Here is a 223502-nt window from a genome sequence, read left to right on the forward strand (position 1 = left end):
GCGGTGGCGGCGCAACTCACGGCCGCGGGTCGCGCCGCACGCCCCCGACCGCTTGCGGACGCCCTGCGGGCTGCGGCCTGAAGGGCCGCGCCTGCCCTGCGCCGCCGGCACCGCACGGCGGCAGGCGACCACCGAACCCAACCCGTGCCTTCGCACGCCTTCAAGCCGACTGGTGACTCCCATGACACTCCACGACAGCCACGGCCTCCCGCTTTCGACCTCCAACGCCCGGTCGGCGCAGGCCTACGACCGCGCCGTCCAGCTCTTCGCCCGCTTCCAGCGCGATCCGCTCGCCGTGATCGGCAAGGCCCTCGACGAGGATCCCGGCTTCGTCGCCGGCCATCTGCTGCGCGCCGGCCTGCTGCTCGGGTCGTTCGACCCGCTGCTGGTCGGCATGGCCGGCACATGCCTCGCCGCCGCCGCGGCCGAGCCCGGCACGCCGAACGAGCGCGAGCGGTCGCTGCTCGGCGCCCTGGATGCGTGGGTGGGGCAGGGCATGGCCGTCGGCAACCGCCGGCTGGACCGCCACGTGGTCGATCACCCACGCGACCTGTTCGCGATCCAGCTCGCGCACCTGGGCGACCTGATGCTGGGCCGCACCGCGATGCTGCGCGACCGCATCGCACGGGTCATCGGGCGTTGGAGCGACGGCGACCCGGGACACCCCTTCCTGCTGGCGATGCAGGCCTTCGGCCTCGAAGAGAACGGCGCCTATGCCCAGGCCGAAGCGCTCGCCCTGCGGGCCCTCGAGCGGGACGCGGACAACAGCTGGGCCGTGCACGCCGTCGCGCATGTGCACGAGACGAGCGGTCGGCCCCATGCCGGTGCGCAGTGGCTGGAACACACCCGGCCCCGCTGGTGCAGCGACAACATCCTCTCGGTGCACCACCACTGGCATCTCGCGCTGTTCCGGCTCGAGCACGACGGGCCGCAGGCCGCGCTGGCGCTGTACGACGAGGCGATCGCACCGACGCCGGAATCGCTCGCGATGAACCTGTCGGACGCGACCGCGCTGCTGTGGCGGCTGACCCTGCAGGGTACCGACGCCGGCACGCGCTGGGACAACCTGGCGCAGCGCTGGCTGCAACGCGCCGCCTGGGGGCGAACCGCCTTCACCGACCTGCATGCCGCGCTCTGCCTGGCGGTGGCCGGCCGCGACGCGGACAACGAAGCCTTCGGCGCGGCGCTGCAGGACGTTCCCGGCGTGGACGGTGGGGCGGTGCCCTGGCAGCTCGTCGTGCGGCCGGCGCGGCAGGCCTTCGCGGACTATGTCGCCGGCGACTACCGCGCCTGTGCCGACCGTCTGCTCGCGCTGCTGCCGCGCGCGGATGCCGTCGGCGGCAGCCATGCTCAGCGTGAACTGCTGACGCTGACGGCGCGCCGTGCGGCCGAGCATGCGGGCGATGCCGCGCTCGCGGACGCCTTGCACGGCCAGCGGCAGGAAGCGCGCCGCATCGCCGCAAGCAGCCTGTGGCGGCTGCCCGGTGCCGGTGCGACGATCGCGACGCCGGCCTCGGCCGCCGTCGCCGCATGAGGCGCCGGCGCAGCGCCTGCCGATAATCCGCCCGAAGCAGCCCCCGAGGTCAGGCCGTGGTCATCGAAACCCCAGCGCCGCTGCAGCTCAGCCTGCTGGGCGTGCCCGAGGTCCGCGCGGACGGGGCACCGGTCGCGCTGTCGCTGACACGCGCCTACGCGCTGCTCGCCTACCTGGCCCTCGAGGGCCGCGGCGTTCCGCGCGAGCACCTCGCCGCGCTGCTGTGGCCCGAGGCCGGGCCGACGATCGGCCGGACGCGCCTGCGCCGGCTGATCTACCGCATCGAGGCGCTGTGCGGGCGGGCGATCTTCAGCGGCCAGGAGAGCGTGCTCGAGCTGCAGGCCGAGCGCATGGCCTGCGACGCGACGGACTTCCGCCGGCGCGCGCGGCTGCTGATCGCCGGCGGCGACGCCGACGACGGCGCGGCCGGCTTCGAGCCGCTCGCCGCCGCCGCCTGCCGGCCGCTGATGGACGGGCTGGAGTTCGGCTCGCTCGACTTCGACGACTGGCTGCGCGGCCAGCGCATCGAGCACGAGCAGTTGATCACGCGCGTGCTGATCCGCCTGGCGCAGACGCAGCGCGCGCAGGGCCGCCACGACGATGCGGTGCAGACGGCCGAGCGCCTGCTCCGCCTGCAGCCGTTCTCCGAGCCGGCCTTCGTGATGCGGATGGCGCTGGCCGCGCAGGAGGGCGATGCCGCCGGCGTCGACGCGGTGTTCATGCGCTGCGCCGATGCGCTGCGCGCCGAGTTCGGCGTCAAGCCGTCGGCGGCGACCGAGCAGGTCTACCTCGAGCAGCGCCGCCGCGCCGAGCGGCCGGACCGGCCGCCGATGGCGGCGCTGGCGCCGGAGCCCGCCGCGATCCAGGTGCGCTTCGCCCCGGGGGCGCACGGGCCGGTCGCGTACGCGACGCTGGGGCAGGGCCGCGATGCGCTGGTCGTCATGCCGGGTTTCGTCTCGCACATCGAGATCGGCTGGGAACACCCGGGCCTTCGCACGACCCTGCTGCAGCTCGCCCGGCGCTTCACCGTCGTCGTGTTCGACCGCCGCGGCGTCGGCCTGTCCGAGCGCATCGGCAAGGTCAGCACCGTGGAGTCGATGGCCGGCGACGTGCTCGCGATCCTCGACCACGCCGGCATCGAGCGCGCCTGGCTGTTCGGCTCGTCGGAAGGCGGTCCCGCGGCGATCCGGCTCGCGGCGCTGCACGCGCAGCGCATCGACGGGCTGATCCTGTTCGGCGCGATGGCGCGCGGCAGCCGGGACGACGACTACCCGTGGGCGCTGCGCCCGGAGGCCTTCGACACCTGGATGCGCGGGCTGGTCGCGCAATGGGGCGGGCCGGCCGACATCGGCACCTTCGCGCCGCCGCTGGCGCAGGATCCCTGGACCCGCTCCTGGTGGGCCCGCCTGCTGCGCCATGCGGCGTCGCCGGCCAGCCTGCGGGCCGTGCTCGGCGGGCTGCGCGATGCCGACGTGCGCGACCTGCTCGGGCGCGTGAACTGCCCGACGCTGGTGATGCACCGGCGCGGGGACCGGGCGGTGCGCTTCGAGGCTGGCGAGTACCTGGCTGCCCGGATCCGCGACGCGCGGTTCATGCCACTGGACGGCGACTGCCATTGGTGGTGGGTCGGCGACGGCGCGGCGGTGGCCGAGGCGATCCTCGACTTCGCGCCGGCGACCGAGATGGCACGCTGAGGGCTGCCCGGCTGCCCATGCGCTCGCCATGCGCGGCCATTGCGAGGTGCGGCAAGCACAAGTGCCTAGCTTGTTGCGCGTGAGAACGCCTCATCCTCGTCCCATGCCGCCCCTTCGGCAAGCAGCGCTTGGAGGGAATCGGTCGGCAACTCGAACCGGGACGATTCGATCACCCGTCAGCAACCTTGCTGTTCATCCGGCCACATCGAGCGGCCCGTCCTTTGGTACGTGTACGTGCGCCGCGCGCAACCGGTGAGTTGCACAGCCAAGCGATGGTTGCCGCGTGCAAAGGCGAGCAGCGGCAGGTAGGGCCGCAGCGAATAGGCCGTACCCACTGCCCGCACCAACGCATCGCGCCCTGCACGCAGCTCAGCGACAGCTTCATCGAGCCGACCCAGCTCGAGCAGCGCCGGCGCGAGGGTTGAGCAAACGTGTACCGCCGCCGACACGCGGCCGAGTTCGGCAGCACGCGGAAACGCTCGTCCAGGCGTTCTCGGGTGCCATCGAGACCGAGCAGCGGCAAGCGCGCAGCGGCCAGTTCGATCGCCAGCGGCAGGCCATCCAGACGGCGGCAGATGTTGCCGACGACAGCGAGGTTCTCCGCGGCCGGCGTGAACCCGCGCACCACCGCCCCGGCTCGCGCCGCGAAGAGCTGCGACGCGCCTGACCGGTTCGCGCATTCGACATCGCCATCCGCCACCGGCAGCACGCAGAGCCGATAGACTTGCTCGCCGGCGATGCGCAGGCTCTCTTGCGACGTCGCCAGCACGCGCTGCGCAGGGCTCGGCGTAGCAGCGCTTGGACCAGCGCGGCAACCGCCTCCGACAGGTGCTCGACAACCGCGAGCACCTGTCGAAGGCAGTCGCGACACTCGTCGCCCGTCCGACCAATCGCGGACTCGACATCGATGTAGATGCCCTGCGGCATGCTTCGCGTCGCCCTCTTAACCGGCCAGCTCGGCGGCCGCGGGACACCGCCGGGCGCCTCTCGAGGAAGGTGCCACGCCCTCGCGGCAGTCCCCGCTGTCTCGGATCGGCCGTCGCAGCCCCTGCGCGCGCTCGATGCCCTGAGGTGTCGTCGGTTGGGGGCGAGGTCGAGCGAGAAGTCCTCCGGCGCCGCTGCCGGTACCACGGGGTTGAGCAATCCCAGGCGCTCGGCGCGGTCGGCGTCGGCCGGCGCGCCGTGAACACCATCTCCTCGACGACGTGCAAGCCGGCGATGTGCAACGCGTACACGCCGCCGCGCGAGCTCCACTCAGCCCCCGCTGAGCGCCAGCACGACCGCCACGAAGTCCTCCGGCGCGAGCGGGAGCGCCAGGTCGCGCACGCCGCGGCCGTTGACGAACAGGCGCATGTTGGGGCGCAGCAGGCCCTGCTCGTCGACCACGCGGAAGCGCAGCCCGGGGTAGCGGCGGTCGAGGTCGGCGAACAGCGCGTCCAGCGTCGCGCCGTCGGCCTCGACCTGCGCGGCGCCGGTGTAGGAGCGCAGCGCGCCGGGCATCAGCACCTTCATCGGCCCGGCTCCGGTCAGCCCAGCAGCGCCGCCTCCACCGCGTAGATCTCCGGCAGGTGGCGCGCGATGTTGACCCAGCGTTGCCCCTCGTCGTGGCCGACCCACAGCTCGCCGCTGGTGGTGCCGAGGTAGAGCGCGGGCACCGGCAGGCTGTCCGCCGTCATCGCCTGGCGCTTGACGGTCCACCAGGCCTGGGCCTCGGGCAGGCCCTGGTCCAGGCGCTGCCAGGTGCGGCCGGCGTTGCGTGTCACGTAGGCGGCCGGGCGGCCGTCGGGGCTGGTGCGCGGCCAGACGGTGGTGCCGTCCATCGGGAACACCCAGGCGGTGTCGGCATCGTGCGGATGCACCACCATCGGAAAGCCGATGTCGCCCACCCGCTTGGGCATCTTGCGGCCGATGCGCTGCCAGGTGTCGCCCGGGCGGTCGAGCCGGTAGATGCCGCAGTGGTTCTGCTGGTAGAGCCGGTCGGGGTTGGAGGGGGCGAGGCGCACGCAGTGCGGGTCGTGGAAGGTGACGGTGCCGGGGTCGAAGCCCTCGACCACCTCCAGCCCGCCGATCAGCGTGGTCCAGCTGCGCCCGCCGTCGCGCGACTCGTGCACGCCGCCGCCGGACATCGCGAACAGCAGGTGCGCCGGGTCGCGCGGGTCGACGATGATCGAGTGCAGCTTCGGGCCGTCGGGCGTGCCGTCCTGCACCGTGCCCATCCACTCGCGCAGCTGCGGGTCGTCGTTCACCGCGGGCAGCGGGGTCCAGCGCACCCCGCCGTCCTCGGAGCGGAACAGGCCCTGCGGCGAGGTGCCGGCGTACCAGCTGTCACGCTCGGCGGCGTGGCCCGGGGTGAGCCAGAAGGTGTGGTCGACCGAGCGCGCCGGCAGGCCGCCCGGCGCCGGCTGCGCGAAGGCGGGCGGCTGCTGCGCCTCCTTCCAGCGCCGGCCGAGGTCGGTGGAGCGGAAGATCGTCGGCCCGAGGTGGCCGGTCTTGGCCGCCGCCAGCAGCGTGCGGCCGTCGCGCGGGTCGAGCACCAGGTGGCTGACGCTGTGGCCGAGGAAATGCGGGCCGTCGACCTGCCAGGTCTTGCGCCGCGCGTCGCCGTGGAACAGCCAGGCGCCCTTGCGCGTGGCCACCAGCAGGACGAGGCGCTGCGGCGGCGCGGCGCGGCGCGGCGGGCGGGCACGGGGGGAGCGGGCGGCAGTGGGGCTCATGGCGTTCCTCGGCGTCGGGTTGGAAGGGCTGGTCCCGCACGACGAACGGACCGGGGGGAATTCGACACGCGGCCCGGACCCGGGTCAAGCGCGGGCGCCGGCGGGATCAGGCATTTCACCTAGAACACAAACCGGCGCGCGGCGGTTACTGTGCCGGCACCGCCGTCGCCCGCCCGCCGCGAACCTCCCCGTGAAACTCCATTCGAACGCCCTGCCGCTGCCGCGCCTGTTCGACCGCGCGGCAGGCGTGCGCGACTGGCTGCTCTCCTCCATGCTCGACCCGCGGCGGCGGCCGGTGCCCGTCGCGGCGCAGGACGAGCCCGCCGCGGGCGATGGCGAGTGCCGCCGTTCGCTGCGCTCGGTGCTGGAGCAGCAGGTCATTCCGCGGCTCACGCTGGCGCATCGGGAGGGCATGGCGCCGGAGCGGCCGAGCGCCGTGCCGCGGCCGCAGGCCGACGACATCGCGGCCCTGGCCGCGAGCTGCGCGGCCGGCGACCGCGCCGGAGCCACCCGCCTGATCGAGGCGCTGCGCGCCGACGGGCTCGGGCCGGACAGCGTGCTGATCGACCTGATCGCCCCCGCCGCGCGCCTGCTCGGTCAGCAGTGGGAGGACGACCGCCTGAGCTTCAGCGACGTCACCCTGGGCCTGGTGCTGATGCACGAGCTGATCCATTCGATGGGCTACGAGTTCCTGGACGGGCCGCAGCATGCGGGCGGCGTGCAGCGCGTCATGCTGGCCTCGGCGCCGGGCTCGCAGCACGTGCTGGGCCTGTCGATCGTCTCCGAGTTCTTCCGCAAGGCCGGCTGGCAGGTGGTGCTGGAGGTCTCGGCCAGCAGCGCGGAGCTGTGCCGGGCGGTGCGCAACGAGTGGTTCGACCTGGTGGGCCTGTCCGTCGGGCTCGACGCCCAGCTGCCCGGCCTGCCTGCGCTGGTGGGCGCGCTGAGATCCGCATCGCGCAACCCGGCGACGCCGGTGCTGCTGGGCGGGCCGGTGTTCACGCCGAGCGCGCACCAGGCCGAGCGCTTCGGCGCCCAGGCCATCTGCCTCGATGCACGCGAGTCGGTCAGGGTCGCGAACGCGCTGCTGCGCGACGCCCGCTGAACACCGACGCGGCCGTCACTCGGCGACCGTGTCCACCTGCACGGCGCTGACCGGCCGATGCCGCTCGGCGGCCGCGCGCACGTTGAGCCACGCGCTGGCCGCGCCGCAGATGCCGATGATCGCCATCCCGAACCAGCTCCATCCGTCCGGGACCAGCCCGAACACCAGAAAGCCGGCGAGGGCGGCGACCGCGAGCTGCACGTACTGGAACGGCATCAGCGTCGAGGCGGGGGCCTTGCCGAGCGCCAGGATCAGCAGCAGGTGCCCGGCGGTGCCCAGTACCGCGATCGCGCCCAGGGCGCCGACCTGCACCGCCGGTGCCCCGAGCAGGGTGTCGATCGGGTCGGCGACGCTGGCCAGCAGCAAGGGCGTGGCGATCGTCACGCCGGTGGCGCCGGTGTAGAAGTTGGTCGTGAACGGGTCTTCGTGCGGCGCGTAGCGGCTCGTCATGATCTGGAAGGCCGCGTTCGAGAACGATGCCGCCAGCGGCAGCAACGCCGCCCAGCCGATGAGGCCGCTGCCCGGGCGGATCACGATCAGCGCACCGACGAAGCCGCCCACGACCAGCGCCCAGCGCAGCCGCGACACCCGCTCCTTCAGCCACAGCCGCGCCACCAGCGTGGCGACGACGGGCGTCAGCATCACGATCGCGGTGAACTCGGCGACCGGCATCCGGCGCAGCGCGGCGAAGGCCATCGCCGACGAGAACGCGAGCAGCGCGCCGCGTGCGATCTGGAACATCGGGTTGGCGCTGCGGAACGAGCGCTGCGGCGACAGCGCGATCCACAGCGTCATGATGATGGCGTGCACGCCGTAGCGGGCCCACAGCACCAGGGCCACGGTGAAGTACGCGCCGACGAAGCGGATCGTGGTGTCCATCGTCGCGAAGCAGGTGGCTGCGCCGATCACGAACGTGATGCCGAGCAGGGTCTGGCGGTGCGGTGCCGGTGTCATGGCGTCGAGGCGTCGGCCCACGGGGGCGGCCGAAGAAGACGGGCTCGGTGTTGGCCCGGCCCCGGGTTCCGCCGGGATTGTGCATGGCCAGGTGCCTCTCGCCGGATCGACACCGGTTCACCTGCAGAGCGCGGGTTCACGAGGGTCTGGGCGGACCCGTTCGGCTGTCCGCGCTCGATGTGCGCCCGTTCCGGCGTACCGCGACGCGCGGGCATCCACGGACCCCGACCTCTGCGACGACGGTGGCGTGGCCTCAGGCCGGCGCGGCGGCGGCCCGCGCGATGGCCTCGCTGAGCACGCGGCGGTCGCCGATGTGGTTGGCCAACAGCAGCACGAGCTTGGCGAGCATCTTCTGCGCGTCCTCGTCGCTCAGGCCGCGTTGGGCGTTCACCAGTTCGGCGAAGAAGTCGTCGGGGTCGGCGATCTGCGGGGTTCGGATGAGTGTCATGGCATCACCTGGCGTCGGGTTCAGAGGCAGAGGCAGGCGGTCATCGCCGCGCAGATGCGCGCCGCGTCGAACGAGCGCCAGCGGGCGGCGACATGCTGGTCGGGCCGCAGCAGGTAGGCCGTGCCGGGGCGGGCGTCGCAGCGTTCGGTCAAGAGGCCGCGCATGTCGCGCAGGTCCTGCCCGACGGTGATCACGCGTGCACTCACGCCGTTGTCGAGCCGGACCTCGGCTACCGGCGCCGGCCCGAAGCTCAGGACGACGAAGCCCTGGCTCAGCTGGTTGAGCAGCCAGCCGTCGCGGCCGCGGGCATCCTGCACCGGCGCGTCGGTGAAGTTCGTGCCGGGCGACATCGCGCCGGCAAAGTGCTCCTCGTCCGGCGTGTTCAGGCCGGATTTCACGTAGGGCGTCGGCCGCGAGAGCCGGCCGCTGTTGACCAACGGGCGCGCAAAGGCCTCGTCGTGCGCCAGTTCGAGCACGGCATCGCGCAGCAGGCGCGCGGTGTTGGTCTTGGGCGTGATGAAGTCGGTCGAGCGGGTGGAGTTCAGCAGGTTGTCGTCGGCCGCGAAGGCGCGTTCCTCGTGGTAGCTGTCGACCAGCGCCAGCGGCGCCTGGCCGTCGATCACCAGCTTGAGCTTCCAGATCAGGTTGTCGATGTCCTGCACGCCGGTGTTGGCGCCGCGCGCGCCGAAGGGCGAGACCTGGTGCGCCGCATCGCCGGCGAACAGCACGCGCCCGTAGCGGAACCGGTCCAGGCGCCGGCAGGCGAACTGGTAGACGGACACCCATTCGAGCTCGAAGTCCGCATCGGGCCCGAGCATGGCGCGGATGCGCGGGATGACGTTCTCCGGCTTCTTCGCCTCGTTCGGGTCGGCGTCCCAGCCGAGCTGGAAGTCGATGCGCCAGACGTCGTCGGCCTGCCTGTGCAGCAGCACGCTCGACGGGGCAGGGCGGCCGCCGGGGCCGGTTGCACCGGGGTGGAAGGGCGGTTCGAACCAGAACCAGCGTTCGGTGGGGAAGGCCGCCTTCATCACCACGTCGGCAATCAGGAATCGGTCCTGGAAGAACTGGCCGGTGAACTCGCCGCCGACCATGCGCCGCGTGTCGCTGTTGGCGCCGTCGCAGGCGATCACCCAGTCGGCCTCCAGCTTGAACACGCCGTCGGGCGTCTCGATGGTGAGCACCGCATGGTCGCTCTCCTGCTGCAGGCTGATGAGCTTGTGCTTCCAGCGCAGGTCCACCAGGTCGCTCTTGCCGCAGGCCTCGACCAGGTACTCCTCGAGGTAGTACTGCTGCAGGTTGATCATCGCCGGCATCTTGTGGCCGTCTTCGGGCAGCAGGTCGAAGGTGTAGACCAGGTCTTCCTTGAAGAACACCTTGCCCACCTTCCAGCTGACGCCCTTCTCGACCATGCGCTCGCCGACGCCGAGCCGGTCCCAGATCTCCAGCGGCCGCTTGGCGTAGCAGACCGCGCGCGAGCCGATGCTGACGGTGTTGTTGTCGTCCAGCACCACCGCGCGCAGGCCGCGGGCGGCGCATTCGAGTGCGGCGGTCAGGCCGATCGGGCCGGCGCCGACGATCACCACCGGGTGGCGCTGCATGCGGCCCTCGCGCTGCTCCGCGCTCTGGCGGTAGGCGAACTCCGGGTACTTGTAGGTCTCGAGCATGTCGTGTCGCCTTGCCGGTTCAGGCCTTGGAGGCCGGGCCGAACTCGCCTTCGTGCATCCAGGCCGCGTGGCGCGGCGCGCGCTTGGTGCGCGACCACTCGGCCAGCATGTCCCACTTCACGTCGTCCAGCCGCTTCATCTGCTCGGGCGTGGCGGTGTCGGCGGCCAGCTCGAGGCGATGCCCGTTGGGGTCGAAGAAGTAGATGGACTTGAAGATCGTGTGGTCGGTCGGGCCGACCACCTCGATGCCGGCGGCCTCCAGGCGCGCCTTGGTGGCGAGCATCTCGTCGACGCTTGCCACCTTCAGGGCGATGTGCTGCACCCACTCGGGCGTGTTCTCGTCGCGGCCCATGGCCGGCGAGTTGGGCAGCTCGAAGAAGGCCAGGATGTTGCCGCCGCCGGCGTCCAGGAACAGGTGCATGTACGGGTCGGGGGCGTGTGTGCTCGGCACCTTGTCTTCGGCAATGGCGAGCACGAAGTCCATGTTCAGGTGCTCGCCGTACCAGCGCACGGTCTGCTCGGCGTCCTTGCAGCGGTAGGCGACGTGGTGGATGCGTTGGATCTTCAAGTCGGTCTCCTCGGTGGAGCTCATATAGTAACTGCAGTTACTATGCGGGGCAATGGTCTTTCTGCGTCGGCAACATAAAAGTGCAGCCGCTCGCCGAGGCCTCCGACAAGATAACGAGAGATACCAAAGCGCGTGCCACCCGGGCGCGCTCGCGCGAGGCCTTCCTCGGGGAGCCGCTCAGCGCCTTCAGTCCGGAGCGGACGTCGGCGCGGCCGGATAGCCCCGGCAGAGCTCGCGCGCAGACTCGATGAAGCGCCGATTGCGTGCCTCGGAGCCGCCTTCCCCGATGCGCGGGACGATCCAGCCGACATAGGTCAGCGCCCGCAGCGCGATGAACAGCTCGAGCAGCTCGAGGTCGAGCGCGCGCACCTGCGTGTAGCCGGCCAGCAGCGCGGCCTTCAGGGAAGGGTAGCTCGGCTCGGCCAGGTTCTTCAGCAGCGTGGTCGCGAGGTCGAAGAGGCGGAAGCCGAATCCGGCGTCGTCGAAATCGAGCATGCCGATGCGCGTGGTGCCGTCGAGCATCACGTTCTCGCGCACCAGGTCGGCATGGATGAGCCCGTAGTCGAGTGTCTCGGCGTGCTGCAGCAGCGTGTGGGTCGCGGCGGCGCGGAAGTCTTCGAACAGGCGCCGCGTCGGCGCATCGAGCGCCGGGTTCTCCCAGAAGCGGCCCCACACCGGCGCCTCGCCGAGCAGCCCGTCGATGTCCCAGGCGCAGCGGGTGAAGTCGGCGGGGCGAACCCAGGCGTCGCAGGCGTCATGCAGCCGCGCGGTCTCGCGCCCGAGGCGATGGAACACCGCCTCGGGGTCGGCCAGGGCCAGCGGCTCGCGGCTCGCGCCCAGCGGCCGGCCCGGCAGCCAGCTCAGCAGATCGACCCGCTGCCCCGCGACGCTCTCCAGCAGCCGCCCCCGCTGCGAGGGCACGGGGCGCGGCACATGCAGGCCGGCGCGATGCATGGCTTCGAGCCACTGCAGCTCGGACAGCAGCTCGACATCGCTGCGGTAGCCGGGGCGCTTCAGGCGCAGTGCAAAGTCGCCTGCGGTCGATCGCACGCGGAACACCCGGTTCTCGCGCCCGGCCACGAAGCTGAGGCCCGCCGCCTGCAGTCCCCACGGCGCGAGCGCCGCGCCGAGCTCTGCGCCGGCTGCCGCACTCACTGCTGCCCCGTCATCTCGGCGAGCACAGAGTCGAGCGTGTCCATCAGAAGTTCCAGATGGACGGCTCCGAACGGCATCGGCGGGCGGATCTTCAGCGTGTTCTTGTGCCGCCCGAGCTTGGACAGCAGGATGCCGCGCTGGCGCATCGCATTGACCACCTGGTCCGCGAATTCGGACGCCGGGGTCTTGCGGGTGCGGTCGAGCACGAACTCGGCGCCGAACACCATGCCGCTCTGGCGCACGTCGCCGATCACCTCGTACTTGCGGGCCAGCTCGGACAGGCGCTCGTGCGCCAGGCGGCCGATGTGCGCGGCATTGGCCTGCAGGGCGCGATCCTGCAGCTCGTCGAGCACGGCCAGGGCCACGGCGCACGAGACCGGGTTGCCGCCGAAGGTGTTGAAGTAGCGGAACGAGCGGCGGAAGCGCGCCATGATCTCCGGCGTGGTCACCAGGCCGGCGACCGGGTGGCCGTTGCCCATCGGCTTGCCCATGGTCACCACGTCGGGCGTGACGCCCTGCTTCTGGTGCGCCCAGAAGTGGCTGCCGCAGCGGCCGAAGCCGGACTGCACCTCGTCGCAGATCAGCAGGCCGCCGGCGCGGCGCACGGCCTCGGCGGCGGGCTTGAGCCAGCCCGGGTTCTGCGCCGGAAAGCCTTCGTTGAGGAACAGCGGGCAGACGATCAGCGCGGCGAAGCCGATGCCCGCCGCGTCGAGCTCGGCGATGGCGCGTTCCACATGGCCGGCGAAGCGCTGGCCGTCGGGATCGGGGATGCGGTAGCTGTCCGGCGCCTCGACGTGGCGCAGGTACTGGCCCAGGCCGAAGCCCACCTCCGGCACGTTGCTCCTGGAGAGGTGGCTCACCAAGGTGGTGTTGCCGTGGTAGGTGGCATCGGTGGCGACGATGCCGCGCTTGCCGGTCATCGCCTCGGCCATGCGCAGCGCGATGTCGTTGGCCTCCGAGCCGGTGCAGGTCAGGATGGCGGTGGACAGCGGGTCGTCGAAGGTGGCGGTGAGGCGCTCGACGTAGTCGAGAATGCCCTCGTGCAGGTAGCGCGTGTGCGTGTTCAGTGTGCGCGCCTGGTTGCACAGCGCCTCCACGACACGCGGGTTGGCGTGCCCGACATGCGCCACGTTGTTGTAGCAGTCGAGGTAGCGGCGCCCGTCGGCGTCCCACAGCCAGACCCCTTCGCCGCGCACGATGTGCACCGGCTCGGCGTAGAAGGTGGAGACGTTCGGCCCGAGCAGTTGGCGGCGGCGTTCGATCAGGTCAGGCATGTGTGCCTCCGGTCCGGGCGTCTGGGCCTGCCGTGGGCAGCACGGTGGATTCGCAGGGGCCGAAGCCGATCGAGCGGAAGCCGGCGCGGCTGCAGCGCCCCGCGAGCGACAGGCGGTCGCCGTCCTCGAGGAAGGTGCGCTGCTCGCCGTTGGCCAGGCTGATGGGCTGCCTGCCGCCTTGCGTGAGTTCGAGCAGCGAGCCGGCCTGATCGGGCTGCGGACCCGAGAGCGTGCCCGTGCCGAACAGGTCGCCGCCGGCCAGCGCGCAGCCGTTCACCGTGTGGTGCGCCACCATCTGCGCCACGCTCCAGTACGCCGCGTCGGCGAAGTTGGAGCGGCTGATGCGCTGCGCCGGCAGCCCCGCCTCGCGCATGCGCGGCGTCTGCAGCAGCACCTCCAGCGTCACGTCGATCGCGCCGCCGGCGCGGTGGGCCGCACCGTCCAGGTAGGGCAGGGGGGCGGGGTCGCCCTCGGCGCGCACGAAGGGGCGGCGGAAGGGCGCCAGCGCCTCCATCGTCACGATCCAGGGCGACACGGTGGAGGCGAAGTTCTTCGACAGGAAGGGCCCCAGCGGCTGGTACTCCCAGGCCTGCACATCGCGTGCGCTCCAGTCGTTGAAGAGCGCGAGGCCGAAGACATGCGACTCCGCTTCCTCCAGCGCGATGGGGTGTCCGATCGGATTGCCGGTGCCGATGAAGACACCGAGCTCGAGTTCGAAGTCGAGCCGCCTGGTCGGCCCGAGCGTGGGCTGCGCAGCGCCCGGCGGCATGAGCTGGCCTTGCGGGCGCACGAAGGGCTGGCCGCTGGCGAGGATGGTCGACGCGCGGCCGTGGTAGCCGATCGGCACCCACTTGTAGTTGGGCAGCAGCGGGTTGTCGGGCCGGAACAGCCTGCCGACGGCCGTGGCGTGGTGGATGCCGACGTAGAAATCGGTGTAGTCGCCGATGCGGCAGGGCACGCCGAGCTCGATCTCCGCCTGCGGCACGAGGCAGGGCGCGAGTGCGGCTTGTGCTGCCGAGCCTTCGGCCAGCGCCTGCGACAGCGCGCGCCGCAGCGTCTGGCGCGCCGCCGCGCCGAGCGCCATGAAGGCATTCAGGTCGCCCTCGGCCAGCGGGGCGAGCAGAGGCCGCAGGTCGGCCGGCCAGACCGAGGTGCCGGCGGCGCGGTTCAGGTCCAGCACCTGGTCGCCGATGGCGATGCCGATGCGCCAGGCCTCGCTGCCGCGGCGAAACCGCCCGAACGGCAGGTTCTGGATCGGAAACTCGGTGTCGGCCGCGTTGGCCGAGGCGACCCAGCTGCGCAGCGCCGGATCGTGCGTGGCGTCGAGTTCACTCATGGCTTGAACGCATCCTTGAGCCCCGACCAGCAGTCGGCGTAGTTCCCATCCAGCGCGCCGCAGCCCAGCGCGAAGGCCGTGGGCCTGAAGCGCCAGCGGCTCTCGAACATGAAGGCCAGCGTGTCGTCGAGCTTGTGCGGCGCGAGGGCGGCAGCGCTGGCCTTCTCGAAGGCCTCCGCATCGGGCCCGTGCGGCACCATGCAGTTGTGCAGGCTCATGCCGCCGGGCTTGAAGCCCTCGGGCTTGGCGTCGTACTGGCCGTGCACCAGGCCCATGAACTCGCTCATCAGGTTGCGGTGGTACCAGGGCGGGCGGAAGGTGTCCTCGGCCACCATCCAGCGCGGGGGGAAGATCACGAAGTCGCAGTTCGCCGTGCCCCGCGTGTCGCTCGGGCTGGTGAGCACGGTGAAGATGCTGGGATCGGGATGGTCGAAGCTGATCGAACCGATGGTCATGAAGTGCGCCGTGTCGTACTTCAGTGGCGCGAGGTTGCCGTGCCAGGCCACCACGTCGAAGGGGGTGCGCGACTGCGTGGTGCGCCAGAGCTTGCCGCCGAACTTGCGCACGATCTCGTAGGGCCGGTCCTGCCGCTCCTCGAACGCCGCCACCGGCGCGACAAAGTCGCGCGGGTTGGCCAGGCCGTTGCTGCCGATCGGCCCCAGCTCGGGCAGGCGGAACGGCGCGCCGTAGTTCTCGCAGACATAGGCACGCGACGGGCCCTCGACCTCGACGCTGAAGGCGATGCCGCGCGGCAGCAGCACGATCTCGCCGGGTTTCACGTCGAGCACGCCGAGTTCGGTGACGATGCTCAGCGCGCCCTGCTGCGGCACGACGAGCATCTCGCCGTCGGCGTTGACGAAGGCGCGGCCGTCCATCGAGCGGTTCATCAGCACCAGGTGCGCGGCCATGCCAGCCTGTGCATCGGGGTCGCCGTTGACGACGATCGTGCGCAGGCCATCGACGAAGTCCAGCGGCGCCTCCGGCACCGGCACCGGATGCCAGCGCAGCGGATCGGGCGGCGCCGCCTCGCCCTCCGCGGCGCCGCTTTTCCAGTGCGGCTGCGCGTAGGGCGCGTAGGCGCCGCTGACCACCGACGGCTGGCGCCGGTAGACCCAGCTGCGCTGGTTCTGGTGACGCGGTGCGGTGAAGGCGCTGCCGGAGATCAGCTCGGCGTACAGGCCCAGCGGCGCACGCTGCGGGCTGTTGCGGCCCTGCGGCAGCGCGCCGGGTACGGCCTCGTTGACGAACTGGTTGCCGAAGCCGGCCTGGTAGCGGCGTCTCATGACCGCCCCTCGTCCGACGGGTACGTCGGACGATCCCCCAGGGGGATGCGGGCCGGCTTGGGAGCGGCCCGGCGCTCGGCCCGCAACGAAGAGGTTGCCACAGGAGGTCTCATGGCTGGCCCCCCGTCGTCGGCCGGCCGCCCGCGCGGGCGGCCTGCAAGGCTTCGAGCAGCACCTCGTGCCGGCCGACATGGTTGGCCAGCAACAGCACGAGGCGCGCGTTCAGCGCGTGGCTCTGCGCTTCGTCCAGGTCGCGATGGGTCTCGATCAGCGCCTCGTAGAACGGGTCCGGCGCTTCGAGGTTGGGTTCGGTGATCAGGGGCATGTCGGTGCTCCTCAGGTCCGCGCCAATGCGCGGGTGAGTGCGGCGGCCACGTCGGTCGCGCCGGGCGCGCGCCAGCGCGCGCAGACGTGCTGGTCCGGCCGCAGCAGGTAGACGGTGCCGGGTCGGGCGTCGTAGCGCTGGGCCACCACGCCCTCGGCCGGCAGGTGGACCGCCTGCACCGGCACCAGCCCGGCGCTGCCGGCCGTGACCGCGGCCGCATCGCCGCCGAACACCAGCGCGGAGAAGCCGTTGCCGGCCAGCCGGCGCAGCAGCCAGCCGCCGCCGGGCAGAGGCGCGTCGATGGCGGCCGCGCCGGGCACCATCGCGCCGGCGAAGCCGTCGCGGTCGGGTGTGTTCAGGCTCGAGTCGCGCAGCGTGGCCGGCACCGAGAGCCGCCCGCTGTTGACGATGCGCCGCGCGAAGCCGTGCGTGCGCGCCAGGTCGAGCGCGGCATCGCGGAACAGGCGCGAGATCGGACTCTTGGGCGTGATGAAGTCGGTGGCGCGCGTCGAGTTGAGGATGTTCTCGTCGGCCGCGTACTCGCGCTCGGGGCCGTAGCTGTCCAGCAGCGCGCGCGGCGCCGTGCCGCGCAGCACGAGATCGAGTTTCCAGGCCAGGTTGTCGGCGTCCTGCACGCCGGAGTTGGCCCCGCGTGCGCCGAACGGCGAGACGCCATGTGCCGAGTCGCCCGCGAAGATGACGCGGCCGTGCACGAAGCGGTCCATGCGCAGGCAGGCGAAGGTGTAGACGCTGGCCCATTCCAGCTCGAAGGGCACCTCGCGGCCGATGGCGGCGCGCATCATCGCGTCCACCCTCGGCTTGATGGCCTCGGGGCGCTTCTCGGCCTCCGGGTCGGCGTCCCAGCCGAGCTGGAAGTCGATGCGCCACACGCCGTCGGGCTGGCGATGCAGCAGCACGCTCTGGTTCGGGTGGAAGGGCGGATCGAACCAGAACCAGCGTTCGGCCGGGAAGTCGGCTGCCATCTTCACGTCGGCGATCAGGAAGCGGTCGCGGAAGACGCGCCCCTTGCTCTCCTGGCCGAGCAGCCCGCGCAGCGTCGAGCGCGAGCCGTCGCAGGCGGCCACGTAGTCGGCCTGCACGGTGCAGCGGCCGTCGGGCGTGTCGACCTCGAGGCTCACGCCATCGTCGGTCTGCGTGCAGCCGACCACGGCGTTCTTCCAGCGGATCTCGAGGTTCGGCAGCTCCGCGGCGCGCACCGCGAGGTAGGCCTCGGCGTAGTACTGCTGCAGGTTGATGAAGGCCGGCCGCTCGTGGCCGGGCTCGGGCAGCAGGTCGAAGCGGTAGAGCTGGTCGTTCCTGAAGAAGACCCTGCCGACGTTCCACTCCACGCCCTTGGCGCACATCGCGTCGCCCACGCCCAGCCGGTCCCAGATCTCGAGCGTGCGCTTGGCGAAGCAGATCGCACGCGAGCCGGTCGAGAGCTTGTCGTCGTTGTCCAGCAGCAGCACGCGCTGGCCGCGCTGGGCCAGGTCGATGGCCAGGCTCAGGCCCACCGGCCCGGCGCCGACCACCACCACGGGGTGGCGTGCCGGGCTCGCCGCCGCCTGCTGCGGGCTGCGCCGGGACTCGAACACATGGCGCTGGATCGTGGCGCCGTCGCTCTGGTAGGTCAGCGCCACGGCCTCAGCCCTCCAGCGTTTCCCACATCTGTCGGTCGCGCTCCGCGGTCCAGATGCGCGGGTGCGGGTGGGCGGTGGCCTCGTCGTAGCAGCGTGTCACGTCGAAGGGCATGCAGTGGTCGAAGATGACCCAGTGGCCGTAGGCGGGCTTCAGCGCCGCGTAGGTCTCCTTGTAGACCGTGTTCAGGTCCTTGCCGGCGTCGGCGCCGGCCTTCACGTGTTTCCACACGTCGGCGATGAAGGCGCCGGTCACCTGCAGGCCCTTTTGCACCTGCGCCTCGCCCTTGAGCGCCGGGCCGCGGCCGGGCACCAGCGCGAGCGGCTTCAGCGCGGCGAGGTTCTCCAGCGTCTTCGGCCAGTCCTGGAAGTAGGCGTCGCCGGCGTAGGGGGTGGCGTCGAACTCGACCAGGTCACCCGACAGCAGCGTCTTCTCGCCCGGCAGCCAGACGACGGTGTCGCCCTTGGTGTGGCCGCGGCCGAGCTGCAGCAGCTGCACCTCGAGCTTGCCCAGCCACAGCGTCATCTTCCCGGTGAAGGTCATCGTCGGCCAGGTCAGGCCCGCCGGCACCGTCTCGACGTTGCGGAACAGGCGCGGGAAGCGGCCGATCTCGCTCGCCTTGTCCTGCTCGCCGCGCTCGACGATCAGATCGTAGGTGTCCTGGCTGGCGAGGATCTGCTGCGGCTGGTAGGCACTCGCGCCGAGCACGCGCACCGCGTGGTAATGCGTCAGCACCACGTACCTGATCGGCTTGTCGGTCACCTCGCGGATGCGGCGGATCACGTCGGCCGCCATCGCCGGCGTGGCCTGCGTGTCGGCCACGAGCACGGCGTCGTCGCCGATCACGATGCCGGTGTTCGGGTCGCCCTCGGCCGTGTAGGCCCAGGCGTGCTCCGACAGTTGCTCGAACGTGACCTGCTTCTCGACCAGGTCGGCCTGGCTGGCGAACGCTTTTGCGGACATGCGGCCTCTTGATTTGGTAATGACGAACGAGTTTGCATTGTAAGCCGCGATTTGCCGATGTCAAACGAGTTTGCGAGAATGGGTCATGGACGACGCAGAGGACACGGTCAAGGAGCAGCGCGCGGTCCAGTCGGTGGAAGTCGGCGGACGTCTGCTGCTCGCGCTCGGCGCCCACACGGAGGCCATGACGCTGAAGGACCTGGCTGCCTACGCCGGCATGCCGCCGTCGCGCGCGCACCCCTATCTGGTGAGCTACGGCCGCCTCGGGCTCGTGCGGCAGGATGCCGCGAGCGGGCGTTACGCGCTGGGGCCGGCCGCGCTTCGCCTCGGGCTGACGGCGCTGCAGCAGTGCGATCCGATCCGCGTGGCCGAGCCGGTGGCCCAGGCGCTGGCGGACGAGACGGGCCTGGCGGTGGCGATCGCGGTGTGGGGCAACTTCGGCCCGACGGTGATTCGCATGATCGACGCGCGCCAGCCGCTGCACGTCGCGATGCGCTCCGGCACCGTCATGTCCATGTTCGGTACCGCCACCGGCCGCGCGTTTGCGGCGGTGCTGCAGGACGAGCACATCGCCGCCGCGCTGTCCGGCGCGGCCCTGGGTGGCGGACGCGCCGGCGCCCGGCAGCCGCTTCCCGAGGCGGAGCTCGCTGCGGCACGGGAGGACTATGCGCGCCACGGGTGCACCCGCGCGATCGGGCGGCCGATTCCCGGCGTCAACGCCTTCAGCTCGCCGGTGTTCGACCACGACCATGTGCCGGTGCTGGTGCTGACGCTGCTGGGCCACCAGGACCACGTGCCGGCGGCGTGGTCGTCGCCGGCGGCTTCGGCCGTGAAGCGCGCCGCCTCCGAGGTGTCGGCTCGCCTGGGCTGGTGCGGCTAGACCTCGGCGCTGCAGGCCTGGCGCCCGCTCACGCGGATCGCAACGTGACCGAAGGCGATTCGCCGAACTGGCGCCGGTAGTCGGCCGAAAACGCGCTCATGTGCCAGAAGCCCCAGCGGGCGGCCACGTCGTGCACCGTCGCGCCGCTGCCGGCGAGCCGCTTCAACTCGCGCCGAGCGCCGCACAGACGCACGGCGCGCAGGTACTTGTGCGGGCTGATGCCCAGCACGTCGCGGAAACACAGCTCCAGCCGGCGCGGGCTGGCACCCACCTCCTTGCAGAGCTCGAGCATGGTCAGCGGCCGGTCCTGCGCATCGAGCACCCGCTCGACGGCCCGATCGACGATGCGCCGACGCGCTTCGATGCGGCGCAGGTCGCGCACGTCCACGCTGCCCGGAATCGCCTCCAGCCACTCGACCAGCAAGGCGTCGCGCAACTGCGCCGCCGACTCGGGCACGGCCAGGAGCTCCGGTCGGCGCATCGCTGCCTCGAGGGTGCGGAGGTGGGCCTCGCGGACATGCTCGGTGGTTCCCGGGCGCGCCTGCACGGCGACCTGGCAATCGAGCCAGCTCGACCACGGCTTGTCGTAGAGCGATTGCCACAGGGTGCTCAGCTGCGCCGCCCGCACGACGACGGCAACGATGTGCGAGTCCTCGCGCATCGTCAGGTCGAGTTCCTCGCCCCGGCCGATCATGATGCTCTGGCCGTCGACCTCCTGGCCGTGAAAGTGGCCTGAGCCCGCAGGCGACAACGACATCGCGAATCCGATGTTGCCCGAACCGAGCTGCCCGCGCTGGCGTGTCGCGCGGTTGGCCGATTCGCACACCACCCGCAGATCGGGCAGTTGCACCACGCTGAAGCGCCCCTCGAACGTGCCGTGGGACAGCTGCTCGTATCGAAGCTTCCAGTCCCACTGGGCCGCGGCGAGGTCGTCGATGTCGTGCACCTCGCTGGCCTGGACCCAGGCCGTCCCGGGCGTGACGAGGGTGGTGCCTGATGCTGCGCTCTGCAGCGGGTTGGGAGTCGACATGGTGTTCGGGACCGGAGGGCGCCACGACGATGCATCGCAAGGCGCATGCCAATTGGGCAACACGCGCCCCGCGCCGTCAAACAGGGCAACCCCCTTGGCCCCGTGATTACCCGAACTCGGGCGTGCGCAGAACTGATAACGCCGCCACCCCATGTGCCCGCACATTGCGGTCCGTCGATGGCCCCGGCCGCGTCCAGGCCGGTCTTTCAGGAGAGCACCACATGACATCGGGCGTTTGCAACTCTGCGCGAATCGCGCTGGCGTGCGTGGCGTTGGCGACGGCGCAGATCGGCGTCGCGCAATCGCGAGATGCCGCGAGGCTGGGCAAGGATCTGACCGGCGTCGGTGCGGAGCCCGGTGCGGGCGCAGGCGGCGTCATCCCGGCCTTCGCGCCGGCCGGCGCCCTGGAGCCCGGGTGGGCGCCCGGCAAGCCCCGCGGCGACTTCTTCAAGTTCAAGGGCGACAAGCCCCTGTACACCATCGACGCGGGCAACGTCGACCAGCATGCCGCCAAGCTGTCGCCCGGGCAGGTCGCGCTGATCAAGCAGGTCAAGGGCTACCGCATGGACGTGTACCCGAGCCGCCGCACCTGCGCGAACCCCGACTTCGTGCTCGAGAACACGAAGAAGAACGTGGCCACCGCGAAGCTCGGCGCCGACGGCTGGAGCCTCAAGGACGCCGTGCTGCCCGGCATCCCCTTCCCGATGCCGGCCAACGGCGCGGAGGCGATGTGGAACGCCAAGCTCAAGTACGCCGGCGTCGGCTACGAGTGGCCGCTGAACTACATCGCGCTGTCGCCGCGCAAGGGCTCGAACGACTGGATCCGCGCCGGCGCGACCCAGACCTACTACTACCCGTGGGGCAAGAAGGGCAGCACGCCGCTGGCCCAGTTGCCGCCCGTCGAGTACTACACGTACTTCGCCTACGAGTCGCCCACCGCACTGGCCGGCCAGGCGCTGGCGATCGTGTTCTACACCGACAAGCCGGGCGACACCTTCTACTACTTCCCGGGCCAGCGCCGCGTGCGCCGCATGCCGACCTACGCCTACGACGCGCCCCAGATCGGCTTCGAGAACCAGTACACCATGGACGAGCCGCGCATGTTCAACGGCACCATGGACCGCTTCGACTGGACGCTGGTCGGCAAGAAGGAGCTGGTCGTCGGCTACAACAGCTTCGGCATGTACGACCCGGCGGTCAGGCTCGACTCGGTGCTGGGTGCCGACATGCCCGCGAGCGAGGCCCGTCGCTACGAGCTGCACCGGGTGTGGGTGGTCGAGGCCACGGTCAAGCAGGGCGTGCGGCACGTGGCGCCCAAGCGCACCTTCTACCTGGACGAGGACAGCTGGTCCATCGTCGTGGCCGAGGACTACGACGCGCAAGGCAAGCTCTGGAAGCTGCGCGAGAGTTTCGTGATCCCGGTGCACGAGACCGGCAGCTGCGACAACCCGGCCTTCGTGCAGCACAACCTGATCGACGGCCGCTACGTCTTCGACCAGAGCCCGCTGGGTGCGGGCAAGGACATGCGCTGGGTCGTGGAGTCCAAGGAGCCCAAGTTCAGCGAGGGCTTCTACACCGCCGACAACCTGCGTTCGATCAGCGAGCGCTGATTCAAGACCCCAACCCGGAGGGAAGACCCATGAAGCTGAGTGCCCTTGGGCAGGGTGCGGCGCTCGCCTGCGCCGCTGCCGGCCTGCTGCCCGGCCAGGCCGCCGCCTTCACGTTCGAGACCGAGTCGATGAAGGGCTCGTTCGATTCCACGCTCACGCTCGGGGCGGGCCAGCGCCTGGGCAACCAGAGCTGCAATCTGATCGGCACTCCCACGGCCCGCTGCAGCGAAGCCCAGGTGAACCCGTTGACCTGGGCCGGCGCCGACGACGGCAACCTGAACTACGACAAGGGCGACTTCTTCACCGCCTACGTCAAGGGTTCGCACGAGCTGCTGCTGACGATGCCCGGCGAGGGCCTGAAGTTCATGGGCCGCTTCAACTGGCTCAAGGACTTCAAGGCCGACGACACGCGCACCACGCCGCTGCAGCCCGATGCGAAGAAGGAGATCGTCAACGACGTGAACCTGCTGGACCTGTGGGTCAGCAAGGAGTTCAAGCTCGGCGAGCGGAACGGCCGGGTGAAGATCGGCAACCAGGTGGTCAGCTGGGGCGAGAGCCTGTTTGCGCTGGGCGGCATCAACGCGACCAACGCCGTGGACCTGGTGCGCCTGTCCAACCCGGGCGTGCAGTTGAAGGAGGTGTTCCTGCCGGCGCCGATGGTGAGTGTGGCCAGCTCGATCGCCCCGGGCCTCAACGTCGAGGCGTACTACCAGTTCAGGTGGAACCGCTACAAGTTCCCGCCGGCCGGTTCGTACTGGTCGCAGGGCGACATCTTCGACAAGGGGCGCGGTGACCTGCCGTTCCTGGATCGGGACAAGGAGCCCAAGGACAGCGGCCAGTTCGGCGTCTCGCTGCGCTGGCGGCCCACCGGCATGGACACCGACTTCGGCTTCTACGCGCTGCGCTACCACGACAAGACGCCCAACCTGGCCTACAGCACCGGCGCTGCCGAACTGCTGCAGTGGAACTTCGTGCCCGACCGCACGCTGCTGGGCGTGAGCGCGAACACTGCCTTGGGCGACTGGGCGGTCGGCGCGGAGCTCTCCTACCGGCCCAAGGACGCCGTGGCGTTGACCGCCTGCGCCGACGCGGGCACCGGCGGCACGGCGCAGGACTTCACGCCGACCGCGGCGCCGGCCACCGCCTGCCCCGGCTGGGTGGACAACAAGCGCTGGCAGCTGCACCTGACCGGCCTGTACAGCCTGATCCCGTCCAACGCAGGTGCGTTCCTGGACCTGATCGGTGCGCAGACCGGCACCTTCCTGGGCGAGTTCGTCGTCATCCACTACCCCGGCATCAGCCAGGACCAGCTGGTGCGCCGCACCATCGACGGCGTGGCGATCGAGCAGGCGGTGGCGGCCGGCCTGTGGTGGCTGCCGTCCTCCGGGTCCGGCGTGACGAAGGGCTTCGGCGACGCCACGTCGATGGGCTACATGGCCGACTTCAGCGTGGTCTACGACAGCTCGCTGATCAAGGGCTGGCAGGTCATCCCGGGCATGTTCGTGCAGCACGCGGTGAAGGGATCGACGCCGAACTTCATCGGCAACTGGCTCGAGGGCGCGAAGACGGTGAACCTGTACGTCAACTTCGTGCAGAACCCGGCGGCGTGGCAGGGCGGCGTCAACCTGGCCAGGTTCTTCGGCGGCAAGACGCCGACGCACCAGCCGCTGGGTGACCGCGACTTCGTCGGCTTCTATCTCTCGCGCAACCTCTGAGAGGCCCGGCATGTCGTCGCCCGCAATGCCCTCGGCGCCGGTGCGTGCGCTTGCGCGCGCCGAGGCGTTCTGCTTCACGCGCCGTGGCCTCATCCTGGGCGTGCTGCTCGTGCTGACGGCCGTGATGGGCTGGTTCGCGCTGCAGCTGCGCATGGATGCCGGCTTCGAGAAGCAGATGCCGCTCGGGCACGAGTACATCCAGACCTTCCAGACCTACCGCAACGACGTGCTGGGCGCGAACCGGCTCAACATCGTCGTGCGCGCCCGCGAGGGCCGGATCTGGACCCCGGCCGGGCTGAAGCGCCTCTACGAGGTGACGCAGGCGGTGACCTACCTGCCCAACGTCGACCGGCTGGGTGTGCAGTCCCTGTGGACGCCCAACACCTTCGTCAACGAGATCACCGAGGAAGGCTTCCGGGCCGACCCGCTGATCGCCGGCACGATCACGCCCGAGCAGATCACGCCGGAGCTGATCGCCGGCATCCGCCAGGCGGCCAGCCAGGGCGGCTTCATCGGCACCATGGTCTCGCGCGACGAAGCCGGCGCGATGGTGGTGGCCGAACTCGCCGAGACCGACCGCGACGGCCAGCGCCTCGACTACGTGGCCTACAACCGCATCCTCGAGGAACAGATCCGCGCCAGGTTCGAAGACAAGGACTTCGAGGTGCAGATCATCGGCTTTGCGAAGCAGATCGGCGACATCGCCGACGGCGCCGCCTCGGTGCTCGAGTTCTGCGCCATCGCGCTGCTGCTGACGGCGTTTGCCGTCTTCTGGTACTGCCGCTCGATCGCCTTCACGCTGCTGCCGATCGTCTGCTCGCTGGCCTCGCTGGTGTGGCAGTTCGGCACCTTGCGGCTGCTGGGCTACGGGCTGGACCCGCTGGCGGTGCTGGTGCCGTTCCTGGTGTTCGCCATCGGCGTCTCGCACGGCGTGCAGCAGATCAACTTCATCGTGCGCGAGCTGGCGCAGGGCAAGACCACCATGCAGGCCTGCCGCGCCAGCTTCAGCGGCCTGCTGATCCCCGGCATCCTGGCGCTGGTGACGGCGTTCGTCACCTTCATCACGCTGCTGCTGATCCCGATCCCGATGGTGCGCGAGCTGGCGGTGGCGGCCGCGCTCGGGGTGGCCTACAAGATCGTCACCAACCTGGTGATGCTGCCGGTGGCCGCGTCCTACGTGACCATGAAGCCGGGCTGGGCCCAGCGAGCGATGGCCATCAACCACCGGCGCGCCGCCTGGCTGCGCCCGGTGGCGCGCCTGGCCGAGCCGCGCCGGGCCGCCTGGACGCTGGCGGTGGTGGCCGTCGTGTTCGGCGTCTCGGTCTGGCAGAGCAGCGACCGCGTGGTGGGCACCCTGCAGCCCGGGGCGCCGGAACTGCGGCCCGAGGCGCGCTTCAACCGGGACGCGGTGTCCATCTCGACCAGCTTCGACACCGGCCTGGACTGGCTGACCGTGGTCTTCGAGTCGCCCCAGAACTCCTGCGAGAACCCGGCCATCGGCGCCTGGCAGGACGACTTCGTCTGGCAGGTCGGCAGCGTGGAGGGCGTGCTGTCGGCGCTGTCCTTCGCCGGCCAGATGCGGCTGTTCAACGAGGGCTACAACGAGGGCCACCCGAAGATGTCGGCGGTGCCGATCGATGGTGCCAACTACTCGGGCCTGGCGGCCGAGATCGGACGCACGCGCGGCATGTTGCGCGGCGACTGCAGCATGAGCGCGGTGCACCTGTTCCTGGCCGACCACCAGGCCACGACGATCAACCGGGTGATCGATGCGGTGAAGCGCTTCCGCGTCGCCGAGCCGCTGCCCGGCTCGAGCATCCGGCTGGCCTCGGGCAACGCCGGCGTGCTGGCGGCCATCAACGACGAGGTGCACAGGAGCGAGCTGCCGATGATGCTGTACGTGTACGGCGCCATCGTGCTGCTGGTGGCGCTGGTGTACCGCGACTTCCGCGCCGTGCTCGCCTGCTGCCTGCCGCTGACCGTGGGCACCTTCATCGGCTACTGGTTCATGAAGGAGCTGCAGATCGGGCTGACGGTGGCCACGCTGCCGGTGATGGTGCTGGCGGTGGGCATCGGCGTGGACTACGCGTTCTACATCTACAACCGCCTGCAGCTGCACCTGGCGCACGGGCAGCCGATCGTCAAGGCCATCGAACACTCGATCCTCGAGGTGGGCGCGGCGACGATCTTCACCGCCATCACGCTGGCCATCGGCGTGGCGACGTGGTCGTTCTCCGAGCTGAAGTTCCAGGCCGACATGGGCAAGCTGCTGGCCTTCATGTTCATGGTCAACATGGTGATGGCGATGACGGCGCTGCCGGCGTTTGCCGTGTGGCTCGAGAAGATCTTCCCGCGGCGCACGGCGGTGCGGGCGCCGGGCCTGCTGGCGCACTGAGGAGGCCCCGATGAACGCATGTTTCCTGGCCTGCGCGGCGCTGACGCTGGCCGCATGGGGTGGGCTGCCGGCGGCCGCGGCGCCCGACGCGACGGCGGCGCTGCAGGCGCGCCCGGCAGCCCGGGTGGCGCACGCGGCCACGGCGGCGCTGCTGGCCGCGGCACGCGCCGGCGCGCGCCTGGTGGCCGTGGGCGACCATGGCGTGGTGCTGCTGTCCGACGACGGCGGCGCGCGGTGGCGCCAGGCCCGAACGGTGCCGGTGCGCTCGGCGCTCACCGCCGTCAGCTTCGCCGACGAGCGGCGCGGCTGGGCGGTGGGCCACTGGGGTGCGGTGCTCGCCACGCAAGACGGCGGCGAGACCTGGACCCTGCTGCGAAGCGACACCGCCGAAGACCGGCCGCTCTTCGCGGTGCACGCCTTCGACGCCCAGCGCCTGGTGGCCGTCGGGCTGTGGAGCCTGGTGCTGACGAGTGCCGACGGCGGCAAGAGCTGGGCGCCGGTCGCACTGCCGCTGCCGCCGGCCGCCGACGGGGCGAAGGCGACGAAGGCGGACCTGAACCTGTTCGGCCTGTTCACCGATGCCCGCGGCCACCTCTACGCGGCCGCCGAGCGCGGCATGGTGCTGCGCTCCGAAGACCGGGGCGCGAGCTGGACCTACCTGCCCACCGGCTACAAGGGCTCGTTCTGGACCGGTGCGTCGCCGGCGCCGGGCGTGCTGGTGGCGGCCGGGCTGCGCGGGGCGATCTACCGCAGTGCCGACGACGGCCAGTCGTGGACGCGCGTCGACAGCGGCAGCAAGGCCTCGATCACGAGCCTGGTGGTGCAGGGCCAGGACCTGGTGGCGCTGGGGCTGGACGGCCTGTTGCTGCGCAGCGCCGATCAAGGGCAGCGGTTCACGGGCGCGCCGCGCGGCGACCGCGCCGCGCTGACCGCCGCCGTGCCGCGGCCCGACGGCGCGCTGGTGCTCTTCTCCCGGCGCGGCGTCGTCCGGGACTGATCCGCGCCCCGCTTCACCCACGTTGGCTTTCGAAGGATCCGACACCATGAAGTACCCGGCCTTGGCCTTGCACATCGGCGGCCAGTGGCTGCCGCGTGCCTCCGGCGGCGAGCGGTATGTGTTCAACCCGGCGGACGAGGCGCCGCTGGCCGCGCTGCCGCTGGCCGGCGAGTCCGAGCTGCAGGAGGCGGCCGAGTCCGCGCGGCGCGGCTTTCGCGTCTGGCGGACCCTCAGCGCACACGGGCGCTACGCCATCCTGCGCCGTGCCGGCGAGCTGATGCGCCAGCGCACCGACGAGATCGCCTGCGTGCTGACGCTGGAACAGGGCAAGCCCCTGGCCGAGGCAGTGCGCGAGGTCAAGCTCAGTGCCGACATCCTCGACTTCCAGGCCGAGGAGGGCAAGCGCCTGTACGGGCGCACGGTGGCGCCGCGGGTCGAGGGCATCCTGTCGCAGACGGTGCTGCGTCAGCCCGTGGGGCCGGTGGCCGCGTTCACGCCCTGGAACTTCCCGGCCAACCTGCCGGTGCGCAAGCTCGCCAGTGCGCTGGCGGCCGGCTGCAGCGTGGTGATCAAGCCGGACGAGGAGACCCCGGGCACCTGCATGCTGATCGTGCAGGCCTTCCTCGATGCCGGCGTGCCGGCCGATGCGATCAACATGGTCTGCGGCGATCCGGCGCAGGTGTCGTCCACGCTGATCGCGCATCCGGCCATCGCCAAGGTCTCCGTCACCGGCTCGGTGGCCGTCGGCAAGCTGCTGGGCGAGCAGGCGGCGCGCCACGTCAAGCGCTTCACCGGCGAACTGGGTGGCCATGCGCCGGTGATCGTGGCAGACGACATGTGCGAAGGTGCGGCACTGGCCTTCGTGCTCAGGAGCTCGCTCGCCGCGAAGTACCGCAACGCCGGCCAGGTGTGCGCCTCGCCGATCCGCTTCTACCTGCCGCGCCGCCACCTGGAGGCGTTCGCCGAGCAGTTTGCACTCGGCGCGCAGCGCCTGCGGCTCGGCCCCGGCAGCGATCCGCAGACGCAGATGGGACCGCTCGCGCACGCGCGCCGCATCGACGACATGGAACGCTTCGTCGACGATGCCGTCGCCCAGGGCGCGCGCCTGCTGACCGGCGGCCATCGGGTCGACCGGCGCGGCTGGTTCTTCGAGCCGACCGTGTTCGCCGACGCGCCGGCCAGCTCGCTGCTGATGCGCCAGGAGCCCTTCGGCCCGATCGCCGTGCTGCGGCCCTACGACACCCTGGAGGATGCGATCAGCGCCGCCAATGCGCTGCCCTACGGCCTGGGGGCCTACGCGTTCACCCGCGACCTGCACGTCGCGCACCGGCTCGCCGAGGAGCTCGAGGCCGGCATGGTCGGCATCAATCACTTCGGCGTGTCGCAGCCCGAGATGCCGTTCGGCGGCTGGAAGGAAAGCGGCATCGGCCAGGAGATGGGGGCCGAGGGCGTGCTGCACTACACCGAAGTGAAGACCATCACCGTGGGCGTGCCGGGCTGAGCCCGCGCAGGCCGATCGATACCTCATCCGAAGAGACCGCCATGCATCCGAGTCCCGACCAGCTCAAGCGCGACAACGCGCAGTTCATCTGGCATCCCATGGCCCACCCGGGCGCGATGAAGAAGGCCGCGCCCGACATGATCGCGCGCGGCGAAGGCTGCTGGATCTGGGACGTCGACGGGCACAAGATGCTCGACGGCGTCGGCGGCCTGTGGGCCGCCAACCTCGGCCACAGCAACCGGCGCGTGCGCGACGCGATCGTCGCGCAGCTCGACGAGCTGCCGTTCTACAACGTCTTCCGCGGCACCACCCACGTGCGCGCGGTCGAGCTCTCCGCGCGGCTCGTGAAGATGATGGCGCCCGACGAGGTCGGCGCCGTGCTGTTCTCCAGCGGCGGCAGCGATGCGGTGGAGGGCGCGCTGAAGATCGCGCGCCAGTACTGGAAGCTCAAGGGCCAGGCCGACCGCTTCAAGTTCATCAGCCTGCGCCAGGGTTACCACGGCGTGCACTTCGGCGGCATGAGCGTGAACGGCAACACCAACTTCCGCCGCGCCTACGAGCCGCTGCTGCCGGGCTGCTTCCACGTCGACACGCCCTGGCTCTACCACAACCCCTACACCGATGACCCGGTGCGTCTGGGCGAGATCTGCGCCGAGCTGCTGGAGCGCGAGATCGTGTTCCAGGGGCCGGACACGGTGGCCGCCTTCATCGCCGAGCCCATCCAGGGCGCGGGCGGCGTGATCGTGCCGCCGGACAACTACTGGCCGCTGGTGCGCAAGGTCTGCGACAAGCATGGCGTGCTGCTGATCGCCGACGAGGTGGTCACCGGTTTCGGCCGCGCCGGCGCGATGTTCGGCACGCGGCTGTGGGGCGTCAATGCCGACCTGTGGTGCCTGGCCAAGGGCATCAGCTCGGGCTACGTGCCGCTGGGTGCAACGGCCATCGGCAAGAAGGTGGCCGAGGTGTTCGATGCCGACGCCACCGGTGCCGCCTCGGTGTCGCACGGCTACACCTACAGCGCCCACCCGGTGGCCGCCGCCGCGGCGCTGGCGACGCTGGTCGTGATCGAGGAACTGGACATCCCCGCCAACGCGGCGCGCGAAGGCGCCCACCTGCACGAGCGGCTCGCCTCGTTCACCGAACGCTTCGGCTTCGTCGGCAACGTGCGCGGGCGCGGGTTGATGGCCGGCATCGAGATGGTGGCCGACAAGGCAGCGCGCATCCCGGTGCCGCGCACCAGCGACATCCCCGCGCGTGTGGCGCGCGAGGCCTACCGGCGCGGCCTGATGGTGCGCATCTCGGGCCCCAACATGATCCTGTCGCCCCCGCTGGTGATCAACCGGGCCGAGGTCGACCTGATGGTCGATGTGCTGGAGCAGAGCTTCCAGGCCGTGCAGGCCACGCTCTGATCCGAGCGGCCACCGTCTCAATCCAGGAGGAGTCCAACGTGTCCAACCCATCGCCCCCCCGTTCGGCCGGTCTCGGCTTCAAGGCGCTGTTCGCCGCCGCCATCGGCGTCATCGTGGCGCAGCTCGGGATGGTCAGCTCGGCACAGGGCATCGGCATCGGCGGCTGGGGCTTCGTCGTCGCGCTGGTCATCGCGTTCGCCATCTCGCTGGCCAATGCCTTCGCCTATGCCGAGATGTCGTTGATGCTGCCCAGCCAGGGCTCGCTGTCGAGCTTCGCCGAGGCGGCGATCGGCAACTTCCCGGCCATCATGCTGGTGTTCGCCGGCTACGTGACGCCGGCGATCTTCGGTCTGCCGGCCGAGCTGATCCTGGCCGACGCGATCCTGACCGACGCGCTGAAGCTGCCGCTGCCGACGTACTTCTGGCCGGTGGCCATCGTCGCGCTGTTCGCGCTGCTGAACATCCTCGGCACCGACGTGTTCGCCAGGGTGCAGACGCTGCTCAGCTTCGTCGTGCTGCTGTTCCTGGGCGTGCTGGGCGCGGTGGCACTGGCCGGCGGTTCATCGGCCGCGCCGGCCGAAGGGGCCGGGCTCGCGCAACTGTCGAAGGACACGGTGACGATCGGCCTGGTGGCGCTGGCGTTCTGGGTGTTCGCCGGGATCGAGTTCGTCACGCCGCTGGTGACGGAGGCGCGCAACCCCAGGCGCGACCTGCCGCGGGCCATGATCCTCGGCCTGGTGGCGCTGCTCGCGGTGCAGGTGCTGTTCGTGCTCGGTGCGGCCACGCTGCTGCCGCGCGAGAAGCTGGCCAGCGCACCGACGCCGCACCTGGATGTGGCCGCCGCCGTGCTGGGGCCGAACGCGGCCGTGATCATCGCCGTGCTGGCGCTGCTCGCCTCGGCCAGCCTGATCAACACCGTGCTGGCCGCGGTGCCGCGCATGCTGGCCGGCATGGCCGACAACGGGCAGGTCTTCCCGCTGCTGAAGTACCGCCATCCGCGGCTCGGTACGCCGGTGGCCGCGATCCTGTTTGTCTCCGCCTTGCCGCTCATCGGCGTCTTCTGGTCCGGCGGCAAGGTCGAGGCGATCCTGCCGCTGATGATCGCCGCCTCGGTGGCCTGGCTGATGGCCTACATCATGGCCCAGGTGTCGCTGATGGTGCTGCGTGCGCGCCACCCGGAGCTGCCGCGTCCGTTCAAGGTGCCGGGCTATCCCGTGGTGCCGGTGCTGGCGATCGCCGGCATGGTGTTCGTGATCGCCAACAGCTCGCCGGCGCCCGAGATGACGCGGGCCATCGCCACCTACACCGGCGTGGTGCTGGCGCTCTTCGCCGTCGTCGGCGCGGTGTGGGTGAAGGCGGTCATGAGGCGGGGGCTGTTCGAGCCCGTCAAACCCCATCTCGGCTGACGAGGACATGTGGCCATGAGCACCCGCCCACGCATCCTCATCATCGGCACGGTCGACACCAAGAGCGACGAGATCGCCTTCCTGCGGCGCAGCGTCGAGCAGTGCGGCGGACGCGCCACCATCATGGACGTGGGCGTGCTCGGCCAGGGCGGCTTCGTGCCCGACATCCCGAACACCGAGGTGGCCGCCGCGGCGGGCGTGACGCTGCAGCAGATCATCGACAGCGGCGACGAGAACAGCTCGATGACCCTGATGGCGCAAGGCGCCACCGCGCTGGCGCTGCGCCTGCACGCCGAAGGCCGCATCGACGGCATGCTGGCGCTGGGCGGCACGATGGGAACCGACCTCGCGCTGGACGTGGCCAACGCGCTGCCGCTGGGGGTGCCGAAGGTCGTGCTGTCGACCATCGCGTACTCGCACCTGATCCCGCCCGACCGCATTCCGCCGGATCTCATCATGCGGCTGTGGGCGGGTGGCCTGTACGGCCTGAACCGCCTGTGCAAGGCGGCGCTGGCGCAGGCTGCCGGCGCGGCGGTGGGTGCCTGCCTGGCGCGCGTGGAGGCGGGCGCGGACGAGCGCCGCCCGATGGTGGGCATGACTTCGCTGGGGTCGAGCGCGCTCAGGTACATGAAGCGCCTGAAGCCCGCGCTGGAGGCGCGCGGCTACGAGCTGGCCGTCTTCCACACCACCGGCATGGGCGGCCGCGCGTTCGAGGACCTCGCTTCGCGCGGGCGCTTCGTCGCGGTGATGGACTTCAGCCTGCAGGAACTGGTGAACCATCTCGCCGGCTCCTGCGTCACCGCCGGGGCCGACCGTCTGCGCGGCGCGGGCCGCGCCGGTGTCCCGCAGATCGTGGCGCCGGGCGCCTCCGACATGGTCGACTATGCGGCGTGGTCTCCGTGCCCGAGGGCCTTCGAAGGGCGCGCGCTGCACGCGCACAACCGGCTGATCGCCTCGGTGAGTGTCGATGCCGCGATGCGCCGTAGCGTGGCGCGCGAGATCGGACAGCGGCTGGCCGGGGCGAAGGCGCCGTCCTGCGTGTTGTTCCCGAGCCGCGGCATCGAGGAGTGGGACCGCCCCGGCGAGCCGCTGCACGACCCCGAAGGCCTGGCCGCGATGGCCGATGAACTGCCGCGCCACCTCGGGCCGGGCACGACGCTGGTCCGCATCGACGCCCACATCAACGATGCCGCCTTTGCCGACGCAGCGCTGACGGTGTTCGACGACTGGGTCGAGCGCGGCCTGATTCCGCGAGGCGTGCAATGAGCGGGGCACTGGTGCTGGACTTCGGCGGCGTGATCTCGCGCACGATGTTCGAGACGCATGCGCTCAGCGAGGCGGCGCTCGGCCTGGCGCCCGGAACGTTGACCTGGAAGGGCCCGTTCGATCCCGACGGTGACGCGCTCTGGCGCGACATGCAGGCCGACAGGATCAGCGAGCGCGACTACTGGATGACGCGCACGCGCGAGGTGGGCCGCCTGCTCGGGCAGGAGTGGGACCGGATGGAGACCTTCGTGCAGCGCGCCCGCGGCGCGGACGTGGAGGCGGTGATCCGGCCCGAGGCCGTGGCCGCGATCCGTGCGGCCAAGGCCGCCGGCTGCAAGCTCGGCATCCTCTCGAACGAACTGGACCTGTTCTACGGCGCCGACTTCCGGCAGCGGCTGCCCTTGCTCGCGCTCTTCGACGTCATCGTCGACGCCACCTACACGCAGGTGCTGAAGCCCGACGCGCGTGCGTATGCGAGCTGCCAGGAACAACTCGGCGTCGCCGCCGGCGACTGCGTGTTCGTCGACGACCAGCAGCGCAACATCGACGGTGCCTTGCGCGCGGGCTGGCGCACCGCGCACCTGGACGTGCGCCGGCCGGCTGCCGCCTTCGCGCGTGCGCTGGAACTGCTCGGCGTGGCGCTGCCCGCCGAACTGCTCGATCAGCCTGTTCGTGCCGCGCGATGAGCGCGCCACGGGCTCGAGGCGTCGAGCACCGACGGACGCGCGAGGCGGAAGGTGCGCGCCGTGATCAGCGCGACCAAGCCCAGCAGCTCGGGCCGCCCGGCCAGCACGGGCCCGAAGTCGAACGCTTCGTTCTTCGAGGCCCCGGCGGCTACCTGAGCGGCACGGTCAGTTCGGTGATCAGCGCCGCCGTCTCCGGCCGGACGCCGCGCCACCAGGCGAAGGCTTCCGCGGCCTGCTCGACCAGCATGCCCACGCCGTCGGCCAGGCGGGGCACACCTGCGTTCTGCGCCAGCCGCAGGAACGGCGTGAGCCCCTTGCCGTACGCGAGTTCGTAGGCCAGCGTGGTGCCGACCAGGACCTCGGCAGGCACCGGCGGCAGCTCGGCGCGCAGGCTGGCCGAGGTGGCGTTGACCACCAGGTCGAAGCGCTCGCCGGCCAGGTCGTGGTAGCCGCAGGCGGTGACCGGGCCCGCCGCACCGAACTCGCGCGCCAGCGCGACGGCCTTCTCGACCGTCCGGTTGACCACCACCAGCGCCGCAGGGCTCTGCGACAGGAAGGGCAGCAGCGCCCCGCGCGCCGCACCGCCGGCACCGAGCAGCAGGACACGCCGGCCCGAGAGCGCCACACCGAGGTTGCGCTGGATGTCGCTGACCAGCCCGACGCCGTCGAAGTTGTCCGCCAGGATGCGGTCTCCCTCGAACTTGAGCGCGTTGGTCGCGCCGGCCAGGCGGGCGCGCTCCAGGCGGTCCGTCGCCAGCTCGTAGGCGCGCAGCTTGAACGGGGCGGTCACGTTCATGCCCTTGCCGCCGCCCTGGCCGAAGGCGCGCACCTGGTCCTCGAAGCCGTCGATCGATCCTTCGATCGCGGTGTAGGCGAGGTCCTGCCGCGTCTGGCGGGCGAAGCTGCCGTGGATCAGCGGTGACTTGCTGTGGCCGATGGGGTTGCCGATGACGGCATAGCGGTCGGTCATCACGTTCTCCTTCACGCGCTGAACAGCACGCCGTCGGCCTGCATCGAGGCGATCTCGGCGGCCGTGAAGCCGAGCTTCTCGGCGACCTGCGCGTTGTGCTGGCCCAGGTCGGGCGCGACCTGGCGCACCGTGGTGTCGCAGTCCGAGAAGCGGAACGGGAGATTCGGCAGCCGCAGCGTGCCGAAACGCGGGTGCTGCTGCTCGACCACCATGCCGCGCGCCTGGATCTGCGGATCGGCCAGCACCTCGTCGATGCGCTGCACCTTGGCCGCGGGCACGTCCACGCCGTCGAGCAGCGCGAGCACCTCGGCGACCTGGCGCGCTGCCACCCACGGCTTGACGACGCCGAGGATCTCGAGCCGGTGCGCGTTGCGGCCGTTCAGGGTGTGGAAGCGCGTGTCGTCGGCGAAGCCGGCAGGGCCGCCGTGGGCCGCGACCAGCGCGGCAAAGCGCTTCCACGAATCGTCGACCTGGGCCGCGATCACCAGGTCGCCATCCGCGGCGCGGAACACGCCGTACAGCGTCGAGGTCGGCATGTCGTGGCCGGTCTGCTCGGGCACGACCTGGCCGCCCGACAAGGTGTAGCACTGCACCGCGTACTCGTGCATCGACACCAGCGTGTCGTACAGCGCCATGTCGATGTGCTGGCCGCGGCCACTCGCCACGCGGCCGAGCAGTGCCGCGTTGATGGCCGCCACCGCGTGGATGCCGGTGTACATGTCGCCCAGCGAGATGCGCAGCAGCGGCGGCGGCTCGCCCGGCGTGCCGACCATCTGCATGATGCCGCTCTTGGCCTCGGCGATGAGGCCGAAGCCGGCGCGGTGCGAGTCGGGCCCGGTGTGGCCGTAGGCGGAGATCGAGCAGTACACCAGCTTCGGGTTGCGCGCCGAGAGTTCGGCGTAGCCGAGGCCGAGCTTGTCCAGCGCGCCGGGTCGGTAGTTCTCGATGAAGACGTCGGCCGAGTCGCACAGGCGCTGCATGAAGTCCTTGCCTCGTGGGTCCTTCATATTCACGCTGACACCCTGCTTGCCCATGTTGAGCTGCAGGTAGTAGCCGCTCTGCTGGTCGTCGAGGATCCAGGCGTGCTGGCGGCCGGCATCGCCGCTGCCGGGGCGCTCCACCTTGATCACCTCGGCGCCGAGCGCGGCGAGGCAGCGGCCGACGTAGGGGCCGGCGAGGAAGTGGCTGTAGTCGACCACGCGGATGCCGGCCAGCGGCAGGGCCTGGGTCATGTGGCGCTCCCCGGACGGCGCGGGATCATCAGGCGGTGTTCGCCGCGCTGGACGATCTCGCCCTTCTGGTTGATCAACTCGGACGGCAGCACGACGATGCCCCAGCCCGGCTTGCTCTTGCTGGCACGCATGGCGCCGACCTTGAACTTCACGTGCAGCACGTCGTCGACGCGGATCGGCAGCAGGAAGTCCCAGGTCCAGCCGAGCGACATGCCGGGCAGGAAGCGGTAGTCGCTCTGCGTCTTCAGCCCGTCGGCGATCGACAGGCCGAACAGGCCGTGCGCGACGATGCAGCCGAAGTGGCTGGCGTTGGCGTAGGCCTCGTCGACATGCACCGGCGTGTGGTCGCCGGTCAGGTCGGCATAGGCGAGGATGCGTTCCTTGGTGACGGTGTAGGTCGGGCTGACGCATTCGTCACCCTCCTGCGCGTCGTCCCAGTACTTCTCCGGGCTCATTCGGTGTCCTTGGTGGGTGGCTGGTTCAGGCCGCGACGCGCGGGTTGACGGCGAGTGCTTCGGCCACGGCGCTCGCCGGACGGGCCTGGATCAGTTCGACGGCCAGGCCGTCGGGCAGGCGCAGCCAGTTGCGCCCCTGCGGCATCTCGGCGACGCCGAAGGCCTTGGCCGCCTCCAGCGCGGCCTCCATGTCCTCGCACATGACGCCGATGTGGCCCAGCCGCCCTTCGGGGCCGGCGAAGTCGGGCTTGGCGATGAACTGCATGCCACCCAGGGTCCAGTACTGCGCGGGGTCCTCGAGGCTGCCCTGGACCTCGCGCATCGTCATGCCGAGCACGTCGCGGAAGAACTTGATGTGCCAGTGGATGTCGCGCACCCAGATGGCGACGTGCTCGACGTAGGCCTTCGCGGTCATGCCGCCTCCTTGTGGTTGGAACGGGTCGCCAGGGACCGCTCGATGCCCTTGATGCAGGCCACGAGCGCGGCGTTGACCGGCGTGGCGACGCCGAGGCGACGACCCCAGCGCACGACGGCACCGTTGATGAAGTCGATCTCGGTGATCGACCCCTTTTCCAGGCTCTGCAGCATCGAGGCCTTGAATTCGGGCGGCAGGCCCTCGGCGGCCCGGTCCCACGCCTGCACCGGCTCGGTGAAGCTCAGGCTGATGCCGGCGGCGCGGGCCACCTCGAGCGCCTCGCGCACCGCGGCCACCGCGGTGGACTTCAGCTCGGGCACGGCATACAGCTCGCCGTAGGTCAGCCGCGTGATGCCGCTCAGCGCACCGGTGGAGACATTGACGAGGAGCTTGTCCCACATCGTGCCGACGATGTTGTCGCTGACGCTCGTGGCCAGGCCGGCGTCGTTGAACACGCGGGCGATCTGCCTGACACGCTCGGTGACGGATCCGTCGAGTTCGCCGATGAAGGTGTGCTTGCCTGCCGTGCCGGACACGATGCGCCCGGGCGCCTGGAGAACGCCGCCGACGTAGGTCTTTCCCGCCAGGACCCGGTGCCGTCCGACTGCCTCGGCGAGGATGTCCTCGTGCCCGAGCCCGTTCTGCAGCGACAGCACGACGGTGTGCTCGCCGATCAAGGCCCCGGCGCCTGCAATCGCGTCGCGGGTGTGGAAGGACTTCACCAGCACGATGACCAGGTCGACGGGGCCGACACTCTCGGCCTCGGTGGCGGCCTGGACCGGCACGCGCCGCTCGCTGCCGGCGGTGACGACGGTGAGGCCGCCGGCTTTCATCGCATCCACGTGCGCCTTCGAGCGGTTGAGCAGCCAGACATCGGAACCGGCTTCGGCCAGGGCGGCGCCGATGGCACAACCCAGCGCGCCGGCACCGAGCACACAGATCTTCAAGGGTTCTCCCTCCGGGTGCCGCAAGGCGCGGCGTCGGGAAGAACGATAGGCAGCGACCCCGATACTGTCCATGGAATGGCTGACATAGACTTCATTGCGAAACGCAATGATGCTCCAACGTCTCCCGATGGAGGGGCACTGGGAGGTGCGCGATGCCGTCTCGAAAGCTGTCGAAGGCCGCTTCCGATGCCGAGCTGCTCGATCTGAAACTGCTGCGGCTGTTCGACCTGCTCTACAGCACCGGCAGCGTCACCCGTGCGGCCGAGCAGCTTGGCCAGAGCCAGCCCACGGTGAGCATCTGGCTCGGGCGCCTGCGCCGGACGCTGAACGATCCGCTCTTCGTGCGCACGCCGGCCGGCATGCAGCCGACGCCGCGCGCCGATGCGCTGATCGGCACGGCGCGTGAAGCACTCGATTCGCTGCGCCGCCTGTCCGAGACCCAGGTCGAATTCGACCCGTCCGCGGCCCGGCGGCGCTTTCGCATCTGCATGACCGACGCGAGCCACATCACGCTGCTGCCGCAGCTGCTGGCGCATGTCCGCGCCGCGGCGCCAGGGGTGGGCATCGTCGCCGCGCGCATCGACGCGGACACGGCGCGGGCCTTGCAGGCCGGTGACGTCGACCTGGCCCTGGGCCTGATCCCCGAACTGGAAGCGGGCTTCTACCAGCAGACGCTGTTCGAGCAGGACTGGGTCTGCCTGGCGAACGCGCGGCATCCGCGGATCGGCAACACGCTGAGCCTGAAGGCCTACAAGTCCGAGGCCCACATCGGCATCATCTACGGCACGGGCCATCGCCTGCTCGATGCGGCGCTGCAGGCCCATGGGATCGAGCGCCGCGTGCTGCTGGAGCTGCCCGGGTTCCTCGGGTTGCCCGCGATCGTCTCGACGACCGACCTGATCGCCTCCCTGCCACGGCAGATCGGTGAGACGCTGGCGCGGCTGGGCGGACTGAGCGTGTACGACTGCCCCGTGCCGATCCCGACCTTCACCGTCAAGCAGCACTGGCACGCGCGCTACCACCACGATGCGGCCAACAGGTGGCTCAGGGGCGTGTGCGCCGCGCTGTTCATCCAGCACGCTCCCCGTGCACGCACCCGGCGCTGAACCCCATTGCGCCGGGCCATGCACGGCCTGAGCATCCCGGCCAAGGCCGACCCCGGCGTGCTCTTCGACATGCGCTACGACGACAAGGGCGACCTCGACCGCGAGAGCTTCTTCGTCAAGGCGGTCAGCGGGCGCGCAGGTGATCGTGACGCTCGAGCCGGTGCCATGGGCTACCGCTTCTGTCAAGGCTTGTCCGACACCTGCCCTCAGGTCGATGTTCATCGCCGCCTTGTCGCGTGCTCGGGCAGGTGTCCGACAACCCTTGGCAATCTGGCGCGTTCGATCCTGGCGAATCCGATGCCGCGGGCATCCTGACGTGCGCGGCGCCCACGCCCTGCGGCGGTTGGCGCCTGTCGGGCCCGAAACATGTCATCAGCGACGGCGCGGTGTCGGACTTCTACATCGTCTCGGCGATGACGGGCGCGCCCGATGCAGCGAAGAAGGGGATCTCGCGCTTGCTCGTCGACAAGGGCCTGCCGGGCTTCGCGCTCGGCAAGGACCAGCGCAGGTGGATGCGCCGGATCGGCCAGCCGATCGAGGACTTCCAGATGGTCCAGCAGATGCTGGCCGACAGCGTCATTGAGGTCGACGCGGCACGCCTGACGGTGCTGCATCCCGCCTGGCTGATCGACCAGGCCGCCGAGACGCTGGGCCGCGTCGTCGACCGCGCGGTGCAGGTGTTCGACGGCATGGGCTTCGCCAAGGACCTGCTGATCGAGCGCCGCTGCCGCGACGCGCGCATCCACCGCATCGTCGACGGCACGTCGGAGCTCCACCGCGGCATCATCGCGCGTGGCCCGCGCCGGCGTGACGCCGCGCTGTTCGACGTCGATCGCTGAACCCACGACCTCGCGACCAAATTCGCCCGTGAGGAGGTATCGCGCCTCGAGGCGGACGTTCAACTTCGCCGGACGGCCGTCAATGGTCGTCGATGAACGGTGGCCTCCCGGCATGACGACCCGGGGGACAAGCGCACCACAGCCCGGCAGCGGCACACCAGGCCATCGCTGCGCCGAACGCCGTCCACCCCAGTTGCGACAGAGGCGACGCATAGGCCTGGCCGAAGACCAGCGCGCTCGACGAGATGCTGGCGTGCATCAGCACGGCGAGCAACAGGTTGCCCTGGGTGTGCTCGTAGACCACCGTCAGCACCAGCGACCACGCCGTCAGCAGCACCGGGCCCAGCAGCAGTATGAGCAGCCAGAACACCCAGCCCTCCCACGGAACGCCGAAGTAGTCGGCGTAGCCGTGCCACAGCCCGCCCCAGACCAGGCCTACGTACAGCGACGCCCGCAGGGCCGTGTGGCGCTGGCGCAGGCGGGGCAGCAGGAAGCCGCGCCAGCCGAATTCCTCCATCAGGCCGGCCGCGAGCCCCAGGGCGAGGCCCGGCGCGAGCAGCGCGCGCATGGCCCCGACATCCACCGGGGCGCCTGCCCACGCACGCAGCAGCGGCGTCAGCGCAGTGACCGCCGGAATCAGCAGCAAGGCCAGCCACCAGCGGCCTGCCGAGGGCGGCCGGCAGCGCGCGCGAAGCGCCGCCAGCCCAGGCCGGCCGTCGAGCAGCGCGGTCAAGATCAGCGCGGCCAGCGACGGCCCCAGGCCCCCGATCGCGGCGATGCCAAAGGCGATGCCCGGTGGATCGCGCAGCAATCCGCCGCGCCCGACGAGTACGAACAGCAGCGACCAGACGGACCACGACCACGCCAACGTCAGGCCGACGAAGGCGATGGCCGGGTGGGCGCGCAGCCACCGCATCGCGTCCCGCATCGCCGGGGTCGTCCGCGAGCCCATGGTCGGTCAATGGGCCGGCGGCAGCACGATGGGCTGCAGCAGGGCGCTGCGCCCCGGCACGACGGCATGGCGCGATCGATGCAGGGGCCGCCCGACGCTGTCGATCGTCAGCTCGTACTCGCCCTCCGGCAGATCGACGAACACGAAGGCCGAGCCCCAGGCCCGGTCGCGGCCATCGAGCAGCCGCATGACGTCTTCGGCACCATCCGTCTCCGGCTCGGGCACCAGCGAGCGCTCGATGCCCGCGCCGCGCAAGGTGATCGCCCGGATGCGGGGCGTCGCATGGGCATCCACCCGGCTGCCGGCGGGGCGTGCCCGTTCTTCGCGCACATACCCACTCAGACCGCCGCGGGGCCGCAGCGTGAACGCCAGTCGGGCCACGGCCTGCTCGTCGATGTGCACCCCCTGCCGCCGCGGCTCGGCGGCGAAACCATCGGCCAGCAGGCCCGCCTCGTAGTGCCCGGGCACCAGCGCGCTGACGGTGGCGCCCCCCTCGCCGGTCGACAGCGTCACGGTGATCGGCGACCCGGCGGGGGCGATGGGCCGCAGCACCAGCAGCGGCAGGCCTTGCGCCGGCGTGCCGGCAGAGTCCAGTCGGATGTCGAGGCGTCCGCGCGGCCCGGATGCCACCGCGCGCGCCAGCAGCGCGTGCAGCTGCGCCGTGACCTGCGGCGAGACGAGGATGCTGGTGTGGTCCTCGTCGTAGCCGAAGACCAGGCGGGCTTCTTCCTGCGCGGCGCGGCGCAGCTGGCTTGCAACCGTGACCGTGCCGTCATTGTTCGGGCGCCACAGGCCTGGCGCGCCGCGATGCCCGAAGAGCAGCGCGTACTCGACCTGCGGCGGCAGCCTGCGGTCGAACAGCGAGCGCATGAACGGGCCGTCGGGCTGCATGTCGCGCCACGAGGGCACGACGGCCGGCGACAGCTTCACACCGGTGTCGGCGGAGGCTTCGCCGGCCCACGGGGTCGACAGGGTGACGAAGAGCCGCACCTGGGGCAGGTTGGCGCCGTTGTCCAGCAGGAAGCGGCGCACGACCAGGCCGCCCATGCTGTGGGCCACGATCAGCAGCCGCTCGTAGCGGTAGCGCAGCTGCAGGTTCAGCAGCTTCCAGAACAGCAGGTTGGACATCGACTCGACCGCTGCGCCCGACGGATAGAAGAAGACCCAGGCCTGGTAGCGGCTGCGGTCGAGCTGGGCGATCTGGTGGCGCCAGTCCTGCGGCGAGCCGACGGCACCGTGCACGAACAGCACCGGCGTGCGCCGCGGGTCGTAGGGCTCGGTGAAGTAGACGTTCCCGCCCTGCGCGCGGAAGAAGTCCATCGGCTGCCAGTAGCCCTGGCGGCCGCGCTCGGCCGAGAACGCGGCGGCGTCGAGGTCGAGCAGCGCTCCGGCCTGGGTGCTCTGGCGGGACGCCGCCACGAGGCGCGGCACCTCCACGGCCTCCTGGCCCAGCACCATGTCCAGGCCGCCCACCATCCCGTCCTGGGTCACCGCCACGGTGCGACCGCCGTCGTAGCGCGCCGAGGGCTCACCGGCATCGAAGAGGCCGTTGCCGTTCCGGTCGGCAAAGGCGAACAGCGCGTGGTCGCCACGGGGCACGATCAGCTCATAGGCGCCATGCTCGTGCAGCAGGGTCTGGTGGGCGATCTGCCAGCGTCCGCCGACCCGGGTGTAGGCGCCGACGACGATGGCGCCATCGACCTGCGAGCCGGTCTCGACGCGCCCGACCAGCACGGTGGACGCCTCGTAGGCACGCGTCTGCGTGTTCAGTGTCGTGAGCGTGCATGCGCCCAGCGGCGCCAGCGCAGCGATCACGACAGCGAGATTCCGGGTCAGCATCGGGGCGGCCGGCAACACGCGAGCCGGGAGCTACCTTGGCACTCTGGCGCAGCGCGGTCGGCCAGCGATTGTTTTTGATCAAGCGGGCGGCACGGCTCCGCATCTGGAGGCGGACGAGCAGCGCCCGCCCGAGCGCAGCGCGACATCCATGTCGCCCTGGCGCGAGGCGAGCCCGGAAGCGGTCATTCAGGCGGCGCGAGCCGGCCAAAGAAAAAGGGCTTGGCGGTCGGCCAAGCCCTTGATCTTGCTGAGATTCTCGATGGTGGAGAGGAGGAGGATCGAACTCCCGACCTTCGCATTGCGAACGCGACGCTCTCCCAGCTGAGCTACCCCCCCACGAAGAAGCGGAAGTATAACAACTCCGGGAGGCCTTTCTGCCGGGTTAAAACGGCGGCCTCGAGATGCCGGAGACCGCCCGATGAGCGCACCCGACCCTGCCTGGCTGGACGTGCAATACAACAACCGCGCCCGCATCCCGGAGCATCCGCAGATCTTCGAGCGCTGGAACAGCGCGTCGGAGCTGGCCCGGGCTCGCTCGCTGTGCCTGCTCGACCTGCGCTACGGCGACGCGCCGACCGATACGCTCGACGTCTTTCCCGCGGCGCGCAACGGCGCGCCGGTGCTGGTGTTCATCCACGGCGGCTACTGGCGTGCCCTGGACAAGCGCGACGTGTCGTTCGTCGCTCCCGCCTTCCAGCAGGCCGGTGCGATGGTGGTGCTGCCGAACTACGCGCTGTGCCCGGCCGTGACCATCGATCAGATCGCCCTGCAGCTCACGCGCGCGCTGGCCTGGACCTGGCGCCACGCGGCCGATCACGGCGGCGACGCGTCGCGCATCGTGGTCGCGGGCCACTCGGCCGGCGGGCACCTGGCGGCCATGCTGCTGGCGTGCGACTGGACCCAGGTCGGGCCCGACCTGCCGCCGGGGCTGGTCGCGTCGGCCTTGTCGGTCTCCGGATTGTTCGACCTCGAGCCGCTGCGCCACACGCCCTTCCTCGCGCCGGACCTGCGCCTGACCGAGGCCTCGGTGCCGCGCCTGAGCCCGGCCGCGTGGCCTGCGCCGCGTGGCCCGCTGGTGGCGGTGGTCGGTGGCGACGAGAGCGAGGAGTTCCATCGCCAGAACACGCTGATCCGTCAGGCCTGGGGCGAGGCGGCGGTGCCGGTGTGCGAGGCGATCCCCGGCACCAACCACCTGAGCGTGATGCACGACCTGGCCGATGCCGGCACGCGGCTGCACCGCCTGGCCCTCGGCCTGCTCGGCCTGCCCGGCGGCGAACGCCGATGAGAATCGTTCTCATCTATTGTGTTGATTGCGGCGATTGACCGAATCAATGCATCGCATTGACCATTTGAATTGGCACCACCGTCGCCGCGGCGTTAGCGTTGGCGGGTGCCGCACCAGCCGCTGCGCAAGACCGGCGGTGCGGCCGCAGAGAGTCCCCCTACACCACAGGAGAGCGACATGGGCTTGAAAGGATCGAAGACCGAGCAGAACCTGAAGGACGCTTTCGCGGGCGAATCCCAGGCCAACCGCCGGTACCTGTACTTCGCAAACAAGGCCGACGTGGAAGGCCAGAACGACGTCGCCGCGCTGTTCCGCTCCACCGCCGAGGGCGAGACCGGTCACGCACACGGCCACCTCGAGTTCCTCGAGGCGGTGGGCGACCCGGCCACCGGCCTGCCGATCGGCACCAGCCGGCAGAACCTGGCCGCGGCCGTGGCCGGCGAGACGCACGAGTACACCGACATGTACCCGGGCATGGCCAAGACGGCGCGCGACGAAGGCTTCGACGAGATCGCGGACTGGTTCGAGACGCTGGCCAAGGCCGAGCGCTCGCACGCCAACCGCTACCAGAAGGCGCTGGACGCGCTCGTGGACTGAGCCACCGCCACGCTCGCACGGACAAGGGGCTTCGTGCCCCTTGTTTCTTGGTGGAACGAGGAGACGCACGACATGACGATCCGCGAAGGCAATCTCGAGGCCCCGACCCGCCACCCGGTCGACTGGAAGAACCCGGACTTCTACGACGAGGCCAAGGCGTTCGCCGAACTCGAGCGCATCTTCGACATCTGCCACGGCTGCCGGCGCTGCGTGAGCCTGTGCCAGTCGTTCCCCAACCTGTTCGACCTGGTGGACGCCACCGAGGACGGCGAGGTGCACGGCGTCAAGAAGGAGGACTACTGGAAGGTCGTCGACCAGTGCTACCTGTGCGACCTGTGCTACATGACCAAGTGCCCGTACGTGCCGCCGCACCCGTGGAACCTGGACTTCCCGCACACCATGCTGCGCGCCAAGGCGATCAAGTTCAGGAACGGCGGCGTCAAGGGCAGCGAGAAGTTCCTCGCCTCGACCGACGTGCACGGCTCGTTCGCCGGCATCCCGATCGTCGTGCAGACCATCAACGCGGTGAACCGCACCAAGGCCGCGCGCGGCGTGATGGAAAGCGTGCTCGACGTCCACAAGGACGCCTGGATGCCCGAGCTCGCGGCGAGCCGCTTTCGCTGGAGCGCGAAGAAGCAGGGCAGCGCCACCCAGGTGAAGGACGGCAAGGCGAGCCCCGGCAAGGTGGCGATCTTCTCGACCTGCTACGTCAACTACAACGAGCCGGGCATCGGGCACGACCTGGTCGCCTCGCTGGAGCACAACGAGGTCCCGTACGTGATCGTCGAGAAGGAGTCGTGCTGCGGCATGCCCAAGCTCGAGCTCGGGGATCTCGAGGGCGTCGCGAAGCACAAGGAGAAGAACATCCCGGTGCTGGCGAAGTACGCCAGGGACGGCTACGCGATCGTCACGCCGGTGCCCTCGTGCACGCTGATGTTCAAGCAGGAGCTGCCGCTGCTGTTCCCCGACGATGCCGACGTGAAGGCGGTGCAGGCGGCGATGTTCGACCCCTTCGAGTACTTCATGGCCCGCCACCGGGACGGGCTGCTGAAGACCGACTTCAAGAACCCGCTCGGCAAGGTCAGCTACCACGTGCCCTGCCACGGCCGCGTGCAGAAGATCGGCCGCAAGACCGAGGAGCTGCTCAAGCTGATCGGGCAGACGGTGACGCTGCAGCTCAACACCGTCGAGCGCTGCTCGGGCCACGCCGGCACCTACGGCGTGAAGAAGCCCTACCACGAGACGGCCCTGAAGATCGGCAAGCCGGTGTTCAAGTCCATGGCCAAGGACACGCCGGACTGGATCGGCTCCGACTGCCCGATGGCCGGCCACCACATCGCGCAGGGCCTGCAGGTCAACGGCCTGCCGGCGGCGAAGATCGCCCACCCGCTGACCCTGCTGCGCCACGCCTACGGCGTGTGAATCCCGCGAAGGAGAAGCCCATGACCATCACCCGCGACAGCCTCCTGACGCTGGAGGCCTATGCCAAGGTCCGCAAGACGAAGCGGGCCGAGACCATCGCCCACCGGCGCCTGCGCAGCGTGCGCCTGGGCGAGCACATCACGGTGCAATTCGAGGACGAGCAGACCATCCGGCGCCAGATCCAGGAGATGCTGCACATCGAGAAGATCTTCGAGGAGGAGGGCATCCAGGCCGAGATCGACGCCTATGCGCCGCTGGTGCCGGATGGCACGAACTGGAAGGCCACCATGCTGCTCGAGTATCCCGACGTGCACGAGCGCCGGCGCGAGCTGTCCCGGCTGATCGGCGTGGAGGACCGCATGTTCGTCGAGGTCGAGGGCCATCCGCGCCTCTACGCGATCGCCGACGAGGACCTGGACCGCGAGAACGCCGAGAAGACCTCGTCGGTGCACTTCCTGCGCTTCGAGTTCCCGAGCGCGGCGCGCGAGGCGGTGCGGGCCGGCGCGGCCGTCAAGCTCGGCTGCGACCACACCAACTACCCGGCGCACGTGACGATCGCGCCGGAGACGCTGGCCAGCCTGGCCGGCGACCTGAAGTAGCCCGGCCTCAGGCGGCGGCGCGTCGCGCGACGCGCCAGCCGTCGGCGCTGTAGAGCAGCAGCGCGGCCCAGATCAGCACGAAGCCGGCCAGCCGGCTGCCGCCGAAGGGCTCGCCGAACAGCCACACGCCCAGCACGAACTGGATCGACGGGCCGATGTACTGCAGCAGGCCGAGCGTCGTCATCGGGATGCGGCGCGCGCCGGCGGCAAACAGCAGCAGCGGCACCGCCGTCAGCGGGCCGACGCCGAGCAGCCAGAGGTTGGTGGCGAGGTCGGGCGCCGGGAAGCTGGCCGGCCCGCGCCCCCACCACAGCACCAGCAGCACCAGCGCCGGCGGCGCGAGCAGCAGGGTCTCCAGCGCCAGGCCCTCGAGCGCACCGAGCACCGCGATCTTGCGCAGCAGCCCGTAGGCGCCGAAGCTCGCCGCCAGCACCAGCGCGATCCACGGCACCTGCCCGGTCTGCACGGTGAGCCACAGCACGCCGAGGGTGGCCAGCGCGAGCGCGGCCCACTGCGCCGCGCGCGGCCGCTCGTGCAGCACCCAGTAGCCGAGCGCCACGTTGACCAGCGGGGTGATGAAATAGCCCAGGCTCGCGTCCAGCACATGGCCGTTGGTGACGGCCCAGATGTAGGTCAGCCAGTTGCACGACAGCAGCAGCGCGCTGGCGGCGAAGGCGCCCAGCACCCTGGGCCGGCGCAGCACGTCCGGCAGCCAGGCCCAGCGCTGCCGCCAGGCCAGCAGTGCCAGCACGAAGGCGAGCGACCAGACGATGCGGTGCACCAGCACCTCGCTGGCGGCCACGTGCTGCAGGCGGGTGAAGTAGAGCGGGAACAGGCCCCACAGCGTGTAGGCGAGGGCGGCGTAGGCGATTCCGGGCGGCATGGGGGGCGCATTGTCGCTGCGCCGCGCTTGACGCAGGCCAAGCCGGGCGATCGCCCCGTACCGACAATGGCCGCTCTGGAGGGAAGCGCATGTTCCAGGTTCGCATCCACGGCCGTGGCGGGCAGGGCGTCGTGACCGGCGCCGAGATGCTCTCGATCGCCGCCTTCGCGCAGGGCCGCCACGCGCAGGCCTTCCCGAGCTTCGGCTCGGAGCGCACCGGCGCGCCGGTGGTTGCGTTCTGCCGCATCGCCGAGCGCGAGATCCGGCTGCGCGAGCCGGTGATGGCCCCCGACGCGGTGATCATCCAGGACCCGACGCTGCTGCACCAGGTGGACCTGTTCCAGGGCCTGGGCGCGGACGGCTACGTGCTGGTCAACTCGCGCCGCAACGCCGACGAACTCGGCATCGGCGAACTGCGCCAGCGCCTGCGCCGCGAACGGCTGCTGAACGTGCCGGCCAGCGAGATCGCGAAGCAGCACCTCGGCCGGCCGCTGCCGAACGCGGCGCTGCTGGGCGGCTTCGCGGCGATGTCCGGGCTGATCGCGCTCGAGGCGGTGGTGCACGCTATCCGCGACAAGTTCAGCGGCCCGGTGGCCGAGGGCAACATCGCCGCGGCGCGCGAGGCCTTCGACTACGTGCTGCGCGAGATGAAGGAGATGGCCGATGCTGCAGCAGATTGAAGGCTCGCGTGCGGTGGCCGAGGCCGTCGCGCTGGCGCGGCCCGAGGTCGTGTGCGCCTACCCGATCTCGCCGCAGACGCACATCGTCGAGGGCCTGAGCGAGCTGGTGAAGACCGGCCGGCTCACGCCGTGCGAGTTCATCAACGTCGAGAGCGAGTTCGCGGCGCTGTCGGTGGCCATCGGCGCCTCGGCGGCTGGTGCGCGCGCCTACACCGCCACCGCCAGCCAGGGCCTGCTGTTCATGGCCGAGGCGGTCTACAACGCCGCCGGGCTCGGGCTGCCGATCGTGATGACGGTGGCCAATCGCGCCATCGGCGCGCCGATCAACATCTGGAACGACCACAGCGACGCGATGAGCCAGCGCGACTGCGGCTGGATCCAGCTGTTCGCCGAGACCAACCAGGAGGCGGTGGACCTGCACCTGCAGGCCTTCCGCCTGGCCGAGGAGGTGAGCCTGCCGGTGATGGTGTGCATGGACGGCTTCATCCTGACGCATGCCTACGAGCGCGTCGACCTGCCGACGCCGCCGCAGGTCGATGCCTTCCTGCCGCCCTTCGTGCCGCGCCAGGTGCTCGACCCGGCCGAGCCGGTGACCATCGGGGCGATGGTCGGGCCCGAGGCCTTCGCCGAGGTGCGCTACCTGGCGCATGCGCGGCAGATGCGTGCGCTCGAGCGCATCCCGGCGATCGCGGCCGAGTTCGAGGCGCGTTTCGGGCGCGCCAGCGGCGGCCTGGTGCGGCCCTACCGCTGCGAGGATGCCCAGACCATCGTCGTCGCGCTCGGCTCGGTGCTCGGCACGCTGAAGGACACGGTGGATGTGCTGCGCGATGCGGGCATGCCGATCGGCGTGCTCGGCATCACCTCGTTCCGGCCGTTCCCGCTCGCCGCGGTGCGCGAGGCGCTGCAGCACGCGCAGCGGGTGGTGGTGCTCGAGAAGAGCTTCTCGGTCGGGCTCGGCGGCATCGTCGCCAACGACGTGCGCAGTGCGCTCTCGGGCCTGAAGCTCGCCGGCTACACGGTGATCGCCGGGCTGGGCGGGCGGGCCATCACCCAGGCCTCGCTCGAGCGGCTGCTGCGCGACGCGGTGGCCGACCGGCTCGAGCCGCTGACCTTCCTCGACATGGACTGGGCGGTGGTGGCGCGCCAGCTCGAGCGCGAGCGTGCCGACGCCCGCAGCGGCCCGGCGGCCGAGGCCATGCTGCGCGACGTCGGCGGCGTGGCAACGAAAGTGCGTTGACATGGAACACATCCGCTTCTACCAGACCGGCACCTTCACGGTCGGCAACCGGCTGCTCGACCCGGCGCTGCGCAGCGTGCAGGCGAGTGCCGGGCGCAGCAACGCGATCGATTCCGGGCACCGCGCCTGCCAGGGCTGCGGCGAGGCGCTGGGCGCGCGCTATGCGGTCGATGCCGCGCTGCGCGCCGCACAGGGCCGGCTGATCGCCGCCAACGCCACCGGCTGCCTGGAGGTGTTCTCGACGCCGTACCCGGAGAGTTCCTGGCGCCTGCCGTGGATCCACTCGCTGTTCGGCAACACCGCGGCGGTGGCCACCGGCATCGCCGCGGCGCTCAAGGTCAAGGGGCGCGAGGACGTGCGCGTGCTGGCCCAGGGCGGCGACGGCGGCACCACCGACATCGGCTTCGGATGCCTGTCCGGCATGTTCGAGCGCAACGACGACGTGCTGTACGTCTGCTACGACAACGAGGCCTACATGAACACCGGCGTGCAGCGCAGCTCGGCCACGCCCGCGGCGGCGCGCACCGCCACCACGCCGGCCATCGGCGGCGCGCCCGGCAATGCCTTCGGCCAGGGCAAGGACCTGCCGCGCATCGCGATGGCGCACGGCATCCCCTACGTCGCCACCGCCACCGTGGCCGACCTGCACGACCTGGAGGCCAAGGTCGAGCGGGCGATGGGCCTGCGCGGGGCACGCTACCTGCACGTGCTGGTGCCGTGCCCGCTCGGCTGGGGCGCGGCCTCGCACGACACCATCCGGCTCGCGCGGCTGGCGCAGGAGTCGGGCCTGTTCCCGGTGTTCGAGGCGATCGACGGCGAGGTGGTCGGCGTGCGCCGCATCCGCCAGCGCGTGCCGGTGGAGGAGTACCTGAAGCCGCAGAAGCGCTTCGCCCACCTGTTCGCGCCGACGCGGCGCGACGCGGTGATCGAGGCGCTGCAGGCGCGCGCCGACCGCAACATCCGGCGCTACGGGCTGCTGGAAGGAGGCGCGTGATGACGATGCGCAAGCCGTTCGCGATCACGCTCGACCCGGGCTCCTCGCGCGCCAACCACACGGGTTCGTGGCGTTCGATGCGCCCGGTCTACGTCGACCGGCTGCCGCCGTGCAATGCGCAGTGCCCCGCCGGCGAGGACATCCAGGGCTGGCTGTTCCACGCCGAGGGTGGCGACTACGAACGCGCCTGGCGCCACCTGGTGCGCGACAACCCGTTCCCCGCCGTGATGGGCCGGGTCTGCTACCACTCCTGCCAGAGCGCCTGCAACCGCGGCAAGCTGGACGAGCCGGTGGGCATCAATGCCGTCGAGCGTTTCCTCGGCGACGCGGCGATCGAGCACGGCTGGGCCTTCGATGCGCCGGCCGCGGACAGCGGGAAGCACGTGCTGGTGGTCGGCGCCGGGCCGTCCGGCCTGTCGGCCGCCTACCACCTGCGCCGGCTGGGGCACCGCGTCACGGTGCTCGAGGCCGGCCCCTGGGCCGGCGGCATGATGCGCTTCGGCATCCCGCGCTACCGCCTGCCGCGCGACGTGCTCGATGCCGAGGTGGCGCGCATCGCCGCACTCGGCGTGACGATCCGCTGCAACAGCAAGGTCGAGGACCTGGCCGCCACGCTGCGCGCCGAGGGCGCCGACGCGGCCTTCCTGGCGGTCGGCGCGCACATCGCCAAGCGGGCCTTCATCCCCGCCGGCGACTCGGCGCGCGTGCTCGACGCGGTCTCGCTGCTGCGCGGCATGGAAGGCGGCGAGCGGCCGCTGCTCGGCCGCCGCGTGGTGGTCTACGGCGGTGGCAACACCGCGATCGACGTGGCCCGCACGGCCAAGCGGCTCGGCGCCACCGAGGCGCTGATCGTCTACCGCCGCACCCGCGAGCGCATGCCGGCGCACGAGGCCGAGGTGCAGGAGGCGCTGGAGGAGGGCGTGCTGATCCGCTGGCTCACCACCATCCGCCGCGCCGACGAGGGCGAGCTGCTGGTCGAGAAGATGGTGCTGGACGCGCAGGGCCAGCCGCAGCCCACCGGCGAGCTCGAGCGTCTGGAGGCGGATTCGCTGGTGCTCGCGCTCGGGCAGGACGTGGACCTGTCCTTCCTGCAGCGCCTGCCCGGCGTGGTGGTGGAGGACGGCGTCGTCAAGGTCGACGAGCGCATGATGACCGGCCAGCCGGGGGTGTTCGCCGGCGGCGACATGGTGCCGGCCGAGCGCAACGTGACGGTGGCCATCGGCCACGGCAAGAAGGCGGCGCGCCACATCGACGCCTGGCTGCGCGGCACGCGCCACGAGCCGCCGCCCAAGCACGAGCCGGCCGCCTTCGAGAACCTGAACCCCTGGTACTACAGCGACGCGCCGGCCACGGTGCGGCCGGTGCTCGATCTGGCGCGGCGCAGCAGCAGCTTCGACGAGGTGCAAGGCGGGCTCGACGAGGGCAACGCGCAGTTCGAGGCGCGCCGCTGCCTGTCGTGCGGCAACTGCTTCGAGTGCGACAACTGCTATGGCATGTGCCCCGACAACGCGGTGATCAAGCTCGGCCCGGGGCAGCGCTTCGCGTTCGACTACGACTACTGCAAGGGCTGCGGACTGTGCGCCGCGGAATGCCCCTGCGGTGCGATCCGCATGGATCCGGAAGTGGTCTGAGGAAGGCGGGGTGGGCGGCCCGAGGGTGAACCCGTGTGGCGCGGACCGCACGGCGCCATCCCGCGGTCACGGGGGGAGGCTGGAGCCGAGGGATGGTCGCCCGCGGCGTGCTCCGTAGCATCGTCAGGCATCCGATCGGACCTGATGTCCGCCCGGAACCGCGATGCCGCAGACCTTCAACGTCGGAGCCCGTTCCCTCTTCGTCACGCTGACCGCCTGGGTCTTCATCGTCCTGGCGGCGCTGGCCAGTGCCACGGCGCTGGTGCAGAACGCGATGGTCGCGTCGCTGCTGCCGGGCTGGCAGCTCTCCGGCGGCCAGCAGCCGCTGCCGCTGCTGACCGGGCTGCTGATCGCCTACCTGCCCTGGTTCGTCGGCGCCGGGCTGGTGCTCTCGCTGGCCACGCTGGCCTCGGCCATCGGCCTGCTGCTGCGCCTGGAATGGGCGCGGCGCGTGTTCATCGGCCTGCTGGTGCTGGCCATCGTGGCCAACCTGCTCGGTCTGTGGTTCCAGCACGAGGTGGTGCAGTCGGTGGTCGATTCCACGCTCAGCCGCACGCCGCTGCCGGCGCCCGTGCTGGGGGTGTTCGGCGGCTTCGTCACCGCCGCGCGGGCCATGGCCGTCGTGATGACGCTGGCCGCCTGCGGCATGCTGGTGTGGATCATCCGCCGGCTGATGTCCTCGGCGATCCGGCAGGAATTCGCCTGAGCGCGCCGGGCCGCTCCCAAGCGCTCATCCCGGAGCACGCAGTGCGAAGGGTAGTCCGTTGAGCCGGGTTTACGCGACGTCGCCGTCGAGGTAGTACCAGCGGCCGTCCTCGCGCACGAAGCGGCTGGTTTCCTCGAGCCGGTGCGCCCGCCCACCGAGCTTGCTGCGTGCGACGAAGCGCACCGTCGCATGGTCGGCATCCTGGATGCGGTGCTCCTTCACCGCCAGGCCGAGCCACGTCAGCCCGGGCGGATCGGGTTCGAGCGTTGGCGGCCGGCGGCTCGGGTGCCAGGTGGCGAGCAGGTAGTCGCGCAGGCCGAACACGTAGGCGCTGTAGCGCGAGCGCATGAGCGACTCCGCATCCGGTGCCTGCCCGTGCAGCGGCCCGGCGTGCCAGCGGCCGCAGCACGCGCCGTAGGCCGGCCCGCGGCCGCAGGGGCAGGGCGCCGTGGCGGAGGGCGTCATGCCAGCAGCTTTTCCCAGGTCTCGCCGACCAGGTCGTGCCCGAAGCTGTGGTGCGGCTCGCTGGCGATCAGCCGGTAGCCGGCTTTCTCGTAGATCGCACGCGCCGCGTCGAGGTTGCGGTTGGTCCACAGCAGGATGCGGCGGTAGCGCTGCGCGCGGGCGAAGCGCTCGCATTCGTCCACCAGGCGCCGGCCCAGCCCCTGGCCGCGCGCCGCCGGCTCGACCAGCAGCATGCGCAGCTGTGCCGCGGCGGGGATGACCTGCTGGCGTGCCTCGTCGCGCGCCTGCACGAGAAACACGCAGCCCAGGCGCCGGCCGTCGCGTTCGGCAATCCAGGCGGCCTCGTGCGCCGGGTCGAAGCGGTCGACGAAATCGGCCGCGATGCGTGCCACCAGTGCCTCGAAGGCCTCGCTCCAGCCGTACTCCTGCGCGTAGAGCGCGCCGTGGCGGCCGATCACCCAGCCCAGGTCGCCCGGCTGCAGCGCGCGCAGCGCGATCGGGGCGGGCGGGCGCGGCGTGTCGGAGAGGGCGTCTTCGATCAGCGTCATCGCGTCGAGCAGGGCCTGCTGGCGCGGTTCGTCCAGCGTGCCGAGCAGGGTGCCGACCTGCTCGCGCGAGCGGGCGTCCAGCGGGGCGAAGGCGCGCTGCCCGGCCGGGCTGAGGCTGAGCCAGAGCACCCGCGCGTCCTCCTTCGAGCGGCTGGTGCGCACCAGGCCCTGGTCCTTCAGGCGGCGCAGCAGGCGGCTCAGGTAGCCGGGGTCGAGGTCGAGCTCCCTGGCCAGGCGGCTGGCGGTCAGGCGCGCGTCGGCATGGGCCAGTTCCCACAGCAGCCGGGCCTCGGCCAGCGAGAAGGGAGAGTCGAGCAGGCCGTCGTCCAGCACGCCGATGCGGCGTGTGTAGAAGCGGTTGAAGCGCCGGACGGCCTCGATGCGGGCGGGGTCGGGTGCGGCGGCCATGCTGGGATTGTCGGCCAGATAGTTGCCTCTGGCAATGGAATGGCTGCCCCGTGAATTTGGCCGCTTGCACCAAAGTACTGTATGGACATACAGTATTCAAATGGACCGCCTGCCCCCTGCCGTTGCCGAACTACCGCCGCTGGCGCCCGAGGCGCTGCACCCGGCGCTGTGGTTTGGCCATCAGCTCGGCCGCCTGCAGGACGACGCGCTGGCCAGCGGCTTCCCCGCGCTGGATGCCGAGCTGCCCGGCGGCGGCTGGCCGCGCCGCGTGCTGACCGAGCTGCTGTTGCCGCACCCGGGTGTGGGCGAGATCCGCCTGCTCGCGCCCACGCTGGCCGGGGCCCAGGCGCGCGGCCGGCTGGTGATGCTGTTCGACCCGCCGGCCGCGCTCTCGGCCTGGGCGCTGCTGCAGCTCGGGTTCGACCTCGACCAGCTGCTCGTCGTGCAGACCCGCGCCCGCACGCTGCCGGGCAGCGACAGCCTGTGGGCCTGCGAGCAGGCGCTGCGCAGCGGCCATGTGGGCGCACTGGTCGCCTGGCTGCCGACGCGGCTGCGCGCCGAGCGGCTGCGCCGGCTGCAGATCGCCGCCCAGGGCCACGACGGCCCGGCCTTCGTGATGCGCGAGCTGGCCGAGGCGCCGCGCCCGAGCGCCGCGCCGCTGCGCCTGGCGCTGCGGCCGGACGGGGCCGACAGGCTCTCGCTGCGCCTGCTCAAGCGCCGCGGCCCGCCGCTGGAGCGGGCGCTGCGGCTCGAGTTGCCGCCGGCGCTGTCCGAGATCGCGCAGCAGCGCGCGCGGGCCGGGCAGGCGAAGGCGCTGCCGGCCGCCACCTTCGTCGACCTGGGCTGAGTTCGTGCGCCGTCGATGCTCTGGATCGCGCTGCACCTGCCGTGGCTCTCGCTCGAGGCCTTCGTCGCCACGCTCGACGCGGCGCGCAGCGCCGAGCCGATCGCGCTGATCGACGCCCACCAGCTCAGCGCCGCCAACGCGGCGGCGCGCGCGCTCGGCGTCGCGTCGGGCCAGAAGCGCGCCACCGCGCTGGCGCTGGCGCCGCGGCTGCTGCTCGGCCAGGCCGATGCGGCGCGTGATGCGCTCGCGCTGCAGGCCGTCGCGCACGCGGCGCTGGCCTTCACGCCGATGGTCTGCCTCGAGCCGGCCGCGCGCCGTGGCGAGGCACCGCACACCGTGCTGCTCGAGGTGCGCTCCACCCTGCGCTACTTCGGCGGCCTGGCGCGGCTGCTGAAGCGCCTGCGCGAGGTGCTGGCGCCGCTCGGCCACCGCCTGCGCGTGGCCAGCGCGCCCACGCCGCTGGGCGCCGCGCTGCTGGCGCGCGGCGCGCCGCAGCACTGCGCCGACCGCACGGCGCTGCAGTGCGCGCTCGACGCGCTGCCGGTGCAGCTGCTCACGCCCGACCCGGCGCACCACGACGCCTTCCAGGCCATGGGCCTGGCGACGCTGGCCGAGCTGCGCCGCCAGCCGCGCGCCGGGCTGGCGCGGCGTTTCGGCCAGCCCCTGCTGGAGGCGCTGGACCGCGCCTGCGGCGCGCGGCCCGACCCGCGCGTGCCGATCACCCTGCCGCCGGGCTTCGAGAGCCGCCTCGAGCTGTTCACCCGCGCCGACAACGCCGAGCAGCTGCTGCATGCCGCCGCGCTGCTGCTCGCCCGGCTGGCCGCCTGGCTGGCGGCGCAGCATGCCTTCGTGCGCGGGTTCACGCTCGTGATGCAGCACGAGCCGCGCTGGCGCCGCGAGCGCGCGATCCCGCAGCAGACCCTGCTCGAGATCGCGCTGGCCGAACCCTCGCGTGACCCGGCCCACCTGCAGGCGCTGCTGCGCGAGCGCCTCGGCCGGCTGCAGCTGGCCGCGCCGACGCTCGAGCTGGGCCTGGTCGCCGGCGAGCTGGTGCCGCAGGCGCCGCCCAACGGCGAGCTGTTCCCGAGCGCGGCGAGCGAGCGCGAGGGCCTGCTGCGGCTGATCGAGCGGCTGCAGGCGCGGCTCGGTGTCGAGCAGGTGCAGCAGCTGCAGGCGGTGCACGACCCGCGGCCGGAGAAGGCGAGCCTCGTGCGCCCGGCCGATCCGGCGCGGCTCGGCAGCCGCCGCCACGCGCCCGAGTTGCCGGCGGGCTGGCCGCTGCGCCCGGTCTGGCTGCTCGCGCCGCCCGAGCCGCTGCCCGAGCGCGGCCTGCTGCCGCTGCTGGACGGCCGCGCGCTGCAGCTTCTCAGCGGGCCCGAGCGCGTCGAGGCCGGCTGGTGGGACCACGATCTCGCCGAGCGCGACTACTTCATCGCGCAGGACGGCGAGGGCGCCTTGCTGTGGCTCTACCGCGCCCGCCGGCCCACGGCCGAGGGCAGCGGCTGGTACCTGCAGGGCCGCTTCGCCTGATCAACGCGCCAGCAACACCGGCAGCGAGGACACCAGCAGCGCGATGCCCGACAAGGTCAGCAGCACCAGCACGATGCGCCGGAAGGCCTGCTCGCTCAGCCCGATGTAGACGCGCGCGCCGAGCAGCACCGGCACCAGCACCGCCACCGCCACCAGGCCCAGCAGCGGCGCCATCGCCAGCGTGACGAAGCCGCTGGCCAGGTAGCCGATGAAGGCCACCGACAGCATCGCCAGGTTGAAGTTCTGCACCACGGCGCGCGCCGTGTCGCGCTCGAATCCGCGCAGCAGGCACCACAGCGTGGGCACCGCGCCGGCGAAGCCGCCCACGCCGCCCATCACGCCGCCGGCGGTGCCGGCCAGCACGTCGCCGACCCGGCCGCCGGCCGTCACGCGCGGCAGCCGCGCCGCGGCCAGCATCGCCGGGCACCACACCACCAGCAGCGTGCCGAGGAAGGCCTTGAACAGCGGCACGTCCAGCCGCGGCAGCAGCCACAGCCCGATCGGCACGCCGACCAGCCCGCCGGCCAGGAAGGGCGTGAGGCGGCCCCAGTCGAAGCCGCGCCGCACCGTGACGGCGGCGATCACCTGCCCGGTCAGCGCGCCGAACACCGCCAGCGAGGCGGCCAGCCGGGGCTCGACGCTCCAGGCCCAGATCGACATCGCCACCAGCCCGAACGCAAAGCCCGACAGGCCCTGCACGAAACCGGCGACGACGGCGCCCACGGCGATCACGGTGACGGTGGAGTCCATGGATGGCGTCCCTACAATGCCGCGATTTTCACGTCCGCCCCCGTCCATGCACGTCGACCCCAGCATCTTCAAGGCCTACGACATCCGCGGCATCGTCGGCAAGACCATCGACGAGGCCTTCGCCGAGCACCTCGGCCGCGCCTTCGGCAGCGAGGCCGTCGCGGCGGGCGAAAAGGCCGTGGCGGTCGGCCGGGACGGGCGGCTTTCCGGCCCGGGGCTGGCCGCCGCGCTGATCCGCGGCCTGGCGTCGACCGGGCTGGACGTGGTCGACCTCGGTGCCGTCACCACGCCGATGCTCTACTACGTGGCCGCCACGCGCGGCCGCCACGGCTGCAACAGCGGCATCCAGGTCACCGGCAGCCACAACCCGAAGGACTACAACGGCTTCAAGATGGTGCTGGCCGGCCGCGCGATCTACGGCGACGCGATCCAGGCGCTGCGCCGGCGCATCGAGGCCGAAGATTACGTGCGGCGGCGCGGCCGCAGCGCGGCAATGGACATCGTGCCCGAGTACACGGCACGCATCGCCGGCGACTGCAGGCTCGCGCGGCCGATGAAGATCGTGGTCGATTCCGGCAACGGCATCCCGGGCGCCTCGGCGCCGGGCGTGCTGCGCGCGCTGGGCTGCGAGGTGGTCGAGCTGTACTCCGAGGTGGACGGCGACTTCCCGAACCACCACCCGGACCCGAGCCGGCCCGAGAACCTCGCCGACCTGATCCGCGCGGTGAAGGAGAGCGGCGCCGAACTCGGACTGGCCTTCGACGGCGACGGCGACCGGCTCGGCGTGGTCACGGTCGACGGCCACATCGTCTACCCCGACCGCCAGCTGATGCTGCTGGCCACCGACGTGCTCGCGCGCAACCCGGGCGGCACGGTGATCTTCGACGTGAAGTGCACCCAGCGCCTGGCGCCGGCCATCCGCGCCGCCGGCGGCGTGCCGCTGATGTGGAAGACCGGCCACTCGCTGGTGAAGGCCAAGATGAAGGAGACCGGCGCGCCGATCGCCGGCGAGATGAGCGGCCACATCTTCTTCGGCGAGCGCTGGTACGGCTTCGACGACGCCACCTACACCGCGGCGCGCATGCTGGAGATCCTCTCGCGCAGCACCGACCCGAGCGCGGTGCTCGACGCGCTGCCCACCAGCCACAGCACGCCCGAGCTGAACGTGCCCTGCGCCGAGGGCGAGCCCCGGCGCGTGGTCGAGCAGCTGCTGGCGCAGGCGGACTTCCCCGGCGCGCTGGAGGTCGTCACCACCGACGGCCTGCGCGTGGAGTACGCCGACGGCTTCGGCCTGATCCGCAGCTCCAACACCACGCCGGTGCTGGTGCTGCGCTTCGAGGGCCACACGCCCGAGGCGCTGGCGCGCATCGAGGCCGACCTGATGGCCGCGCTGCGGGCCGTCAAGCCCGACGCCCGGTTCGCCGCGGCTGCCCATTGAACGACGCCGCCACGTGCGTGTCCTGATCGTCAAGCTCTCGTCGCTCGGCGACGTCGTGCACGCCATGCCGGTGGTGCACGACATCCGCGCGGCCTTTCCCGATGCGGCGATCGACTGGGTGGTCGAGCCGGCCTTCGCGCCGCTGGTGCGGCGCGTCGAGGGCGTGCGCACGGTGATCGAATGCGCGATGCGGCGCTGGCGCCGCACCTGGTGGAGCGGCACGACCCGCGCCGAGTGGCAGGCCTTCCGCGCACGCCTGCAGCAGCAGGAGTACGACGCCGTCATCGATCTGCAGGGGCTGACCAAGTCGGCCATCGTCGCGCGGCTGGCGCGTGGCATGCGCTTCGGTCTGGCCAACGCCACCGAGGGCTCGAGCTACGAGGCGCCGGCGCGCTGGCTGGTCGACCAGGCGATCCGCATCGAGCCGCGCATCCACGCGATGGACCGCTCGCGTGCGCTGGTGGCCGCGGTGATCGGCCGCACGCCCGAAGGCCCGCCGGTGTACGGGCTGAAGCCGAGCAAACGCGTGTTCCGCACTGCCCAGCCCACGGTGGCGCTGGTGCACGGCAGCTCGCGCGGCGACAAGCTCTGGCCGGTGGAGCACTGGGTCGCGCTGGGCAAGCGCCTGATCGGCGCCGACTGGCGCATCGGCCTGCCGCAAGGCAACGACGAGGAGCAGACACGCGCCGAGCTGATCGCCGCCGGGCTGCAGTACGAGAAGGCCTTCCACGTCGAGGTCTGGCCCAGCCTGTCGCTCGACGCGGTGCTGGACCGCCTGGCGCTGACCCAGGGCGTGATCGGCGTGGACAGCGGGCTCAGCCACATCGCCGTGGCGCTCGACCTGCCGCACGTGCAGCTCTACAACCACCCGACCGCCTGGCGCACCGGGCCGCGGCCCGAACATGGCCACCTGCACCAGGTGGCCCTCGAAGGCCGGCCGGTGCCCACGCTCGAGGCGGTGTGGACGGCGTGGAACAACGTCGTGCGCGCGGCGCATTCATGACGCCCTGGGCGGCGCGCCTGGCCCGCGCGGCCTACTCGACGCTGCTGCGCGTCGGCACGCCGGCCTATCTGGCGCGGCTCTGGTGGCGCGGGCGCGCCGAGCCGCCTTACCGGCACGCGCTGGCCGAGCGCCTGGCGCACTACGCGGAGCGACCGAGCTCGGGCTGGCTCTGGCTGCATGCGGTGTCGCTCGGCGAGACCCGCGCCGCCGCGGCGCTGGTGGAGGCGCTGCGCGCGCGCCAGCCGGGCCTGCGCCTGCTGCTGACACATGGCACCGCCACCGGTCGCGAGGCCGGCGCGGCGCTGCTGCGCGAGGGCGACCGCCAGGCCTGGCTGCCCTTCGACACCCCCGGCGGCGCGCGGCGCTTCCTGGCCCAGTTCCGCCCGTCGCTGGGCGTGCTGATGGAGACCGAGGTCTGGCCCAACCTGCTGCGCGAGGCGCAGGCGGCCGGCGTGCCGATGGTGCTGGCCAATGCGCGGCTGTCCGAGCGCAGCGCGCGCAAGGGCGAGCGCCTGGCCGCGCTGATGCAGCCGGCGGCGGCCTCGCTGGCGCTGGTGCTGGCCCAGACCGAGGACGACGCGCGCCGCCTGCGTGCGGCCGGCGCGCCGCACGTGCAGGTGTGCGGCAACCTGAAGTTCGACCTGACGCCCGACGCGGCCCTGGTCGAGCGCGGCCGGGCCTGGCGTGCGGCGCTGGGCCGCCCGGTACTGCTGTTCGCCGTCTCGCGCGAGGGCGAGGAGGCGCCGCTGCTGGCCGCGTGGAGCCGTGCGACGCGGGGCGCCGCGCCGCGGCCGTTGCTGGTGGTCGTGCCGCGCCACCCGCAGCGCTTCGACGAGGTGGCCGTGCTGCTGCAGTCGGCCGGGCTGCGCATGGCGCGCCGCAGCAGCTGGGCCGACACGCCGCCGCCCGAGGCACTCGCCGCCGACGCCTGGCTGGGCGACTCGATGCGCGAGATGCCGCTGTACTACGGCCTCGGCCAGGTGGCGCTGCTGGGCGGCAGCTTCGCGCCGCTGGGCGGGCAGAACCTGATCGAGGCGGCGGCCTGCGGCTGCCCGGTGGTGATGGGGCCGCACACCTTCAACTTCGCCGAGGCCGCCGAGCTCGCCGCGGCGGCGGGCGCGGCGCAGCGTGTGCCCGACCTCGAGGCCGGCTTGGCCGCCGCCATGCGCCTGCTGGCCGAGCCGGCGGCGCTGCAGCAGGCCGCCGAGCGCAGCCGCGGCTTCGCGGCCGCGCACCGCGGCGCCGCGGCGCGTATCGCCGAGGCGATCGTCGCCTTGCTGCCCGGCCGCCTCACAGCACCTGCCTGAGCGACTGCACCGCCTCCTGCAGTGGCGGCAGCAGGCGAGCCACCATCGACTCGGTGCTCTCGGTCAGCGGCAGCGTGGTGCCGATCGCACCGACACACTGGCCCTTGCGGTTCTTGACCGGCAGCGCGATGCCGCGCAGCCCGGCGTCGAGCTGCTGCTCCGCGATGCCGTAGCCGAGCGACCGCGCCACGAGCACCGCCTTGCGGAAGCGCGTGCCGCTGGTGATGCCCTGGGCGGTGAAGCTGGTGAACTCGTGCGCGGCGAGCCACTCGTCCAGCGCCGCGTCGTCGAAGCTGGAGAGGATCGCGAGCCCGGGGGTCACCACGTGCGCAGGCACGCGGGCGCCGGGCTGGAAGCCGATCGTCACCAGGCGCGGGCTGCCGCTGCGTGCGACGTAGACGATCTCGTGCCCGTCCAGCACGCTCAGGTTGACGGTCTCGCCGGTGGCGAAGGCGGCGCGCTGGATGAAGGGCTGTGCCAGGCGCGGCAGGCGCGCCGCCTCGAGGTAGCTCTGCCCGAGGCGCAGCACCCGCGGCATGAGCCAGAACAGCTTGCCGTCGCTGGCCGCGTAGCCGAAGTGGCACAGGCTGAGCAGGTAACGCCGCGCCGCGGTGCGTGTGATGCCGGCCCGCTTGGCCGCCTCGGCCGGGGTGAGGCGGGCATGCTCCTCGTCGAAGGCCTCGATCACGCGCAGGCCCTTGCCCAGGCCTTCGATCAGGTCTTTGCGGTCGATCGGGAACACGGTGGAGGCCATGCCAGGGGAAACCCGCGATGCGAGCGATCATCGTGCAATGTGCGCGATCATCGCGCAGCACGGGTGAGTCCGCCTTGAGGGGCAACCCGCGCCTGACTATCGTTGCGCCCGTGCCCCGCGGGGCCTTCCCACACCAACAGGAGACCAGCCCATGACCATGCCGACCCTGCGCGCCCTCGCGGTCGCCGCCAGCCTCGCCGCCGCCGGTGCCGCGCAGGCGCAGATCAAGATTGCCGTGCTGCAGGAGCTCTCCGGCGCCGGCGCGACCGCCGGCACGAACGCGAAGAACGGCGCGCTGCTGGCCATCAAGGAGATCAACGACGCCGGCGGCATTCTCGGCAAGAAGATCGAGGTGACGGTGTCGGACACGCAGTCCAACCCCGGCGTGGCCAAGGGCCTGGCGCAGAAGGCGGTGGACGACGACGTGTTCGCGGTGATCGGGCCGACCTTCTCCGGCTCCATCATGGTCAGCATGGCCGAGACGCGGCGTGCCGAGATCCCCAACTTCACCGGCGGCGAGGCGGCGTCCATCACCCAGCAGGGCAACCCGTACATCTTCCGCACCAGCTTCACGCAGACCACCGCGATGCCCAAGGTGGCGCGCTACATCGCCAGCAACCTGAAGGCCAAGTCGGTGGCGGTGCTGTACGTCAACAACGACTTCGGCAAGGGCGGGCGCGACTCCTTTGCCAAGGCCGCGGCGCAGTTCGGGCTCAACGTTGTGGCCGACATCTCCACCGAATCCGGCCAGGTCGACTGGTCGGCGCCGGTGCTCAAGGCCAAGCAGAGCAATGCCGACGTGATCTTCGTCTACACCAACGAGGAGGAGTCGGCGCGCGCGCTGCGCGAGCTGCGCAAGCAGGGCGTGACCAAGCCGATCGTCGGCGAGACCACGCTGACGGGCCAGAAGGTGATCGAGCTGGCTGGCGACGCGGCCAACGGCGCCGTCGCCCACGTCGGCCTGACGGTGGACGCGCCGAACCCGAACATGCTCAAGTTCAAGGCCAAGTTCTACGAGGCCTACAAGTACATCTCGGACCACAACGGCATCAAGGGCTACACCGGCGTCTACGTCCTGAAGGCCGGCATCGAGAAGGTCGGCAAGCTCGACCGCAAGGCCGTCGCGCAGGCGCTGCACGGCCTGAGCATCTCCGCGGCCAAGCACCCCGGCGTGCTGATGGACGTGAGCGTCGACGCCAACGGCGACCTGGACCGCGAGAGCTACATCGTCGAGGTCAAGGACGGCCGCCAGGTGGTCAAGGAAGTGCTGCCCGCGCTGGGCAAGAAGTGACGGACCGGTCGTGACCGACTTCCTGCAGCTGTTCGTCTCCGGCATGGCCACCGGGGCGATCTACGGCCTGGCCGCGCTCGGCTTCACGCTGCTGTGGCAAGCCTCGGGCACGATCAACTTCGCGCAGGGCGAATTCGTCATGCTGCCGGCGTTCATGATGCTCGCCTTCGCGAGCTTCGGCGCGCCGCTGCCGCTGGCCTTCGTGCTGACCTGCGTCGTCGCGGTGGCCGTGCTCGGCTGGGCCTTCAAGCGCGGCATCGCCGACCCGCTGCTGAAGTTCGGCATGATGCCCATCGTCGTGGCCACCATCGGCCTGGCGATCGCGCTGCGCAACGGCGTGCGCGCCGGCTACAGCGCCGAGGCGCACCCGTTCCCGAGCCTGTTCGCCGATCAGCTGTTCAACGTGGCAGGCGTCACCGTGACGCTGGCCGACGTCGGCACGCTGGTGTTCGCGCTGCTGCTGGTGTTCGGCACCCAGGCCTTCCTGCAGAAGACCGTGACCGGCCGCGCGATGCAGGCCGTGGCGCAGAACACCGACAGCGCCACGGTGCTCGGCATCGACGTGCCGCGCATGATCTTCTACACCTTCGCGATCAACGCGGTGCTGGCCTGCGCCGCGGCCCTGCTGGTCACGCCCACCTACCTGGCCAAGTTCGACATGGGCGAGCCGCTGGGCACCAAGGCCTTCTTCGCCGCGATCATCGGCGGCTTCAACAACTCGCGCGGTGCGCTGCTGGGCGGGCTGGTGGTCGGCGTCAGCGAGAACCTGGCCGCGGCCTACATCTCGCCGGCCTACAAGGACGCGGTGGCGCTGGTCGTCTTCATGCTCGTGATCCTCTTCAAGCCGCAGGGCCTCCTGGGCAAGAAGGTCGAACGCAAGGTCTGAGGCGGGCACGATGAACAAGATCTCCCTGCTCGTCGGCCTCGTGCTCGCCGCGGTGCTGCTCGCCGTGCCGCCGTTCCTCAAGAGCTACGGCATCTACCTGTTCAGCTACTGGCTGGTGTTCGTGATCGCCACCATGGGACTGAACCTGACGGTCGGCTACGCCGGCCAGAAGAGCCTGGGCCACGCGGCCTTCTTCGGCATCGGCGCCTACACGGTGGCGATCCTGCTGAAAGCCGGCATCAGCTTCTGGATCGGGCTGCCGGTGGCGATGCTCGGCTGCTTCGTCGTCGGGCTGGCGCTGGGCTTCCCGGCGCTGCGCGTTCAGACCATCTACCTCGCGTTCGCCACGCTCGGCTTCAACACCGCGGTGTGGCTGGTGCTGCGCAACGAGGAGTGGCTCACGGGCGGCACCTTCGGCATCAACAACATCGCGCGCCCGTCGCTGTTCGGCCTGAGCCTGGACGGCAACCTGGCCTACTACTACTTCGTGCTCGGCACCACGGTGGTCGTCGGCGCGCTGCAGTGGGGCCTGCTGCGCTCGCCCTGGGGCAAGGCCTTCACCGCGCTGCGCGACAACCCGATCCGGGCCGAGAGCCTGGGCGTGAACGTGCAGGCCTACACGCTGCTGTCGTTCGCGATCGGTGCGGTCTATGCCGGCGTGGCCGGCGCGCTGTTCGCGCCGCTGGTGCAGTTCATCGAGCCGGCACCGTTCACGGTGGGGGCGTCGATCATGATGTACCTGATGGTGGTGGTCGGCGGGCCGGGTTACTTCTTCGGGCCGGTGCTGGGCTCGGCGGTGGGCGTGCTGCTGCCCGAGTGGCTGCGCTTCGCGCAGGCCTGGTACCTGGCGATCTTCGGCGTGGCGGTGATCCTGCTGATGCTTTGGCTGCCGGACGGGCTGCTGTCCATCCCCGACAAGTTGCGCGCCAGGCGCCTGGCGCGCGAGGCCTCGGCGGCGCGCGCCGCGGCGGCCGCGCGCGTGGGAGCGGCCTCGTGACGGCCGAGCGCTGGGCCGCTCCCAAGCCGGCCGGCATCCCCTTGGGGGATCGGCCGATGTACTCATCGGACGAGGGGCTGGCATGAATGCCCTGCTGAAGGTCACGGACCTGAGGAAGTCGTACGGCGCCATCCGTGCCGTCGATGGCGTCTCGTTCGAGGTGATGCCGGGCGAGATCTTCGGCGTCATCGGGCCCAACGGCTCGGGCAAGACGACCATGTTCAATTCGGTGCTCGGCCAGATCACGCCCGAGTCCGGCCGCATCGAACTCAACGGCACCGACATCACCGGCCAGTCGCCGATGGAGCTGAACCGGCTGGGCGTCGGCCGCACCTTCCAGACCCTGCAGGTGTTCGGCAAGATGAGCGTGCGCGACAACCTGCTCGTCGCCGCGCAGGAGCACCAGGGCTCGATGTGGAGCCGCATGTTCGCGCCGCCGGATTCCGGGCTCGGCGCCAAGGCCGACGCGCTGATCGACCAGTTCCGCATCCGCCACGTGGCCGACAAGAAGGCCGGCGAGCTGAGCTACGGCCAGCAGAAGCTGGTGGACATCGCGATGGCCTTCATGAGCGAGCCCGACCTGGTGCTGCTCGACGAGCCCTGCGCCGGCGTCAACCCGAGCCTCGTGGGCGGCATCAGCAGCCTGCTGAAGGAGCTGAACCGCGGCCGCAAGGGCTCGTTCATCGTGATCGAGCACAACATGGACTTCGTGATGGACCTGTGCCACCGCATCATGGTGATGGTCGAAGGCACGGTGATGGCGATCGGCACGCCGGCGGAGATCCGCGCCAACAAGCAGGTGCTGGACGCCTACCTGGGCAACTGAACCATGAGCGACGTCTGCATCGAGTTCGAGGATGTTCTGGCCGGCTACGGCGAGTTCATGATCCTCAACAACCTCAGCTTCCAGGCCAAGCGCGGCAAGATCACCCTCCTGCTGGGCCCGAACGGCGCCGGCAAGTCCACCGTGCTGAAGACGCTCTTCGGCCTGCTCAAGGTGCGGCAGGGCCGCATCAAGCTGGACGGCCAGGAGATCACCGGCGCCGGCGCGAAGGAACTGCTGGTGCGGCACGGCATCGCCTTCGTGCCGCAGGGCCGCAACCTGTTCGGTGCACTGACGGCCTACGAGAACCTCGAGCTCGGCGGCATCACCTTGGGCATGAAGACCACGCACGAGCGCATCCCCGAGGTGCTCGAGCTCTTTCCGCGCGTCAAGGAGCGGCTGCACTCGGCGGCGGCCTCGCTCTCGGGCGGCGAGCAGAAGCAGCTCGAGGTGGGCCGCGCGCTGCTGCTGCGGCCCAAGGTGCTGCTGATCGACGAGCCCTCGATCGGCCTCTCGCCGCTGGTCGTGCAGGACGTGTTCCGGCTCCTGCGCCGCCTGGCGGACGAGCAGGGCGTGACCGTGCTCATGGTCGAGCAGAACGTCAAGAGTGCACTGAAGATGGCCGACGAGGCGATCGCGCTCGAGTCCGGCCGCCTGGTGCTGCACAAGCCGGCCGACGAACTGCTGTCCGACCCGCAGCTCGAGCGGCTCTTTCTGGGGGGTGCCCATGCGGCCCCGGTGCCGACCTGAGCCGGGGCACGGCGGCGGCCTTGCCGCAGGCCGTCGGCATCCCCTAGACTGGCGTCATGAACCAGTCAGTACATTCGGCCCCGGCCAAGGCCGCGCGCGCGGCGCGGCGTGGCGATGCGGTGCGCATCAACGACCCCGAGCGCACCCGCGCCGAGATCCTGGAGGCCGCGACCCAGGAGTTCGCCGAGAAAGGCCTGGCCGGTGCGCGGGTGGACCTGATCGCCGAGGCGACGCGCACCAGCAAGCGCATGATCTATTACTACTTCGGCAGCAAGGAAGGCCTGTACATCGCCGTGCTGGAGCAGGAGTACCGGCGCATCCGCGAGACCGAGGCACGCCTGCACCTCGACGACCTGCCGCCCGAGGACGCGCTGCGCAAGCTGGTCGGCTCGACGGTGGACTATCACCTCGGTCACCCCGCCTTCACGCGCCTGGTGATGACCGAGAACATCCACCGCGGCGAGTACCTCGCGCAGAGCCAGGTGATCCAGTCGCTCAACGTGCCGGCCATCGATGCGGTGCGTGCCGTCTACGAGCGCGGCCTGGCGGCCGGGGTGTTCCGCAGCGGCATCGACCCGGTGGACCTGCACATGTCTATCTCCGCGCTGGCGCTGTTCAACGTGGCCAACAAGCACACCTTCTCGCTGATCTTCAAGCGCAACCTGGACAGCCCCGCGGTGATGATCGCGCGCCGCGACAGCATCGTGGAGATGGTGGTCAGATTCGTCCGGAAGTGAGCTGACCGGCGGCGTGTGCAACCGATGAGTGCGGGTTTACCCCATGTCAAATACTAACTAGTTCGTACATTATCTCGGCATCGCCGGGGCGGCAGGCTGGATCACGCCGCCGCAACCCGGCAGGAGACGAGGAGACAAGGCATGAATCGCTTGATCGATGGCTACTGCAGGCTGCTCGACCGTGCCATCGCGCTGCTGCTGGCGGTGATGGTGGTGCTGGTGTTCGGCAACGTCGTGCTGCGCTACGCCTTCAATTCGGGCATCACCGTCAGCGAGGAGCTGTCGCGCTGGCTGTTCGTGTGGATGACCTTCCTCGGCGCGATCGTCGCGCTAAAGGAGCATGGCCATCTCGGCACCGACATGCTGGTCTCGCGCCTGCCGCGCTGGGGCAAGCGGGCCTGCCTGGTCGCCGGCCAGCTGCTGATGCTGTGGGTGACCTGGCTGCTGTTCTCCGGCGCGCTGACGCAGGCGCGCATCAACGCCGACGTCGAGGCACCGGTGACGGGCGCCTCGATGGGCATCTTCTACGCCTCGGGCATCGTGTTCGCAGTGTCGGCCGGCGTGCTGCTGCTGCGCGAGCTGTGGCGCGCCGTGTCGGGGCAGGTGAGCGACCGCGACCTGGTGATGGTGCAGGAGTCCGAGGACCTCGCCGCCGTCGAGGAACTGCACATCGGCGAGCAGCCGCCGATCGGCCAGGGGCCGAACTCGATGCCGTTCCGCCGCTGAACCCGCCGCCAGGAGACCGCCATGACCATCTTCGTCTTCCTCGGCTCGCTGCTCGGCGCGATGGCGCTGGGCATCCCGATCGCCTATGCGCTGCTGCTCTCGGGTGCCGCGCTGATGGTGCACCTGGACATGTTCGACGCGCAGATCCTGGCGCAGAACGTGATCGAGGGCGCCAACAGCTTCCCGCTGCTGGCGGTGCCGTTCTTCATGCTGGCCGGCGAGATCATGAACGTCGGCGGGCTGTCGCGCCGCATCGTCAAGCTCGCGCTGTCGCTGGTCGGCCACGTGCGCGGCGGGCTCGGCTTCGTCGCCATCCTCGCCGCCTGCCTGCTCGCGGCGCTGTCGGGCTCGGCCGTGGCCGACACCGCGGCGCTGGCCGCGCTGCTGCTGCCGATGATGGTCAAGGCCGGCCACGACAAGGCCAGGGCGGGCGGCCTGATCGCCTGCGCCGGCATCATCGCCCCGGTGATCCCGCCCTCGATCGCCTTCGTGATCTTCGGCGTCGCCGCCAACGTCTCGATCGGCAAGCTGTTCCTGGCCGGCATCGTGCCGGGGCTGCTGATGGGCCTGTCGATCGCCATCGCCTGGTGGTGGGTGGTCAAGCGCGAGGCCATCGTGCCGCCGCCCAAGGCGAGCCGCGCCGAGCGGCTGCACGCGCTGAAGGATTCGTTCTGGGCCCTGCTGCTGCCGGTGATCGTGCTCGTGGGCCTGAAGCTCGGCGTGTTCACGCCCACCGAGGCGGCCGTCGTGGCCGCGGTCTACGCGCTGCTGGTCTCGACGCTGGTCTACCGCGAGCTGAAGTGGCACCAGCTCACCGAGGTGTTCGTCAGCGCCGCCAAGACCACCGCGGTGATCATGTTCCTGGTCGCCGCCGCGATGGTCAGCGCCTGGCTGATCACGGTGGCCGACATCCCGAGCAAGATGATCGGCCTGCTCGAGCCCTTCATGGACAACCAGACGCTGCTGCTGATCGCCATCATGCTGCTGGTGATCGCGGTGGGCACCGCGATGGACATGACACCGACCATCCTGATCCTGACGCCGGTGCTGATGCCGGTGGTCAAGGCGGCTGGCATCGACCCGGTCTACTTCGGCGTGCTGTTCGTGATGAACAACGCCATCGGCCTGGTGACGCCGCCGGTGGGCACGGTGCTCAACGTCGTGGCCGGCGTCGGAAAGATGAAGATGGACGACGTGACGCGCGGCGTGCTGCCGTTCATGGCCGCGCAGTTCATCGTGCTGTTCCTGCTCGTGCTGTTCCCCTCGATCGTGACCGTGCCGGCACGCTGGTTCTACGGCTGAGCGCCGGCCGACTTTCCCTCCCACCCCACCCGACCCGGAGACAACCCATGAAGCGCCTGTTCCTCAAGACCGTCCTGGCCGCCGTCGCGGCCGCTGCGTTCGGCCATGCCGCCGCGCAGGAGCGCACCATCAAGTTCGCGACCCAGAACCCCAAGGGCCACCCGATCGTGATCGGCATGGAGAAGTTCGCCGAGCTCGTCGCCGCCAAGAGCGGCGGCAAGATCAAGGTGCAGATGTTCCCCGGCGGCGTGCTCGGCGGCGACCAGCAGAACGTCTCGGCGCTGCAGGGCGGCACGCTGGACATGGTGTCGCTGAACGCCGGCATCCTGGCCTCGCAGGTGAAGGACTTCGAGGTGTTCGACTTCCCGTTCATGTTCGCCAACGAGAAGGAGGCCGACGCGGTGGTCGACGGCCCGTTCGGCCGCGGCCTGCTCGACAAGCTCGAGCCCAAGGGCATCAAGGGCCTGGCCTACTGGGAGCTGGGCTTCCGCAACATCACCAACAGCAAGCGGCCGATCCTCAAGGTCGAGGACATCGCCGGGCTCAAGCTGCGCGTGATCCCGAACGCGATCAACGTCGACTGGGTCAAGGCGCTGGACGCCAACCCGACGCCGATGGCCTTTCCCGAGGTCTACGCCGGCCTCGAGCAGAAGGCGATCGACGGCCAGGAGAACCCGGTCACGGTGATCAGCGCCAACAAGTTGTACGAGGTGCAGAAGCACCTGGCGCTGACCAACCACCAGTACAACCCGCAGGCGGTGATCGTCAGCAAGAAGCTGTGGGACGCGCTGTCCGAGGGTGAGCGCAAGATCCTTCAGGACGCCGCGCTCGAAGCCGCCGCGGTGCAGCGCAAGGCCGCGCGCGAGCAGGCCGGCAGCGCGCTGGACAACCTGAAGAAGAACGGCATGCAGGTCACCGAGCTGTCGGCGGCCGAGCAGGCCAAGCTGCGCGAGAAGCTCAAGCCGGTGATCGACAAGCACGGCGCGGCGCTCGCCGACACGGTCAAGGCGCTGCAGGCCGAGCTGGAAAAGGTGCGCAAGTGATGGCGACCACGACGAAGGTGCTGGTGCTCAATGGCATCAACCTGAACATGTTCGGCAAGCGCGACCCGGCCACCTACGGCACGGCGACCCTGGCCGAGATCGACGCGAAGCTGCACGCGCTGGGCGCGGAGCTGGGCGTGCAGGTCGAGTGCTACCAGACCAACCACGAAGGCGAGATGGCCGAGCGCATCCACGCGGCGCACGCCGACGGCACCGCCGCGGTGCTGATCAACGCCGGCGCCTGGACGCACTACAGCTACGGCCTCCGCGACGCGCTGGCGATCCTGAAGTGCCCGATCGTCGAGGTGCACATGTCCAACATCCATGCGCGCGAGGAGTTCCGCCACCACTCGGTGATCGCGCCGATCGCGCGCGGCCAGATCGCCGGCTTCGGTGTGGACAGCTACCTGCTCGCGCTGCGCGCCGCCGTCGCCGCGGTGCGGCCGGGCTGAAGAGAGGCCCGACCATGGTCATCAGCGGCAAGACCTCGCTCATCGCGCACATCGGCTGGCCCACGCACAGCTTCAAGGCGCCGATGATCTACAACCCCTACTTCGAGCGCGCCGGCGTGGACTGCGTCGTCGTGCCGATGGGCTGTAGGCCGGAGCACTTCGCCACCTTCGTGCGTGCCCTGTTCACGCTCGAGAACGTGGCCGGCGCGCTGATCACGATGCCGCACAAGGTGGCGGTGGTCGAGCTGCTCGACGCGGTGTCGCCGGCGGTGAACATCGCCGGCAGCTGCAATGCGGTCAAGCGCGACGCCGCCGGCCGGCTGGTCGGCGACATGTTCGACGGCGAGGGCTTCGTGCGCGGCCTCAAGCGCAAGGGCGTCCGGCTCGACGGCGCGACGGTGCTGGTGGTCGGCTCGGGCGGCGTGGGCTCGGCGATCGCCGCGTCGCTGGCGGCCGCGGGCGTCGGCACGATGGGCCTGTACGACGCGCGCGCCGAGTCGGCGCAGGCGCTCGGCGAGCGCCTGAAGACGCACTACCCGAGGCTCGAGGTGCGCACCGGCAGCAACGACCCGGCCGGCTGGGACGTGGTGGTCAACGCCACGCCGCTGGGCATGAACCCGGGCGACCCGCTGCCCATAGACATGGCGCGCCTGTCCAAGGACACCTTCGTCGGCGAGGTGGTGATGAAGCAGGAGATGACCGCCTTCCTGTCCGCGGCGCAGGCACGCGGCTGCCGCTTCCAGGTCGGCACCGACATGCTGTTCGAGCAGATCCCGGCCTACCTCGAGTTCTTCGGCCTGCCCAGCACCACCGCCGAGGTGCTGCGCGAGGTGGCCACGCTGGCGTATTGAACCGAAGGAGACCGCGCATGACCGCGACCCCCGACCGCGAGCCGCTGACCGACGCCGCCAACCCGCTCGGCCTGGACGGCATCGAGTTCATCGAGTTCGCCACCAGCCGCCCGCAGGCACTCGGCCAGGTACTGGAGATGATGGGCTTCCGGCCGGTCGCGCGGCACCGCTCGCGCGAGGTGCTGCTGTACCGCCAGGGCACGATGAACATCGTCATCAACGCGCATGTCAGCCACCACCCGCGCGCGGTGCAGCCGACCGAGACGCCGGTGATCGCGGCCATCGCGCTGCGCGTGCGCGACGCCGCGGCCGCCTACCGCCGCGCGCTGGAGCGCGGCGCCTGGGCCGTGCCGACGCACGTGGAGGTGATGGAGCTCAACATCCCGGCCATCCACGGCGTGGGCGCGAGCCGCATCTACTTCGTCGACCGCTACCGCGAGTTCTCGATCTACGACGTCGACTTCACCCGCATCCCGACGGTCGATGCGAACCCGCCGGCACTCGCCGGGCTGCACTGGTTCGGCGTGGTGCAGTACATCGGCACCGACCGCATGGCCGACTGGTGCGAGTTCTACGCCGAGCTGTTCGGCTTCGCCGAGCTGAGCGACGACGAACGCTTCGGCATCCTGCCCAAGGGCAAGGTGCTGAAGAGCCCGTGCGGCAGCTTCTTCCTGCAGCTGATCGAGCCCGAGCCGGGCATCCTCGACGTGGAGGGCGAGGAATCGCTGCAGCGCGTCGGCCTGGGCGCGCCCGACGTGCCGGCCGCGGTGCAGGCGCTGCGCGCGCGCGGCATGGGCTTCGTCGAGTCCAGCGGGGTGCACACCAGCGAGCGCGGCGCGCTGACGCAGACCCACCTGGGCACGGTCATGTTCGAGCTGGTGCACCACCAGGCCTGAGGAGGCGGCGATGAGTCAGCTCCAGGGGAATTTCGACGACTTCGGCATGGACACCATCACGCTCGCGGGGCCGCTGGCGGCCAAGCTGCGGACGATCCGCGAGGCCGGCTTCTCGCAGGTGATGCTGTCGGCGCGCGACCTGGTTGGCCACGAGCGCGGCTGGCGTGCCGCGGTCTACGAGGTCAAGGCCAGCGGCCTGCGTGTCACCGGCTTCCAGGTGCTGCGCGACTTCGAAGGCCTGTCGGGCCGGCTGCACGACTACAAGGTCGACATCGCCAAGCACATGCTCGAGATGTGCGCGGCGCTGGACTGCCACGTGATGCTGGTCTGCTCGTCGACCTCCACCCACGCCAGCGCCGACCTTGACACCATGGCGCGCGACCTGCGCAAGCTCGCCATGCTCGCGGTGCCGCTGAACGTGAAGGTGGCGTTTGAGGGCCTGTCCTGGGGCCGCTCGGTCAACGAGTTCACGACGGCCTGGGAGGTGGTGTGCCGCGCCGACGCGCCCAACCTCGGCCTCGGCCTCGACTCGTTCCATGCGGTGGCCAGCCAGACGCCGCTGGACGACCTGGACATCATCGACCCCTCCAAGCTCTTCCTCGTGCAGCTGGCCGACTTCATGTGGACCGAGGTGCGCTCCTTCGAGGAGCGCATCGCCACGGCGCGGCATTTCCGCGTCTTCCCCGGCGAGGGCGTGCACAGCGACGCGCTGGCCGACCTGGTGCTGCGCCTGGACAAGCTCGGCTACCGCGGCGACTACAGCTTCGAGGTGTTCAACGACGACTACCAGCAGATCCCGCTGGAGGCGGTGGCCGAGCGCGCGCGCCGCTCGGCCGTCTGGCTCGGCGAGGAGGTGCTGCGCCGCTCGGTGCCGCTGCCCAACCGCATGCGGCTGCGCGGGCGCGAGGTGATGCGCGGTTAGCCCGCCGGCGCAGGCCGGGTGCGCCGCCGCTCCCAGGCCCGGTCGAAGAAGTAGTGCAGCACGGTGTTGACGGCCGGCTCGACGAAGGTGATCGCGCCGGCGATGGTCACGCTGCCGGTCAGTGCGTAGCCGACGCCGAACGAGGTGCCCAGGTGCCTCACGCCGAAGGTCGCGGTCTTGGCCATCGTGAACTCCAGATGAGAATCATTCTTGTCTGGAATGGTGCAGGCCCGGCGGCGCGCCGTCCAATCGCGGCGCTGCATGGCGGCGATAGCCCGCGGCGGGGCGTCAATGCCGCAGGTGCGGGTGGTCAGGAAAGGATTCCCCCCGCATGGTCGCCGACTGCCGACAGGCGGGCCGGAACGTGGCACGATGTCCGGCAAGGAGGCCTGCATCATGGGTGACGGCGTGTGGATGCTGGTGGCGGGGCTGGGGCTGGCCTGTGCGGTGCTCGTGGTGTTGCTGCTGCGGCGCAAACGCCCCGCAGAGGCCGCGCCCGAGGCGGCCGAGCCACCCGTGGCGCCGGCCGAACCGGTGGCCGCGCGCAGCGCCGAGACGCCCAAGCCGGCCGCCGCCACTCCCCCCGGGCTGGCCGGGGGCAGCACGCCGGCGCTACCGCCGCGCGTCCCCGTGGCCACCACGCCGTCGGCCGTGGTCGCCGCACCGGCAACGCGTCCGCCACGCAGCGTGGTTCCCCCGGCACCGGTGGTGGCCCGGGCGCCGCGCTTCGTGCTGCGCGATGCCCTGCCGATCGGCCCGGTGATGCTGCTCGAGCGTGCCGACCCGGCCGCCTGGGCCCTGGCCACGCCGGTGGAACCGACGCCGATGCAGCGCGACGCCTTGGGTGCGCTGCTGGTGCAGGCCGGGCGGCTCGAGGCCCCGGCCGGCGCCGAGGCCGGCCCGGCGCACTACCTGGTGCGGCTGCGCGGCGGCACGGCGTTGCCGCTGGCGCGCGGTGAACTCGCCGGAGCGCCGGGCGGCGACCTGCAGTGCGAGCCGCCGGACGCCATCGATCCGACCCAGGCCGCGGGCGTGGCGGCGATCATGCTGGCGCTGCATTGCGGCCCGGCCTACCTGAGCGGGCTGCGGGCCCGGGTCAGCGAGACCAAGTCGCTCGCGGCGGCGCTGCATCCCAAGCTGCTGGCGCAGGGCGAGGGCCGGCTCAAGGCGCTGCTGCAGGACCTGACGCGCTACCTGCGCGAGGCCGAGGAGAACTACGCCGGTGCGATCCGCAAGCCGGTGTTCATCGCCCGCGTCGGCGAGACCACGGCGCAGGCCGAGCAGGCCTGGCATCAGGCGCTGCAGGCACTGGCGGCGCCGCGCGCCCAGATCGAGGCCCAGCTCGGCGCGACCCGTTTCGGCGAGGTGCAGCTCGAGCGCTCGCTGGCCGCGCTGCGCGAGCTGCAGGGGCAGCACCGCCTGCTGGACGTGGCCGCGCGTGTGCTGGCCGGCTGGCACCAGCTGCGTCTGGCGCTCGGCGAGGCCGCCAGCGGCGCGGCCGCCACGCTGCGCGCCGCGCGTGAGAGCCTGGAGGCCGGCGCTGCGCTCGACCATGCGCTGCTGCAGCGCCTGGACCAGGGCATCGAGGCTGCCAAGGCGCCCGACTACGTCGGCAAGGCCGAGTTCCTGGCCAACCGCACGGCGGCGCGCGAGTTGCTGGGCAAGCTCGACGACAGTGCCCTCCTGGCCGGCAGTGCCTTCGTCGACCAGGTGCACGAGGCGGTCGAGGCCGGCTTCGCCGGCCGCGCCCCGCTGACCCTGCTGCTGCAGCTGGACGAGCAGGGCCGCGTGGCCGAGGTGCGGACGGCGTCGGCGCCCTGACGGGGCCGCAGGGGCCCCGCGTCAGCGCTGCAGCAGCTGGTTGACGCTGGACACGTCGTCGGGCTTGAGCACGCCGGCCGCCTGGCGCAGGCGCAGGCCGCCGACCAGCAGGTCGTAGCGTGCCTTGGCGAGTTCGCGGCGGGTCTGGTAGAGCTGGGTCTGGGCGTTCAGCACGTCGAGGTTGACGCGCACGCCGACCTTGTAGCCGAGCTGGGTGGCCTCGAGCGCGAGCTGGCTGGACGACTCGGCCGCTTCCAGCGCCTTCACCTGCGCCTGGCCGGACTGCACCGCGAAGTACACCTGGCGCGTGCCCTGCGCGACGGACCGGCGCACGGCCTCGAGGTCGTTGCGCGACTTCTCCTCCAGCGCCAGGGTCTCCTTGATGCGGTTCTGGATCTGGCCGCCGGCGTACAGCGGCAGGTTCAGCGTGACGCCGATCGCGCTGCTGGTTCCGTTGCCCGAGTCCTGGAACCACGATTGCGGAAAGAGGCCGGCGCGCGACAGGCTCGACACCGAGGCGTGGTTGCGCGCGTAGCTGCCATCCAGGCGCACCGTCGGCAGGTTGCCCGCGCGGGCCTTCTCGGTCTCGAGCTGGGCGATCTCCAGCCCCAGCTGGGCCTTGCGGATGGTGGGATGCTCGCTGTCGGCGCGCAGCACCCACTCGTCGGGGGAGCCAGGGGTCGTCGGCAGCACCACCGGCGTGGCCAGGCCCTTGGGGGCGATGCCGTTGCGGCCCACCAGCTGGTCCAGCGCGATGCTCTTGGTGCGCAGGTCGTTCTCGGCGGCGATCTCCTGCGCCGTGGCCAGGTCGAAGCGGGCCTGCGCCTCGCGCGTGTCGGTGATCGTGGCGGTGCCGACCTCGAAGTTGCGCTTGGCCGACGCCAGCTGTTCGGCGATGGCCGCCTTGCTGGCGCGCGTGGTGGTCAGCGTGTCCTGCGCCGCCAGCACGTCGAAGTAGGCCAGGGCGACACGCACGATCAGGTCCTGCTCGGCCGACGCCAGGTCGGAGCTGGCGGCGTCGTAGGCCTTCTGCGCCTGGTCGATGGTGACCGAGTTCGCCTTGTTGTAGAGCGGCTGGGTCGCGTTCAGTCCGACGGTCTGGGTCGTCGTGCCCGAGCGCAGCTGCGAGGAATAGGGTGTCTCGCTGTTGTTGCGCACCGCCTGCGCCTGCAGTCCGACGCTCGGGCGGTTCAGCCCGCGTGCCTGCTCGACGCGGTACTGCGCCGAGTCGTACTGCGCGCGCGCCGACTGGTAGGCCGCGTCGTAGCCGCGCGCCGCGTCGTACAGCTCCTGCAGGCTCTGCGCCTGCGCCGGTGCGGCGAACGCGCCGGCCAGCGCGAGCAGCAGGGGGGAGAGGCGCAACGGGAGGGCAGGCATGAGCGGGTCCTTGGTGGAGTCGGGTTCGGTTCAGTAGCGCGGCACGGACGGATCGACCTGCTGCGACCAGGCGTCGATGCCGCCGGCCAGGTTGTAGACCGACTCGAAGCCGGCGCGCTCCAGGAATGCGACGACCTGCGCCGAACGCACCCCGTGATGGCAGATGCAGAGGATGGGCTGCGCCGGGTCGAGCTCCGCGATCCGGCCCGGCACCTCGTTCATCGGCATGTGCAGCGTCTGCGCGCCGTCCAGGCGGATCGCCGCATGGCGGAACTCGAAGGTCTCGCGCACGTCCAGCAGCAGCCACGGCACCGGCTGCGCCTGGGCCACGAGCTCGGGAACCTCGGACGGCCGGACCTGCTGCATCGTGCTCAGAAGCTGAACCGGGCCGGTTCGTCGAAGCCGGCAAGGCGCGGCGCGACGGTGTCGAAAAGCTCGACGCTGGCGAAGCCGTGCTCGCTGCTGCGCGTCACCAGCGTGGCGCGCATCACCGGCTGCTGGCCGACGATGGCGATCAGGCGGCCGCCCACCTTGAGCTGGCCGAGCAGGCCCGGCGGCACCTCGGCCACCGAGCCGGACAGCATGATCGCGTCGAACGGCGCTTCGGCCGGCAGCCCGCGCGAGCCGTCGCCCTGGCGCACCACGGCGTTGGCGATCGCGGCGCGCTTCAGGTTGGCGGCGGCGAACTGGGCCAGCTCGGGCACGATCTCCAGCGAGATCACCTGCTGCGCGCGGTGCGCCAGCAGCGCGGCCACATAGCCGGAACCGGCGCCGACCTCGAGCACGCGCTCGTGCTTGTGCGGGTTGAGCTCCTGCAGCATGCGCGCCTCGACACGCGGTGCCAGCATGCACTGGCCGGCCGGCAGCGGCACCTCGGTGTCGACGAAGGCGAGCGAGCGGTAGGCGGCGGGCACGAAGTCCTCGCGCTTGACGACGGTCAGCAGCGAGAGCACGGCCGGATCGAGCACGTCCCACGGACGGATCTGCTGCTCGATCATGTTGAAGCGGGCTTGTTCGATGTTCATGGCGGGGTCCTCCGGACAGCCTTCGATTCTATTTGGCCGGGTTGACGGAAGCTGACGGCCCCGTGACCGGGCGCCGGGGAGCGAGTCGCTTCTTGATCCAGATCGACAGGTCGTCCAGGTAGCAGTAGATCACCGGCACCACCACCAGCGTCAGCAGCGAGGAGGTGATCACGCCGCCGATCACCGCCTGGCCCATCGGCGCGCGCTGCTCCGAGCCCTCGGACAGCGCGAAGGCCAGCGGCACCATGCCGAACACCATGGCCAGCGTGGTCATCAGGATCGGGCGCAGGCGCACGCGGGCGGCGTGCAGCAGCGCCTCTTCGCGGCCCATCGGCGCGACGTCCGCGGTCAGGCCGTGCTCGCCGGCATGTTCGCCGCGCCGCGAGCGGATCGCGAAGTCGATCAACAGGATCGCGTTCTTCGTCACCAGGCCCATCAGCATCACCACGCCGATGATCGAGAACATGTTCAGCGTCGAGCCGAACAGCAGCAGCGCCAGCACCACGCCGATCAGCGTCAGCGGCAGCGAGCTCATCAGCGCCAGCGGCTGCAGGAAGCTGCGGAACTGGCTGGCCAGGATCATGTAGATGAACACCACCGCGAGGCCGAGCGCACCCACCGCGTAGGCGAAGCTCTCGTTCATGTTCTTGGTCGAGCCGCCGAACACGTAGCGGTAGCCGGGCGGCCAGGCGATACCGTCGAGCACCTTCTTGACGTCGGCCGACACCTCGCCCGAGCTGCGGCCGAGCGCGTTGGCGTCGATGTTGATCTCGCGGTTCAGGTCGCGCCGGTTGATCTGGTTCGGTCCGGTGCCGCTGCGCACCTCGGCCACCTGCGACAGGCGCACGACACGCGCCGAGCCGTCGGCCGCCGGGGCGATGGAGATCGGCAGGCGCTCCAGGTCGGCCAGCGCGTCGCGGCTGGCCGGCGTGAGGCGCACGTTGACGTCGTAGTTCTCGCCGTCGGGGGCGCGCCAGTTCCCGACCGTCTGGCCGGCGATCAGCGTGCGCAGCGTGCCGGCCAGCGCGTTGACGTTCAGGCCGGCGTCGGCCGCCGCGTCGCGCTTGACCTCGATGGCCACGGTGGGTTTGTCGGGCTTGAGCGTGCTGTCGAGGTCGACCAGGCCGGGGATCTCGCGCAGCCGCGCCATGATCTGCTGCGACAGCCGCGCCAGCTCGTTCAGGTCGGTGCCCTGGATCGAGAACTGCAGCGCCTTGCCGCCGCCCAGGTCCACCTGCCCGATGTTGGTGACGGTGATGCCCGGGATGCGCGCCAGCCGTTCGCGGATCGGCACGGTCAGCTGGGCCACGCTGCGCTGGCGCAGGTGGCGGTCGACCAGGCGCACGTAGGTCGAGCCGTAGATCTTGCCGGCCGCGAAGCCGGCGTTGATGGTGGTGACCGTGTGGCGCACCTCGGGCAGTTCGCGCAGCGCGGCGTCGATCTGCTTCGCCCGCATCTCGGTCACTTCCAGCGAGGAGCCGACCGGGGTGTAGAAGTTGACCAGCGTCTCGGAGAAGTCGGCCTTGGGCAGGAACTCGGCGCCCAGCAGCGGGATGATGGCGAAGCTGCCGCCGAAGGTGGCCGCGGCCAGCCCCAGCGTCGCGAGCTTGTGCTTCAGCGACCAGCCCAGCAGGTGCTGGTAGACGTCGCCCAGCCACTCGGTGAAGCGGTCGAACAGCAGCGTCACGCGGCCGAGCGTGCGGTCGTACAGCGTGATGGGCGCGCCGCGGTGCGTGCCGTGCGCCGCGGGGTCGTGCCAGACCGACGAGAGCATCGGGTCGAGCGTGAAGCTGACGAACATCGAGATCAGCACCGCCGCGACGATGGTGATGCCGAACTCGTGGAAGAACTTGCCGACGATGCCGCCCATGAATCCGATGGGCAGGAACACCGCGACGATCGACAGCGTCGTGGCCAGCACCGCCAGGCCGATCTCGTTGGTGCCGTCCAGCGCCGCGTCGTGCGCGCTCTTGCCCATCTGCACGTGGCGCACGATGTTCTCGCGCACCACGATCGCGTCGTCGATCAGCAGGCCCACGCACAGGCTCAGCGCCATCATCGTGATGCCGTTGATCGTGAAGCCGAACACGTACATGAAGAGGAAGGTGCCGATCAGCGCGATCGGCAGCGTCAGCCCGGTGATGACGGTCGAGCGCCAGCTGTTCAGGAACAGGAACACGATCAGCACCGTCAGCGCCGCGCCTTCCAGCAGCGTGCGCTGCAGGTTGGCCACCGAGACGCGGATCGAGCGCGAGTTGTCGCGGTTGACCTCGAGCCGGACGCCCGGCGGCACCAGCGACTTCGCCTCGTCGAGCGCCTTGTAGAGCCCGTCGACCACCGCGATGGTGTTCTCGCCCTGGCTCTTCTGCACCGACAGCAGCACGGTGCGCTGACCGTTGTAGAGCGCCAGGCTCTCCAGCTCCTGCGGGCCGTCCACCACGTCGGCCACCTGCCAGAGCCTGACCGCGACGCCGTTCCTGCGCGCGACGACGATGTCGCGGAAGTCCTCGGGGCGCTTGAGCCGCGCGTTGATCTGCACCACGCGCTCCTGCTCGGACGAGCGGATCGCGCCCATCGGCAGCTCCTGGTTCTCGCTGCGCACCGCGGCGACGATCTGGTCGGTGCCGAGGCCGAACTCCTCCAGCGCCGCGGGCCGCACGTAGAGGTTGATCTGGCGTGCCAGCCCGCCGATCAGGCTCACCGAGCCGACGCCGCGCACGTTCTCCAGGCGCTTCTGCAGCACCTGGCCGGCCCAGGTGGTGAGCTCCTGGGGCGTCTTCTTCCCGTCGCTGGCCAGCACCGCGACGTTGAACACCGGCTGGCTGGCCGGGTCGAAGCGCGAGATGCGCGGCTCCTTGACCTCGTCGCGCAGGTTGGGGCGGATCAGCGCGACCTTCTCGCGCACGTCCTCGGCGGCCTTGCGGCCGTCGATGTCGAGGTTGAACTCGATGATCACGACCGAGCTGCCCTCGTATGAACGCGAGTACAGCGAGCTGATGCCGGCGACGGTGTTGACCGCCTCCTCGACCTTCTTCGTCACCTCGCTCTCGACGATCTCCGGCGAGGCGCCGGGGTAGTCCATCTGCACCACGACGGTCGGGAAGTCGACGTTCGGGAACTGGTCCACCGCCAGGCGCTGGTAGCTGAACAGGCCGAGCACCACGAAGGCCAGCATGACCATCACGGCCATCACCGGGTTGGCGATCGACACGCGGGTGAACCACATGCCGCGACTACCTCGACGACGCGGCGGACGCGGGGCCGACCAGGCGCACCGCAGTGCCGTCGCGCACCGCGCCGGCACTGCCGCCGAGCACCAGCGCGCCCTCGGCCAGGCCGCCGGTCACGGCCACCCAGGGCTGTCCGTCGACCTCGCCGCGCGCGCCGAGCTGCACCGGGCGCATCACCGTGCGGTGGTCGGCGATCTGCAGCACGTAGGGCTGGGCCAGGTCGGTGCGCACCGCCGCCAGCGGCACGGCCAGTGCCGGCTGCTGCGTGGTGGCGATGCGCCCGCGCGCGAACAGCCCCTGGCGCAGCGCCGGCTGGCGCTCGAGCGCGAGGTAGACCAGGATCGCGCGGCTGCCGGCCTGCGCGCTCGGGTTGATGCGTGCCACCGTGGCCGCGACCGGCACGGTCAGCCCGTCGACCTGCAGGGTCGCCGCCTGCCCGACCTGCAGCACCGCGGCCTGCTCGGGCGCGACGCTCGCCTCCAGCTCGATGCGCGACAGGTCGACGATCTCGACGATGCGCGCATCCACCGGCACCCGCTCGCCCGGCTGCACCAGCCGCGCGGCCACCTGGCCGCCGATCGGCGCCACCAGCGTGGCGTCGGCGCGTGCCTTGCGCGCCAGCTCCACCGCGGCCATCGCCGCCTGGTGGTTGGCCTGCGCCGCGGCCTCGTTGGAGACCGAGGTCTCCAGGCCGGTCGGCGAGATGAAGCCCTGCGCCACCAGCGCGCGGTTGTTCTCCAGCGCGCGGCGCGCGATGTCGAGCTGGGCGCGTGCCGACGAGGCGTTCTGCTCGGCCTGGCGCAGCCGCCAGTCGAGCTCGGTGGTGTCGAGCTGGCCGATCACCTGGCCGGGCCTGACGCTGTCGCCCTCGCGCACGGACAGCGACTTCAGCTCCGCCGCCACCTTGGCCTTCACCACCGCGCTGTTCACTGCCTTGAGCCCGCCGGAGACCTCGATCGTGCGGGCCAGCGGCAGCACGCGGGCGCTGACCACGTCGCCGGGCGCCAGGTCCAGCGCCGGCGCCTCGCGCGCGATGCCGCCCAGCAGCGCGGCGCGCTCGGCCTTGCGCGCCAGCAGCGTGCGCGTGGCCAGGCCGGCCAGCAGCAGCAGCACCAGCAGCGGCAGCAGCCAGCGCAGGTGGCGCCGCATCACGTGAGCAGCCCCTTGAGCACCAGCTCCACGTGCCGGCGGATGAACACATGCGGGTCGACCTCGGTGCTCGAGGGCACGCAGGCGCCGAGCGAGTGCTTGTGCAGGCACAGCATGATCATCGGCAGGATGATCGACAGCACCGCCGAGGGCACGTCCACCGGCCGGAACTCGCCGCGCTCGATGCCGCGCTGCACGATGCGCCCGACCAGCTGCTTGCCCGGCTCGACCACCTCGCGCACGTAGTACTCGGCGATCTCCGGGAAGTTGCGCACCTCGGTGATGACCAGCTTGAACACCGCCGAGGTCGGGCTGTCGACCACCCGGATCCACCAGGCGGTGAGCACCTCGGTGAGCAGGTTGGCGGTGCTGTCCTGGCGCTGTTCGATGTGCTCGGCCACCGCCGCGATCTCGTTGGACAGGCGCTGCTTGATCACCGCCTTGAGCAGCTCTTCCTTGCTCGGGTAGTAGAGGTAGAGCGTGCCCTTGGCCACGCCGGCGCGTGCCGCCACTTCCTCCGAGCGGGTGGCGGCGAAGCCCTTCTCGGCGAACAGCTCGAGCGCGGCGTCGAGAAGCTCCTGCGGGCGGGCTTCCTTGCGCCGCTGGCGGGGCGGGGAGATGGTGGACAAGATGGTGAAACTGATACTGACTGACCGGTCAGTAATGTAGGGCCCCGATCCAGGGCGGTCAAGCGGCCCGGCTTGCGGCAGCGCAGACTCCTAGAATCCGCCGCCCATGAAGCGACGATTCCTGCTCCCGGCGGCGGCCGCCGTCCTGCTGGCCGGCTGCGCCGGCGTCGGCGGGCCGACGGTGCTCACGCTGGACGAGGCGGAGCTGGCGCGCCTGATGGCGAAGAACTTTCCGCTCGAGCGCCGCGCGCTGGAGCTGTTCGACCTGACGCTGGACGCGCCGCGCACCACGCTGCTGCCGCAGAGCAACCGGCTCGCCACCGAGCTGGACCTGCAGGCCGTGGAGCGGCTCTCGTCGCGCCGCTACCAGGGCCGCATGGCACTCGACTACCGGCTGCGCTACGACGAGGCGGCGCAGGCCGTGCGCCTGGCCGACGTGCGCGTGCAGCGCCTGCAGTTCGACGAGACGGCGCAGCGCCTGCAGCCGGTCGTCGAGCGCCTCGGCGCGCTGCTGGCCGAGCAGCTGCTGCGCGACGCGGTGATCTACCGCTTCAAGCCGGAAGACCTGGAGAAGGCGGGCCGGCGCGGCGTGCAGCCCGGCGCCGTGACCGTGACCGCGCGTGGCGTGGAGATCACGCTCGTGCCGCGCCCCTGAAGGAGCCCGCTTGGAGCCCGACACCTGGATCCTGCTCGCCAAGGCCGCCGTGATGGGCGTGGTGGAGGGACTGACCGAGTTCCTGCCGATCTCGAGCACCGGCCACCTGATCCTGGCCGGATCGCTGCTCGGCTTCACCGACGACAAGAGCAAGGTGTTCGACATCGCGATCCAGACCGGCGCGATCCTGGCGGTGGTGATCGTCTACTGGGCCAAGCTCTGGGGCACCGCCACCAGCCTGGGCAGCAGCGCGGCGGCACGGCGCTTCGTGCTCAACGTGGTGATCGCCTTCTTGCCGGCCGTCGTGCTCGGGCTGCTGTTCGGCAAGGCGATCAAGGCGCACCTGTTCACGCCCACGGTGGTGGCGGCGGCCTTCATCGCCGGCGCGCTGGTCATCCTGTGGGCCGAGCGGCGCGAGTCGTCGGCGCGCATCCACTCGGTGGACGACATGACGCCCTGGGACGCGCTCAAGGTCGGCCTGGTGCAATGCCTGGCGATGATTCCCGGGACCAGCCGCTCGGGCGCCACCATCATCGGCGGCATGCTGCTCGGGCTGTCGCGCCGCTGCGCCACCGACTTCAGCTTCTACCTCGCGATCCCGACGCTGGTCGGCGCGGGGGCCTACAGCCTGTACAAGGAGCGCGCGCTGCTGTCGCTGGCCGACCTGCCGCTGTTCGCCACCGGGCTGGTGTTCTCGTTCCTCTCGGCCTGGCTGTGCGTGCGCTGGCTGCTGCGCTACATCTCCAGCCACACCTTCGTGCCGTTCGCCTGGTACCGCATCGTCTTCGGCGTGATCGTGCTGGTCACCGCCTGGACCGGCCTGGTGGTCTGGGCGGAGTGAACGCGAAACGACTCAGCGCCGCGTGAACACCAGGTCCCACACCCCGTGGCCGAGCTTCACGCCACGCTGCTCGAACTTGGTCGGCGGTCGGTAGGCGGGGCGCTCGGCATAGCCCGCCGCGGTGTTGACCAGCCGCGGCTCGGCGCCGAGCACCTCCAGCATCTGCTCCGCGTAGGGCTGCCAGTCGGTCGCACAGTGCAGGGTGCCGCCGGGGGCGAGCCGGCTCGCCAGCAGGGCGACGAAGGGCGGCTGGACCAGCCGGCGCTTGTGGTGGCGCTTCTTGTGCCAGGGGTCGGGGAAGAATACGTGCACGCCGGCCAGCGAGGCCGGGGCGATCATGCGTTCGAGCACCTCGACGGCGTCGTGCTGCACGATGCGCAGGTTGGTCAGCGCCTGCGCCTCGATGCGCTGCAGCAGCGCGCCGACCCCGGGCGGGTGCACCTCGACGCCGAGGAAGTCCGTGTCCGGCCGCGCCCGCGCGATGGCTGCGGTGGCATCGCCCATGCCGAAGCCGATCTCCAGCACCACCGGCGCCGCCCGCCCGAAGGCCGCGGCCAGGTCGGCCGGGCGGTCCTGCAAGGGCAGCACCCAGCGCGGGGCGAGTTCCTCGAGCGCGCGTTTCTGGCCGCTGCCCATGCGCCCGGCGCGCACGACGTAGCTGCGGATCGCGCGGCGCGGCGCGCTGTCGGGGGAAGGGGAATCCGTCATCGGTGCGGGGGCGCCGTCCCCTCGAGATGGGGGATGCGGTCGGGCGCCACGTGCCTAAGCTTCGAGCGCGCGAATTGTGCCCGACCCCGATGCGAACCCTGCGCTCCCTGCTGGCCCTGATCACCGCCTGGCTGCTGTCCGGCGGCGCTGCCGCCTACCCGGGCGCGGACGCCGGCCCCAAGCCCTTCCAGCCGGCGCGTGGCCGTCCGGCGCCGCTGGCCGGGCTGAAGCTGCTGCCACCCACCGCGGTGTTCGACCGCCTGCGCGAGGCCGGCGTGCCGAGCAGCCAGTTCGCCTTCCACGTTCGGCGTGTCGATGCGCCGCGTGCCGTGGCCGCGCTGAACGACGAGCAGCCCATCGTGCTGGCCTCCACGGCCAAGATCGTCACCACGCTGGCCGCCCTGGACCTGCTCGGCCCGGAGCACCGCTGGACCACGCGAGCGCTGGCGCGCGGCGAGGTCGTCGACGGCCGGCTCGAGGGCGACCTGCTGATCGTCGGCGGCGGCGACGCCTCGCTCACGTCGGACGCGCTGCGGCGCTGGTTCGCCCGCCTGCAGGCCGACGGCCTGCGCGAGATCCATGGCGACATCGTGCTGGACCGGCTCGCCTTCCGGCTCAGCCCGGACGACCTGGCGCGCACGCCGCAGCCCGACCCGGAGCGCCCGCACCATGCCTGGCCCGACGCGCTGCCGCTGGACGCCGGCGTGCTGCGCGTGGTGGTCTCGCCGCAGGGCCAGGGCAAGGTGGCGCTGCGCATGCAGCCGGTGCTCGACGGCGTGCAGCTCGTGTCCGCCGTGGCCAGCGGGCCGGGCTGCCAGGCGCAGGCCGAGCTGGCCGGGCCGCTGACGCTCAAGGTGAGTGGCATGTTGGCGCCGGAGTGCGGCGAGCGGCGGGTCGAGCTGATGCCGCTGTCGCATGCCGAGTTCGGCGCCCGGGCGATCGCCGCGCTGTGGGTCGAGGCCGGCGGCACGCTGACCGGCCAGGTGGTCGAGCGCGGCGCGGCCGACGAGACCGCGGCGGATGCCACGCCGCTGGCCGTTCTCGAGTCCGAGCCGCTGCCGGCGCGTGTGCGCGAGATCAACAAGCTCAGCCACAACCTGCTGGCGCGCAACCTCTGGCTCACGCTCTCGCCCGAGTTCCCGCGGCGCAGCGCCACCAGCGCGGCGGCGCGCGAGCGGGTGCAGGCCTGGCTGCAGACGCAGGGGCTGAAGGCCGACGACATGGAGCTTGACACCGGCTCGGGGCTATCGCGCGGCGAACGCGCCCGCCCGCGTGCGCTGGCGCAGCTGCTGGCGCGGGCCTGGCGCGGGCCGCATGCGCAGGCCTTCGTCGCCTCGCTGCCGGTTGCCGGGGTGGACGGCACGCTGGCGCGGCGATTCCTCACCGGTCCGGCAACCGGCCATGCCTGGCTCAAGACCGGCAGCCTGCTCGACGCGCGGGCGCTGGCCGGCTACGTCAAGGGCCGCAGCGGCAAGGTCTACGCGCTGGCCGCGATGATCCACCACCCGGATGCGGCGGCCGCCGCGCCGGCGCTCGACACCCTGGTCGAGTGGATCGCCGAGAACGGCTGATTACTCCAGCAGGAAGCTGCGCGAGGCGGCGCCGAGCGCCGGCACCGGGCTGCTCTCGTCCTTCAGGGCCACGCCGCTGAGCCCGCGTGTGCGCGCCGCCTCCAGCAGCCAGGCGAGCCGGCGGGCGGCCTCGGGAACGGGGAGGCCCTCGGGCCGCACGTTCGAGATGCAGTTGCGCTCGGCGTCGCTGCGGCCGGGGCACGGCTCCCAGGTCAGGTAGATGCCCAGGCTGTCGGGCGAGCTGAGCCCGGGCCGCTCGCCGATCAGCACCGCCACCAGGCGGGCGCCGAGCGCCGCGCCGATCGGATCGCCGATCGCGACGCGGCCCTGCTCGACCAGCGCCACCGGTGCGAGCTGCCAGCCGGCGCCGAGCACCGGCAGCAACGCCGCCACCAGCGGCACGGCATGCCGTTCGACGGCCAGGGCGGAGAGGCCGTCGGCGATCACCAGCGCGAGGTCGGGCGGCGCGCCGCGCGGCAGCGCCGCCAGACGTTGCCGGGACGGCTCGTCGAGCCGGCGGCCCAGGTCCGGCCGCTGCAGGTAGATCGGTCGGTCGGCCGCGGCACTGTGCAGGCGCAGCGTGGGCAGGCCGAGCGCCGCCAGGCCTTGCTCGAGCGGGCCGAGTTCGAGCCGCCGGTGGACCGCATCGCGCGCCTGCGCATGCGCGAGCTGGAAGTCGAGCTGCGCGGCGGTCGGCTGGCTGACGCCGCTGCGCCCGAGCCCGATGCGCGCCGGCGTGTGCCGGCGCAGCGAGCACCAGGGCTGGGGAATCACGACCGGCTTGTCCATCGTGGCAGCCGGTTCAGCCGGCACGCTCGAGCAGCCCCGCCAGGCGGGCCGGCAGCGCGTCGGCCAGCCGGTCCGGCGCACCGGGCAGGGTGATCTGCATCGCCTCGAGCCAGCGCTCGAACTCCGGTGCCGGCCGAAGGCCGAGCACGCGGCGTGCATACAGCGCGTCGTGGAACGAGGTGCTCTGGTAGTTCAGCATCACGTCGTCGGCGCCGGGCACGCCCATCACGAAGCTGACCCCGGCCGCACCCAGCAGGGTGAGCAGGGTGTCGAGGTCGTTCTGGTCGGCCTCGGCGTGGTTGGTGTAGCAGATGTCGCAGCCCATCGTCAGGCCGAGCAGCTTGGCGCAGAAATGGTCCTCCAGCCCGGCGCGGATGATCTGCCGGCCGTCGTACAGGTACTCCGGGCCGATGAAGCCGACCACGCTGTTGACCAGCAGCGGCCCGAAGTGCCGCGCCACGCCGTAGGCGCGCGCCTCGATGGTCTGCTGGTCGCAGTCGTGGTGCGCCTGGGCCGAGAGGGCGCTGCCCTGGCCGGTCTCGAAGTACATGACGTTCGTGCCGCGCGTGCCGTCGTCGAAGCGCGCGCCGCGCTGCAGCGAGAGCGCGGCGGCCCGCGCTTCGCCGAGCAAGGCGAGGTCGATGCCGAAGCTGCGGTTGGTGCCCTCGGTGCCGCCGATCGACTGGAACACCAGGTCCACCGGCGCGCCGCGTTCGATGCACTGCAGGGTGTTGGTGACATGCGTGAGCACGCAGCTCTGGGTCGGGATGTCCCAGCGCCGGATCACCCCGTCGAGCATCTGCAGCAGGGCCGTGACCTGGGCGACGTTGTCGCCCGCCGGGTTGATGCCGATCACCGCGTCGCCGCTGCCGTGCAGCAGCCCGTCGAGCAGGCTGGCGGCGATGCCGGCGGGATCGTCGGTCGGGTGGTTGGGCTGCAGCCGGGTCGAGAGCCGGCCGGGCAGGCCGATGGTGCCGCGAAAGCGCGTCTGCACGCGGCACTTTCGTGCGACGAGGATCAGGTCCTGGTGGCGCATGATCTTGCTGACCGCCGCCGTCATCTCCGGGGTCAGGCCGGGCGCCAGCTCGGCGAGCATGGTGCCGTCCACCGCGTCGGACAGCAGCCAGTCGCGAAAGCTCCCGACGCTCAGGTGCGCCACCGGCGCGAACGCGGCGGCGTCGTGCGTGTCGATGATCAGCCGCGTGACCTCGTCGATCTCGTAGGGCACCACCGCCTCGTTCAGGAAGGTGGCCAGCGGCAGATCGGCCAGCACCTTCTGAGCGGCCACACGCTCCTCGGCGCTGCGCGCCGCGATGCCGGCCAGTTCGTCGCCCGAGCGCAGCGGCGTGGCGCGCGCCATCAGCGTGCGCAGGTCGTCGAAGACGTGGCGCGTGGCGCCGACGGTGTGCGCGTAGGCCATCGTGGTCGGTGAGGCTCAGGCCGTGGCCGCCAGCGACTCGCGGCGCCGGCGCGTGGCAAGTACGTAAGCGTAGCCCAGCACGCCGAGCACGACGAACAGCAGGGCGATGAGCGGGTTGTAGACGACCATCGTCGCCAGGCACACCAGCGCCGCGGCCAGTGCGAAGGCCGGGAACCAGGGGTACAGCGGCGCGCGGAACGGCCGGGCCAGTCCGGGCTCGCTGCGGCGCAGCTTGAACAGGCTGGCCATGCTGACGATGTACATCACGATGGCGCCGAACACGCTCATCGTCACGATGTTGGCGGTGAGGGTCTGGCCGCCGAAGCTGAACAGTTCGTCGCTGAAGATCGCCGCGATGCCGACCACGCCGCCGGCCAGCACCGCCAGGTGCGGCGTGTGGAAGCGCGGGTGCACGCGGCCGAAGGCGCCGGGCAGGAAGCCCGCGCGCGCGAGCGCGAAGATCTGGCGCGAGTAGCCAAGGATGATGCCGTGGAACGAGGCGATCAGCCCGAACAGGCCGAGCCACACCAGCATGTGCAGCCAGCCGCTGGATTCGCCGACGATCAGCTTCATCGCCTGTGGCAGCGGGTCGTTGATGTTGGAGAGCTTGGTCCAGTCGCCCGCGCCACCGGCGAACACCATCACGCCCACGGCCAGCGCCAGCAGGGTCAGGATGCCGGCGATGTAGGCGATCGGGATGGAGCGCTTCGGGTCCTTGGCTTCCTCGGCGGCCATCGCCACGCCCTCGATCGCGAGGAAGAACCAGATCGCGAACGGGATCGCCGCGAACATGCCCGGGATGGCCGCGGCACTGAAGCTGTCCTGCCCTGCCCAGCCGCCCTTGACGAAGTTGGCCACCGAGAATCCCGGCGACACGACGCCCATGAACACCAGCAGCTCGAAGATGGCGATCAGCGTGACCACCAGCTCGAAGGTGGCGGCGATCTGCACGCCGAGGATGTTCAGCGTCATGAACACCAGGTAGGCGCCGACGGCGACGAGTTTCGGGTCCAGCGCCGGGAACTGCACGTTCAGGTAGGAGCCGATCGCCAGCGCGATGGCCGGCGGCGCGAACACGAACTCCACCAGGGTGGCATAGCCGGCGATGTAGCCGCCGGTCGGCCCGAAGGCCCGCCGGCTGTATTCGAACGGGCCGCCGGCATGCGGGATCGAGGTGGTCAGCTCGGTGAAGCTGAAGATGAAGGTGGTGTACATCAGCGCGACGAAGCCCGCGGTGACGAGAAAGCCGAGCGTGCCGGCGCCGGCCCAGCCGTAGCTCCAGCCGAAGTACTCGCCCGAGATGACGAGGCCGACGGCGATGCCCCACAGCTGCCAGGTCGACAGCGACTTGTCCAGGCCCGGTGACGGGTTCGTGCTGCTCATGTTCATCCCTCCAAGGATCGAGGCAGCGCAAGAGGCAAGGCCCGTGCCGGCGGAATGCCGTCGCTCGGCACGCCGCCGGTGCCGGCGTGCACTGCGAACGATCAGCCCGACCCGGCGGCGAGCGCTTCCGTGCGGGCGAGACTGGGCATGGCGCTGATCGCGCCGGCCCCGGTGACGGAGAGTGCCGCGGCTGCGTTGGCCAGCAGCGCGGCGGTGTCCAGGTCCAGCCCGCGCGCGAGGGCCGCGGCCAGCGCGCCGGTGCAGGTGTCGCCGGCGCCGACGGTGTCGGCCACCGTCACGCGGTGGCCGGGGATGCGCCGCGGCGCCGTGCCCGGCCGCACCAGGCAGGCGCCGTGTTCGCCGAGCGTGACCAGCACCGTGCCGGTGCCGCGTGCGTGCAGGGCCTGGGCGGCGTCCTCCACCGGCACCGAGTCATCCATGCCGACGAGACCACGCAGCTCACCCTCGTTGGGGGTCAGCAGGTCGGTCAGCGCGAGCAGTTCGTTGGGCAGCGGCCGGGCGGGCGCCGGGTTCAGCACGGTCGTGACCCCGTGCGCGCGCGCGATGCGGAAGGCCGCCAGCGTGGCCTCGATCGGCACCTCGTTGGGGGCCATCACCACGCGCGCGGCGGCGATGGTGGCCTCGGCAGCCTGGGCATGTGACGGTCCGAGCCGGCCGCCGGCGCCGAGGTAGACGGCAATGCTGTTGTCGCCGCCCTCGTAGACGAGGATCTGCGCGACGCCGCTGCGCTCGCCGGCCGCCACCTCGACGTGGTTCGTGTCGATGCCTTCGCGGTGCCACAGGGCGAGCGCCATGCGGCCGAAGTCGTCGTCGCCGATGCGGGCGATCACCGCGACCTGCGCGCCTTGCCGCGCCGCCGCCACTGCCGCATTCGAGCCCTTGCCGCCCGGGCCGATCTCGAACTGCGAGGCGAGCAGGGTTTCGCCGCGGGCGATCGGCCGCGGCACCCTGGAGATGAGATCCGCGTTCCAGCTCGCCAGGCAGACGACGTCCATCACTTCGCTCCGTAGCCCATGGTCTGCGGCAGCCACAGCACGATCTGCGGGAAGCAGGTCATCGCCAGCAGCAGGGCCAGCAGCAGCACCAGGAACAGCCAGCCTTCTTTCATCATCGCGCCGATCGGGATGCCGGTCAGCGCCTTGGTGACGAACAGCAGCATGCCGAAGGGTGGGTGGATCAGGCCGATCATCATGTTCAGCACCACCAGCACGCCGAAGTGCACCAGGTCGATGCCGAGCGCCTTCACCGCCGGCAGCAGCATCGGCACGAAGACCAGCAGCAGCACCGAGACATCGAGGAAGCAGCCGAGCACCAGGAACAGCAGGTTCACGAGCAGCAGGAAGGCCAGCGGCGAGAGCTGCAGTGCATCGACCCAGCCGGCCAGCGCCTGCGGCACGCCTTCGGCCGTGAAGGCGTAGTTCAGCATGAACGAGCCGGCGAGGATCAGGGTGATCACCGCGCTGCCGCGCGCCGACTCGAGCACCACGCCGTAGAGCGTGCGCCAGGACAAGGCCCGGTAGACGACGCCAGCCAGGATCAGCGCATGCGCCGCGGCCACCGCGGCGGCCTCCGTCGGCGTGAAGGCGCCCGAGTAGATGCCGCCCAGCAGCACGATCGGCATCGACAGCGGCAGCGCGCCACGGAAGAGCACGACTGGCCACTCCGACAGCGGCACCGGCGCCTCGCGCGGCATGTGGCGCTTGGTGGCGATGTACTGCACCACGCCCATCATCAGCAGGGCCATCAGCACGCCGGGCAGCACGCCGCCGAGGAACAGCGCGCCCACCGAGGCGCCCGAGACCAGCGCGTAGATCACCATCGGGATCGACGGCGGGATGATGGGCCCGAGCGTCGCACTCGCCACCACCACCGCGCCGGCGAAGCCGGGCGAGTATTCGGGCTTCTTCAGCATCTGGCGGATCGTCACCAGGCCGGGGCCGGCCGCATCGGCGATCGCGCTGCCGCTCATGCCGGAGAAGATCACGCTGACCAGGATGTCCACCTGCGCCAGCCCGCCGCGCAGGCGGCCCACGAGGATGCGGCAGAAGTCGAAGATGCGCTCGCTCACCGTGCCGGCATTCATGATGTTCGCGGCGAACACGAACAGCGGCACCGCCAGCAGCACGTAGCTGTTGTACAGGCCGTTGCCGATCTGCTCGGCGGCGAGCCCGAGGTCCTGCCGCTTGACGGCGAGGTAGGCGATGCCCGAGGCGATCATCGCGAAGCCGATCGGCACGCGCATCAGCATGCCGCCGGAGAGCACGCCCACGAGGGCGAGGAGGGCGATGTTCATGCGGCGGGCACTCCCGCGTCTTCGAGCCCGCGGCCGCGCAGGGCCTCGAGCACGTTCCAGGCGCAGCGCAACGCGAGCGCGGCCAGCAGCGCGACGAAGGGAAGGAACACGAGGCTGAACGGCACGTTCAGCACTGGCGTGCCCTCGCGGGACATGAAGGTCACGTAGTCCCAGGTGGCGGGCAGCGCCCAGGCCGAGAGCCCGCCCACCATCAGGTTGCTCACGACCCGCATCACGCGGCGTGTTCGTCGCCCGGCGGCGTTCCACAGCAGGTCGAACATCACGTGTTCGCGTTCGGGCACGACGAAGGCCGCCGACCAGAGGATCACCCAGACGTAGAGCACCACGGCCATCTCGTCCGTCCAGGGCAGCGGCTTGCCGAAGCCGAAGCGCGCCACGATCTGCACCACGAAGACGAGGAACAGCGCAGCGAACAGCAGCGCGCCGAGCGCGCCGGCGCCGCGGCGGAGCAGGGCGAGCATGCCAGGCTACCGGGTCGCGTTGATGCGGTCGAGCAGGCCCTTGGGCCAGGCCTTGGCCATGTCGGAGCCCGCGTAGGCCGCCTGCACCGCCTTGCGGAAGGCCTCGACGTCCGGCGTCGAGACCTGCAGGCCCTGCTGCCTGAAGAAGTCGACGATCTGCGCCTCCTCCTTCAGTCGGTTCTCGTTGTTGAACGCGGCGGCGGCCTGCGCCGCTGCCCTGACCTTGCCCTGTTGCGCGGCCGACAGCGCGTTCCAGCTCTTGTTGGAGATCGAGATGAAGATGCCGTCCACCAGGTGGTTGGTCAGCACGATCTGCCTGGTGACCTCGTAGAACTTGGCTGCGCGCACCGAGGGCAGCGGGTTGTCCTGCCCGTCGATGGTGCCGGTCTTCAGGCCCAGGTAGACCTCGCCGAAGGCCAGCGGCGTGGCGGTGGCGCCGAGCGCCTCGCCGAGGAACAGCCACTCCTTGCTGCCGGGCATGCGCAGCTTCACGCCCTTGAGATCCGCCGGTGTCTTCACGTTGCGCGGCTCGCGCAGGTTGACCTGGCGGGTGCCGAGGTAGACGGTGGCCAGCGGCGTGACCTCCATCTTCTCGGCCACGAGCCTGAACAGCTCCTCGCCGATCGGCCCGTTGAACACCTTCTGCTGGTGCTCGGGGTCGCGGATGATGTAGCCGGCGGTGAAGATCGAGAACTCGGGCACCAGCTTGGCGATGTCGAAGGCCGAGATCGACGCCAGCTCGAGGTTGCCGCGCGCCATCGCGGCCGGCTCGGCGCCCTGCTTGAAGAGCGAGGCGTTCAGGTTGATCTGCACGTCGAACTCGCCCGGCGCGCTCTTCTCGAGCGAGTCCTTGAACACGGTCCACATCTTGGCGTGCCAGTCGTCCGGCACGGCCGGCGTTGAGATGCGCAGCGGGATCTTGCCCTGCGCCTGGGCCAGCGGCGTGAACGCGGCCAGCGAGAGCGCCAGGGCGGCCAGCAGGTGGCGGCGGGTCGGTCGGGTCATGGTTGTCTCCTTCGAGTTCGTCTCGGGGTCAGTCGATGGCCGGGTCGAGTGCGAGCGGCGCGAGTGCGGTCCGCAGGGCGGCGAGCCCCGCCGCATCCAGCCCCACCAGCGGCGCACGCACGCGCAGCCAGGCCGCGTCGTCGTGCAACGCGGCCATCACGCCCTTGAGCGCCGGGATCAGGGCATAACCGCCCAGCACGCGCAGCAGTCGTTCGATGCGTGCCAGCGCCGCCGGCGTCTGCGCGTCATCGGGCTGCAGCACCAGGCGGCGCACGGTGCGCGGCATGAAGTTGGCGAGGCCGCTGACGGCACCGGTGCTGCCGCGCCGGCCGAGCGCGGGCAGGTCCGGCTCGTGGCCGACATGCACCGTGAGACCGGGCATGAAGGCATCGGCCAGCGCCAGCGCGTGGGCGCGGTCGCCGGCGCTGTCCTTGATGCCGACGATGCTGCCCGGGTAGTGGCGCAGCAGTTCGGCGATCACCGCGTGCGAGAGGCCGAGGCCGGCCACCTGGGGGATGTGGTAGAGCATCACGCGCAGGCGCGGATCCACGCCTGCATCGCCGCTGCGATCCAGCACCCAGGCGTAGGCATCGACGATGCCCTGGTCCGTCACGCCCTTGAGGAAGAACGGCGGGAGCATCAGCACGCCCCAGGCGCCGACGGCGAGCGCGTGGCGGGTCAGCGCCAGGGTGTCGGGCAGCGCGGCGCAGCTCGTCGACACGAGGATGTTCGCGCCGGGCACGCCGCCGGCGACCAGCGCGTCCACCGCGGCGATGCGCTCGGCCACGCTGAACGACGGCCCCTCGCCGGTGGTGCCGAAGGGCGTGACGCCGCCGCAGCCGGCAGCCAGCAGGGCGCGGGCATGCGCGGCGAAGCGCAGGGGGTCGATCGAGAGATCGTCCTGCAGCGGGGTCAGCAGGGCCGGCCAGATGCCGGGCAGGGATGTGAGGGTCATGGTCAGCGGTCCGTGCGCGGCAGCGGCGGCCGCGGCAAGCCGAGCACGCGGCGCCGCGCACTCTCGATGTGATGGCCGAGGCGGCGCGCCACCTCGTCGGCATCGCGCGCGCGCAGCGCCTCGATGAACCAGAGGTGCTCTTCCATCGCCGGCAGCAGGGCGTCGTCCGACAGCGCCGAGCCTTCCAGTCGGATCAGCCGCACGCGCAGGCTGTTGATGCGGTAGGCCTCGGAGATCAGCTCGTTGCCGAGCGTGTCGATCATCAGGTCGTGCAGGCCCCAGTCGACCGTAGTGGCGTCGGTCAGCAGCGCATCGTCCACCGGGCCGCGCCGGGCGCGCTCGACGATGCGGCGGTGCGCATCCTCGATGGCTGCCAGGTCGGCCTCGGAGACCGCGCTGCAGAAATGGGTCGCCGCCTCGCGCTCGAGCAGGGCGCGGAACTGGAAGGCGTTGTTGATCAGCTTGAGGTCCACGTGCGCGATCTGCAGGCCGCGCTGCGGCACCGTGCGCAGCAGGCCCTCGGCCTCGAGCCGCGGGATCAGCTCGCGCACCGCGCCCAGCGGCATGCCCAGCAACTGCATCAGCTCGCGCTGCGAGACGAACTGCCCCGGCCGGATGTTGGCCTGCACGATCTGCTGCTGGAAGCTTTCGTAGGCGCGGGCGCGCAGGGAGCTGGCCATGCCGGGGCGTGTCGACAACGTGCTGACATGTTAGTTCGCATGTCAGTGGGTCGGATCAGGGCTAACCCGCGTCCGCGCCGGGTGCCGGCCGGCACGGCGGATTCGCGTAAACTCGCGCCCGCTGCGGGTGTAGTTCAATGGCAGAACGGCAGCTTCCCAAGCGTGCGACCTGAGAGTCGCGTCCGGCCAGCTGGGCCGGCCACACCGCTGATGCGATGAGCATCGTTCAAGTGTGGAAGAGCAGCCCTACGAGTGACCGTAAGGGGTCACATGGTCAGGTGAAAGCCTGATCGAAGCCGGCCGAAAGGCCGAAAGCCTCGGGAAACCGGGGTTGGGTTGTAAACGCGGCGCAAGCCGTGTGATGAGTTGTTGCTCAGGCGCGAGCCTGCATGCAACCGGGCGTTCAGCCGCCCGTAGCCTAGGTGCAGTGCGGGGTTGGTAACGACCCCGTGCCGAGCGCACCGACAACGTAGCCGCCCCTCTGGGGTACGCGGTAGCCGTGAGGTTTGCCGTGGGATTCTGGAAGTCGAAATCCGGATGAGGCGCAAGGCTGGGCCAAAGGGCCAACATCTGTGAATCGCTGATAAATGCCGTCAAGCTTGAACGAGCCAAAACGACTGACAGGCTCGAACCAAAACGGTACGTGACCGGTTGCCTCCCTGCTTGGTGGAGGCACGCTGACATGACGGTCACCGGCAGAAAGGCGAGGCCCTCCTGGCCCGTGCTCACCGCACGGAACAGGGTAAGCCCATAGCGGTGTCGCGCCGCAAGGCGCGACAAGCGGCGGTGTAAACTGCCGCGCATCTGTTGTGGGTAGAGGATCGCGGAAAAAGCGAAGGCCGGGCTGTAATGGTCCGGATAGGGGATGCAACGATTGCCCCGGCCCGAAAGGGCGCTGACTTCCGCTTGGTGGTCTGTCGCGAGACAGGTCTGAGTCCTACCGCCCGAAGGGTTGTCTGCCCTTCGGGGCAGACGTCCATCCTTCGGGACCGGGCGGGCGTAGCTCAATGGCAGAGCTGCTGCTTCCCAAGCAGCTGACGAGGGTTCGATTCCCTTCGCCCGCTCCATTTCAACGGAGGTTGATATGGACGCAAGCGATTGTGATGTCGCCTCCACCAACTGGTCGCACTGGCACGGGATACCGTGGCAGGACGCGCATCAGGTGGTCGGCAGGTTGCAGGCACGCATCGCGAACGCAGCAAAGGCAGGCGACTGGCGCAAGGCCAGGCGTTTGCAGAAGCTCCTGACCCGCTCCATCAGTGCGAAAGCGCTGGCGGTCAAACGGGTCACCGAGAACCAGGGTCGCAAGACCCCGGGCATCGACCGGCAGACTTGGAGTACTCCGGACGAGAAGTGGCAGGCCGTGCAGTCCTTGCAACACAAGGGCTACCAACCACGGCCGATGAGACGGGTCTACATCCCGAAAGCGAACGGTGATCGGCGCCCCCTGGGCATCCCCACCATGCGCGACCGGGCCATGCAGGCGCTGCACTTGCTGGCGCTCGACCCCACCGCCGAGACAACCGGCGACATCCACTCCTATGGTTTCCGCCGTGGGCGCTCAACGGCAGACGCGATCGAACAGGTGCGCAACGCACTTGGTCGAAAGCACTCGCCGAAGTGGGTGCTGGAGGCGGACATCAAAGGTTGTTTTGACAACATCAGTCACGACTGGCTGATCGCCCACGTCCCCACGGACAAGGGCGTATTGCGCAAGTGGCTGAAAGCCGGGTACTTCGAGGGGAACAACCTCTTCCCGACAGAGAGCGGGACACCGCAGGGCGGGATCATCTCGCCCGTGCTCGCGAATCTGGCATTGGACGGCCTGCAAGACGTGCTGGCGGGGCTCTTCCGCACGGTGCGCGAAGCACGGTCGGCCAAGGTCAACTTCGTTCGCTACGCCGACGACTTCATCATCACGGGCAGTTCACGCGAACTGCTGGAGGACCGGGTCAAACCGCTGGTGCAGGAATTCCTGCGAGAGCGCGGCCTGGAGCTTTCGGAGAAGAAGACGCTGGTCACGCATGTGACCGATGGCTTCGACTTCCTGGGGTGGACGGTCCGCTGGCAAGGCGGCATGCTGTTGACGAAGCCGTCCAGGAAGAACGCCAAGAACTTCCTGGCGAAGGTCCGCGGGACACTGCGGGACATGCGCACGAGCCGGCAGGCTGACGTGATCGACAAGCTCAACCCGGTGATACGGGGATGGGCTGGGTATCACCGAAGCCAGATGGCGACGCGCACGTTTGCGAAAGCCGACCACGCGATCTGGCAGGCGCTGTGGCGCTGGGCACGACGCCGGCATCCGAACAAGGGTGAACGGTGGATCAAGGCCCGGTACTTCCGGTGCATACAGGGTCGCGACTGGCGATTCGCGGAGAAGGACAAGGCGCTGCTGACCTTGGCGAGCTTCCACAAGAAGCCGCACATCAAGGTGGATGGCAGCCGGAATCCCTACAGCCCCGATGACGAGGACTACTTCGACGCGCGCCTCGCGCGCAAGATGGAGTCGGACTTGAAGGGGCGCCGGAAACTGGCATGGTTGTGGTACTGGCAGGACGGGCTCTGTCCGAAGTGCGGCCAGAAGATCACGAAGGAGACGGGGTGGCACATCCACCACGTCATCAAGCGGTCGGCTGGCGGGTCGGATCAGATGGGCAACCTTGAGTTGCTGCACCCGAACTGCCACCGGCAGCACCATGTCAACGAGTGAGCTTCACAAACACGAGGAGAGCGATGGCCAGTGAAGAAGAAGCCCGGGCAGTCCGACGTGACCTGCAACCCGTCGTCATCGACGGCGAGCGGGAAGCGCTGGAACGGCGGATGATGTGGGCGATCCTGTTCGATCATCCGGAGAAGGAAAGGCTCGCACGGCAACTGACGCCTGCGGCCAACTCGACGCTGGTTCTGAAGGATCCGAGTGAGTAAACTTTGCGGCGGCCGTCGTACCCGGGAGTGGGTGGACGGTTCAGGCTGCTTGAGCCGGATGCGGGGAAACCTGCACGTCCGGTTCTTAGGGGGGAGGGGTGCCGCGAGGCACCCCTCCTACCCGACTTCATACGAGGGTTCGATTCCCTTCACCCGCTCCAACATTCCCGGGCCGCTGATGCGGCCCTTTTTGCGGGCGCACGAACCGCGGAGCAGGGCGTGAACGGGCAGACGCTGCGGGTGCTGGTGGTGGAGCAGGGCGTGTCGGCCGGCCTGCCGGCGCGCGACGCGCTCGGGCCGCTGGAACTGCGGCGGGTGGCCGGCCTCGACGCTGCCGTGCAGGGGCTGGACGCCGGGCCGGTCGACGCACTGCTGCTCACCCTGCCGTGCGACGCGCTGGCATCACTGCCGGCCTGGCCGGCCTTCTCGCGCGCGGTGGCCGAAGCGGCGGTGCTGGTGGCCTGCGACGGCGAACCCGGGCTCGAGGCGGCGCTGCACCTGGTGCAGCTCGGCGTGCAGGATGTGCTGGCGCTCGACGCGTCCGCCCTGCCGCGCACGCTGCGCCTGGCCGTCGAGCGGCGCCGCCTGCAGGAGCTCAGCCGCAAGGCGCTCGGCACCGACCTGTTGACCGGCCTGCCCGACCAGGCCCAGCTCGCCGAGCAGCTCACGCAGTTGCTGGCGATGCGCGAGCGCCAGCCTGCCCCGATGGCCCTGCTGGCGGTCCGTCTGGACGGGCTGGCCGCCGCCGAGGCCCGGCTCGGGCGCGAATCGGCCAATGCGCTGCGGCGCAAGATCGCGGTGCGACTGCGCGTCGGCCTGCGCGCCGGCGACGTGGTGGCCGCACTCGGTGCCGACCTGCTGGCGGTGCTGCTGCCGCAGCTGCAGGACGTGCAGGATGCCGCCCGCGTGGCCGACAAGCTGCAAGAGGCGCTGCGTGCGCCGTTCGCAGTGGCCGGCGAGCAGGTGGCGATTGCCGCGGCCATCGGCGCGGCGCGGTACCCGCAGGACGGACGCGACGCCGCCACGCTGCTGCGCCTGGCCACCGGCCTGGCCGCCGCCGCCCCGACGCAGGGTCGCGGGGGCAGTGCTGCGCCGGCCGCTGCCAACGACGGCGCCTGACGCGCGGGGCTGACGCACGGGCCTCACGCAATCCGGCGCCCGATCCGGACAACCCGTCCGAGGGTTGTGGGGCCTGCGGCCGCGGCCGATCATGCGCCCGCCTCGTCACCACCGGAGACCGCCCATGGCACCCACCATCAGCCGCGAAACCGCGCAGACCCTGGCCGAGACCGTTGCCAAGGTCCGGCTGATCGACCAGCAGGACAAGAAGCTTCAGCCGCGCTACAAGCGCTTCTACGACGGGCTCAAGGCCGGCATCGCCGACCAGAGCACCGAGGAGATCGAGCTGTACCGGCCGCAGCTGGCGGCCGTGAACGACGAGATCGACGAGTGCCTGGCCACCGTGAAGGAGGCGCTCGACCTGATCGCGAAGCTGCGCAAGGACAAGGACCTGATGGAGACCAAGTTCGACCAGGTCGAACAGCTCGTCAAGGTGGTGGCCAAGACGCGCAAGAAGCTCACCGACCAGGCCAGCGACGCACGCGAGCTCGACAAGCAGGTGGACAAGGCGCTCGGCGACATCCGCAAGGGTGACGTCGCGATCGAGGGTGATCTCGGTGCGCTGCAGGCGCAGGTGAAGAACCTGATGGACAAGATCGTGGTCGTCAACACCGACACGCCCAAGCTCGAGCAGGCGGCGCGCAAGGCCTGGGAGCAGAAGAACCAGAAGGCGCTGACCGACGCGCGCGAGAAGCTGATCGCCTTCCTGAAGAACGGCACGACGGAGATCGGCCTGCGCGGCAAGCTGGAGAAGTTCAGGAAGCAGTACCCCGACCTCGACCGCGCCCGCAAGGCCGAGCTGCAGTGGATGTTCGACGACCTCGAGCGCGCGCGCGACAGCGTCGACCGCGTCGAGCGGCTCGTGAAGGAGCTGATCGCGCTCGGCCAGGTGCCCAAGGAGGAGAAGAAGGCGCCGCCGCCGCCGCCGAAGACCTTCAGCGTGGCGGAGGTGACCAAGATCGTCGCCGAGTTCGGGCTCGACACCGACAGCGTCGACCTGCGCGCCAAGGCGATGAAGATCATCAACTCCTGCCCCTTCGACGAATGGCCGAAGGAACTCGCCAAGCTCTACAAGGCCAAGGAGTCCGACCTGAAGGCCAGGCTCGGCAAGGTGCGCAACCTGTCGTTCGTGAAGCCGACGACGCTGATCGACATCTGAGCGGCTACTTCAGGATGTCGCCGAGGCAGAGGTACTTGATCTCGACATAGTCGTCGATGCCGTGGTGCGAGCCTTCGCGGCCCAGGCCCGACTGCTTGACGCCGCCGAACGGCACCTCGGTGGTCGAGATCAGGCCGGTGTTGATGCCGACCATGCCGTACTCGAGTGCCTCGCCGACGCGGAAGATGCGGCCCACGTCGCGGCTGTAGAAGTAGCTCGCGAGGCCGAACTCGGTGGCGTTGGCGGCCGCGATCACTTCGTCCTCGGTCTTGAAGCGGAACACCGGCGCCACCGGGCCGAAGGTCTCCTCCTTCGCGCACAGCATGTCGCCGGTGACGTTGGCCAGCACGGTGGGGGTGTAGAAGCGGTCGCCGATCTTCGAGCCGCCCACCACCACCCTGGCACCCTTGGCGAGCGCGTCGGCGACGTGGCGCTCGACCTTCTCGATGGCCTGCGCGTCGATCAGCGGACCCTGACTGACGCCGGCCTCGAAGCCGTTGCCGACCTTGATCCCCTTGGTCCTCTCGGCCAGCCTGGCGACGAAGGTGTCGTACACGCCGTCCTGCACGTAGAGCCGGTTGGCGCAGACGCAGGTCTGCCCGGCGTTGCGGTACTTGCTGATCATCGCGCCCTCGACGGCGCTGTCCAGGTCGGCGTCGTCGAACACGATGAAGGGCGCGTTGCCGCCGAGCTCGAGGCTGAGCTTCTTGATCGTCGGCGCGCATTGCGCGGCGAGGATGCGGCCCACCTCGGTGGAGCCGGTGAAGGACAGGTGGCGCACGATGTCGCTCGCGCACAGCACCTTGCCGACGGCGATCGAGTTGGGCCCGTCGGCGGTGATCACGTTCAGCACGCCGGCCGGCATGCCGGCACGCTGTGCCAGCTCGGCCACGGCCAGCGCCGACAGCGGCGTCTGCTCGGCCGGCTTGATGACCACCGGGCAGCCGGCCGCCAGTGCCGGCGCGACCTTGCGCGTGATCATCGCGATCGGGAAGTTCCACGGCGTGATCGCCGCGCACACGCCCATCGGCTGCCTGATGACGAGATACCGCTTGTTGTTGTCGGTGGTCGGGATGGTCTCGCCGTAGACGCGGCGGGCTTCCTCCGCAAACCACTCGATGAAGCTCGCGCCATAGCTGACCTCGCCCTTGGCCTCGGCCAGCGGCTTGCCCTGCTCGGCGGTCATGATGCGGGCCAGATCGTCGGCGTGCTGGTGCAGCAGGTGGAACCACTTCATCAGGATCGCGCCGCGCTCCTTGGCGGTCTTGGCGCGCCAGGCCGGCCAGGCCTTCTCGGCGGCCTTGAGCGCGGCCTCGGTCTCGGCGGCGCCGAGGTTGGCCACGTCGACGAGCTTCTGGCCGGTGGCCGGGTCGGTCACGGCGAAGCGGGCCGCCCCACCCACCCATTCGCCGTTGACCAGTGCGTTGTTCTTCAGCAGCGAGGCATCGGCCAGCGTGGCCAGCGGCGTGGTCTTCATGTCCATCTGAGTTCTCCGGGGGAATCAGCGAAAGCGTACACCGGGCAGCACGCAGAGCATCTCGTAGAGCAGATTGGCCCCGAGCAGCGCGGTGTTGCCGGTGGGGTCGTAGGGCGGGCTGACTTCGACCAGGTCGGCACCCACCACGTTCAGCCCGCGGCAGCCGCGGATCACCTCGAGCGCCTGCGGCACCGTGAGGCCGCCGATCTCCGGCGTGCCGGTGCCGCCGGCGTACGACGGGTCGATGCCGTCGATGTCGAAGCTCAGGTACACCGGGTGGGTCGGGCCGATGCGCTCGCGCACACCGGCCATCAGCGGGGCCAGCGACTGCCACCAGACCTCGTGTGCCGGCACGACGGTGAAGCCCTGGGCGCGCGGCCAGTCGAAGTCGTCGGCCGCGTAGCCGGTGCCGCGCAGGCCGATCTGCCAGACCTTGTCGCCCGCGAGCAGGCCTTCCTCGACCGCGCGGCGAAACGGCGTGCCGTGCGCGATGCGCTCGCCGAACATCTCGTCGTTGACGTCGGCGTGCGCGTCCACGTGCACCAGCGCCACCGGGCCATGCCGCTTGGCCACCGCGCGCAGGATGGGCAGCGCGATGGTGTGGTCGCCGCCGAGCGTGAGCGGCTTGCAGTTCGCCGCCAGCACGCGCTCGTAGAAGGCCGTGATGATGGCCAGCGACTTGTCGAGCGAGTAGGTGTTGATCGGCACGTCGCCGAGGTCGGCCACCTGCAGGGTGTCGAAGGGCGCGGCGCCGGTGGCCATGTTGTAGGGCCGCAGCAGCGCGGACTCGGCGCGGATCTGGCGCGGGCCGAAGCGCGCGCCCGGGCGGTGGCTGGTGCCGATGTCCAGCGGCACGCCGATGAAGGCGGCGTCCAGGCCCGCGGGCGACTCGGCCGCGGGCAGGCGCATCATCGTCGCGGGCCCGCCGAAACGCGGCATCGCATTGCCCGACAGGGGCTGGTTCTTCTCGCTCATGTCAGCGCCGGCGGCCGCGCAGCCATTCGAGCGCCAGCAGCAGCGCGGTGGTGAAGATGATGAGCAGCGTCGCGACCGCCGCGATGGTCGGTGTGATGTTCTCGCGGATGCCGGTGAACATCTGACGCGGCAGGGTCACCTGGTCGGGGCCGGCGAGGAAGAGCGTGACCACCACCTCGTCGAACGAGGTCGCGAAGGCGAACAGCGCGCCGGAGACGACGCCGGGGGCGATCACCGGCAGCGTCACGCGGAAGAAGGTGTTCAGCGGGCTCTCGCCGCAGGAGAGGCTCGCGCGCACCAGGTTGTGGTTGAAGCCCTGCAAGGTGGCCAGCACGGTGGTCAGCACGAAGGGCGCGCCGAGCGCGGCGTGCACGATCACGAGGCCGAGGTAGCTGTCCGCCAGGCCGAGCGGCGCGAAGAACAGGTAGGTGCTGACGCCCACCACGATGATCGGCACGACCATCGGCGCGATCAGCAGGCTCATCAGCGTGCCCTTGAACGGGAAGTCGGTGCGTGCGAGGCCCACGGCCGCCATCGTGCCGAGCGCGGTGGCAATCAGCGTGGCCGCCGGCGCGACGATGAAGCTGTTCTTCGCCGCGCGAATCCACTCCGGCGAGCCGAACAGGTTCTCGTACCAGCGCAGCGACCAGCCGGGGATCGGGTAGGCCAGGAAGGAGGAGTTGCTGAACGACAGCGGGATGATCACGAGGATCGGCAGCAGCAGGAACAGCAGCACACCGATGCAGGCCAGGCGCAGGGCCCACCAGCCCAGCTTGTCCAGCGGCGTCGCGTAGGCCGGGAACTCCGGCAGCCAGCGTTGCAGGGTGTTCATCCCAGGCTCAGCTCCGATTTGACGACGCGGCGGTACAGGCCGTAGAGGATCAGCGTGGCCACCAGCAGGATCGCGCCGAGCGCCGCCGCCATGCCCCAGTTGACCGTGACGTTGGCGTACTGCGCCACGTAGTAGCTCAGCATCTGGTCGTCGGCGCCGCCGAGCAGGGCAGGGGTCACGTAGTAGCCGATGCTCAGGATGAAGACCAGCAGCGCACCGGCGCCGATGCCCGGGTAGGTCTGCGGCACGTAGACGCGGAAGAACGCGATCAACGGCGGCGAGCCCAGCGAAATCGCTGCGCGCAGGTAGGTCGGCGGCACGCTCTTCATCACGCTGTACAGCGGCAGGATCATGAAGGGCAGCAGGATGTGCGTCATCGCGATCACGACGCCGGTGCGGTTGAACAGCAGCTGCAGCGGCTCGGCGATCACGCCCAGCCCCATCAGCGCGCCGTTGACCAGGCCGCCGTTCTGCAGCAGCACGATCCAGGCCGCGACGCGCACGAGGATCGAGGTCCAGAACGGCACCAGCACCAGGATCATCAGCACGTTGGCCTGGCGCGCCGGCAGGATGCTCAGCCAGTAGGCGAGCGGGTAGCCGAGCAACAGGCACCACAGCGTGACGATGGCGCTGATGCCGAATGTGCGCGCCAGGATGCGGCCGAACACCTGCTGGTCTTCGGGCATGCGCTCGATGCGCCCCGTGGCGTCGCGCCGGAAATCGAGCGAGGCGAGCAGGTAGTCGCCGGTCCAGCGTGCGCCGTTCTTGGCGATGGCCTGCCAGTACTTCGGCTCGGCCCAGCGTTCGTCGAGCGCGAGCAGCCTGGCCTTGGCGTCGGCCGCGTTGGCGGCCTCCACCGGCAGCGCGCGGTGCAGGCCCATCACCAGCGAACGCGCGCCGGCGACTTCGGAGTTGAGGCGCCGCGCCAGCGCGCCGGCATCGGCGGCATCGGGCAGCGCGGAAAGGTCCTGGATCACCGCGGCGTAGGCCGCATCGGGGGGCGTGCCCTCGCGGTTCCAGGGGTCGAGCGCCACCACGGTGCGTGGCAGCGCGTTGGCCACCTCCGGGTTCTCGATCGCACGCTTGAGCAGCACCGCGATCGGCACCAGGAAGGTGGCCAGCAGGAACACGAGCAGCGGCAAGGTCAGCGCGAAGGCGCGCAGCTTGCGGCGCCGCTCGGCCCGCGCGAGCGAGCGCTGCAGCGCCCGAGGGTCGGGGAGGCCCGCCAGGGGCGCCGCCATGCTCGTCATCGCGCGTTCCTCGCTGCGCTTACTGCGCCGCCCAGGCCGCGAAGCGCTTCTCCAGCTCCTCGCCCTGGTCGGCCCAGAACTTGATGCTGAACTGCAGCGCGTCCTTCGAGTTGGCCGGCGAGGTGGGCAGGTTCTCCAGCACCTTGGCGTCGAGCTTGGCCAGCGCCTTGGTGTTGGTCGGGCCGTAGGCGATGTTCTTCGCGTATTCGGCCTGGGCTTCCGGCGTGCTGGCGAAGGCGATGAACTTCATCGCCGCGTCCTTGTTCGGCGTGCCCTTGGGGATGACCCAGTAGTCGAGGTCGTAGATGCCGCCGGTCCAGGTGATCTTCAGGTTCTTGCCTTCGCGGTTGGCGGCGTCGATGCGGCCGTTGTAGACCGTGCTGAGCACCACGTCGCCGGCGACGAGGAACTGCGGCGGCTGCGCCCCGGCTTCCCACCATTGGATGTTCGGCTTGAGCTCGGTGAGCTTCTTGAACGCGCGGTCGGCGCCTTCCTTCGTGCCCAGCACCTTGTAGACGTCGGCGGACTTGACGCCATCGGCCATCAGCGCGAACTCGAGGTTGTAGCGCGCGCCCTTGCGCAGGCCGCGCTTGCCGGGGATCTTCTTGGTGTCCCAGAAGTCGGCCCAGGTGACGGGCGCGGTCTTCAGCTTGTCGCCGTTGTAGGCCATCACGGTGGACCAGACGAAGATGCCGACGCCGCAGTCGCTCACGGCCGCGGGCAGGAAGTCGCTCTTGGGCGCGATCTTCGAGTAGTCGAGCTTCTCGAACAGGCCTTCGTCGCAGCCGCGCGCCACGTCGGGCGACTCGACCTCGACCACGTCCCAGGTGACCTTCTTGGTCTCGACCATGGCCTTCACCTTGGCCTGCTCGCCGTTGTACTCGACCGGCACGATCTTCGTGCCCGTCTTCTCGAAGGGCTCGTAGAAGGCCTTCTTCTGCGCGTTGCCGTTGGCGCCGCCGAAGTTGACGACGGTCAACTGCTGGCCGACGGCCGGCAGCGCGAAGCTGGCGGCGATCACGGCGGTGGCGAGGATGCTCTTGTTCATCGTGGTGAGTCTCCGGAAGTGGAGGGTGAGAGAAATGGTCAGCGGTAGATGCGGGTGAACTCGGGCGGGAACTCCAGCCAGACGGCATCGCCGGGGCGCGGCACGCTGCCTTGCTGCAGCGGCAGCTTCACCGTGGCCTCCGCCTGGCCGTCGCCCACCGCGCACAGCAGGCGCAGGTGGTCGCCGAAGTAGATCACGTCGGCCACCTGCGCCTGCAGCACGTTGGCGCGCTCGCTCGGGGCGGCGGCATGCAGCACGATGCGCTCGGGCCGCACGCTGGCCTGCACCTTGTCGCCCACCTGCGCGTCGTTCACGTTCAGGCCGGTGATCACGCGGCCGTCGGGCAGCACGATGCCGCAGTGGTCGTTGGCGCCGTTCACGCCGCTGGCGCGCACCGTGCCCTCGAGCACCGTGCTGTCGCCGATGAAGCCGGCCACGAAGCGGTTGCGCGGCTGCTCGTAGATGCGCTCGACGGCCTCGATCTGCTGGATCTCGCCGTCGTTGAACACCGCGACGCGGTCGCTCATGGTCAGCGCCTCGTCCTGGTCGTGCGTCACGTAGACGAAGGTCACGCCGAGCTGGCGATGCAGTTCCTTCAGCTCGATCTGCATGTGCTCGCGCAACTGCTTGTCGAGCGCGCCCAGCGGCTCGTCCATCAGCACCAGCTGCGGGTTGAAGACGAGCGCGCGGGCCAGCGCCACGCGCTGCTGCTGGCCGCCGGAGAGCTGCCCGGGCAGGCGGTCGGCCTTGCCGTCGAGCCGCACCATCGCGAGCGCCTTCTCGACGCGTTGCGCCTGCTCCGCCTTCGGCACCTTGCGCACCGTCAGCGGGTAGGCCACGTTCTGCCCGACCGTCAGGTGCGGGAACAGCGCGTAGTTCTGGAACACCATGCCGAAGTGGCGCTTGTGCGGCGGCGTGCGCGTGATCGGCTTGCCGTCGAGCAGGATCTCGCCGGCGGTGGGCGATTCGAAGCCCGCCAGCATCATCAGCGTGGTCGTCTTGCCCGAGCCCGAGGGCCCCAGCAGCGTCAGGAACTCGCCGCGCCGGATGTCCAGGTCGAGCGAGCGCACGACGAGCTGCACGCCGTCGTAGGTCTTCTGCACGCCGCGGAAGCGGACCAGCGGTTCGGCAGCCGATGCCGCCGCATCAAGCGGTCGCCGCGGAGCCGGCTCCGCCGGTCCGCTGGCGGCGCCCCCCTGGGGGGGAGCGCCGGAGGCGCTACGGGGGGGATTCATGGCCATCAGCGGACGGCCGCGAAGCTGTCGGCGATGATGCGCAGGCCTTCGTCCAGCAGCGCATCGGAGGCCGTCAGCGGCACCAGCACGCGGATCACGTTGCCGTAGGTGCCGCAGGACAGCAGCACGAGGCCGCGGCGTGCCGCTTCGGCGACGACCTGGCGGGTCAGCTCGGCATCGGGGGTCCTGGTGCCCGGCTCGAACAGTTCGACCGCCACCATCGCGCCCAGGCCGCGCACGTCGCCGATCGCCTTGTGGTCGCGGGCGATCTGCTGCAGCGCCGCGACCAGCCGGGCACCGACCGCCCGGCTGCGCGCGAGCAGCTGCTCGTCCTCGAAGGCCTTCAGCACGGCAATGGCCGCGGCGCAGCCGATCGGCGAGCCCGCGTAGGTGCCGCCCAGGCCGCCGGGCGCCGGCGCGTCCATCACCTCGGCGCGCCCGACCACACCGGAGATCGGAAAGCCGCCGGCCAGCGACTTGGCGGTGGTGATCAGGTCCGGGGCCACGCTCCACTGCTCGCAGGCGAACCAGGTGCCGGTGCGGCCGGCGCCGGTCTGCACCTCGTCGGCGATGAGCAGGATGCCGTGTTTATCGGCGAGCTTCTTCAGGCCGACGACGAACTCGTCCGGCGCGACGTAGAAGCCGCCTTCGCCCTGCACCGGCTCGAGGATGAAGGCGGCGACGCGGCTGGCCTCGATGTCGTTCTTGAAGATCGTCTCGACCGACTCGAGCGCGCGCTCGACGCTCACGCCGTGCAGCGGGTTCGGGAACAGGGCGTGGAACACTTCGCCGGGGAAGGGGCCGAAGCCGGTCTTGTACGGCGCGACCTTGCCGGTCATGCCGAGCGTCATCAAGGTGCGGCCGTGGTAGCCCCCGGTGAAGGCGACGATGCCGGGCCGGCCGGTGTGCGCGCGGGCGATCTTGACGGCGTTCTCCACCGCCTCGGCGCCGGTGGTCAGGAACAGCGTCTTCTTCGGGAACTGCCCCGGGGCCAGCGCGTTCAGCCGCTCGGCCAGTTCGACGTAGGGCTCGTAGGCGACCACCTGGAAGCAGGTGTGGGTGTAGAGGTCGAGCTGGGCCTTGACCGCATCGATCACGCCCGGGTGCAGGTGGCCGGTGTTCAGCACCGCGATGCCGCCGGCGAAATCGATGTAGCGCTTGCCCTCCACGTCCCAGAACTCGGCGTTCTTCGCGCGGGCGATGAAGATCTGGTGCGCCTGGCCCACGCCGCGCGGCACGGCGGCATGGCGGCGCGCCATCAGGGCGGCGTTGGTCGATGTCGTGGGCTGGGGGTCGCGCTGCAAGGTTCTCTCCGGGCTGGGGACGGGCGCAACTCTAGGCGCCGGGCCCGGGCGCTACCATGTACACAGATCATCGCGCCGCATCGCACTGTGCAGGCGGCGCCCCCTGTACAGGAAAGCCCTAGGTTGGGGCGCCGCAGCCGGCTCGGCACCGGGCTCGTGCGTGCTCCCCCAAGACGATGCTGATCCTCAAGCCCGAATCGACCATCCCGCTGGTCAGCCAGATCGTGGACGGCCTGCGCCGCATGATCGCCGACCAGTCGCTCAAGCCGGACGCGAAACTGCCCTCGATCCGCGCCTTCGCAGCGGCCCATGGCGTCAGCGTGTTCACGGTGGTGGAGGCCTACGACCGGCTGGTGGCGCAGGGCTGGCTGGTGTCGCGCGCGCACGCGGGCTTCTTCGTCAAGCGCCGGCCGGGCGACGCCCCGGCACCGGGCGAACCGCCGGCCGCCGACCTGAACTTCGATGCGCGCTGGTACCTGAAGCAGATCTTCGAGAGCCGCAACCTGCCGATCAAGGCCGGCTGCGGCTGGCTGCCGCACGACTGGCTGTTCGAGGACGGCGTGCGCCGCAGCCTGCGCCAGCTCGCCACCGACGGTGCCGAACTCGGCGGCTACGGTTCGCCGCACGGCCACATGGCCTTGCGCGCGCTGATCGCCGAGACGCTCTCGGAGCAGCAGATCGCCGTCACCGCCGAGCAGGTGCTCTTGACGCAGGGCAGCAGCCAGGCGCTCGACCTGGCCGCGCGCCACCTCGTCAAGCCCGGCGACGCGGTGCTGGTGGACGACCCCGGCTACCCGAACCTGATGTTCATGCTGCGCCACCTGGGCGCGCGCCTGGTCGGCGTGCCGCGCACGCCGCAGGGCTACGACGTCGCGGCCCTGGAGGCGCTGATCGTCGAGCACCGGCCGAGCGTGTTCTTCACCCAGCCGCGCCTGCAGAGCCCGACCGGCTCGGTGGCGCCGATCGCGCAGCTCTACCGCGTGCTGCAGCTGGCCGAGGCGCACGGCCTGACGCTGGTGGAGAACGACCTGTACGCAGACATGGACCCGCTGCAGCGCCCGTCGCTCGCGAGCCTGGACCAGCTCCGGCGGGTCATCCACGTCGGCAGCTTCTCCAAGACCATCTCGCCCAACCTGCGGGTCGGCTTCCTGGCCACGGCACCGGCCACGCTGGAGGCCCTGACGCAGCTCAAGATGGTGTCCGGGCTGACCAGCTCCGACATCACCGAGCGCATCGCCTTCGGCGCGCTGACCGAGGGACGATGGCGCAAGCACCTGAAGTCGCTGCGCGACCGATTGGCCGAGTCGCATGGGCGCGTTGCGCAGCGGCTCACCGGCCTGGGCTTCGAGCTGTTCGGCGAGCCCAAGGCCGGCATGTACCTGTGGGCCCGGCACCCGGACCTGACCGACGCGGCCGAGCTCTCGCGCCAGGTGGCCGGCGAAGGCGTGATGCTGGGCCCGGGCCACCTGTTCCTGGCCCAGCCGCGCACCACCGGCTGGCTGCGCTTCAACGTCGCCTTCAGCGAGGACGAGCGGCTGTGGAACGTGCTGGCCGCGCAGATTGCCAGCCATGCCCAGCAGGCGCAGGGCTGACACGGAGCCCCCACGCTCACTGCATTCGCTGCCCCCCCGAGGGGCGCAAGCCTTCCGTGGGACGGCCCGGCGGGAGGCTTGGGAGGCCCCGCCTTTCTATAATCGAAAGTTCCGCCGATTCAAGCACTTAGAAGGCACTGGATGAAAGCCGCCGAGATCCGTCACGCGTTCCTGAAGTTCTTCGAATCGAAGGGCCATGCCATCGTGGCCTCCAGCCCCGTGATCCCGGGCGACGACCCGACGCTGCTGTTCACCAACGCCGGGATGAACCAGTTCAAGGACGTGTTCCTCGGCTTCGACAAGCGGCCCTACAACCGCGCGACGACCAGCCAGAAGTGCATCCGCGCCGGCGGCAAGCACAACGACCTCGAGAACGTGGGCTACACGGCGCGGCACCACACCTTCTTCGAGATGCTGGGCAACTTCAGCTTCGGCGACTACTTCAAGAAGGACGCGATCAGCTACGCCTGGGAACTGCTCACCGAGGTGTTCAAGCTGCCCAAGGAGAAGCTCTGGGTCACCGTCTATGCCGAGGACGACGAGGCCTATCAGATCTGGAATGAAACCGTCGGGGTGCCGGCCGAGCGCATCGTGCGCATCGGCGACAACAAGGGCGCGCGCTACGCCTCGGACAACTTCTGGATGATGGGCGACACCGGCCCCTGCGGCCCGTGCACCGAGATCTTCTACGACCACGGCCCGGGGATCCCCGGCGGCCCGCCGGGCTCGCCCGAGGAAGACGGCGACCGCTACATCGAGATCTGGAACAACGTGTTCATGCAGTTCAACCGCGACGAGGCGGGGGTGATGCACAAGCTGCCCAAGCCGAGCGTGGACACCGGCATGGGCCTCGAGCGCATCGCCGCGGTGCTGCAGCACGTGCACTCGAACTACGAGATCGACCTGTTCGTCAACCTGCTGGCCGCGGCCAAGCAGGCCGTCGATGCGGCCGGCGCGAAAGACTGCGACAAGGACAGCCCGAGCCTGAAGGTCATTGCCGACCACATCCGCGCCTGCACCTTCACCGTGACCGACGGCGTGATCCCGGGCAACGAGGGCCGCGGCTACGTGCTGCGCCGCATCGCCCGCCGCGCCATCCGCCACGGCTACAAGCTCGGTGCGCGCAAGCCCTTCTTCCACCAGCTGGTGGCACCGCTCGTGGAGGAGATGGGCGAGGCCTACCCCGAACTGAAGCGCGAGAAGCTGCGCGTGACCGACGTGCTGAAGCAGGAGGAGGAGCGCTTCTTCCAGACCATCGCCAACGGCATGGAGATCCTGGAGGCCGCGCTCGCCGGTGGTGCGACGACCATCGACGGCGAGACCGCCTTCAAGCTGCACGACACCTACGGCTTCCCGCTCGACCTGACCGCCGACGTCTGCCGCGAGCGCGGCGTGACGGTCGATTCGGCCGGGTTCGAGGCCGCGATGAACCGCCAGCGCGAGCAGGCCCGCGCGGCGGCCAAGTTCAAGATGGCGGCGGGCTTGGAGTACGAGGGCGCGGCCACGGCCTTCCACGGCTACGAGCACCTGGTGTGCGAGCACAGCAAGGTGACGGCCCTGTACGTCGACGGCACGCCCGTGCAGAAGGCGCGCGCGGGCGACGACGTGGTGATCGTGCTCGACCACACGCCGTTCTACGCCGAGAGCGGCGGCCAGGTGGGCGACACCGGCGAGCTGCGCAACACCCGCGCCCGCGTGATCGTCGAGGACACGATCAAGGTGCAGGCGGCGGTGCACGGCCACGCCGGGCGCATCGTCGAGGGCGAGGTCGAGCTGGGCGACCCGTTCGTCGCGCGCGTGGACGGCGAGAAGCGCGCGAAGACCATGCGCAACCACAGCGTCACGCACCTGATGCACAAGGCGCTGCGCGAGGTGCTGGGCGGCCATGTGCAGCAGAAGGGCTCGCTGGTCAACGCCGAGCGCACGCGCTTCGACTTCGCGCACAACGCGCCGATGACCGAGGCGCAGATCGCCCAGGTCGAGGCGCTGGTCAATGCCGAGATCCTGGCCAACGCGGCGACGCAGGCGCGCGTGATGGGCATCGACGAGGCGCAGAAGTCCGGCGCGATGATGCTGTTCGGCGAGAAGTACGGCGACGAGGTGCGCGTGCTGGACATCGGCAGCAGCCGCGAGCTGTGCGGCGGCACGCATGTGCAGCGCACCGGCGACATCGGCCTGTTCAAGATCGTCGCCGAGAGCGGCGTGGCCGCCGGCGTGCGGCGTGTCGAGGCCGTGACGGGCGACAACGCGCTGGCCTACCTGCAATCGCTCGAGGGCACCGTCAACCGCCTTGCCGGCACGCTGAAGTCGGCGCCGGCCGAGCTGCCGGCGCGCCTGGCGCAGGTGCTCGAGCAGGTGCGCTCGCTCGAGAAGGAACTTGCCGCGGTGAAGGGCAAGCTCGCCTCGGCGCAGGGCGACGAGCTGGTGGCCCGGGCGGTGGACGTCAAGGGCCTGAAGGTGCTCGCCGCCCAGCTCGACGGCGCCGACGCGAAGACGCTGCGCGAGACGCTCGACAAGCTCAAGGACAAGCTCAAGACCGCCGCGATCGTGCTCGCCACCATCGAGGGCGGCAAGGTGCAGCTCGCCGCCGGCGTGACGAGCGACTCCACCGCCAAGGTCAAGGCCGGCGAGCTGGTCAACTTCGTCGCCCAGCAGGTGGGCGGCAAGGGCGGCGGCAAGCCGGACATGGCGATGGCCGGCGGCACCGAGCCGAGCAAGCTGGCCGTGGCGCTCGATTCGGTGCGCGGCTGGGTGGCCGAACGGCTCTGAGCGCGGGGCGCGATGACGATCCATGTGCGTCGCGCCAGCCCCAGGGACGCGGCCGCATTCGCCCGCATCATGGCCGACCCGGCGGTGTTCGCCGGGCTGATGCAGCTGCCGATGCCCAGCGAGGAGCTGTGGGCGGCGCGGCTGGCCGAGGTGGCCAAGCCCGACCGCCAGGACCTGCAGCTCGTGGCCGAGCTGCACGGCGAGGTGGTCGGCTCGGCCGGCCTGCACCCGACCGGCCCGGCCCTGCGGCGCCGGCATGCGATGGTGCTGGGCATCTCGGTGGCGCGCGAGTTCCAGCGCCGCGGTGTCGGCAGCGCGCTGATGGCGGCGATGTGCGACTACGCCGACCACTGGGCCGGCGTGCTGCGCCTCGAGCTGACCGTCTACACCGACAACGAACCGGCGATCGCGCTGTACCGCCGCTTCGGCTTCGAGATCGAGGGCACGCACCGAGCCTATGCGCTGCGGCACGGCGAGTACGCCGACGTCTACGCGATGGCGCGGCTGCACCCGCGGCCGCCGGCCTGGGCGCAGCCACCGCAAAGCTAGGGCTGTCGCGGCGCGCCGGCCCGGAGTGATACTGCGCGCCATTTCCCGACAGGAACCCGGAGCACTCCTCGATGGCCAACGTCGCGCTGCACACGAGCTTCAACATGCTGTCGCCCCAGGACTGGGACTGGGTGGTCGACGACGCGACGGCGAGCTTCATGTCGATCACCGACGGTGTGCACACGCAGACCTTCAACGGCAGCTTCAGCTACGGCCCGGGGGGGGCGGTGTCGGGCACGGTCAGCTCGACGCGCTACTACGAAGGCGGCGTGCTGACCTACACCGTCACCGGCATGACGGCCGGCGCGAACAGCGCCGCGGTGCTGCAGGCCCATGCGGCAACCTTCGGCGACACGCAGCAGACCTATGCCTACGTGCTGAGCGGCAACGACTCGATCCGCGGCAGCAGCGGCAACGACACGCTGCTCGGCTACACCGGCAACGACACGCTGAACGGCGCCGGCGGGGCCGATGCCATGCTGGGCGGGGCCGGCAACGACACCTATGTGGTCAACCTGGCCGGCGACCGGGTCTACGAGACCACCACGCTGAGCAGCAGCGCCAACGCCGGCGGCATCGACACGGTGCAGAGCGCCGTCACCTTCAGCCTGTCGGCCACGACCGGCGTGAGCTTCGTCGAGCGCCTGGTGCTCACCGGCTCGGCGGCCATCAACGGCACCGGCAACGCGCTGGCCAACACGCTGGCGGGCAACGGCGCGGCCAACGTGCTGCGCGCCGGCGGCGGCGACGACCTGCTGCGCGGCGGGCTCGGCAACGACACGCTCTACGGCGGGTCGGGCGCGGACCTGTTCCGATTCGACACCGCGCCGAACACCGCGTCCAACCGCGACCGGCTGATGGACTTCAACGTCGCCGCGGACACGATCCAGCTCGAGAACGGCGTGTTCACGAAGTTCGGCAGCGCCACCGGCGCGCTGGCCGCGGGTCAGTTCAAGTCGATCGTCACCGGCGGAGCGACCGACGCGAACGACTACATCGTCTACAACTCGAGCACCGGCGTGCTCTACTACGACGCCACGGGCAGCGCCAACGGCCTGTCCGACGCGGTGCAGGTGGCGCTGCTGAACGCCGGCCTGGCGCTGACCAGCACCGACTTCACGCTGGTCTGACTCAGAGCCTGAGAGGCATTCCAACGCACCCGCGCCGGGGTGACCAAGGGCCCTGGGCGAGGCGCGGCGCGCCGCCCAGACTAGCCGTCTGGGCCAGCGGCGCAACGCGGCCCAGGGCCCTTGGGTACCCCGGCCCTTCGGGTTGCCGCCGGGAACGCGCCCACTCGTCGTTGCAAATGCTCGACGTGTCACCCGACACGTCTGTGCTTTGCGCCTCGATTGGGCGCGTTCTCGGGGGCAACGCGGGTGCGTTGGAATGCCTCTCAGGCTCTCAGGCCTTCGGGGCGGCTTCGGTGCCCATCCAGCGCCGCGCCGCCGCCTCCACCACCGCCGACAGCGGCTCGCCACGCGCCTGCAGGCCGCGCAGCCAGCCGGCATCGTTGCCGGCGAACAGGCTCTCGCGCACCAGGTTGCTCGCGTCCAGCGCCTGCAGGTCGAGCGCGTGTTCGTCCACCCGCGCCAAGGTGCGCAGGATGTCGTCGCGCAGCCGGGTGCGCTCCTTGGTCTTCGGGTCGACGATCTCGCCGTCCAGGCCGAAGCGGCAGGCCTGGAAGCGGTTGAAGGTGTAGACGAGGTAGTCGTCCTCGGCCGGCTCGAGCGGCTTCTGCTCGCGCAGGTAGCGGCAGATGCACTGCAGGTAGCAGGCCAGCGCGGCGGCCTTCTCCACCGTCAGCGGCGTGTCGCACACACGCAGCTCGATGGTGCCGTACTCGGGCTTGGGGCGGATGTCCCAGTAGAAGTCCTTCATCGAGTTGACCACGCCGGTGCTGGTCATCTTGTCGAAGAACTTCTCGAACTCCTGCCACGAGAGGCAGAACGGCGCACGGCCCGAGAGCGGGAAGGCGAACACCGAGTTCAGGCGCGCCGAGTCGAAGCCGGTGTCCACGCCCTGCACGAAGGGCGAGGAGGCCGACAGCGCGATGAAATGCGGCACGTAGCGCGACAGCGCGTGCAGCAGCCAGAGCGCGGAATCGCCGTCCTCGCAGCCCACGTGCACGTGCTGGCCGAACACGGTGAACTGCTTGGCCAGGTAGCCGTACAGCTCGCTGATGTAGTGGAAGCGCTCGCCGGGGAAGATCTTCTGCTGGCTCCAGTGCTGGTAGGCGTGCGTGCCGCCGCCGGCGATGCCGATGTTGAGCTTGCGCGCGGCGCGCGAGAGCTGGTCGCGCAGGTCGCGCAGCTCCGCCAGCAGGCTGCCGTGCTGGCGCTGGATCGAGGTGCCGATCTCGATCATGCTGCGCGTGATCTCGGGCTTCACGTCCCACGCGCCGGTGTGGTTCTTCAGCACGCGCAGCAGGTCCTCGGCCTGCGGCGCGAGGTCGAAGTCGTGCGTGCTGACGAGCTGCAGCTCGAGCTCGACGCCGAGCGTCAGCGGTTGCGAGTGGCTGAAGGCCTGCAGTGCCATGGCGGAATCAGTTGGTTTCCCGCGCCACGTGGCGCAGCGACAGCTGCGTCCACACCGGCCCGGTGAGCTGCATCAGCGTGACGGCCAGCAGCAGCGCCTGGATGGTGGGCGTGTGCGCGCCGGGCAGCTGGGTGCTCCAGGAGAAGGTGTCCGCGGCCAGCAGCACCGCCAGGCTGCTCATCGGCTGCAGCGCCAGCGCCAGCGCGCCGGCCTGGCGCCAGCCCAGGCCGCTGACCCGCGCCAGGGCGCCGATCGCCAGAGCGGAACCCACCAGCCGCGCGGCGATGATCGCCAGCACCCAGGGCCACAGCGTGGCCAGGCCCTCGAGCGTGAACAGCAGCCCCAGGCTGATGAACAGCACGACGCTCAGCACCGCGCCGGCCGACCCCAGGTGCGGCTCGACCGTCAGCCCGTGCTTCATGCGCGCGCGCGCAGTCATGCCGGCCACCAGCAGGGCCAGCAGCGGCGAGAGCGTCCACTGCGCGGCCAGCATGCTGGCGATGATCACCAGCGCGATCTGCAGCACCGGCATCGCCGGCGTGCCGCGCACCAGCGGGCTGAGCCGGTCGAGCGCGAAGCCGCAGGCCACGCCGAGCAGGAACGAGCCGCTGATGACCCGCAGGGCACTGACCAGCGCGCGCAGGAACTCGTCGCCCGCGGTGGCGCTGTCGCTGGCCATCAGGATGCGCAGCACCTTCAGGCCGATCACCGCGAGCACGGCATTGACCACCGTCATCATCAGCAGCCGCTCGGTGACCTGGCCGCGGGCACGGGTCTCGTGGGCCACGGCGAGCACGATGACCGGCGAGCTGGCCAGCGCCACCGTGCCGGCCACCGCCGCGGTGAGCCAGGGCGCGCCGAGCAGCACGAGCGCGCCGGCCACCAGCGTGCCCGCCAGCAGCGACTGCAGCACGCAGCTCGCGGCGAGCCAGGGGTTGTCGATCAGCCAGCGCGGACGGATGCGCGCGCCGAGCTCGAACAGCAACGCGCCGATGGCCAGGTCGATGAGCGGCTTCCACGGGTCGAGCTCCAGCCCGTCGAGCACGCGCAGCATCACCGGGCCGGCAATCGCGCCGGTCAGCATGTGGCCGCAGATGCGCGGCAGGCGCCACAGGCGATGCAGTGTCTCGGCCAGCAGGATCGCGATCAGCATCAGCAGCGCGATGCCGAGCACGGGATCGGCGGCACGCAGGCCGTCCAGGGTCCACAGCGGAGCCGACGCGGCGGTGGCCGCAGAGGCGGCGGAGGCGGCAATCGTCATCAGGGCGCCGACTGTAGCCCAGGTCGTGCACCGCCTCGGTGAAAGCCCGCACAAACGGCAGCGACCTAGCCGGTGGGGCCCGTCATCGATAATCCCGCGCATCATGAGCCTGTCCATCGACCCTTCGCAGCCGTTGGCGCAGCGCCGGCTGGTGCTCGGCCTCTCGGGCGGCATCGCCTGCTACAAGTCCGCCGAACTGACCCGGTTGCTGGTCAAGGCCGGCGCCTCGGTGCAGGTGGTCATGACCGAAGCGGCCGAACATTTCATCACCGCGGTAACGATGCAGGCGCTGTCGAACCGCCCGGTGGTCACGAGCCAGTGGGACGTGCGCGAGCCCAACGCGATGGCGCACATCAACCTGACGCGCGAGGCCGACGCGGTGCTGATCGCACCGGCCAGCGCGGACATGATCGCCAGGCTCGCACAGGGCCGTGCCGACGAACTGCTGAGCCTGCTGTGCCTGGCGCGGCCGATCGAGCGCTGCGGCCTGCTCGTGGCGCCGGCGATGAACCGCGAGATGTGGGCGCACCCGGCGACGCAGCGCAACCTGGCGCAGCTGCGCGCCGACGGCACGCTCGTGCTCGGCCCGGGCAGCGGCGACCAGGCCTGCGGCGAGGTCGGCGACGGCCGCATGCTGGAGCCGGCCGAGCTGCTCGACGAGGTGGTTGCCTTCTTCCAGCCCAAGGCGCTGCTCGGCAAGCGCGTGCTGATCACCGCCGGGCCGACCTTCGAGCCGATCGACCCGGTGCGCGGCATCACCAATCTGTCCAGCGGCAAGATGGGCTTCGCGATCGCACGCGCCGCGGCCGAGGCCGGCGCGCAGGTGACGCTGGTCGCCGGGCCGGTGCATCTGCCCACACCGCGCGGCGTGACGCGCATCGACGTGCGCACGGCGCAGCAGATGCACGACGCGGTGCTGCCCGCGGCGCCGCGGCACGATGTGTTCGTCGCCACCGCCGCGGTGGCCGACTGGCGCCCGGCCACGCTCTCGGAGCACAAGATCAAGAAGGGCGGCCACAAGGTGGCGCCGAGCTTCGAGCTGACCGAGAACCCGGACATCCTGGCCGCGGTGGCCAAGCTGCCGCAGCGGCCCTATTGCGTCGGCTTCGCGGCCGAGAGCCACGACCTGCTCAGGCACGCGCGCGAGAAGCTCGAGCGCAAGAACGTGCCGCTGGTGGTGGGCAATCTCGGCCCCGCCACCTTCGGCCAGGACGACAACGCGCTGACGCTGGTGGACCGCTCCGGCCACCGCGAGCTGCCGCGTGCCGACAAGCTCAGCCTCGCGCGCGCCCTGGTGCGCGAGATCGCCGCCCGAATCGCCCTCGCTGCCACATGACCATCATCGACGTGAAGGTGCTCGACCCGCGCATGGCCGAGCAGTTGCCCGCCTACGCCACGCCCGGCAGCGCCGGCCTGGACCTGCGTGCCTGCCTCGACGTGCCGCTGCTGCTCGAGCCCGGCCAGGCGCAACTCATTCCCACCGGCCTCGCCATCCACATCGCCGATCCCGGCCTGGCCGCGATGATCCTGCCGCGCTCGGGCCTGGGCCACAAACACGGCATCGTGCTCGGCAACCTGGTCGGCCTGATCGACTCGGACTACCAGGGCCCGCTGATGGTGAGCTGCTGGAACCGCGGCAGCGCGGCGTTCACGGTGCAGCCGATGGAGCGCATTGCGCAGCTCGTCATCGTGCCGGTGGTGCAGGCGGGCTTCCGGCGGGTCGACGAGTTCGGCGCGTCCACGCGCGGCGAGGGCGGCTTCGGCTCCACCGGCAAGCACTGAGCGGGTTCAGGCCGTCTCAGTGCAGCGGCTCGCCGGGCGGCGCGCTGTTCAGCACCGAGAAGACCGGCGCGCCGACGCTGCCGGCCTCGATCTCCTCCTCAGTGGCGGCGCGCACGTCGCGCACCACCAGCGCGAGGCGCAGCGCGATGCCGGCCAGCGGGTGGTTGCCGTCCAGCACCACATGCTCGGGGTAGACCTCGGTGACGGTGTAGATCGCGTCCTTGGGCAGGTCCGGCGTCTGCGCGCCCTCGGGCGGGCCGTCGAACTGCATGCCGGGCTCGACGCCCTCGGGGAAGATCGAACGCGGCTCGAAGAACACCAGCGACGCGTCGTACTCGCCGAACGCGTGTTCGGGCTCGAGATGCAGTTCGGCGCTGAAGCCGGTGTCCTGGTCGAGCAGGGCCTCCTCGACCTTGGCGAGCAGGTCGTCGCCGCCGTAGAAGAACTCGACCGGCTCGGCCAGTTCGTCGATCAGGTGGCCCTGCGTGTCGCTCAGCTTCCAGGTGAGGCTGACGACACAGGGTGCGGTGATGAGCATCGCGGGATGATCGCACAATCGGGTGCATGCCCCGGACCGCCATCGACGCTCCTACGCCCCTGCTCGGCGGGCTCAGCCCCGCCGCCTTCATGCGCCGGCACTGGCAGAAGAAGCCGCTGCTGGTGCGCCAGGCGCTGCCGCCGCCCTGCGGCGTGGTGGATCGGCCGACGCTGTTCGAGATCGCCGCGCGCGAAGGCGTCGAGTCGCGCCTGATCCGGCACGACGAACGCGGCTGGACGCTGTGCCACGGGCCGTTCACGCGGCGCGCGCTGCCGCCGCTGGCGCGGCCCCGCTGGACACTGCTGGTGCAGGGCCTGGACCTGCACCATGCGCCGGCGCATGCGCTGATGCAGCGCTTCCGATTCGTGCCCGACGCGCGCCTGGACGACGTGATGGTCTCCTACGCCAGCGACGGCGGCGGCGTGGGCCCGCACCTCGACTCCTACGACGTGTTCCTGCTGCAGCTGCACGGTCGCCGGCGCTGGCGCATCGGGCGGGTTGCCGAACCGCGGCTGCAGCCCGGCGTGCCGCTGAAGATCCTGACCAACTTCGTGCCCGACGAGGAATGGCTGCTGGAGCCCGGCGACATGCTCTACCTGCCGCCGCGCTGGGCCCACGACGGCATCGCCGAGGGCGAGTGCATGACCTGTTCGATCGGCTTTCGCGTGCCGGCACGCGACGAGCTGGCTCGCGGGCTGCTGCAGCAGCTGCTCGATGCGGACGAGGCGGGCGGAGACGATCCGCTCTACCGCGACCCGCACCAGCTGGCCACCGACACGCCGGCGCGGGTGCCCGCGGCGCTGCGCGACTTTGCACTGGCCGGGCTGCAGCGCTGGCTGCAGCGCCATGGCTCGATCGACGCCGCGCTCGGCGAGTGGCTCAGCGAGCCGAAGCCAGGTATCTGGTTCGACGCCGGCGCGCCGCTGCGTGCCGGGCAGGGGCTGCGCCTGGACGCGCGCACGCGCATGCTGTACGACCAGCGGCATGTGTTCATCAACGGCGAGTCGTTCCGCGCCGGCGGACACGACGCCACGCTGATGCGGCGCCTGGCCGACCGGCGCCGCCTCGCGCCGCACGAGGCGGCCGGTCTCGGCCGCGAGGCGCTCGAACTGGTCGGTGACTGGGCACAGGCCGGCTGGCTGCATGCAGACGACGGAGGCAAGGCATGACCGACATCCAACCCACCCGCGTGCTGCTGGAGTCCCGCAGCGGCTTTCACGACGCGCTGCGGGCCGCGTTCGCCGAGGCGGCCCGCGTGGGCTGCCGCGAGCTGTTCATCGTCGACGACGACTTCGCCGACTGGCCGCTCAACGAGCGCACCATCGTGGAGCAGCTGACGCAATGGGCGTCGTCGCATCGCCGCTTCACCGCCATCGCACGCCACTTCGACGAGGTGGCGCGCCGCCATGCGCGCTGGGTCGAATGGCGGCGCACCTGGGCCCATGTGGTTCATTGCCGCACCAACAACGAGCTCGAGGCGGGGCAGATGCCGACCTTGCTGCTGGCACCCGGATTGACCTCGGTGCGGCTGTTCGACACCGAGCGCTACCGCGGCGTGGCGACCAACGACCCGGCCGATGCCCTGCGCTGGCGCGAGGACCTTGATGCGGTTTTGCAACGATCCGAAGAGGCCTTTCCCGCGACGACCCTCGGACTCTAGGGATGACCCTAGGTCGGGATATACTTGAAGGCTGGGCGCCATGGGGCGGTCTCACGACCATCTACCCTCGGGAGCCTTCGGGGTTGGGCCTCTGTGAACTCGGAGGGTTCCCACAATTGCAACGATTGTTCGACTCTTTGATCTGAGGACACAAGCATGAAGAAGACTGTTTTGCTCGCTTCTCTGGTGGCCGCTGCTGCGCTGGTCGCTTGCGGCAAGAAGGAAGAAGCTCCGGCCGCCGCGCCGGCTGCCGCCCCGGCCGCCGTCGCCGACGCCGCGTCGGGCGCTGCTGCCGCCGTCGCCGGCGCCGCCTCGGGTGCTGCCGCCGCCGTCGCCGGCGCCGCTTCGGAAGCCGCCGCCGCCGTGGCCGGTGCCGCCTCGGCTGCTGCCGACGCAGCCTCGAAGTGATCGCGGCACGGTCTTCCGTGCACCGATGAAAGCCGCCCTCCGGGGCGGCTTTCCCTTTTTGGGGACTGCTCAGCGCAGCGAGAGCCAGCCGAAGCCGAGGAGCGGATCGGCCACCACGATGTCCTGCGGCGCGCCGCCGCAGGCCGCGGCCAGCGCGGCCCGGGCGAGTTCGGGCCGGTTGTTCTGCTCGCTCAGGTGCGCGGCAACGACATGGCGCAGCCCGTCGTGCAGCGTGTCGGCCAGGATCTGCGCCGCCGTGTCGTTGGACAGGTGGCCGAGGCGGCCCCCGATGCGCGCCTTCAGCGAGGCCGGGTAGCGGGAGGCTGCCAGCATCGCCAGGTCGTGGTTGCACTCCAGCAGCAGCGCCGTGCAGCCCTGCAGCTGCTCGAGCAGGTGCGCTGTGGCGGAGCCCGCATCGGTGAGCAGGCCGAGCCGGCGGGCACCGTCGCTGCAGCACAGCTGCAGCGGCTCGCCGGCATCGTGGGGCACGGTGTAGGGGAGCAACTGCAGGTCGCCGATGCCGATCGGCTCGCCGTCGCGCGCGAACTGCAGCAGCCCCGGCAGCTCGGGCGCGCCGATCGCGCGCCAGGTGCCGCGGCTGGTCCACAGCGGCAGGCCTTCGCGGCGCGCCAGCGACAGCGCGCAGCCGACATGGTCGCCATGTTCGTGGGTCACGAACACGGCGTCGAGCTGGTGCGCCTGCAGGCCGATGCGGTCCAGGCGGGCGTCGAGCTCGCGCAGCGAGAAGCCGCAGTCGATCAGCACCCTGCTGCGGCCGGCCTCGACGACGGTGGCGTTGCCGCCGCTGCCGCTGCCGAGGCTGCAGAAGCGCATGCGCCGCGGCGCGTTACTTCAGGTCCTCGACCAGCAGCGAGACGATGCGTCGGCCGGTCTCGCTGGTCTCCGGCGCGCCCTGGGCCGTCAGCACCGAGACGGTGCTGCGCTCGCCGTCCGCCTTCACGGCGATGCGGTAGCGCGCCAGCGTCGACACGTTGTCGCTCTTGCCGAAGCTGAACAGCTTCGAGAAGAAGCCTTCGTCGGCCTTCTGCGGCCGGCTCGGATCGATGTAGCGCACGAAGTACAGGCCCTGCGCGCGGTCACGGTCCTCGACGGTGAAACCGCTGCGGTCCAGCGCGACGCCGACGCGCCGCCAGGCACGGTCGAAGCCGTCGTCGACCTGCAGGGCGGCCCCGGGCTGGCCCTGGAGCACGCGCGCACGGGCGCTGACCGGCGCCGGCGCGGCGACGGCGGCCTTGGCCGTCTCCTCCTTGACGCCCAGGCGCATCATCAGGCGCGCCAGGAACTCCGCCTCCAGCTGCGGATCGGCCGGGCGCGGCTGCCACACGGTGGTCTCCTTCTGCTGGCTGGAGTAGACCTCCTCCATGCCGCGGTGGGTGACGTAGATCTCGCTGGTGCCGCCGGCCCCGCGCTCGATGCGGGTGCGGAACTTGTCGCGCTCGCTGGTGGAGTAGAGGAAGTCGATCACCCGGCCCAGCGCGGCGCGCAGCGGGTCCTTGGGCAGCTTGGCCCGGTTCTCGTTCCACTCGGTCTCCATCACGCCGGCGGCCGGGTCGTCCACCACCAGCGTGAAGCCGCTGTCCTTCCAGAAGGCCTGCAGGCGCGGCCAGAGCTGCTCGGGCGGCGTCGCGGTGACGAGCCAGCGCTCGTTGCCCTGGCGCTCGAGCCTCACGTCGCCCACCTGCGAGGGCGCCACGTCGCCGTTGCTCTGCACCACCACCGGGGCCGACGCGCCGGCCTGGTAGGCCGCCGCGCTGATGGCGCCGCCGGACTGCGTGTAGCGCGAGTCGCGCGAGAGCTGGGTCAGGTCCGGCGGCACGTCCAGGGCCGGGCCCTTGGCGGCGGCGCTGCGGTAGTCGACCTTCTCGCCCGACAGCAGGTTCTCGACCGAGGAGCAGGCGCCCAGCGAGACGGCGGCGGCGAGCAGGAGCAGGGTGGCAGGACGGGTCACGAAGGGCGTCTCCGGGGCGCGCGGGCGTTCCGCGCGTGCAGCAGGTTCGGGGGTGCGGCGCGCGGCGCCGTTCACAGCAGGCCGGCGTCGCGCAGCGCGCGCTCGACCTTTTCCTGGCCGGCGGGCGTCAGCGGCACGAGCGGCAGGCGCAACGCCCCGCCGATCATGCCCAGCCGCGCCATGGCCCACTTGGTCGGCGCCGGGCTGGACTCGACGAACAGGCTCTGGTGCAGCGGCAGCAGCTTGAGCTGGATCGCCGCGGCCTCGCGCGCCTGGCCGGCGATGGCGGCCTTGCACAACTCGTGCATCGCGCGCGGCGCGAGGTTGGCGGTCACGCTGACGTTGCCGTGGCCGCCGAGCAGCATCAGCGCGACCGCGGTGCCGTCGTCGCCCGAGTAGATGGCGAAGCCCTTGGGCGCCTGCTTGATGAGCCACTGCGCGCGCTCGATGTCGCCGGTGGCTTCCTTGATGCCGACGATGCCCGGCACCTGCGCCAGGCGCAGCACGGTCTCGTGCTGCATGTCTGCAACCGTGCGGCCGGGCACGTTGTAGAGCACCGTCGGGATGTCCACCGCCTCGGCGATCGCCTTGAAGTGGCGGTAGATGCCTTCCTGGCTCGGCTTGTTGTAGTAGGGCACGACCGAGAGCGTGCAGTCGGCGCCGACCTTCTTCGCGTAGCGCGTCAGCTCGATGGCCTCGGCGGTGGAGTTGCCGCCGGTGCCGGCCATGATCGGCACGCGGCCCTTCGCATGCTCGACCGACACGCGGATGATCTCGCAATGCTCCTCGACCGTGACGGTGGGCGATTCGCCGGTGGTGCCGACGACGCCGACGCAGTCGGTGCCTTCGGCGATGTGCCAGTCGATCAGCTTGCGCAGGCCGTCGTAGTCGACGGAGCCGTCGTCGTGCATCGGGGTCACCAGCGCGACGATGCTGCCAGCAATGGGTCTCATGGGGTCGTCCTTCGGAATCCGCGGATTTTAGCCGGCCGGCCCGGCGCGCCCGGACCGCTCAGAGCGGGCGGCGCACCGGGCCCGCATCGGGGCCCTCGCGCACGGCGGCGATGCGCTGCACGAAGCGCGGCGGCGCGTCGAGAAAGCCGTCTTCGTAGGCCACGATGCGCAGACCCGCGCAGGCCTGCAGCAGTTCCCCCGGGCGCAGCAGGAACGCCGGATTGGACGGCTTGCCGACCGTCTCGTTGCCGACGGCAAAGGTCTCGTAGACCAGCACGCCGCCCTCGGCCACGCTCGCCACCACCGTGGGCAGCAGCGCGCGCCAGAGGTAGTTGGTGACGATCACCGCGTCGAAGCGCCGGCCGGGCAGGGGCCACGGGCCGCTCTCGACATCCGCCGTGATCATCTCGCCCAGTCCTTCGCTCGCGGCCAGGGCCGCGGCGTCGCGGTCCACGCCCGTGACGCGGCAGCCGCGCTGCGCGAACCAGCGCAGGTGGCGGCCGTGACCGCAGGCCAGGTCGAGCACCGTCGCGCCCGCGGGCACCAGGGCAGACCAGCGCTGCACCCAGGGCGAGGGCGCCAGGGCGGCGTGCGGCGTGCTCACTGGAAGCAGGCCCACAACTGGTTGGCGAGCGTCAAGGCCATGTCGGGCTTCAGGTAGGCCGCGAACACCGCCGCCAGCACCAGCGCGGCGGCGCCGTAGGCGACGAGGCGGCGCGGCGTCATCCTCAGGCGGCGGCCGGGGCGAGCGAGGGCCGCTCGATGGCGCGTTCCTTGACCGGCAGGTTCACCAGCGCGGCGAAGACGCCCAGCGCCACGGCGATCCACCACACGAGGTCGTAGCTGCCGGTGCTGTCGTACAGCTTGCCGCCCAGCCACACCCCGAGGAAGCTGCCGACCTGGTGGCTCAGGAACACGAAGCCGCCGAGCATCGACAGGTACTGCACGCCGAAGATCTGCGCGATCACCGCGTTGGTCGGCGGCACGGTGGAGAGCCACAGCACGCCCATCACGGCCGAGAACACGTAGATGCTCGCCGGCGTGAGCGGCGCCATCAGGAAGGCGACGATGGCCACCGAGCGCAGGAAGTAGATGGTCGAGAGGATGTGGCGCTTCGGGTAGCGTGCGCCCAGCGTGCCGGCCGCGTAGGTGCCGATCACGTTGAACAGGCCGATCAGCGCCAGCGCCGTGGTGGCGACGTTGGGCGACAGGCCGTGGTCCTTCAGGTAGCTCGGCATGTGCACGCCGATGAACACCACCTGGAAGCCACACACGAAGTAACTCGCCATCAGCAGCTGGAAGCTGCGGTAGCCGAAGGCCTCGCGCAGCGCGGCGCCGATGCTCTGGTGATGCGTTGCGGCGTGCGCGGCCTGGGCCGGTTCCTTCAGCCCGTAGGCGAGCGGCACGATCGCCAGCGCCAGCGCGCCGAGCAGGAACAGCGCCTGCTGCCAGCCGACCCCGCCGATCAGCCAGTTCTCCACCGGCACCATCAGGAACTGGCCGAAGGTGCCGGCCGCCGCGGCCACGCCCATCGCCCAGCTGCGCTTCTCGGGCGCCACGTTGCGGCCGATCACGCCGTACACCACCGCGTAGGTGGTGCCCGACTGCGCCATGCCCAGCAGCAGGCCGGCGCTGCCGGTGAAGGCCAGGCCCGAGGTCGAGACGGCCATCAGCACCAGGCCGAGCGCATAGAGCAGGCTGCCGGCCACCAGCACCTTGAAGGCGCCGAATCGATCGGCCAGCGCCCCCGCGAACGGACCGGCCGCGCCCCAGGCGAGGTTCTGCACGGCGATGGCGAAGGCGAAGGTCTCGCGCGTCCAGCCGCGGTCCATCGTGATCGGCTGCAGCCACAGGCCGAAGCCGTGGCGGATGCCCATCGAGAGCGTGACGATCATGGCGCCGCACAGCAGCACCTGGGTCATGGAAAGCTTGGGCGCAGAGGCGGGGGACGCGGGCATCCCGGCACTCTAGCCGAAGCCCCGCGGCCCTGCAGGAGGCCGCTCCTACAATCCGCCGCCATGGCAACCAAGCAGAGCAGCTACGGCGAAGCCTCGATCCGCGTGCTCAAGGGCCTCGAGCCCGTCAAGCAGCGGCCGGGCATGTACACGCGCACCGACAACCCGCTGCACATCATCCAGGAGGTGATCGACAACGCGGCGGACGAGGCCCTGGCCGGCCATGGCAGGCGCATCGACGTCACCCTGCACGCGGACGGCTCGGTCAGCGTCGAGGACGACGGCCGCGGCATCCCGGTCGGCCTGCACCCCGAGGAGAAGGTGCCGGTGGTCGAGATCGTCTACACGCGGCTTCACGCGGGCGGCAAGTTCGACAAGGGCGCGGGCGGGGCCTACAGCTTCTCCGGTGGCCTGCACGGCGTGGGCGTCAGCGTGACCAACGCGCTCGCGAAGCGGCTCGAGGTGACGGTCTACCGCGAAGGCCAGGTCGCGACGATCGCCTTCTCCGGCGGCGACGTGGTCGAGCCGCTCAAGCTGCGCAAGGCCGGCGGCGCCGATCGCAAGCAGGGCACCACCGTGCGCGCCTGGCCCGACGCGAAGTACTTCGAGAGCGCCGAGCTGCCGAAGCACGAGCTGACGCACCTGCTGCGCAGCAAGGCCGTGCTGATGCCCGGCGTCACCGTCACGCTGCTGCAGGAGAAGAGCGGCGAGAAGACGCAGTGGCTCTACAAGGGCGGCCTGCGCGACTACCTGATGCAGGCGCTGACCGCCGACCCGGTGATCCCGCTGTTCGAGGGCGAGCACTACGCCGAGGCCGCCGAGACCGAGAACTTCGCCGAAGGCGAGGGCGCGGCCTGGTGCGTGGCCTTCACCGAAGAGGGCAACCTGCTGCGCGAGAGCTACGTCAACCTGATCCCGACGGTGGCCGGCGGCACGCACGAGTCCGGCCTGAAGGACGGGCTGTTCGGCGCGATCAAGGGCTTCATCGAGATGCACTCGCTGCTGCCCAAGGGCGTGAAGCTGATGCCCGAGGACGTGTTCTCGCGCGCGAGCTTCGTGCTCAGCGCCAAGGTGCTCGACCCGCAGTTCCAGGGCCAGATCAAGGAGCGGCTGAACTCGCGCGACGCGCTGCGGCTCGTCGCCACCTACGTGAAGCCGGCGCTCGAGCTGTGGCTGAACCAGCATGTCGACCACGGCAGGAAGCTCGCCGACCTCGTCATCAAGCAGGCGCAGACACGTCAGCGCGCCAGCCAGAAGGTCGAGAAGCGCAAGGGCTCGGGCGTGGCCGTGCTGCCCGGCAAGCTGACCGACTGCGAGAGCCGCGACCTGCTGTTCAACGAGCTGTTCCTGGTCGAGGGCGACTCGGCCGGCGGCAGCGCCAAGATGGGCCGCGACAAGGAGACCCAGGCCATCCTGCCGCTGCGCGGCAAGGTGCTCAACGCCTGGGAGGTGGAGCGCGACCGCCTGTTCGCCAACAACGAGATCCACGACATCGCGGTGGCGATCGGCGTCGACCCGCATGGCCCGGACGACGCGCCCGATCTCTCCGGCCTGCGCTACGGCAAGATCTGCATCCTCAGCGACGCGGACGTGGACGGCTCGCACATCCAGGTGCTGCTGCTGACGCTGTTCTTCCGCCACTTCCCGAAGCTGATCGAAGCCGGGCACATCCACGTCGCGCGGCCGCCGCTGTTCCGCGTCGACGCGCCGGCGCGCGGCAAGAAGCCGGCCGCCAAGCTGTATGCGCTGGACGAGGGTGAACTGCAGGCCGCGCTCGACAAGCTGCGCAAGGAAGGCGCGCGCGAGGGCTCGTGGAGCATCAGCCGCTTCAAGGGCCTGGGCGAGATGAACGCCGAGCAGCTCTGGGACACGACCTTGAACCCGGCCACGCGCCGCCTGCTGCAGGTGAGCTACGCGAGCAATGGCTTCGCGGCCACCGCCGAGGCCATCGGCAAGCTGATGGGCAAGGGCGAGGCGCAGTCGCGGCGCGAGCTGATGGAGCTGCGTGGCGACGAGGTCGAGGTGGACATCTGAACGCGCCGGCCGTGCGCATCCGTCCGACCATGCTGTCGGACCTGGACTACGTGCTCTCCGTCGAGCGCGACAGCGCCAACCTGCCGTTCATCACGCCCTGGGAGCGGCCGCAGCACGAGGGCGCGGTGCGCTTCCCGGACTTCCGTCACTTCATCGTCGAGGCCGGCGCGGCGCTCGCGCCCAGCGGCTTCGTGATCCTGCAAGGCTGCCGCAACCCGAACCGCTCGGTCGAGCTCAAGCGCCTCGTGCTGCACCCGACGGCGCAGGGCCAGGGCGTCGGGCGGGCCTGCGTGCGCATGCTGGCGCGCATCGCCTTCCGCGACCTCGGCGCGCACCGATTCTGGCTCGACGTGCGCGGGCGCAACGAGCGCGCCCATGCGCTCTACGCGAGCGAAGGTTTCGTCGAGGAAGGCCGGCTGCGCGAGGCGGTGCGCACCGCCGAGGGCTACGACACGCTGATCGTGATGTCGCTGCTGGACCGCGAGCACGCGGCGCTGCCGGCCGGCTGACCTGCCGCGTCCCTCAGCGCAGCCGTGGCAGCCAGCGACTGTTGGTCAGTGCGCCGTCCACGAGGCGCGCCGCGAGCCGGTCGCACGCGGCCCCGAACTCGGCGCGCAGGCGATCGCCGCCGTCCGAGGTCCACGCACTCAGCGCCAGCGCTTCGCCGGCATCCTCCAGCACCCGCTGGTCGGCCTCGTCGGCCGGCCCCGGGGCAGCGCCGGCGCGGGTCTTCTGCAGCCGCACGCCGACGCGCATCTGCACCCGGGGGTCGTCCACCGGTTCGCTCGTGCCGGCGCTGGCGACATGGAACTCGATCGAGGTCACCTGCAACTGCCACACCGCAGCGAATCCGTCCTCGGCCAGGGCCGCGCGAGCCGAGGCCGGATCCGGCGCGCCGGTCTCGGCTTCATCCACCGCGACCAGCAGGATGCTGCTGCGGTCGTCTGTGCCGCCCGCCTCGACGGGGGCGATGCGGGTGGCCAGCGACTCGAGCAGCATCCGCTGCGCGAACGTGCCCGTCTCGGTCGCGGGCAGGCCGGCACGCCGCACGGCCTCCAGGCGCGCGCGCGCCGCGCGGGCCTGCGCGTCGGAGAGTTCCTGCACGGTCCCCCGCACGGCACCGGCCAGGCTGCCAGCCGCCTGGGTGACGAGCGCCGCCAGGCCGAACGACAGGCCGGCCGGCGGCGACAAGGTGCCGATGCCTTCGCCCGCCCCGAGCAGTTCCTTGGCCACAGCACCCGTGCCCGCCACGGCCCCCTTGTCGGCCGAGCCCGGGGGTGGCGCCACGGTCACCCTCGGCACGGCGCGGGGCGTGAGCAGCGCGACGACCCGTGCCGCGTCCTGCGCCGGCGTGTCCGGGCGCCAGCGCGAGGCGGCCGGCCGGACCCGCGCCCGCAGCTGCTGCGCCAGATCCTGCGCCAGCCCCGGGCTCGGCTGGTCGAGGAACTGGTCCGCCAGCCATGGATCGGTGCGGAGCACTCGAAGGTAGTCTCGACGCTCTCCACCGTTGCGCCGCTTCAGCACCACGATGCCTCGGTCGAGCAGCGTGACCCGCTCGATCTCGTCCAGTCCGATGCGCTGCAGCACGCGGTAGCTGACGCTGAAGCTCCCTGAGCGCGCGATCACCAGCGCATCGCGGGTGAGCACGGCGGTGCTGGTCTCCTCGCCGAAGAACATGCCGATCGTGCCGCGCCACATGTCCCCCGCCAGGTTCGGCTGCCACCAGCCGTCGTGCCGGGACCAGTGCACCGCGGCGACCCAGAGGAACTCGGACGGGGCCACGCCGAGCGTGCGCGACAGCTCGGCCGGCAGGCGCGGATCGTTCTTGATCGGCACGGACGAGCAAGCCGCGAGCCCCAGGCCTGCCAGCCCCAGAAGCAGGGGCAGGAGAACGCGCCGGCCCAGCCCGAGGGCATGGCCACCCCAACGGAAGATCGTACGGCTCGTGATCGCTGCTCCCTGAGACGGCGGGCTCGGGGATTCGAGCATGGCCCTGCGCCGGGCCGATTGCGATCGCTCAAGGCGGCCCGGCGCGTCGGTCGGCGCCGGGGCGCCTGCCCGCATGGGCCAGAATGGCAGGTTTCCCGTTTCACGCCGCGCCATGAACGACCTGTTCGACCCGCCGCCCGCCGACCCGGCCGACGCCATCGCGCTCGCGCAGTACGCGGAGCAGGCCTACCTCGAGTACGCGCTGTCGGTCGTCAAGGGCCGCGCGCTGCCGGACGTCTGCGACGGGCAGAAGCCGGTGCAGCGCCGCATCCTCTACGCGATGGAGCGCATGGGCCTGGCCTTCACCACGGCCTCGGGCCCCAAGGCGGTGAAGAGCGCCCGCGTGGTCGGCGACGTGCTGGGCAAATACCACCCGCACGGCGACACCGCGGCCTACGACGCGATGGTGCGCATGGCGCAGGAGTTCAGCCAGCGCTATCCGCTCGTGGACGGCCAGGGCAACTTCGGCAGCCGCGACGGCGACGGCGCCGCGGCGATGCGCTACACCGAGGCGCGCCTGGCGCCGATCGCGCGGCTGCTGCTGGACGAAATCGACGAAGGCACGGTCGACTTCGTCCCCAACTACGACGGCTCCGAGCGCGAGCCGAAGCAACTGCCCGCGCGCCTGCCCTTCGTGCTGCTCAACGGCGCGAGCGGCATCGCCGTGGGTCTCGCCACCGAGGTGCCGAGCCACAACCTGCGCGAGGTGGCGGCGGCGGCCGTCGCGCTGATCCGCGACGACAAGCTCGGCGACGAGGCACTCGCCGCGCTGCTGCCCGGCCCGGACTTCCCCGGCGGCGGCCAGATCATCAGCAGCGCCGCCGAGATCCAGGCCGCGTATGCGACGGGCCGCGGCAGCCTGAAGGTGCGGGCGCGCTGGAAGATCGAGGACCTGGCCCGCGGACAGTGGCAGCTGGTCGTCACCGAACTGCCGCCGGGCACCAGCGCGCAGAAGGTGCTGGAGGAGATCGAGGAGCTGAGCAACCCGAAGGTCAAGCTCGGCAAGAAGTCGCTCTCCACCGAGCAGACGCAGCTGAAGGCGACGGTGCTCGCCGTGCTCGATGCGGTGCGCGACGAATCGAGCAAGGACGCGCCGGTGCGCATCGTGTTCGAGCCCAAGACCCGCACCGTCGAGCAGCAGGAGCTGATCAACGTGCTGCTGGCACACACCAGCCTCGAGACCAGCGCGCCGGTCAACCTGACCATGGTCGGCGCCGACGGCCGGCCGACGCAGAAGGGCCTGCGCACCATTCTCGCCGAGTGGATCGCCTTCCGCATGACGACGGTGCAGCGCCGCACGCGCCACCGGCTCGACAAGGTGCTGGACCGCATCCACCTGCTCGAGGGCCGGCAGCTCGTGCTGCTGCACATCGACGAGGTGATCCGCATCATCCGCCAGTCCGACGAGCCCAAGGCCGCGCTGATCGAACGATTCAGGCTCAGCGACCGCCAGGCCGAGGACATCCTCGAGATCCGGCTGCGCCAGCTGGCGCGGCTCGAGGCGATCAAGATCGAGCAGGAGCTCAAGGAGCTGCGCGGCGAGCAGGCCAAGCTGGAGGACATCCTCGGCAGCCCGGCCAGCCTGAAGCGCACGGTGATCAAGGAGATCGAGGCCGACGCGAAGCAGTACGGCGACGAGCGCCGCACCCTGATCCAGGAAGACAAGCGCGCGGTGGCCGAGGTGAAGGTGGTGGACGAGCCGGTCACCGTGGTCGTCAGCCTCAAGGGCTGGGTGCGGGCGCTCAAGGGCCACGAGGTCGACCCGGCGAGCCTGGGCTTCAAGGCGGGGGATGCGCTGTACGGCTGCTTCCCCTGCCGCAGCGTGGATGCGCTGCTGGTGTTCGGCAGCAACGGGCGGGTGTACTCGACGGCGGTGGCCGGCCTGCCCGGCGGCCGGGGTGACGGCGCGCCGATCACGACCCTGATCGACCTCGAGAGCGGCACGCAGCCGGCGCACTACTTCGCCGGGTCGCCCGCGACCACCTTGCTGCTCGCGCACACCGGCGGCTTCGGCCTGCTGGCCCGTGCGGGCGACCTGCTGGCCAGGCAGCGCGGCGGTAAGAGCTTCCTGAGCCTGGAGGAGGGCGAGAAGCCGTTACCGCCGGCGGTGGCCGATGCGGCCTCGCAGGTGGCCTGCCTGTCGCTCGCCGGCCGCCTGCTGACCTTCGGCCTGGACGAACTGAAGCTGCAGCCCAACGGCGGGCGCGGCCTCACGCTGATGGACCTGGACGCCAAAGACGCGCTGGTCAGCGTGGCCGTGTTCGCGCAGGGCCTGCAGGTGCTGGGCAAGGCCTTGCGTGGCGACAAGCCGCGCGAGGAGACGCTACGCGGCGCGGCACTCGCCGGTTACGCCGGCAAGCGGGCCCGCAAGGGCAAGGCCGTCGAGGGCATGAAGGCGATGCGCGTGATCGCCGCGGCCTGACGCAGGCCCGGTGCCAGTGCGCGGCCGGCTCAGCGCCGGCGCAGCGCGACCAGCAGGCCCTCGACCGGCCGTTCGTCGTCCTGGCGCAGCACGGCGTCGGTGATCGACAGCTGCTCGAAGCCGTGTTCGGCGGCGAGCCGCTCGAGGTAGCCGCGCGAGTGGGCGTAGCGCCGGGTCAGGCGCAGCAGGATCTCCTCGCTGTCCGAGCGCTCGACCGAGAAGGCGAAGATGCCGCCGGGCTTCAGCGCCGCCTGCACCGCCGCGAACAGGGGTGCCAGGTCGCCGAGGTAGATCAGCACGTCGCAGCTCAGCGCCGCATCGAAGCGTTCGCCGCAGCCACGCAGCCAGGCCACCAGCTCGGCCTCGTCCAGCTGGTCGTAGTGGCCGGTGGCGCGGGCGCGCTCCAGCATGCCGCCGGACAGGTCGACGCCGACCAGCCGGCCCGCCAGCGGGCGCAGCAGCGGACCGCACAGGCCCGTACCGCAACCGAGGTCGGCGATGTCGGCCGGCCGCACCGTCAGTGCCGCCTGCAGCACCTCGACGAGCAGCGCCGGCGTGCGGTAGCCGAGCACTTCGACCAGGTGCTTGTCGAACTTGGCGGCGTACTGGTCGAACAGGCCGCGCACATAGTCGACCGGGGCCTGGTCCGGCAGGCCGCCGGCGCCCAGCGACGCGAGCACGAAGTTCAGCGTCTCCACGTCCTTGCCGCCGGCCAGCGCCGCCCGGAAGCAGTCGATGGCCTCCTCGCGGCGGCCCAGCGCGATCATCAGCTCGCCCCGGTCGACCAGCGCCTCGGCCGAGCCGGGCACCAGCTCGAGCACGCGGTCGATGTCGCGCAGTGCCTCGTCGAGCCGCTGCAGCTTGCGCAGCGCGTTGCCGCGGTTGCGCAGCGCCTTCGGGTTGTCCGGCTTGAGCTGCAGCGAACGTTCGAAGCAGACCAGCGCCTGGCTGTGGCGCTGCAGCTGGGCCAGCGCATTGCCGAGATTGTTGTGGGCGGTGGCGTTGCCGGGCGCGCTCTCGACCGCGCGGCTCAGCAGTTCGATGGCCTGCTCGTGGTGCCCGCGCTGGCCCTCGACCGCGCCCAGCAGCTGCAGCGCATCGGCCTGGTCGGGCACGGCCTGCAGGATCTTGCGGTAGATCGCCGCGGCGTCGTCGAGCCGGCCGGCGCGGTGCAGGTGCAGCGCCCGGTCCATGTCGGCGCGCAGCTGGCGTCCGCGCATCCCGGCCTCACAGCATGTCAGCGCGGGGCACCCCGCACGAGCACCACCGCGCCGGCGGCCAGCAGCACGAACAGCGCCAGGCTCCAGAACTCGAACGGCACGCCGAACAGGTCGACCGCCGCGTCGGCGCAACTGCCGCGCACCTCGAACACCGCCGGCAGCAGGCTGTCCAGGCGCAGGCCGCGGATCAGCCGGTCGGCAAAGGTCAGGTCGCAGGAGGTGGACTTCGCGGCGACGAAGTGCTGGTACAGCGCCGCCGCCGCACCGGCCAGCGCGAGCGGCACGATCAGCAGGCCGAGCAGCCGCCGCAGCAGGCCCCCGCCCAGCGCGGCGAGCAGCGCGACCAGGCCGACCAGCAGGAACACGATGCGCTGCAGGATGCACCAGGGGCAGGGCTGCATGCCGAAGCCATGCTGCGCCACCAGCGCAGCGACCACCGAGGCGAAGCTGGCGGCGGCGATGAGCCACGCCGCGGCGCGCGGCGACATTCAGGCGACCTGCGCGATCAGCTCGATCTCGACGCAGGCCCCCAGCGGGATCTGCGCCACGCCGAAGGCGCTGCGGGCATGCGCTCCCTTGTCGCCGAACACCGCGCCGAGCAGCTCGGAGCAGCCGTTGGTGACGAGGTGCTGCTCGGTGAAGGCCGGCGTGCTGTTGACCAGGCTCATCACCTTGACGATGCGCTCCACCTTGTCCAGGTCGCCCACTGCGGCGTGCAAGGTGCCCAGCAGGTCGATCGCGACGGCGCGTGCGGCCTCCCGGCCGGTGGCCGTGTCGGTGTCGCGGCCGAGCTGGCCGACCCAGGGCTTGCCGTCGCGCTTGGCGATGTGGCCGGACAGGAAGACCAGGTTGCCGCTGCGCACGAAGGGCACGTAGGCCGCGGCCGGCACGGCCACCGGCGGCAGCGTGATGCCGAGTTCGCGGAGGCGCTCGTAGACGGAGGGGGAGCTCATGGTGCGAGGGGGGTTCTCGAGGGAGCCGCGATCCTACACTGCACCCATGGGAGGAGGCGTGCCGTCGCTTGCGGCCTGGCTCGCGGCGATGCTCGCCTGGCTGGCCGGCGTGGCGCTGCAACTGCAGCAGCGCGAGCTCGGGCCGCCCGCGCTGGCCGTCGGCGCCGCGGGCGCGGGGCTGGTGCTGCTGCTGGCCGGCGTGCGCGGGCGGCGCCTGCAGTGGCTGGCGCTGGCGGGCCTGCTGCTGCTGGGCTTCGGCAGCACCGCCGGGCGGGCCGGCCTGCGCCTGGCCGAGGCGCTCGACCCGGCGCTCGAAGGGCGCGACCTGCAGCTCACCGGGGTGGTGGCCGCGCTGCCCCAGCGGGCGGCCGACGGGGTGCGCTTCCGCTTCGCCGTGGAGGAGGCGCGCGACGGCGCGGCCCGGGTGCCGGTGCCGCGCCTGGTCGCGCTCGGCTGGTACCAGGGCGCCCACCCGGACGCGGCCCGGCAGCCGCCGCAAGATGCGCTGCGCGCCGGCGAGCGCTGGCGCTTCGTGGTGCGCCTGCGCCAGCCGCACGGCAACCTGAATCCGCAGGGTTTCGACGTCGAGCTCGCGCTGTTCGAGCAGGGCGTGCGCGCGGTCGGCTACGTGCGCGACGACCCGCCGCAGCGCCTGGCCGAGGCGGCCGGCCACCCGGTCGAGCGGCTGCGCCAGCGTCTGCGTGATGCCGTCTTCGCGCAGGTGGGCGATGCGCGCGCGGCCGGCGTGCTGGCCGCGCTGACCGTGGGCGACCAGGGGGCGATCGCACGCGAGGACTGGGAGCTGTTCCGTGCCACCGGCCTCGGTCACCTGATGTCGATCAGCGGGCTGCACGTCACCATGTTCGCGTGGCTGGCCGGGGGGCTGATCGGCGCGTTGTGGCGGCGCAGCGCACGCGCCGTGCATGCCGTGCCGGCACCGCAGGCGGCGCGCTGGGGCGGGCTGGCGGCGGCCGCGGCCTACGCGGTGCTCGCCGGCTGGGGCGTGCCGGCGCAGCGCACCGTGCTGATGCTGGCCAGCGCCGTGCTGCTGCGCTCCCTGGGCCGCCGCTGGCCCTGGCCGCTGGTGTTGCTGGCGGCGGCGACCGTGGTGACGCTGGCCGACCCCTGGGCGCTGCTGCAGGCGGGCTTCTGGCTGTCGTTCGCGGCGGTCGGCCTGCTGATGGCCTCCGAGCCGGCGCAGGCTGCCGCAGCGCCGGCGGCCGGGCAGCCCTGGACCAGTCGCGCACGGGCGCTGCTGAGCGGCGCGGGGCGCACCCAGCTGGTCGCGAGCGTCGGCCTCGCACCGCTGACCCTGCTGTTCTTCCAGCAGGTGTCGGTGGTCGGTTTCCTGGCCAACCTGGTGGCCATTCCGCTGATCACGCTGGTGGTGACGCCGCTGGCGCTGGCCGGGGCCCTGCTGCCGTGGCTGTGGGGCATGGCGGCGGCGCTGTTGCAGGGGTTGACGCTGGTGCTCGACGGCTTGGCGTCCTGGCCCTGGGCGGTGTGGACGGTGCCGGCCGCCGCGCCCTGGGCGCAGGGCGCGGCGCTGCTGGCCGGCGCGCTGCTGGTGATGCCGCTGCCCTGGCGACTGCGGGCGCTCGCGTTGCCGCTGGCGCTGCCGATGCTGCTCGGCATGCCGGCCCGGCCCGAGCCGGGGCGTTTCGAGTTGCTGGCGGCGGATGTCGGGCAGGGCAGCGCGGTGCTGGTGCGCACCGCGCGGCACCTGCTGGTGTACGACGCCGGGCCGCTGTACGGGCGCGACAGCGACGCCGGCGAGCGCGTGTTGCTGCCGCTGCTGCGCGCGCGCGGCGAGCCGCGCATCGACACGCTGGTGCTGAGCCACCGCGACAGCGATCATGTCGGCGGCGCGCGCGCCCTGCTGAGCGCGCTGCCGGTGGGCGAACTGCTCAGCTCGCTGGAAGACGGCCACCCGCTGCGCGCGCTGGCCGCGCGAGAGCGCCCCTGCCTGGCCGGGCAGGCGTGGACCTGGGACGGCGTGCGCTTCGAGCTTCTGCACCCGCGGCCCGCCGAGCTGGCGCTGGCCGCCAGGCCGAACGCCGCCTCCTGCGTGCTGCGCATCGTCGACGCCGCCGGGCGCAGCGCGCTGCTGACCGGCGACATCGAGCGCGAGCAGGAGCTGGCGCTGGTCGAGCGCGTCGGCGCGACGCTGAAGAGCGAGCTGCTGCTCGCCCCGCACCACGGCAGCCGGAGTTCCTCGTCCGAGGAGTTCCTGGCCCGGGTGCAGCCGCAGGTGGTGGTCGTGCAGGCCGGCTACCGCAACCGATTCGGCCACCCGGCGCCGGAGGTGCTGGCGCGCTACCGGGGTGCCGGTGCCACGGTGGTGGCCAGCCCGTCCTGCGGGGCCTGGCAGTGGCGGGCCGAGGGCGCGCACTGCGAGCGTGACGCGGCCCGCCGCTACTGGCACCATCGGGCTGCCGACGTCCCGGAGTGATCGCAGCGCCAGGGTGTCGTGGCCTGCTTTTTGCTACCCCGCCTCGTCGAGGAGACGCGACTGATGAGACCGAGTTTCGACGAGATGCATGCCACCAGCGCCGTGGTGCGCGAGCATTACCGCGGCTACGACCGCTGGCTGGCGCAGCAGCCGCGCGACGTGATGAAGTCGCGCCGCGAAGAGGCGGAGATGATCTTCCGCCGCGTCGGCATCACCTTCGCGGTCTACGGCGCCAAGGACGAGGACGGCTCCGGCACCGAGCGCCTGATCCCGTTCGACCTGATCCCGCGCGTGATCCCGGCGCACGAGTGGGTCGAGATGGAGAAGGGCCTCGCGCAGCGCGTGACGGCGCTGAACCGCTTCATCCACGACGTCTACCACGACCAGGAGATCATCCGCGCCGGGCTGGTGCCGGCCGACCAGATCTTCAAGAACGCCCAGTTCCGCCCCGAGATGATGGGCGTGGACGTGCCCGGCGGCGTCTACTCGCACATCTCGGGCATCGACATCGTGCGCGCCGCCAACGCCGACGGCAGCGGCAGCTACTACGTGCTGGAGGACAACCTGCGCGTACCCAGCGGCGTGAGCTACATGCTCGAGAACCGCAAGATGATGATGCGGCTGTTCCCCGAGCTGTTCAGCCAGCACCGCGTCGAGCCGGTGGCGCATTACCCCGACATGCTGCTCGAGACGCTGCGCGCGGTGGCGCCGGCGGCGGTCAACGAGCCGACGGTCGTGGTGCTGACCCCGGGCATGTACAACAGCGCCTACTTCGAGCATGCCTTCCTCGCGCAGCAGATGGGCGTCGAGCTGGTCGAGGGCCAGGACCTGTTCGTCAAGGACAACTTCGTCTACATGCGCACCACGCAGGGCCCCAAGCGCGTGGACGTGATCTACCGCCGCGTCGACGACGACTTCCTCGACCCGCTCGCCTTCCGGCCCGATTCGACGCTCGGCTGCGCCGGGCTGCTGTCGGTCTACCGCGCCGGCAACGTGGCGCTGTGCAATGCCATCGGCACCGGCGTCGCGGACGACAAGTCGATCTACCCCTACGTGCCGAAGATGGTCGAGTTCTACCTCGGCGAGAAGCCGATCCTGAACAACGTGCCCACCTACCTGTGCCGCGAGGCCGACGACCTCAAGTACGTGCTGGATCATCTGGGCGAGCTGGTCGTCAAGGAGGTGCACGGCGCGGGCGGCTACGGCATGCTGGTCGGCCCGGCGGCCACCAAGGCCGAGATCGCCGACTTCCGCAAGGCGCTGGAGGCCAACCCGGCCGGCTACATCGCGCAGCCCACGCTCAGCCTGTCGACCTGCCCGACCTTCGTCGAGAGCGGCATCGCGCCGCGCCACATCGACCTGCGGCCCTTCGTGCTGTCGGGCAAGGAGGTGCAGATGGTGCCCGGCGGGCTGACGCGCGTGGCGCTGAAGGAGGGCTCGCTGGTCGTGAACTCGTCGCAGGGCGGGGGCACGAAGGACACCTGGGTGCTGGAAGCCTGAAGGAGACGACCATGCTTTCACGCACCGCCGACCACCTGTTCTGGATGTCGCGCTACATGGAGCGCGCGGAGAACACCGCGCGCATGCTCGACGTCAACTACCAGACCTCGCTGCTGCCGCAGTCGGCCGACGCGGCCGAGAAAGGCTGGAAGGGCCTGCTGGGCATCTCCGAGCTGAGCGGCGACTTCGCCACGCGCCACGGCGGCGAGGTGACCGCGCGCAACGTCATGCAGTACATGGTGGCCGACGACAAGAACCCGTCGAGCATCCGCTCCTGCCTGATGGCCGCGCGCGAGAACGCGCGCGCCGTGCGCGGCACGCTCACCACGGAGGTCTGGGAGACGCAGAACCAGACCTGGCTGGAGTTCCAGCGCATGGTCGCGGCCAGCGACTTCCACAAGGACCCGAGCGCGCTGTTCGAGTGGGTCAAGTTCCGCTCGCACCTCTCGCGCGGCGTCACCGTGGGCACCATGTTGCAGGACGAGGCCTTCCACTTCCTGCGCATCGGCAGCTTCCTGGAGCGCGCCGACAACACCGCGCGGCTGCTGGACGTGAAGTTCCACGCCGTCGAGAGCGAGTTCTTCGGCGCCGCGCAGGCGCAGTCGCAGGGCGCGGGCAACGGCCGCGACGTCGAGTACGACTTCTACCACTGGTCGGCGATCCTGCGCTCGGTCTCCGGCTTCGAGGTCTACCGCAAGGCCTACCGCAACGTGATCCGGCCCGAGAAGGTGGCCGAGCTGCTGATCCTGCGCGCCGACATGCCGCGCTCGCTGGCGGCGTGCATGAACGAGGTCGTGACCAACCTCGAGTTCGTCGCCAACGAGCAGTCCGGCGAGACGCTGCGCCGCGCCGGGCGGCTGCGCGCCGACCTGCAGTACGGCCGCATCGACGAGATCCTGTCGACCGGCCTGCACGCCTTCCTCACGCAGTTCCTGGAGCGCGTCAACACGATCGGCGCGGGCATCAGCTGCGACTTCCTGGTCCCGGTGCAGTGATCCCGTGTCGGCCGATGAAGCTGCACATCGAGCACGAGACGCACTACGAGTACAGCGCGCCGCTGCAGTACGCGCTGCAGCACCTGTGCCTCACGCCGCAGGGCAGCGCGCACCAGGAGGTGCTGGCGTGGAGCCTGCGGGCCCCGGCGCCGCTGTATGCGCAGCGTGACGGCTACGGCAACCTCGCGCACAGCTGGAGCCTGGCGCGACAGCGCCACGGCCGCAACCTGTACCGCGGCAGCGTGTGCGCGACCGGGCTGGTGGCCACGCACGGCTCGCCCTGGCTGGAGGATGCCCCGGGCGACCCGCACCCGGCGCTGTACCTGCGCCCGACCGCGCTGACGGTGGCCGACGAGCGGCTGGGCGCGCTCGGCCGCGCGCACCTGGCCGGCACGCCCGACGCGGCCGCCGTGTTGCGCCTGGCCGCCGCGGTGCGCGCGGCGGTTCGCTACGAGGCCGGCGTCACCCATGTGCGCACCAGCGCGCGCGAGGCGCTGGACCAGGGCGCCGGTGTCTGCCAGGACCAGGCGCACGTGTTCATCGCCGCCTGCCGAGCCGCCGGCGTGCCGGCGCGCTACGTGAGCGGCTATTTCCACTCCCCGCGCGCCGCCGAACTGGCCAGCCACGCCTGGGCCGACGTCTGCATGGACACCACCGCGCGCCGCTGGCTGAGCGTGGACATCACGCACGACGCGCTGATGGACGAGCGCCACGTGCGCCTGGCGGTCGGGCCCGACTACAGCGCCTGCGCGCCGGTGCGCGGCGTGCGCGAAGGCGGCGGCGAGGAATCGATGCGCGTGCGCGTGCTCGTCCGCGAGGCCGAAGAACAGATCACCCTGGAGCCCTGAATGTCCATCCACGTCGCGCTGAACCACGTGACCCACTACCGGTACGACCGGCCGATCAACCTCGGCCCGCAGGTCGTCCGGCTGCGCCCCGCGCCGCACTCGCGCACCCGTGTGCTGAGCTACTCGATGCGCATCGAGCCCGGCACGCACTTCATCAACTGGCAGCAGGATCCGCAGTCCAACTACCTCGCGCGGCTGGTCTTCCCGGACAAGACGACGAGCTTCCGCATCGAGGTCGACCTGGTCGCCGAGATGTCGGTGCTGAACCCGTTCGACTTCTTCCTCGAGCCCTCGGCCGAGCACTTTCCGTTCGAGTACGACCCGAGCCTCGCGCACGAGCTGGCGCCCTACCGCCTCAAGGGCGAGCTGACCCCGCTGCTGAAGAAGTACCTCGACGCCATCCCGCGCACGAAGAAGCAGACCACCAACTTCCTGGTCGAGCTGAACCAGCAGCTGCAGAAGGACATCGGCTACCTGATCCGCATGGAGCCGGGCGTGCAGACGCCCGAGGAGACGCTCGCCAACGCGAGCGGCTCCTGCCGCGACACCGGCTGGCTGCTGGTGCAGCTGCTGCGTCACCTCGGCTTCGCGGCGCGTTTCGTCTCGGGCTACCTGATCCAGCTGAAGCCGGACGTGAAATCGCTCGACGGGCCGAGCGGCACCGAGGTCGACTTCACCGACCTGCACGCCTGGTGCGAGGTCTACCTGCCCGGCGCCGGCTGGATCGGGCTCGATCCGACCTCCGGCCTGCTGGCCGGCGAGGGCCACATCCCGCTCGCCTGCTCGCCCGACCCCGGTTCGGCCGCGCCGGTGACCGGCGTGCTCGACGAGTGCGAGACCGAGTTCGAGCACCACATGAAGGTCACGCGCGTCTGGGAAGCCCCGCGCGTGACCTTGCCCTACACCGATGCGCAGTGGGCCGAGATCGAGTCGCTCGGCCACCAGGTCGACGACGACCTGCGCAAGCACGACGTGCGCCTCACGCAGGGCGGCGAGCCCACCTTCGTGTCCGTCGACGACCGCGACGGCGCCGAGTGGAACACCGACGCGCTCGGCCCCACCAAGCGCCTGCTGGCGGCCGACCTGCTCGAGAAGCTGCGCCTGAAGTACGGCGAAGGCGGCCTGCTGCACTACGGCCAGGGCAAGTGGTACCCGGGCGAGCAGCTGCCGCGCTGGAGCCTGAACCTCATCTGGCGCAAGGACCGCGAGCCGGTCTGGACGCACCCCGAGCTGTTCGCCGACGAGCACCAGGACCATGGCGTCACCGACGTGCAGGCGCGCCAGTTCCTCAAGGGCGTGGCCAAGCGACTGGCGCTGGACCCGAAGTACGTCTTCCCGGCCTACGAGGACGTCTGGTACTACCTGTGGCGCGAGCGCAAGCTGCCGACCAATGTCGACCCGTTCGACGCGCGCCTGGCCGACCCGCTGGAGCGCGAGCGCCTCTGCAAGGTGTTCACGCAGGGCCTGGAGAAGGTGGTCGGCCATGTGCTGCCGGTGGCGCGGCGCCACAACGGCCCGGCACGCTGGCAGACCGGCCCGTGGTTCCTGCGCAGCGAGCGTTGTTACCTGATCCCGGGCGATTCGCCGCTGGGCTACCGCCTGCCGCTGGACTCGCAGCCCTGGGCCACGGGCAGCGACTACCCCTGGATCCACCAGCCCGACCCGACGCAGACCTTCCCGCCGCTGCCGCCGTACCAGCGCTATCGATTCTTCAACCCGCTCGCCGACGGCGAGACCGGGCGCGCCGACACCGAATCCGCGCGCGCGCCGGGCGGCTTTGCCGAACGCTCGCGCGCCGCCCTGCGCGGCGAGACCGGCGAGGGGCGGCCGGCCGCCTCGACGGTGGACGGGCGCCAGCCGCAGCCCTTCGAATCGGCCGGCTGGATCACCCGCACCGCGATCTGCGCCGAGCCGCGCAACGGCCGGCTCTACGTCTTCATGCCGCCCACCTCGGCGCTGGAGGACTACCTCGAGATCGTCGCCGCGGTCGAGGACACCGCCGTCGAGATGAAGCTGCCGCTGATCCTCGAGGGCTACGAGCCGCCGCGCGACCCGCGCCTGTCGCACCTGCGCGTCACGCCCGACCCGGGCGTCATCGAGGTCAACATCCACCCGGCGCATTCGTGGAAGGAACTGGTCGACCAGACCACGCACCTCTACCAGGCCGCGCACGAGACGCGCCTGTCGACCGAGAAGTTCATGCTCGACGGCCGCCACACCGGCACCGGCGGCGGCAACCACTTCGTGCTCGGCGGTGCGACGGTGGCCGACTCGCCCTTCCTGCGCCGGCCCGACCTGCTGGCCAGCATGATCGCCTACTGGCACAACCATCCGGCGCTCTCGTACCTGTTCTCGGGCCTGTTCATCGGGCCCACCAGCCAGGCGCCGCGCATCGACGAGGCGCGCAACGACTCGGTCTACGAGATCGAGATCGCGTTCGCGGAACTGCAGCGCCAGGCCGCGCTCGGACCACAGGCCTGCCCGCCCTGGCTGATCGACCGGCTGCTGCGCAACCTGCTGATCGACGTCTCCGGCAACACGCACCGCGCCGAGTTCTGCATCGACAAGCTGTACTCGCCCGACGGCCCGACCGGCCGGCTCGGCCTGCTCGAGATGCGCGCCTTCGAGATGCCGCCGCATGCGCGCATGAGCCTGACGCATCAGCTGCTGATGCGCTCGCTGGTGGCGCGGTTCTGGCAGCACCCGTACCGGCCGGCGCGCCTGAAGCGCTGGAACACCGAGCTGCACGACCGCTTCATGCTGCCGCACTTCGTGTGGGAGGACCTGGCCGACGTCGTCGAGGAGCTGAACGACTTCGGCTATCCGATGAAGCTGGAGTGGTTCGCGCCGCACCTGAACTTCCGCTTCCCGCGCCTGGGCGACTTCGCCGCCAAGGGCGTGGACGTGGAGCTGCGCCTGGCGCTCGAGCCCTGGCACGTGATGGGCGAGGAGGGCGCGCCCGGCGGCACGGTGCGCTTCGTCGACTCCTCGGTCGAGCGGCTGCAGCTGCATGTCACCGGCCTGGTGGGGGATCGCCACGTGCTCACCTGCAACGGCCGCGTCGTGCCGCTGCAGCCCACCGGCAAGGTGGGCGAGTTCGTCGGCGCGGTGCGCTACCGCGCCTGGAACCCGCCCTCGGCGCTGCACCCGACGATCGGCGTGCACGCGCCGCTGACCTTCGACCTCGTCGACACCTGGATGAGCCGCTCGCTGGGCGGCTGCCAGTACCACGTGGCCCATCCGGGCGGGCGCAACTACAGCACCTTCCCGGTCAACGCCTACGAGGCCGAGGCGCGGCGCCTGGCGCGTTTCTTCCGGCTCGGCCACACGCCGGGCGAGATGAGCGTGCCGAAGGACGAACGCAACCCGAACTTCCCATTCACGCTCGACCTGCGTCGCGCCACGGTGTAAACCCCGCCCCGCGTTTCCGGCAGGGCGGGGCCCACTTCCACCGCGGACAATCGGCCGATGCTCAAGAGACTGCTCGCCGCCTACGCCGCCCAGCCGGGCCGCTACGACGAGATGCTCGCCGGCGCGCAGCAGCCGCGCCCGCACTGGGAGGCCTTCCTGCGCGGCCTGGAGCGGCGCGGCGGCGGCGCGATCGGCGACACGCTCGCGCTGATGGAGCGCGAGATCCACGAGAACGGCATCACCTACAACGTGTATGCCGATCCGAAGGGGCGCGACCGGCCCTGGGAGGTGGATCCGCTGCCGCTGCTGATCTCGGCCGACGAATGGCGCGAGATCGAGGCCGGCATCGTGCAGCGCGCCGAACTGCTGAACCGCGTGCTGGCCGACGTGTACGGCGAGCAGCAGCTGCTCAAGAGCGGCGCCGTGCCCGGCTCGGTGATCTTCGGCCATGGCGGCTTCCTGCACCCGGCGCAGGGCATCCGGCCGAACGGCGACGTGCACCTGTTCCACTACGCGGCCGACCTGGCGCGCTCGCCCGACGGCCGCTGGTGGGTGGCGAGCGACCGCACGCAGGCCCCTTCCGGCGCGGGTTATGCGCTGGAGAACCGGCTGATCGTCGCACGGGTGTTCCCCGAGCTGTTCCGCGACCTGCGCGTGCAGCACCTCGCGTCGTTCTTCGCGGCGATGCGCGAGTCGCTGCTGCACTGGGCGCCACGCCACGGCCCGGGCGACGGCGTGCCGCAGGTCGCGCTGCTGACCCCGGGACCGTTCAACGAAACCTACTTCGAGCATGCGCTGCTGGCGCGTTACCTCGGCTTCGCGCTGGTCGAGGGCAGCGACCTGACGGTGCGCGACGGCTGCGTCTGGATGAAGACGGTCGAGGGCCTGCAGCGTGTGCACGCCATCCTGCGCCGGCAGGACGACGACTACTGCGATCCGCTCGAACTGCGCTCCGACTCCGCGCTCGGCGTGCCCGGGCTGACCGAGTGCGCCCGGCGCGGCAGCGTGCTGATCGCCAACGCGCTCGGCTCGGGCGTGATCGAGTCCGGCGCGCTGCTGGGCTACCTGCCGCGGCTGTGCGAGCAGCTGCTGCGCGAGCCGCTCAAGCTGCCCTCGGTGGCCACCTGGTGGCTGGGTGAGCCGGCCGCGTTCGACGACGCCTGGGCCCGGCTCGACCAGGTGCTGATCAAGCCGGTCGAGCGTTCGGCGCGTGAGCCGGCGGTGTTCGGCGTGGACCTCGACGCCCGCCAGCGCGCCGAGCTGAAGGCGCGCGTGGCGGCGCACCCGCAGCGCTACGTGGCGCAGGAGTGGGTGCACGTGTCGCAGGCGCCGGTGCTCGAGCGTGCCGGGCACGGCCGGCCGCGCGAATCGCTGGCCGCACGCACCGTCGGCCTGCGCGTGTTCGCCGTCGCCACGCCGGACGGCTACCGCGTGATGCCCGGCGGGCTGACGCGCGTGGCCGGCGAGGAGACTCCGCGCGTGATCGCGATGCAGCGCGGCGGGCGCTCGAAGGACACCTGGGTGCTGTCCGACGCGCCGGTCAACGCCTCGTTCTCGCTGCTGTCGTCCACGGTCACGGCGGCCGACCTGGTCAGCTCGCGTGCCAACCTGCCCTCGCGCACCGCCGAGAACCTGTACTGGTTCGGCCGCTACGGCGAGCGCTGCGACGCCGCGATGCGCCTGCTGCGCGTGGCCATCGATGCGCTGCTGGAGGAGGGCGCCGACGCGGCCGGCGGCGTGTCGCCGGCCTTCGTGCTGGCGCTGCGGCTCGGCCTGGTCGACGAGGGCGAAAGCCCGTCGCTGGCGCTGCTGCGCGCCGCCACGCACCCCGAGGGCGCGCTGGCGCAGCGCCTGCGGCAGCTCTCGCAGGTGGCCTTCAACCTGCGCGACCGGCTGTCGGCCGACCACTGGCGCACGCTCAACCAGCTGATCGGCGACCCGGTGTTCCAGCGCAGCGTCCCCTCGGCGACGATGCGCCTGCCGCTGGCGCTGGCCTGGCTGGACCGAGCGGTCGCCGCGATGGTCACGCTGTCGGGCTTCGTGCTCGACGGCATGACGCGCGGCACGGGCTGGCGCTTCCTGTCCATCGGCCGGCGCGTCGAGCGGCTCTGGCAGCTGTGCGCCGCGCTGCAGGTGGCCACCGACGAGGGCCGTGCGCAGGGTCTGGAGTGGCTGCTCGACTGGGCCGATTCGTCGGTCACCTACCGGGCCCGCTACCTGGTCGCGCCCGAGTGGCTGCCGGTGCTCGACCTGCTGGTGCGCGACGACGCGGTGCCACGCGCGCTGGCCTTCCAGGTCAAGGGCCTGGCCGAGTACATCGCCAAGCTCGAGGCGCGCCACGGGCGCTTCGCCGGCGCGGTGATCGGCCCGGCCCAGGCGGCGCTGGCGGCGCTGACGCCGGCCGACCTGCATCCCGAGAGCGAGGCCCTGGCGGCGGTGCTGGAGCAGCTGCAGCGTGTCGCCAACCAGGTGTCCGACGAGCTGACGCTCAAGTTCTTCTCGCACGCCAGTTCGCGCAGCGTGCTCTCGCTCGTCGCATGAGTCGGCCCCCCAGCTCGCTGCGCTCGCAGCCCCCAGGGACCACGAAGGGGCCCTGCGGTGCCCCTGGGGCGCGGGCCCCTCTTGGGGCGGCCCGGCGAGGGGCCCGATGAAGGGCCAGCGCTACCAGGTCGAGCACGAGACGCGCTACGCCTACGACGCGCCGGTCTCGCAGTCGTGGCAGCTGGCGCGCCTGACCCCGCGCGAGCTGCCCTGGCAGAAGGTGCTGGTGCACCGCCTGACGATCGATCCGCGCCCGGACGAGTGCCACGACGCACCGGACAGCTTCGGCAACAGCGTCACCCACTTCGGCCTGCATGTGGCACACCGCCGCCTGCGCGTGACCATGCAGTGCGAGGTGGAGGTCGGCGCCCGGGCGCAGCTGCAGCCGCAGCCCGCCGAGCCCTGGGAGGCGGTGCGGCAGGCGGTGCGACTGCCGGCCGCGCCGGTCGACCTGGACGTGCTGCGCATGGTCGAGCGCACGCCGCTGCTGCCGCTGTCCGACGCCGCGCTGGCCTATGCGCGGCCCTCGTTCGCCGCCGGACGCGACTGGCTCGAGGCGGTGACCGACCTGATGCACCGCATCCACGCCGAGTTCGAGTTCGAGTCCGGCGCCACCACCGTCAGCACCTCGGTCGACGAAGTGCTGAAGGAGCGCCGCGGCGTGTGCCAGGACTTCGCCCACCTGATGCTCGCCTGCCTGCGCGGCCTGGGCCTGCCGGCGCGCTACGTCTCCGGCTACCTGCTGACCGAGCCGCCGGCCGGCCAGCCCCGCCTGATGGGGGTGGACGCCTCGCACGCCTGGGTGGCCGCCCACTCGCCGCAGCACGGCTGGGTCGAGTTCGACCCGACCAACGACCAGCTGGCCGACCAGCGCTACATCACGCTCGCCTGGGGGGCGGACTTCGCCGATGTCGTGCCGCTGCGCGGCGTGATCCTCGGCGGCGGCACGCAGACCATGGACGTGGCGGTCAGCGTCATTCCGGTGGCCTGACGCGCCTGTCAGGCTCTCCCCCGCCGGAGGGCCCTCCGGCCAGGGGCCGACCGCGGCGGGATTGGCCGCGCCGCGCCCGACCGGAACACTGGCTCCATCGAGATCACGAGGAGCCGCCGATGGCCCGCTTCATCACCCGCATTGCCACGCTGTGCCGCCCGCGCGCCGGCGACGAGGCGCTGCTGCGCCGCTTCCGCATGATGCGCCTGGCGGCCGACGACGCGGACGACGCCGGCCCCGGCTGGTTCGAGTCCAGCCGCGACCTGCAGCGCGGGCTGCAGGTCAGCGAAGGCGATGCGCTGGACGACTGGCTGGAGGCGATGCACCAGCCGCCGCCGGCGGCGGCAGCGGCCGGCGCGTGAATCAGGCCGGCGCCGTGCCCAGCGTCTCGAAGGCGAGCATGCGGCGGGCCAGTTCGGCGTCCCAGCGCCGGTGCGCGAAGCTGGCCGCCTCGGGCAGCTCGTGCGCCGCGAACCAGCGCCACTCGCGCACGTTGGGGCCGGGCACCGGGTCGGCCTCGACGTCCATCACGTAGTGCACGATCACCTGCCACAACCCGTCGCCGAGCATGAAGCTCTCGACGTCCATCAGGCGCGGCGTGTCGCCCGCGAAGCCGAGGCGGACGGCCTCGGCCAGTGCCTGCTCGTAGGGGTCACGGCCCCAGGCCAGTTCCGGTGCGGGGATCCACCAGCCCGGCTTGTCGGCGCTCGGCGGCACCTCGTACTGCACCAGCAGCAGCCGACGATGCCGGCGCGCCCCGAGCGTCACGAACAGCTTCAGCGTGCCTTCGTCGGTCTCCAGCGACATCCCGCGCTCCGTGCGACAACCCGGGCGCCAACTTAACCAGCCCGGTGCCCCGGGTCATCTGTCAGGTCTTGCAGGGGCCCCTAGGGCGAGGGATGGGCGGCGGGGTGCACCGGCGCCGGCGCGTGCGTGCCGGACCGGGCCGCGGCCAGCACCTCGCGCAGCATCGCCGCGGCCAGTTCCTGTTCGGCCACGAAGGCGCGCGCGGCACCGCCGGCTTCCAGCAGGCGCGCCTCCTCCTCGCCAGGGGCCCGCACCAGCACCCGGATGGCCGGGTTCAGCGTGCGGGCCGTCTCGATCATCTGCGTCACGCCGATCGTCTCGGGCAGCGCGATCACCAGCAGCGCCGCCTGGGCGATGTGGGCCTGGATCAGCACCGCCGGATCGGCCGCATCGCCCGAGACGGCCGGCAGGCCCTGCGCACGCAGTTCCTCGACGCGCTCGCGGTTGAGCTCGGCCACCACCACCGGCACACCGGCGCCGCGCAGCGCCCCGGCGATGTGCCGCCCGACCCGGCCATGCCCCACCAGCACCACCTGGCGGGCGAGGTACTTCTCCTCCGTGTGCAGCGGCAGCTCGGCCAGCGGATCGTCACGCTCGTCGAGGCGACGGGCCAGGGGCGAGCGCGCGCGCATCCAGCGTGCCGCCGGTTCGACGAGGGAGAACACCAGCGGGTTCAGGGCGATCGAGAACAGCGCCCCGGCGACGATCAGGCTCTGGCCCTGCGGCGGCAGCAGCTGCAGCGACAGGCCCAGCGCGGCCAGGATGAAGGAGAACTCGCCGATCTGCGCCAGGCTGGCCGAGACGGTCAGCGCGGTGTTCAGCGGGTAGCGGAACAGCAGCACCAGGCCGAAGGCGGCCAGCGACTTGCCGACGATCACGATGGCCACCACCGCCAGCACCTGCAGCGGCTGCTCGAGCAGCACGGCCGGGTCGAACAGCATGCCCACCGAGACGAAGAACAGCACCGCGAAGGCGTCGCGCAGCGGCAGCGACTCCTCGGCGGCGCGGTGGCTGAACTCCGACTCGCGCAGCACCATGCCGGCGAAGAAGGCGCCGAGCGCGAACGAGACGCCGAACAGCGCCGCCGAGCCGTACGCGATGGTCACCGCCGCGGCCACCACGCACAGCGTGAACAGCTCGCGCGAACCGGTGCGGTTGACCTGCCACAGCAGCCAGGGGAACAGGCGCCGGCCCACCACCAGCATCAGCGCGACGAACAGCGTCACCTCGAGCAGCGTGCGGCCGAGCGCCAGCCAGAGGTCGCCGCCTGCGGCGGTGCCTCCCGCGCCGGTGCTGCCGCCGAGCATCGGCGCCAGCGCCGGCAGCAGCACCAGCACCAGCACCATGGCGAGGTCCTCGACCACCAGCCAGCCGACCGCGATGCGGCCGTTCATCGAATCGAGCACGCCGCGCTGCTCGAGCGCCTTGAGCAGCACCACCGTGCTGGCCACCGAGAGCGCGAGGCCGAACACCAGCGCCGCACCGAGGCTCCAGCCCCACCAGGCGGCCAGCGCCGCGCCCAGCGCGGTGGCCGCGGCCATCTGCACCACCGCACCGGGCACCGCGATGCGCTTCACGGCCATGAGGTCGTCGAGCGAGAAGTGCAGCCCGACGCCGAACATCAGCAGCATCACGCCGATCTCGGCCAGCTGCGCGGCGATGTCCATGTCGGCCACGAAGCCGGGCGTGCCCGGGCCGATCAGGATGCCGGCGGCCAGGTAGCCCACCAGCGCCGGCAGCTTCAGCCGCGCCGCAAGGAAGCCCAGCACCAGCGCCAGGCCGAGGCCGACGGCCACGGTGGTGATGAGGCCGATCTCGTGGTGCATCGGCGCTGGTCCTCAGCGCTGGCGGCGCACCGCCTCGCCCAGCTCGATCACGGCCATCGCGTAGTAGCTCGACCAGTTGTAGCGCGTGATGGCGTAGAAGTTGGTGGTGCCGGCCACGTAGCTCGGCGCGTCGTCGCCGTTCTGCAGCTCGATCAGCGCCAGCTTGCCGGGCCAGGCGGCGCCGGCCGCGTCGAGCGTCGCGCCGCGTTCGGCGAAGCCGGCGGCATCGAAGCTCGGCAGGATGTCGGGCACCAGCAGCAGCGCGCGGTCGCGCACCTCCACCGGCGCGGCCACCGCGAAATGGGTCGGCGCGCCGCGCTGCCAGCCGAACTCGGCCAGGTAGTGGGCCACGCTGCCGATCGCGTCGGCCGGGCTGCCGAGCAGGTCGATGCGGCCGTCGGCGTCGAAGTCGAGCGCGTGCTTCAGGATGCTCGAGGGCATGAACTGCGGCAGGCCGATCGCGCCGGCGTAGCTGCCCTTGGGCTCGAGCGCGTCGAGGCCCTCGCGCCGCGCCAGCCGCAGGAAGGCCTCCAGCTCGCTGCGGAAGAACTCGCTGCGGTCGCGCCGCCCGCTCGGGAAGTCGAACGACAGCGTGGCCAGTGCGTCGAGCACGCGGAAATTGCCGGTGTGCTGGCCGTAGAGCGTTTCCACGCCGACGATGCCGACCACGATCGCCGGCGGCACGCCCCAGCGCTCCTCGGCGAGGTCGAGCCAGCGCTCGTTGTCGCGCCAGAAGGCCAGGCCCGCGGCGATGCGCCTGGGTTCGACGAAACGGGCGCGGTAGGCCGCCCAGTCCTTGGCCGTGCCGGGCGGCGGCGGCATGATCAGCCGGGCCACCGTGGGCACCAGGCGCGCCTGCGCGAGCACGCCGCGCACCCACTGCGGATCGGCCTCGAGGCGCTGCGCGGCGGCGTCGGCGAAGCGCATCACGTCCGCGCGCTCGCCGTAGGGCTGGAGTTCCGGCGCGCGGGGCGCGGCGACGGCGAGGCTGCAGGCGGCCAGCAGCAGGACGGACAGGAAGCGTTGGGCAAGCGTTCGGGGCATCGCGGGTTCAGGAGGACTGCGCCGCCAGCGCACGCAAGGCAGCACCGAAGGCTCGGGTGAGTGCGGGGTCGGGGCGGCGCAGCGCCTCGCGGCCGTAGCGCTGCCGCTCGAGCGTGGCGAGCAGTTCGGCCAGCGCTTGCGCCTGCGTCCCGTAACGTTCGTGCAGGCGGCGTGCCAGCGTGGCCGGTGCGTCCTGCGCCGTGGCAGGGATGCCGAGCCGGGCCAGCCCGGCCAGCAGCGCCTCGCGCTGGCGCACCCAGGGGTCGACGCGCCGGCGGTCCCACCAGGCCCAGCCGGCGCCGATCAGCGCCAGCGTGCTGAGCGTGCCGGTGAGCAGCAGGGCGAGGTCGGCCCAGTCGGGGGTGGAGAAGCCGATGTCCTTGAGCAGCGCGAACTGCTGGCCGCGCGAGTAGCTCAGCACCCACTGGTTCCAGCGGTTGTCCAGCGCCTCCCAGGCCTGGCGCAGGCGCTCCACCAGGGCCGGGCTGACCGCGCCGATCGCACCGCTCACCAGGCCGGGCGCGGGCGCCAGGCGTCGGCTGCGCTCGATGCGGTCCGGTGCCACGGCGGCGGTCGGGTCGGCGCGCACCCAGCCGAGGCCGTCCTGCCAGTACTCGGCCCAGGCATGCGCCGCGCTCTGGCGCACGATCAGGAAGCCGTCCACCGGCGCCGGGTCGGCGCCCTGGTAGCCGGTGACGATGCGTGCCGGCACGTCCAGCGCGCGCATCACCACCACGAAGGCGGCGGCGAAGTGCTCGCAGAAGCCCTCCTTGCGGTCGAGCCAGAACTCGTCGATGCCGTCGCGGCCGTAGGTGCCGGGCGCCAGCGTGTAGCTGTAGCCGCCGCTGCGGATGTGGGCCAGCACCGCCTGCGCCAGCACACCCGGCGCGGCAGCGGCGTAGCGCGGGTCGCGCCGCAGGTCGGCGGCCCATTGCAGCGTGCGCGGGTTGAAGCCGGGCGGCAGCTGCAGGTACTCGCGCAGGCGCAGCGGCCCGGGGGTGGCGGCAATCCGGTAGCGCACATGCGCCTGGGCGCCGAAGCGCAGCCGCTCCGCGACCGGGCGCTCGGTGATCCACAACAGCTCGTCGGTGCGGCGCACGCGGTGCCCCTCGATCTCGTCGACCTGTGTGCTCATCTCGAGCAGCGGCAGCAGGGCCAGGCGGTTCGGCTCGAGCGTGACCTCGTAGCGCAGCGCCGGGCCGAGCGGCTGCAGCGGGTCGGCGCTTGCGGAGCGCCGCGCCACCAGCGGCTCCATCGGGCGCCATTCCTGGCCGTCGAAACGTGACAGCACCGGGCCGCGCAGGTACAGCGTCTCGGGCGGCGGGGCCGGACCGTCGAAGCGCAGGCGCAGCGCGATGCGGTCGTCCAGCACCGCTTCGGCGATGCTGCCCAGGCGCATGCGCTCGGACAGCCCGGTGCCGGCCTGGCCGTCCTGCGGCACGCCCCAGAGCGGCCCGATGCGCGGGAAGAGCAGGAACAGCAGCACCATCACCGGCGCGCCGAGCAGCGCGGTGCGGCCGGCCAGCAGCGCCGCCTGGCGCAGGCTGGGCTGGCCCACCGGCATGTGCGCCAGCACCAGCGCCGTCAGCAGCCCCCAGACCGACACCAGCATCGCCAGCGCGACCGGCAGCGACTGCGAATACAGGAAGTGCGTCAGCACCAGGAAGAAGCCGAGGAAGAAGATCACGAAGGCATCGCGCCGCGCGCGCAGCTCGAGCGTCTTCAGGCCCATCAGCACGACCGCCATCGTGACCCCCGGCTCCTTGCCGAACAGGGTGCGGAAGCTGAACAGCGTCAGCCCGCCGGCCACCGCGAGCACGCCCACCAGCAGCCAGCGGCTCGGCAGCGGGCCGTTGCTGACGGCCAGCTGCGCGCGCCAGGCCAGCACCAGCGCGGTCAGCGCGATGCACCAGCCCGGCAGGTGCGGCACGTGCGGCAGGATGGTCCAGGCGATCACGCCGAGCAGGAACAGCGTGTCGCGCCCCTCGCGCGGCAGGCGGGTCCAGAACTGGGGCGTCATTGCCACAGCGCGAGTGCCTCCAGGCAGCGGCGCCGTTGCGCATCACCTTCGGCCGGCTCGATGGCCGCCACGCCCGGCAGGCGCAGGCCGTACTCGAAGCCGGCGCGCTGCGCCGCCAGCACCCAGGCGCTAAGGCGCTCGAGCCGGTGCTCCGGCGCCAGCGGGCCGCAGGCCTGCCACTCGAGCCAGAGCTGCTGCTGCACCGTGCCGGCCGTGTCGCGGCTGACCAGCTCGCCGCCGCTGGCCAGCGACTTGGCGGCCTTCTTCCAGTAGACGAGCTTGAGCGCGTCGCCGCGCCGGTAGCTGCGCACGCCCTCGACCTCGCCGCCGTCGGTGCGCCGGCCGTGCTGCGGGCCGCCCGGGTGCGGCAGCGGGGCCGGCAGCGGCGCAGCGGGCTTCTCGGGCGCCGGGTAGGCCAGCAAGGTGGCGGCCGGGCGCCAGATCGCCCAGGCGCGGAACAGCCCGAGCGGGAAGCGCGTCTCGACGCTCAGCGCGGGCAGCTCGTGCACGCCGCGCTGCGCCGGCACGAAGCCGACCCGCGCGCTGGCCTGGCCCATCGCCGGCACGTCGGTCCAGGACAGCGTGTCCCAGGCTGCGCCGAGCACGCGCAGGCCGATGCCGAAGCGCGCATGCGTCGGGCTGCTCAGCACCACCTCCAGCAGCGCCGCCTCGCCGGCGAACACCGGCGCGGGCGGGCGCAGGCGCAGCGTCAGCGTGCGCAAGGTGTTGTGCGTGACGTGCATCGCCACCACCGCGCTGCCGGCCAGCAGGAAGGTCAGCACGTAGCCGAGGTTGAGCTGGTAGTTGATCGAGGCCAGCAGCAGCACCAGCAGCGTGATCGCGAAGGCGATGCCGGCGCGTGTGGGCAGGATGTAGACGTTGCGCTGCGTCAGCAGCAGCGTGTCGGTGCGCGGCAGGCGCGCCTGCCACCAGCGGTGCCACAGCGCGCGCAGCGAGGCCACCGGCGCCAGCGCGGCACGGGGCAGGACAGCGCTCACGGACCGACCCCGATCACGGCACCGGCACCGCCGCGATCATCGCGCGCACCTGCTCGATGCGGCCGCGGCCGGCGCCGGCGCTGGGCACCAGGCGGTGCGCGATGGTCTGCGGCAGCACCGCCTGCAGGTCGTCCGGGGCCACGTAGTCGCGCTGGTTCAGCAGCGCGCGCGCCTTGGCGGCGCGCAGCACCGCGATGCCGGCGCGCGGCGACAGGCCGTCGACGAACCAGCGCCCGGAGCGCGTCGCCGCGATCAGCGCCTGCAGGTAGTCGAGCAGCGCGTCGCTGGCGTGCACCGCGAGCACCGCCTTCTGCGCGGCGATCAGCTCGGGCGGCGTCATGACGGGGCGCAGCGCCTGGATCGCCTCGCGCCGGTCCTGCCCGGCGAGCAGGGCGCGTTCGCTCTTCGCGTCGGGGTAGCCGAGCGTGATGCACATCAGGAAGCGGTCGAGCTGCGACTCCGGGAGCGGGTAGGTGCCGAGCTGGTCGGTCGGGTTCTGCGTCGCGATCACGAAGAAGGGCTCGGGCAGGCGGCGCGTCTCGCCCTCGACGCTGACCTGGTGCTCCTCCATCGCCTCGAGCAGCGCGCTCTGCGTCTTCGGCCCGGCACGGTTGATCTCGTCGGCCAGCAGCACCTGGGTGAAGACCGGCCCTTGATGGAAGACAAAGGCCTCCTTGCTGCGCTCGTAGACACTGACCCCGATCAGGTCGGAAGGCATCAGGTCGGCGGTGAACTGGCTGCGCGCGAAGCGCAGCCCGAGCGAGACGGCCAGGGTGTGGGCGAGCGTGGTCTTGCCGACGCCGGGCACGTCCTCGATGAGCAGGTGGCCGCCGGCCAGCAGGCAGGCGAGGCCGTCCTCGATCTGCGAGCGCTTGCCGACGATGATCGTGCTAATCTGGTCCGTCAGCTGTTGGAGTCGGGCGGCCAGTGATGGATTCATGCGCCCGACCATAACCGAATTAGAAGGTCACCGAGACATGACCACCGCGTTCTTCAGCCATCCGGACTGCCGTCGCCACGACATGGGCGCGGGCCACCCGGAATGCCCGCAACGGCTCGACGCGATCGACGACCACCTGCTCGCCACCGGCCTGGACATCGCACTCGAACGCCACGACGCGCCGCTCGTGGACCTGAAGGACGTCGAGCTTGCCCACACGCATCACTACGTGGCCGAGCTTAAGGACCTGCTCGAGCAGATCGAGGCCAGCGGCGAGCGCCGCGCGCTCGACCCCGACACCGCCGCCTGCCCGGGCACCTGGAGGGCGGCGCTGCGCGCGGCCGGCGCCGCGGTGGCGGCCACCGACGCGGTGCTCGACGGCCGGGCGGAGAACGCCTTCTGCGCCGTGCGGCCGCCCGGACACCATGCCACGCGCGACGAGGCGATGGGCTTCTGCTTCTTCAACAACGTCGCGGTCGCGGCGCGCCACGCGCTGGACGTGCGTGGTCTGAAGCGCGTCGCGGTGATCGACTTCGACGTGCACCACGGCAACGGCACCGAGGACATCCTCGCCGGCGACGAGCGGGTGCTGATGGTCAGCTTCTTCCAGCACCCGCTGTACCCGTACAGCGGCGCGGTGCCCAAGGGCACCAACATGGTCAACCTGCCGATCCCGCCGTACACACGCGGCGGCGAGTTGCGCGAGCTGATCGAGGCCAACTGGTTGCCGGCGCTGGAGGCCTTCCGGCCCGAGATGATCTTCATCTCGGCCGGCTTCGACGCGCACCGCGAGGACGATCTCGGGCAGCTCGGCCTGGTCGAGGCCGACTACGAGTGGATCACGCTGCGCATCAAGGGCGTGGCGGAGCGGCATGCCCGGGGGCGCATCGTCTCCTGCCTCGAGGGCGGCTACAACCTGAGCGCGCTGGCGCGCAGCGTGGCGGCGCACCTGAGGGTCCTGACCGGGGTGTAACGGGCGCGTTGCAGGTGCCGGGCACAATGCGCGCCCGTGCGCCCGCCGGGCCGCCCCCAGGGCGAACACCGGAGTGCGCAGCACGAAGGTTGACCAATGACCGCTGCCGCCCCACCCGCGATCGCCGACGACCTGCAGCTGCTGCTGCGCGAGCTGACCCAGCCCGCCGCCATGGCGGAGCTCGGCGTGCTCGTCGGCTGCCTGGTGCTGGCCTGGGCGCTCGTGCGGCTGCTGCGCGGCCGCCAGCCGACCGCCGGCTCGATCTGGTTCGGCGAACGCATCATCGACGGCGTGCTGTTCCCGGTCGCCGCGCTGGCGCTGGCCTTCGGTGCGCGCGCGCTGCTGGCCGGTCTGCTGCCGATCGCGGTGCTGCGGCTGGCGGTGCCGATCCTGCTGTCGCTGGTGGTGATCCGCATCGCGGTGCGGGTGCTGCAGGTGACCTTCCCGCACTCGGGCTGGGTGCGCATCGTCGAGCGCAGCATCTCGTGGCTGGCCTGGCTCGCGGTGGTGCTGTGGATCACCGGTGTGCTGCCGCTGCTGCTCGAGGCGGCCGACGAGATCAGCTGGAAGGTCGGCGCCACGCGGCTGACCCTGCGCAACGCGATCGAGGGCGCGGTGACCGCCGGGCTGGTGCTGGTGGTCGCGTTGTGGATCTCCGCGGCGATCGAGAAGCAGCTGCTGCGCGGCACCGGCGACGACCTGTCGATCCGCAAGATCGCCGCCAACCTGGTGCGCGCGGTGCTGCTGTTCGTCGGCCTGCTGCTGGCGATGTCGGCGGTGGGCATCGATCTGACCGCGCTGTCGGTGCTCGGCGGCGCGCTCGGCGTGGGCCTGGGTTTCGGCCTGCAGAAGATCGCGGCCAACTACGTCAGCGGCTTCGTGATCCTGGCCGAGCGCTCGCTGCGCATCGGCGACATGGTGCGGGTCGACAACTTCGACGGCCGCATCACCGACATCCGCACCCGCTACACCGTGATCCGTGCGCTCAACGGCCGCGAGGCCATCGTGCCCAACGAGCTGCTGATCACGCAGCGCGTCGAGAACCTCTCGCTGGCCGACATGAAGGTGCTGCTGACCACCACCGTGCAGGTCGCCTACGGCACACCGATCCGCGAACTGCAGCCCAAGGTGGTGGCGGCGGTGGCCGGCGTGCCGCGTGTGGTGGCGGACCCGGCGCCGTCGTGCCAGCTGGCCGAGTTCGCCGCCGACGGCATGAACCTGAACATCAACTTCTGGATCGCCGACCCGGAGAACGGGCAGGGCAACGTGCGCTCCGACGTCAACCTCGCGGTGCTCGACCTGTTCGAGCGCGAAGGCGTCGAGATCCCGTTCCCGCAGCGTGTGATGCACCATCGGGCCGTGCCGGGGGCGGGTGCGGCGCCGGCTTCGCCGCCGGGCTCAGTGCCGGGCTGAGAGCATCAGGTCCTGCACCCACAGCGCGGAGCTCGACGGCATCTCGTGGTGCCGCTGCGGCTCGTGGCGCAGGCCGATCGCGACGCGGCCGGTCCACCAGATCAGCCGCCCGCTGCCGGGCAACACCACCGGGCCGACGTGGCCCGGGGGGATCTCCACCGGCGGCACCGCCTCGCGCAGGCGGATGCCGGAGTTCAGGGGGGCGAGGCGGGCGGCGTCTTGCATGGTCGGCTCCCGAAGCGGATGGCCGCATGATTGCGGCCACCGCCGGGGCCGGCACTGCCCCAGCCGCGGGGGGCGGCCACACCACAACGAGGGATGCCGCCTCAGGCGCCGGCGCGCAGGCAGCCGCCGATGGACAGCGGCAGGGAGCCCACGCGCACGACCAACGCCGCCTCCGAGTCCGAGTCGACGGCCAGGCGGACGTCCTGGCCGCCCGGCACGCTGAGCCGGAACATGCCGGACGCGTCCGCCGGCGCGCTGCCCAGCAGGCGGCCGTCGCGGGCGGTGGCCTGCACGACGGCCATGGGCGCCGCTGGGGCATCGATGCAGCCTTCGATGCGGACGCCGTCCGCCGCGGCCGCCGCTGCCCCGGGCGCCGGCAGCACGGCCGCCTGGGCCGCCGGAAGCGCGTCGCCGCCGCCGCAGGCGGCCAGCACGATCGCGGCGGCCAGCGCGGCGCCGGCCTGGATCACCCAGTCCATGGCCGGCCCCTCAGCGGAAGTCGACCAGCCCGGGCTGCTGTGCGATGCCCACGGCACGCGCCAGCTGGCCCCAGGCCGTGTCGTCCAGGTGCGGGCGGAACGCGTCGACGATCTGGTCGAAGACCGGTGCCGGCGCACCCGCCTTCATGCCGCCGACGATCGCGGCCCGCTCGGCCGGCGTGCAGGCGGGGATCATCCAGCGCGCCACCAGCAGGGTCTCCTCCAGCGGCAGGCTGGCGATGATCTGCTGGTGCAGCGCGAACAGCTCGGCGTCGCTGTAGCAGGCCCACAGCACCGCGTTGTTGTGCGTCTCCTCGAAGTGCATGTGCTGCAGGTTCTCGGCCACGAACAGCGCCAGGTGGCGGTACAGGCGCAGCGCCAGCAGGGCGCGATCGGCCTGCGGCGCCACGCCGAGCGCGCGGCCTTCGGCGCGCAGGGTCTCGATGCTCTCCAGGTGCTCGACATGGTCCTCCGTGGTGCGGCCGGCGCCGCCGGGCTGGCGCGCCTCGATCGCGGTGTGCACGAAGCGGTTCTCGTTGTGCACGTGGTCCACGCACAGCGTCAGCAGGGCGTCGAGCTGGCCGAGCACGCGGCCGGTCTGCTCAGCGTCGGCGACGTCCAGCCGGCCGACGCGGTGCAGCGTGTCGGTCATGAAGTGGCGCAGCGCCTTGTGGATGGCCGCGTACATGTCGAAGCGCGGGGCAGTCTGGGCGGCGTTCGGGCGGGCCGCGGCGGCGGTGGGGTTCATGGCATGTCCTCGGTCGGGTGGTTCGGGTGCGGTGCCGCGTCGTCTGCGGCATGGTTCCCAGTGTTCCCGCCGGCGCGCGTGCCGGCATCGGCCGAAGGAGCCATGGCCCGCGCCGCGGCGGGCCAGTGGCAGCACTGGTGGACAATGCCGCCCCCATGGACCATGGCTTCGTTTCCGCGCTGATCCTGCTGCTGCTGGTGCTCGACCCGCTGGGCAGCCTGCCGATCTTCATCCCGGTGATGGCCACGGTGCCGCCCGAGCGGCGCCGCTGGGTCGCGCTGCGCGAGGTGGCGATCGCCTTCGTGGTGCTGGTGGCCTTCATGCTGCTGGGCGAGCAGTTCCTGGCCGTGATGCGCCTGTCCGAGCGCTCGCTGGAGGTGGCCGGCGGCGTGATCCTGCTGATGGTGGCGATCCGCATGATCTTCAGCCACGAGGGCGGCGTCTACGGCACGCCGGAGGGGCGCGAGCCGCTGATCTTTCCGCTGGCGGTGCCGCTCTTGGCCGGGCCGTCGGCGCTGGCCACCGTGCTGCTGCTGGCCTCGCGCCAGCCGGAGAAGGTGATGACCTGGCTGGCCGCGCTGACCTGCGCGATGGCCGTCTCGGGCGCGGTGCTGCTGCTGTGCGAGCGCATTCGGCGCTGGCTCGGCGATTCGGTGGTCGCCGCGACCGAGAAGCTAATGGGCCTGGTGCTGACCGCGATCGCGGTCGAGATGATCCTCGCCGGGCTGAAGCGCTACTTTCTTGGCTGAGCGGCAAGGAAAAAGGGGCCGGTCTCTCGACCGACCCCTCCTCTGCGAGGCGGACCTCGATCAGAAGTTGTGGCGCATGCCGACGGCGAATGAATTCTTGAAACCGGCCGGGCCGACGTTTGTTGAGTAGAGTTCGCGGCCATCGCCACTCAGCGCCGTGTAGAAGGCATACACCTTGGTGCGCTTGCTCAGAATGTAGTTGTAGCCCAGCGTTGCCTGCGTTGCGTCCGGCTCCTCGCCGGTGAGAGCGCCGCTGTATTTGATTTTGCCCGCCTTGCCGACGTTGACGTGAAACTCGCTCGATCCCAGCGTGTACATCGCGGCAAGGCGGTACGAGTTGCGCTTCGCCGTCGCGCCGGTCCCGTCCGCCTTGTTGTTAATGAAGTAGGCGCCGAACGTCACCGGGCCGAACTCGTACACACCGCGCAGGCCGAATTCTTTGATGTCGCCGCTCACGCTGCCCATGCCGCCATTCGCGTTCACGTACGTGGCCCCCAGGTGCAGCGAACCGGCGTCGTAGTTGCCCGCGAGCACCACGCTGTTCTTTGAACCGGCGGCGGTGGTCTCCTTCAGGCCCACTTGCAGTTCAGCCTCGAAGCCCCCGATCGAAGGCGTCGTGTACGAAATCATGTTCCGCAGCGGACCGGCGGGGTACAGGTAGAACGCATCCGCCGACGTACCGGTGTCGTGGTTGTGCATGCTGACCCAGTCAGTGGTGGCGAAGTAGGCGGCCGTGCCGAAGCCGACGTTGCCAAGGCGTACCTTTCCGAACGCGCCCGACAGGCCGACCGTGCTCTCGCGATTCCAGAACGTGCTGCTCGACTGCGCCCCCGTATCCACGTTGAAGCCGTGCTCCAGCACGAAGAAGGCCTTCATGCCGCCGCCGAGGTCCTCGGTACCCTTGAACCCGATGCGCGAGGAACTGTTCTGGAGCGCCCAGATGCTACTGCCGGTCTTCAGCCCGGTTTCGCCGTCGGTGGTCTCGAACTTCTGCCGCTCGACCGAGGCATTCAGTCGGCCATAGATGGTGATGCTGCTTTGGGCCAGTGCTGCACCGCTGGCAAGGGTGGCCACCGCGGCCAGAATGAGAGAGCGCTTCATTTGTTCAGATCCTTGTGGGTCTTGGCTCAGAAAACCGGTTGACGTGAATCACCGGAGCGAGTGCGCCATCTTAGAGGCTCCGTCGTGGAAAACCCGCAGAGCGTTGCGTCCGTGCGACAGCTTTCCTTCCGAATGTCAGCGGCCGCGCAGGTGCGAGGGCGACTCCAGGCGCCTGGCCAGCGTCGACAGCAGCAGGGTCAGCACGAGGTAGACCGCCGAGATCGCCAGATAGGGCTCCCAGTAGCGCGAGTACGCCCCGGCGACGGTGCGGGCGGCCAGCGCGAGCTCGGCCAGGCCGATCGCCGAGACGAGGGACGAGTCCTTGATCAGCGTGACCCCCTCGTTGACCAGCGCCGGCACCATGCGGCGAAAGGCCTGCGGCAGCACGATGAAGCGCATCGCCTGCACGTGGGTCAGGCCCAGGCTGTAGGCGGCCTGGGTCTGGCCCAGGTGGATGCTCTGGATGCCGGCGCGGAAGATCTCCGAGATGTAGGCCCCGGCGTTCAGCGTCATCGCGAGTGCGCCGGAGAAGAACGCGCCGTGCGTCTGGCGGAACTCCCGCGCGGCCTCGCCGGCCAGCAGCAGGCCGCTGTCCGGGTGCACCAGCGTGGGCATCAGCGCGAAGTGCACCAGCAGGATCTGCACGAACAGCGGCGTGCCGCGGAAAAAGGCCACGTAGGCGCGTGTCAGCACGCGGGCCGCCGCCAGGCCCCAGGCGAGCGGCGCGGTCTTCGGCGCCGGCGCATCGCGCGAACTGCTGACCAGCCCGAGCACGACGCCGAGCACCAGCCCGGCGCCGATCGACACGATGGTCAGCTGGATGGTCATCCACAGGCCGCTGGCGAACAGCGGCCCGTAGCCGGCCAGGATCTCCCAGCGCAGGTCCATGCCGACCGCCCGCGCGGCTTACTTCGAGGCCGCCGACGCCGGCGCCGCGGCGGCTGCCGCGCCGAAGTACTTGGCGTAGATCTGGTCGTAGGTGCCGTCGGCCTTGATGTCGGCGAGGCCCTTGTTCAGCTTCTCGAGCAGCTCGGTGTTGCCCTTCTTGACCGCGAAGCCGTACTGCTCCGGCACGAAGGCCTTGTCGCTGACGGTCTTGAACTTGGCGCCCGGGTTGTTGGTCACGTAGTTGACCACCACGCCGTTGTCGGCCACGACCGCATCCACGCCGCCCGCCTCGAGCTCCTTGAGCGCCAGCGGGGTGGACTCGAAGCGCTTGATCGCCGTGCTGTTCTTGCCCAGCAGCTTGGTGACGGCCTCGTCGCCGGTGGTGCCGGTCTGCACGCCGACCTTGAGCTTCTTCAGGTCGTCGAACTTGGCGACCTTGGAGCTGGCCTTCACCGCGATCAGCTGGTAGGCGTCGAAGTACGGATTGGTGAAGTCCATGGTCTGCTTGCGCTCGTCGGTGATCGTGATCGACGAGGCCAGCATGTCGCGGTCGCCCTGCTGCAGCGCGTTGAAGATGCCTTCCCACGGGGTGTTGACGAACTTGACCTCGATGCCGGCCTTCTGCGCCACGGCGGTGACGACGTCGATGGTCAGGCCGACGATCTCGCCCTTCTCGTTCTGCGACTCGAAGGGCGCGTAGGCCGCGTCGGTGCCGACCACGACGACCTTGGGTGCGGGCGCCGGCGGCGGTGCCGCGGAGGCGGCGGCGACCGGCGCGGGCGCCGAGGCGGCGGCCGGGGCCTCGGCCTCCTTCTTGCCGCAGGCCGCGAGCAGCGTGCCCACGGCCAGCAGGCCGAGCGATTGCAGGAAACGACGGGTGGTGAAGGTGGTCATGGATTCCTCGGTGGGGATGTTCTCGTGCGCCCCGGCGCGGTGGCGCCATCGGGCGTGCCCGCGAGTGTAAGCGCGCGTGCGCGGGGCTCCTGCAAGCCGCGGGCCCGGGCTTTCACGGGCGGGGTGCCGTACCCGGGTCGAGCCGGGTCCAGGGCAGTTCCCCCGGGTCGGCGGCCATCGGGCCGGGTGCCTTGGCGACGAGGATCGCCCCGGCCAGCGGCGCGAAGGCGGCGCGGAAGTGCACCGAGCTCTTCAGCACCAGCAGCTTCATCCGCGCCGGCTCCACGCCGAGGAAGCGGAACAGGTCGGCATCGAGCATCTGCATCTTCGCGCTGGAAAGCAGCACCTGCACGCCGTCGATCTCGACGCGCGCGCAGGGGCCGAGCCGGGCCTGCAGGCCGTCGGTCATCGGGCCGCGCAGGCGCAGCTCGCCGTCGTGCACCGCGCGCACGGTCAGCTCGGCGTGCACCGGCGGCTCGCTGGGCGCGCCGCTCCAGGTGCGCACGGCGCGGCCGATCGGCAGGGTGAGCCGCGCGCCGACGCCGGCCGCGCAGGCGGCGCGTGCGGCCTCGGGGTCGAACAGCAGCCCGAGCGCCACGGCGCCCGCGAGGCGTTCACCGGCCCGCGCTGCGAGCAGCGCGTGCAGAAGCCCGGTGGTGTTGGCGTCGCCGCCGGCGCCGGGGTTGTCCTGGGTGTCGGCAATCAGCACCGGCCGCTCGCTGCCCGCGGCCAGCCCGAGCGCGTGATCGACCGCCTCTTCGGGGCCGAGCAGCGGCGTGGCCCACTCGCGCCGGCGTGCCGTCACCTCGGCGTGCAGCTCGTCGAGGGCGGCTCGAAGGGCCGCCGCGTTGCGGCCGTGGCCGAACAGCACCGGCCCGCAGTCCGGAATGTCGGCGGCCGAGAAGCCCATCGCGAAGCTGAGGTCGAGGTCGTGGCGGGTCTCGAGCGCCTCGAGCCGCCCGATCACCGAGGCGGCCGGCTCGGTCAGCGTGCACTGCGCGTTCAGCGGCAGCAGGAAGGGCACGCGGCGCGCGGCCGTGTGCCAGTGCGCCGGGCCGACGGCGAGGCGCCGTGCGAGCAGCGCCGCGGCGCGCGCGCCGGTCTCGCGCATGTCCACGTGCGGATAGGTGCGGTACGCGGTCAGCGCGCCGGCGTGGCGCAGCATCGAGGCGCTGACGTTGGCGTGCAGGTCCAGCGTCGCGACGATGGGCAGCGTCGGCCCCGTCAGCGCCCGGACGCGCGCGAGCAGTTCACCCTCGGCGTCGTCGATGCCTTCGGCCACCGCGGCGCCGTGTAGGTCGAGGAACACGGCGTCCAGGCCGTCGCGCCGTGCCGCGCGCAGATCGTCGGTGATCGCCCCGGCGATGCGCTCGAAGGCGTCGCGCGAGACCCGGTTGCTCGGCATCGCGCCGGCCCAGGCCGAGGGTACGAGGTGCCAGCCGCGCCGATCCGCCTCGGCCGCGAAGCCCGCCAGTGCCAGCGGGCCGTGGCGATGCACCTCGAGCATCGCCGCGCCGCGCAGGAAGGGCGGGTAGCCCGAGCCGGCCTCGAAGGCGGTCCAGTCCGCCATCGACGGCGCGAAGGTGTTGGTTTCGTGATGGAAGCCGGCGACGAAGACGCGGGTCATGGGTGCGTCAGCCAGTCGATCTCGGCCTGGCTGAAGCCGGCCGCGCGGCGCGCCGCCTCGTTGAACGGCGGGCGCAGCCGCGGCGCCGCGTAGCGCTCGACGAGCGACGGGTACAGCGCGACCGGGTCCAGTCCGGCCCGCTCGCAGGCGTAGCGGTACCAGCGGTTGCCGATCTCGACGTGGCCGATCTCGTCGCCCAGGATCACGTCGAGGATCGCGACCGCGCGCGCATCGCCGGCCTTCGCCAGCTTGGCCTGCAGCGGCGGCGTGGCATCCAGCCCGCGCGCCTCGAGCGTGCGCGGCACGAGCGCGAGGCGGGCGATGGGGTCGTGCGCGGTGCGCGCCGTCATCAGCCACAGGCCGTCGTGGGCGTCGAAGTCGCCGTAGTCGGTGCCGAGCGTCCGCAGGTGCCCGCGCAGCATCGTGAAGTGCAGCGCCTCCTCGGCGGCGACGCGGAACCAGTCGGCGTAGTACGCCGGCGGGAAGCCGGCGAAACGCCAGCAGGCGTCCAGCGCCAGGTTGATCGCGTTGAACTCGATGTGCGCGATCGCGTGCAGCAGCGCGGCGCGGCCTTCGCGCGTGAAGGGCGAGCGCGTCGGCACGTCCTTCGGCGGCACGAGGCGCGGGCGCGCGGGGCGGCCGGGCAGGCCGGGCGGCTCGGCGAGCACGAGCGCGGGATCGGCGGCCGGCAGCGCCTCGAATCGTGCCCGCACCGCCGCGGCCTTGGCGGCCGGATCGGCCAGGCCCAGCAGGCGCAGGGCCTCGGTACGCAGTTCCATGGCGCGGATTATCGTGGCGGGCCCTTGTTAAGCTCGCGCACCTTCGAGACGCTCCCCGCCCATGCCGCGACCGCACAGCCACGTCCTGCTCGTCCTCGCCGATGCCACCCTGCGCCGCGGCCTCCTCAAGGGCCTGACCGGCGCGGCGAAGAGCCTCGACAACCCGTACGGCATCGCCTTCAGCGGCGTCGCCAGCGCGGCCGAGGCGCTGGAGGCCGCGCGCAGCGACGGCGACCTGCAGAGCGTGCTGATCGACGGACTGGGGGGCGCCGGCCCGGGCGGCGAGGACTGGCGCGCCGACGAGCTGGTGAGCGCGCTGCACGCGCTGCGCCCCGAGCTCGATCTCTACGTGCTGGTGGACAGCGCGCGCGACGAGGAGACCGTCGGCGAGCTGATCCGCGAGTCGATCGACGGCTTCTTCATCCGCGACGAGGCGGATCCGCGCGGCTGGTTCCGCATCGTCCAGGCCGAGATCCAGGAGAAGTCGCGCACGCCCTTCTTCGACGCGCTGCGCGAGTACGTGCTGATGGCCAAGGACGCCTGGCACACGCCGGGCCACTCCTCGGGCGACAGCCTGCGCGCGAGCCCGTGGTCGCACGGCTTCCACGAGTTCGTCGGCGAGAACCTGCTGCGCGCCGACCTCTCGGTCTCGGTGGACATGCTCGATTCGCTGCTCGACCCGAAGGGCGTGATCGCGCAGGCGCAGGAGATGGCCGCGCGTGCCTTCGGCGCGCAGCGCACCTTCTTCGCGACCAATGGCACCTCGACGGCGAACAAGGTCATCTTCCAGACCCTGCTCGCCCCGGGCGACAAGCTGCTGCTGGACCGCAACTGCCACAAGTCGGTGCACCACGGCGTGGTGCTGTCGGGCGCGCGGCCGGTCTACCTGAACAGCTCGGTGAACCGCACCTACGGCCTGTTCGGCCCGGTGCCGAAGAAGACACTCTTCGAGGCCATCGAGGCGCACCCGGACGCCAAGGCGCTGATCCTCACCTCCTGCACCTACGACGGACTGCGCTACGACCTGCCGCCGATCATCGCCGCGGCGCATGCGAAGGGCATCAAGGTGATCATCGACGAGGCCTGGTACGCGCATGCGCGCTTCCACCCGGCCTTTCGGCCCACCGCCATGGAGGCCGGGGCCGACTACGCGACCCAGTCGACCCACAAGGTGCTCTCGGCGCTCAGCCAGGCGAGCATGATCCACGTGAACGACCCGGACTTCGACGCGCACCTGTTCCGCGAGAACTTCAACATGCACGCGTCGACGAGCCCGCAGTACGGAATCATCGCCAGCCTGGACGTCGGCCGGCAGCAGGCCATGATGGAAGGCTACAAGCTGCTGCAGCGCACGCTCGAGCTGGCCGCCGAGCTGCGCGAGGCGATCGACGCGACCAACGCCTTCCAGGCACTCACGCTGACCGACCTGCTGCCGGCGGAGGTGCAGGCAGACGGCATCCGGCTCGACCCGACCAAGATCACCGTCGACATCTCGAAATCCGGCTTCACGGTCGCCGAGTTCCAGCAGGTGCTGTTCGAGCGCTTCAACATCCAGGTCGAGAAATCGACCTTCAACACCGTGACCCTGCTGCTGACCATCGGCACCACGCGCAGCAAGGTTTCGCGCCTGCACGATGCGCTGCTGCGCCTGGCGCGCGAGGCGAGGGCGCCGCGCAAGCTGGTGCGCGCGCCCGAGATCGCCGGCTTCACCGCGCTGCACTACCTGCCGCGCGACGCCTTCTACTGCGAAGGCGAGCTGGTGCCGCTGATCGACGACGACGACCATGCCAACCCGGCGCTCGAGGGCCGCATCTGCGCCGACCAGATCGTGCCCTACCCGCCGGGCATCCCGGCGCTCGTGCCGGGGCAGGTGATCACGCGCGAGATCGTGCAGTTCCTGCTCTCGCTGATGCGCTCGCACAAGCGCACCGACCTGCACGGCGTGGTGCACGACGGCTACACGCCCTGCCTGCGCGTCATGACGCGCGCCGACGAGGCGGCGAACCGGCGCCTCTGACTACACTCGCGCGATGGCAATCTACTCACTCGACGGCGAGATCCCGCGCATCGCCGCCACGGCCTGGGTGGCCGACAGCGCGCAGGTGATCGGCCGCGTGGAGATGCAGGAGGGCGCGAGCGCCTGGTTCGGCGCCATCCTGCGCGGCGACAACGAATGGATCACCGTCGGCCGCGGCTCCAACGTGCAGGACGGCAGCGTGCTGCACACCGACGTCGGCTTCCCGCTCGTGATCGGCGCGGACGTGACGATCGGCCACCAGGTGATGCTGCACGGCTGCACGATCGGCGACGGCTCGCTGGTCGGCATCCAGGCGGTGGTGCTGAACGGCGCGCGCATCGGCAGGAACTGCCTGGTGGGCGCCGGGGCGCTCGTCACCGAGGGCAAGGAGTTCCCGGACGGCTCGCTGATCATGGGCACGCCGGCCAAGGTGGTGCGCCAGCTCGGCCCGGAGCAGTTCGAGCGCATCCGGGAAGGCGCGGTGCACTACGCGGAGAAGGTGCAGCGCTACCGGCGCGCTCTGACGAAGATCGGTTGATGTCGGAGTTGCACAAGTTCCTGTTCGAGGGCCTGCCGGTGCGCGGCATGCTGGTGCGGCTGGACGATGCCTGGCAGGAGGTTCTGGCGCGCCGCGCGAAGGCGAACGACGCCTTCGCGCCGCCGGTGCAGCAGCTGCTCGGCGAGATGGCCGCGGCCGCCGCGCTGATGCAGGCCAACATCAAGTTCAACGGCGCGCTGGTGCTGCAGGTGTTCGGCGACGGGCCGGTCAAGCTCGCGGTGGCCGAGGTGCAGCCGGACCTGGCGTTCCGCGTCACCGCCAAGGTGGTGGGCGAGGTGCCGGCCGGGGCGAAGCTCGAGGCCATGCTCAACCTGCACGGCCAGGGCCGCTGCGCGATCACGCTCGACCCGAAGGACAAGAAGCCCGGCCAGCAGCCCTATCAGGGCATCGTGCCGCTGCATGGGGACCGTCGCGAGCCGCTCCAGCAGCTCGCGCAGGTGCTCGAGCACTACATGCTGCAGTCCGAGCAGCTCGACACGCGCCTGGTGCTCGCCGCCGACGAGCGCGTCGCCGCCGGGCTGCTGATCCAGCGCCTGCCGGTCGAGGGCGCGGGCAACCTGGCAGGCGCGGCGCGCAACGAGGACGAGATCGGGCTGAACGAGCACTTCAACCGCATCGCCCACCTGGCCGCCACACTGACGCGCGAGGAGCTGCTGGGCCTGGACGCCGACACGCTGCTGCGCCGGCTGTTCTGGGAGGAGGACGTGCGCCGCTTCGAGCCGCTCGTGCCGCGGTTTGCCTGCACCTGCTCGCGCGAGCGCGTGGCCGGCATGCTGCGCGGGCTCGGGCGCGAGGAGGTCGACGGCATCGTCGCCGAGCAGGGCCGCGCCGAGGTCGGCTGCGACTTCTGCGGCCAGAAGTACCACTTCGACGCGATCGACGTCGGCGGGCTGTTCGCCCCGGCCGGCCAGCGGCCGCCCGGTTCGGACGCGGTGAACTAGCGCCGCGACGCCGGCCCGGCCTCAGGGCTGGTTGAAGAGCCGCCGCTGCTCGCGGTCCTTGAGCTTGATGCAGGTCGCGTCGTCTGCGGTGCCCGGCTTGCCGCACTCGCGCTGTTCGCAGGCGCCGCGCAGCAGCAGGTTGGTGGCGCTGCAGATCTCGGCCACGGTCTGCCGCGGCGCGGGCGCCGGGGTCGGGGGCGGCGGTGGTGGTGGTGGCGCCGGTGCCGGCGCCGGCTTGGCCGCAGCCGCCGCCTGCTCGGCGCGCAGCCGCGCCGCTTCGAGTTCGCGCTGCTCGGCGGCCGCCTTGGCCTTGGCCTCGCGTTCCGCCTTGGCGCGGGCCGCCTTCTCACGCGCGGCCTGTTGCGCGGCCAGTTGCGCAGCCGGGTCGGGGCTGGGTGCCGCGGTCACGGGCGGCGCTGCCGGCGGGGGAGCGGGTTCGGGCGGCGGCGGAGGAGGCGGGGGCGGGGGTGGCGGTGCGGCTGCTTCCACCGGAGCGGGCGGGGGCGGCGGCGCGGCCGGGGCCGCCACCGGCGCCGGCGCGGGGGCCGGTTCCACCGGCGCGGCCACGGCGGGGGCCTCGGCCGCGGGGCGCGTGAACCACCAGGCCGCCGCACCACCCAGCACCAGCACGGCGATGACGATGGCGATCAGCGCGCCCTTGCCGCCGCCGGCGCCCGGCGGTGGGGGGGCGGCCGCGGCCGTGCCGGCGGCCGCCATCGCGCTGAAGCGACCCGGCGCCGTCTCCGCGCCCATCACCTGCGTCGGGGCGTGCAGCGGGTCGAAGGTGTCCTCGTCCGGGGTGGGCACGCGCCCCCTGGGGGCCGGCGCGGCCGGCGGCGTCACCGGCGCGGCGGCGACCGGCGGCATGTGCAGATCCTTGCGCGACACGATCACCGTGCCCACCAGGCTGTAGCCGCACTTGGCGCAGTAGCGCGTGCCGGGGGCGTTGAGGTGGCCGCAGTCGTCGCAGGCGACGCTGTCGAAGGCGGAACTCTCCAGCGGGGTGGCCTGGCCTTGCCCGGCCAGCGCCGTGCCGCAGGCGTGGCAGAAACGTGCTCCGTCGGCGTTCTGGGTCCCGCATTGTGTGCAGGCGATCGGCATGGCTCCCTCCGCAATCGGGCCGGAACGATATCAGAGCCGCAGGCGCGGATGGCGTTCGCAGTCTGCGTCACCGCAACGTTCGCACACCCAGCGCCAGCGCGTGGCGTCGCTGGGCGCCTGCCGGGCACGTTCCAGCGCCGCCAGCGCGTTGGCCAGGCGCTGCGGGCCGTGGCCGAACACCACCGAGCAGGCCAGCCCGGCGCCTGCCAGCGCGCGCCGCACCCGCGCATCGACCGGCTCGCGAACGTGCGGGCCGTCGCGCTGCAGGCCGTCGGCCTGCCAGGGCAGGTCGAGCGCGGTCAGCAGGGTCAGGTCGCAGCGGGCATGGTCGCGCAGCGCCTCGGCGTACAGGGAGGCGTCGCCGAACACCTGCTCGCTGTAGACGGCGATCATCAGCGCGGTGGTGTCGGCGATCACCAGGTCGTGCTCCTGGGTGGCGGCGTCGATGCGGTGGGTCTGCTCGGCGGCGATGGCGCGCTGCTCGTGGATCTGCGGCGTGCGGCCATGCCGGTCGCAGAACTCGCGCAGGAACTCGTGCACCACCGCCACGCGGCAGCCGGGCCCGCGCAGCGCGGCGCCGAGCTCGACGGCCAGCGTCGTCTTGCCGGTGCTCTCGGCCCCCAGCAGCCCGATGACGAAGGCGCGCCTCATCGTGCCGCCGCCCGCTTCAGCCAGGCCCGCCAGCCGACCGCCGAGAGCACGACGAACACCGCGTACAGCATCACCGTCAGCCACAGTCCCTTGTAGGCGAACAATCCGACCGAGACGATGTTGACCACGATCCAGGCCGGCCAGTTCTCGACGTACTTGCGCCCGAGCAGCCATTGCCCGATCAGGCTGGCGGCGGTGGGGAAGGCATCCCACCAGGGCACGTCGGTGTCGGTGAAGTGCCGCAGGAACAGGCCGAGCGCCGGCCAGGCCAGTGCCAGCGCGAGCAGGCAGACGAGCCGCCCCCTCGTGCCGAGGAAGCGCACCCGCAGCGCCGCGCCGTCCGCGCCGGTGCCGCGCAGCCACTGCCACCAGCCCCACAGCGCCACCACGGCGAAGAAGACCTGCAGGCTCGCCTCGGCGTAGAGCCGGCTGTCCCAGAACAGGAAGAAGTACAGCAGCGAGCTGACGATGGCCAGCGGCCAGCCGAGCGGGTTGACGCGGATGTTGAAGCCGACCATCGCCAGCGCCAGCACGACGGCGATGACCTCGAGCCGCGTGACCGGCGCACCCCAGAGCGTGAAGGCGGGCGCGAACAGTGGCTGCAGCGCGTGCAGCAGGGCGTCCATGGCCGAGGCTCAGCGCTTCGGCGCGGTGATCTGCACCAGGATCTCGTCCGGCTTGACCATGCCCAGTTCGGAGCGCGCCTTCTCCTCGACCATCTCGAGGCCTTCCTTCAGGTCGCTCACCTCGGCCAGCAGCTGCGCGTTGCGCGCGCGCGCGGCCTCGTTGGCGGCCTGCTGCTCGCGCAGCTTGCCCGACAGCTCCACGACGCGCGGCACGCCGCCCTTGCCGAACCAGAGTTCGGCGTGCACCAGCGCCAGCAGCACCAGCAGGGCGAGCGTGAGCAGGCGCACGGGGCCGGCGTCAGCGCAGGTTGTAGAACGCCGCGCGGCCGGGGTAGCTGGCCACGTCGCCGAGGTCCTCCTCGATGCGCAGCAGCTGGTTGTACTTGGCGATGCGGTCGCTGCGGCTCATCGAGCCGGTCTTGATCTGGCCGGCGTTGGTGCCCACCGCGATGTCGGCGATCGTGCTGTCCTCGGTCTCGCCCGAGCGGTGCGAGATCACGGCGGTCCAGCCGGCGCGCTTGGCCATCTCGACCGCGGCGAAGGTCTCGGTCAGCGTGCCGATCTGGTTGATCTTGATGAGGATCGAGTTGGCCACGCCCTTCTCGATGCCTTCCTTCAGGATGCGGGTGTTGGTGACGAACAGGTCGTCACCGACCAGCTGCACCTTCTTGCCCAGGGCGTTGTTGAGGTGCTTCCAGCCCTCCCAGTCGCCCTCGTGCATGCCGTCCTCGATCGAGATGATCGGGTACTTGTCGACCCAGGTGGCGAGGATGTCGGTCCAGGCCGCGGCGCTGAGCTTCAGGCCGCCTTCGCCTTCCAGCACGTACTGCCCGTCCTTGTAGAACTCGCTGGCGGCGCAATCGAGGCCGATGGCGATCTGGCGCCCGGCCTCGTAGCCCGCCTTGTCGATCGCCTCGAGGATCAGCTGGATGGCCGCCTCGTGGCTCTGCACGTTGGGCGCGAAGCCGCCTTCGTCGCCGACGGCGGTGGTCATGCCCTTGCCGTCGATGATCTTCTTGAGGGCGTGAAACACCTCGGCCCCATAGCGCACCGCCTCGCGGAAGCTCGGCGCGCCCACCGGGATGATCATCAGCTCCTGCAGGTCGAGGTTGTTGTTGGCGTGTGCGCCGCCGTTGATCACGTTCATCATCGGCACCGGCATCTGCATGCCGCCCGAGCCGCCAAAGTAGCGGTACAGCGGCAGGCCGGACTCTTCCGCCGCGGCGCGCGCGACGGCCATGGAGACCGCCAGCGTCGCGTTGGCGCCCAGGCGGCTCTTGTTCTCGGTGCCGTCCAGGTCGATCAGCGTGCGGTCGAGGAAGGCCTGCTCCGAGGCGTCGAGCCCCAGCACCGCCTCGCTGATCTCGGTGTTGATGTGCTCGACGGCCTTCAGCACGCCCTTGCCGAGGTAGCGGCTCTTGTCGCCGTCGCGCAGCTCGATCGCCTCGCGCGAGCCGGTGGAGGCGCCCGAGGGCACCGCGGCCCGGCCCATGGTGCCGGACTCCAGCAGCACGTCGCACTCGACGGTGGGGTTGCCGCGGCTGTCGAGGATCTCTCGGCCGACGATGTCGACGATCGCGCTCATGTCTGTCTTCTCCTGTCTGGGGCTGTCGGGGGGCGGGCCGCGGGCGGCCGCCTCCGGGATTGTGTGGTCGTTTCGATTACCGGCCGGGTACTTCCTGCACCTCGGCTCAGCAGCTGAAATCGTTCTCGAGCAGCGGCTGCGCCTTGACCACGCGGTCGAGTGCGACGAGCTGTTCGAGCAGGGCCTTCATGTGCTTCAGCGGCACGGCGTTCGGGCCGTCCGAGAGGGCCTTGGCCGGATCGGGGTGCGTTTCCATGAACACGCCGGCGACGCCCACCGCGATGGCCGCGCGCGCGAGCACCGGCACGAACTCGCGCTGGCCGCCGCTGCTGGTGCCCTGGCCGCCGGGCAGCTGCACCGAGTGCGTGGCGTCGAACACCACCGGCGCGCCGGTCTCGCGCATGATCGCCAGGCTGCGCATGTCGGACACGAGGTTGTTGTAGCCGAAGCTCGCGCCGCGCTCGCAGGCGAGGAAGTTGTCCTCGGGGAGGCCCTTCTCCCGGGCCGCCGCGCGCGCCTTGTCGATCACGTTCTTCATGTCGTGCGGCGCGAGGAACTGGCCCTTCTTGACGTTCACCGGCCTGCCGCTCTGCGCCACGGCGCGGATGAAATCGGTCTGGCGGCACAGGAACGCCGGTGTCTGCAGCACGTCGACCACCGCCGCGACGGCCGGGATCTCGGCCTCGGAGTGCACGTCGGTGAGGATCGGCAGCTTCAGCTCGCGCTTCACCTTGGCCAGGATCTCGAGGCCCTTGTCCATGCCCGGGCCGCGGAACGAGCTGCCGCTGGAGCGGTTCGCCTTGTCGTAGCTGGACTTGAAGATGAACGGGATGCCCAGCGCGCCGGTGATCTCCTTCAGGCGCCCGGCCACGTCCATCTGCAGCTGCTCGCTCTCGACCACGCAGGGCCCGGCGATCAGGAAGAAGGGCCGGTCGAGGCCGACATCGAACCCGCAGAGCTTCATGCGACGACCTTCTCGTTGCCGGTGCCCAGGCGCGCGGCCTTGTGCTGCAGCGCCGCCGCCACGTAGGAGGTGAACAGCGGGTGCCCGCCCCAGGGCGTGGACTTGAACTCGGGGTGGAACTGCACGCCCATGAACCACGGGTGCGCGGCCTTGGGCAGCTCGACGATCTCGGTCAGCTTCTCGCGCTGCGTGATCGCCGAGATCACGAGGCCGGCCTCCTGCAGCCGGTCGAGGTAGTGCACGTTGGCTTCGTAGCGGTGGCGATGCCGCTCGGTGACCACGTCGCCGTAGATCTCGTGCGCCAGCGTGCCGGCCTTGACGTCCGAACTCTGCGCGCCCAGGCGCATCGTGCCACCGAGGTCGGAACTCGCGCTGCGCTTCTGGATCGAGCCGTCGCGGTCCTGCCATTCCTCGATCAGCGCGATCACCGGGTGCGGCGTGGCCGGATCGAACTCGGTGCTGTTGGCGTTGGCCAGCCCGGCCTTGTGGCGCGCGAACTCGATCGTCGCCACCTGCATGCCCAGGCAGATGCCGAGGTAGGGGATCTTCTTCTCGCGCGCGAACCGGGCCGCGCAGACCTTGCCCTCGATGCCGCGCTTGCCGAAGCCGCCGGGCACCAGGATGGCGTCGAACTCGCCGAGCCGGGCGACGTTGTCCGGCGAGATGGTCTCCGAGTCGACGTACTCGATGTTGACCCGCGCGTGGTTGTGGATGCCGGCGTGGCGCAGCGCCTCGTTGAGCGACTTGTAGGAGTCGGACAGGTCGGTGTACTTGCCCACCATCGCGATCTTGACCTGCGCCTGCGGGTGTTCGACCTCGTGCACTAGCGCGTCCCAGCGCTTCAGGTTGGCAGGCGGCGTGGCCAGGCGCAGCTTGTCGCAGATGAGGCCATCGAGCCCCTGCTCGTGCAGCATGCGCGGCACCTTGTAGATGGTGTCCACGTCCCACATCGAGATCACGCCCCAGGACGGGACGTTGGTGAACAGCGAGATCTTCTCGCGCTCCTCGTCAGGCACCGGGCGGTCGGCACGGCACAGCAGCGCATCGGGCTGCACGCCGATCTCGCGCAGCTTCTGCACGGTGTGCTGCGTGGGCTTGGTCTTGAGCTCGCCGGCCGCGGCGATCCAGGGCACGTAGGTGAGGTGCACGAACGCGCTCTGGTTCGGCCCCAGCTTCAGGCTCATCTGGCGCGCCGCCTCGAGGAAGGGCAGCGACTCGATGTCGCCCACCGTGCCGCCGATCTCGACGATCGCCACGTCCACCGCATGGTCGGTGCCGATGCCGGCGCCGCGCTTGACGAACTCCTGGATCTCGTTGGTGACGTGCGGGATCACCTGCACCGTCTTGCCGAGATAGTCGCCGCGGCGCTCCTTCTCGAGCACGCTCTTGTAGATCTGGCCGGTGGTGAAGTTGTTGGCCCGGCGCATCTTCGTGGTGATGAAGCGCTCGTAGTGGCCGAGGTCGAGGTCGGTCTCGGCACCGTCGTCGGTGACGAACACCTCGCCGTGCTGGAACGGCGACATGGTGCCCGGATCCACGTTCAGGTACGGGTCGAGCTTGATCAGGGTGACTTTGAGGCCGCGCGATTCGAGGATCGCGGCGAGGCTTGCAGAAGCGATGCCCTTGCCCAGCGAGGACACCACGCCGCCGGTGACGAAGACGAACTTGGTCATGGGGGGCGGCAACCGCTGTCACACGATTGCCGAGGTGGTAAAGCGCGATTATAGGCGCGCCCACCCCCGGCTCCTTCCCCCCAAGGCCCTCAGACGGCGAGGTGCGCCTCCTTCGCGTCGAGCACCACTTCGGGCCCGGCCGCCAGCAGTTTCATCGACTCGCCCTGCGACGGCGCGAAGTGCCCGAGCGCGGCGCCGATCACGATCGCCGTGATGACCTGGAAGCAGAGCGACCGGTAGAACGCGCGCGGTGCGGTGGTGGCGGCATCCATGCGGGTCTCCTCGCCGGTTCGGAGGAGGGCGCGGCGCGGCACGGCGCCCGTCGCCCGAGCCAGCGCGGTCGTGGCACCCGCCGTCAGCCTGCGGCGGCCCGCTCGATCTCGTCGATCAGCGCCAGCACGTCGGCCGCGGTCTCGGCCGGTCGCTCCATCGGGAACAGGTGGCTGCCCTCGACCCAGCGGAAGCGCGGCCCGGCCAGCGCCCGGGTCGCCGCCACGCCGGCCTGGCGCAGCTCGGCCGACTGCCGGCCGCCGATGAAGCCCACCGGGCAGTGCAGCGGGTGGCGCTTCAGCAGCCCGCCCACGTGATGCGGCAGGCTGTCGTAGATGCGCGTCTCGATCTCGCGCCGGAAGCCGAGCACGACGCGGCCGTCGTGGTCGTCGAAGCCGCAGCGGACGTAGTCGGCCAGCACGGCCGGATCCCAGCGCGCGAAGGCCGCCTTGGCGGCGAAATGCGCCTGCACCGCGGCGCGGTCGGGCCATTCGTGGCGGCGCCGGCTCGACACGCGCCCGGGCGAGACACGCTTCATCAGCCCGGTGGCCTTCATCACCTGCAGGCTGTGCGCGCGCCAGCCGGCGATCACCGGCGCGTCGAGCAGCACGATGCCGCGCACGAGATCGGGCCGGCGGCTGGCGACGATCAGGCTCAGCATGCCGCCCAGCGAATGGCCGACCAGGAAGGCCGGTCCGCCCACCTCGCGCTCGATGAAGCCGATCAGCTGCTCGCGCAGCTTCGGCCAGTTGCTCGTCACCGGAAAGGCCGGGTCGTGGCCCAGGCGCTCGATCGCCTTCACCTCGTATCCTGCGGCACGCCAGGCCTCGAACAGCACGCGGTAGGTGCCGGCCGGGAAGCCGTTGGCGTGCGAGAAGACGATCGTGTTCAAGAGGCACGGCCCGCCGCCGGGCCGCCCCAAGGCGGGCCGCCGCCCCAAGGGCCACGAAGGGGCCCCTGCTTGGCCCCTGGGGCAGCGAGCGAAGCGAGCGTGGGGGCGGTCATCAGATGATGCGTTCGCCCGGGTTGGTGATCTTGCGCATCGGCTCGTAGCGCGCCGAGCGCACCACCAGCGGATGGTGCGTCGCGCCGTCGCCCCACTGCGGGTCGTCGAGCGACTCGAACACCTGGCGCAGCTTCTGGCCCCAGCTCGAGCGGATCATGTGGAAGTACGGGTTGTGCTCGTCGATGCACACCAGCTGGTCGCTCTGGAGCCGGTGCGCCTCGTAGACCAGCAGGTCCAGCGGCAGGCCGACCGAGAGGTTGGACTTCAGCGTCGAGTCCATCGACACCAGCGCACACTTGGCCGCTTCGTCGAGCGGGGTGGCCGGGGTGATCATGCGGTCGAGCACCGGCTTGCCGTACTTGCTCTCGCCGATCTGGAAGTAGCAGGTCTCGCGCGTCGCCTCGATGAAGTTGCCGGCCGAGTACACCAGGAACAGCCGCATCGCCTCGCCCTTGATCTGGCCGCCGAAGATCATCGAGGCGTTGAAGTCGACGCCGCTTTGCTTCAGCGAGGGGCCGTCCTGGTCGTAGACGCGGCGCACGGCGCTGCCGAGCACGCGCACCGCCTCGAACATGCTGGTGGCGTTCCAGATCGTGATCGGCTCGCCGCCCGGGTTCTCGATCTTCTCGACCTGCAGGATCTCGCGCACCGACTGGCTGATCGAGAGGTTGCCGGCCGACAGCATCACCATGAAGCGGTCGCCCGGCTTCTCGTAGACCATCATCTTGCGGAAGGTGCTGATCTGGTCGAGGCCCGCGTTGGTGCGCGAGTCGGACAGGAACACGAGGCCGGCATCGAGCTTGATGCCTACGCAATACGTCATGGGCTTTCCTTGTGCAGAGCCTTGAGCCGGTACAGCGCGTCGAGCGCCTCCTTCGGTGAGAGCGCGTCGGGGTCGAGCGCGGCCAGTGCCGACTCGACCGGCGAGGGCAGCCGCTCCGGCGGCGCCGGCGGCGGGGCAAACAGGTCGATCTGCGCATCGCCCTCGCGCGCCTTCGACTCCAGCGCCTCGAGCGTCGCACGGGCCTGGCGGATCACCGCCGCGGGCATGCCGGCCAGGCGCGCCACCTGCACGCCGTAGCTGCGGCTGGCCGGGCCGGGCTGGATGTCGTGCAGGAACACGATGTGGTCCTCGCCGCCGCGGTTCGACTCCACCGCCGAGACGTGCACGTTCTGCGCCCGCTCGTGCTTGACCGGGAACTCGGTCAGCTCGAAGTAGTGCGTGGCGAACAGCGTGAAGGACTTGTTGCGGTCGTGCAGGTGGCTGGCGATGGCGCCGGCCAGCGCCAGGCCGTCGAAGGTGGAGGTGCCGCGGCCGATCTCGTCCATCAGCACCAGGCTGTGGTCGCCCGCGCCGTGGACGATCGCCGCCGCCTCGGTCATCTCGAGCATGAAGGTCGACTGCGCGTTGGCCAGGTCGTCGGCCGCGCCGATGCGGGTGTGGATCGCGTCGACCGGCCCGAGCCGGCAGGCCCGGGCCGGCACGAACGACCCCATCGCCGCCAGCAGCACGATCAGCGCCACCTGGCGCATGAAGGTGCTCTTGCCGCCCATGTTCGGGCCGGTGATCACCAGCATGCGGCGGTTGGCGTCGAGCCGGCAGTCGTTGGCCATGAAGGCGCCCGCGCCGGTCTCGGCCAGGCGCGCCTCGACCACCGGGTGGCGCCCGGCCTCGATCTCGATGCAGGGTTCCTTGACGAAGGCCGGCCGGCACCAGTTCAGCGTGCGCGCGCGCTCGGCCAGCGCGGCCAGCACGTCCAGGCCAGCCAGCCCGCGTGCCAGTGCGGTGAGCGGCTCGAGGTGCACCTGCAGCTGGTCGAGCAGCTGCTCGTACAGCAGCTTCTCGCGCGCCAGCGAACGTTCCTGCGCCGACAAGGCCTTGTCCTCGAAGGCCTTCAGCTCGGGCGTGATGAAGCGCTCGGCGTTCTTCAGCGTCTGGCGGCGCAGGTAGTCACCCGGCACGCGGTCGAGGCCGCTGGTCGTCACCTCGATGTAGAAGCCGTGCACCTTGTTGTACTGCACGCGCAGGTTGGCGATGCCGGTGCGCTCGCGCTCGCGCGCCTCCAGGTCGAGCAGGAAGGCGTCGCAGTTGGCACCGATGCCGCGCAGCTCGTCGAGCGCCTCGTCGAAGCCGGGTGCGATCACGCCGCCGTCGCGCAGCAGCACGGCCGGCTCGTCGGCGATCGCCGCGACCAGCAGCTCCTCGATCTCGCGCGGCGGGTGCAGCGCCTCCCACAGCCTGTCCAGCAGCGTGGTGGCGCCGTGCGGCACGTGGCGCAGCAGTGCCGGCAGCGCCTGCAGCGTGGCGCGCAGCCCGGCCAGCTCGCGCGGGCGCACCTGGCGCAGCGCGACGCGCGCGGTGGTGCGCTCGACGTCGGACAGGCCGCGCAACGCGTCGCGCAGGCCGTCCAGGTCGATCAGCAGCAGCGCCTCGAGCGCGTCGTGCCGCTGCGCGGCCACGCGGCGGTCGCGCAGCGGGCGCGTCAGCCACTGGCGCAGCGCGCGGCTGCCCATGCCGGTGCGGCAGCTGTCCAGCAGCGAGAACAGCGTCGGGCTGTCCTCGCCGCGCAGTGTCTGCGTCAGCTCCAGGTTGCGGTGCGTGGCCGGCGGCAGCTCGAGCAGCTCGCCGCCGCGCTGCACCTGCAGGCGCCGCACATGCGCCAGCGCCTGGCCCTGGGTGTGCTCGGCGAACGCCAGCAATGCGGCGGCGGCGGCCTGCGCGGCCGGCAGCTCCTGCGCGTTGAAGCCGGCCAGGCTCGCCACGCGCAGCTGCTCGCACAGCTTGCGCTGGCCGAGCGCGGTGTCGAACTGCCAGGCCGGACGGTGCGTCAGCGGCGCGCGCGCCTGCTGCAGCGCCGGCACGACCGACTCGCGCTCGACCAGCAGCTCGCTGGGGGCGAGGCGCGTCAGCCAGGCCGGCAGCTCGCGCTCGCTGCATTCGGTCAGGCCCAGCTCGCCGGCGGTCAGCGCCAGCCAGGCCAGGCCCCAGGTCTGGCCGCGGCGCGCGGCGGCCAGCAGCAAGGCGTCGCTCTTGTCGGCCAGCAGCTCGGTGTCGGTCACCGTGCCGGGCGTGACGACACGCACCACCTTGCGCTCCACCGGCCCCTTGGCGCTGGCGACGTCGCCCACCTGCTCGCAGATCGCCACCGCTTCGCCGAGCCTGATCAGCTTGGCCAGGTAGCTCTCCATCGAGTGCACCGGCACGCCGGCCATCACCACCGGCTCGCCGGCGCTCTGGCCGCGTGTGGTCAGCGTGATGTCGAGCAGGCGGTTGGCGCGCCGCGCGTCGTCGAAGAACAGCTCGTAGAAATCGCCCATCCGGTAGAAGACGAGCGTGTCCGGGTGCTCGGCCTTGATGCGCAGGTACTGCTGCATCATCGGCGTGTGGGCGGCGAGGGCGGCCTCCTCCGCGGGGTCCGCGGGTTGGGGCGGAACGGTCGGGGGTACGTCGGTCGGCGTCTCGAACATCGGCGAATTGTCGCCGACGTCGGCTGCGCGCTTCGTGCGAGCCGATGGCGCGCGGGAGGGAGCCCCGCGCGCCGACGGGACTCCTCGCTACTTCATCCCGACCTCAGTAGGCCGCCGCCTTCACGCTCGTGAGCGTCAAGAGCTGGTTGCTTCCGCCCGGCCGAAATGGCACCACAGCTTGTTGCTGTCCGAGCCGCCGCGCAGCCAGAGCCCGATCTCGTGTGTCGGACCGACGGTTCAGGAGTTCACCTGCACCACCGCCCCGATGGACTGGTTCGGCCCCCAGTTGCCGGTCAGGAATGGCGCCGAATCGTCGCAGGTGTTCGTGACGCCGTTAGTGCTGTAGACCGTCCCGTTCTCGACCCGCACAGGGGTCCACGGACTGGAGTCCTTGAACCAGTGGCCGCGTTCGCCCAGCGGGTACCGCGGGGTGTCGGAGCCGCAGCTGTCGCTCGTCGTGGCGCCGGTGGCCTGTCCGGTGCGCGTTGCGCCGGTGCCGCACCGCGTCAACCACCGCCCTGGCTCGCGGTGCGCGGGAGTAGATCAACACGCGGCCGGTGCGAGGCAACACGGGGTTCGGACTGGCGGTCCTCTGCGGCCAATGTTGCGCCGGCGCCCGCGCCCGACGTCGTTCACAGCCTGTCAGGCCGCCAGCCGCTGCGCGCCGCCACCGGAGGACTGCGAGAACGCGGCCAGCCCGTCGGCGAGGTGGTCGATCAGGCGGCGCAGGCGTGCGGGCATCAGCGTGCGGTGCGGGAACACCACCGAGACGACGTACTCGCCCAGCGGCACGTCGGCCAGCACGCGGACCAGCCGGCCCAGTGAGAGTTCGTCGGCCACCACGAAGGCGGGCGCCTGGATCAGCCCCAGCCCCGCGACCGCGAAGCCCTTCAGCGCCTCCGCGCTGTTGGCCCGGATGACCTCGGTCGCCTCGGGCGCGCCCGTGACGAGGCGCAGCCCGCCGGCCGGGCCGCGCTCGGACGGGACCTGCAGCACCGGGTGGGCCCGCAGGTCCTCCACCGTGGCCGGCACGCCGTGGCGTTCGAGGTACGCGGGCGCCGCCGCCAGCACCGCCGGGCTGGCGGCGATGCGGCGTGCGCTGAGCGATGAATCCGCCAGGCGCGTCGACACGCGCACCGCGGCGTCGAAGCCGCGGCTCACCGGATCGACGGGGTGGTCGCAGAAATCCAGGTCCAGCTTCAGGCGCGGATGGCGCGCGCGGAACTGCGCCAGCAGTGGCACGAGGTGGCGCGTGCCCAGCGTCACCGGCATGGTCAGGCGCAAGGTGCCGCTGACCTCGCCGCTGGACTCGCCGCGCAACGCGGCTTCGAGCTCCTCGAGCTCGGCGAGCGAGCGCCCGGCGGCCTGCAGGTAGCGCTCGCCGGCCTCGGTCAGGCGCACCTGGCGCGTGGTGCGGTGGAGCAGGCGGGTGCCGATGCGGGCCTCCAGCGCCTTGACCGCGCGGGTCACCTGCGGCGGCGCCACGTCGAGCCGGCGTGCGGCCTCGGCGAAGCCGCCAGCCTCGGCGACCTGGATGAAGGTCTTCATCGCTTGCAGGGTGTCCATGGGCACGTTGGGGGTGGTGGCAGGGCGGTGATGGCACTGTCGGGCTTCCCATGGCCGGAAGGTCAAGTCCGGTGCGCGGGAAACCCGCAACGCGCGGCGGGTCGGGGCGGGCGCGGGCTTGACCTGGCCACGTGGCCGCGTGCGAAGCTGCGCGCAGCGGGGCCCGTGCGGCGGCCCCGGCAGGAGTGCCCGAATGCCATTCGTTCTCGTGAGTTCGTGCCTGCTGGGCAACCCGGTGCGCTACGACGGTGCGCACAAGCGCTCCGGCAGCGCGGTGCTGCAGCGCTGGCTCGCGCAGGGCCAGGTCGTGCCGGTCTGCCCGGAGCTGGCCGGCGGGCTGCCGGTGCCGCGCCCGCCGGCGGAGATCGCCGGCGGCGCCGGTGGCGCGGCTGTGCTCGCCGGCCTGGCGCGGGTGGTCGATCCGCAGGCGAACGACCTGACCGGGGCCTTCGTCGCCGGCGCGCACGAGGCCTTGCGCCTGGTGCGGAAGCACGGCATACGCGTGGCGGTGCTGAAGGAGAACAGCCCGTCGTGCGGCTCGAGCCACATTCACGACGGCTACTTCGGCGGCACGCTGGTGCCCGGGTCCGGCGTTGCCGCGGCACTGCTCGCGCGCGAGGGCGTGCACGTGTTCGGCGAGCAGGAGTTCGATGCCGCCGACGCGCTCCTGCGCAGCCTGGGCGACGCGCAATCGCCTTGACCGGGGCCACCCGCCTGCGCATTCCTGCAGACCCGATCCGCGCATCCGGCCAATGGCGCCGGCGCGTCGCCGTTCCTAGATTCCCGTCACGACCGCCGGCAGCCCGCCGCGCGGCGCCGATGAAAGGAATCTGCCATGTCCACCCTCGTGATGCCCGCGCCGCGGGCCGTCTCCCTCGCTGCCTTCGGGCCCACCGTGCTGCGCCTGGCGCTCGGCGCCATGTGGCTGAGCCACGGGCTCGTGCTCAAGCTGATGACCTTCGGCATCGCCGGCCTGGCCGGCTGGCTGGCCTCGGTCGGCCTGCCCCCGGCGCTGGCCTGGCCCTTGACGCTGGCCGAGATCGCCGGCGGCGTGCTGATCCTGCTGGGCTGGCACGGGCGCTGGGTGTCGCTCGTGCTGCTGCCGATCCTGCTCGGTGCCACGGCCATCCACGCCGGCAACGGCTGGGTGTTCACCAGCGCCAACGGCGGCTGGGAGTACCCGCTGTTCCTGCTGGCCGCCTCGCTGGCCCACGTGCTGATGGGCGACGGCGCCTTCGCGCTGCGCGGCGTCGGGAGCCGCTGATGGAGCGCCTCGAACTGGTCAGCCACGCGCTGTGCCCCTACGTGCAGCGTGCCGCCATCGCGCTGGCCGAGAAGGGCGTGCCCTTCACCCGCACGGTGATCGACCTGGCCGCGAAACCGGACTGGTTCGTGCGCCTCTCGCCGCTCGGCAAGGTGCCGCTGCTGCGGGTGGACGGCGAAGTGCTGTTCGAGTCGGCCGCGATCCTCGAGTACCTGGAGGACACCCAGGCCCCCGCGCTGCACCCGGCCGATGCGCTGGCGCGGGCGCGCCACCGCGCCTGGATCGAGTTCGGCTCGGCCGTGCTGAACGACCTCTGGCTCTTCTACACCGCGCCCGCGGCGGGCTTCGAGGCGCGCCGCCTGGCGCTGCGCGACATGCTGGTGCGCCTCGAGGCGGCCCTCGGCGCCGGGCCCTGGTTCGCCGGCGCGCGCTTCTCGCTGGTCGACGCGGTGTTCGGCCCGGTGTTCCGCTACTGGGAGGCCTTTGACGCGATCGACACCATGGGCGCCTTCGGCCTGCTCGACGGCCTGCCTCGCGTCGCAGCCTGGCGCGCCGCGCTGGCGGCGCGGCCCTCGGTGCGCGCGGCCGTCGCGCCGGACTACGCGGCACGCCTGCGCGACTACATCGAGGCCCAGGGCGGACATCTCGCCGACTTGTCGCGTGCCGCCCGGCGCGCGCACACTGCCGGGCATGCCGAGCCTGCCCGACTGGGATGACCTGCGCCACTTCCTCGCCGTGGTCGAGCGCGGCTCGATCTCCGGCGCGGCGGCGCTGCTGCAGGTCAACCACTCGACCGTGCTGCGCCGCATCGCCGCGCTGGAGGAGGGTCTGGGCCAGCGCCTGTTCGACCGCCTGCCCGGCGGTTATGTGCTGACCGCGCAGGGCCATGCGCTGGCCGAAGGCCTGGCCGGCGTGCAGGAGCGCATCGAGGCGGCGCAGCGCAGCGTGCAGGGCGGCGACGAACGCCTGCACGGCAGCCTGCGCCTGACCACCACCGACACCCTGCTGCAGGGCCTGCTGCTGCCGGTGCTGGCCGGCTTCCGCGCGCGCCATCCCCAGGTGCAGCTCGAGCTGACGGTCGGCAACAGCCTGCTCAGCCTGACGCAGCGCGAGGCCGACGTCGCGGTGCGCGGCACCAACCAGCCGCCGGAGAACCTGGTCGGCCGCCAGGCCGGGGTGATCCGCACGGCGCTGTATGCGTCGCCCGCCTACCTCGCCACGCTGCCGCCCGAGGCGACGCGCGACCACTGGCACTGGGTTGCGCTGGACGCCTCGCTGGCCCACCTGGCGCAGGCACGGCGGGTGCGCGACGAGGTCGACCCGGCGCGCATTGCGGTGCGGCTGGACACGCTGGTCGGCATGGCCGACGCGGTGGCCGCGGGCCTGGGGGTGGGCTGGCTGCTGTGCCCGCTGGCGGCGCAGCGGCCCGGCCTCGTGGAACTCGCGCCGCCCGACCCGGCGATGGACACCGGCGTCTGGGTGCTGACGCACCCGGACCTGCGCCAGGTGGCGCGGGTGCGCGCGTTGACCGGCTTCCTGCACGAGGCGCTCGCGGCCGATCCGCGCCTGCGGCGCTGAGCGTCGGGCCGCCGGCTGGCACGCCTCCTGCGTACGGGCGTTGTATACAGCCCTGGCATGCAGGGCTGGCGTCCCGCTCGCACCAGCCCCGCGCATGAGCCGCCCCGTTTCGAGCCCCGAGAGCACCGCCGTGCGCCATCCGGATGCGATCGCCGATCGCATCCTGGAGGCCATCCGCGCCGGCCGCATCGTGGCGGGGCAGAAGCTCGGTGAGCAGGCGCTGGCGGCGCTGTTCGGCGTCAGCCGCACCCTGGTGCGCGAGGCGCTCGGCCGGCTGTCGGCGCGCGGCATGGTGCAGGTGCTGCCCGGCCGCGGCTGGCAGGTGGTGCAGCCCTCGGCCGCCGAGGCGCGCGATGCCTTCGCGGCGCGCACGGCCATCGAGGCGGGCCTGCTGCACACCCTGCCCGGGCCGCTGCCCGCGCCGGCGCTGCGCCGGCTGAAGAAGCACGTCGCGCAGGAGCGAGCCGCGCTGCGCTCGGGTGATGCGGCCCAACGCAGCTACCTGCTGGGCGACTTCCACGTCTGCCTGGCCGAATGTGCCGGCAGTCCCTTGCTGGCGGAGATCCTGCGCAACCTCACCGCGCGCACCACGCTGATCGCGGCGCTGTACCAGAGCAACGCCGACGCGCGGCGCTCCTGTGCGGACCATGCCGAGATCGTGGCCGCGCTGGAGCAGGGCGACCACGCCGCCGCCACTCAACTGCTGCGTCAGCACATCGAACAAGTCGCCCAGGGGCTGCGCAGCCCCGGGGACGCCGACGACGCGCTCGCCTCCCTGCGTGCGGCCCTGCTGCCGACACGCGGCCTCTTCACGTCCCTCCAGGAGAACTGACCCATGCAACGCCGATCGATCCTTCTCGCCCCGCTGCTTGCTGCGCTGCTCGCGCTGCCGCTGGCCGCCGGTGCCCAGACCGCGCTGGACGACATCCTCGCGCGCAAGCAGATCAACATCGCGATCCCGACCGACTTCCCGCCCTACGGCTTCGTCGCCACCGACCTCAAGCCGCAGGGCCTGGACGTCGACATGGCGAACCTGATCGCCGGCAAACTGGGTGTCAAGGCCGAGCTGATCCCGGTGACCAGTGCCAACCGCATCCCCTACCTGCAGACGCGCAAGGCCGACCTGGTGATCTCGACCCTCGGAAAGAACGCCGAACGCGAGAAGGTGATCGACTTCACCGCCGCCTACTCGCCGTTCTTCCAGGCCGTGTTCGCGGCCAAGAGCCTGCCGCTGAAGAGCTGGGCCGAGCTGGACGGCAAGACCGTCGGCGTGACCCGCGGTGCGATGGAAGACATGGAGCTGAGCAAGGTGGCCCCTGCCGGTGCGGACATCAAGCGCTTCGAGGACAACAACGCCACCGTCTCGGCCTTCGTCTCCGGCCAGGTGCAGGTGATCGCCACCGGCGCCTCGGTGGCCGGTGCGATGATGTTCAGGAACCCGCAGCTGGGCACCGAGTTCAAGCTGCTGATCAAGGACTCGCCCAACTTCATCGGCGTGGCCAAGGGCGAGGACAAGCTGCGCCTGAAGGTCAACGAGATCATCGCCGCTGCCAAGGCCAGCGGCGAGCTCGATGCCCTGGCCAAGCGGTGGCTCGGCCGCCCGGCCGGCGAGCTGCCGCAGTAAGGCCCGGATGATCGCCCTCGACTTCGGCGCGGTGCTGGTCGACTGGCCGCTGCTCGCGCGCGGCACGGCCATGACCGTGGGCCTCACGGCGGTGAGCGCGCTGCTCGGCGTGGCGCTCGGCACCGCCTGCGCCTGGGCGCGCACCTGGGGCCCGCGGCCGCTGGCGCTGCTCGTGGGCGCCTACGTGGAGCTGATCCGCAACACGCCGTTCATCGTGCAGCTGTTCTTCGTGTTCTTCGGCCTGCCGGGGCTGGGCGTGAAGCTGACGCCCGAACTCGCCTCGGTGATCGCGATGGTGGTGAACCTGGGCGCCTACGCGGCGGAGATCGTGCGGGCCGGCGTCGCGGCCACGCCGCGCGGCCAGATCGAGGCAGCGCAAAGCCTGGCGATGACCCCCGCCCAGGTGTTCACCCGCGTGGTGCTGCCGCCGGCGCTGGCGCGGGTGTGGCCGGCACTGGTGAGCCAGATCGTGATCGTCATGCTGGGCTCGGCGGTGTGCGGCCAGATCGCGACGCAGGAGCTCTCGTACTACGCCAACCTGATCCACAGCCGCAACTTTCGCTCGTTCGAGGCGACCTTGATCGCGGCCGCGATCTACCTCGGGCTCGCGATCGGTCTGCGCCAGTTGCTCGCCTGGGCCGGCCCGCGCTTCATTTTCAGAAGGGCGTGACATGGTCGACTTCACCCTCTGGGACATCCTCCGCAACCTGCTGCTCGCCGCGCGCTGGACCATCGCGCTCTCGCTGATCGCCTTCGTCGGCGGCGGGCTCGTGGGGGCCGCGCTGCTGGCCGCGCGCCTGGCGCGCTGGCCCGGCGCGGAGCGCGGCGTGGCGCTGTATGTGCAGCTGTTCCAGGGCACGCCGCTGCTGATGCAGCTGTTCCTGGCCTACTTCGGCCTCGCGCTGCTGGGACTGAACGTCTCGGCCTGGTGGGCCGCCGGCCTGGCGCTCACGCTCTACAGCAGCGCCTTCCTCACCGAGATCTGGCGCGGCTGCGTGAACGCCATTCCCAAGGGCCAGTGGGAGGCCTCGGCCAGCCTCGCGCTGAGCCTGCCGGAGCAGCTGCGCCACGTGATCTTCCCGCAGGCATTGCGCATCGCCGTGGCGCCGACGGTGGGCTTTCTCGTGCAGGTGATCAAGGGCACGGCGCTGGCTTCGGTGATCGGCTTCATCGAGCTCACCAAGGCCGGCACGATGATCACCAACGCCACCTTCCGGCCCTTCATGGTGTACGGCTGCGTGGCGCTCGTCTACTTCGCGCTGTGCTACCCGGTGTCGCTGGCCAGCCGCTCGCTCGAAAGGAAACTCCAAGGTGCCCGCTGATCCCGCCATCGTCACCATCCAGGGCCTGCGCAAGCGCTACGGAGCCAACGAGGTGCTCAAGGGCATCGATCTCGCGGTGCCGCGCGGCGAGGTGGTCGCCATCATCGGCAAGAGCGGTTCGGGCAAGAGCACGCTGCTGCGCTGCATCAACGGGCTGGAGGAGTTCCAGGACGGCGCACTGCAGGTCGACGGCCAGGCCCTGCGCCATGGCGATGCCCGCGCGATGCGTGCGCTGCGCCAGCACGTGGGCATGATCTTCCAGAGCTTCAACCTGTTCCCGCACCTCAGCGTGGGCCGCAACGTGATGCTCGCGCCGGGGCTCGTCAAGAAGCGCGCTGCGGCCGAAGGCGAGGCGAGGGCGCGCCAGCTGCTCGAGCGCGTGGGCCTGGCGGATAAGTTCGACGCCTTCCCCGACCAGCTCTCCGGCGGCCAGCAGCAGCGTGTGGCGATCGCCCGCGCGCTGGCCATGGACCCGGCGGTGCTGCTGTGCGACGAGATCACCTCCGCGCTCGACCCCGAGCTGGTGGGCGAGGTGCTCAAGGTGGTGGAGGCGCTGGCCGAGGAGGGCATGACGCTGCTGATGGTCACGCACGAGATGAACTTCGCCCGCAAGGTGGCCGACCGCGTGGTGTTCATGCACGCCGGCCGCATCCACGAGATGGGGCCGCCGGCCGAGCTGTTCGCCCACCCGCAGACGGCCGAGTTGCGGCAGTTCCTGGCGGCGTTGCACTGATCAGTCGCCGCGCAGCCCGGCGATGTAGGCGTCGATCGTGCGCTGGCCGACGCGGACCAGATCGAAACTCTCCGGCGCCAGCAGCCAGTTCTGCATCAGGCCGAGCACCAGGGCGTCGATGCCCAGCGCCGCGCTGCGCGCGGGCACCGTGACGGCGCACAGCCCCAGCCGGGCAGCGCGGCGCAGGCCGCGCTCCACCTGCTGCACCCGCTCCTGCAGCACGCGCACGCGCCTCGCCCGCACGCCGCGCATGGCCGGGCCGTGTTCCACCTTGAACAGCGCGATCTCGAACACGCGCCGCGCCTGTGGGTCGTCCACGGTCGCACGCAGCGCCGCGAGGTAGCTGCTGCGGATCTGCTGCAGCGGGTCGTCGAGCGCCTTGGCGCCGCTGCGCAGGATCTCGTCCTGCAGCGGCAGCGTGACGCGCTGGAGCATTGCATTGAACAGGTCGGTCTTGTCGCGGAAGTGCCAGTAGACGGCCCCTCGCGTCACGCCGGCGGCGCGGGCCACCTGCTCGAGCGAGGTCTGCGACACGCCGCGGCGAAGAAATTCGCGCTCGGCCCCGTCGAGCAGGCGCTCGCGCGTCTGCAGGGCCTCGGCCTTGGTGCGCCGCGCCATCCGCCGTTACCCCGCACGCCGCATACATGCAACCATGTATGTATAGTACCCGGGCAGCCCTGCAGGCCGGGAGGCCGTGTGCGGGGCAGCCCAGAACAAGGAGAACCCATGCCGGTGTGGCGCGCCCTCGCTTCCCGCCTGTCGATCGTCCCGCTCGTTGCGCTGCCGGTGCTGGCCGGTTGCGGCAAGAGCGCCGCCCCGGCGGCGCCGGCCGCGCCGGCGCCCGCCGAGGTGGGCGTGGTGGTGGCCCGCGCCGGCGAGGTCGGCGTGCTGACCGAACTGCCCGGCCGCACCGAGGCCTCGCGCGTGGCCCAGGTGCGTGCCCGCGTGGCCGGCATCCTGCAGAAGCAGCTGTTCCGCGAGGGCAGCGACGTGAAGCCGGGCCAGCCGCTGTTCCGCATCGACGATGCGCCCTACCGCGCCGCGCTGGCCAGCGCGCAGGCGGCGCTGGCGCGGGCCGAGGCCAACCTGCTGCAGACCCGCGCGCAGGCCGAGCGCTACAAGCCGCTGGCCGAGGCGAAGGCGGTGAGCGAGCAGGACTACATCGCCGCGCAGGCGGCCTTCAAGCAGTCCGAGGCGGACGTGGCCGCCGGCAAGGCGGCGCTGCAGACCGCGCAGATCAACCTCGGTTATGCCGCAGTGAACGCGCCGATCGGCGGGCGCATCGGCCGCGCGCTCGTCACCGAAGGTGCGCTGGTCGGGCAGGGCGAGGCCACGCAGCTCGCGGTGATCCAGCAGATCGATCCGCTGTACGTCAACTTCACCCAGTCGGCCGCCGAGGTGCTGCGCCTGCGCGCGGCGATCGCGGCCGGCCGCTTCAAGCGCGCGGGCGATACCGGCGCGGCTCCGGTGCGGGTGCTGCTGGAAGACGGCAGCACCTACCCGCTGCCGGGCAAGCTGTTGTTCTCGGACCTGACGGTCGACGCCGGCACCGGACAGATCACGCTGCGTGCCGAGCTGCCCAACCCCAAGGGCGCCTTGCTGCCGGGCCTGTACGTGCGCGTGCAGCTCGAACAGGCGCAGGCGAGCAACGCCATCGTGCTGCCGCAGCAGGCGGTGCAGCGCAGCAGCGACGGCGACCGGGTGTTCGTCGTCGCACCCGACGGCAAGGTCGCGCCGCGCCCGGTCAAGGTCAGCCTCGGGCAGGAGCGGCAATGGGTCGTGCTCGAGGGCCTGCAGGGCGGCGAGCAGGTGGTGGTGGACGGCTTCCAGAAGATCCGCCCGAACGCCACCGTGAAGCCGGTGCCCTGGGGCGCCGCCGCGTCGGCCGCGCCCGCGGCCTCGGCGGCCTCGCGCTGAGGAGCCGGCCGCATGGCGCAGTTCTTCATCGACCGGCCGATCTTCGCCTGGGTCATCGCGCTGTTCATCATGGTGGTGGGCAGCGTGGCGATCACGCAGCTGCCGGTGGCGCAGTACCCGCCGGTGGCGCCGCCGTCGATCGTCGTCAACGTGGCCTACCCGGGCGCCTCGGCGCGCACGCTGGAGGAGAGCGTCATCGCGGTGATCGAGCGCGAGATGAACGGCTCGCCCGGCCTGGCCTACTTCGAATCGGTGGCCCAGGCCGACGGCACCGGCAGCATCACGCTCAGCTTCGAGCCCGGCACCAACCCCGACCTGGCGCAGGTGGACGTGCAGAACCGCCTGTCGCGCGCCACGCCGCGCCTGCCCCAGGCGGTGACGCAGCAGGGCGTGCGGGTCGACAAGGCGAACCCGAACTTCCTGCTCTTCGTCATCCTCTCCAGCGACAAGGGCGTGCTCGACCCGGTGGCGCTGGGCGACTACGCCGCGCGCAACGTGCTGCCGGAGATGCAGCGCGTGCCGGGTGTCGGCCAGGCGCAGCTGTTCGGCACCGAGCGCGCGATGCGCATCTGGATCGACCCGGCCAAGCTGGTGGGCTACAAGCTCTCCACCGCCGACGTCAATGCGGCGATCGCGGCGCAGAACGCGCAGGTGTCCTCGGGCACCATCGGCGACCTGCCGAACACGCGCGACCAGGGCATCTTCGCGACCGTGGTCGTCAAGGGCCAGCGCGAGACGGCGCAGCAGTTCGGCGAGATCGTGCTGCGCGCCAATGCCGACGGCTCGAGCGTGCGGCTGCGCGACGTGGCCCGCATCGAGCTCGGCGCGCAGAGCTACAGCATCCGCACCCGGCTGAACGGCGAACCCTCCACCGGCATCGGCATCCAGCTCTCGCCCACCGCCAACGCGCTGGCCACCGCCAAGGCGGTGAAGGCCCGGCTCGAGGAGCTGCGGCCCTACTTCCCGGCCGGCGTGAAGGCGACCATCCCCTACGACAGCTCCACCTTCATCGGCATCTCGATCCGTCAGGTGGTCGAGACGCTGGTGGAGGCGGTGGTGCTGGTGTTCCTGGTGATGTATCTCTTCCTGCAGAACATCCGCTACACCATCATCCCGACGCTGGTGGTGCCGATCGCGCTGCTGGGCAGCTTCGCCGCGCTGCTGGCGATGGGCTTCTCGATCAACGTGCTGACGATGTTCGGCATGGTCCTCGTGATCGGCATCGTGGTCGACGACGCGATCGTGGTGGTCGAGAACGTCGAGCGCATCATGAGCACCGAGGGCCTGCCGCCGCTGCAGGCCACGCGCAAGGCGATGGGCCAGATCTCCGGCGCGATCGTCGGCGTCACCGTGGTGCTGGTGTCGGTGTTCGTGCCGCTGGCCTTCTTCAGCGGCGCGGTGGGCAACATCTACCGCCAGTTCGCCGCGGTGATGGTGACCTCGGTGGCCTTCTCGGCCTTCCTCGCGCTCTCGTTCACGCCGGCGCTGTGCGCCACGCTGCTCAAGCCCGTGGAGGCCGGCCACCACCACGCCAAGGGCGGCTTCTTCGGCTGGTTCAACCGCGGCTTCAGCCGCACGGCCAAGGGCTACGAGGCCCTGGTGGCGCGCATCCTGAAGCGCGCGGCGCGCTGGATGCTGCTGTACGCCGCCATCGTCGCCGCGGCGGTGCTGATGTTCAACCGGCTGCCGACCTCGTTCATCCCGAACGAGGACCAGGGCAACATCCTGGTCAACGTGCAGCTGCCGCCGGGCGCCACGCAGAACCGCACGCTGGCGGTGATGCAGCAGGTCGAGCAGTACATGCTGGCGCAGCCCGAGGTCTCGAACATGGTTTCGGTGATGGGCTTCAGCTTCTCGGGCAGCGGCCAGAACGCCGGCCTGGCCTTCGTGACGCTGAAGGACTGGAAGGAGCGCGAGGGCTTCGACAGCTCGGCGCAGGGCCTGGTGGCGCGTGCCTTCGGCGCGCTCGGGAAGATCCGCGACGCGATCATCTTCCCGGTCAGCCCGCCGGCGATCCGCGACCTGGGGCGTGCCAACGGCTTCGCGATGCGCCTGCAGGACCGCGGCGGCAACGGCCACGCCGCGCTGCTGGCGGCGCGCAACCAGCTGCTCGCGGCGGCATCGCAGAGCCCGCTGCTGGTGGCGGTGCGTCCCGACGGCCTGGAGGACGCCTCGCAGCTGCAGCTCGACATCGACCGCGACAAGGCCGCCGCGCTGGGCGTCGGCTTCGCGGCGATCAACTCGGCGCTGTCCACCGCGCTCGGATCGAGCTACGTGAACGACTTCCCGAATGCGGGCCGGCTGCAGCGCGTGGTGGTGCAGGCCGACGCGCCGGCGCGCATGCAGCCGGAGGACCTGCTGCGCGTCAACGCACTCAACGCGGCCGGCAACCCGGTGCCGCTGGCGGCCTTCGCCACCACGCGCTGGATCACCGGGCCGATCCAGACCGTGCGCTACAACGGCTACCCGACCATGCGCATCGCCGGCGAACCGGCGCGCGGCGTCAGCAGCGGCGCGGCCATCGCCGAGATGGAACGGCTCGCCGCCACGCTGCCGCCGGGCTTCGCCTACGAGTGGACCGGCCTGTCGCGCGAGGAGAAGCTGTCCGGCGCGACCGCGCTGATCCTGTTCGGCTTCTCGCTGCTGTCGGTGTTCCTATGCCTGGCGGCGCTGTACGAGAGCTGGTCGATCCCGTTCGCGGTGATCCTGGTGGTGCCGCTGGGCGTGCTGGGTGTCATCCTCGGTGCGAACGTGCGCGGGCTCGAGAACGACGTGTTCTTCAAGGTCGGCCTGATCACCATCATCGGCCTGTCGGCCAAGAACGCGGTGCTGATCATCGAGTTCGCCAAGGACCTGGCGGCCCAGGGCAAGAGCCTGGTCGACGCGGTGCTCGAGGCGGCGCACCTGCGCTTCCGGCCCATCCTCATGACCTCGATGGCCTTCATGCTCGGCGTGCTGCCGCTGGTGCTGGCCAGCGGCGCCGGCTCGGCCAGCCAGCACAGCATCGGCACCGGCGTGCTGGGCGGCATGATCAGCGCGACCATGCTCGCGGTGTTCTTCGTGCCGGTGTTCTTCGTCGTGGTGCGCAGCATCTTCAAGGGCAGCGAGCGGCAACGGCGCTTCTACGCGCACGAAAAGGTGCCGGGCGCCGACGCCGCCGGCACGAAGGAGGAGGCATGACGCGCCGCCTGCTCCCCGCGCTGGCCGCCGCGCTGCTGGCCGGCTGCGGCGCGCTCGCGCCCACCTACGAGCGGCCGGCGCCGCCGGTGGCCGCCGCGTTCCCGGACGCCGCCGCCGCGGCGAGCGCCGGCCCGGCCGCGGCCGAGCTCGACTGGCACCGCTTCTTCGCCGATGCGCGCACGCAGCGCCTGATCGAGCTGGCGCTGGCGAACAACCGCGACCTGCGCATCGCGGTGCTGAACATCGAGTCGGCGCGCGCGCTGGTGACCGTGCGCGATGCCGACCGGCTGCCGACGCTGAACGCCGGAATCACCGGCTCGCGCCAGCCCACCGCCAGCGGTGGCATCAACACGCTCTACACCGCCGGGCTGCAGGTGCCGGCCTGGGAGCTGGACCTGTTCGGCCGGGTGAAGTCCCTCTCCGACGCCGCCGCCGCGCAGGCGCTGGGCAGCGAGGAAGCGCGCAAGGCGGTGCAGATCAGCCTGGTGGCCGCGGTGGCGAACGCGCAGCTCGCGCTGGCGGCCGACGACGAGCTGCTGCGCATGACGCAGCAGACGCTGGCCACGCGCGAGGAGTCGTTCAAGCTCACGCAGCTGCGCTTCGACCGCGGGGCCAGCTCGGCGCTGGACCTGCGCCAGGCCGAATCGCTGCTCGAGACCGCGCGGGCCAGCCTGGCCCAGGCCACGCGCCAGCGTGCGCTGGACGAGAACGCGCTGGTGCTGCTGATCGGCCAGCCGCTGCCGCCCGAGCTGCCGCCGGCCGCGACGATCGGCGCGGTGCAGCTGCCGGACCTGCCCGCCGGCCTGCCTGCCGAGGTGCTGGTGCGCCGGCCCGACGTGCGCCAGGCCGAGCAGGCGCTGATCGCCGCGAACGCGAACATCGGCGCCGCGCGTGCCGCCTTCTTCCCGCGCATCACGCTGACCGGCAGCGCGGGCAGTGCGAGCGGCGAGCTGAGCGGCCTGTTCAAGTCCGGCTCGTTCGCCTGGAGCTTCGCGCCGCAGCTGGTGCAGCCGATCTTCGACGCCGGCCGCAACCGCGCCAACCTGAACATCGCCGAGCTGAACCGCGACGTCGCCCTGGCGCAGTACGAGCGCGCCATCCAGTCGGCCTTTCGCGAGGTGGCCGATGCGCTGGCCGGCCGCGCCACGCTGGCCGACCAGCTGCGCGCGCAGCAGCGCCTGCTCGAGGCCGAGCGTGCGCGCAGCGAGCTGGTCGAGCTGCGCTGGCGCAACGGCGCCTCGAGCACCCTGGAGCTGCTGGATGCCCAGCGCTCGCTGTTCGCGGCGCAGCAGGCGCTGGTGCAGCTGCAGGCGGTCACGGCGCAGAACGCGGTGACGCTCTACAAGGTGCTGGGCGGCGGCTGGAGCGAGCCGGCCGCGCGTTGATTCGGGTCAAGGCCGGGACGGCCCGGGCTGCCAGCATCGCGGGGTGGAGAAGAAGCACACCTGGAACCTCGGCTACTGGCTGACCGCGCTGCTCGCGCTGCTGTTCCTGCAGGACGTCTGGCGCGGGATCTCGCAGGTCGAGACGGTGCCGTACAGCGAGTTCGAGCAGGCGCTCGCCGACGGGCGCATCGTCGAGGTCACCGTCTCCGACCGCACGCTCACCGGCCGCCTGAAGAACCCGGAGAGCGGCAAGACGGTGCTGCTGGCCACGCGTGTCGAGCCCGACCTGGCGGCGCGCCTGGCGCCGTTCAAGGTGCCCTACCGGCGCGTGGTCGAGAGCACCTTGCTGCGCGACCTGCTCTCCTGGATCGTGCCGGCGCTGGTGTTCTTCGGGCTGTGGTTCTTCCTGTTCCGGCGCCTGGCCGACAAGCAGGGCGGCATGGGCGGTCTGGGCGGCTTCATGTCGATCGGCAAGAGCCGCGCCAAGGTCTACGTCGAGACCGACACCGGTGTGAGCTTCGCCGACGTGGCCGGCGTCGACGAGGCGCGCGCCGAGCTCGCCGAGGTGGTGGACTTCCTCAAGCACCCGCAGGAGTACGGCCGGCTCGGCGCGCACGTGCCCAAGGGCGTGCTGCTGGTCGGCCCGCCGGGCACCGGCAAGACCCTGCTGGCGCGCGCGGTGGCCGGCGAGGCCGGCGTGCCCTTCTTCAGCATCAGCGGCAGCGAGTTCGTCGAGATGTTCGTCGGCGTCGGCGCGGCGCGTGTGCGCGACCTGTTCGAGCAGGCGCGCGAGAAGGCGCCGGCCATCATCTTCATCGACGAGCTGGATGCGCTCGGCCGCGCGCGTGGCGCCTTCCCGGGCCTCGGCGGGCACGACGAGAAGGAGCAGACGCTGAACCAGCTGCTGGTCGAGATGGACGGCTTCGACGCCTCGGTCGGCCTGATCATCCTGGCCGCGACCAACCGGCCCGAGATCCTCGATCCGGCGCTGCTGCGTGCCGGCCGTTTCGACCGCCAGGTGCTGGTGGACCGGCCGGATCGGCGTGGCCGCGTGCAGATCCTGCAGGTGCACGCGAAGAAGGTGAAGCTCGACCCCGCCACCTCGCTCGACGAGGTGGCCGGCCTGACGCCGGGCTTCAGCGGGGCGGACCTGGCCAACCTCGTCAACGAGGCGGCGCTCGCCGCCACGCGGCGCAAGGCCGATCTCGTGACGCTGGCCGACTTCACCACCGCGGTCGAGCGCATCGTCGCCGGGCTGGAGAAACGCAACCGGCTGCTGAATCCGAAGGAGCGCGAGACCGTGGCCTTCCACGAGATGGGCCATGCGCTCGTCGCGCTCGCGCAGCCGGACGGCGACGCGGTGCACAAGGTGTCGATCATCCCGCGCGGCATCGGCGCCCTCGGCTACACGCTGCAGCGGCCGACCGAGGACCGCTACCTGATGACCCGCCACGAGCTGGAGCGCAAGATCGCCGTGCTGCTGGGCGGGCGGGCGGCGGAAATGCTGGTCTACGACGAACCCTCCACCGGCGCCGCCGACGACCTGGCGCGTGCCACCGACATCGCGCGCGAGATGGTCACGCGCTACGGCATGGACCCGGACCTGGGCGCGGTGGCCTACGAACCGCCGCGCAACCCGATGCTGGAGGCGGCGGCCGCCTTCCAGAGCGCCGGCCCGGCGCTCTCGGAAGACACGCAGCGGCGCATCGACACCGCGATCCAGGCGATCGTCGCGGCCGGGCTGGAGCGTGCCGGCGGCATCCTGCGCAGCCACCGCGCGCTGCTCGAGCGCAGCGCCCGCGAGCTGCTGGCGCACGAGACGCTCGACGAGGCCGCCCTGCGCACGATCGCCGCCGAGCTGCAGCTGCGCTGAGGCGGATCAATCCGCGCCGCGGTGCCGGCCGCGAGCATCGGCGCAGGGGCCACGCGTGCGGCCCGACAAGGAGATCACCATGCCCGCCACCGTCGGTTCCGTCGCCAGCCCGATCGTCGTCACCGCCGCCCCCGAGACCACCGCGGCCGAGGCCGCGCGGCTGATGCGCCAGCACCATGTGGGCTCGCTGGTGGTGGTCGACAGCAACGCCAGCAGCGGCAAGCCGCTGGGCATCGTCACCGACCGCGACCTGGTGCTCGCGGTGATGGCCGAGGGGCTGGATGCGGCGCTCTTCACGGTCGGCGACGTCATGTCGCGCGACCTCGCCACCGTGTCGGCCGACGCCACCGTGATGGTCGGCATCGAGCGCCTGCGCGAACGCCAGCTGCGCCGCCTGGTGGTGCTCGACGGTGTCGGCCGGGTTGTCGGCGTGGCCGCGTTCGAGGACCTGCTGGAGGCCGTGGTCGGCCAGCTCGGCACGCTGGCGCAGGCGCTGCGCGCCGCGCGCGACCGGGAGCGGCGCGAGCGGGGCTGAGGGTTCAGGCGCTCAGACCGGGGCGTCGTCCCCGGCCGCCTCGGCCTTGCGGATGCGCACCGGCCCCTTCTTCTTCGCCGGCGCGGCGGGCGGCTCGGTGGCGGCCAGGGCCTGCTCCGGCGTGAGGGCCGGCGCGTCGCCCTCGGCCGGCGGCGCCGCTTCGTCGGCCGTGATCACCCGCGTGTAGGGCGCCAGCAGCTTGACGAGCTGCGCGTAGATCTTCGGCGTGCCGGCCACGACCTCGCGCTGGTACAGGTAGTCGGCCTCGCCGGTGAAGTTGCCGATCAGGCCGCCGGCCTCGGTGATGATCAGCGAGCCGGCCGCGATGTCCCAGGGGCTCAGGCCGGTCTCGAAGAAGCCGTCGTACCAGCCGGCGGCCACGTAGCACAGGTCCAGCGCCGCGGCGCCCGGGCGGCGCAGGCCGGCGCAGTGCTGCATGACCTCCTCGAACATCTGCACGTAGCGCTTGAAGTTGTCGCCGCGGCGGAACGGGAAGCCGGTGCCGATCAGCGAGTCCTGGATGCGGGTGCGCTTGGAGCAGCGCAGGCGCTTGTCGTTCAGGTAGGCGCCGCGCCCCTTGGAGGCGTAGAACAGGTCGTTGCGCGTCGGGTCGTACACCACCGCCTGCTGCACCTGGCCGCGGTGCGCCAGCGCGATCGACACCGCGTAGACCGGGAAGCCGTGCAGGAAGTTGGTGGTGCCGTCCAGCGGGTCGATGATCCAGACGTACTCGCTGTCCTTCGCGCCGTGCGCGCGGCCGGACTCCTCGGCCAGGATGCCGTGGCCCGGGTAGGCGGTCAGCAGCGTTTCGATGATGGCCTGCTCGGCCGCCTGGTCGACCTCGCTGACGAAATCGTTCGGGCCCTTGGTGTTGACCTTCAGCAGGTCCAGGTCGAGCGAGGCCCGGTTGATGATGGCCCCGGCCGCACGTGCCGCCTTCACGGCGATGTTGAGCATGGGGTGGAGCGCTTGCGACATGGGTCAGCCTGCAGGGTGGGAGGAGGGCGTGGCGGCGGGAAAGAGCGGCAGCGGAGAATCGCGCTGCGAGAAGCCCGTGATTTTAGCCGCCCGACCATGTCCGACCCGACCCGCTTCATCCTCATCGGCACCAGCCACCCAGGCAACGTGGGCGCGGCCGCGCGCGCGATGAAGGTGATGGGCTTCGGCGACCTCGTGCTGGTCGCACCGCGCCTGGCCGACATCGCCCGGCAGCCCGAGGCGCTGGCGATGGCCAGCGGCGCCACCGACGTGCTCGAGCGCGCCCGCACCGTGGGCACGCTGGCCGAGGCGCTGGACGGCGTGACCTGGCTGGGTGCGACCGCGATGACGCCGCGCGATTTCGGCCCGCCGACGCAGGCGCCGCGCGCGCTGTTCCCGGCGCTGGCCGAGAGCCGCCAGCGGGTCGCCTTCCTGTTCGGCACCGAGCGCGTGGGGCTCAGCAACGACGACGTCTACCGCTGCCATGCCTGCCTGAGCATCCCCACCGATCCGGCCTACGGCTCGCTCAACCTGGCGCAGGCGGTGCAGCTGATCGCCTACGACTGGCGCCAGGCGCTGGGCGGCTTCCCGGTGCAGCCGCGCACGCCCGACCCGACGCTGGCCGACGCCGCCGCGGTGCAGGGACTGCTGGCGCACTGGGAGCGCACGCTGGTGGAGATCGGCTTCCTCGACCCGGCCGCGCCGAAGAAGCTGATGCCGCGCCTGAACCAGCTGCTGGCCCGGGTACAGCCCACGCGCGAGGAGGTCGACATCCTGCGCGGCATGGCCCGCGCCATCGGCCGGCGGCGCGGCTGAGCAAGCCTTTGGCCTCGCGGCTACACTGCCATGACCAGCCCGAGAGAAGATCATGTTCCAGCGTCTGCGCGAAGACATCGACTGCATCCTCGAGCGCGACCCCGCGGCGCGCTCGCGCTGGGAGGTGCTGACCTGTTACCCCGGCCTGCACGCGCTGGTGATGCACCGCTGGGCCAAGGCCTGCTGGCGGCTCGGCTGGCGCTGGGCGGCGCGTTTCATCTCGCACCTGGCCCGCTTCCTCACCGGCATCGAGATCCACCCCGGCGCGACGATCGGCCGGCGAGTCTTCATCGACCACGGCATGGGCGTGGTGATCGGCGAGACGGCCGAGGTCGGCGACGAGTGCACCATCTACCAGGGCGTGACGCTCGGCGGCACCTCGCTCGGCCGCGGCACCAAGCGCCACCCGACGCTCGAGCGCGGCGTGATCGTCGGCGCCAATGCCCAGGTGCTGGGCGGCTTCACGGTCGGCGAGGGCGCGCGGGTCGGCTCGAACGCGGTGGTGGTCAAGCCGGTGCCGGCGGGCGCCACGGCGGTCGGCAACCCGGCGCGCATCATCAACGCCGAGGGCGACGCGAAGCGCGAGGCCGCGGCCGCGAAGATGGGCTTCTCGGCCTACGGCGTGACGCAGGGGGACGACCCGGTATCGCAGGCCATGAAGGGCCTGATCGACAACGCGTCGGGCCACGAGCACCAGATCGCCCTGCTGTGGCAGGCGATCGAGAAGCTCTCGGCCCGCTCGCGCGAGCTGCCCGGCGTGCAATGCGTGCCGGAAGACGCGCATGTCACCGAGCAGTTCGACGCCGAGCGGCTGAACCGCCTGGTGAAATAACGCCCCCCAGTCGCTTCGCTCCTGCCCCCGAGGGGCGCCGGCCGGCTTGGGGCGGCCCGGCGCCGGCCCAGCCCCGTCACAGCAGCAGCAGCAGCGGCGAGAGCATCAGCAGGTAGGTCGTCCAGTCGCGCGGCACCTCGATGACCAGCGGCGTGCTGTAGGGCCCGACGAAGCCGTCGGGCTCGATGCTGCGGTAACGGAAGTAGTAGGTGCCGCCGGGGCGCGGCAGCGGCAGGTTCCACTCGGGCTGGTCGAGATCGGCCTGCGTCACGATCTCCTTGAAGGCCGGGTCGCGCGCCAGTTCGACGTGCTGCGTGTCGCCGGGCCGGCCGCCCCAGGCGATCGCCAGCGTCCGGCCGTCGGCCGCCACGCCGCCCTTGGGCGGCTCGGGCAGCGGGCGCAGTTCGAAGCGCTGCGGGTCGCCGAACGGACCACGGTCGCCATCGGCGCGGGTGCTGGCCAGGCGCCACCAGTAGCTGCCGGCCTCGGGCAGCTCGATGCGTTCGCGGTTGCCCGCCAGGCCCTCGCGCTGCAGCACGATGGCCTGGAACTGCTCGTCGCGCGCCACCTGCAGGCGCACGCTCGCGGCCTCGAGGTTGGGCGACCACTGCAGCTCCAGCGGCCCGAGCGACTGCTTGCCGCCGGGCCGCGGCGCGTTGATCGCCGGCGGCTCCGGGCGCGCCTTCAGCACGAACGGGCGCACCGCGTCGTAGCCCTCGATGCCCTGTGCGTCGAGCCGGCGTGCGCGCAGGTACCAGCGCGCGTCCGGCAGGCCGGTGATGCGCACGTCGCTGCCGGCCACCACGCGCTGGTCGTCGACGATCTTGTCGAACGCGGGGTCGACGGCCACCTGCACCCGCACCGTCGACTGCTCGGTCGGCAGCGCGAAGCGCACCAGCGGCCGCTCGAACAGCTCGGGCATCGCGGCGAGGTCGGGCGCAGGCAGCAGCGGCGTGGGTTTCGCCGCCGGCCCCGCGGCGGCCTGCGTGCCGCCGAAGCCGGCCGGCAGATCGGTGCCGGCCTTGCGGTCGGCGCTGTCGAGCCGGACCTTGCCTTCGAGCACCTCGCTGCGCGTGATCGGCGCCTCGTCGTCGAAGCGGATGCGGTAGTGCGTGCCGCGCACGCCGACCACCGCCGTCGGCGTCGTGACCTCGAGCGGCGCCTGGCGGCGGACCTTGGTCGCCAGCACCTCGACCGAGCCGCGCACCATGCGCAGCACACCGGTGAACCAGCCTTCGTTCGCGGTGCGCTGCGCGAGTTCGGGGTTCGGGCCGGCACTGCGGCTGGCCACGATCTCGGCCAGCGTGGCCGGCGGCACACGCACCCGGGAACCGTCGGCCAGCTCGAGCACGGCGGAGGACTTCGGCGCGGTCTCCAGCGCCTGGCCCTCGGCCAGCACCGCGCCCGCCTCGACCGCGGCACCGCCGCTGCGCACCTCGCCGATGGTGCTGGCGATGCGCACCGGCAGCGCCGTGCTGCGCATCAGCCGTGCCGGCACGCGCAGCACCTGGCCGGGATAGATGCGGTTCGGGTCCGGCAGGCGGTTGATGCGGGCGATCTCGCGCCAGGCACGCGGGCTGGTGAACACCTGTTCCGACAGCCCGATCAGCGTGTCGCGCGGGCTGACCCGGTACTCGAGCATCGTCTCGGCCGCCATCAGCGGGGCGGCGATGCTGCCGGCGGCCAGCAGGGCGGCGGTGCGTGTGTACGACCTGCGCATCGCCAGGGCGGCCTCAGCGCGCGGGCCGCACGGCGTTCTTCGGCCGCCAGGCCTTGATCACCGCCTCGTCGGTCTCGAGGTAGGGGCCGCCGATCAGGTCGATGCAGTACGGCACCGCGGCGAAGATGCCGTGCACGCCGCGCTCGGGCAGGCCCTGCAGCGTCTCGGCGATCGACTTGGGCTGGCCCGGCAGGTTGATGACCAGCGCGTTGCCGCGGATCACCGCCACCTGGCGCGACAGGATCGCGGTGGGCACGAAGTTCAGGCTGATCTGGCGCATCTGCTCGCCGAAGCCGGGCATGACCTTGTCTGCCACGGCCAGCGTGGCCTCCGGCGTGACGTCGCGCTTGGTCGGGCCGGTGCCGCCGGTGGTCAGCACCAGGTCGCAGCGCGCCTCGTCGACCAGGCCGCGCAGCGCGGCCTCGATCTGCGGCTGCTCGTCGGGGATCAGCCGGGTCTCCCAGGCGATCGGGTTGCGCAACGCGCGCTGCAGCCACTCCTGCAGCGCCGGGATGCCCTTGTCCTCGTAGACGCCGCTGGAGGCGCGGTCGCTCACCGACACCAGGCCGATGCGGACCGCGTCGAAGGAAGGTTCACTCATGGAGGCTGGCCTGCTTGATGAACTGGAACAACTCGCGGAAGGCGCGCCCGCTGCGCTGCTCGGGCGCGGCCGCGGCATCCTTGCGCGCATTGCGCACCAGCGTGCGCAGCTGCTGGGCGTCGGCGGCCGGGTGCTCGCGCAGGAAGCCGGTCAGCGCGTCGTCGCTGGCGATCAGCTCGGCGCGCCAGCGTTCGGCCTGGTGCAGCGCGAGCGAGTCCTTCGCGCGGCCGAGCTGCATGTCGAGCACGGCCTGGCGGATCGGTGTGGTGTCGGTGCCGCGCATCAGCCGGCCGATGTACTGCATCTGGCGCCGCCGGCCTTCGTGCGAGCGGGTGCGGCGGTACTCGCGCACGGCGTCGGCCAGGGGCTCGGGCAGCGGCAGCGCGTCCACGCGGTCCTCCGGCAGCGCGACCAGGGCCTCGCCCAGGTCCTGCAGCTCGTGCGAGGCCTTCTTGCGCTGCGTCTTGCTGGGCCGTTCGGCGGCGTCCTCGCCAGGGGCGTCGACGGGAGACATGGGCGGGGTGGGGGTGAGGGCTGGGTATCATAGCCGCGGGCCTTTCGCCCTCCATCCCATGCTCACCACCACCACGCCCCGCACCGGTTTCGCCCTGACCCGCGCCCAGTTCGAGCAGCTCGCCGAGGACGCGCTGGCCGCCGCGAAGCAGCTCGGCGCGAGCGACGCCGGGGTCGAGGTGTCCGAAGGCGTGGGCCTGTCGGTCAGCGTGCGCAAGGGCGAGATCGAGAACGTCGAGCGCAACCGCGACAAGTCGCTCGGCGTGACCGTCTATGTCGGCCAGCGGCGCGGCAACGCGAGCACCTCCGACTTCTCGCGCACCGCGCTGGAGCAGACCGTGCGCGCGGCACACGACATCGCGCGCTTCACCGCCGAGGACCCGGCCGCCGGCCTGCCCGAGGTGGAGGACCTGGCCTTCGGCCCGGCCGCGGCGCTCGACCTGGACCTGTTCCACCCCTGGGACATCGACGCCGAGCAGGCGGTCGAGATCGCGCAGCGCTGCGAGGCCGCCGCGCTGGCCGTGGACCGCCGCATCACCAACTCCGACGGCGCCGGCGTGTCGGCGCAGCAGTCGCACTTCTTCGCCGCCAACAGCCGCGGCTTCCGCGGCGGCTATGCCAGCTCGCGCCACTCGCTCTCGGTGGCGCCGATCGCCTCGCTGCCCGGCAAGAACGGCGACGACATGCAGCGCGACGCCTGGTACAGCTCGATGCGCATGCCGCAGGCGCTGGCCGAGCCCGAGGCGGTGGGGCGCTACGCGGCCGAGCGGGCGCTGTCGCGCCTGGGCAGCCGCAAGATCCGCACCTGCGAGGTGCCGGTGCTGTTCGAGTCCACGGTCGCCGCCGGGCTGCTCGGCGCGCTGGTGCAGGCCACCAGCGGCGGCGCGTTGTACCGCAAGTCCAGCTTCCTGGTCGACAGCCTCGGCAAGCATGTGCTGGCCGCGCACCTCGACCTGCACGAGGACCCGCACATCCCGCGCGGCAAGGGCAGCGCCCCGTTCGACGACGAGGGCGTGGTCACGCGCGCACGCGACGTGGTCAAGGGCGGCGTGCTGCAGGGCTACTTCCTCTCGAGCTACTCGGCGCGCAAGCTCGGCATGCGCACCACCGGCCACGCCGGCGGCTCGCAGAACCTGACGCTGACCAGCCGCCACACCCAGCCCGGCGACGACCTCGACGCGATGCTGCGCAAGCTGCACCGCGGGCTGTTCGTCATCGAACTGATGGGGCAGGGCGTCAACTACGTGACGGGCGACTACTCGCGCGGCGCGGCCGGCTTCTGGGTCGAGAACGGGCGCATCGCGCACCCGGTGCACGAGATCACGATCGCCGGCAACCTGCGCGACATGCTGCGTCACATCGTCGCCGTCGGCGCCGACGCCTACACGGTGGGCAGCAAGACCACCGGCTCGGTGCTGCTCGAGCGCATGAAGATCGCCGGCTCCTGACCCCGCTCCCGCAGCCGCGGGATACGTTGTTTTTCGCAGGGGTAAACACCGGGCGGAGGCGTTTGGACCCCCGGCCTAGAATGCCCGCGCCTTTCTATCCCTCACAGGAGATTCACGCATGGAACGTCGTTCCTTCATGCAGCATGCCGGCCTCGCCGGCGTGCTGGCCGCGGGTGCCGCCCCGGCCATCGTGCATGCACAGGCCAACATCCGCTGGCGCCTGGCCTCGAGCTTCCCGAAGTCGCTGGACACCATCTTCGGCGCGGCCGAGGTGTTCTCCAAGCTGGTCGGCGAGATGTCCGGCGGCAAGTTCCAGATCTCCGTGCATGCCGGCGGCGAACTGATGCCTCCGTTCGGCGTGGTCGACGGCGTGCAGGCCGCCACCGTCGAGATGGCGCACACCGCGCCGTACTACTTCTTCGGCAAGGACCCGGTGTTCGCGCTCGGCTGCGCGATCCCGTTCGGCCTGAACTCGCGCCAGATGACGGCCTGGATGGTCGAAGGCAACGGCCTGAAGCTGATGCGCGAGTTCTACCGCGGCTACAACATCGTCAACTTCGTCGGCGGCAACACCGGCGCCCAGATGGGCGGCTGGTGGCGCAAGGAGATCAAGTCGCTGGCCGACGTGAAGGGTGCCAAGTTCCGCATCGGTGGCTTCGGCGGCAAGGTGTTCGAGCGCATCGGCGGCGTGCCGCAGAACATTCCCGGCGGTGAGATCTACCAGTCGCTCGAGAAGGGCACCATCGACGCGGCCGAGTGGGTGGGACCGTACGACGACTTCAAGCTCGGCTTCTACAAGATCGCCCCGAACTACGCCTACCCGGGCTGGTGGGAAGGCGGCCCGCAGCTGGACTTCTACGTCAACACCAAGGCCTACGACGGCCTGTCGGCCGAGTACAAGGCCATCATCGAGGCGGCCACGGCCGCGGCGCACGTCGACATGCAGGCCAAGTACGACGCGCGCAACCCGGCGGCGCTGAAGCAGCTGGTGGCCGGCGGCACCAAGCTGTTCCGCTTCCCGCGCGACATGATGGAAGCCGCGTTCAAGGAGGCGCTGGCGCTGTACAGCGAACTCAGCGGCAGCAACCCGGCCTGGAAGAAGATCTACGAGGACTTCTCGGCCTTCCGCCGCGACCAGAACCTGTGGTTCCGCTTCACCGAGTCGGGCTTCGACGACTTCATGCAGGCGCAGAAGCTCTGAGCGCATCGCGCTGAAACGACAAACCCCGCCGGTGCGAACCGGCGGGGTTTTTCATTGGCGGGTCCGGTTCCGCGGCCCCGGCAGGCCGCGGGGCCGCCTCGCTACTTCTTCTTGTCCTGCTCGAGCGCGCGCTTGATGGCCTCCATCGGATCCTCCTCGGCCGGGGCCGAGGCGCCCGGGGCGCCGGCGGCGGCACCGCTGGCGCCCGCATCGGGGGCGAACAGCTTGTTGGCGTCGTCGTCCTTGTTGCCGTAGTCGGGCTTGTCGACCTCGAGCTGGATGTTGGTGGTGTCCATCTCGGCCTTCTTGCCCAGGCCGCCCGACACCATGTTCGGGAAGGCGATGATCAGGCCGACCATGATGATCTGGATCACCACGAAGGGCACCGCGCCCCAGTAGATCTGGCCGGTGGTCACCTTGGCGATCGTCTTGCCCGTCAGGCGGTCCTTGTAGTCGTCGTGCGGCGCCACGCTGCGCAGGTAGAACAGCGCGAAGCCGAACGGCGGGTGCATGAACGAGGTCTGCATGTTCACGGCCAGGAGCACGCCGAACCAGACCAGGTCGATGCCCAGCTTCTCGGCCACCGGCCCGAGCAGCGGGATCACGATGAACGAGAGTTCGAAGAAGTCGAGGAAGAAGGCCAGCAGGAACACCAGGATGTTGACGACGATGAGGAAGCCGAGCTGGCCGCCGGGCAGGCTGGTCAGCAGGTGCTCGACCCACTTCGGTCCGTCCACGCCCTGGAACGACAGGCTGAACACCGTCGAGCCGAGCAGGATGAAGACGACGAAGCACGACAGCTTCATCGTGCTGTCCATCGCCTGGCGCATCAGCTTCATGCTCAGTCGCCGGCGCGCGAGTGCCATCGCCAGCGCACCGACCGCGCCCATCGCGCCGCCTTCGGTGGGCGTGGCGATGCCCAGGAAGATGGTGCCCAGCACCAGGAAGATCAGCGCCAGCGGCGGGATCAGCACGAAGGTCACCCGCTCGGCCATGCGCGACAGCAGCTTCAGGCGCAGCAGCCGGTTCAGCACCGACAGCGCGAAGGCCACGCCGACGCCGACGCACATCGACACGACGATGGTTTCGTCTGTCGGTGCGTTCGCCGGACGGCTGTATGCAAACGCCACCGCCGCACCCACCGACAGCACGAACAGCACCCCCAGCGAACGCAGGCCCGGCGTGCCGTCGTCCTCCTTGATGGAGCGGGCCTCGGGCGGCAGCGCCGGCGCCCACTGCGGCCGCCACAGCGTGACGAGCAGGATGAAGCCGATGTACAGGCCGGTCAGCACGAAGCCGGGGATGAAGGCGCCCTTGTACAGATCGCCGACGCTGCGGCCGAGCTGGTCGGCCAGGATGATCAGCACCAGCGAGGGCGGGATGATCTGCGCCAGCGTGCCGGAGGCGGCGATGGTGCCCGACGCGATGCGCCGGTCGTAGCCGTAGCGCAGCATGATGGGCAGCGAGATCAGGCCCATCGAGATCACCGAGGCAGCCACCACGCCGGTGGTGGCCGCGAGCATCGCGCCGACCAGGATCACCGCGTAGGCCAGGCCGCCGCGGATCGGGCCGAACAGCTGGCCGATGGTGTCCAGCAGATCCTCGGCCATGCCGGAGCGCTCGAGGATCAGGCCCATGAAGGTGAAGAACGGGATCGCCAGCAGCGTCTCGTTGGCCATGATGCCGAACACGCGCAGCGGCAGCGCCTGCATCAGCGTGGCCGGCAGCAGGCCGATCTCCACGCCCAGGTAGCCGAAGAACAAGCCGCAGGCGGCCAGCGAGAACGCGACCGAGAAGCCCATCAGCAGGAAGACGATCAGCCCCAGGAACATGATCGGGGCCATGTAGGCGTGCAGGAACTCGATCACTTCTTTGCTCCTTCGGCCCGCAGGATCGCTTCAGCCAGTTCTTCCTCGGCGGTCTTCTCCTGCTTCTTCTTGCCGGGGTCGTCTCCCAGTCCCTTCAGGAAGGCGATGCGCTTGACGAGTTCGGAGATGCCCTGCAACCCGAGCAGCGTGAAGCCGATCGGCACCAGCGCATAGACCGGCCAGCGGATCAGCCCGCCGGCGTTGGACGACATCTCGCCCGAGGTGTAGGCCCGGATCACCAGCGGCAGCACCAGGTCGACCACCGCGAAGACGAACGGGAACAGGAAGACGACGATGCCGAAGATCTCGACCTTCACCTGCGTGCGCCGGCTGAAGCGGTGCAGGATCACGTCGATCTTCACGTGCTCCTGGCGCAGCATGGTGTAGCCGGCGGCACACAGGAACACGGCCGAGAACAGGTACCACTGGATCTCGAGGAAGGCGTTCGAGCTGGTGTCGAAGGTCTTGCGCACGATGGCGTTGGTGGCGCTGATCAGCACCGCGGCAAGCACCAGCCACGACAGCCAGCGTCCGATGAACTCGGACAGCGCGTCGATGCGGCGCGAAAGGGACAGGAGGAAGGACAAAGGTGGTCTCCGAAAGTGGTCGGAAGCGGCGGGCAGGCGCCCACCGGCGGCCGCGTCGCAATACCCCCGATGAGACTGCGAGCGGGGACACCGGCGCAACGGGTGAAACCGCTAAGTGGTACTACGCAACGTCAGCCGGTGCCGCGCCGGCGCTCGACCGCGTAGCGGATCAGCTCGGCCTGGCCGGCCAGGCGCAGCTTGCGGCGGATGTTGTGGCGGTGCGTCTCGACGGTGCGCACGCTCATGCCCAGCCGGGTGGCGATCTGCTTGCTGGGCAGTCCGTCGGCCAGGCAATCGAGGATCTCGCCTTCGCGCGGCGACAGCGGCGTGTGCTCGGGCGCACCGGGCTCGACGAGACCGCTGCCGATGAAGCGCCCGCCGGCCGCGACCGACTCGATGGCCTGCACGATCTCCTCGGCCGGGGCCTCCTTCAGCACATAGCCACTGGCGCCGGCGGCCATGGCACGGCCGACGGTCTCGGGACTGTCGTACATGCTCAGCATGAGCACCCGCAGGCCGGGTTGCAGGCCGAGCAGCTGGGCCGTCAGCGCGATGCCGCTGGTCTGCTTCATGCCCACGTCCATCAGCACCAGATCGGGGCGCTCGCGCTCGACCGCCTCGAGTGCCGACACCGCGTCGCCGGCTTCGCCGACCACCTGCAGGCCGGGCACCACGCCCAGGCGTGCCCGCAGCCCTTCGCGGACCAGCGGATGGTCGTCCACCAGCAGGATGCGGACCCGCGTCATGCGGCCTCCTGCCGCGGCGGCGCGAAGCGCGCCAGCGCCTCGGCGGGCAGGTCGGCACGCAGCTCGGTGCGGCCGGGGCGCGACAGCACGCTGAAGCTGCCGCCGATGGTCTCGACCCGCTCGCGCAGGTTGCGCAGCCCGATGCCGCGCCGCGGATCGGCGCGGATCGCCGGCACGTCGAAGCCGACACCGTCGTCGACGATGGTCAGGCGCACGCCGCGCGGGTGGCGGATCAGCCGCACCTGCACCTGGCTCGCCTGCGCATGTTTGTGGATGTTGGTCAGCGACTCCTGGGTGACGCGGAACAGCACCGTGTTGACCTCCTCCGGCAGCTCGTCGGCCGGGCCGCGCACACGCAGCGAGAAACGCGCCCGGCCGAGGCGGTGGAACTCCTGGCCCAGGTCGTCGAGCGCGGCGGGCAGGCCCAGCACGTCGAGCTCGGCGGGGCGCAGCCGGTGCGAGATCACGCGCACCTCGTGCAGCGCGCCGGCCAGGCGCTGCAGGGCGCGCTGCAGGGCCGGGGGGGTGCGCTCGGGGCCGAGCTGCGCGGCGGCGCTCTCGAGAAGCAGCTTCACCGAGACCAGGTTCTGGCTGGTGCCGTCGTGCAGCTCGCGCGAGAGGTGGGCGCGCTCGTCCTCCTGCGACTTGACGACCTGGCGCGCCAGCAGGCGCAGCTTGGACTCGGCCACGCGTGCATCGCTCAGGTTCAGCGCCAGCCCGCTGGCGCCGATCAGCAGCACGCCGATCGCGGCGATGGCGGCGATCCAGCGCAGCGTGAGGTCCACGTTCTCGTCGACCTGGCGGTCGACCTCGGCCAGCGTGGAGGCGATGTCGTCCAGGTACAGCCCGGTGCCGACCACCCAGTTCCAGCGCTGCAGCGAGATCGCGTAGGCGAGCTTGGGCGTCTCGGCGGCGGTGGAGGGCTTGGGCCAGTGGTAGCGCACGAAGCCGCCACCCTCGTGGGCACGAGCGATCAGCTCGCGGATCACCGGCACGCCGCGGCTGTCCTTCAGGTCCCACAGGTCGCGCCCGGCGAGTTCGGGCTGGCGCGGGTGCAGCAGGTTCCGGCCGGAGGTGTCGAAGACGAAGAAGTAGCCGTCGATGCCGTAGTCCATCGCGGCCAGCAGGTGCAGCGCCTGGGTGCGGATGGCGTCGTCCTCGCGCCGCGTGTCGTACAGCGGGGCGAGGCTGCTGCGTGCCAGCGCCATCAGGTTCAGCAACTCGGTGCGCTTGGCCGCCATGTAGGTGGATTCGACCAGCGCGCGCTCGCGCTCGGAGAGTTCGCGCTGCTGCTGGCGCACCCCCCAGGCGATCAGCGCCAGCGAGACCAGCAGCGGCACCAGCGCCAGCAGCAGGAGCTTGGCGCGCAGCCGCATCGCGGAGCCCGGGTCGCGCCGGCGGCCGCGCTCAGCGCGCCGCGCTGGCGGCCTGGTACAGCTTGGTGGAACGCGCGCCGCTGCGGCAGAACGCCACCAGCGGCCGCGGCAGCGCGGCCAGCAGCTCGGCCATGCGCGCGATCTCCTGCGGCGACTGGAACGCCGGCTGCACCGGCAGCCAGGCGTACTCGAGCCCGGCGGCACGCGCGGCGGCCTCGATCTGCGCGCTCGTGGGCTGCTGCGGGCCTTCCTCGAAGTCGGGCCGGTTGTTGATGACGGCCTTGAAGCCGAGCGCGGCCAGCTCGGCCATCGCCTCGGGCGTCATCTGCGGTGCGACGCAGACCTCGGGCGTCAGTGCGCGCAGCAGTTGGCGGGTATCGACCATGGACAACTCCTTCAACGGGAAAGGGCCTGCTTGACCGCGGCCGAGGCCAGGGCCATGTCGGCCTTGCCGGCCAGCTTCGCCTTGACGGCGGCCATCACCTTGCCCATGTCGCCCGGGCCGGTGGCGCCGAGCTCGGCCACGATCGCGGCCACCGCCGCGGCGACCTCCTCGGCCGACAGGCGCTGCGGCAGGTAGCCCTCGAGCACCTTCAGTTCGGCGCTCTCCTTGTCGACCAGGTCGGTGCGGCCGGCGGCGGAGAACTGGGCGATCGAGTCCTTGCGCTGCTTGATCAGCTTGTCGACGATGCCGACGATGGCAACGTCGTCGAGCTCGATACGCTCGTCGACCTCCTTCTGCTTCATCGCCGCCATCAGGCCGCGGATGGTCAGCAGGCGCGCCGCATCCTTGGCGCGCATCGCGGTCTTCATGTCTTCGGTGATCTGCTCTTTGAGGCTCATCGGCATCTCCACAAACGACGAAGCCCGCGCGGTGCTCCGTGCGGGCTTCAACGATACGTCGCCGGCTCAGTACAGCTTCTTGGGCAACTGCATGCTGCGAACGCGCTTGAAATGGCGCTTGACGGCCGCGGCCTTCTTGCGCTTGCGCTCCGCCGTGGGCTTCTCGTAGAACTCGCGGGCACGCAGGTCGGTCAGCAGCCCGAGTTTCTCGATGGTGCGCTTGAAGCGGCGCAGTGCCACATCGAACGGCTCGTTTTCCTTGACGCGAATCGTAGTCATGTACAGAAGGTGAGGTTGAGATGCGCTCGGTGTTGCGACGGCCGAGGGTCAGGAGGGTCCGGAGTTCCTGGTCTCGGCGCTGTCGCAATCGCGGCGCGGGTTTGCCGGCAAAGACCGCGATTATATGCCGGATCGCCGGCGCCGCAAGCGCCGGTCAGTGGGCACTCTCGGCGGGGCGCTCGCCCAGCGCCCGCGCGCAGGCGGCGGCGCTCGCCCAGGCCCATTGGAAGTTGTAACCGCCGAGCCAGCCGGTCACGTCGACCACCTCGCCGATGAAGTGCAGGCCGGGGACGCGCCTGCTCTCCAGCGTCTGCGAACTCAGCTCGCGCGTGTCGACGCCGCCCAGCGTCACCTCGGCCTTGCGGTAGCCCTCGTCGCCGTCGGGTTGCAGTTCCCAGTGCTGCAGGCGCCGGGCCAGCTCGCGCAGCTCCTGGTCGCGTGTCTCGGGCAGCGGGCGGCAGGCGAGCTCCGGCGTGGTGGCCAGCCAGGTCTCGGCCAGGCGGCGCGGCAGCAGCGCCGCCAGCTCGGTGCCGAGCTGGCGCTTCGAGCCCGCCTTGGCGTGCAGCAGGGTGGTGGCCAGATCCTGCCCCGGCGCCAGGTCGATGCGCAGGGCCTGGCCGGGGCGCCAGTAGCTCGAGGCCTGCAGCACCGCCGGGCCGCTCAAGCCGCGGTGGGTGAACAGCAGGTCTTCGCGGAAGCGAGCACGCGACTTGCCGGCGCCGGTTTCGATGTCGACCTCGAGCGACAGGCCCGACAGCGCCGCGAACGGGGCCCAGGCGGCCGAGTCGAAGGTCAGCGGCACGAGGCCGGGGCGTGTCTCGACGATCGTGTGGCCGAACTGCCGCGCCAGCCGGTAACCCCAGTCGCTGGCGCCGATCTTCGGGATCGAGAGCCCGCCGGTGGCGACCACCAGGCGGGCCGCCTGCACGGGGCCGCCGTCGGTGTCGAGTTCGAAGCCGCCGCCGGCACGCGGACGCACCGCGTGCACCGCGCAGGGCTGGCGCCGCACCACACCGCCGGCCTCGCATTCGCGCAGCAGCAGCGTGATGACGTCCTCGGCCGAACGATCGCAGAACAGCTGGCCGCGGTGCTTCTCGTGCCAGGGAACGGCGTGGCGCCGCAGCAGTTCGAGGAAGTCGGCCGGCGTGTAGCGCGCCAGCGCCGAGCGGCAGAAGTGCGGATTGGCGGAGAGGAAGTTCGCCGGGCCGGCGTCGCGGTTCGTGAAGTTGCAGCGCCCGCCGCCCGAGATGCGGATCTTCTCAGCCACCTTGGCCGAGTGGTCGAGCAGCAGCACCTTCGCGCCGAGCTGCCCGGCGATGCCGGCGCAGTGAAGGCCGGCGGCGCCGCCGCCGACGATCACTGCATCGAAGGGTGTCGGGTTCAGGGTTGGAATTTCCAGGCGCCGTTCTGGATCTTCACCATCACGTAGGCACGCTGGTCCAGGCCCAGATGGTCGTTGGGCGACATCGTGAAGATGCCGTGTGCCCCGGCCACGTCCTTGAGCTGCTCGAGCGCGTCGCGCAGCGCGACGCGGAACTCGGCCGTGCCGGGCTTGGCCTTCTTCAGCGCGTTGGGCACCGCGGCGGCCATCAGCAGGCCGGCATCCCAGGCATGCGCGCCGAAGGTCGAGACCGAGCCCTTGCCGTGCGCCGCCTCGTAGGCCGCCACGTAGGCCTGGGCCGACTTGCGCACCGGGTGGCTGGCCGGCAGCTGGTCGGCCACCAGCACCGGGCCGGCGGGCAGGAAGGTGTCGTCCACGTCCTTGCCGCCCACGCGCAGGAAGTCGGCATTGGCGACGCCGTGCGTCTGGTAGTACTTGCCGGTGTAGCCGCGCTCCTTGAGCGTCTTCTGCGGCAGCGCGGCCGGCGTGCCGGAGCCGGCGATCAGCACCGCGTCGGGCTTGGCGCCCATGATCTTCAGCACCTGGCCGGTGACGGCCGTGTCGGTGCGGGCATAACGCTCGTTGGCGACGATCTGCAGCCCCTTGAGCGCCGCCACCTTGCTGAACTCGCCGTACCAGCCCTCGCCGTAGGCGTCGGCGAAGCCGATGAAGCCGACCGTCTTGACGCCGTTGTTGGCCATGTGCCCGGCGATGGCCAGCGACATCATGATGTCGTTCTGCGGGGTCTTGAACACCCAGCGCTTCTTGGCGTCGACCGGCTCGACGATGCGCGCCGAGGCGGCCATGGAGATCATCGGCGTCTGGTTCTCGGCCACCACGTCGATCATCGCCAGCGAGTTGGGCGTGGTGGTCGAGCCGAGCACGATGTCGACCTTGTCCTCGGTGATCAGCTTGCGCGTGTTGGCCACCGCCTTGGTGGTGTCGGAGCCGTCGTCGAGCACGATGTAGTTGACCTTCTGCCCGGCGATGGTCTTGGGCATCAGGTCGATCGTGTTCTTCTCGGGGATGCCCAGCGAGGCCGCCGGGCCGGTGGCCGAGACGGTGACGCCGACGGTGATGTCGGCCTGCGCGGCGCCGGTGGCACCGAGCAGCGCCAGCGCCAGCGGCACGAGCTTGCGGGTGAGGGTCATGGTCTTGTCTCCAGGGGCGTGAGGGGGGCGGGGAATTATCGACTGCTCGGTCGACGAATCAGTTGCGGGCTTCCACCGACGCCGGCGGCGTGACCGCGCCGAGCCCGCCGAGGAACAGGTCGGCGACGATCGGTGCCATGTCGTCGTGGCTGAGCGGTCCCTCGGGCTGCAGCCAGGTGAACATCCAGTTGATCATGCCGAACAGCAGCATGGTCAGCGGCTTGTCGAGCGCGGCGCGCGCCAGTTCCGGGCGCGCCTCGGCGATGGTCGCGGCGAAGGCGGCCACGACGGCGCGCTCCTTGTCGAGCACGCGGCGCCGGTCGCGCGGCTCGAGGAACTTGACGTCCTGCGTCAGCACGCCGTGGTCGTGGCGCGCCAGCGCGTACTCGTGCACGAAACGGCGGATCAGCTCGCGCAGCCGCGCCGGCGGCGCCAGGCGCAGCGCCTCGACCTCGGCCACCAGCGCCGCCAGCCGCGTGACATGGCCCTCGGCGATCTCGCGCAGCAGCTCGTACTTGTCGCTGACGTAGTGGTAGAGCAGCGGCTTGCTGATGCCGCACGCGCGCGCCAGGTCGCTCATCGAGGTGCCCGGGTAGCCCTGGGCCGAGAACAGCCGCGCCGCGGTGCGGACGATGGCCTCGCGGTTGACATCCCAGTCGGGCGACCTGGACCGTGCCATCAGCGTTGGTCGAGCGTGATGGTCACCTTCTGCGTCAGCGGGTGCGCCTGGCAGCACAGCACGAAACCGGAGGCGACCTCGGCCTCGGTGAGCGCATGGTTGCGGTCCATGCGCACCTCGCCCTCCAGCACGCGGCCCTTGCAGGTGGAGCACACGCCGGCCTTGCAGGAGTAGGGCACGTCCAGCCCGGTGCGGCGCGCCGCATCGAGGATCGACGGGTCGCTGAGGCGGAACTCGACCGCACGCTCGAGGCCGTCCATCACCAGCGTGACTTCGGCATGGTCGGCGTCGCGCTCCTCGACATGGTGCGCCGCCGCCGCGGTGACGTCGCCGAAGCGCTCGACGTGGATGTGCCCGCCGCCCACGCCGGCGCGCTCGAGCGCGGTGACCGCCGCGTCGATCATGCCGGCCGGCCCGCAGACGAAGGCCTCGTCGACCGACTCGGCCGGCACCAGCGTGCGCAGGAACTCGCCCAGGCGCTGCTCGTCGAGCCGGCCGTTGAACAGCGGCGCATCCTGCGCCTCGCGCGAGAACACGAAGTGCAGCGACAGGCGGTTCAGGTAGCGGTCCTTCAGCGCCGCGAGCTCCTCGCGCAGCATGGTGGAGGCGAGCTTGCGGTTGCCGTAGATCAGCGAGACGCGCGTGTGCGGCTCCCGCGCCAGCAGCGTCTTGATCAGCGAGAGCATCGGCGTGATGCCGCTGCCCGCGGCGATCATCAGCACGTGGCGCCGCGCCTGCGGCTCGATCGGCAGCGTGAAGCGGCCCTGCGGCGGCAGCACCTGCAGCGCATCGCCCGGCTTGAGCGCCTGCTCGGCCCAGCCCGAGAACTTGCCGCCCGGCAGCAGGCGCACGCCGATGCGCAGGTCGCCGTCGTCCACGCCGCTGCAGATCGAGTAGCTGCGGCGCACGTCCTCGCCGTCGATCTCGGTGCGCAGCGTCAGGTACTGGCCGTGCGTGAAGGCGAAGGTGTCGCGCAGCGTCTGCGGCACGTCGAAGCCGACCAGCAGCGCATCCGCGTCGCGCACGACGCTGGCGACGCTCAGGGGATGGAATTGCAGGCTCATGGTGTCGGTCCGCTCAGATCGGCTTGAAGAGTTCGAAGGGCTCGAGGCAGTCCAGGCAGCGGTACAGCGCCTTGCAGGCGGTGGCGCCGAAGGCCGAGAGCTGCTGCGTGTTCGTGCCGGCGCAGCGCGGGCACGCGATGCTGCGCGGGTGGAAGCGCAGCGGCTGCGCGTCGGCCGCCTGCAGGTGCGGCGGCGCGATGCCGTAGGCGCGCAGCTTCTCGGCGGCGGCCGGGCTGATCCAGTCGGTGGTCCAGGGCGGGTCGAGCCGGTGCTGCACGGCGACCTCGCGCGCGCCGGCCTGGCGCAGCGCGTCGACCACGGCCTGCTCGATCACCTCGGTGGCGGGGCAGCCGGAGTAGGTGGGCGTCAGCGTGACGGCGACACGGTCGTCCGCATCGACGGCCACCGAGCGCACGATGCCGAGGTCGACCACCGAGAGCACCGGCACCTCGGGATCGAGCACCTCGGCCAGCGCGCCCCAGGCCGCCGCCTCGTTCACCACACCGCTCCGGGAAAGGCGCGCGGCAGCGCCTGCATGTGCGCCAGCAGGTAGCCCATGTGCTCGCTGTGTACGCCGCGCTTGCCGGTGGAGCGAAACGGCGTGTCCGCCGGCAGCGCGAGCGTGGCCTCGGCGAGCACGGGATCGATCGAGGCGTGCCAGGCGGGCTGCAGCGTGCTCCAGGCCGGCCCCAGGCCGCTGGCCTGCGCGGCGCGGTCGATCTCGTCGTCGTCGAACCACTCGGCCGTGTAGGGCCACAGCTGCAGCAGCGCGGCCTGCAGGCGGCGCTGCGACTCCTCGGTGCCGTCGCCCAGCCGCACCACCCAGTCGGCACTGTGCTGCCAGTGGTAGCGCACCTCCTTCAGGCTCTTGGCGGCGATGGCGGCGAGCTGAGCGTTCGACGAGCCGGCCAGCGCGCTGCACAGCACCTTCATGAACGACGACCACAGGAAGCTGCGCAGCACCGTCACCGCGAAGTCGCCCACCGGCAGCTCGAGCATGGTCGGGTTGCGGTAGTCGCGCTCGTCGCGCAGGAAGGCGAGCATGTCCTCGTCGCGGCCGCGGCCCTCGAGCAGGCCGGCCAGCGTCAGCAGCGCGCGCGCCTGGCCGATGTGGTCGAGCGCGACGTTGGTCAGCGCGATGTCCTCCTCGAGCACCGGCGCGTGGCCGCACCATTCGGCCAGGCGCTGCCCGTGGATCAGGCAGGCGTCGGCCATGCGCAGGACGTAGAGCGTCGAGTTGTCCATCACATCTGGTCCACGTCGGCCGGCAGCTTGTAGAAGGTCGGGTGGCGGTAGACCTTGTCCTCGGCCGGCTCGAAGAACATGTCGCGCGTGTCCGGGTCGGAGGCGACGATCTGGTCGGACTTCACCACCCAGATGCTCGCGCCCTCCTGGCGGCGGGTGTAGACGTCGCGTGCCATCTGGATCGCCATCGCCGCGTCGCTCGCGTGCAGGCTGCCGCAGTGCTTGTGGTCCAGCCCGCTGCGGCTGCGCACGAACACTTCCCACAGGGGCCATTCGTTCCGGCTCATCTCATGCCACCTTGCTCTTGAGTTGCTTCTTGCGCTCGTGCGCCAGCGCGGCCTCGCGTACCCAGGCGCCGTCGTCCCAGGCCTTGACGCGGGCGGCCAGGCGCTCGCGGTTGCAGGGCCCGTGGCCGTTGACCACGTTCCAGAACTCGGCCCAGTCGATGGCGCCGAAGTCCCAGGACTTGCGTTCCTCGTTCCAGGTCAGGTCCGGGTCGGGCAGGCTGACACCCAGCACCTGGGCCTGCTGCACCGTCGCATCGACGAAGCGCTGGCGCAGCTCGTCGTTGCTCACGCGCTTGATGCCCCAGCGCATCGACTGCGTGCCGTGCGTCGACTCGGCGTCGGGCGGGCCGAACATCATCAGGCTCGGCCACCACCAGCGGTTCACCGCGTCCTGCACCATCGCGCGCTGCTCGGGCGTGCCCCGGCTCATCATCGTGTAGAGCGCGTCGAAGCCCTGGCGCTGGTGGAAGGATTCCTCCTTGCACACCCGCACCATCGCACGTGCGTACGGGCCGTAGGAGCAGCGGCACAGCGGCACCTGGTTCATGATCGCCGCGCCGTCGACCAGCCAGCCGATCACGCCGACGTCGGCCCAGGTCAGCGTCGGGTAGTTGAAGATCGAGCTGTACTTGGCGCGGCCGCTGTGCAGCGCGTCGAGCAGTTCGTCGCGCGAGACGCCCAGCGTCTCGGCGGCGGCGTACAGGTACAGGCCGTGGCCGCCCTCGTCCTGGATCTTGGCCAGCAGGATGGCCTTGCGCTTGAGCGTGGGCGCGCGCGTGACCCAGTTGCCCTCGGGCAGCATGCCGACGATCTCCGAGTGCGCATGCTGGCTGATCTGCCGCACCAGCGTCTTGCGGTAGTGCTCCGGCATCCAGTCCTTGGCCTCGATGAACTCGCCGGCGTCGATGCGTGCCTCGAACGCCGCCTCGCGCGCCTGCTCCTCGGGCGACTTGACCACCTGCACCTTGGCCTCGCGCGCCTCGCGGGCCATCGTGTCCATGGCTTGGGTGTACATCGTGCTGCTCCTTATCCCTTGGGGCGCTTGTCGACGACGCGGCGCGCCTTGCCGACCAGCGTGCGTTCGATCGAATCCGGCAGGCCGACGTCCACCTCGGCGCTCACCCCCACCAGCGTCTTGATGCGGTGCTGCAGCCACTCGCCGATCTCGCGCCGCGAGGCGGTGTCGGCGGCCGCGGCGTCGGGCCGCACCTCGCAGCGCACCGAGAGCTGGTCGAGCAGGCCGTTGCGCGTGACGACCAGCTGGTACTGGCCCGACAGCTTGGCGTGCTGCAGGATCAGCTCCTCGATCTGGGTCGGGAACACGTTCACGCCGCGGATGATCAGCATGTCGTCGCTGCGCCCGACGATCTTGCCCATGCGCCGCATGCTGCGCGCGGTGGGCGGCAGCAGGCGTGTCAGGTCGCGCGTGCGGTAGCGCACCACCGGCAGCGCCTCCTTCGTGAGCGTGGTGAAGACGAGCTCGCCTTCCGCGCCGTCGGGCAGCACCGCGCCGGTCTCGGGGTCGATGATCTCGGGGTAGAAATGGTCTTCCCAGATCACCGGGCCGTCCTTGGCCTCGATGCATTCGTTGGCCACGCCCGGGCCCATCACTTCCGAGAGGCCGTAGATGTCGACCGCGTCGATGCCGGCGCTGGCCTCGATGTCGCGCCGCATCGCCTCGGTCCAGGGCTCGGCGCCGAAGATGCCGACCGAAACGGACATCTTCCGCGGGTCCAGCCCCAGGCGGCGGAACTCCTCGATGATCACCTGCATGTAGCTCGGCGTGACCATGATGATGTCGGGCCGGAAGTCCTGGATCAGCTGCACCTGCTTCTCGGTCTGCCCGCCGGACATGGGAATCACCGTGCAGCCGAGCTTCTCGGCGCCGTAGTGCGCGCCCAGCCCGCCGGTGAACAGGCCGTAGCCGTAGGCCACGTGCACGATGTCGCCGGCGCGGCCGCCGGCGGCACGGATCGAACGCGCCACCAGGCCGGCCCAGCGGTCGATGTCGCCCTGCGTGTAGCCCACCACCGTCGGCTTGCCGGTGGTGCCGGAGGAGGCATGCACACGCACCACCTGCTCGCGCGGCACGGCGAACATGCCGAAGGGGTAGTTCTCGCGCAAGTCCTTCTTGGTGGTGAAGGGGAACTTCGCCAGGTCGGCCAGCGTGCGCAGCTCGTCCGGGTGCACACCCTGAGCCTCGAAGGCGCGGCGGTAGTGCGGCACGTTCTCGTAGGCGTGCCTGAGGCTCCAGCGCAGGCGCTCGAGCTGCAGGGCCTGCAACTCGTCGCGGCTGGCGGTCTCGATCGGCTCCAGGTCGCCGGGGGCGGGGCGCTTGACGGGCATGGGCAGTTCTCCGGATCAGGCCGCCACCACGGGCTTGCCCTTGAGGCGGTACGAACGGCCGCGGAACAGCGCGACGCGCTCGCCGCGCTGGTTGGTGACGTGGATGTCGTAGACGCCCAGCCGCGCCCCCTGCGAGACCGCCTCGCCGCGCGCGACGAGCCGGTCGCCGGCACGTGCCGGTCCGAGCAGTTCGATCTCGAAGCCGGAGGCCACGGTCATCTCGTTCCACGAGTTGCAGGCGTAGGCAAAGGCCATGTCGGCGAGCGTCGCGATCAGGCCGCCCTGGCAGGAGCCGAAGCCGTTGAGCATCTCCTCGCGCACCGTCATGGCCACGCTCGCCGTGCCGGGGCCGACGGCCACCACCTCCATGCCCAGGGCATGGGCGGCGCGGTCGGTGGCGTACATGGTGTCGCGCACGCGCTCGGCGAGCGCCTGGGCGGCGGCATCGTCGCGGGCGTTCATCACCGGTCCTTGAACTGCGGTGCGCGCTTGGCGAAGAACGCCGTCACGCCTTCCTGGTAGTCGTGGGCGAAGCCGAGCTTGCGCTGCACGTCGGCCTCGCGGCTGAGCGCCTCGGCCAGCGACAGGTGGTCGGCCGCGGCGAAGGCGCGGCGCGTCTCGGCCAGGGCGTGGCTCGGCATCGCCGCGAGCCGCGCGGCGACCGCCTGGGCCTCGGCGGCGAGCGCCGCGTCGTCGACCACGCGCCAGATCAGGCCGATGCGCTGCGCCTCCTCGGCCGGCAGCTTGTCGCCCAGCAGCGCCAGCGCGAGGGCGTTGGCGCGGCCCACCAGCCGCGGCAGCAGCCAGGTGCCGCCGCAGTCCGGGATCAGGCCGATCTTCGCGAAGGCCTGGATGAACGAGGCCGAACGTGCCGCGAGCACCAGGTCGCAGTTCAGCGCCAGGTTCGCGCCGGCGCCGGCGGCGACGCCGTTGACCGCCGCGACCAGCGGCACCGGGAAGTCGGCCAGCAGCAGCGCCAGCGGCTTGTAGCGTGATTCGATCAGTGCGCCGATGTCGCGCGGCTGCGGCCCGGGGGCGACGGCCGGGTCGGACAGGTCCTGCCCGGCGCAGAAGCCGCGGCCGGCGCCGGTGAGCACCACGCAGCGCACCGTCGCATCGGCGGCGGCGTCCTTGAGGGCCGCCATCAAGGCGTCGTGCAGCGCACCGTCGAAGCTGTTCAGCGCCTGCGGGCGGTTCAGCGTCAGCGTCAGCACGGCGCCATCGCGGCGGGTCAGCAGCACGGGATCGTCGGTCGGCATCGGTGGGGCTTGATGGTTATTCGTTGACCGATCGGTCAATGAAAGTTAATGTAGGTCAACCCGTGTTCCGCGGCAAGCCGGCCGGAATGCGGGAAAGCCCCAACCACCACCCAGCGAGACCCCCATGCCCTGTTACCGACTCGACGGCTGGACGCCCGTCGTCGACCCGAGCGCGCACGTCCATCCCAGCGCGGTGCTGATCGGCGACGTGATCGTCGGCCCCGGCTGCTACATCGGCCCCTGCGCCAGCCTGCGCGGCGACTTCGGCCGCATCGTGCTGCACGAGGGCGCCAACCTGCAGGACACCTGCGTGATGCACGGCTTCCCTGGCGCCGACACGCTGATCGAGGCCGACGGCCATGTCGGCCACGGCGCAGTGCTGCACGGCTGCATCGTGCGGCGCGGCGCGCTGGTGGGCATGAATGCGGTAGTGATGGACGAGGCCGAGGTGGGCGAGGGCGCCTTCGTCGCGGCGAGCGCGTTCGTGCGCGCGGGCTTCAAGATCCCGCCGCGCACGCTGGCCGCCGGTGTGCCGGCCAAGGTGCTGCGCGAACTGACCGAGCAGGAACTGGCCTGGAAGGCCGAGGGCACCGGGCTCTACCAGGCGCTGACGCGGCGCTGCCTGGCCTCGCTGGAGGAGGTGGCGCCGCTGAGCGCCGTGCAGCCCGACCGGCCGCGCATGACGGTCAGCGAGCTGAAGCCGCTGGTGGCGACCAAGCGGGCCTGAGGGCCACGCCCGGACGGGCAAGTTCCCGCGCCGCCGGGCCCGTCACTCGACGGTGGCGGCCGGCCGCTCGCCGCCGAGCGCCTGGAGCAGGTTGTTCGTCGCCAGCACCGCCATCGCGTGGCGCGTCTCGTGCGTGGCCGAGCCGATGTGCGGCAAGGCCGTGACCTGCGGGTGGGTGCGCAGCGGCGAGTCGGGCGGCAGCGGCTCGACCGCGAACACGTCGAGCCCGGCGGCGCGCAGGTGCCCGCTGTCCAGCGCCGCCAGCAGGTCGGCCTCGTTCACGATGCCGCCGCGCGAACCGTTGACGAAGATCGCGCCGGGCTTCATGGCCGCGAAGCGCCGTGCGTCCATCAGCCCGCGCGTTTCGTCGGTCAGCGGCAGCGTCGAGACCACGATGTCGGCCGCGCCGAGCAGCGCCTCGAGCGGGGCCAGGCGCGCCCGGCCGCCGAGCTCGGGCAGGTCGACCGCAAACGGGTTGTGGTAGAGCACCGGCATGCCGAAGCCGAGCGCCGCGCGCCGCGCCACGGCCTGGCCGATGCGGCCGAAGCCGAGGATGCCGAGTGTCTTGCCGTGCACGTCCCAGCCGAACAGCGTCTCGTCGATGTTGCGCGTCCAGCGGCCTTCGCGCACGTGCAGCGCCAGCTCGACGAGGCGCCGGCTGGTGGCCATGACCAGCGCGAAGATCGTGTCGGCGGTGGTCTCGGTCAGCACCCCCGGGGTGTTGCACAGCACGATGCCGCGCTGCTTCAGCGCCGCCAGGTCGTAGTTGTCGACGCCGACCGAGATGCTCGACACCACCTCGAGGCGTGGCGCGTGGGCGAGCACCGCCTCGTCGATGCGGAAGCTCGAGCCGATCAGGCCCTGCGCCTGCGGCAGGGCGGCGAAGAACGCATCACGCTGCGCCGGCACCCGCGGGTTGGCGACCGTCACGTCGTGGGCCGCCTGCAGGCGCGCCAGCTGGTCGGCGGGCAGCTCGCGGAAGACGAGCACGTTCTTGCGGGTCATGGTCCGGATTCCTCGAGTTGGGCCCGCGTGGGCAGTCCTTCGGTGTCGCCGAGCACCTGCACGGCGCGGGCGCCGATCCAGGCCCCGCGCCGCACCGCGTCGGTGACCGCGCGGCCTTCGAGCAGGGCGCTGATCACGCCCACCGCGAAGCCGTCTCCCGCCCCGACGGTGTCGACGACCTGCGCCACCGGGAAGCCGGCGACTCGGCCGCTGCCGGCCGCGCCGTCGTAGTACGCGCCTTCGGGGCCGAGCTTGACGACGACCAGCCGCGCGCCGCGGTCGCGGTAGAAGCGGGCGATGCCTTCGGGCGTGTCGGCGCCGGTCAGGAAGCGGCCCTCCTCGATGCCCGGCAGCACCCAGTCGGCCTGCGCCGCGAGCTCGTTGATCACCTCGCGCATGCGCTCCGGCGAGGGCCAGAGGGCGGGCCGCAGGTTGGGGTCGAACGAGATCGTCCGGCCGGCCGCCCGCATCAGGGCCAGGCTGCGCCGCGCCGTGGCCAGGCAGCTGTCCGACAGCGCCGCGAACACGCCGGTGGCGTGCAGATGGCGCGCCGAGGCCAGCCAGGGCACGTCGATCTGCTCGGGCTGGAACAGGCTCGCCGCCGAGCCTTTGCGGTGGTACTCCACTGGCGGGTCGCCGCCGCCGGCCACGCGGCCCTTGAACTGCAGGCCGGTGCGCTGCGCCGGATCGCCCACGACATGCGAGCAGTCGATGCCCTCGCGCTGCATCGTGCCGAGCAGGTAGCGCGCCATCGAGTCGGTGCCGAGCCGGCTGACCCAGCCGACCTTCAGCCCGAGCCGCGCCAGGCCGATCGCCACGTTGGTCTCGGCGCCGGCGCTGCGCCTGGCGAAGCACTCGGCCTCCTCGATCGGCCCGGGCCGGTCGGCGACCAGCATCAGCATCGCCTCGCCGAAGGTGACGACGTCCAGGCTCATGCCAGGCTCCTCGCCACCGCACGCAGCTGCTCGACCTCGCGCCGCGTCAGCGCCAGCAGGTCCTCGCCCGCGAGCGGGTATTCGATCGCCCAGGGCCGCCCGCCGGGCAGGCCGCGCAGCACCGCGCGCCACGGCGCGGCGGATTCGCCCAGCGGCACCGCGATCCAGCGCTGCGGCTGGCGCTGCACGCCCTTGCAGTGCACGTAGGCCACACGCGGCGCGAGCGTGGCCGCGGCCTGCAGCGGGCATTCGCCCGTCCAGTGCCAGTTGCCCATGTCGAAGGTCATGCCGAGCTGCAACCCGTGGGCTTGTGCCGCGTCGAAGAAGCGCGCCAGCGCCGTGAGCGTGCCGGCCCCGGCGGTCTGGTCGTTCTCGATCAGCAGCTCGACGCCGGCATCGGCCAGGCGATCGCCCAGCCGCGGCAGCGAGCCCGAGGAGGCCGCCGTCCAGCCGCCGATCGACATCTTCAGGCGCGCGGCGCCGAGCCGGCCCGCCGCACGCAGCGCGCGTTCGAGT

General features: G+C 71.3%; 213 protein-coding genes and 2 tRNA genes (2 of these 215 running past the window's edge). 98 read left to right on the top strand and 117 right to left on the bottom strand.

Features of this window, described 5'->3' with window-relative positions; genetic code table 11:
- From D9C15_RS09740 to D9C15_RS09750, 3 genes are all read left to right on the top strand, one after another.
- A protein-coding gene (locus D9C15_RS09740) for an alpha/beta fold hydrolase (protein ID WP_127997258.1) crosses the window boundary here: on the top strand, positions 1 to 81 show its 3' end. It extends 831 nt beyond the left edge of the window; only the last 81 of its 912 coding nucleotides appear in the window; its start codon lies off the left edge, out of view; its stop codon occupies positions 79 to 81.
- Positions 82 to 181: 100 nt separating this feature from the next.
- Positions 182 to 1534, top strand: a complete 1353-nt coding sequence (locus D9C15_RS09745; protein WP_127997259.1) for a tetratricopeptide repeat protein — start codon at positions 182 to 184, stop codon at positions 1532 to 1534.
- Between the two features lie 56 nt (positions 1535 to 1590).
- The gene (locus D9C15_RS09750) at positions 1591 to 3228 is read left to right on the top strand and encodes a bifunctional AfsR/SARP family transcriptional regulator/alpha/beta hydrolase (protein WP_127997260.1); all 1638 of its coding nucleotides are present in this window, start codon (positions 1591 to 1593) and stop codon (positions 3226 to 3228) included.
- A gap of 169 nt (positions 3229 to 3397) precedes the next feature.
- Here D9C15_RS09750 and D9C15_RS09755 read toward each other — a convergent pair whose 3' ends face one another.
- The 3 genes from D9C15_RS09755 to D9C15_RS09765 form a co-directional block, all read right to left on the bottom strand.
- The gene (locus tag D9C15_RS09755) at positions 3398 to 3997 is read right to left on the bottom strand and encodes a hypothetical protein (RefSeq protein WP_127997261.1); all 600 of its coding nucleotides are present in this window, start codon (positions 3995 to 3997) and stop codon (positions 3398 to 3400) included.
- A gap of 485 nt (positions 3998 to 4482) precedes the next feature.
- Positions 4483 to 4740 (bottom strand): MoaD/ThiS family protein, encoded by a 258-nt coding sequence (locus D9C15_RS09760; protein WP_127997262.1) that lies wholly within the window; start codon positions 4738 to 4740, stop codon positions 4483 to 4485.
- A 14-nt stretch (positions 4741 to 4754) separates the two neighbouring features.
- A complete protein-coding gene (locus D9C15_RS09765) occupies positions 4755 to 5942 on the bottom strand; it encodes a WD40/YVTN/BNR-like repeat-containing protein (protein WP_240668355.1) in 1188 nt (395 codons plus the stop codon).
- Positions 5943 to 6132: 190 nt separating this feature from the next.
- Between D9C15_RS09765 and D9C15_RS09770 the strand changes: the two genes are divergently transcribed.
- Complete coding sequence (locus tag D9C15_RS09770) at positions 6133 to 7044, top strand: cobalamin B12-binding domain-containing protein (RefSeq protein ID WP_240668356.1); 912 nt, start codon at positions 6133 to 6135, stop codon at positions 7042 to 7044.
- Between the two features lie 15 nt (positions 7045 to 7059).
- Here D9C15_RS09770 and D9C15_RS09775 read toward each other — a convergent pair whose 3' ends face one another.
- From D9C15_RS09775 to D9C15_RS09825, 11 genes are all read right to left on the bottom strand, one after another.
- Positions 7060 to 7998 (bottom strand): DMT family transporter, encoded by a 939-nt coding sequence (locus tag D9C15_RS09775; protein WP_127997263.1) that lies wholly within the window; start codon positions 7996 to 7998, stop codon positions 7060 to 7062.
- A gap of 253 nt (positions 7999 to 8251) precedes the next feature.
- Positions 8252 to 8446 carry a DUF2783 domain-containing protein gene (locus D9C15_RS09780; RefSeq protein ID WP_127997264.1) on the bottom strand — a complete coding sequence of 65 codons (195 nt, stop codon included), beginning with the start codon at positions 8444 to 8446 and terminating at the stop codon, positions 8252 to 8254.
- A 20-nt stretch (positions 8447 to 8466) separates the two neighbouring features.
- A complete protein-coding gene (locus D9C15_RS09785; protein ID WP_127997265.1) occupies positions 8467 to 10110 on the bottom strand; it encodes an FAD-dependent oxidoreductase in 1644 nt (547 codons plus the stop codon).
- Between the two features lie 19 nt (positions 10111 to 10129).
- Positions 10130 to 10678, bottom strand: coding sequence for a VOC family protein (locus D9C15_RS09790; protein WP_127997266.1), 549 nt, complete (start codon positions 10676 to 10678; stop codon positions 10130 to 10132).
- A 186-nt stretch (positions 10679 to 10864) separates the two neighbouring features.
- Positions 10865 to 11833, bottom strand: a complete 969-nt coding sequence (locus tag D9C15_RS09795) for a phosphotransferase enzyme family protein (RefSeq protein WP_205854774.1) — start codon at positions 11831 to 11833, stop codon at positions 10865 to 10867.
- Positions 11830 to 13107 (bottom strand): aspartate aminotransferase family protein, encoded by a 1278-nt coding sequence (locus tag D9C15_RS09800; RefSeq protein ID WP_127997267.1) that lies wholly within the window; start codon positions 13105 to 13107, stop codon positions 11830 to 11832. Before D9C15_RS09800 ends, D9C15_RS09795 begins: the two co-directional genes overlap by 4 nt.
- Positions 13100 to 14443, bottom strand: coding sequence for a fumarylacetoacetase (gene fahA, locus D9C15_RS09805; RefSeq protein WP_127997268.1), 1344 nt, complete (start codon positions 14441 to 14443; stop codon positions 13100 to 13102). The genes D9C15_RS09800 and fahA overlap by 8 nt, the downstream gene beginning before the upstream one ends.
- Positions 14440 to 15726, bottom strand: a complete 1287-nt coding sequence (hmgA, locus tag D9C15_RS09810) for a homogentisate 1,2-dioxygenase (protein WP_127997269.1) — start codon at positions 15724 to 15726, stop codon at positions 14440 to 14442. The genes fahA and hmgA overlap by 4 nt, the downstream gene beginning before the upstream one ends.
- Before the next feature lie 109 nt (positions 15727 to 15835).
- A complete protein-coding gene (locus D9C15_RS09815) occupies positions 15836 to 16051 on the bottom strand; it encodes a DUF2783 domain-containing protein (protein ID WP_127997270.1) in 216 nt (71 codons plus the stop codon).
- Between the two features lie 11 nt (positions 16052 to 16062).
- Positions 16063 to 17691 carry an FAD-dependent oxidoreductase gene (locus D9C15_RS09820; RefSeq protein ID WP_127997271.1) on the bottom strand — a complete coding sequence of 543 codons (1629 nt, stop codon included), beginning with the start codon at positions 17689 to 17691 and terminating at the stop codon, positions 16063 to 16065.
- Between the two features lie 4 nt (positions 17692 to 17695).
- Positions 17696 to 18652 (bottom strand): MBL fold metallo-hydrolase, encoded by a 957-nt coding sequence (locus D9C15_RS09825; protein WP_127997272.1) that lies wholly within the window; start codon positions 18650 to 18652, stop codon positions 17696 to 17698.
- Between the two features lie 85 nt (positions 18653 to 18737).
- Here D9C15_RS09825 and D9C15_RS09830 point away from each other — a divergent pair, with 85 nt between their 5' ends.
- Positions 18738 to 19532 carry an IclR family transcriptional regulator gene (locus tag D9C15_RS09830; RefSeq protein WP_127997273.1) on the top strand — a complete coding sequence of 265 codons (795 nt, stop codon included), beginning with the start codon at positions 18738 to 18740 and terminating at the stop codon, positions 19530 to 19532.
- A gap of 28 nt (positions 19533 to 19560) precedes the next feature.
- Here the strand turns inward: D9C15_RS09830 and D9C15_RS09835 are convergent, their stop codons facing one another.
- Positions 19561 to 20715 carry a helix-turn-helix domain-containing protein gene (locus tag D9C15_RS09835; protein ID WP_164886698.1) on the bottom strand — a complete coding sequence of 385 codons (1155 nt, stop codon included), beginning with the start codon at positions 20713 to 20715 and terminating at the stop codon, positions 19561 to 19563.
- Between the two features lie 68 nt (positions 20716 to 20783).
- Between D9C15_RS09835 and D9C15_RS09840 the strand changes: the two genes are divergently transcribed.
- The 9 genes from D9C15_RS09840 to D9C15_RS09880 are packed head-to-tail and all read left to right on the top strand — an operon-like array spanning position 20784 to position 33547.
- Positions 20784 to 22172 (top strand): DUF1329 domain-containing protein, encoded by a 1389-nt coding sequence (locus tag D9C15_RS09840; RefSeq protein ID WP_127997275.1) that lies wholly within the window; start codon positions 20784 to 20786, stop codon positions 22170 to 22172.
- A gap of 29 nt (positions 22173 to 22201) precedes the next feature.
- On the top strand, positions 22202 to 23887 hold the full coding sequence (locus D9C15_RS09845) for a DUF1302 domain-containing protein (RefSeq protein WP_127997276.1): 1686 nt from the start codon (positions 22202 to 22204) through the stop codon (positions 23885 to 23887).
- 10 nt (positions 23888 to 23897) lie between these two features.
- Positions 23898 to 26282: an efflux RND transporter permease subunit gene (locus D9C15_RS09850; protein WP_127997277.1), complete on the top strand. Its 2385-nt coding sequence runs from the start codon at positions 23898 to 23900 to the stop codon at positions 26280 to 26282.
- A gap of 10 nt (positions 26283 to 26292) precedes the next feature.
- Positions 26293 to 27279 carry a WD40/YVTN/BNR-like repeat-containing protein gene (locus D9C15_RS09855; protein WP_127997278.1) on the top strand — a complete coding sequence of 329 codons (987 nt, stop codon included), beginning with the start codon at positions 26293 to 26295 and terminating at the stop codon, positions 27277 to 27279.
- Positions 27280 to 27325: 46 nt separating this feature from the next.
- Positions 27326 to 28780, top strand: a complete 1455-nt coding sequence (locus D9C15_RS09860; protein ID WP_127997279.1) for an NAD-dependent succinate-semialdehyde dehydrogenase — start codon at positions 27326 to 27328, stop codon at positions 28778 to 28780.
- Between the two features lie 41 nt (positions 28781 to 28821).
- Positions 28822 to 30189, top strand: coding sequence for an aminotransferase class III-fold pyridoxal phosphate-dependent enzyme (locus D9C15_RS09865; RefSeq protein WP_127997280.1), 1368 nt, complete (start codon positions 28822 to 28824; stop codon positions 30187 to 30189).
- A 38-nt stretch (positions 30190 to 30227) separates the two neighbouring features.
- Entirely contained in the window at positions 30228 to 31595 is a 1368-nt protein-coding gene (locus tag D9C15_RS09870; RefSeq protein ID WP_164886699.1) for an APC family permease, read from the top strand.
- A 15-nt stretch (positions 31596 to 31610) separates the two neighbouring features.
- A complete protein-coding gene (locus D9C15_RS09875) occupies positions 31611 to 32861 on the top strand; it encodes a Tm-1-like ATP-binding domain-containing protein (RefSeq protein ID WP_127997282.1) in 1251 nt (416 codons plus the stop codon).
- Entirely contained in the window at positions 32858 to 33547 is a 690-nt protein-coding gene (locus D9C15_RS09880) for an HAD-IA family hydrolase (protein ID WP_127997283.1), read from the top strand. Before D9C15_RS09875 ends, D9C15_RS09880 begins: the two co-directional genes overlap by 4 nt.
- Positions 33548 to 33695: 148 nt before the next feature.
- Here D9C15_RS09880 and aroE read toward each other — a convergent pair whose 3' ends face one another.
- Genes aroE through D9C15_RS09905 form a run of 5 tightly spaced genes read right to left on the bottom strand, consistent with a single transcriptional unit; the run spans position 33696 to position 37566 of the window.
- Positions 33696 to 34517, bottom strand: coding sequence for a shikimate dehydrogenase (gene aroE / locus D9C15_RS09885; RefSeq protein ID WP_127997284.1), 822 nt, complete (start codon positions 34515 to 34517; stop codon positions 33696 to 33698).
- A gap of 11 nt (positions 34518 to 34528) precedes the next feature.
- Positions 34529 to 35749 carry a CaiB/BaiF CoA transferase family protein gene (locus tag D9C15_RS09890; RefSeq protein WP_127997285.1) on the bottom strand — a complete coding sequence of 407 codons (1221 nt, stop codon included), beginning with the start codon at positions 35747 to 35749 and terminating at the stop codon, positions 34529 to 34531.
- Positions 35746 to 36204 carry a MaoC family dehydratase gene (locus tag D9C15_RS09895; RefSeq protein ID WP_127997286.1) on the bottom strand — a complete coding sequence of 153 codons (459 nt, stop codon included), beginning with the start codon at positions 36202 to 36204 and terminating at the stop codon, positions 35746 to 35748. Before D9C15_RS09895 ends, D9C15_RS09890 begins: the two co-directional genes overlap by 4 nt.
- Before the next feature lie 25 nt (positions 36205 to 36229).
- On the bottom strand, positions 36230 to 36619 hold the full coding sequence (locus D9C15_RS09900) for a VOC family protein (RefSeq protein WP_127997287.1): 390 nt from the start codon (positions 36617 to 36619) through the stop codon (positions 36230 to 36232).
- Entirely contained in the window at positions 36616 to 37566 is a 951-nt protein-coding gene (locus D9C15_RS09905) for a ketopantoate reductase family protein (RefSeq protein ID WP_127997288.1), read from the bottom strand. Before D9C15_RS09905 ends, D9C15_RS09900 begins: the two co-directional genes overlap by 4 nt.
- Before the next feature lie 152 nt (positions 37567 to 37718).
- On the opposite strand from D9C15_RS09905, the gene D9C15_RS09910 reads away from it, so the two are divergent.
- Genes D9C15_RS09910 through D9C15_RS09915 form a run of 3 tightly spaced genes read left to right on the top strand, consistent with a single transcriptional unit; the run spans position 37719 to position 39511 of the window.
- Positions 37719 to 38672, top strand: a complete 954-nt coding sequence (locus tag D9C15_RS09910) for a LysR family transcriptional regulator (RefSeq protein WP_127997289.1) — start codon at positions 37719 to 37721, stop codon at positions 38670 to 38672.
- Between the two features lie 18 nt (positions 38673 to 38690).
- A complete protein-coding gene (locus D9C15_RS33990) occupies positions 38691 to 38987 on the top strand; it encodes a hypothetical protein (protein WP_240668357.1) in 297 nt (98 codons plus the stop codon).
- The gene (locus tag D9C15_RS09915; protein ID WP_240668358.1) at positions 38921 to 39511 is read left to right on the top strand and encodes an acyl-CoA dehydrogenase family protein; all 591 of its coding nucleotides are present in this window, start codon (positions 38921 to 38923) and stop codon (positions 39509 to 39511) included. Before D9C15_RS33990 ends, D9C15_RS09915 begins: the two co-directional genes overlap by 67 nt.
- A gap of 79 nt (positions 39512 to 39590) precedes the next feature.
- Here D9C15_RS09915 and D9C15_RS09920 read toward each other — a convergent pair whose 3' ends face one another.
- From D9C15_RS09920 to D9C15_RS09930, 3 genes are all read right to left on the bottom strand, one after another.
- A complete protein-coding gene (locus D9C15_RS09920; RefSeq protein ID WP_164886700.1) occupies positions 39591 to 40439 on the bottom strand; it encodes a CPBP family intramembrane glutamic endopeptidase in 849 nt (282 codons plus the stop codon).
- Positions 40440 to 40469: 30 nt separating this feature from the next.
- The gene (locus D9C15_RS09925) at positions 40470 to 42302 is read right to left on the bottom strand and encodes an alpha/beta hydrolase (RefSeq protein ID WP_127997292.1); all 1833 of its coding nucleotides are present in this window, start codon (positions 42300 to 42302) and stop codon (positions 40470 to 40472) included.
- A gap of 260 nt (positions 42303 to 42562) precedes the next feature.
- Positions 42563 to 42638: transfer RNA gene (locus D9C15_RS09930), tRNA-Ala, on the bottom strand.
- Between the two features lie 82 nt (positions 42639 to 42720).
- Here D9C15_RS09930 and D9C15_RS09935 point away from each other — a divergent pair.
- From D9C15_RS09935 to D9C15_RS09950, 4 genes are all read left to right on the top strand, one after another.
- Complete coding sequence (locus D9C15_RS09935; RefSeq protein WP_127997293.1) at positions 42721 to 43587, top strand: alpha/beta hydrolase; 867 nt, start codon at positions 42721 to 42723, stop codon at positions 43585 to 43587.
- A gap of 177 nt (positions 43588 to 43764) precedes the next feature.
- Positions 43765 to 44184 carry a rubrerythrin family protein gene (locus D9C15_RS09940; protein ID WP_112190260.1) on the top strand — a complete coding sequence of 140 codons (420 nt, stop codon included), beginning with the start codon at positions 43765 to 43767 and terminating at the stop codon, positions 44182 to 44184.
- A gap of 72 nt (positions 44185 to 44256) precedes the next feature.
- On the top strand, positions 44257 to 45606 hold the full coding sequence (locus tag D9C15_RS09945) for a (Fe-S)-binding protein (protein ID WP_127997294.1): 1350 nt from the start codon (positions 44257 to 44259) through the stop codon (positions 45604 to 45606).
- Positions 45607 to 45626: 20 nt separating this feature from the next.
- A complete protein-coding gene (locus tag D9C15_RS09950) occupies positions 45627 to 46205 on the top strand; it encodes a DUF3501 family protein (RefSeq protein ID WP_127997295.1) in 579 nt (192 codons plus the stop codon).
- Between the two features lie 7 nt (positions 46206 to 46212).
- Here the strand turns inward: D9C15_RS09950 and rarD are convergent, their stop codons facing one another.
- Complete coding sequence (gene rarD / locus D9C15_RS09955; protein WP_127997296.1) at positions 46213 to 47088, bottom strand: EamA family transporter RarD; 876 nt, start codon at positions 47086 to 47088, stop codon at positions 46213 to 46215.
- An 89-nt stretch (positions 47089 to 47177) separates the two neighbouring features.
- Here rarD and D9C15_RS09960 point away from each other — a divergent pair, with 89 nt between their 5' ends.
- The 5 genes from D9C15_RS09960 (at position 47178) to D9C15_RS09980 (ending at position 52336) form a co-directional block, all read left to right on the top strand.
- Entirely contained in the window at positions 47178 to 47768 is a 591-nt protein-coding gene (locus D9C15_RS09960; protein WP_127997297.1) for a 2-oxoacid:acceptor oxidoreductase family protein, read from the top strand.
- Positions 47752 to 49005 carry a pyruvate ferredoxin oxidoreductase gene (gene porA, locus D9C15_RS09965; RefSeq protein ID WP_127997298.1) on the top strand — a complete coding sequence of 418 codons (1254 nt, stop codon included), beginning with the start codon at positions 47752 to 47754 and terminating at the stop codon, positions 49003 to 49005. The genes D9C15_RS09960 and porA overlap by 17 nt, the downstream gene beginning before the upstream one ends.
- 1 nt (position 49006) lies before the next feature.
- Positions 49007 to 49999: a thiamine pyrophosphate-dependent enzyme gene (locus D9C15_RS09970; RefSeq protein ID WP_127997299.1), complete on the top strand. Its 993-nt coding sequence runs from the start codon at positions 49007 to 49009 to the stop codon at positions 49997 to 49999.
- Between the two features lie 5 nt (positions 50000 to 50004).
- Positions 50005 to 51630 carry an NAD(P)-binding protein gene (locus D9C15_RS09975; protein ID WP_127997800.1) on the top strand — a complete coding sequence of 542 codons (1626 nt, stop codon included), beginning with the start codon at positions 50005 to 50007 and terminating at the stop codon, positions 51628 to 51630.
- 163 nt (positions 51631 to 51793) lie between these two features.
- Positions 51794 to 52336 carry a hypothetical protein gene (locus D9C15_RS09980; protein WP_127997300.1) on the top strand — a complete coding sequence of 181 codons (543 nt, stop codon included), beginning with the start codon at positions 51794 to 51796 and terminating at the stop codon, positions 52334 to 52336.
- A 69-nt stretch (positions 52337 to 52405) separates the two neighbouring features.
- On the opposite strand, the gene D9C15_RS09985 is transcribed toward D9C15_RS09980, so the two are convergent.
- Complete coding sequence (locus D9C15_RS09985) at positions 52406 to 52801, bottom strand: YchJ family protein (protein ID WP_127997301.1); 396 nt, start codon at positions 52799 to 52801, stop codon at positions 52406 to 52408.
- On the bottom strand, positions 52798 to 53757 hold the full coding sequence (locus D9C15_RS09990) for a bifunctional helix-turn-helix transcriptional regulator/GNAT family N-acetyltransferase (RefSeq protein WP_127997302.1): 960 nt from the start codon (positions 53755 to 53757) through the stop codon (positions 52798 to 52800). Before D9C15_RS09990 ends, D9C15_RS09985 begins: the two co-directional genes overlap by 4 nt.
- 100 nt (positions 53758 to 53857) lie before the next feature.
- Between D9C15_RS09990 and imuA the strand changes: the two genes are divergently transcribed.
- Positions 53858 to 54604, top strand: a complete 747-nt coding sequence (gene imuA / locus D9C15_RS09995) for a translesion DNA synthesis-associated protein ImuA (RefSeq protein WP_127997303.1) — start codon at positions 53858 to 53860, stop codon at positions 54602 to 54604.
- A gap of 15 nt (positions 54605 to 54619) precedes the next feature.
- Positions 54620 to 56134, top strand: a complete 1515-nt coding sequence (locus tag D9C15_RS10000; protein ID WP_127997304.1) for a Y-family DNA polymerase — start codon at positions 54620 to 54622, stop codon at positions 56132 to 56134.
- On the opposite strand, the gene D9C15_RS10005 is transcribed toward D9C15_RS10000, so the two are convergent.
- Positions 56135 to 56884 (bottom strand): sulfite exporter TauE/SafE family protein, encoded by a 750-nt coding sequence (locus D9C15_RS10005; protein WP_127997305.1) that lies wholly within the window; start codon positions 56882 to 56884, stop codon positions 56135 to 56137.
- Positions 56885 to 56930: 46 nt separating this feature from the next.
- On the opposite strand from D9C15_RS10005, the gene D9C15_RS10010 reads away from it, so the two are divergent.
- From D9C15_RS10010 to D9C15_RS10020, 3 genes are read left to right on the top strand one after another with little or no spacing between them, the layout of a single operon-like run.
- Positions 56931 to 58322 (top strand): phosphomannomutase/phosphoglucomutase, encoded by a 1392-nt coding sequence (locus D9C15_RS10010; protein WP_127997306.1) that lies wholly within the window; start codon positions 56931 to 56933, stop codon positions 58320 to 58322.
- A 13-nt stretch (positions 58323 to 58335) separates the two neighbouring features.
- Positions 58336 to 59325 carry a lipopolysaccharide heptosyltransferase I gene (gene waaC / locus D9C15_RS10015; RefSeq protein ID WP_127997307.1) on the top strand — a complete coding sequence of 330 codons (990 nt, stop codon included), beginning with the start codon at positions 58336 to 58338 and terminating at the stop codon, positions 59323 to 59325.
- Positions 59322 to 60632: a 3-deoxy-D-manno-octulosonic acid transferase gene (locus tag D9C15_RS10020; protein WP_127997801.1), complete on the top strand. Its 1311-nt coding sequence runs from the start codon at positions 59322 to 59324 to the stop codon at positions 60630 to 60632. The genes waaC and D9C15_RS10020 overlap by 4 nt, the downstream gene beginning before the upstream one ends.
- Here D9C15_RS10020 and D9C15_RS10025 read toward each other — a convergent pair.
- Entirely contained in the window at positions 60616 to 61386 is a 771-nt protein-coding gene (locus D9C15_RS10025; RefSeq protein WP_127997308.1) for an IclR family transcriptional regulator domain-containing protein, read from the bottom strand. The two genes, D9C15_RS10020 and D9C15_RS10025, sit on opposite strands and share 17 nt — an antisense overlap.
- A gap of 151 nt (positions 61387 to 61537) precedes the next feature.
- Between D9C15_RS10025 and D9C15_RS10030 the strand changes: the two genes are divergently transcribed.
- From D9C15_RS10030 to D9C15_RS10090, 13 genes are all read left to right on the top strand, one after another.
- On the top strand, positions 61538 to 62677 hold the full coding sequence (locus tag D9C15_RS10030) for an ABC transporter substrate-binding protein (protein WP_127997309.1): 1140 nt from the start codon (positions 61538 to 61540) through the stop codon (positions 62675 to 62677).
- A gap of 10 nt (positions 62678 to 62687) precedes the next feature.
- Positions 62688 to 63563, top strand: a complete 876-nt coding sequence (locus tag D9C15_RS10035; RefSeq protein ID WP_127997310.1) for a branched-chain amino acid ABC transporter permease — start codon at positions 62688 to 62690, stop codon at positions 63561 to 63563.
- 10 nt (positions 63564 to 63573) lie between these two features.
- Positions 63574 to 64560 (top strand): branched-chain amino acid ABC transporter permease, encoded by a 987-nt coding sequence (locus tag D9C15_RS10040; protein WP_127997311.1) that lies wholly within the window; start codon positions 63574 to 63576, stop codon positions 64558 to 64560.
- A gap of 82 nt (positions 64561 to 64642) precedes the next feature.
- Complete coding sequence (locus tag D9C15_RS10045; RefSeq protein WP_127997312.1) at positions 64643 to 65386, top strand: ABC transporter ATP-binding protein; 744 nt, start codon at positions 64643 to 64645, stop codon at positions 65384 to 65386.
- A gap of 3 nt (positions 65387 to 65389) precedes the next feature.
- Positions 65390 to 66133, top strand: coding sequence for an ABC transporter ATP-binding protein (locus D9C15_RS10050; RefSeq protein ID WP_127997313.1), 744 nt, complete (start codon positions 65390 to 65392; stop codon positions 66131 to 66133).
- A gap of 56 nt (positions 66134 to 66189) precedes the next feature.
- Positions 66190 to 66870 (top strand): TetR/AcrR family transcriptional regulator, encoded by a 681-nt coding sequence (locus D9C15_RS10055; RefSeq protein WP_127997314.1) that lies wholly within the window; start codon positions 66190 to 66192, stop codon positions 66868 to 66870.
- 141 nt (positions 66871 to 67011) lie between these two features.
- Positions 67012 to 67596: a TRAP transporter small permease gene (locus D9C15_RS10060; RefSeq protein ID WP_127997315.1), complete on the top strand. Its 585-nt coding sequence runs from the start codon at positions 67012 to 67014 to the stop codon at positions 67594 to 67596.
- Positions 67597 to 67617: 21 nt separating this feature from the next.
- Positions 67618 to 68898: a TRAP transporter large permease gene (locus tag D9C15_RS10065; RefSeq protein ID WP_127997316.1), complete on the top strand. Its 1281-nt coding sequence runs from the start codon at positions 67618 to 67620 to the stop codon at positions 68896 to 68898.
- 47 nt (positions 68899 to 68945) lie between these two features.
- Positions 68946 to 69941: a TRAP transporter substrate-binding protein gene (locus D9C15_RS10070; protein ID WP_127997317.1), complete on the top strand. Its 996-nt coding sequence runs from the start codon at positions 68946 to 68948 to the stop codon at positions 69939 to 69941.
- Positions 69941 to 70393: a type II 3-dehydroquinate dehydratase gene (gene aroQ, locus D9C15_RS10075; protein WP_127997318.1), complete on the top strand. Its 453-nt coding sequence runs from the start codon at positions 69941 to 69943 to the stop codon at positions 70391 to 70393. The genes D9C15_RS10070 and aroQ overlap by 1 nt, the downstream gene beginning before the upstream one ends.
- A 14-nt stretch (positions 70394 to 70407) precedes the next feature.
- Entirely contained in the window at positions 70408 to 71244 is an 837-nt protein-coding gene (locus tag D9C15_RS10080; protein ID WP_127997319.1) for a shikimate dehydrogenase family protein, read from the top strand.
- 17 nt (positions 71245 to 71261) lie between these two features.
- On the top strand, positions 71262 to 72140 hold the full coding sequence (locus tag D9C15_RS10085) for a VOC family protein (protein ID WP_127997320.1): 879 nt from the start codon (positions 71262 to 71264) through the stop codon (positions 72138 to 72140).
- Positions 72141 to 72150: 10 nt separating this feature from the next.
- Positions 72151 to 73062, top strand: coding sequence for a sugar phosphate isomerase/epimerase family protein (locus D9C15_RS10090; protein ID WP_127997321.1), 912 nt, complete (start codon positions 72151 to 72153; stop codon positions 73060 to 73062).
- On the opposite strand, the gene D9C15_RS10095 is transcribed toward D9C15_RS10090, so the two are convergent.
- On the bottom strand, positions 73059 to 73247 hold the full coding sequence (locus D9C15_RS10095; RefSeq protein ID WP_127997322.1) for a DUF2061 domain-containing protein: 189 nt from the start codon (positions 73245 to 73247) through the stop codon (positions 73059 to 73061). The two genes, D9C15_RS10090 and D9C15_RS10095, sit on opposite strands and share 4 nt — an antisense overlap.
- Positions 73248 to 73434: 187 nt before the next feature.
- On the opposite strand from D9C15_RS10095, the gene D9C15_RS10100 reads away from it, so the two are divergent.
- On the top strand, positions 73435 to 74883 hold the full coding sequence (locus tag D9C15_RS10100; RefSeq protein ID WP_127997323.1) for a hypothetical protein: 1449 nt from the start codon (positions 73435 to 73437) through the stop codon (positions 74881 to 74883).
- A 21-nt stretch (positions 74884 to 74904) separates the two neighbouring features.
- On the opposite strand, the gene D9C15_RS10105 is transcribed toward D9C15_RS10100, so the two are convergent.
- Genes D9C15_RS10105 through D9C15_RS10130 form a run of 6 tightly spaced genes read right to left on the bottom strand, consistent with a single transcriptional unit; the run spans position 74905 to position 82293 of the window.
- Complete coding sequence (locus tag D9C15_RS10105) at positions 74905 to 76260, bottom strand: TolC family outer membrane protein (protein WP_127997324.1); 1356 nt, start codon at positions 76258 to 76260, stop codon at positions 74905 to 74907.
- Between the two features lie 30 nt (positions 76261 to 76290).
- Positions 76291 to 76626: a rhodanese-like domain-containing protein gene (locus tag D9C15_RS10110; RefSeq protein WP_127997325.1), complete on the bottom strand. Its 336-nt coding sequence runs from the start codon at positions 76624 to 76626 to the stop codon at positions 76291 to 76293.
- Between the two features lie 5 nt (positions 76627 to 76631).
- A complete protein-coding gene (locus D9C15_RS10115; RefSeq protein ID WP_127997326.1) occupies positions 76632 to 77285 on the bottom strand; it encodes a protein-L-isoaspartate O-methyltransferase family protein in 654 nt (217 codons plus the stop codon).
- Between the two features lie 28 nt (positions 77286 to 77313).
- Positions 77314 to 80511: an efflux RND transporter permease subunit gene (locus tag D9C15_RS10120; RefSeq protein ID WP_127997327.1), complete on the bottom strand. Its 3198-nt coding sequence runs from the start codon at positions 80509 to 80511 to the stop codon at positions 77314 to 77316.
- A gap of 7 nt (positions 80512 to 80518) precedes the next feature.
- Positions 80519 to 81664, bottom strand: a complete 1146-nt coding sequence (locus D9C15_RS10125) for an efflux RND transporter periplasmic adaptor subunit (protein WP_127997802.1) — start codon at positions 81662 to 81664, stop codon at positions 80519 to 80521.
- Positions 81664 to 82293 (bottom strand): TetR/AcrR family transcriptional regulator, encoded by a 630-nt coding sequence (locus D9C15_RS10130; protein WP_310734468.1) that lies wholly within the window; start codon positions 82291 to 82293, stop codon positions 81664 to 81666. The genes D9C15_RS10125 and D9C15_RS10130 overlap by 1 nt, the downstream gene beginning before the upstream one ends.
- Before the next feature lie 106 nt (positions 82294 to 82399).
- Between D9C15_RS10130 and D9C15_RS10135 the strand changes: the two genes are divergently transcribed.
- Together D9C15_RS10135 and D9C15_RS10140 are read left to right on the top strand one after the other, a co-directional pair.
- Entirely contained in the window at positions 82400 to 82948 is a 549-nt protein-coding gene (locus D9C15_RS10135) for a DUF1439 domain-containing protein (RefSeq protein ID WP_127997329.1), read from the top strand.
- Between the two features lie 28 nt (positions 82949 to 82976).
- On the top strand, positions 82977 to 83789 hold the full coding sequence (locus tag D9C15_RS10140) for an undecaprenyl-diphosphate phosphatase (protein ID WP_375138782.1): 813 nt from the start codon (positions 82977 to 82979) through the stop codon (positions 83787 to 83789).
- Between the two features lie 12 nt (positions 83790 to 83801).
- Here the strand turns inward: D9C15_RS10140 and trmB are convergent, their stop codons facing one another.
- Complete coding sequence (gene trmB / locus D9C15_RS10145; RefSeq protein WP_127997330.1) at positions 83802 to 84497, bottom strand: tRNA (guanosine(46)-N7)-methyltransferase TrmB; 696 nt, start codon at positions 84495 to 84497, stop codon at positions 83802 to 83804.
- Positions 84498 to 84586: 89 nt separating this feature from the next.
- Here trmB and dacB point away from each other — a divergent pair, with 89 nt between their 5' ends.
- The gene (gene dacB, locus D9C15_RS10150) at positions 84587 to 86068 is read left to right on the top strand and encodes a D-alanyl-D-alanine carboxypeptidase/D-alanyl-D-alanine endopeptidase (RefSeq protein ID WP_164886702.1); all 1482 of its coding nucleotides are present in this window, start codon (positions 84587 to 84589) and stop codon (positions 86066 to 86068) included.
- Here dacB and eutC read toward each other — a convergent pair whose 3' ends face one another.
- The 9 genes from eutC to D9C15_RS10195 form a co-directional block, all read right to left on the bottom strand.
- Positions 86069 to 86857 (bottom strand): ethanolamine ammonia-lyase subunit EutC, encoded by a 789-nt coding sequence (gene eutC / locus D9C15_RS10155; protein ID WP_127997332.1) that lies wholly within the window; start codon positions 86855 to 86857, stop codon positions 86069 to 86071.
- 13 nt (positions 86858 to 86870) lie between these two features.
- Positions 86871 to 88277, bottom strand: coding sequence for an ethanolamine ammonia-lyase subunit EutB (locus D9C15_RS10160; RefSeq protein ID WP_127997333.1), 1407 nt, complete (start codon positions 88275 to 88277; stop codon positions 86871 to 86873).
- A gap of 15 nt (positions 88278 to 88292) precedes the next feature.
- Positions 88293 to 89666 (bottom strand): ethanolamine permease, encoded by a 1374-nt coding sequence (gene eat, locus D9C15_RS10165; RefSeq protein ID WP_127997334.1) that lies wholly within the window; start codon positions 89664 to 89666, stop codon positions 88293 to 88295.
- Between the two features lie 95 nt (positions 89667 to 89761).
- Positions 89762 to 90676, bottom strand: coding sequence for a ribokinase (locus D9C15_RS10170; protein ID WP_127997335.1), 915 nt, complete (start codon positions 90674 to 90676; stop codon positions 89762 to 89764).
- Positions 90676 to 91974 carry a TRAP transporter large permease gene (locus tag D9C15_RS10175; protein WP_127997336.1) on the bottom strand — a complete coding sequence of 433 codons (1299 nt, stop codon included), beginning with the start codon at positions 91972 to 91974 and terminating at the stop codon, positions 90676 to 90678. Before D9C15_RS10175 ends, D9C15_RS10170 begins: the two co-directional genes overlap by 1 nt.
- Complete coding sequence (locus D9C15_RS10180) at positions 91971 to 92456, bottom strand: TRAP transporter small permease (RefSeq protein WP_127997337.1); 486 nt, start codon at positions 92454 to 92456, stop codon at positions 91971 to 91973. Before D9C15_RS10180 ends, D9C15_RS10175 begins: the two co-directional genes overlap by 4 nt.
- 6 nt (positions 92457 to 92462) lie before the next feature.
- The gene (locus tag D9C15_RS10185; protein ID WP_127997338.1) at positions 92463 to 93461 is read right to left on the bottom strand and encodes a sialic acid TRAP transporter substrate-binding protein SiaP; all 999 of its coding nucleotides are present in this window, start codon (positions 93459 to 93461) and stop codon (positions 92463 to 92465) included.
- Between the two features lie 28 nt (positions 93462 to 93489).
- Positions 93490 to 94416, bottom strand: coding sequence for a dihydrodipicolinate synthase family protein (locus D9C15_RS10190; RefSeq protein WP_127997339.1), 927 nt, complete (start codon positions 94414 to 94416; stop codon positions 93490 to 93492).
- 2 nt (positions 94417 to 94418) lie between these two features.
- On the bottom strand, positions 94419 to 95096 hold the full coding sequence (locus D9C15_RS10195) for a GntR family transcriptional regulator (RefSeq protein WP_127997340.1): 678 nt from the start codon (positions 95094 to 95096) through the stop codon (positions 94419 to 94421).
- 993 nt (positions 95097 to 96089) lie between these two features.
- Here D9C15_RS10195 and D9C15_RS10200 point away from each other — a divergent pair.
- The 5 genes from D9C15_RS10200 (at position 96090) to D9C15_RS10220 (ending at position 100302) form a co-directional block, all read left to right on the top strand.
- A tRNA-Gly gene (locus D9C15_RS10200) sits at positions 96090 to 96163 on the top strand.
- A 17-nt stretch (positions 96164 to 96180) separates the two neighbouring features.
- Positions 96181 to 97809: a group II intron reverse transcriptase/maturase gene (gene ltrA / locus D9C15_RS10205; protein ID WP_127997341.1), complete on the top strand. Its 1629-nt coding sequence runs from the start codon at positions 96181 to 96183 to the stop codon at positions 97807 to 97809.
- A gap of 23 nt (positions 97810 to 97832) precedes the next feature.
- A complete protein-coding gene (locus tag D9C15_RS10210) occupies positions 97833 to 98024 on the top strand; it encodes a hypothetical protein (RefSeq protein WP_127997342.1) in 192 nt (63 codons plus the stop codon).
- Between the two features lie 219 nt (positions 98025 to 98243).
- Positions 98244 to 99143: a GGDEF domain-containing protein gene (locus D9C15_RS10215; RefSeq protein ID WP_127997343.1), complete on the top strand. Its 900-nt coding sequence runs from the start codon at positions 98244 to 98246 to the stop codon at positions 99141 to 99143.
- Positions 99144 to 99267: 124 nt separating this feature from the next.
- Entirely contained in the window at positions 99268 to 100302 is a 1035-nt protein-coding gene (locus D9C15_RS10220) for a hypothetical protein (protein WP_127997344.1), read from the top strand.
- Positions 100303 to 100306: 4 nt separating this feature from the next.
- Here the strand turns inward: D9C15_RS10220 and D9C15_RS10225 are convergent, their stop codons facing one another.
- The 7 genes from D9C15_RS10225 to gabT form a co-directional block, all read right to left on the bottom strand.
- Positions 100307 to 101785 (bottom strand): NAD-dependent succinate-semialdehyde dehydrogenase, encoded by a 1479-nt coding sequence (locus tag D9C15_RS10225; protein ID WP_127997345.1) that lies wholly within the window; start codon positions 101783 to 101785, stop codon positions 100307 to 100309.
- 18 nt (positions 101786 to 101803) lie between these two features.
- The gene (gene speB, locus D9C15_RS10230; RefSeq protein WP_127997346.1) at positions 101804 to 102754 is read right to left on the bottom strand and encodes an agmatinase; all 951 of its coding nucleotides are present in this window, start codon (positions 102752 to 102754) and stop codon (positions 101804 to 101806) included.
- A 1-nt stretch (position 102755) separates the two neighbouring features.
- Positions 102756 to 103586 (bottom strand): ABC transporter permease, encoded by an 831-nt coding sequence (locus D9C15_RS10235; protein WP_127997347.1) that lies wholly within the window; start codon positions 103584 to 103586, stop codon positions 102756 to 102758.
- On the bottom strand, positions 103583 to 104827 hold the full coding sequence (locus tag D9C15_RS10240; RefSeq protein ID WP_127997804.1) for an ABC transporter permease: 1245 nt from the start codon (positions 104825 to 104827) through the stop codon (positions 103583 to 103585). Before D9C15_RS10240 ends, D9C15_RS10235 begins: the two co-directional genes overlap by 4 nt.
- A 28-nt stretch (positions 104828 to 104855) precedes the next feature.
- Positions 104856 to 105884: an ABC transporter substrate-binding protein gene (locus D9C15_RS10245; protein ID WP_127997348.1), complete on the bottom strand. Its 1029-nt coding sequence runs from the start codon at positions 105882 to 105884 to the stop codon at positions 104856 to 104858.
- Positions 105885 to 105922: 38 nt separating this feature from the next.
- On the bottom strand, positions 105923 to 106987 hold the full coding sequence (locus D9C15_RS10250; RefSeq protein ID WP_240668360.1) for an ABC transporter ATP-binding protein: 1065 nt from the start codon (positions 106985 to 106987) through the stop codon (positions 105923 to 105925).
- 137 nt (positions 106988 to 107124) lie between these two features.
- On the bottom strand, positions 107125 to 108378 hold the full coding sequence (gabT, locus tag D9C15_RS10255) for a 4-aminobutyrate--2-oxoglutarate transaminase (protein WP_205854786.1): 1254 nt from the start codon (positions 108376 to 108378) through the stop codon (positions 107125 to 107127).
- Positions 108379 to 108599: 221 nt separating this feature from the next.
- On the opposite strand from gabT, the gene D9C15_RS10260 reads away from it, so the two are divergent.
- From D9C15_RS10260 to D9C15_RS10275, 4 genes are all read left to right on the top strand, one after another.
- A complete protein-coding gene (locus D9C15_RS10260; protein WP_127997351.1) occupies positions 108600 to 110015 on the top strand; it encodes an aminotransferase-like domain-containing protein in 1416 nt (471 codons plus the stop codon).
- A 141-nt stretch (positions 110016 to 110156) separates the two neighbouring features.
- Complete coding sequence (alaS, locus tag D9C15_RS10265; RefSeq protein ID WP_127997352.1) at positions 110157 to 112784, top strand: alanine--tRNA ligase; 2628 nt, start codon at positions 110157 to 110159, stop codon at positions 112782 to 112784.
- A 12-nt stretch (positions 112785 to 112796) separates the two neighbouring features.
- On the top strand, positions 112797 to 113333 hold the full coding sequence (locus tag D9C15_RS10270) for a GNAT family N-acetyltransferase (protein WP_127997353.1): 537 nt from the start codon (positions 112797 to 112799) through the stop codon (positions 113331 to 113333).
- A gap of 71 nt (positions 113334 to 113404) precedes the next feature.
- Positions 113405 to 114463, top strand: coding sequence for a calcium-binding protein (locus tag D9C15_RS10275; protein WP_127997354.1), 1059 nt, complete (start codon positions 113405 to 113407; stop codon positions 114461 to 114463).
- A gap of 271 nt (positions 114464 to 114734) precedes the next feature.
- On the opposite strand, the gene D9C15_RS10280 is transcribed toward D9C15_RS10275, so the two are convergent.
- Together D9C15_RS10280 and D9C15_RS10285 are read right to left on the bottom strand one after the other, a co-directional pair.
- The gene (locus D9C15_RS10280; protein ID WP_127997355.1) at positions 114735 to 115868 is read right to left on the bottom strand and encodes a YbdK family carboxylate-amine ligase; all 1134 of its coding nucleotides are present in this window, start codon (positions 115866 to 115868) and stop codon (positions 114735 to 114737) included.
- A 7-nt stretch (positions 115869 to 115875) separates the two neighbouring features.
- Positions 115876 to 117129, bottom strand: coding sequence for a cation:proton antiporter (locus D9C15_RS10285; RefSeq protein ID WP_127997356.1), 1254 nt, complete (start codon positions 117127 to 117129; stop codon positions 115876 to 115878).
- A gap of 103 nt (positions 117130 to 117232) precedes the next feature.
- Here D9C15_RS10285 and coaBC point away from each other — a divergent pair, with 103 nt between their 5' ends.
- Both coaBC and dut read left to right on the top strand, forming a co-directional pair.
- Entirely contained in the window at positions 117233 to 118465 is a 1233-nt protein-coding gene (gene coaBC / locus D9C15_RS10290; protein ID WP_127997357.1) for a bifunctional phosphopantothenoylcysteine decarboxylase/phosphopantothenate--cysteine ligase CoaBC, read from the top strand.
- A complete protein-coding gene (gene dut / locus D9C15_RS10295) occupies positions 118462 to 118911 on the top strand; it encodes a dUTP diphosphatase (RefSeq protein WP_127997358.1) in 450 nt (149 codons plus the stop codon). Before coaBC ends, dut begins: the two co-directional genes overlap by 4 nt.
- A 16-nt stretch (positions 118912 to 118927) precedes the next feature.
- On the opposite strand, the gene D9C15_RS10300 is transcribed toward dut, so the two are convergent.
- Positions 118928 to 119449 carry an FKBP-type peptidyl-prolyl cis-trans isomerase gene (locus D9C15_RS10300; RefSeq protein WP_127997359.1) on the bottom strand — a complete coding sequence of 174 codons (522 nt, stop codon included), beginning with the start codon at positions 119447 to 119449 and terminating at the stop codon, positions 118928 to 118930.
- A 26-nt stretch (positions 119450 to 119475) separates the two neighbouring features.
- Here D9C15_RS10300 and D9C15_RS10305 point away from each other — a divergent pair, with 26 nt between their 5' ends.
- The 3 genes from D9C15_RS10305 to D9C15_RS10315 all read left to right on the top strand — a co-directional run bounded on the left by D9C15_RS10305 (position 119476) and on the right by D9C15_RS10315 (position 121517).
- Positions 119476 to 120618, top strand: coding sequence for a cupin domain-containing protein (locus tag D9C15_RS10305; RefSeq protein WP_127997360.1), 1143 nt, complete (start codon positions 119476 to 119478; stop codon positions 120616 to 120618).
- On the top strand, positions 120615 to 121109 hold the full coding sequence (locus D9C15_RS10310) for a hypothetical protein (RefSeq protein ID WP_127997361.1): 495 nt from the start codon (positions 120615 to 120617) through the stop codon (positions 121107 to 121109). Before D9C15_RS10305 ends, D9C15_RS10310 begins: the two co-directional genes overlap by 4 nt.
- A gap of 156 nt (positions 121110 to 121265) precedes the next feature.
- Positions 121266 to 121517, top strand: coding sequence for a hypothetical protein (locus D9C15_RS10315; protein WP_164886704.1), 252 nt, complete (start codon positions 121266 to 121268; stop codon positions 121515 to 121517).
- 69 nt (positions 121518 to 121586) lie between these two features.
- On the opposite strand, the gene D9C15_RS10320 is transcribed toward D9C15_RS10315, so the two are convergent.
- The 6 genes from D9C15_RS10320 to D9C15_RS10340 form a co-directional block, all read right to left on the bottom strand.
- Positions 121587 to 122351, bottom strand: coding sequence for an MBL fold metallo-hydrolase (locus D9C15_RS10320; RefSeq protein ID WP_127997363.1), 765 nt, complete (start codon positions 122349 to 122351; stop codon positions 121587 to 121589).
- Between the two features lie 13 nt (positions 122352 to 122364).
- Complete coding sequence (bamC, locus tag D9C15_RS10325; protein ID WP_127997364.1) at positions 122365 to 123486, bottom strand: NlpB/DapX family lipoprotein; 1122 nt, start codon at positions 123484 to 123486, stop codon at positions 122365 to 122367.
- Between the two features lie 71 nt (positions 123487 to 123557).
- Positions 123558 to 124439, bottom strand: coding sequence for a 4-hydroxy-tetrahydrodipicolinate synthase (gene dapA, locus D9C15_RS10330; protein WP_127997365.1), 882 nt, complete (start codon positions 124437 to 124439; stop codon positions 123558 to 123560).
- 58 nt (positions 124440 to 124497) lie between these two features.
- A complete protein-coding gene (locus D9C15_RS10335; RefSeq protein WP_240668392.1) occupies positions 124498 to 125052 on the bottom strand; it encodes a class I SAM-dependent methyltransferase in 555 nt (184 codons plus the stop codon).
- Positions 125040 to 125165 (bottom strand): hypothetical protein, encoded by a 126-nt coding sequence (locus D9C15_RS34335; RefSeq protein WP_259372599.1) that lies wholly within the window; start codon positions 125163 to 125165, stop codon positions 125040 to 125042. Before D9C15_RS34335 ends, D9C15_RS10335 begins: the two co-directional genes overlap by 13 nt.
- A gap of 2 nt (positions 125166 to 125167) precedes the next feature.
- On the bottom strand, positions 125168 to 126361 hold the full coding sequence (locus D9C15_RS10340; RefSeq protein WP_240668361.1) for an MFS transporter: 1194 nt from the start codon (positions 126359 to 126361) through the stop codon (positions 125168 to 125170).
- A 96-nt stretch (positions 126362 to 126457) separates the two neighbouring features.
- On the opposite strand from D9C15_RS10340, the gene D9C15_RS10345 reads away from it, so the two are divergent.
- Both D9C15_RS10345 and D9C15_RS10350 read left to right on the top strand, forming a co-directional pair.
- A complete protein-coding gene (locus tag D9C15_RS10345; RefSeq protein WP_127997367.1) occupies positions 126458 to 128428 on the top strand; it encodes a DNA topoisomerase IV subunit B in 1971 nt (656 codons plus the stop codon).
- 11 nt (positions 128429 to 128439) lie between these two features.
- On the top strand, positions 128440 to 128937 hold the full coding sequence (locus tag D9C15_RS10350; protein ID WP_240668362.1) for a GNAT family N-acetyltransferase: 498 nt from the start codon (positions 128440 to 128442) through the stop codon (positions 128935 to 128937).
- Between the two features lie 13 nt (positions 128938 to 128950).
- Here D9C15_RS10350 and D9C15_RS10355 read toward each other — a convergent pair whose 3' ends face one another.
- Positions 128951 to 130264: a hypothetical protein gene (locus D9C15_RS10355; RefSeq protein ID WP_127997368.1), complete on the bottom strand. Its 1314-nt coding sequence runs from the start codon at positions 130262 to 130264 to the stop codon at positions 128951 to 128953.
- 265 nt (positions 130265 to 130529) lie between these two features.
- Here D9C15_RS10355 and parC point away from each other — a divergent pair, with 265 nt between their 5' ends.
- Entirely contained in the window at positions 130530 to 132839 is a 2310-nt protein-coding gene (gene parC / locus D9C15_RS10360) for a DNA topoisomerase IV subunit A (RefSeq protein ID WP_127997369.1), read from the top strand.
- A 29-nt stretch (positions 132840 to 132868) separates the two neighbouring features.
- Here parC and D9C15_RS10365 read toward each other — a convergent pair whose 3' ends face one another.
- The 3 genes from D9C15_RS10365 to D9C15_RS10375 are packed head-to-tail and all read right to left on the bottom strand — an operon-like array spanning position 132869 to position 135012.
- The gene (locus D9C15_RS10365) at positions 132869 to 134059 is read right to left on the bottom strand and encodes a tetratricopeptide repeat protein (RefSeq protein WP_127997370.1); all 1191 of its coding nucleotides are present in this window, start codon (positions 134057 to 134059) and stop codon (positions 132869 to 132871) included.
- A 17-nt stretch (positions 134060 to 134076) separates the two neighbouring features.
- The gene (locus D9C15_RS10370) at positions 134077 to 134547 is read right to left on the bottom strand and encodes a disulfide bond formation protein B (protein WP_127997371.1); all 471 of its coding nucleotides are present in this window, start codon (positions 134545 to 134547) and stop codon (positions 134077 to 134079) included.
- Positions 134548 to 135012 carry a RidA family protein gene (locus D9C15_RS10375; protein ID WP_127997372.1) on the bottom strand — a complete coding sequence of 155 codons (465 nt, stop codon included), beginning with the start codon at positions 135010 to 135012 and terminating at the stop codon, positions 134548 to 134550.
- 88 nt (positions 135013 to 135100) lie between these two features.
- On the opposite strand from D9C15_RS10375, the gene D9C15_RS10380 reads away from it, so the two are divergent.
- The 8 genes from D9C15_RS10380 (at position 135101) to D9C15_RS10415 (ending at position 148112) form a co-directional block, all read left to right on the top strand.
- Positions 135101 to 137464, top strand: a complete 2364-nt coding sequence (locus D9C15_RS10380; protein WP_127997807.1) for a DNA internalization-related competence protein ComEC/Rec2 — start codon at positions 135101 to 135103, stop codon at positions 137462 to 137464.
- A gap of 63 nt (positions 137465 to 137527) precedes the next feature.
- Positions 137528 to 138964 carry a circularly permuted type 2 ATP-grasp protein gene (locus D9C15_RS10385; protein ID WP_127997373.1) on the top strand — a complete coding sequence of 479 codons (1437 nt, stop codon included), beginning with the start codon at positions 137528 to 137530 and terminating at the stop codon, positions 138962 to 138964.
- An 11-nt stretch (positions 138965 to 138975) separates the two neighbouring features.
- Positions 138976 to 139959, top strand: coding sequence for an alpha-E domain-containing protein (locus D9C15_RS10390; protein WP_127997374.1), 984 nt, complete (start codon positions 138976 to 138978; stop codon positions 139957 to 139959).
- Positions 139960 to 139973: 14 nt separating this feature from the next.
- Positions 139974 to 140807, top strand: a complete 834-nt coding sequence (locus D9C15_RS10395) for a transglutaminase family protein (RefSeq protein ID WP_127997375.1) — start codon at positions 139974 to 139976, stop codon at positions 140805 to 140807.
- Positions 140808 to 144218 (top strand): transglutaminase family protein, encoded by a 3411-nt coding sequence (locus tag D9C15_RS10400; protein WP_127997376.1) that lies wholly within the window; start codon positions 140808 to 140810, stop codon positions 144216 to 144218.
- Between the two features lie 57 nt (positions 144219 to 144275).
- Positions 144276 to 146759, top strand: coding sequence for a circularly permuted type 2 ATP-grasp protein (locus D9C15_RS10405; protein ID WP_127997377.1), 2484 nt, complete (start codon positions 144276 to 144278; stop codon positions 146757 to 146759).
- A gap of 106 nt (positions 146760 to 146865) precedes the next feature.
- Entirely contained in the window at positions 146866 to 147750 is an 885-nt protein-coding gene (locus tag D9C15_RS10410; protein WP_127997378.1) for a transglutaminase family protein, read from the top strand.
- Between the two features lie 119 nt (positions 147751 to 147869).
- Positions 147870 to 148112, top strand: coding sequence for a hypothetical protein (locus D9C15_RS10415; protein ID WP_127997379.1), 243 nt, complete (start codon positions 147870 to 147872; stop codon positions 148110 to 148112).
- A 1-nt stretch (position 148113) separates the two neighbouring features.
- Here the strand turns inward: D9C15_RS10415 and D9C15_RS10420 are convergent, their stop codons facing one another.
- From D9C15_RS10420 to D9C15_RS10445, 6 genes are all read right to left on the bottom strand, one after another.
- Positions 148114 to 148557 (bottom strand): hypothetical protein, encoded by a 444-nt coding sequence (locus D9C15_RS10420; RefSeq protein ID WP_127997380.1) that lies wholly within the window; start codon positions 148555 to 148557, stop codon positions 148114 to 148116.
- A gap of 80 nt (positions 148558 to 148637) precedes the next feature.
- Positions 148638 to 150383: a cation:proton antiporter domain-containing protein gene (locus D9C15_RS10425; protein ID WP_127997381.1), complete on the bottom strand. Its 1746-nt coding sequence runs from the start codon at positions 150381 to 150383 to the stop codon at positions 148638 to 148640.
- A 12-nt stretch (positions 150384 to 150395) separates the two neighbouring features.
- Entirely contained in the window at positions 150396 to 151427 is a 1032-nt protein-coding gene (gene mltB, locus D9C15_RS10430) for a lytic murein transglycosylase B (RefSeq protein ID WP_127997382.1), read from the bottom strand.
- A gap of 7 nt (positions 151428 to 151434) precedes the next feature.
- The gene (locus D9C15_RS10435; RefSeq protein ID WP_127997383.1) at positions 151435 to 153447 is read right to left on the bottom strand and encodes a transglutaminase TgpA family protein; all 2013 of its coding nucleotides are present in this window, start codon (positions 153445 to 153447) and stop codon (positions 151435 to 151437) included.
- Entirely contained in the window at positions 153444 to 154445 is a 1002-nt protein-coding gene (locus tag D9C15_RS10440) for a DUF58 domain-containing protein (RefSeq protein WP_127997384.1), read from the bottom strand. Before D9C15_RS10440 ends, D9C15_RS10435 begins: the two co-directional genes overlap by 4 nt.
- Before the next feature lie 13 nt (positions 154446 to 154458).
- A complete protein-coding gene (locus D9C15_RS10445; RefSeq protein ID WP_127997385.1) occupies positions 154459 to 155385 on the bottom strand; it encodes an AAA family ATPase in 927 nt (308 codons plus the stop codon).
- Positions 155386 to 155422: 37 nt separating this feature from the next.
- Here D9C15_RS10445 and D9C15_RS10450 point away from each other — a divergent pair, with 37 nt between their 5' ends.
- Together D9C15_RS10450 and D9C15_RS10455 are read left to right on the top strand one after the other, a co-directional pair.
- Positions 155423 to 156358: a histone deacetylase family protein gene (locus D9C15_RS10450; protein WP_127997386.1), complete on the top strand. Its 936-nt coding sequence runs from the start codon at positions 155423 to 155425 to the stop codon at positions 156356 to 156358.
- Between the two features lie 96 nt (positions 156359 to 156454).
- Positions 156455 to 157771 carry a mechanosensitive ion channel family protein gene (locus D9C15_RS10455; RefSeq protein ID WP_127997387.1) on the top strand — a complete coding sequence of 439 codons (1317 nt, stop codon included), beginning with the start codon at positions 156455 to 156457 and terminating at the stop codon, positions 157769 to 157771.
- On the opposite strand, the gene D9C15_RS10460 is transcribed toward D9C15_RS10455, so the two are convergent.
- The 3 genes from D9C15_RS10460 to D9C15_RS10470 all read right to left on the bottom strand — a co-directional run bounded on the left by D9C15_RS10460 (position 157757) and on the right by D9C15_RS10470 (position 159223).
- Entirely contained in the window at positions 157757 to 157996 is a 240-nt protein-coding gene (locus tag D9C15_RS10460) for a hypothetical protein (protein ID WP_127997388.1), read from the bottom strand. The genes D9C15_RS10455 and D9C15_RS10460 overlap by 15 nt on opposite strands.
- Before the next feature lie 101 nt (positions 157997 to 158097).
- Positions 158098 to 158475 (bottom strand): hypothetical protein, encoded by a 378-nt coding sequence (locus D9C15_RS10465; protein WP_127997389.1) that lies wholly within the window; start codon positions 158473 to 158475, stop codon positions 158098 to 158100.
- A gap of 10 nt (positions 158476 to 158485) precedes the next feature.
- Positions 158486 to 159223: a hemerythrin domain-containing protein gene (locus D9C15_RS10470; RefSeq protein ID WP_127997390.1), complete on the bottom strand. Its 738-nt coding sequence runs from the start codon at positions 159221 to 159223 to the stop codon at positions 158486 to 158488.
- A gap of 155 nt (positions 159224 to 159378) precedes the next feature.
- Here D9C15_RS10470 and D9C15_RS10475 point away from each other — a divergent pair, with 155 nt between their 5' ends.
- Entirely contained in the window at positions 159379 to 159972 is a 594-nt protein-coding gene (locus tag D9C15_RS10475; protein ID WP_127997391.1) for a MarC family protein, read from the top strand.
- A 60-nt stretch (positions 159973 to 160032) separates the two neighbouring features.
- Here D9C15_RS10475 and D9C15_RS10480 read toward each other — a convergent pair whose 3' ends face one another.
- The 5 genes from D9C15_RS10480 to D9C15_RS10500 all read right to left on the bottom strand — a co-directional run bounded on the left by D9C15_RS10480 (position 160033) and on the right by D9C15_RS10500 (position 165261).
- Entirely contained in the window at positions 160033 to 161073 is a 1041-nt protein-coding gene (locus D9C15_RS10480) for a porin (RefSeq protein WP_127997392.1), read from the bottom strand.
- 135 nt (positions 161074 to 161208) lie between these two features.
- Positions 161209 to 161961, bottom strand: coding sequence for an amino acid ABC transporter permease (locus D9C15_RS10485; RefSeq protein ID WP_127997393.1), 753 nt, complete (start codon positions 161959 to 161961; stop codon positions 161209 to 161211).
- A gap of 18 nt (positions 161962 to 161979) precedes the next feature.
- Positions 161980 to 162855, bottom strand: coding sequence for a basic amino acid ABC transporter substrate-binding protein (locus tag D9C15_RS10490; RefSeq protein ID WP_127997394.1), 876 nt, complete (start codon positions 162853 to 162855; stop codon positions 161980 to 161982).
- Positions 162856 to 162967: 112 nt separating this feature from the next.
- Positions 162968 to 164482: a M81 family metallopeptidase gene (locus D9C15_RS10495; RefSeq protein ID WP_127997395.1), complete on the bottom strand. Its 1515-nt coding sequence runs from the start codon at positions 164480 to 164482 to the stop codon at positions 162968 to 162970.
- Positions 164479 to 165261 carry a ferritin-like domain-containing protein gene (locus D9C15_RS10500; protein WP_127997396.1) on the bottom strand — a complete coding sequence of 261 codons (783 nt, stop codon included), beginning with the start codon at positions 165259 to 165261 and terminating at the stop codon, positions 164479 to 164481. The genes D9C15_RS10495 and D9C15_RS10500 overlap by 4 nt, the downstream gene beginning before the upstream one ends.
- Before the next feature lie 61 nt (positions 165262 to 165322).
- Here D9C15_RS10500 and D9C15_RS10505 point away from each other — a divergent pair, with 61 nt between their 5' ends.
- From D9C15_RS10505 to hslO, 3 genes are read left to right on the top strand one after another with little or no spacing between them, the layout of a single operon-like run.
- On the top strand, positions 165323 to 167278 hold the full coding sequence (locus D9C15_RS10505) for an aminotransferase class I/II-fold pyridoxal phosphate-dependent enzyme (RefSeq protein WP_127997397.1): 1956 nt from the start codon (positions 165323 to 165325) through the stop codon (positions 167276 to 167278).
- Between the two features lie 13 nt (positions 167279 to 167291).
- Positions 167292 to 167816, top strand: coding sequence for a gamma carbonic anhydrase family protein (locus tag D9C15_RS10510; protein ID WP_127997398.1), 525 nt, complete (start codon positions 167292 to 167294; stop codon positions 167814 to 167816).
- Positions 167816 to 168778 carry an Hsp33 family molecular chaperone HslO gene (gene hslO / locus D9C15_RS10515; protein WP_127997399.1) on the top strand — a complete coding sequence of 321 codons (963 nt, stop codon included), beginning with the start codon at positions 167816 to 167818 and terminating at the stop codon, positions 168776 to 168778. The genes D9C15_RS10510 and hslO overlap by 1 nt, the downstream gene beginning before the upstream one ends.
- 21 nt (positions 168779 to 168799) lie before the next feature.
- On the opposite strand, the gene D9C15_RS10520 is transcribed toward hslO, so the two are convergent.
- The 12 genes from D9C15_RS10520 to D9C15_RS10575 form a co-directional block, all read right to left on the bottom strand.
- Positions 168800 to 169879, bottom strand: coding sequence for a zinc ribbon domain-containing protein (locus D9C15_RS10520; RefSeq protein ID WP_127997400.1), 1080 nt, complete (start codon positions 169877 to 169879; stop codon positions 168800 to 168802).
- Positions 169880 to 169909: 30 nt separating this feature from the next.
- Positions 169910 to 170530: an AAA family ATPase gene (locus tag D9C15_RS10525; protein ID WP_127997401.1), complete on the bottom strand. Its 621-nt coding sequence runs from the start codon at positions 170528 to 170530 to the stop codon at positions 169910 to 169912.
- Positions 170527 to 171156, bottom strand: a complete 630-nt coding sequence (gene pnuC / locus D9C15_RS10530; protein WP_127997402.1) for a nicotinamide riboside transporter PnuC — start codon at positions 171154 to 171156, stop codon at positions 170527 to 170529. The genes D9C15_RS10525 and pnuC overlap by 4 nt, the downstream gene beginning before the upstream one ends.
- Before the next feature lie 9 nt (positions 171157 to 171165).
- A complete protein-coding gene (gene ftsB, locus D9C15_RS10535; protein ID WP_127997403.1) occupies positions 171166 to 171444 on the bottom strand; it encodes a cell division protein FtsB in 279 nt (92 codons plus the stop codon).
- A 10-nt stretch (positions 171445 to 171454) separates the two neighbouring features.
- Positions 171455 to 172741, bottom strand: coding sequence for a phosphopyruvate hydratase (gene eno / locus D9C15_RS10540; RefSeq protein ID WP_127997404.1), 1287 nt, complete (start codon positions 172739 to 172741; stop codon positions 171455 to 171457).
- 106 nt (positions 172742 to 172847) lie between these two features.
- Positions 172848 to 173705, bottom strand: coding sequence for a 3-deoxy-8-phosphooctulonate synthase (gene kdsA / locus D9C15_RS10545; protein ID WP_127997405.1), 858 nt, complete (start codon positions 173703 to 173705; stop codon positions 172848 to 172850).
- On the bottom strand, positions 173702 to 175378 hold the full coding sequence (gene pyrG, locus D9C15_RS10550; RefSeq protein ID WP_127997406.1) for a CTP synthase: 1677 nt from the start codon (positions 175376 to 175378) through the stop codon (positions 173702 to 173704). Before pyrG ends, kdsA begins: the two co-directional genes overlap by 4 nt.
- An 89-nt stretch (positions 175379 to 175467) precedes the next feature.
- Positions 175468 to 175650, bottom strand: a complete 183-nt coding sequence (locus D9C15_RS10555; protein WP_127997407.1) for a hypothetical protein — start codon at positions 175648 to 175650, stop codon at positions 175468 to 175470.
- A gap of 83 nt (positions 175651 to 175733) precedes the next feature.
- Positions 175734 to 176540 (bottom strand): alpha/beta fold hydrolase, encoded by an 807-nt coding sequence (locus tag D9C15_RS10560; RefSeq protein WP_127997408.1) that lies wholly within the window; start codon positions 176538 to 176540, stop codon positions 175734 to 175736.
- 112 nt (positions 176541 to 176652) lie between these two features.
- Positions 176653 to 177477, bottom strand: a complete 825-nt coding sequence (locus D9C15_RS10565; protein WP_127997409.1) for a proteasome-type protease — start codon at positions 177475 to 177477, stop codon at positions 176653 to 176655.
- The gene (gene mutS, locus D9C15_RS10570) at positions 177474 to 180032 is read right to left on the bottom strand and encodes a DNA mismatch repair protein MutS (RefSeq protein ID WP_127997808.1); all 2559 of its coding nucleotides are present in this window, start codon (positions 180030 to 180032) and stop codon (positions 177474 to 177476) included. Before mutS ends, D9C15_RS10565 begins: the two co-directional genes overlap by 4 nt.
- Before the next feature lie 732 nt (positions 180033 to 180764).
- Positions 180765 to 181688 (bottom strand): LysR family transcriptional regulator, encoded by a 924-nt coding sequence (locus tag D9C15_RS10575; protein WP_127997410.1) that lies wholly within the window; start codon positions 181686 to 181688, stop codon positions 180765 to 180767.
- 193 nt (positions 181689 to 181881) lie between these two features.
- Here D9C15_RS10575 and D9C15_RS10580 point away from each other — a divergent pair, with 193 nt between their 5' ends.
- From D9C15_RS10580 to D9C15_RS10620, 9 genes are all read left to right on the top strand, one after another.
- Positions 181882 to 182388, top strand: a complete 507-nt coding sequence (locus tag D9C15_RS10580) for a 2-thiouracil desulfurase family protein (RefSeq protein WP_127997411.1) — start codon at positions 181882 to 181884, stop codon at positions 182386 to 182388.
- A 135-nt stretch (positions 182389 to 182523) separates the two neighbouring features.
- Positions 182524 to 182952 carry a DoxX family protein gene (locus D9C15_RS10585; RefSeq protein WP_240668363.1) on the top strand — a complete coding sequence of 143 codons (429 nt, stop codon included), beginning with the start codon at positions 182524 to 182526 and terminating at the stop codon, positions 182950 to 182952.
- On the top strand, positions 182952 to 183668 hold the full coding sequence (locus D9C15_RS10590; protein ID WP_127997412.1) for a glutathione S-transferase family protein: 717 nt from the start codon (positions 182952 to 182954) through the stop codon (positions 183666 to 183668). The genes D9C15_RS10585 and D9C15_RS10590 overlap by 1 nt, the downstream gene beginning before the upstream one ends.
- On the top strand, positions 183643 to 184530 hold the full coding sequence (locus D9C15_RS10595; protein ID WP_127997413.1) for a LysR family transcriptional regulator: 888 nt from the start codon (positions 183643 to 183645) through the stop codon (positions 184528 to 184530). Before D9C15_RS10590 ends, D9C15_RS10595 begins: the two co-directional genes overlap by 26 nt.
- A gap of 94 nt (positions 184531 to 184624) precedes the next feature.
- Complete coding sequence (locus D9C15_RS10600; protein ID WP_127997414.1) at positions 184625 to 185362, top strand: GntR family transcriptional regulator; 738 nt, start codon at positions 184625 to 184627, stop codon at positions 185360 to 185362.
- A gap of 3 nt (positions 185363 to 185365) precedes the next feature.
- Positions 185366 to 186154 (top strand): transporter substrate-binding domain-containing protein, encoded by a 789-nt coding sequence (locus D9C15_RS10605; RefSeq protein ID WP_127997415.1) that lies wholly within the window; start codon positions 185366 to 185368, stop codon positions 186152 to 186154.
- A gap of 7 nt (positions 186155 to 186161) precedes the next feature.
- The gene (locus D9C15_RS10610; RefSeq protein ID WP_127997416.1) at positions 186162 to 186824 is read left to right on the top strand and encodes an amino acid ABC transporter permease; all 663 of its coding nucleotides are present in this window, start codon (positions 186162 to 186164) and stop codon (positions 186822 to 186824) included.
- A 1-nt stretch (position 186825) separates the two neighbouring features.
- Positions 186826 to 187476: an amino acid ABC transporter permease gene (locus D9C15_RS10615; RefSeq protein ID WP_127997417.1), complete on the top strand. Its 651-nt coding sequence runs from the start codon at positions 186826 to 186828 to the stop codon at positions 187474 to 187476.
- Positions 187466 to 188209: an amino acid ABC transporter ATP-binding protein gene (locus D9C15_RS10620; protein ID WP_127997418.1), complete on the top strand. Its 744-nt coding sequence runs from the start codon at positions 187466 to 187468 to the stop codon at positions 188207 to 188209. Before D9C15_RS10615 ends, D9C15_RS10620 begins: the two co-directional genes overlap by 11 nt.
- Here the strand turns inward: D9C15_RS10620 and D9C15_RS33995 are convergent, their stop codons facing one another.
- Complete coding sequence (locus D9C15_RS33995; RefSeq protein ID WP_127997419.1) at positions 188210 to 188827, bottom strand: TetR family transcriptional regulator; 618 nt, start codon at positions 188825 to 188827, stop codon at positions 188210 to 188212. It lies immediately after the preceding gene.
- Positions 188828 to 188935: 108 nt separating this feature from the next.
- Between D9C15_RS33995 and D9C15_RS10630 the strand changes: the two genes are divergently transcribed.
- The 5 genes from D9C15_RS10630 to D9C15_RS10650 all read left to right on the top strand — a co-directional run bounded on the left by D9C15_RS10630 (position 188936) and on the right by D9C15_RS10650 (position 197099).
- On the top strand, positions 188936 to 190126 hold the full coding sequence (locus D9C15_RS10630) for an efflux RND transporter periplasmic adaptor subunit (RefSeq protein WP_127997420.1): 1191 nt from the start codon (positions 188936 to 188938) through the stop codon (positions 190124 to 190126).
- A gap of 12 nt (positions 190127 to 190138) precedes the next feature.
- Positions 190139 to 193306 (top strand): efflux RND transporter permease subunit, encoded by a 3168-nt coding sequence (locus D9C15_RS10635; RefSeq protein WP_127997421.1) that lies wholly within the window; start codon positions 190139 to 190141, stop codon positions 193304 to 193306.
- The gene (locus D9C15_RS10640; RefSeq protein ID WP_127997422.1) at positions 193303 to 194691 is read left to right on the top strand and encodes an efflux transporter outer membrane subunit; all 1389 of its coding nucleotides are present in this window, start codon (positions 193303 to 193305) and stop codon (positions 194689 to 194691) included. The genes D9C15_RS10635 and D9C15_RS10640 overlap by 4 nt, the downstream gene beginning before the upstream one ends.
- 43 nt (positions 194692 to 194734) lie before the next feature.
- Positions 194735 to 196564 (top strand): ATP-dependent zinc metalloprotease FtsH, encoded by a 1830-nt coding sequence (gene ftsH, locus D9C15_RS10645; protein WP_127997423.1) that lies wholly within the window; start codon positions 194735 to 194737, stop codon positions 196562 to 196564.
- 79 nt (positions 196565 to 196643) lie between these two features.
- Positions 196644 to 197099 (top strand): CBS domain-containing protein, encoded by a 456-nt coding sequence (locus tag D9C15_RS10650; RefSeq protein WP_127997424.1) that lies wholly within the window; start codon positions 196644 to 196646, stop codon positions 197097 to 197099.
- Between the two features lie 12 nt (positions 197100 to 197111).
- Here the strand turns inward: D9C15_RS10650 and D9C15_RS10655 are convergent, their stop codons facing one another.
- Positions 197112 to 198077, bottom strand: coding sequence for an inositol monophosphatase family protein (locus D9C15_RS10655; RefSeq protein WP_127997425.1), 966 nt, complete (start codon positions 198075 to 198077; stop codon positions 197112 to 197114).
- A gap of 96 nt (positions 198078 to 198173) precedes the next feature.
- On the opposite strand from D9C15_RS10655, the gene D9C15_RS10660 reads away from it, so the two are divergent.
- Positions 198174 to 198893 (top strand): RNA methyltransferase, encoded by a 720-nt coding sequence (locus D9C15_RS10660; RefSeq protein ID WP_127997426.1) that lies wholly within the window; start codon positions 198174 to 198176, stop codon positions 198891 to 198893.
- Positions 198894 to 198945: 52 nt separating this feature from the next.
- The gene (gene cysE / locus D9C15_RS10665) at positions 198946 to 199725 is read left to right on the top strand and encodes a serine O-acetyltransferase (protein WP_127997427.1); all 780 of its coding nucleotides are present in this window, start codon (positions 198946 to 198948) and stop codon (positions 199723 to 199725) included.
- 76 nt (positions 199726 to 199801) lie between these two features.
- Here the strand turns inward: cysE and D9C15_RS10670 are convergent, their stop codons facing one another.
- The 3 genes from D9C15_RS10670 to yjgA are packed head-to-tail and all read right to left on the bottom strand — an operon-like array spanning position 199802 to position 202560.
- A complete protein-coding gene (locus D9C15_RS10670; RefSeq protein ID WP_127997428.1) occupies positions 199802 to 201445 on the bottom strand; it encodes a FecR domain-containing protein in 1644 nt (547 codons plus the stop codon).
- Between the two features lie 13 nt (positions 201446 to 201458).
- Positions 201459 to 202046, bottom strand: a complete 588-nt coding sequence (gene mog, locus D9C15_RS10675) for a molybdopterin adenylyltransferase (RefSeq protein ID WP_127997429.1) — start codon at positions 202044 to 202046, stop codon at positions 201459 to 201461.
- Positions 202039 to 202560, bottom strand: coding sequence for a ribosome biogenesis factor YjgA (gene yjgA / locus D9C15_RS10680; RefSeq protein WP_127997430.1), 522 nt, complete (start codon positions 202558 to 202560; stop codon positions 202039 to 202041). Before yjgA ends, mog begins: the two co-directional genes overlap by 8 nt.
- Before the next feature lie 58 nt (positions 202561 to 202618).
- On the opposite strand from yjgA, the gene pmbA reads away from it, so the two are divergent.
- Together pmbA and D9C15_RS10690 are read left to right on the top strand one after the other, a co-directional pair.
- Complete coding sequence (pmbA, locus tag D9C15_RS10685; protein WP_127997431.1) at positions 202619 to 204007, top strand: metalloprotease PmbA; 1389 nt, start codon at positions 202619 to 202621, stop codon at positions 204005 to 204007.
- Positions 204008 to 204125: 118 nt separating this feature from the next.
- Positions 204126 to 205208, top strand: a complete 1083-nt coding sequence (locus tag D9C15_RS10690; RefSeq protein ID WP_127997432.1) for a TRAP transporter substrate-binding protein — start codon at positions 204126 to 204128, stop codon at positions 205206 to 205208.
- 101 nt (positions 205209 to 205309) lie between these two features.
- Here the strand turns inward: D9C15_RS10690 and D9C15_RS10695 are convergent, their stop codons facing one another.
- The 18 genes from D9C15_RS10695 to D9C15_RS10780 all read right to left on the bottom strand — a co-directional run bounded on the left by D9C15_RS10695 (position 205310) and on the right by D9C15_RS10780 (position 220319).
- A complete protein-coding gene (locus D9C15_RS10695; protein ID WP_127997433.1) occupies positions 205310 to 207076 on the bottom strand; it encodes a TRAP transporter large permease in 1767 nt (588 codons plus the stop codon).
- Positions 207073 to 207663, bottom strand: coding sequence for a TRAP transporter small permease subunit (locus tag D9C15_RS10700; protein ID WP_127997434.1), 591 nt, complete (start codon positions 207661 to 207663; stop codon positions 207073 to 207075). The genes D9C15_RS10695 and D9C15_RS10700 overlap by 4 nt, the downstream gene beginning before the upstream one ends.
- 131 nt (positions 207664 to 207794) lie before the next feature.
- Entirely contained in the window at positions 207795 to 208409 is a 615-nt protein-coding gene (locus D9C15_RS10705) for a response regulator transcription factor (RefSeq protein WP_127997435.1), read from the bottom strand.
- Complete coding sequence (locus D9C15_RS10710; protein WP_127997436.1) at positions 208406 to 209785, bottom strand: cache domain-containing protein; 1380 nt, start codon at positions 209783 to 209785, stop codon at positions 208406 to 208408. Before D9C15_RS10710 ends, D9C15_RS10705 begins: the two co-directional genes overlap by 4 nt.
- A gap of 31 nt (positions 209786 to 209816) precedes the next feature.
- Complete coding sequence (locus tag D9C15_RS10715; protein ID WP_127997437.1) at positions 209817 to 210170, bottom strand: protein tyrosine phosphatase family protein; 354 nt, start codon at positions 210168 to 210170, stop codon at positions 209817 to 209819.
- A gap of 11 nt (positions 210171 to 210181) precedes the next feature.
- Positions 210182 to 210628, bottom strand: coding sequence for a GatB/YqeY domain-containing protein (locus tag D9C15_RS10720; RefSeq protein WP_127997438.1), 447 nt, complete (start codon positions 210626 to 210628; stop codon positions 210182 to 210184).
- Between the two features lie 66 nt (positions 210629 to 210694).
- Positions 210695 to 210907, bottom strand: coding sequence for a 30S ribosomal protein S21 (gene rpsU, locus D9C15_RS10725; protein WP_054018851.1), 213 nt, complete (start codon positions 210905 to 210907; stop codon positions 210695 to 210697).
- A gap of 154 nt (positions 210908 to 211061) precedes the next feature.
- Complete coding sequence (locus D9C15_RS10730; RefSeq protein ID WP_240668364.1) at positions 211062 to 212267, bottom strand: BaiN/RdsA family NAD(P)/FAD-dependent oxidoreductase; 1206 nt, start codon at positions 212265 to 212267, stop codon at positions 211062 to 211064.
- Between the two features lie 20 nt (positions 212268 to 212287).
- On the bottom strand, positions 212288 to 213439 hold the full coding sequence (locus D9C15_RS10735; RefSeq protein WP_127997440.1) for an ABC transporter substrate-binding protein: 1152 nt from the start codon (positions 213437 to 213439) through the stop codon (positions 212288 to 212290).
- 58 nt (positions 213440 to 213497) lie between these two features.
- Positions 213498 to 214118 (bottom strand): TetR/AcrR family transcriptional regulator, encoded by a 621-nt coding sequence (locus D9C15_RS10740; RefSeq protein ID WP_127997441.1) that lies wholly within the window; start codon positions 214116 to 214118, stop codon positions 213498 to 213500.
- Complete coding sequence (paaE, locus tag D9C15_RS10745) at positions 214118 to 215182, bottom strand: 1,2-phenylacetyl-CoA epoxidase subunit PaaE (protein WP_127997442.1); 1065 nt, start codon at positions 215180 to 215182, stop codon at positions 214118 to 214120. The genes D9C15_RS10740 and paaE overlap by 1 nt, the downstream gene beginning before the upstream one ends.
- 13 nt (positions 215183 to 215195) lie before the next feature.
- Positions 215196 to 215684: a 1,2-phenylacetyl-CoA epoxidase subunit PaaD gene (paaD, locus tag D9C15_RS34005; RefSeq protein WP_127997443.1), complete on the bottom strand. Its 489-nt coding sequence runs from the start codon at positions 215682 to 215684 to the stop codon at positions 215196 to 215198.
- A complete protein-coding gene (paaC, locus tag D9C15_RS34010; RefSeq protein ID WP_127997444.1) occupies positions 215678 to 216427 on the bottom strand; it encodes a 1,2-phenylacetyl-CoA epoxidase subunit PaaC in 750 nt (249 codons plus the stop codon). Before paaC ends, paaD begins: the two co-directional genes overlap by 7 nt.
- On the bottom strand, positions 216427 to 216714 hold the full coding sequence (gene paaB, locus D9C15_RS10760) for a 1,2-phenylacetyl-CoA epoxidase subunit PaaB (protein WP_127997445.1): 288 nt from the start codon (positions 216712 to 216714) through the stop codon (positions 216427 to 216429). Before paaB ends, paaC begins: the two co-directional genes overlap by 1 nt.
- 1 nt (position 216715) lies before the next feature.
- A complete protein-coding gene (gene paaA / locus D9C15_RS10765) occupies positions 216716 to 217729 on the bottom strand; it encodes a 1,2-phenylacetyl-CoA epoxidase subunit PaaA (RefSeq protein WP_127997446.1) in 1014 nt (337 codons plus the stop codon).
- A gap of 11 nt (positions 217730 to 217740) precedes the next feature.
- A complete protein-coding gene (gene paaK, locus D9C15_RS10770; protein WP_127997447.1) occupies positions 217741 to 219060 on the bottom strand; it encodes a phenylacetate--CoA ligase PaaK in 1320 nt (439 codons plus the stop codon).
- A 15-nt stretch (positions 219061 to 219075) separates the two neighbouring features.
- Complete coding sequence (paaI, locus tag D9C15_RS10775; RefSeq protein WP_127997448.1) at positions 219076 to 219522, bottom strand: hydroxyphenylacetyl-CoA thioesterase PaaI; 447 nt, start codon at positions 219520 to 219522, stop codon at positions 219076 to 219078.
- Positions 219522 to 220319, bottom strand: coding sequence for an enoyl-CoA hydratase-related protein (locus D9C15_RS10780; RefSeq protein ID WP_127997449.1), 798 nt, complete (start codon positions 220317 to 220319; stop codon positions 219522 to 219524). Before D9C15_RS10780 ends, paaI begins: the two co-directional genes overlap by 1 nt.
- 124 nt (positions 220320 to 220443) lie before the next feature.
- Between D9C15_RS10780 and D9C15_RS10785 the strand changes: the two genes are divergently transcribed.
- Positions 220444 to 221046 (top strand): phenylacetic acid degradation protein PaaY, encoded by a 603-nt coding sequence (locus tag D9C15_RS10785; RefSeq protein WP_127997450.1) that lies wholly within the window; start codon positions 220444 to 220446, stop codon positions 221044 to 221046.
- 42 nt (positions 221047 to 221088) lie between these two features.
- Here the strand turns inward: D9C15_RS10785 and D9C15_RS10790 are convergent, their stop codons facing one another.
- The 3 genes in view from D9C15_RS10790 to D9C15_RS10800 are tightly spaced (each overlapping or abutting the next) and all read right to left on the bottom strand, a layout consistent with a single transcriptional unit that may run on beyond the window.
- The gene (locus D9C15_RS10790; protein ID WP_127997451.1) at positions 221089 to 222051 is read right to left on the bottom strand and encodes a 2-hydroxyacid dehydrogenase; all 963 of its coding nucleotides are present in this window, start codon (positions 222049 to 222051) and stop codon (positions 221089 to 221091) included.
- On the bottom strand, positions 222048 to 222986 hold the full coding sequence (locus D9C15_RS10795; RefSeq protein WP_127997452.1) for a sugar kinase: 939 nt from the start codon (positions 222984 to 222986) through the stop codon (positions 222048 to 222050). Before D9C15_RS10795 ends, D9C15_RS10790 begins: the two co-directional genes overlap by 4 nt.
- Positions 222983 to 223502, bottom strand: the 3' portion of a protein-coding gene (locus D9C15_RS10800; RefSeq protein ID WP_127997453.1) for a sugar phosphate isomerase/epimerase family protein. Its footprint extends 242 nt past the window's final position; the window shows 520 of its 762 coding nt (coding positions 243–762); its start codon lies beyond the right edge, outside the window — the gene reads right to left on this strand; it ends in the stop codon at positions 222983 to 222985. Before D9C15_RS10800 ends, D9C15_RS10795 begins: the two co-directional genes overlap by 4 nt.

The sequence above is a fragment of the Piscinibacter defluvii genome (genome assembly GCF_004011805.1).
Lineage (GTDB): Bacteria > Pseudomonadota > Gammaproteobacteria > Burkholderiales > Burkholderiaceae_C > Piscinibacter > Piscinibacter defluvii.

Bases quoted from the DNA above. Each gene is read 5' to 3' on its own strand.
- D9C15_RS10520 (WP_127997400.1), bottom strand. From the start codon at position 169,879: ATGCCGATCGCCTGCACACAATGCGGGACCCAGAACGCCGACGGAGCA.
- D9C15_RS10740 (WP_127997441.1), bottom strand. From the start codon at position 214,118: ATGGCACGGTCCAGGTCGCCCGACTGGGATGTCAACCGCGAGGCCATC.
- D9C15_RS10705 (WP_127997435.1), bottom strand. From the start codon at position 208,409: ATGACGCGGGTCCGCATCCTGCTGGTGGACGACCATCCGCTGGTCCGC.
- D9C15_RS10425 (WP_127997381.1), bottom strand. From the start codon at position 150,383: ATGCACCACGAGATCGGCCTCATCACCACCGTGGCCGTCGGCCTCGGC.
- D9C15_RS09990 (WP_127997302.1), bottom strand. From the start codon at position 53,757: ATGGCCGCCGCACCCGACCCCGCCCGCATCGAGGCCGTCCGGCGCTTC.
- D9C15_RS10525 (WP_127997401.1), bottom strand. From the start codon at position 170,530: ATGAGGCGCGCCTTCGTCATCGGGCTGCTGGGGGCCGAGAGCACCGGC.
- eat (WP_127997334.1), bottom strand. From the start codon at position 89,666: ATGAACATGAGCAGCACGAACCCGTCACCGGGCCTGGACAAGTCGCTG.
- D9C15_RS10735 (WP_127997440.1), bottom strand. From the start codon at position 213,439: ATGACCCTCACCCGCAAGCTCGTGCCGCTGGCGCTGGCGCTGCTCGGT.
- D9C15_RS10640 (WP_127997422.1), top strand. From the start codon at position 193,303: ATGACGCGCCGCCTGCTCCCCGCGCTGGCCGCCGCGCTGCTGGCCGGC.
- D9C15_RS10055 (WP_127997314.1), top strand. From the start codon at position 66,190: ATGAACCAGTCAGTACATTCGGCCCCGGCCAAGGCCGCGCGCGCGGCG.
- D9C15_RS09760 (WP_127997262.1), bottom strand. From the start codon at position 4,740: ATGAAGGTGCTGATGCCCGGCGCGCTGCGCTCCTACACCGGCGCCGCG.
- D9C15_RS09895 (WP_127997286.1), bottom strand. From the start codon at position 36,204: ATGAGCCCGGAGAAGTACTGGGACGACGCGCAGGAGGGTGACGAATGC.
- fahA (WP_127997268.1), bottom strand. From the start codon at position 14,443: ATGAGTGAACTCGACGCCACGCACGATCCGGCGCTGCGCAGCTGGGTC.
- pmbA (WP_127997431.1), top strand. From the start codon at position 202,619: ATGCTCACCACCACCACGCCCCGCACCGGTTTCGCCCTGACCCGCGCC.
- D9C15_RS09775 (WP_127997263.1), bottom strand. From the start codon at position 7,998: ATGACACCGGCACCGCACCGCCAGACCCTGCTCGGCATCACGTTCGTG.
- D9C15_RS10020 (WP_127997801.1), top strand. From the start codon at position 59,322: ATGACGCCCTGGGCGGCGCGCCTGGCCCGCGCGGCCTACTCGACGCTG.
- D9C15_RS10580 (WP_127997411.1), top strand. From the start codon at position 181,882: ATGCCATTCGTTCTCGTGAGTTCGTGCCTGCTGGGCAACCCGGTGCGC.
- aroQ (WP_127997318.1), top strand. From the start codon at position 69,941: ATGGCGACCACGACGAAGGTGCTGGTGCTCAATGGCATCAACCTGAAC.
- parC (WP_127997369.1), top strand. From the start codon at position 130,530: ATGAACGACCTGTTCGACCCGCCGCCCGCCGACCCGGCCGACGCCATC.
- dut (WP_127997358.1), top strand. From the start codon at position 118,462: ATGACCATCATCGACGTGAAGGTGCTCGACCCGCGCATGGCCGAGCAG.
- pnuC (WP_127997402.1), bottom strand. From the start codon at position 171,156: ATGGACGCCCTGCTGCACGCGCTGCAGCCACTGTTCGCGCCCGCCTTC.
- D9C15_RS10030 (WP_127997309.1), top strand. From the start codon at position 61,538: ATGACCATGCCGACCCTGCGCGCCCTCGCGGTCGCCGCCAGCCTCGCC.
- D9C15_RS10590 (WP_127997412.1), top strand. From the start codon at position 182,952: ATGGAGCGCCTCGAACTGGTCAGCCACGCGCTGTGCCCCTACGTGCAG.
- D9C15_RS10420 (WP_127997380.1), bottom strand. From the start codon at position 148,557: ATGTCGCTGGAGACCGACGAAGGCACGCTGAAGCTGTTCGTGACGCTC.
- D9C15_RS10630 (WP_127997420.1), top strand. From the start codon at position 188,936: ATGCCGGTGTGGCGCGCCCTCGCTTCCCGCCTGTCGATCGTCCCGCTC.
- D9C15_RS33990 (WP_240668357.1), top strand. From the start codon at position 38,691: ATGCACGGCCTGAGCATCCCGGCCAAGGCCGACCCCGGCGTGCTCTTC.
- D9C15_RS10600 (WP_127997414.1), top strand. From the start codon at position 184,625: ATGAGCCGCCCCGTTTCGAGCCCCGAGAGCACCGCCGTGCGCCATCCG.
- paaB (WP_127997445.1), bottom strand. From the start codon at position 216,714: ATGAGCCGGAACGAATGGCCCCTGTGGGAAGTGTTCGTGCGCAGCCGC.
- D9C15_RS10790 (WP_127997451.1), bottom strand. From the start codon at position 222,051: ATGACCCGCAAGAACGTGCTCGTCTTCCGCGAGCTGCCCGCCGACCAG.
- D9C15_RS10385 (WP_127997373.1), top strand. From the start codon at position 137,528: ATGAGACCGAGTTTCGACGAGATGCATGCCACCAGCGCCGTGGTGCGC.
- D9C15_RS10115 (WP_127997326.1), bottom strand. From the start codon at position 77,285: ATGAACATCGAACAAGCCCGCTTCAACATGATCGAGCAGCAGATCCGT.
- D9C15_RS09940 (WP_112190260.1), top strand. From the start codon at position 43,765: ATGGGCTTGAAAGGATCGAAGACCGAGCAGAACCTGAAGGACGCTTTC.
- D9C15_RS10220 (WP_127997344.1), top strand. From the start codon at position 99,268: ATGGCACCCACCATCAGCCGCGAAACCGCGCAGACCCTGGCCGAGACC.
- D9C15_RS10340 (WP_240668361.1), bottom strand. From the start codon at position 126,361: ATGACCCAGGTGCTGCTGTGCGGCGCCATGATCGTCACGCTCTCGATG.
- D9C15_RS10720 (WP_127997438.1), bottom strand. From the start codon at position 210,628: ATGAGCCTCAAAGAGCAGATCACCGAAGACATGAAGACCGCGATGCGC.
- D9C15_RS10405 (WP_127997377.1), top strand. From the start codon at position 144,276: ATGCTCAAGAGACTGCTCGCCGCCTACGCCGCCCAGCCGGGCCGCTAC.
- dapA (WP_127997365.1), bottom strand. From the start codon at position 124,439: ATGAGACCCATTGCTGGCAGCATCGTCGCGCTGGTGACCCCGATGCAC.
- D9C15_RS09835 (WP_164886698.1), bottom strand. From the start codon at position 20,715: ATGGGGTGGCGGCGTTATCAGTTCTGCGCACGCCCGAGTTCGGGTAAT.
- D9C15_RS10040 (WP_127997311.1), top strand. From the start codon at position 63,574: ATGAACAAGATCTCCCTGCTCGTCGGCCTCGTGCTCGCCGCGGTGCTG.
- pyrG (WP_127997406.1), bottom strand. From the start codon at position 175,378: ATGACCAAGTTCGTCTTCGTCACCGGCGGCGTGGTGTCCTCGCTGGGC.
- D9C15_RS10280 (WP_127997355.1), bottom strand. From the start codon at position 115,868: ATGGCACTGCAGGCCTTCAGCCACTCGCAACCGCTGACGCTCGGCGTC.
- D9C15_RS10585 (WP_240668363.1), top strand. From the start codon at position 182,524: ATGTCCACCCTCGTGATGCCCGCGCCGCGGGCCGTCTCCCTCGCTGCC.
- D9C15_RS10070 (WP_127997317.1), top strand. From the start codon at position 68,946: ATGAAGCGCCTGTTCCTCAAGACCGTCCTGGCCGCCGTCGCGGCCGCT.
- D9C15_RS10105 (WP_127997324.1), bottom strand. From the start codon at position 76,260: ATGCCTGCCCTCCCGTTGCGCCTCTCCCCCCTGCTGCTCGCGCTGGCC.
- D9C15_RS10305 (WP_127997360.1), top strand. From the start codon at position 119,476: ATGCCCCGGACCGCCATCGACGCTCCTACGCCCCTGCTCGGCGGGCTC.
- D9C15_RS10610 (WP_127997416.1), top strand. From the start codon at position 186,162: ATGATCGCCCTCGACTTCGGCGCGGTGCTGGTCGACTGGCCGCTGCTC.
- D9C15_RS10010 (WP_127997306.1), top strand. From the start codon at position 56,931: ATGCACGTCGACCCCAGCATCTTCAAGGCCTACGACATCCGCGGCATC.
- D9C15_RS10005 (WP_127997305.1), bottom strand. From the start codon at position 56,884: ATGGACTCCACCGTCACCGTGATCGCCGTGGGCGCCGTCGTCGCCGGT.
- D9C15_RS10065 (WP_127997316.1), top strand. From the start codon at position 67,618: ATGACCATCTTCGTCTTCCTCGGCTCGCTGCTCGGCGCGATGGCGCTG.
- D9C15_RS10080 (WP_127997319.1), top strand. From the start codon at position 70,408: ATGGTCATCAGCGGCAAGACCTCGCTCATCGCGCACATCGGCTGGCCC.
- D9C15_RS10275 (WP_127997354.1), top strand. From the start codon at position 113,405: ATGGCCAACGTCGCGCTGCACACGAGCTTCAACATGCTGTCGCCCCAG.
- D9C15_RS10300 (WP_127997359.1), bottom strand. From the start codon at position 119,449: ATGCTCATCACCGCACCCTGTGTCGTCAGCCTCACCTGGAAGCTGAGC.
- D9C15_RS10495 (WP_127997395.1), bottom strand. From the start codon at position 164,482: ATGACCCGCGTCTTCGTCGCCGGCTTCCATCACGAAACCAACACCTTC.
- D9C15_RS10605 (WP_127997415.1), top strand. From the start codon at position 185,366: ATGCAACGCCGATCGATCCTTCTCGCCCCGCTGCTTGCTGCGCTGCTC.
- D9C15_RS10445 (WP_127997385.1), bottom strand. From the start codon at position 155,385: ATGAATCCATCACTGGCCGCCCGACTCCAACAGCTGACGGACCAGATT.
- mutS (WP_127997808.1), bottom strand. From the start codon at position 180,032: ATGATGCAGCAGTACCTGCGCATCAAGGCCGAGCACCCGGACACGCTC.
- D9C15_RS10485 (WP_127997393.1), bottom strand. From the start codon at position 161,961: ATGGACCTGCGCTGGGAGATCCTGGCCGGCTACGGGCCGCTGTTCGCC.
- D9C15_RS10095 (WP_127997322.1), bottom strand. From the start codon at position 73,247: ATGGCCAAGACCGCGACCTTCGGCGTGAGGCACCTGGGCACCTCGTTC.
- coaBC (WP_127997357.1), top strand. From the start codon at position 117,233: ATGAGCCTGTCCATCGACCCTTCGCAGCCGTTGGCGCAGCGCCGGCTG.
- D9C15_RS09825 (WP_127997272.1), bottom strand. From the start codon at position 18,652: ATGTCCGCAAAAGCGTTCGCCAGCCAGGCCGACCTGGTCGAGAAGCAG.
- D9C15_RS10465 (WP_127997389.1), bottom strand. From the start codon at position 158,475: ATGGACTGGGTGATCCAGGCCGGCGCCGCGCTGGCCGCCGCGATCGTG.
- D9C15_RS10365 (WP_127997370.1), bottom strand. From the start codon at position 134,059: ATGCGCGGACGCCAGCTGCGCGCCGACATGGACCGGGCGCTGCACCTG.
- D9C15_RS10100 (WP_127997323.1), top strand. From the start codon at position 73,435: ATGTCCGGCAAGGAGGCCTGCATCATGGGTGACGGCGTGTGGATGCTG.
- D9C15_RS10345 (WP_127997367.1), top strand. From the start codon at position 126,458: ATGGCAACCAAGCAGAGCAGCTACGGCGAAGCCTCGATCCGCGTGCTC.
- D9C15_RS10170 (WP_127997335.1), bottom strand. From the start codon at position 90,676: ATGGACGTCGTCTGCCTGGCGAGCTGGAACGCGGATCTCATCTCCAGG.
- D9C15_RS09865 (WP_127997280.1), top strand. From the start codon at position 28,822: ATGCATCCGAGTCCCGACCAGCTCAAGCGCGACAACGCGCAGTTCATC.
- eutC (WP_127997332.1), bottom strand. From the start codon at position 86,857: ATGGACAAGCCGGTCGTGATTCCCCAGCCCTGGTGCTCGCTGCGCCGG.
- D9C15_RS10185 (WP_127997338.1), bottom strand. From the start codon at position 93,461: ATGACCCGACCGACCCGCCGCCACCTGCTGGCCGCCCTGGCGCTCTCG.
- D9C15_RS09850 (WP_127997277.1), top strand. From the start codon at position 23,898: ATGTCGTCGCCCGCAATGCCCTCGGCGCCGGTGCGTGCGCTTGCGCGC.
- D9C15_RS10615 (WP_127997417.1), top strand. From the start codon at position 186,826: ATGGTCGACTTCACCCTCTGGGACATCCTCCGCAACCTGCTGCTCGCC.
- mltB (WP_127997382.1), bottom strand. From the start codon at position 151,427: ATGCCCCGAACGCTTGCCCAACGCTTCCTGTCCGTCCTGCTGCTGGCC.
- D9C15_RS10635 (WP_127997421.1), top strand. From the start codon at position 190,139: ATGGCGCAGTTCTTCATCGACCGGCCGATCTTCGCCTGGGTCATCGCG.
- D9C15_RS10125 (WP_127997802.1), bottom strand. From the start codon at position 81,664: ATGCGGCGCCACCTGCGCTGGCTGCTGCCGCTGCTGGTGCTGCTGCTG.
- D9C15_RS10225 (WP_127997345.1), bottom strand. From the start codon at position 101,785: ATGGACATGAAGACCACGCCGCTGGCCACGCTGGCCGATGCCTCGCTG.
- D9C15_RS34335 (WP_259372599.1), bottom strand. From the start codon at position 125,165: ATGACGCCGCGCCGCCTCGTCGCCTACGGCGCCGCCGCGCTGGTGCTG.
- D9C15_RS10045 (WP_127997312.1), top strand. From the start codon at position 64,643: ATGAATGCCCTGCTGAAGGTCACGGACCTGAGGAAGTCGTACGGCGCC.
- eno (WP_127997404.1), bottom strand. From the start codon at position 172,741: ATGAGCGCGATCGTCGACATCGTCGGCCGAGAGATCCTCGACAGCCGC.
- porA (WP_127997298.1), top strand. From the start codon at position 47,752: ATGCTGCAGCAGATTGAAGGCTCGCGTGCGGTGGCCGAGGCCGTCGCG.
- D9C15_RS10110 (WP_127997325.1), bottom strand. From the start codon at position 76,626: ATGCAGCAGGTCCGGCCGTCCGAGGTTCCCGAGCTCGTGGCCCAGGCG.
- D9C15_RS10060 (WP_127997315.1), top strand. From the start codon at position 67,012: ATGAATCGCTTGATCGATGGCTACTGCAGGCTGCTCGACCGTGCCATC.
- D9C15_RS09765 (WP_240668355.1), bottom strand. From the start codon at position 5,942: ATGAGCCCCACTGCCGCCCGCTCCCCCCGTGCCCGCCCGCCGCGCCGC.
- D9C15_RS10450 (WP_127997386.1), top strand. From the start codon at position 155,423: ATGACCACCGCGTTCTTCAGCCATCCGGACTGCCGTCGCCACGACATG.
- D9C15_RS09815 (WP_127997270.1), bottom strand. From the start codon at position 16,051: ATGCCCCTGATCACCGAACCCAACCTCGAAGCGCCGGACCCGTTCTAC.
- imuA (WP_127997303.1), top strand. From the start codon at position 53,858: ATGGACCGCCTGCCCCCTGCCGTTGCCGAACTACCGCCGCTGGCGCCC.
- D9C15_RS10555 (WP_127997407.1), bottom strand. From the start codon at position 175,650: ATGGATGCCGCCACCACCGCACCGCGCGCGTTCTACCGGTCGCTCTGC.
- D9C15_RS10235 (WP_127997347.1), bottom strand. From the start codon at position 103,586: ATGAACACCCTGCAACGCTGGCTGCCGGAGTTCCCGGCCTACGCGACG.
- D9C15_RS10490 (WP_127997394.1), bottom strand. From the start codon at position 162,855: ATGACCACCTTCACCACCCGTCGTTTCCTGCAATCGCTCGGCCTGCTG.
- D9C15_RS10575 (WP_127997410.1), bottom strand. From the start codon at position 181,688: ATGGACACCCTGCAAGCGATGAAGACCTTCATCCAGGTCGCCGAGGCT.
- D9C15_RS09920 (WP_164886700.1), bottom strand. From the start codon at position 40,439: ATGCGGGACGCGATGCGGTGGCTGCGCGCCCACCCGGCCATCGCCTTC.
- D9C15_RS10410 (WP_127997378.1), top strand. From the start codon at position 146,866: ATGAAGGGCCAGCGCTACCAGGTCGAGCACGAGACGCGCTACGCCTAC.
- D9C15_RS10670 (WP_127997428.1), bottom strand. From the start codon at position 201,445: ATGCGCAGGTCGTACACACGCACCGCCGCCCTGCTGGCCGCCGGCAGC.
- D9C15_RS10400 (WP_127997376.1), top strand. From the start codon at position 140,808: ATGTCCATCCACGTCGCGCTGAACCACGTGACCCACTACCGGTACGAC.
- D9C15_RS09970 (WP_127997299.1), top strand. From the start codon at position 49,007: ATGGAACACATCCGCTTCTACCAGACCGGCACCTTCACGGTCGGCAAC.
- D9C15_RS10390 (WP_127997374.1), top strand. From the start codon at position 138,976: ATGCTTTCACGCACCGCCGACCACCTGTTCTGGATGTCGCGCTACATG.
- D9C15_RS09960 (WP_127997297.1), top strand. From the start codon at position 47,178: ATGTTCCAGGTTCGCATCCACGGCCGTGGCGGGCAGGGCGTCGTGACC.
- D9C15_RS09880 (WP_127997283.1), top strand. From the start codon at position 32,858: ATGAGCGGGGCACTGGTGCTGGACTTCGGCGGCGTGATCTCGCGCACG.
- D9C15_RS10160 (WP_127997333.1), bottom strand. From the start codon at position 88,277: ATGGCCTACGCGCACACCGTCGGCGCCACGCGCCACGTCTTCGACGAC.
- D9C15_RS10000 (WP_127997304.1), top strand. From the start codon at position 54,620: ATGCTCTGGATCGCGCTGCACCTGCCGTGGCTCTCGCTCGAGGCCTTC.
- D9C15_RS10135 (WP_127997329.1), top strand. From the start codon at position 82,400: ATGAAGCGACGATTCCTGCTCCCGGCGGCGGCCGCCGTCCTGCTGGCC.
- ltrA (WP_127997341.1), top strand. From the start codon at position 96,181: ATGGACGCAAGCGATTGTGATGTCGCCTCCACCAACTGGTCGCACTGG.
- D9C15_RS10370 (WP_127997371.1), bottom strand. From the start codon at position 134,547: ATGTCGCCGCGCGCCGCGGCGTGGCTCATCGCCGCCGCCAGCTTCGCC.
- rpsU (WP_054018851.1), bottom strand. From the start codon at position 210,907: ATGACTACGATTCGCGTCAAGGAAAACGAGCCGTTCGATGTGGCACTG.
- D9C15_RS09875 (WP_127997282.1), top strand. From the start codon at position 31,611: ATGAGCACCCGCCCACGCATCCTCATCATCGGCACGGTCGACACCAAG.
- D9C15_RS09860 (WP_127997279.1), top strand. From the start codon at position 27,326: ATGAAGTACCCGGCCTTGGCCTTGCACATCGGCGGCCAGTGGCTGCCG.
- D9C15_RS10025 (WP_127997308.1), bottom strand. From the start codon at position 61,386: ATGGCCTCCACCGTGTTCCCGATCGACCGCAAAGACCTGATCGAAGGC.
- D9C15_RS09780 (WP_127997264.1), bottom strand. From the start codon at position 8,446: ATGACACTCATCCGAACCCCGCAGATCGCCGACCCCGACGACTTCTTC.
- dacB (WP_164886702.1), top strand. From the start codon at position 84,587: ATGCGAACCCTGCGCTCCCTGCTGGCCCTGATCACCGCCTGGCTGCTG.
- D9C15_RS10415 (WP_127997379.1), top strand. From the start codon at position 147,870: ATGGCCCGCTTCATCACCCGCATTGCCACGCTGTGCCGCCCGCGCGCC.
- D9C15_RS09890 (WP_127997285.1), bottom strand. From the start codon at position 35,749: ATGACCCAGGCCCTGCCGCTGGCCGGCATCCGCGTGGTCGACTACAGC.
- D9C15_RS10475 (WP_127997391.1), top strand. From the start codon at position 159,379: ATGGACCATGGCTTCGTTTCCGCGCTGATCCTGCTGCTGCTGGTGCTC.
- D9C15_RS09855 (WP_127997278.1), top strand. From the start codon at position 26,293: ATGAACGCATGTTTCCTGGCCTGCGCGGCGCTGACGCTGGCCGCATGG.
- D9C15_RS09950 (WP_127997295.1), top strand. From the start codon at position 45,627: ATGACCATCACCCGCGACAGCCTCCTGACGCTGGAGGCCTATGCCAAG.
- D9C15_RS09900 (WP_127997287.1), bottom strand. From the start codon at position 36,619: ATGACCGCGAAGGCCTACGTCGAGCACGTCGCCATCTGGGTGCGCGAC.
- paaK (WP_127997447.1), bottom strand. From the start codon at position 219,060: ATGCCCGTCAAGCGCCCCGCCCCCGGCGACCTGGAGCCGATCGAGACC.
- D9C15_RS10505 (WP_127997397.1), top strand. From the start codon at position 165,323: ATGCCGCGACCGCACAGCCACGTCCTGCTCGTCCTCGCCGATGCCACC.
- alaS (WP_127997352.1), top strand. From the start codon at position 110,157: ATGAAAGCCGCCGAGATCCGTCACGCGTTCCTGAAGTTCTTCGAATCG.
- speB (WP_127997346.1), bottom strand. From the start codon at position 102,754: ATGAGCGAGAAGAACCAGCCCCTGTCGGGCAATGCGATGCCGCGTTTC.
- yjgA (WP_127997430.1), bottom strand. From the start codon at position 202,560: ATGTCTCCCGTCGACGCCCCTGGCGAGGACGCCGCCGAACGGCCCAGC.
- kdsA (WP_127997405.1), bottom strand. From the start codon at position 173,705: ATGAAGCTCTGCGGGTTCGATGTCGGCCTCGACCGGCCCTTCTTCCTG.
- D9C15_RS10090 (WP_127997321.1), top strand. From the start codon at position 72,151: ATGAGTCAGCTCCAGGGGAATTTCGACGACTTCGGCATGGACACCATC.
- D9C15_RS10460 (WP_127997388.1), bottom strand. From the start codon at position 157,996: ATGCAAGACGCCGCCCGCCTCGCCCCCCTGAACTCCGGCATCCGCCTG.
- D9C15_RS10595 (WP_127997413.1), top strand. From the start codon at position 183,643: ATGCCGAGCCTGCCCGACTGGGATGACCTGCGCCACTTCCTCGCCGTG.
- D9C15_RS10120 (WP_127997327.1), bottom strand. From the start codon at position 80,511: ATGTGGTTCACCCGCGTGTCGATCGCCAACCCGGTGATGGCCGTGATG.
- D9C15_RS10795 (WP_127997452.1), bottom strand. From the start codon at position 222,986: ATGAGCCTGGACGTCGTCACCTTCGGCGAGGCGATGCTGATGCTGGTC.
- D9C15_RS09925 (WP_127997292.1), bottom strand. From the start codon at position 42,302: ATGCTGACCCGGAATCTCGCTGTCGTGATCGCTGCGCTGGCGCCGCTG.
- D9C15_RS10455 (WP_127997387.1), top strand. From the start codon at position 156,455: ATGACCGCTGCCGCCCCACCCGCGATCGCCGACGACCTGCAGCTGCTG.
- D9C15_RS10315 (WP_164886704.1), top strand. From the start codon at position 121,266: ATGAAGAAGACTGTTTTGCTCGCTTCTCTGGTGGCCGCTGCTGCGCTG.
- D9C15_RS10660 (WP_127997426.1), top strand. From the start codon at position 198,174: ATGTCCGACCCGACCCGCTTCATCCTCATCGGCACCAGCCACCCAGGC.
- D9C15_RS09830 (WP_127997273.1), top strand. From the start codon at position 18,738: ATGGACGACGCAGAGGACACGGTCAAGGAGCAGCGCGCGGTCCAGTCG.
- D9C15_RS10715 (WP_127997437.1), bottom strand. From the start codon at position 210,170: ATGGTCGATACCCGCCAACTGCTGCGCGCACTGACGCCCGAGGTCTGC.
- D9C15_RS09910 (WP_127997289.1), top strand. From the start codon at position 37,719: ATGCCGTCTCGAAAGCTGTCGAAGGCCGCTTCCGATGCCGAGCTGCTC.
- D9C15_RS10395 (WP_127997375.1), top strand. From the start codon at position 139,974: ATGAAGCTGCACATCGAGCACGAGACGCACTACGAGTACAGCGCGCCG.
- D9C15_RS09845 (WP_127997276.1), top strand. From the start codon at position 22,202: ATGAAGCTGAGTGCCCTTGGGCAGGGTGCGGCGCTCGCCTGCGCCGCT.
- D9C15_RS10690 (WP_127997432.1), top strand. From the start codon at position 204,126: ATGGAACGTCGTTCCTTCATGCAGCATGCCGGCCTCGCCGGCGTGCTG.
- aroE (WP_127997284.1), bottom strand. From the start codon at position 34,517: ATGACCGACCGCTATGCCGTCATCGGCAACCCCATCGGCCACAGCAAG.
- D9C15_RS10245 (WP_127997348.1), bottom strand. From the start codon at position 105,884: ATGAACAAGAGCATCCTCGCCACCGCCGTGATCGCCGCCAGCTTCGCG.
- D9C15_RS10480 (WP_127997392.1), bottom strand. From the start codon at position 161,073: ATGAAGCGCTCTCTCATTCTGGCCGCGGTGGCCACCCTTGCCAGCGGT.
- D9C15_RS10500 (WP_127997396.1), bottom strand. From the start codon at position 165,261: ATGGAACTGCGTACCGAGGCCCTGCGCCTGCTGGGCCTGGCCGATCCG.
- D9C15_RS09785 (WP_127997265.1), bottom strand. From the start codon at position 10,110: ATGCTCGAGACCTACAAGTACCCGGAGTTCGCCTACCGCCAGAGCGCG.
- D9C15_RS10510 (WP_127997398.1), top strand. From the start codon at position 167,292: ATGGCAATCTACTCACTCGACGGCGAGATCCCGCGCATCGCCGCCACG.
- D9C15_RS10320 (WP_127997363.1), bottom strand. From the start codon at position 122,351: ATGCGCTTCTGCAGCCTCGGCAGCGGCAGCGGCGGCAACGCCACCGTC.
- D9C15_RS09975 (WP_127997800.1), top strand. From the start codon at position 50,005: ATGCGCAAGCCGTTCGCGATCACGCTCGACCCGGGCTCCTCGCGCGCC.
- paaI (WP_127997448.1), bottom strand. From the start codon at position 219,522: ATGAACGCCCGCGACGATGCCGCCGCCCAGGCGCTCGCCGAGCGCGTG.
- D9C15_RS09945 (WP_127997294.1), top strand. From the start codon at position 44,257: ATGACGATCCGCGAAGGCAATCTCGAGGCCCCGACCCGCCACCCGGTC.
- D9C15_RS10380 (WP_127997807.1), top strand. From the start codon at position 135,101: ATGCTCGCCTGGCTGGCCGGCGTGGCGCTGCAACTGCAGCAGCGCGAG.
- D9C15_RS09745 (WP_127997259.1), top strand. From the start codon at position 182: ATGACACTCCACGACAGCCACGGCCTCCCGCTTTCGACCTCCAACGCC.
- rarD (WP_127997296.1), bottom strand. From the start codon at position 47,088: ATGCCGCCCGGAATCGCCTACGCCGCCCTCGCCTACACGCTGTGGGGC.
- D9C15_RS10650 (WP_127997424.1), top strand. From the start codon at position 196,644: ATGCCCGCCACCGTCGGTTCCGTCGCCAGCCCGATCGTCGTCACCGCC.
- mog (WP_127997429.1), bottom strand. From the start codon at position 202,046: ATGAGTGAACCTTCCTTCGACGCGGTCCGCATCGGCCTGGTGTCGGTG.
- cysE (WP_127997427.1), top strand. From the start codon at position 198,946: ATGTTCCAGCGTCTGCGCGAAGACATCGACTGCATCCTCGAGCGCGAC.
- D9C15_RS10710 (WP_127997436.1), bottom strand. From the start codon at position 209,785: ATGCGGCTGCGCGCCAAGCTCCTGCTGCTGGCGCTGGTGCCGCTGCTG.
- trmB (WP_127997330.1), bottom strand. From the start codon at position 84,497: ATGACGGATTCCCCTTCCCCCGACAGCGCGCCGCGCCGCGCGATCCGC.
- D9C15_RS10470 (WP_127997390.1), bottom strand. From the start codon at position 159,223: ATGAACCCCACCGCCGCCGCGGCCCGCCCGAACGCCGCCCAGACTGCC.
- D9C15_RS10565 (WP_127997409.1), bottom strand. From the start codon at position 177,477: ATGACGTATTGCGTAGGCATCAAGCTCGATGCCGGCCTCGTGTTCCTG.
- hslO (WP_127997399.1), top strand. From the start codon at position 167,816: ATGTCGGAGTTGCACAAGTTCCTGTTCGAGGGCCTGCCGGTGCGCGGC.
- D9C15_RS10655 (WP_127997425.1), bottom strand. From the start codon at position 198,077: ATGTCGCAAGCGCTCCACCCCATGCTCAACATCGCCGTGAAGGCGGCA.
- D9C15_RS10435 (WP_127997383.1), bottom strand. From the start codon at position 153,447: ATGACGCCCCAGTTCTGGACCCGCCTGCCGCGCGAGGGGCGCGACACG.
- D9C15_RS10260 (WP_127997351.1), top strand. From the start codon at position 108,600: ATGCTGATCCTCAAGCCCGAATCGACCATCCCGCTGGTCAGCCAGATC.
- D9C15_RS09985 (WP_127997301.1), bottom strand. From the start codon at position 52,801: ATGACGCCCTCCGCCACGGCGCCCTGCCCCTGCGGCCGCGGGCCGGCC.
- paaC (WP_127997444.1), bottom strand. From the start codon at position 216,427: ATGGACAACTCGACGCTCTACGTCCTGCGCATGGCCGACGCCTGCCTG.
- D9C15_RS10785 (WP_127997450.1), top strand. From the start codon at position 220,444: ATGCCCTGTTACCGACTCGACGGCTGGACGCCCGTCGTCGACCCGAGC.
- hmgA (WP_127997269.1), bottom strand. From the start codon at position 15,726: ATGAGACGCCGCTACCAGGCCGGCTTCGGCAACCAGTTCGTCAACGAG.
- D9C15_RS33995 (WP_127997419.1), bottom strand. From the start codon at position 188,827: ATGGCGCGGCGCACCAAGGCCGAGGCCCTGCAGACGCGCGAGCGCCTG.
- paaE (WP_127997442.1), bottom strand. From the start codon at position 215,182: ATGAGCCTGCAATTCCATCCCCTGAGCGTCGCCAGCGTCGTGCGCGAC.
- D9C15_RS10180 (WP_127997337.1), bottom strand. From the start codon at position 92,456: ATGCTCGCCCTGCTCCGCCGCGGCGCCGGCGCGCTCGGCGCGCTGCTG.
- D9C15_RS10240 (WP_127997804.1), bottom strand. From the start codon at position 104,827: ATGGCGGCGCCCCTGGCGGGCCTCCCCGACCCTCGGGCGCTGCAGCGC.
- D9C15_RS10085 (WP_127997320.1), top strand. From the start codon at position 71,262: ATGACCGCGACCCCCGACCGCGAGCCGCTGACCGACGCCGCCAACCCG.
- D9C15_RS10050 (WP_127997313.1), top strand. From the start codon at position 65,390: ATGAGCGACGTCTGCATCGAGTTCGAGGATGTTCTGGCCGGCTACGGC.
- gabT (WP_205854786.1), bottom strand. From the start codon at position 108,378: ATGGCGCGCCGCCATGCCGCCGTGCCGCGCGGCGTGGGCCAGGCGCAC.
- D9C15_RS09840 (WP_127997275.1), top strand. From the start codon at position 20,784: ATGACATCGGGCGTTTGCAACTCTGCGCGAATCGCGCTGGCGTGCGTG.
- D9C15_RS10195 (WP_127997340.1), bottom strand. From the start codon at position 95,096: ATGGCCAGCTCCCTGCGCGCCCGCGCCTACGAAAGCTTCCAGCAGCAG.
- D9C15_RS10270 (WP_127997353.1), top strand. From the start codon at position 112,797: ATGACGATCCATGTGCGTCGCGCCAGCCCCAGGGACGCGGCCGCATTC.
- D9C15_RS09935 (WP_127997293.1), top strand. From the start codon at position 42,721: ATGAGCGCACCCGACCCTGCCTGGCTGGACGTGCAATACAACAACCGC.
- D9C15_RS10175 (WP_127997336.1), bottom strand. From the start codon at position 91,974: ATGAACATCGCCCTCCTCGCCCTCGTGGGCGTGCTCTCCGGCGGCATG.
- D9C15_RS10190 (WP_127997339.1), bottom strand. From the start codon at position 94,416: ATGACCCTCACATCCCTGCCCGGCATCTGGCCGGCCCTGCTGACCCCG.
- D9C15_RS10210 (WP_127997342.1), top strand. From the start codon at position 97,833: ATGGCCAGTGAAGAAGAAGCCCGGGCAGTCCGACGTGACCTGCAACCC.
- D9C15_RS10375 (WP_127997372.1), bottom strand. From the start codon at position 135,012: ATGAGCTCCCCCTCCGTCTACGAGCGCCTCCGCGAACTCGGCATCACG.
- D9C15_RS10310 (WP_127997361.1), top strand. From the start codon at position 120,615: ATGACCGACATCCAACCCACCCGCGTGCTGCTGGAGTCCCGCAGCGGC.
- D9C15_RS09800 (WP_127997267.1), bottom strand. From the start codon at position 13,107: ATGCCTGACCTGATCGAACGCCGCCGCCAACTGCTCGGGCCGAACGTC.
- D9C15_RS10285 (WP_127997356.1), bottom strand. From the start codon at position 117,129: ATGACGATTGCCGCCTCCGCCGCCTCTGCGGCCACCGCCGCGTCGGCT.
- D9C15_RS10780 (WP_127997449.1), bottom strand. From the start codon at position 220,319: ATGCCGACCGACGATCCCGTGCTGCTGACCCGCCGCGATGGCGCCGTG.
- D9C15_RS09980 (WP_127997300.1), top strand. From the start codon at position 51,794: ATGCCGCAGACCTTCAACGTCGGAGCCCGTTCCCTCTTCGTCACGCTG.
- paaA (WP_127997446.1), bottom strand. From the start codon at position 217,729: ATGTACACCCAAGCCATGGACACGATGGCCCGCGAGGCGCGCGAGGCC.